Source organism: Chryseobacterium sp. S90 (assembly GCF_047444895.1).
Taxonomy (GTDB): Bacteria; Bacteroidota; Bacteroidia; order Flavobacteriales; family Weeksellaceae; genus Chryseobacterium.
Map to the genome: position 1 here is coordinate 173,015 of NZ_JBLGCX010000006.1, position 223,846 is coordinate 396,860.

206 protein-coding genes and 21 tRNA genes (1 of these 227 only partly in view) are annotated in these 223,846 nt (G+C 36.0%); 92 read left to right on the forward strand and 135 right to left on the reverse strand.

What is annotated here, in order from left to right; genetic code table 11:
• From ACLMCG_RS16595 to ACLMCG_RS16605, 3 genes are all read right to left on the reverse strand, one after another.
• Positions 1 to 2,889, reverse strand: the 5' portion of a protein-coding gene (locus ACLMCG_RS16595) for an efflux RND transporter permease subunit (RefSeq protein WP_413960306.1). Its footprint begins 303 nt before the window's first position; the window shows 2,889 of its 3,192 coding nt (coding positions 1-2,889); its start codon is at positions 2,887 to 2,889; the stop codon falls past the left edge of the window.
• Between the two features lie 21 nt (positions 2,890 to 2,910).
• Positions 2,911 to 3,993: an efflux RND transporter periplasmic adaptor subunit gene (locus tag ACLMCG_RS16600; protein WP_047424505.1), complete on the reverse strand. Its 1,083-nt coding sequence runs from the start codon at positions 3,991 to 3,993 to the stop codon at positions 2,911 to 2,913.
• A 150-nt stretch (positions 3,994 to 4,143) separates the two neighbouring features.
• The gene (locus ACLMCG_RS16605) at positions 4,144 to 4,530 is read right to left on the reverse strand and encodes a hypothetical protein (protein ID WP_223601155.1); all 387 of its coding nucleotides are present in this window, start codon (positions 4,528 to 4,530) and stop codon (positions 4,144 to 4,146) included.
• Positions 4,531 to 5,166: 636 nt separating this feature from the next.
• On the opposite strand from ACLMCG_RS16605, the gene ACLMCG_RS16610 reads away from it, so the two are divergent.
• Both ACLMCG_RS16610 and ACLMCG_RS16615 read left to right on the forward strand, forming a co-directional pair.
• On the forward strand, positions 5,167 to 5,559 hold the full coding sequence (locus ACLMCG_RS16610) for a multicopper oxidase domain-containing protein (protein WP_223601154.1): 393 nt from the start codon (positions 5,167 to 5,169) through the stop codon (positions 5,557 to 5,559).
• A gap of 37 nt (positions 5,560 to 5,596) precedes the next feature.
• A complete protein-coding gene (locus tag ACLMCG_RS16615; RefSeq protein WP_223601153.1) occupies positions 5,597 to 6,031 on the forward strand; it encodes an META domain-containing protein in 435 nt (144 codons plus the stop codon).
• Between the two features lie 66 nt (positions 6,032 to 6,097).
• On the opposite strand, the gene ACLMCG_RS16620 is transcribed toward ACLMCG_RS16615, so the two are convergent.
• From ACLMCG_RS16620 to ACLMCG_RS16660, 9 genes are all read right to left on the reverse strand, one after another.
• On the reverse strand, positions 6,098 to 6,358 hold the full coding sequence (locus ACLMCG_RS16620; RefSeq protein ID WP_413960307.1) for a SemiSWEET transporter: 261 nt from the start codon (positions 6,356 to 6,358) through the stop codon (positions 6,098 to 6,100).
• 36 nt (positions 6,359 to 6,394) lie between these two features.
• Complete coding sequence (locus ACLMCG_RS16625; protein ID WP_413960308.1) at positions 6,395 to 7,429, reverse strand: NAD(P)/FAD-dependent oxidoreductase; 1,035 nt, start codon at positions 7,427 to 7,429, stop codon at positions 6,395 to 6,397.
• A gap of 139 nt (positions 7,430 to 7,568) precedes the next feature.
• Positions 7,569 to 8,507, reverse strand: a complete 939-nt coding sequence (gene gldN, locus ACLMCG_RS16630; RefSeq protein ID WP_047382413.1) for a gliding motility protein GldN — start codon at positions 8,505 to 8,507, stop codon at positions 7,569 to 7,571.
• Positions 8,508 to 8,529: 22 nt separating this feature from the next.
• Positions 8,530 to 10,122 (reverse strand): GldM family protein, encoded by a 1,593-nt coding sequence (locus ACLMCG_RS16635; protein ID WP_309876267.1) that lies wholly within the window; start codon positions 10,120 to 10,122, stop codon positions 8,530 to 8,532.
• A gap of 52 nt (positions 10,123 to 10,174) precedes the next feature.
• On the reverse strand, positions 10,175 to 10,873 hold the full coding sequence (gldL, locus tag ACLMCG_RS16640) for a gliding motility protein GldL (protein ID WP_413960309.1): 699 nt from the start codon (positions 10,871 to 10,873) through the stop codon (positions 10,175 to 10,177).
• Between the two features lie 53 nt (positions 10,874 to 10,926).
• The gene (gene gldK, locus ACLMCG_RS16645) at positions 10,927 to 12,351 is read right to left on the reverse strand and encodes a gliding motility lipoprotein GldK (RefSeq protein WP_223601149.1); all 1,425 of its coding nucleotides are present in this window, start codon (positions 12,349 to 12,351) and stop codon (positions 10,927 to 10,929) included.
• A 108-nt stretch (positions 12,352 to 12,459) separates the two neighbouring features.
• Positions 12,460 to 14,313, reverse strand: a complete 1,854-nt coding sequence (glmS, locus tag ACLMCG_RS16650) for a glutamine--fructose-6-phosphate transaminase (isomerizing) (RefSeq protein ID WP_223601148.1) — start codon at positions 14,311 to 14,313, stop codon at positions 12,460 to 12,462.
• Between the two features lie 38 nt (positions 14,314 to 14,351).
• Entirely contained in the window at positions 14,352 to 15,989 is a 1,638-nt protein-coding gene (locus tag ACLMCG_RS16655; protein ID WP_413960310.1) for a DUF4270 family protein, read from the reverse strand.
• Between the two features lie 13 nt (positions 15,990 to 16,002).
• Positions 16,003 to 16,773, reverse strand: a complete 771-nt coding sequence (locus tag ACLMCG_RS16660; protein ID WP_149835216.1) for a glycogen/starch synthase — start codon at positions 16,771 to 16,773, stop codon at positions 16,003 to 16,005.
• Positions 16,774 to 16,944: 171 nt separating this feature from the next.
• Between ACLMCG_RS16660 and panC the strand changes: the two genes are divergently transcribed.
• Positions 16,945 to 17,793 carry a pantoate--beta-alanine ligase gene (gene panC / locus ACLMCG_RS16665; RefSeq protein ID WP_413960311.1) on the forward strand — a complete coding sequence of 283 codons (849 nt, stop codon included), beginning with the start codon at positions 16,945 to 16,947 and terminating at the stop codon, positions 17,791 to 17,793.
• Positions 17,794 to 18,015: 222 nt separating this feature from the next.
• On the opposite strand, the gene ACLMCG_RS16670 is transcribed toward panC, so the two are convergent.
• The 3 genes from ACLMCG_RS16670 to ACLMCG_RS16680 all read right to left on the reverse strand — a co-directional run bounded on the left by ACLMCG_RS16670 (position 18,016) and on the right by ACLMCG_RS16680 (position 18,335).
• Positions 18,016 to 18,088 (reverse strand) — tRNA-Lys (locus ACLMCG_RS16670).
• 55 nt (positions 18,089 to 18,143) lie between these two features.
• Positions 18,144 to 18,226 (reverse strand) — tRNA-Leu (locus tag ACLMCG_RS16675).
• Between the two features lie 36 nt (positions 18,227 to 18,262).
• Positions 18,263 to 18,335: transfer RNA gene (locus tag ACLMCG_RS16680), tRNA-Lys, on the reverse strand.
• A 115-nt stretch (positions 18,336 to 18,450) separates the two neighbouring features.
• Here ACLMCG_RS16680 and ACLMCG_RS16685 point away from each other — a divergent pair.
• Positions 18,451 to 18,966, forward strand: a complete 516-nt coding sequence (locus tag ACLMCG_RS16685) for a shikimate kinase (RefSeq protein WP_413960312.1) — start codon at positions 18,451 to 18,453, stop codon at positions 18,964 to 18,966.
• Between the two features lie 17 nt (positions 18,967 to 18,983).
• Here the strand turns inward: ACLMCG_RS16685 and ACLMCG_RS16690 are convergent, their stop codons facing one another.
• Positions 18,984 to 19,421: an RNA-binding S4 domain-containing protein gene (locus ACLMCG_RS16690; protein WP_413960313.1), complete on the reverse strand. Its 438-nt coding sequence runs from the start codon at positions 19,419 to 19,421 to the stop codon at positions 18,984 to 18,986.
• Between the two features lie 55 nt (positions 19,422 to 19,476).
• On the opposite strand from ACLMCG_RS16690, the gene ACLMCG_RS16695 reads away from it, so the two are divergent.
• Positions 19,477 to 20,256 carry a hypothetical protein gene (locus ACLMCG_RS16695; protein ID WP_223601145.1) on the forward strand — a complete coding sequence of 260 codons (780 nt, stop codon included), beginning with the start codon at positions 19,477 to 19,479 and terminating at the stop codon, positions 20,254 to 20,256.
• 63 nt (positions 20,257 to 20,319) lie between these two features.
• Here ACLMCG_RS16695 and ACLMCG_RS16700 read toward each other — a convergent pair whose 3' ends face one another.
• From ACLMCG_RS16700 to ACLMCG_RS16720, 5 genes are all read right to left on the reverse strand, one after another.
• Complete coding sequence (locus ACLMCG_RS16700) at positions 20,320 to 21,837, reverse strand: FMN-binding glutamate synthase family protein (RefSeq protein ID WP_413960314.1); 1,518 nt, start codon at positions 21,835 to 21,837, stop codon at positions 20,320 to 20,322.
• Positions 21,838 to 21,891: 54 nt separating this feature from the next.
• Positions 21,892 to 23,238 carry a tRNA (N(6)-L-threonylcarbamoyladenosine(37)-C(2))-methylthiotransferase MtaB gene (gene mtaB, locus ACLMCG_RS16705; RefSeq protein WP_413960315.1) on the reverse strand — a complete coding sequence of 449 codons (1,347 nt, stop codon included), beginning with the start codon at positions 23,236 to 23,238 and terminating at the stop codon, positions 21,892 to 21,894.
• Positions 23,239 to 23,304: 66 nt separating this feature from the next.
• A complete protein-coding gene (locus ACLMCG_RS16710) occupies positions 23,305 to 23,895 on the reverse strand; it encodes a DUF1572 family protein (RefSeq protein ID WP_413960437.1) in 591 nt (196 codons plus the stop codon).
• Between the two features lie 88 nt (positions 23,896 to 23,983).
• Positions 23,984 to 26,086, reverse strand: coding sequence for a T9SS type B sorting domain-containing protein (locus ACLMCG_RS16715; protein WP_413960316.1), 2,103 nt, complete (start codon positions 26,084 to 26,086; stop codon positions 23,984 to 23,986).
• Positions 26,087 to 26,288: 202 nt separating this feature from the next.
• On the reverse strand, positions 26,289 to 27,086 hold the full coding sequence (locus tag ACLMCG_RS16720; RefSeq protein ID WP_413960317.1) for a hypothetical protein: 798 nt from the start codon (positions 27,084 to 27,086) through the stop codon (positions 26,289 to 26,291).
• A 204-nt stretch (positions 27,087 to 27,290) separates the two neighbouring features.
• Here ACLMCG_RS16720 and glgP point away from each other — a divergent pair, with 204 nt between their 5' ends.
• Positions 27,291 to 28,955: an alpha-glucan family phosphorylase gene (gene glgP, locus ACLMCG_RS16725; RefSeq protein WP_413960318.1), complete on the forward strand. Its 1,665-nt coding sequence runs from the start codon at positions 27,291 to 27,293 to the stop codon at positions 28,953 to 28,955.
• Positions 28,956 to 29,015: 60 nt separating this feature from the next.
• Here the strand turns inward: glgP and ACLMCG_RS16730 are convergent, their stop codons facing one another.
• Both ACLMCG_RS16730 and ACLMCG_RS16735 read right to left on the reverse strand, forming a co-directional pair.
• Positions 29,016 to 29,204 carry a DUF6496 domain-containing protein gene (locus tag ACLMCG_RS16730; RefSeq protein WP_223601139.1) on the reverse strand — a complete coding sequence of 63 codons (189 nt, stop codon included), beginning with the start codon at positions 29,202 to 29,204 and terminating at the stop codon, positions 29,016 to 29,018.
• 12 nt (positions 29,205 to 29,216) lie between these two features.
• Complete coding sequence (locus ACLMCG_RS16735; protein WP_223601138.1) at positions 29,217 to 29,690, reverse strand: hypothetical protein; 474 nt, start codon at positions 29,688 to 29,690, stop codon at positions 29,217 to 29,219.
• Positions 29,691 to 29,870: 180 nt separating this feature from the next.
• Here ACLMCG_RS16735 and ACLMCG_RS16740 point away from each other — a divergent pair, with 180 nt between their 5' ends.
• On the forward strand, positions 29,871 to 32,000 hold the full coding sequence (locus tag ACLMCG_RS16740) for a S9 family peptidase (protein ID WP_413960319.1): 2,130 nt from the start codon (positions 29,871 to 29,873) through the stop codon (positions 31,998 to 32,000).
• Positions 32,001 to 32,055: 55 nt separating this feature from the next.
• Here the strand turns inward: ACLMCG_RS16740 and ACLMCG_RS16745 are convergent, their stop codons facing one another.
• Genes ACLMCG_RS16745 through ACLMCG_RS16755 form a run of 3 tightly spaced genes read right to left on the reverse strand, consistent with a single transcriptional unit; the run spans position 32,056 to position 34,646 of the window.
• Positions 32,056 to 32,880: a GLPGLI family protein gene (locus ACLMCG_RS16745; RefSeq protein WP_413960320.1), complete on the reverse strand. Its 825-nt coding sequence runs from the start codon at positions 32,878 to 32,880 to the stop codon at positions 32,056 to 32,058.
• An 8-nt stretch (positions 32,881 to 32,888) separates the two neighbouring features.
• Positions 32,889 to 34,397, reverse strand: coding sequence for a thioredoxin domain-containing protein (locus ACLMCG_RS16750; RefSeq protein WP_413960321.1), 1,509 nt, complete (start codon positions 34,395 to 34,397; stop codon positions 32,889 to 32,891).
• Positions 34,398 to 34,451: 54 nt separating this feature from the next.
• Positions 34,452 to 34,646, reverse strand: coding sequence for a hypothetical protein (locus tag ACLMCG_RS16755; protein WP_047382371.1), 195 nt, complete (start codon positions 34,644 to 34,646; stop codon positions 34,452 to 34,454).
• 150 nt (positions 34,647 to 34,796) lie between these two features.
• On the opposite strand from ACLMCG_RS16755, the gene ACLMCG_RS16760 reads away from it, so the two are divergent.
• The 8 genes from ACLMCG_RS16760 (at position 34,797) to recG (ending at position 43,848) form a co-directional block, all read left to right on the forward strand.
• Complete coding sequence (locus ACLMCG_RS16760) at positions 34,797 to 35,168, forward strand: helix-turn-helix domain-containing protein (RefSeq protein ID WP_413960322.1); 372 nt, start codon at positions 34,797 to 34,799, stop codon at positions 35,166 to 35,168.
• A gap of 165 nt (positions 35,169 to 35,333) precedes the next feature.
• The gene (locus tag ACLMCG_RS16765; protein WP_223601135.1) at positions 35,334 to 36,989 is read left to right on the forward strand and encodes a peptide MFS transporter; all 1,656 of its coding nucleotides are present in this window, start codon (positions 35,334 to 35,336) and stop codon (positions 36,987 to 36,989) included.
• A 132-nt stretch (positions 36,990 to 37,121) separates the two neighbouring features.
• A complete protein-coding gene (locus tag ACLMCG_RS16770; RefSeq protein ID WP_223601134.1) occupies positions 37,122 to 38,876 on the forward strand; it encodes a peptide MFS transporter in 1,755 nt (584 codons plus the stop codon).
• A 62-nt stretch (positions 38,877 to 38,938) separates the two neighbouring features.
• On the forward strand, positions 38,939 to 39,370 hold the full coding sequence (locus ACLMCG_RS16775; protein WP_413960323.1) for a DUF1016 N-terminal domain-containing protein: 432 nt from the start codon (positions 38,939 to 38,941) through the stop codon (positions 39,368 to 39,370).
• Positions 39,363 to 39,491 (forward strand): hypothetical protein, encoded by a 129-nt coding sequence (locus ACLMCG_RS16780; protein ID WP_262904091.1) that lies wholly within the window; start codon positions 39,363 to 39,365, stop codon positions 39,489 to 39,491. The genes ACLMCG_RS16775 and ACLMCG_RS16780 overlap by 8 nt, the downstream gene beginning before the upstream one ends.
• A 23-nt stretch (positions 39,492 to 39,514) precedes the next feature.
• Positions 39,515 to 41,026 (forward strand): peptide MFS transporter, encoded by a 1,512-nt coding sequence (locus tag ACLMCG_RS16785; RefSeq protein WP_413960324.1) that lies wholly within the window; start codon positions 39,515 to 39,517, stop codon positions 41,024 to 41,026.
• Between the two features lie 41 nt (positions 41,027 to 41,067).
• Positions 41,068 to 41,601, forward strand: a complete 534-nt coding sequence (locus tag ACLMCG_RS16790) for a thioredoxin family protein (RefSeq protein WP_413960325.1) — start codon at positions 41,068 to 41,070, stop codon at positions 41,599 to 41,601.
• 159 nt (positions 41,602 to 41,760) lie between these two features.
• Positions 41,761 to 43,848, forward strand: coding sequence for an ATP-dependent DNA helicase RecG (gene recG / locus ACLMCG_RS16795; protein ID WP_413960326.1), 2,088 nt, complete (start codon positions 41,761 to 41,763; stop codon positions 43,846 to 43,848).
• Between the two features lie 609 nt (positions 43,849 to 44,457).
• On the opposite strand, the gene ACLMCG_RS16800 is transcribed toward recG, so the two are convergent.
• The 4 genes from ACLMCG_RS16800 to dapA all read right to left on the reverse strand — a co-directional run bounded on the left by ACLMCG_RS16800 (position 44,458) and on the right by dapA (position 47,252).
• Positions 44,458 to 44,904 (reverse strand): response regulator, encoded by a 447-nt coding sequence (locus ACLMCG_RS16800; protein WP_223601129.1) that lies wholly within the window; start codon positions 44,902 to 44,904, stop codon positions 44,458 to 44,460.
• Positions 44,897 to 45,478: a helix-turn-helix domain-containing protein gene (locus tag ACLMCG_RS16805; protein WP_047424159.1), complete on the reverse strand. Its 582-nt coding sequence runs from the start codon at positions 45,476 to 45,478 to the stop codon at positions 44,897 to 44,899. The genes ACLMCG_RS16800 and ACLMCG_RS16805 overlap by 8 nt, the downstream gene beginning before the upstream one ends.
• A 295-nt stretch (positions 45,479 to 45,773) precedes the next feature.
• Positions 45,774 to 46,277 (reverse strand): GNAT family N-acetyltransferase, encoded by a 504-nt coding sequence (locus tag ACLMCG_RS16810; RefSeq protein ID WP_223601128.1) that lies wholly within the window; start codon positions 46,275 to 46,277, stop codon positions 45,774 to 45,776.
• A 102-nt stretch (positions 46,278 to 46,379) separates the two neighbouring features.
• A complete protein-coding gene (dapA, locus tag ACLMCG_RS16815) occupies positions 46,380 to 47,252 on the reverse strand; it encodes a 4-hydroxy-tetrahydrodipicolinate synthase (protein WP_413960327.1) in 873 nt (290 codons plus the stop codon).
• A gap of 107 nt (positions 47,253 to 47,359) precedes the next feature.
• Between dapA and ACLMCG_RS16820 the strand changes: the two genes are divergently transcribed.
• From ACLMCG_RS16820 to recO, 4 genes are read left to right on the forward strand one after another with little or no spacing between them, the layout of a single operon-like run.
• Positions 47,360 to 48,118: a 5'-nucleotidase C-terminal domain-containing protein gene (locus ACLMCG_RS16820; RefSeq protein ID WP_413960328.1), complete on the forward strand. Its 759-nt coding sequence runs from the start codon at positions 47,360 to 47,362 to the stop codon at positions 48,116 to 48,118.
• Complete coding sequence (locus ACLMCG_RS16825) at positions 48,118 to 49,065, forward strand: bifunctional metallophosphatase/5'-nucleotidase (protein WP_413960329.1); 948 nt, start codon at positions 48,118 to 48,120, stop codon at positions 49,063 to 49,065. The genes ACLMCG_RS16820 and ACLMCG_RS16825 overlap by 1 nt, the downstream gene beginning before the upstream one ends.
• 9 nt (positions 49,066 to 49,074) lie before the next feature.
• Positions 49,075 to 51,339: a T9SS type A sorting domain-containing protein gene (locus ACLMCG_RS16830; RefSeq protein ID WP_223601125.1), complete on the forward strand. Its 2,265-nt coding sequence runs from the start codon at positions 49,075 to 49,077 to the stop codon at positions 51,337 to 51,339.
• A gap of 3 nt (positions 51,340 to 51,342) precedes the next feature.
• On the forward strand, positions 51,343 to 52,029 hold the full coding sequence (gene recO, locus ACLMCG_RS16835) for a DNA repair protein RecO (protein WP_413960330.1): 687 nt from the start codon (positions 51,343 to 51,345) through the stop codon (positions 52,027 to 52,029).
• 26 nt (positions 52,030 to 52,055) lie between these two features.
• Here the strand turns inward: recO and ACLMCG_RS16840 are convergent, their stop codons facing one another.
• The 4 genes from ACLMCG_RS16840 to ACLMCG_RS16855 form a co-directional block, all read right to left on the reverse strand.
• A complete protein-coding gene (locus ACLMCG_RS16840; RefSeq protein WP_413960331.1) occupies positions 52,056 to 54,725 on the reverse strand; it encodes an MGH1-like glycoside hydrolase domain-containing protein in 2,670 nt (889 codons plus the stop codon).
• Between the two features lie 95 nt (positions 54,726 to 54,820).
• Positions 54,821 to 55,630 carry a glucose 1-dehydrogenase gene (locus ACLMCG_RS16845; protein ID WP_413960332.1) on the reverse strand — a complete coding sequence of 270 codons (810 nt, stop codon included), beginning with the start codon at positions 55,628 to 55,630 and terminating at the stop codon, positions 54,821 to 54,823.
• A 73-nt stretch (positions 55,631 to 55,703) separates the two neighbouring features.
• On the reverse strand, positions 55,704 to 56,177 hold the full coding sequence (locus ACLMCG_RS16850; protein ID WP_223601121.1) for a GNAT family N-acetyltransferase: 474 nt from the start codon (positions 56,175 to 56,177) through the stop codon (positions 55,704 to 55,706).
• Positions 56,178 to 56,180: 3 nt separating this feature from the next.
• Positions 56,181 to 56,798: a DUF1684 domain-containing protein gene (locus ACLMCG_RS16855; RefSeq protein WP_413960333.1), complete on the reverse strand. Its 618-nt coding sequence runs from the start codon at positions 56,796 to 56,798 to the stop codon at positions 56,181 to 56,183.
• Positions 56,799 to 56,928: 130 nt separating this feature from the next.
• On the opposite strand from ACLMCG_RS16855, the gene ACLMCG_RS16860 reads away from it, so the two are divergent.
• Complete coding sequence (locus ACLMCG_RS16860; RefSeq protein ID WP_413960334.1) at positions 56,929 to 58,509, forward strand: GMC family oxidoreductase N-terminal domain-containing protein; 1,581 nt, start codon at positions 56,929 to 56,931, stop codon at positions 58,507 to 58,509.
• Between the two features lie 2 nt (positions 58,510 to 58,511).
• Here ACLMCG_RS16860 and ACLMCG_RS16865 read toward each other — a convergent pair whose 3' ends face one another.
• The 4 genes from ACLMCG_RS16865 to ACLMCG_RS16880 all read right to left on the reverse strand — a co-directional run bounded on the left by ACLMCG_RS16865 (position 58,512) and on the right by ACLMCG_RS16880 (position 62,661).
• A complete protein-coding gene (locus tag ACLMCG_RS16865; RefSeq protein WP_413960335.1) occupies positions 58,512 to 59,378 on the reverse strand; it encodes an AadS family aminoglycoside 6-adenylyltransferase in 867 nt (288 codons plus the stop codon).
• 1 nt (position 59,379) lies between these two features.
• Entirely contained in the window at positions 59,380 to 59,781 is a 402-nt protein-coding gene (locus ACLMCG_RS16870) for a hypothetical protein (RefSeq protein ID WP_413960336.1), read from the reverse strand.
• A gap of 67 nt (positions 59,782 to 59,848) precedes the next feature.
• Positions 59,849 to 61,354, reverse strand: coding sequence for a malate dehydrogenase (quinone) (mqo, locus tag ACLMCG_RS16875; RefSeq protein WP_413960337.1), 1,506 nt, complete (start codon positions 61,352 to 61,354; stop codon positions 59,849 to 59,851).
• 266 nt (positions 61,355 to 61,620) lie between these two features.
• On the reverse strand, positions 61,621 to 62,661 hold the full coding sequence (locus ACLMCG_RS16880; protein ID WP_052184756.1) for an NAD(P)H-dependent glycerol-3-phosphate dehydrogenase: 1,041 nt from the start codon (positions 62,659 to 62,661) through the stop codon (positions 61,621 to 61,623).
• 225 nt (positions 62,662 to 62,886) lie between these two features.
• Here ACLMCG_RS16880 and ACLMCG_RS16885 point away from each other — a divergent pair, with 225 nt between their 5' ends.
• Positions 62,887 to 63,918 carry a M23 family metallopeptidase gene (locus ACLMCG_RS16885; protein ID WP_413960338.1) on the forward strand — a complete coding sequence of 344 codons (1,032 nt, stop codon included), beginning with the start codon at positions 62,887 to 62,889 and terminating at the stop codon, positions 63,916 to 63,918.
• Positions 63,919 to 63,974: 56 nt separating this feature from the next.
• Here the strand turns inward: ACLMCG_RS16885 and ACLMCG_RS16890 are convergent, their stop codons facing one another.
• The 6 genes from ACLMCG_RS16890 to ACLMCG_RS16915 form a co-directional block, all read right to left on the reverse strand.
• Entirely contained in the window at positions 63,975 to 64,658 is a 684-nt protein-coding gene (locus tag ACLMCG_RS16890) for a hypothetical protein (RefSeq protein ID WP_413960339.1), read from the reverse strand.
• 125 nt (positions 64,659 to 64,783) lie between these two features.
• Entirely contained in the window at positions 64,784 to 65,956 is a 1,173-nt protein-coding gene (locus tag ACLMCG_RS16895) for a MoaF-related domain-containing protein (RefSeq protein ID WP_413960340.1), read from the reverse strand.
• 16 nt (positions 65,957 to 65,972) lie between these two features.
• Positions 65,973 to 66,626, reverse strand: coding sequence for an NAD(P)-dependent oxidoreductase (locus tag ACLMCG_RS16900; RefSeq protein WP_413960341.1), 654 nt, complete (start codon positions 66,624 to 66,626; stop codon positions 65,973 to 65,975).
• Positions 66,627 to 66,685: 59 nt separating this feature from the next.
• Positions 66,686 to 67,120 carry an Rrf2 family transcriptional regulator gene (locus tag ACLMCG_RS16905; RefSeq protein ID WP_413960342.1) on the reverse strand — a complete coding sequence of 145 codons (435 nt, stop codon included), beginning with the start codon at positions 67,118 to 67,120 and terminating at the stop codon, positions 66,686 to 66,688.
• Positions 67,121 to 67,161: 41 nt separating this feature from the next.
• On the reverse strand, positions 67,162 to 68,112 hold the full coding sequence (locus ACLMCG_RS16910; protein WP_223601112.1) for a hypothetical protein: 951 nt from the start codon (positions 68,110 to 68,112) through the stop codon (positions 67,162 to 67,164).
• A gap of 144 nt (positions 68,113 to 68,256) precedes the next feature.
• The gene (locus tag ACLMCG_RS16915; RefSeq protein ID WP_051934256.1) at positions 68,257 to 68,691 is read right to left on the reverse strand and encodes an FKBP-type peptidyl-prolyl cis-trans isomerase; all 435 of its coding nucleotides are present in this window, start codon (positions 68,689 to 68,691) and stop codon (positions 68,257 to 68,259) included.
• A gap of 298 nt (positions 68,692 to 68,989) precedes the next feature.
• Here ACLMCG_RS16915 and ACLMCG_RS16920 point away from each other — a divergent pair, with 298 nt between their 5' ends.
• The gene (locus ACLMCG_RS16920; protein WP_413960343.1) at positions 68,990 to 69,997 is read left to right on the forward strand and encodes a catalase; all 1,008 of its coding nucleotides are present in this window, start codon (positions 68,990 to 68,992) and stop codon (positions 69,995 to 69,997) included.
• A 106-nt stretch (positions 69,998 to 70,103) separates the two neighbouring features.
• Here ACLMCG_RS16920 and ACLMCG_RS16925 read toward each other — a convergent pair whose 3' ends face one another.
• The 10 genes from ACLMCG_RS16925 to ACLMCG_RS16970 form a co-directional block, all read right to left on the reverse strand.
• A complete protein-coding gene (locus ACLMCG_RS16925) occupies positions 70,104 to 71,495 on the reverse strand; it encodes a T9SS type A sorting domain-containing protein (RefSeq protein ID WP_413960344.1) in 1,392 nt (463 codons plus the stop codon).
• 151 nt (positions 71,496 to 71,646) lie between these two features.
• On the reverse strand, positions 71,647 to 72,057 hold the full coding sequence (locus ACLMCG_RS16930) for a DUF1348 family protein (protein ID WP_413960345.1): 411 nt from the start codon (positions 72,055 to 72,057) through the stop codon (positions 71,647 to 71,649).
• A gap of 3 nt (positions 72,058 to 72,060) precedes the next feature.
• Positions 72,061 to 72,591, reverse strand: coding sequence for a TetR/AcrR family transcriptional regulator (locus tag ACLMCG_RS16935; RefSeq protein ID WP_413960346.1), 531 nt, complete (start codon positions 72,589 to 72,591; stop codon positions 72,061 to 72,063).
• A 338-nt stretch (positions 72,592 to 72,929) separates the two neighbouring features.
• Complete coding sequence (locus ACLMCG_RS16940) at positions 72,930 to 73,973, reverse strand: TerC/Alx family metal homeostasis membrane protein (protein ID WP_129042352.1); 1,044 nt, start codon at positions 73,971 to 73,973, stop codon at positions 72,930 to 72,932.
• Between the two features lie 85 nt (positions 73,974 to 74,058).
• Entirely contained in the window at positions 74,059 to 74,667 is a 609-nt protein-coding gene (locus ACLMCG_RS16945; protein WP_213278133.1) for a TerD family protein, read from the reverse strand.
• 67 nt (positions 74,668 to 74,734) lie between these two features.
• Positions 74,735 to 75,682, reverse strand: a complete 948-nt coding sequence (locus ACLMCG_RS16950) for a hypothetical protein (protein ID WP_223601107.1) — start codon at positions 75,680 to 75,682, stop codon at positions 74,735 to 74,737.
• A 16-nt stretch (positions 75,683 to 75,698) separates the two neighbouring features.
• On the reverse strand, positions 75,699 to 76,874 hold the full coding sequence (locus ACLMCG_RS16955) for a toxic anion resistance protein (RefSeq protein WP_413960347.1): 1,176 nt from the start codon (positions 76,872 to 76,874) through the stop codon (positions 75,699 to 75,701).
• 2 nt (positions 76,875 to 76,876) lie between these two features.
• Entirely contained in the window at positions 76,877 to 77,434 is a 558-nt protein-coding gene (locus ACLMCG_RS16960; protein WP_142719508.1) for a TerD family protein, read from the reverse strand.
• The gene (locus ACLMCG_RS16965) at positions 77,424 to 78,248 is read right to left on the reverse strand and encodes a phosphoribosyltransferase family protein (RefSeq protein ID WP_413960348.1); all 825 of its coding nucleotides are present in this window, start codon (positions 78,246 to 78,248) and stop codon (positions 77,424 to 77,426) included. Before ACLMCG_RS16965 ends, ACLMCG_RS16960 begins: the two co-directional genes overlap by 11 nt.
• A gap of 8 nt (positions 78,249 to 78,256) precedes the next feature.
• Positions 78,257 to 78,925, reverse strand: coding sequence for an HAD family hydrolase (locus tag ACLMCG_RS16970; protein WP_413960349.1), 669 nt, complete (start codon positions 78,923 to 78,925; stop codon positions 78,257 to 78,259).
• Positions 78,926 to 79,542: 617 nt separating this feature from the next.
• Here ACLMCG_RS16970 and fusA point away from each other — a divergent pair.
• Entirely contained in the window at positions 79,543 to 81,609 is a 2,067-nt protein-coding gene (gene fusA / locus ACLMCG_RS16975) for an elongation factor G (RefSeq protein WP_413960350.1), read from the forward strand.
• A gap of 362 nt (positions 81,610 to 81,971) precedes the next feature.
• Here fusA and ACLMCG_RS16980 read toward each other — a convergent pair whose 3' ends face one another.
• A complete protein-coding gene (locus tag ACLMCG_RS16980; protein ID WP_413960351.1) occupies positions 81,972 to 83,510 on the reverse strand; it encodes a SulP family inorganic anion transporter in 1,539 nt (512 codons plus the stop codon).
• 611 nt (positions 83,511 to 84,121) lie between these two features.
• Between ACLMCG_RS16980 and ACLMCG_RS16985 the strand changes: the two genes are divergently transcribed.
• Both ACLMCG_RS16985 and ACLMCG_RS16990 read left to right on the forward strand, forming a co-directional pair.
• Complete coding sequence (locus ACLMCG_RS16985) at positions 84,122 to 84,550, forward strand: transposase (RefSeq protein WP_142719503.1); 429 nt, start codon at positions 84,122 to 84,124, stop codon at positions 84,548 to 84,550.
• Between the two features lie 11 nt (positions 84,551 to 84,561).
• Positions 84,562 to 84,897 carry a helix-turn-helix domain-containing protein gene (locus ACLMCG_RS16990; RefSeq protein ID WP_309876176.1) on the forward strand — a complete coding sequence of 112 codons (336 nt, stop codon included), beginning with the start codon at positions 84,562 to 84,564 and terminating at the stop codon, positions 84,895 to 84,897.
• 431 nt (positions 84,898 to 85,328) lie between these two features.
• On the opposite strand, the gene ACLMCG_RS16995 is transcribed toward ACLMCG_RS16990, so the two are convergent.
• From ACLMCG_RS16995 to ACLMCG_RS17010, 4 genes are all read right to left on the reverse strand, one after another.
• Positions 85,329 to 86,168 carry a hypothetical protein gene (locus ACLMCG_RS16995; RefSeq protein WP_223601100.1) on the reverse strand — a complete coding sequence of 280 codons (840 nt, stop codon included), beginning with the start codon at positions 86,166 to 86,168 and terminating at the stop codon, positions 85,329 to 85,331.
• 736 nt (positions 86,169 to 86,904) lie between these two features.
• Entirely contained in the window at positions 86,905 to 87,147 is a 243-nt protein-coding gene (locus tag ACLMCG_RS17000; protein WP_413960352.1) for a phosphate ABC transporter substrate-binding protein, read from the reverse strand.
• A 322-nt stretch (positions 87,148 to 87,469) separates the two neighbouring features.
• Positions 87,470 to 87,997: a DUF6584 family protein gene (locus ACLMCG_RS17005; protein WP_413960353.1), complete on the reverse strand. Its 528-nt coding sequence runs from the start codon at positions 87,995 to 87,997 to the stop codon at positions 87,470 to 87,472.
• Between the two features lie 461 nt (positions 87,998 to 88,458).
• Positions 88,459 to 89,976 (reverse strand): TROVE domain-containing protein, encoded by a 1,518-nt coding sequence (locus tag ACLMCG_RS17010; RefSeq protein ID WP_413960354.1) that lies wholly within the window; start codon positions 89,974 to 89,976, stop codon positions 88,459 to 88,461.
• Positions 89,977 to 90,409: 433 nt separating this feature from the next.
• On the opposite strand from ACLMCG_RS17010, the gene ACLMCG_RS17015 reads away from it, so the two are divergent.
• A complete protein-coding gene (locus ACLMCG_RS17015; protein ID WP_413960355.1) occupies positions 90,410 to 90,862 on the forward strand; it encodes a VOC family protein in 453 nt (150 codons plus the stop codon).
• Between the two features lie 143 nt (positions 90,863 to 91,005).
• Here ACLMCG_RS17015 and ACLMCG_RS17020 read toward each other — a convergent pair whose 3' ends face one another.
• From ACLMCG_RS17020 to ACLMCG_RS17190, 35 genes are all read right to left on the reverse strand, one after another.
• Entirely contained in the window at positions 91,006 to 92,349 is a 1,344-nt protein-coding gene (locus ACLMCG_RS17020; RefSeq protein WP_413960356.1) for an SWIM zinc finger family protein, read from the reverse strand.
• Positions 92,350 to 92,351: 2 nt separating this feature from the next.
• The gene (locus tag ACLMCG_RS17025; RefSeq protein WP_413960357.1) at positions 92,352 to 95,048 is read right to left on the reverse strand and encodes a DUF6493 family protein; all 2,697 of its coding nucleotides are present in this window, start codon (positions 95,046 to 95,048) and stop codon (positions 92,352 to 92,354) included.
• 553 nt (positions 95,049 to 95,601) lie between these two features.
• Positions 95,602 to 97,593: an AAA family ATPase gene (locus ACLMCG_RS17030; RefSeq protein WP_413960358.1), complete on the reverse strand. Its 1,992-nt coding sequence runs from the start codon at positions 97,591 to 97,593 to the stop codon at positions 95,602 to 95,604.
• Between the two features lie 104 nt (positions 97,594 to 97,697).
• Positions 97,698 to 98,249 (reverse strand): exonuclease domain-containing protein, encoded by a 552-nt coding sequence (locus ACLMCG_RS17035; protein ID WP_413960359.1) that lies wholly within the window; start codon positions 98,247 to 98,249, stop codon positions 97,698 to 97,700.
• A 92-nt stretch (positions 98,250 to 98,341) separates the two neighbouring features.
• Positions 98,342 to 98,884 (reverse strand): exonuclease domain-containing protein, encoded by a 543-nt coding sequence (locus ACLMCG_RS17040; RefSeq protein ID WP_413960360.1) that lies wholly within the window; start codon positions 98,882 to 98,884, stop codon positions 98,342 to 98,344.
• A gap of 114 nt (positions 98,885 to 98,998) precedes the next feature.
• Positions 98,999 to 99,562 (reverse strand): metallophosphoesterase family protein, encoded by a 564-nt coding sequence (locus ACLMCG_RS17045; protein ID WP_413960361.1) that lies wholly within the window; start codon positions 99,560 to 99,562, stop codon positions 98,999 to 99,001.
• Positions 99,563 to 99,758: 196 nt separating this feature from the next.
• Complete coding sequence (locus ACLMCG_RS17050) at positions 99,759 to 100,706, reverse strand: peptidase (RefSeq protein WP_413960362.1); 948 nt, start codon at positions 100,704 to 100,706, stop codon at positions 99,759 to 99,761.
• A gap of 198 nt (positions 100,707 to 100,904) precedes the next feature.
• Positions 100,905 to 101,495 (reverse strand): DUF5565 family protein, encoded by a 591-nt coding sequence (locus ACLMCG_RS17055; RefSeq protein ID WP_413960363.1) that lies wholly within the window; start codon positions 101,493 to 101,495, stop codon positions 100,905 to 100,907.
• A gap of 25 nt (positions 101,496 to 101,520) precedes the next feature.
• Positions 101,521 to 102,075 carry a DinB family protein gene (locus ACLMCG_RS17060; RefSeq protein ID WP_413960364.1) on the reverse strand — a complete coding sequence of 185 codons (555 nt, stop codon included), beginning with the start codon at positions 102,073 to 102,075 and terminating at the stop codon, positions 101,521 to 101,523.
• Positions 102,075 to 102,446 carry a cyclic-phosphate processing receiver domain-containing protein gene (locus ACLMCG_RS17065; protein ID WP_413960365.1) on the reverse strand — a complete coding sequence of 124 codons (372 nt, stop codon included), beginning with the start codon at positions 102,444 to 102,446 and terminating at the stop codon, positions 102,075 to 102,077. The genes ACLMCG_RS17060 and ACLMCG_RS17065 overlap by 1 nt, the downstream gene beginning before the upstream one ends.
• A gap of 59 nt (positions 102,447 to 102,505) precedes the next feature.
• Positions 102,506 to 102,991 carry a ribonuclease H-like YkuK family protein gene (locus ACLMCG_RS17070; RefSeq protein ID WP_413960366.1) on the reverse strand — a complete coding sequence of 162 codons (486 nt, stop codon included), beginning with the start codon at positions 102,989 to 102,991 and terminating at the stop codon, positions 102,506 to 102,508.
• A 77-nt stretch (positions 102,992 to 103,068) separates the two neighbouring features.
• Positions 103,069 to 103,139 (reverse strand) — tRNA-Trp (locus tag ACLMCG_RS17075).
• A 164-nt stretch (positions 103,140 to 103,303) separates the two neighbouring features.
• Positions 103,304 to 103,376 (reverse strand) — tRNA-Phe (locus ACLMCG_RS17080).
• Positions 103,377 to 103,458: 82 nt separating this feature from the next.
• Positions 103,459 to 103,534: transfer RNA gene (locus ACLMCG_RS17085), tRNA-Leu, on the reverse strand.
• A 90-nt stretch (positions 103,535 to 103,624) separates the two neighbouring features.
• A tRNA-Leu gene (locus ACLMCG_RS17090) sits at positions 103,625 to 103,698 on the reverse strand.
• 370 nt (positions 103,699 to 104,068) lie between these two features.
• Positions 104,069 to 104,140 (reverse strand) — tRNA-Glu (locus ACLMCG_RS17095).
• A gap of 77 nt (positions 104,141 to 104,217) precedes the next feature.
• A tRNA-Tyr gene (locus tag ACLMCG_RS17100) sits at positions 104,218 to 104,304 on the reverse strand.
• Positions 104,305 to 104,475: 171 nt separating this feature from the next.
• A tRNA-Cys gene (locus ACLMCG_RS17105) sits at positions 104,476 to 104,557 on the reverse strand.
• A gap of 219 nt (positions 104,558 to 104,776) precedes the next feature.
• Positions 104,777 to 104,849 (reverse strand) — tRNA-Asn (locus tag ACLMCG_RS17110).
• A 3-nt stretch (positions 104,850 to 104,852) separates the two neighbouring features.
• Positions 104,853 to 104,926, reverse strand: a tRNA-Ile gene (locus tag ACLMCG_RS17115).
• 5 nt (positions 104,927 to 104,931) lie between these two features.
• Positions 104,932 to 105,003 (reverse strand) — tRNA-Glu (locus ACLMCG_RS17120).
• 6 nt (positions 105,004 to 105,009) lie between these two features.
• Positions 105,010 to 105,081, reverse strand: a tRNA-Pro gene (locus ACLMCG_RS17125).
• A gap of 68 nt (positions 105,082 to 105,149) precedes the next feature.
• A tRNA-Arg gene (locus ACLMCG_RS17130) sits at positions 105,150 to 105,223 on the reverse strand.
• Between the two features lie 7 nt (positions 105,224 to 105,230).
• Positions 105,231 to 105,304, reverse strand: a tRNA-Lys gene (locus ACLMCG_RS17135).
• Positions 105,305 to 105,377: 73 nt separating this feature from the next.
• Positions 105,378 to 105,451: transfer RNA gene (locus ACLMCG_RS17140), tRNA-Ile, on the reverse strand.
• 8 nt (positions 105,452 to 105,459) lie between these two features.
• Positions 105,460 to 105,527, reverse strand: a tRNA-His gene (locus ACLMCG_RS17145).
• 575 nt (positions 105,528 to 106,102) lie between these two features.
• Complete coding sequence (locus ACLMCG_RS17150) at positions 106,103 to 106,231, reverse strand: penicillin-binding protein (RefSeq protein ID WP_142719492.1); 129 nt, start codon at positions 106,229 to 106,231, stop codon at positions 106,103 to 106,105.
• 244 nt (positions 106,232 to 106,475) lie between these two features.
• On the reverse strand, positions 106,476 to 107,498 hold the full coding sequence (locus tag ACLMCG_RS17155) for a hypothetical protein (RefSeq protein WP_413960367.1): 1,023 nt from the start codon (positions 107,496 to 107,498) through the stop codon (positions 106,476 to 106,478).
• Positions 107,491 to 109,188 (reverse strand): APC family permease, encoded by a 1,698-nt coding sequence (locus tag ACLMCG_RS17160; protein ID WP_413960368.1) that lies wholly within the window; start codon positions 109,186 to 109,188, stop codon positions 107,491 to 107,493. Before ACLMCG_RS17160 ends, ACLMCG_RS17155 begins: the two co-directional genes overlap by 8 nt.
• Positions 109,178 to 111,556 (reverse strand): hypothetical protein, encoded by a 2,379-nt coding sequence (locus ACLMCG_RS17165; protein WP_413960369.1) that lies wholly within the window; start codon positions 111,554 to 111,556, stop codon positions 109,178 to 109,180. Before ACLMCG_RS17165 ends, ACLMCG_RS17160 begins: the two co-directional genes overlap by 11 nt.
• Positions 111,547 to 112,290 carry a hypothetical protein gene (locus tag ACLMCG_RS17170; RefSeq protein WP_413960370.1) on the reverse strand — a complete coding sequence of 248 codons (744 nt, stop codon included), beginning with the start codon at positions 112,288 to 112,290 and terminating at the stop codon, positions 111,547 to 111,549. The genes ACLMCG_RS17165 and ACLMCG_RS17170 overlap by 10 nt, the downstream gene beginning before the upstream one ends.
• On the reverse strand, positions 112,263 to 113,396 hold the full coding sequence (locus tag ACLMCG_RS17175) for an AAA family ATPase (RefSeq protein WP_413960371.1): 1,134 nt from the start codon (positions 113,394 to 113,396) through the stop codon (positions 112,263 to 112,265). Before ACLMCG_RS17175 ends, ACLMCG_RS17170 begins: the two co-directional genes overlap by 28 nt.
• Positions 113,397 to 113,408: 12 nt before the next feature.
• The gene (locus tag ACLMCG_RS17180; RefSeq protein WP_413960372.1) at positions 113,409 to 113,990 is read right to left on the reverse strand and encodes a DUF4919 domain-containing protein; all 582 of its coding nucleotides are present in this window, start codon (positions 113,988 to 113,990) and stop codon (positions 113,409 to 113,411) included.
• A complete protein-coding gene (locus ACLMCG_RS17185) occupies positions 113,977 to 114,633 on the reverse strand; it encodes a hypothetical protein (RefSeq protein WP_413960373.1) in 657 nt (218 codons plus the stop codon). The genes ACLMCG_RS17180 and ACLMCG_RS17185 overlap by 14 nt, the downstream gene beginning before the upstream one ends.
• A 334-nt stretch (positions 114,634 to 114,967) precedes the next feature.
• Complete coding sequence (locus ACLMCG_RS17190; RefSeq protein WP_413960374.1) at positions 114,968 to 115,357, reverse strand: VOC family protein; 390 nt, start codon at positions 115,355 to 115,357, stop codon at positions 114,968 to 114,970.
• Between the two features lie 261 nt (positions 115,358 to 115,618).
• Between ACLMCG_RS17190 and deoD the strand changes: the two genes are divergently transcribed.
• Positions 115,619 to 116,329 carry a purine-nucleoside phosphorylase gene (deoD, locus tag ACLMCG_RS17195; RefSeq protein WP_047424056.1) on the forward strand — a complete coding sequence of 237 codons (711 nt, stop codon included), beginning with the start codon at positions 115,619 to 115,621 and terminating at the stop codon, positions 116,327 to 116,329.
• A gap of 60 nt (positions 116,330 to 116,389) precedes the next feature.
• Here deoD and ACLMCG_RS17200 read toward each other — a convergent pair whose 3' ends face one another.
• The 6 genes from ACLMCG_RS17200 to ACLMCG_RS17225 all read right to left on the reverse strand — a co-directional run bounded on the left by ACLMCG_RS17200 (position 116,390) and on the right by ACLMCG_RS17225 (position 120,388).
• Positions 116,390 to 117,175 (reverse strand): TatD family hydrolase, encoded by a 786-nt coding sequence (locus tag ACLMCG_RS17200; RefSeq protein WP_413960375.1) that lies wholly within the window; start codon positions 117,173 to 117,175, stop codon positions 116,390 to 116,392.
• Positions 117,176 to 117,286: 111 nt separating this feature from the next.
• Positions 117,287 to 117,363, reverse strand: a tRNA-Leu gene (locus ACLMCG_RS17205).
• Positions 117,364 to 117,366: 3 nt separating this feature from the next.
• A tRNA-Gly gene (locus ACLMCG_RS17210) sits at positions 117,367 to 117,438 on the reverse strand.
• An 87-nt stretch (positions 117,439 to 117,525) separates the two neighbouring features.
• Complete coding sequence (locus ACLMCG_RS17215) at positions 117,526 to 118,890, reverse strand: SDR family oxidoreductase (RefSeq protein ID WP_413960376.1); 1,365 nt, start codon at positions 118,888 to 118,890, stop codon at positions 117,526 to 117,528.
• Between the two features lie 131 nt (positions 118,891 to 119,021).
• Positions 119,022 to 119,672, reverse strand: a complete 651-nt coding sequence (locus ACLMCG_RS17220; RefSeq protein ID WP_413960377.1) for a hypothetical protein — start codon at positions 119,670 to 119,672, stop codon at positions 119,022 to 119,024.
• Between the two features lie 2 nt (positions 119,673 to 119,674).
• Positions 119,675 to 120,388, reverse strand: a complete 714-nt coding sequence (locus ACLMCG_RS17225) for a DUF434 domain-containing protein (protein ID WP_413960378.1) — start codon at positions 120,386 to 120,388, stop codon at positions 119,675 to 119,677.
• 293 nt (positions 120,389 to 120,681) lie between these two features.
• Between ACLMCG_RS17225 and ACLMCG_RS17230 the strand changes: the two genes are divergently transcribed.
• The gene (locus tag ACLMCG_RS17230; protein ID WP_413960379.1) at positions 120,682 to 121,521 is read left to right on the forward strand and encodes a DUF4822 domain-containing protein; all 840 of its coding nucleotides are present in this window, start codon (positions 120,682 to 120,684) and stop codon (positions 121,519 to 121,521) included.
• Between the two features lie 84 nt (positions 121,522 to 121,605).
• Here the strand turns inward: ACLMCG_RS17230 and ACLMCG_RS17235 are convergent, their stop codons facing one another.
• The 4 genes from ACLMCG_RS17235 to ACLMCG_RS17250 all read right to left on the reverse strand — a co-directional run bounded on the left by ACLMCG_RS17235 (position 121,606) and on the right by ACLMCG_RS17250 (position 126,949).
• Positions 121,606 to 122,655, reverse strand: coding sequence for an MBL fold metallo-hydrolase (locus tag ACLMCG_RS17235; protein WP_413960380.1), 1,050 nt, complete (start codon positions 122,653 to 122,655; stop codon positions 121,606 to 121,608).
• 12 nt (positions 122,656 to 122,667) lie between these two features.
• The gene (locus tag ACLMCG_RS17240; protein WP_413960381.1) at positions 122,668 to 124,248 is read right to left on the reverse strand and encodes a Na+/H+ antiporter; all 1,581 of its coding nucleotides are present in this window, start codon (positions 124,246 to 124,248) and stop codon (positions 122,668 to 122,670) included.
• A 133-nt stretch (positions 124,249 to 124,381) separates the two neighbouring features.
• Positions 124,382 to 125,098 (reverse strand): hypothetical protein, encoded by a 717-nt coding sequence (locus tag ACLMCG_RS17245; RefSeq protein WP_413960382.1) that lies wholly within the window; start codon positions 125,096 to 125,098, stop codon positions 124,382 to 124,384.
• 99 nt (positions 125,099 to 125,197) lie between these two features.
• Positions 125,198 to 126,949: an alkaline phosphatase D family protein gene (locus ACLMCG_RS17250; protein ID WP_413960383.1), complete on the reverse strand. Its 1,752-nt coding sequence runs from the start codon at positions 126,947 to 126,949 to the stop codon at positions 125,198 to 125,200.
• A gap of 284 nt (positions 126,950 to 127,233) precedes the next feature.
• Here ACLMCG_RS17250 and ACLMCG_RS17255 point away from each other — a divergent pair, with 284 nt between their 5' ends.
• On the forward strand, positions 127,234 to 127,677 hold the full coding sequence (locus ACLMCG_RS17255; protein ID WP_223601067.1) for a hypothetical protein: 444 nt from the start codon (positions 127,234 to 127,236) through the stop codon (positions 127,675 to 127,677).
• Between the two features lie 72 nt (positions 127,678 to 127,749).
• On the opposite strand, the gene ACLMCG_RS17260 is transcribed toward ACLMCG_RS17255, so the two are convergent.
• From ACLMCG_RS17260 to mce, 3 genes are all read right to left on the reverse strand, one after another.
• Positions 127,750 to 129,465 (reverse strand): helix-turn-helix domain-containing protein, encoded by a 1,716-nt coding sequence (locus ACLMCG_RS17260; RefSeq protein WP_413960384.1) that lies wholly within the window; start codon positions 129,463 to 129,465, stop codon positions 127,750 to 127,752.
• 88 nt (positions 129,466 to 129,553) lie between these two features.
• Positions 129,554 to 129,627: transfer RNA gene (locus tag ACLMCG_RS17265), tRNA-Ile, on the reverse strand.
• A 62-nt stretch (positions 129,628 to 129,689) separates the two neighbouring features.
• Positions 129,690 to 130,088 (reverse strand): methylmalonyl-CoA epimerase, encoded by a 399-nt coding sequence (gene mce / locus ACLMCG_RS17270; RefSeq protein ID WP_413960385.1) that lies wholly within the window; start codon positions 130,086 to 130,088, stop codon positions 129,690 to 129,692.
• Between the two features lie 93 nt (positions 130,089 to 130,181).
• On the opposite strand from mce, the gene rbfA reads away from it, so the two are divergent.
• From rbfA to ACLMCG_RS17315, 9 genes are all read left to right on the forward strand, one after another.
• Positions 130,182 to 130,541 carry a 30S ribosome-binding factor RbfA gene (gene rbfA, locus ACLMCG_RS17275; protein WP_047377769.1) on the forward strand — a complete coding sequence of 120 codons (360 nt, stop codon included), beginning with the start codon at positions 130,182 to 130,184 and terminating at the stop codon, positions 130,539 to 130,541.
• A 3-nt stretch (positions 130,542 to 130,544) separates the two neighbouring features.
• Positions 130,545 to 131,750 (forward strand): ABC transporter permease, encoded by a 1,206-nt coding sequence (locus ACLMCG_RS17280; RefSeq protein WP_413960386.1) that lies wholly within the window; start codon positions 130,545 to 130,547, stop codon positions 131,748 to 131,750.
• 80 nt (positions 131,751 to 131,830) lie between these two features.
• Positions 131,831 to 133,621, forward strand: a complete 1,791-nt coding sequence (locus tag ACLMCG_RS17285; RefSeq protein ID WP_413960387.1) for an endonuclease — start codon at positions 131,831 to 131,833, stop codon at positions 133,619 to 133,621.
• A 61-nt stretch (positions 133,622 to 133,682) separates the two neighbouring features.
• Complete coding sequence (locus ACLMCG_RS17290; RefSeq protein ID WP_413960388.1) at positions 133,683 to 134,420, forward strand: shikimate dehydrogenase family protein; 738 nt, start codon at positions 133,683 to 133,685, stop codon at positions 134,418 to 134,420.
• Positions 134,421 to 134,494: 74 nt separating this feature from the next.
• Positions 134,495 to 136,297: a DUF349 domain-containing protein gene (locus tag ACLMCG_RS17295; protein WP_223601054.1), complete on the forward strand. Its 1,803-nt coding sequence runs from the start codon at positions 134,495 to 134,497 to the stop codon at positions 136,295 to 136,297.
• Between the two features lie 63 nt (positions 136,298 to 136,360).
• Positions 136,361 to 137,386 (forward strand): bifunctional diaminohydroxyphosphoribosylaminopyrimidine deaminase/5-amino-6-(5-phosphoribosylamino)uracil reductase RibD, encoded by a 1,026-nt coding sequence (gene ribD / locus ACLMCG_RS17300; RefSeq protein ID WP_413960389.1) that lies wholly within the window; start codon positions 136,361 to 136,363, stop codon positions 137,384 to 137,386.
• A gap of 61 nt (positions 137,387 to 137,447) precedes the next feature.
• Positions 137,448 to 137,612, forward strand: a complete 165-nt coding sequence (locus ACLMCG_RS17305; RefSeq protein ID WP_167510754.1) for a bacteriocin-like protein — start codon at positions 137,448 to 137,450, stop codon at positions 137,610 to 137,612.
• A gap of 28 nt (positions 137,613 to 137,640) precedes the next feature.
• Positions 137,641 to 137,823, forward strand: coding sequence for a bacteriocin-like protein (locus ACLMCG_RS17310; RefSeq protein ID WP_223601052.1), 183 nt, complete (start codon positions 137,641 to 137,643; stop codon positions 137,821 to 137,823).
• A gap of 121 nt (positions 137,824 to 137,944) precedes the next feature.
• Entirely contained in the window at positions 137,945 to 138,550 is a 606-nt protein-coding gene (locus tag ACLMCG_RS17315; protein ID WP_413960390.1) for an IMPACT family protein, read from the forward strand.
• Here ACLMCG_RS17315 and ACLMCG_RS17320 read toward each other — a convergent pair.
• Entirely contained in the window at positions 138,547 to 139,257 is a 711-nt protein-coding gene (locus tag ACLMCG_RS17320; protein ID WP_213278088.1) for a zinc metallopeptidase, read from the reverse strand. The genes ACLMCG_RS17315 and ACLMCG_RS17320 overlap by 4 nt on opposite strands.
• Positions 139,258 to 139,362: 105 nt before the next feature.
• On the opposite strand from ACLMCG_RS17320, the gene ACLMCG_RS17325 reads away from it, so the two are divergent.
• From ACLMCG_RS17325 to ACLMCG_RS17410, 18 genes are all read left to right on the forward strand, one after another.
• A complete protein-coding gene (locus ACLMCG_RS17325; protein WP_223601050.1) occupies positions 139,363 to 140,493 on the forward strand; it encodes a GNAT family N-acetyltransferase in 1,131 nt (376 codons plus the stop codon).
• A 442-nt stretch (positions 140,494 to 140,935) separates the two neighbouring features.
• Positions 140,936 to 141,982, forward strand: coding sequence for a T9SS type A sorting domain-containing protein (locus ACLMCG_RS17330; protein WP_413960391.1), 1,047 nt, complete (start codon positions 140,936 to 140,938; stop codon positions 141,980 to 141,982).
• A 115-nt stretch (positions 141,983 to 142,097) separates the two neighbouring features.
• Entirely contained in the window at positions 142,098 to 142,469 is a 372-nt protein-coding gene (locus ACLMCG_RS17335; RefSeq protein ID WP_047377762.1) for an NADH-quinone oxidoreductase subunit A, read from the forward strand.
• Positions 142,470 to 142,539: 70 nt separating this feature from the next.
• Positions 142,540 to 143,100, forward strand: coding sequence for an NADH-quinone oxidoreductase subunit B (locus ACLMCG_RS17340; RefSeq protein WP_002983540.1), 561 nt, complete (start codon positions 142,540 to 142,542; stop codon positions 143,098 to 143,100).
• Between the two features lie 6 nt (positions 143,101 to 143,106).
• Complete coding sequence (locus ACLMCG_RS17345; protein WP_123908951.1) at positions 143,107 to 143,601, forward strand: NADH-quinone oxidoreductase subunit C; 495 nt, start codon at positions 143,107 to 143,109, stop codon at positions 143,599 to 143,601.
• Between the two features lie 68 nt (positions 143,602 to 143,669).
• Positions 143,670 to 144,893, forward strand: a complete 1,224-nt coding sequence (locus tag ACLMCG_RS17350; RefSeq protein ID WP_223601048.1) for an NADH-quinone oxidoreductase subunit D — start codon at positions 143,670 to 143,672, stop codon at positions 144,891 to 144,893.
• Positions 144,894 to 144,984: 91 nt separating this feature from the next.
• Complete coding sequence (gene nuoE / locus ACLMCG_RS17355; protein WP_076553058.1) at positions 144,985 to 145,494, forward strand: complex I 24 kDa subunit family protein; 510 nt, start codon at positions 144,985 to 144,987, stop codon at positions 145,492 to 145,494.
• A gap of 102 nt (positions 145,495 to 145,596) precedes the next feature.
• Entirely contained in the window at positions 145,597 to 146,955 is a 1,359-nt protein-coding gene (gene nuoF, locus ACLMCG_RS17360) for an NADH-quinone oxidoreductase subunit NuoF (protein ID WP_413960392.1), read from the forward strand.
• A gap of 5 nt (positions 146,956 to 146,960) precedes the next feature.
• Positions 146,961 to 147,872: a hypothetical protein gene (locus ACLMCG_RS17365; RefSeq protein WP_223601047.1), complete on the forward strand. Its 912-nt coding sequence runs from the start codon at positions 146,961 to 146,963 to the stop codon at positions 147,870 to 147,872.
• A 41-nt stretch (positions 147,873 to 147,913) separates the two neighbouring features.
• Positions 147,914 to 148,912: a 2Fe-2S iron-sulfur cluster-binding protein gene (locus tag ACLMCG_RS17370; RefSeq protein WP_047382170.1), complete on the forward strand. Its 999-nt coding sequence runs from the start codon at positions 147,914 to 147,916 to the stop codon at positions 148,910 to 148,912.
• An 89-nt stretch (positions 148,913 to 149,001) separates the two neighbouring features.
• Entirely contained in the window at positions 149,002 to 150,066 is a 1,065-nt protein-coding gene (gene nuoH, locus ACLMCG_RS17375; RefSeq protein WP_213278082.1) for an NADH-quinone oxidoreductase subunit NuoH, read from the forward strand.
• A gap of 151 nt (positions 150,067 to 150,217) precedes the next feature.
• Entirely contained in the window at positions 150,218 to 150,775 is a 558-nt protein-coding gene (locus ACLMCG_RS17380; protein ID WP_040996950.1) for a NuoI/complex I 23 kDa subunit family protein, read from the forward strand.
• Positions 150,775 to 151,272 (forward strand): NADH-quinone oxidoreductase subunit J, encoded by a 498-nt coding sequence (locus tag ACLMCG_RS17385; protein ID WP_047423983.1) that lies wholly within the window; start codon positions 150,775 to 150,777, stop codon positions 151,270 to 151,272. The genes ACLMCG_RS17380 and ACLMCG_RS17385 overlap by 1 nt, the downstream gene beginning before the upstream one ends.
• Before the next feature lie 4 nt (positions 151,273 to 151,276).
• Positions 151,277 to 151,606 (forward strand): NADH-quinone oxidoreductase subunit NuoK, encoded by a 330-nt coding sequence (gene nuoK / locus ACLMCG_RS17390; RefSeq protein WP_002983557.1) that lies wholly within the window; start codon positions 151,277 to 151,279, stop codon positions 151,604 to 151,606.
• A 2-nt stretch (positions 151,607 to 151,608) separates the two neighbouring features.
• Positions 151,609 to 153,522, forward strand: a complete 1,914-nt coding sequence (gene nuoL / locus ACLMCG_RS17395) for an NADH-quinone oxidoreductase subunit L (RefSeq protein WP_223601045.1) — start codon at positions 151,609 to 151,611, stop codon at positions 153,520 to 153,522.
• 2 nt (positions 153,523 to 153,524) lie between these two features.
• The gene (locus tag ACLMCG_RS17400) at positions 153,525 to 155,018 is read left to right on the forward strand and encodes a complex I subunit 4 family protein (RefSeq protein WP_047423980.1); all 1,494 of its coding nucleotides are present in this window, start codon (positions 153,525 to 153,527) and stop codon (positions 155,016 to 155,018) included.
• A 152-nt stretch (positions 155,019 to 155,170) separates the two neighbouring features.
• A complete protein-coding gene (locus ACLMCG_RS17405; protein WP_047423978.1) occupies positions 155,171 to 156,550 on the forward strand; it encodes an NADH-quinone oxidoreductase subunit N in 1,380 nt (459 codons plus the stop codon).
• Positions 156,551 to 156,816: 266 nt separating this feature from the next.
• A complete protein-coding gene (locus ACLMCG_RS17410; protein ID WP_413960393.1) occupies positions 156,817 to 159,129 on the forward strand; it encodes a GAF domain-containing protein in 2,313 nt (770 codons plus the stop codon).
• 179 nt (positions 159,130 to 159,308) lie between these two features.
• Here ACLMCG_RS17410 and ACLMCG_RS17415 read toward each other — a convergent pair whose 3' ends face one another.
• Positions 159,309 to 160,484 carry a Pycsar system effector family protein gene (locus ACLMCG_RS17415; RefSeq protein ID WP_413960394.1) on the reverse strand — a complete coding sequence of 392 codons (1,176 nt, stop codon included), beginning with the start codon at positions 160,482 to 160,484 and terminating at the stop codon, positions 159,309 to 159,311.
• Positions 160,485 to 160,510: 26 nt separating this feature from the next.
• On the opposite strand from ACLMCG_RS17415, the gene ACLMCG_RS17420 reads away from it, so the two are divergent.
• Both ACLMCG_RS17420 and ACLMCG_RS17425 read left to right on the forward strand, forming a co-directional pair.
• A complete protein-coding gene (locus ACLMCG_RS17420) occupies positions 160,511 to 164,227 on the forward strand; it encodes a metallophosphoesterase (protein ID WP_413960395.1) in 3,717 nt (1,238 codons plus the stop codon).
• Positions 164,228 to 164,501: 274 nt separating this feature from the next.
• Entirely contained in the window at positions 164,502 to 165,224 is a 723-nt protein-coding gene (locus ACLMCG_RS17425) for a hypothetical protein (protein ID WP_264519173.1), read from the forward strand.
• A gap of 98 nt (positions 165,225 to 165,322) precedes the next feature.
• Here the strand turns inward: ACLMCG_RS17425 and ACLMCG_RS17430 are convergent, their stop codons facing one another.
• The 5 genes from ACLMCG_RS17430 to ruvX all read right to left on the reverse strand — a co-directional run bounded on the left by ACLMCG_RS17430 (position 165,323) and on the right by ruvX (position 168,918).
• The gene (locus ACLMCG_RS17430; protein WP_413960396.1) at positions 165,323 to 166,198 is read right to left on the reverse strand and encodes an SdiA-regulated domain-containing protein; all 876 of its coding nucleotides are present in this window, start codon (positions 166,196 to 166,198) and stop codon (positions 165,323 to 165,325) included.
• Between the two features lie 57 nt (positions 166,199 to 166,255).
• Positions 166,256 to 167,023 (reverse strand): nucleoside triphosphate pyrophosphohydrolase, encoded by a 768-nt coding sequence (gene mazG / locus ACLMCG_RS17435; RefSeq protein WP_413960397.1) that lies wholly within the window; start codon positions 167,021 to 167,023, stop codon positions 166,256 to 166,258.
• A gap of 279 nt (positions 167,024 to 167,302) precedes the next feature.
• Entirely contained in the window at positions 167,303 to 167,857 is a 555-nt protein-coding gene (locus tag ACLMCG_RS17440) for a DUF5606 domain-containing protein (RefSeq protein ID WP_047377741.1), read from the reverse strand.
• A 75-nt stretch (positions 167,858 to 167,932) separates the two neighbouring features.
• Complete coding sequence (gene def / locus ACLMCG_RS17445; RefSeq protein WP_034693378.1) at positions 167,933 to 168,505, reverse strand: peptide deformylase; 573 nt, start codon at positions 168,503 to 168,505, stop codon at positions 167,933 to 167,935.
• Positions 168,502 to 168,918: a Holliday junction resolvase RuvX gene (ruvX, locus tag ACLMCG_RS17450; protein ID WP_047423964.1), complete on the reverse strand. Its 417-nt coding sequence runs from the start codon at positions 168,916 to 168,918 to the stop codon at positions 168,502 to 168,504. Before ruvX ends, def begins: the two co-directional genes overlap by 4 nt.
• A gap of 115 nt (positions 168,919 to 169,033) precedes the next feature.
• Between ruvX and ACLMCG_RS17455 the strand changes: the two genes are divergently transcribed.
• Positions 169,034 to 169,510 carry a SixA phosphatase family protein gene (locus ACLMCG_RS17455; protein ID WP_413960398.1) on the forward strand — a complete coding sequence of 159 codons (477 nt, stop codon included), beginning with the start codon at positions 169,034 to 169,036 and terminating at the stop codon, positions 169,508 to 169,510.
• The gene (locus ACLMCG_RS17460) at positions 169,491 to 170,381 is read left to right on the forward strand and encodes an archaemetzincin (protein WP_413960399.1); all 891 of its coding nucleotides are present in this window, start codon (positions 169,491 to 169,493) and stop codon (positions 170,379 to 170,381) included. The genes ACLMCG_RS17455 and ACLMCG_RS17460 overlap by 20 nt, the downstream gene beginning before the upstream one ends.
• A 251-nt stretch (positions 170,382 to 170,632) precedes the next feature.
• Here the strand turns inward: ACLMCG_RS17460 and ACLMCG_RS17465 are convergent, their stop codons facing one another.
• Complete coding sequence (locus tag ACLMCG_RS17465; protein WP_413960400.1) at positions 170,633 to 172,177, reverse strand: serine hydrolase; 1,545 nt, start codon at positions 172,175 to 172,177, stop codon at positions 170,633 to 170,635.
• Between the two features lie 98 nt (positions 172,178 to 172,275).
• Between ACLMCG_RS17465 and ACLMCG_RS17470 the strand changes: the two genes are divergently transcribed.
• The 6 genes from ACLMCG_RS17470 to ACLMCG_RS17495 all read left to right on the forward strand — a co-directional run bounded on the left by ACLMCG_RS17470 (position 172,276) and on the right by ACLMCG_RS17495 (position 175,779).
• Positions 172,276 to 172,740 (forward strand): hypothetical protein, encoded by a 465-nt coding sequence (locus ACLMCG_RS17470; RefSeq protein WP_413960401.1) that lies wholly within the window; start codon positions 172,276 to 172,278, stop codon positions 172,738 to 172,740.
• A gap of 85 nt (positions 172,741 to 172,825) precedes the next feature.
• Positions 172,826 to 173,275, forward strand: a complete 450-nt coding sequence (locus tag ACLMCG_RS17475; RefSeq protein WP_413960402.1) for a hypothetical protein — start codon at positions 172,826 to 172,828, stop codon at positions 173,273 to 173,275.
• Positions 173,275 to 173,772, forward strand: coding sequence for a metallophosphoesterase family protein (locus ACLMCG_RS17480; RefSeq protein ID WP_413960403.1), 498 nt, complete (start codon positions 173,275 to 173,277; stop codon positions 173,770 to 173,772). The genes ACLMCG_RS17475 and ACLMCG_RS17480 overlap by 1 nt, the downstream gene beginning before the upstream one ends.
• A 124-nt stretch (positions 173,773 to 173,896) precedes the next feature.
• Positions 173,897 to 174,391 carry a Smr/MutS family protein gene (locus tag ACLMCG_RS17485; protein ID WP_413960404.1) on the forward strand — a complete coding sequence of 165 codons (495 nt, stop codon included), beginning with the start codon at positions 173,897 to 173,899 and terminating at the stop codon, positions 174,389 to 174,391.
• Between the two features lie 18 nt (positions 174,392 to 174,409).
• On the forward strand, positions 174,410 to 175,126 hold the full coding sequence (locus tag ACLMCG_RS17490; protein ID WP_223601032.1) for a DUF3822 family protein: 717 nt from the start codon (positions 174,410 to 174,412) through the stop codon (positions 175,124 to 175,126).
• Between the two features lie 80 nt (positions 175,127 to 175,206).
• Positions 175,207 to 175,779 (forward strand): RsmD family RNA methyltransferase, encoded by a 573-nt coding sequence (locus ACLMCG_RS17495; RefSeq protein ID WP_413960405.1) that lies wholly within the window; start codon positions 175,207 to 175,209, stop codon positions 175,777 to 175,779.
• Here ACLMCG_RS17495 and ACLMCG_RS17500 read toward each other — a convergent pair.
• Positions 175,776 to 176,123 (reverse strand): winged helix-turn-helix transcriptional regulator, encoded by a 348-nt coding sequence (locus ACLMCG_RS17500; RefSeq protein WP_413960406.1) that lies wholly within the window; start codon positions 176,121 to 176,123, stop codon positions 175,776 to 175,778. The two genes, ACLMCG_RS17495 and ACLMCG_RS17500, sit on opposite strands and share 4 nt — an antisense overlap.
• Positions 176,124 to 176,207: 84 nt before the next feature.
• Here ACLMCG_RS17500 and ACLMCG_RS17505 point away from each other — a divergent pair, with 84 nt between their 5' ends.
• Entirely contained in the window at positions 176,208 to 176,807 is a 600-nt protein-coding gene (locus tag ACLMCG_RS17505; RefSeq protein WP_413960407.1) for a nitroreductase family protein, read from the forward strand.
• Between the two features lie 266 nt (positions 176,808 to 177,073).
• Here ACLMCG_RS17505 and murI read toward each other — a convergent pair whose 3' ends face one another.
• The 5 genes from murI to ACLMCG_RS17530 form a co-directional block, all read right to left on the reverse strand.
• A complete protein-coding gene (gene murI / locus ACLMCG_RS17510; protein ID WP_047423941.1) occupies positions 177,074 to 177,904 on the reverse strand; it encodes a glutamate racemase in 831 nt (276 codons plus the stop codon).
• Between the two features lie 61 nt (positions 177,905 to 177,965).
• The gene (hemW, locus tag ACLMCG_RS17515) at positions 177,966 to 179,090 is read right to left on the reverse strand and encodes a radical SAM family heme chaperone HemW (protein ID WP_413960408.1); all 1,125 of its coding nucleotides are present in this window, start codon (positions 179,088 to 179,090) and stop codon (positions 177,966 to 177,968) included.
• A 51-nt stretch (positions 179,091 to 179,141) separates the two neighbouring features.
• The gene (locus ACLMCG_RS17520; RefSeq protein ID WP_047377725.1) at positions 179,142 to 180,092 is read right to left on the reverse strand and encodes a PorP/SprF family type IX secretion system membrane protein; all 951 of its coding nucleotides are present in this window, start codon (positions 180,090 to 180,092) and stop codon (positions 179,142 to 179,144) included.
• A 51-nt stretch (positions 180,093 to 180,143) separates the two neighbouring features.
• Positions 180,144 to 181,217 carry an RluA family pseudouridine synthase gene (locus ACLMCG_RS17525; protein ID WP_413960409.1) on the reverse strand — a complete coding sequence of 358 codons (1,074 nt, stop codon included), beginning with the start codon at positions 181,215 to 181,217 and terminating at the stop codon, positions 180,144 to 180,146.
• 73 nt (positions 181,218 to 181,290) lie between these two features.
• Complete coding sequence (locus ACLMCG_RS17530; RefSeq protein ID WP_413960410.1) at positions 181,291 to 182,376, reverse strand: PASTA domain-containing protein; 1,086 nt, start codon at positions 182,374 to 182,376, stop codon at positions 181,291 to 181,293.
• 156 nt (positions 182,377 to 182,532) lie between these two features.
• Here ACLMCG_RS17530 and ACLMCG_RS17535 point away from each other — a divergent pair, with 156 nt between their 5' ends.
• The 3 genes from ACLMCG_RS17535 to ACLMCG_RS17545 all read left to right on the forward strand — a co-directional run bounded on the left by ACLMCG_RS17535 (position 182,533) and on the right by ACLMCG_RS17545 (position 184,805).
• Positions 182,533 to 183,516 (forward strand): D-alanine--D-alanine ligase, encoded by a 984-nt coding sequence (locus tag ACLMCG_RS17535; protein ID WP_223601025.1) that lies wholly within the window; start codon positions 182,533 to 182,535, stop codon positions 183,514 to 183,516.
• An 83-nt stretch (positions 183,517 to 183,599) separates the two neighbouring features.
• Positions 183,600 to 184,064 (forward strand): pantetheine-phosphate adenylyltransferase, encoded by a 465-nt coding sequence (gene coaD, locus ACLMCG_RS17540; protein WP_047098871.1) that lies wholly within the window; start codon positions 183,600 to 183,602, stop codon positions 184,062 to 184,064.
• A 105-nt stretch (positions 184,065 to 184,169) separates the two neighbouring features.
• Positions 184,170 to 184,805 (forward strand): trimeric intracellular cation channel family protein, encoded by a 636-nt coding sequence (locus ACLMCG_RS17545; RefSeq protein ID WP_413960411.1) that lies wholly within the window; start codon positions 184,170 to 184,172, stop codon positions 184,803 to 184,805.
• A gap of 110 nt (positions 184,806 to 184,915) precedes the next feature.
• Here the strand turns inward: ACLMCG_RS17545 and ACLMCG_RS17550 are convergent, their stop codons facing one another.
• Together ACLMCG_RS17550 and ACLMCG_RS17555 are read right to left on the reverse strand one after the other, a co-directional pair.
• Positions 184,916 to 185,485: a DUF2892 domain-containing protein gene (locus ACLMCG_RS17550; protein WP_149835090.1), complete on the reverse strand. Its 570-nt coding sequence runs from the start codon at positions 185,483 to 185,485 to the stop codon at positions 184,916 to 184,918.
• Positions 185,486 to 185,632: 147 nt separating this feature from the next.
• The gene (locus ACLMCG_RS17555; RefSeq protein ID WP_142719875.1) at positions 185,633 to 186,130 is read right to left on the reverse strand and encodes a dihydrofolate reductase; all 498 of its coding nucleotides are present in this window, start codon (positions 186,128 to 186,130) and stop codon (positions 185,633 to 185,635) included.
• A 73-nt stretch (positions 186,131 to 186,203) separates the two neighbouring features.
• Between ACLMCG_RS17555 and ACLMCG_RS17560 the strand changes: the two genes are divergently transcribed.
• The 5 genes from ACLMCG_RS17560 to ACLMCG_RS17580 all read left to right on the forward strand — a co-directional run bounded on the left by ACLMCG_RS17560 (position 186,204) and on the right by ACLMCG_RS17580 (position 190,646).
• The gene (locus ACLMCG_RS17560) at positions 186,204 to 186,809 is read left to right on the forward strand and encodes a LemA family protein (RefSeq protein ID WP_047423924.1); all 606 of its coding nucleotides are present in this window, start codon (positions 186,204 to 186,206) and stop codon (positions 186,807 to 186,809) included.
• 2 nt (positions 186,810 to 186,811) lie between these two features.
• On the forward strand, positions 186,812 to 187,240 hold the full coding sequence (locus ACLMCG_RS17565; RefSeq protein WP_223601021.1) for a TPM domain-containing protein: 429 nt from the start codon (positions 186,812 to 186,814) through the stop codon (positions 187,238 to 187,240).
• Positions 187,221 to 188,033 (forward strand): TPM domain-containing protein, encoded by an 813-nt coding sequence (locus tag ACLMCG_RS17570; RefSeq protein WP_413960412.1) that lies wholly within the window; start codon positions 187,221 to 187,223, stop codon positions 188,031 to 188,033. Before ACLMCG_RS17565 ends, ACLMCG_RS17570 begins: the two co-directional genes overlap by 20 nt.
• A gap of 198 nt (positions 188,034 to 188,231) precedes the next feature.
• Positions 188,232 to 188,753, forward strand: a complete 522-nt coding sequence (locus ACLMCG_RS17575; RefSeq protein WP_223601019.1) for an NAD(P)H-dependent oxidoreductase — start codon at positions 188,232 to 188,234, stop codon at positions 188,751 to 188,753.
• 3 nt (positions 188,754 to 188,756) lie between these two features.
• Positions 188,757 to 190,646: a monovalent cation:proton antiporter-2 (CPA2) family protein gene (locus ACLMCG_RS17580; RefSeq protein WP_413960413.1), complete on the forward strand. Its 1,890-nt coding sequence runs from the start codon at positions 188,757 to 188,759 to the stop codon at positions 190,644 to 190,646.
• Position 190,647: 1 nt separating this feature from the next.
• Here ACLMCG_RS17580 and ACLMCG_RS17585 read toward each other — a convergent pair whose 3' ends face one another.
• Complete coding sequence (locus ACLMCG_RS17585) at positions 190,648 to 191,475, reverse strand: GIN domain-containing protein (RefSeq protein ID WP_223601017.1); 828 nt, start codon at positions 191,473 to 191,475, stop codon at positions 190,648 to 190,650.
• Positions 191,476 to 191,733: 258 nt separating this feature from the next.
• Between ACLMCG_RS17585 and ACLMCG_RS17590 the strand changes: the two genes are divergently transcribed.
• From ACLMCG_RS17590 to ACLMCG_RS17605, 4 genes are all read left to right on the forward strand, one after another.
• Entirely contained in the window at positions 191,734 to 193,875 is a 2,142-nt protein-coding gene (locus ACLMCG_RS17590; protein ID WP_413960414.1) for a M3 family metallopeptidase, read from the forward strand.
• Between the two features lie 79 nt (positions 193,876 to 193,954).
• Positions 193,955 to 194,713, forward strand: coding sequence for a hypothetical protein (locus ACLMCG_RS17595; protein WP_413960415.1), 759 nt, complete (start codon positions 193,955 to 193,957; stop codon positions 194,711 to 194,713).
• A gap of 2 nt (positions 194,714 to 194,715) precedes the next feature.
• A complete protein-coding gene (locus tag ACLMCG_RS17600; RefSeq protein ID WP_223601014.1) occupies positions 194,716 to 195,147 on the forward strand; it encodes a hypothetical protein in 432 nt (143 codons plus the stop codon).
• A gap of 301 nt (positions 195,148 to 195,448) precedes the next feature.
• Complete coding sequence (locus tag ACLMCG_RS17605; protein ID WP_213278050.1) at positions 195,449 to 195,826, forward strand: YchJ family protein; 378 nt, start codon at positions 195,449 to 195,451, stop codon at positions 195,824 to 195,826.
• Between the two features lie 187 nt (positions 195,827 to 196,013).
• Here ACLMCG_RS17605 and ACLMCG_RS17610 read toward each other — a convergent pair whose 3' ends face one another.
• Both ACLMCG_RS17610 and ACLMCG_RS17615 read right to left on the reverse strand, forming a co-directional pair.
• Positions 196,014 to 196,514 carry an FKBP-type peptidyl-prolyl cis-trans isomerase gene (locus ACLMCG_RS17610; RefSeq protein ID WP_213278049.1) on the reverse strand — a complete coding sequence of 167 codons (501 nt, stop codon included), beginning with the start codon at positions 196,512 to 196,514 and terminating at the stop codon, positions 196,014 to 196,016.
• A gap of 145 nt (positions 196,515 to 196,659) precedes the next feature.
• Entirely contained in the window at positions 196,660 to 196,908 is a 249-nt protein-coding gene (locus ACLMCG_RS17615) for a VF530 family DNA-binding protein (protein ID WP_413960416.1), read from the reverse strand.
• A 125-nt stretch (positions 196,909 to 197,033) separates the two neighbouring features.
• Between ACLMCG_RS17615 and ACLMCG_RS17620 the strand changes: the two genes are divergently transcribed.
• The 8 genes from ACLMCG_RS17620 (at position 197,034) to ACLMCG_RS17655 (ending at position 205,836) form a co-directional block, all read left to right on the forward strand.
• Complete coding sequence (locus ACLMCG_RS17620; protein ID WP_167498927.1) at positions 197,034 to 197,189, forward strand: hypothetical protein; 156 nt, start codon at positions 197,034 to 197,036, stop codon at positions 197,187 to 197,189.
• 46 nt (positions 197,190 to 197,235) lie between these two features.
• Positions 197,236 to 198,441, forward strand: a complete 1,206-nt coding sequence (locus tag ACLMCG_RS17625; RefSeq protein ID WP_413960417.1) for a metallophosphoesterase family protein — start codon at positions 197,236 to 197,238, stop codon at positions 198,439 to 198,441.
• A 3-nt stretch (positions 198,442 to 198,444) separates the two neighbouring features.
• A complete protein-coding gene (locus tag ACLMCG_RS17630) occupies positions 198,445 to 201,480 on the forward strand; it encodes an AAA family ATPase (RefSeq protein ID WP_413960418.1) in 3,036 nt (1,011 codons plus the stop codon).
• Between the two features lie 159 nt (positions 201,481 to 201,639).
• Positions 201,640 to 202,728, forward strand: coding sequence for a sensor histidine kinase (locus ACLMCG_RS17635; protein WP_413960419.1), 1,089 nt, complete (start codon positions 201,640 to 201,642; stop codon positions 202,726 to 202,728).
• Positions 202,729 to 202,731: 3 nt separating this feature from the next.
• The gene (locus tag ACLMCG_RS17640) at positions 202,732 to 203,406 is read left to right on the forward strand and encodes a LytR/AlgR family response regulator transcription factor (RefSeq protein ID WP_413960420.1); all 675 of its coding nucleotides are present in this window, start codon (positions 202,732 to 202,734) and stop codon (positions 203,404 to 203,406) included.
• A 378-nt stretch (positions 203,407 to 203,784) separates the two neighbouring features.
• The gene (locus tag ACLMCG_RS17645) at positions 203,785 to 204,519 is read left to right on the forward strand and encodes an intradiol ring-cleavage dioxygenase (RefSeq protein ID WP_413960421.1); all 735 of its coding nucleotides are present in this window, start codon (positions 203,785 to 203,787) and stop codon (positions 204,517 to 204,519) included.
• Between the two features lie 143 nt (positions 204,520 to 204,662).
• Positions 204,663 to 205,310: a hypothetical protein gene (locus ACLMCG_RS17650; RefSeq protein ID WP_413960422.1), complete on the forward strand. Its 648-nt coding sequence runs from the start codon at positions 204,663 to 204,665 to the stop codon at positions 205,308 to 205,310.
• A gap of 28 nt (positions 205,311 to 205,338) precedes the next feature.
• Complete coding sequence (locus ACLMCG_RS17655) at positions 205,339 to 205,836, forward strand: hypothetical protein (RefSeq protein ID WP_413960423.1); 498 nt, start codon at positions 205,339 to 205,341, stop codon at positions 205,834 to 205,836.
• A gap of 55 nt (positions 205,837 to 205,891) precedes the next feature.
• On the opposite strand, the gene ACLMCG_RS17660 is transcribed toward ACLMCG_RS17655, so the two are convergent.
• Together ACLMCG_RS17660 and ACLMCG_RS17665 are read right to left on the reverse strand one after the other, a co-directional pair.
• A complete protein-coding gene (locus tag ACLMCG_RS17660) occupies positions 205,892 to 206,917 on the reverse strand; it encodes an LLM class flavin-dependent oxidoreductase (RefSeq protein WP_413960424.1) in 1,026 nt (341 codons plus the stop codon).
• A 224-nt stretch (positions 206,918 to 207,141) separates the two neighbouring features.
• Entirely contained in the window at positions 207,142 to 209,280 is a 2,139-nt protein-coding gene (locus tag ACLMCG_RS17665; RefSeq protein ID WP_413960425.1) for a DPP IV N-terminal domain-containing protein, read from the reverse strand.
• Positions 209,281 to 209,730: 450 nt separating this feature from the next.
• On the opposite strand from ACLMCG_RS17665, the gene ACLMCG_RS17670 reads away from it, so the two are divergent.
• Together ACLMCG_RS17670 and ygiD are read left to right on the forward strand one after the other, a co-directional pair.
• Positions 209,731 to 210,243 (forward strand): YceI family protein, encoded by a 513-nt coding sequence (locus tag ACLMCG_RS17670; protein WP_413960426.1) that lies wholly within the window; start codon positions 209,731 to 209,733, stop codon positions 210,241 to 210,243.
• A gap of 85 nt (positions 210,244 to 210,328) precedes the next feature.
• Complete coding sequence (gene ygiD, locus ACLMCG_RS17675) at positions 210,329 to 211,156, forward strand: 4,5-DOPA dioxygenase extradiol (protein WP_413960427.1); 828 nt, start codon at positions 210,329 to 210,331, stop codon at positions 211,154 to 211,156.
• 72 nt (positions 211,157 to 211,228) lie between these two features.
• Here ygiD and ACLMCG_RS17680 read toward each other — a convergent pair whose 3' ends face one another.
• The 3 genes from ACLMCG_RS17680 to hutH form a co-directional block, all read right to left on the reverse strand.
• Complete coding sequence (locus tag ACLMCG_RS17680) at positions 211,229 to 212,710, reverse strand: S8 family peptidase (protein ID WP_413960428.1); 1,482 nt, start codon at positions 212,708 to 212,710, stop codon at positions 211,229 to 211,231.
• Between the two features lie 91 nt (positions 212,711 to 212,801).
• Positions 212,802 to 213,248: a GNAT family N-acetyltransferase gene (locus ACLMCG_RS17685; protein WP_413960429.1), complete on the reverse strand. Its 447-nt coding sequence runs from the start codon at positions 213,246 to 213,248 to the stop codon at positions 212,802 to 212,804.
• Between the two features lie 92 nt (positions 213,249 to 213,340).
• The gene (gene hutH, locus ACLMCG_RS17690) at positions 213,341 to 214,828 is read right to left on the reverse strand and encodes a histidine ammonia-lyase (RefSeq protein WP_413960430.1); all 1,488 of its coding nucleotides are present in this window, start codon (positions 214,826 to 214,828) and stop codon (positions 213,341 to 213,343) included.
• Between the two features lie 130 nt (positions 214,829 to 214,958).
• On the opposite strand from hutH, the gene ACLMCG_RS17695 reads away from it, so the two are divergent.
• Both ACLMCG_RS17695 and uvrC read left to right on the forward strand, forming a co-directional pair.
• Positions 214,959 to 215,720 (forward strand): hypothetical protein, encoded by a 762-nt coding sequence (locus ACLMCG_RS17695; protein ID WP_413960431.1) that lies wholly within the window; start codon positions 214,959 to 214,961, stop codon positions 215,718 to 215,720.
• 83 nt (positions 215,721 to 215,803) lie between these two features.
• Positions 215,804 to 217,597 (forward strand): excinuclease ABC subunit UvrC, encoded by a 1,794-nt coding sequence (gene uvrC, locus ACLMCG_RS17700; protein ID WP_223600996.1) that lies wholly within the window; start codon positions 215,804 to 215,806, stop codon positions 217,595 to 217,597.
• Between the two features lie 431 nt (positions 217,598 to 218,028).
• Here the strand turns inward: uvrC and ACLMCG_RS17705 are convergent, their stop codons facing one another.
• Genes ACLMCG_RS17705 through ACLMCG_RS17715 form a run of 3 tightly spaced genes read right to left on the reverse strand, consistent with a single transcriptional unit; the run spans position 218,029 to position 220,766 of the window.
• Entirely contained in the window at positions 218,029 to 218,781 is a 753-nt protein-coding gene (locus ACLMCG_RS17705; RefSeq protein WP_413960432.1) for a hypothetical protein, read from the reverse strand.
• A 10-nt stretch (positions 218,782 to 218,791) separates the two neighbouring features.
• Positions 218,792 to 219,874 (reverse strand): PorV/PorQ family protein, encoded by a 1,083-nt coding sequence (locus ACLMCG_RS17710; RefSeq protein ID WP_047377696.1) that lies wholly within the window; start codon positions 219,872 to 219,874, stop codon positions 218,792 to 218,794.
• A gap of 13 nt (positions 219,875 to 219,887) precedes the next feature.
• Positions 219,888 to 220,766, reverse strand: a complete 879-nt coding sequence (locus ACLMCG_RS17715; RefSeq protein ID WP_413960433.1) for a DMT family transporter — start codon at positions 220,764 to 220,766, stop codon at positions 219,888 to 219,890.
• Between the two features lie 383 nt (positions 220,767 to 221,149).
• Here ACLMCG_RS17715 and ACLMCG_RS17720 point away from each other — a divergent pair, with 383 nt between their 5' ends.
• Positions 221,150 to 222,778 (forward strand): acyl-CoA carboxylase subunit beta, encoded by a 1,629-nt coding sequence (locus ACLMCG_RS17720; protein ID WP_413960434.1) that lies wholly within the window; start codon positions 221,150 to 221,152, stop codon positions 222,776 to 222,778.
• An 82-nt stretch (positions 222,779 to 222,860) separates the two neighbouring features.
• Here the strand turns inward: ACLMCG_RS17720 and ACLMCG_RS17725 are convergent, their stop codons facing one another.
• Entirely contained in the window at positions 222,861 to 223,058 is a 198-nt protein-coding gene (locus ACLMCG_RS17725) for a hypothetical protein (protein WP_309875983.1), read from the reverse strand.
• Positions 223,059 to 223,846 lie beyond the last annotated feature (788 nt).

Genomic DNA, 223,846 nt, shown 5'->3' on the forward strand with positions numbered 1-223,846 from the left:
TTTTGCCACAGGTATTCCCTCTTCGGCTTTTTTCTGTACAGCAAACTCGACAATCAACACCGCATTTTTACCCAAGAGTCCAATCAACATGACCATCGCCACCTGTGCATAAATGTTATTCTCCAATCCTAAAAGTTTTAAGCATAAAAATGCCCCGAAAATACCAACCGGAAGAGATAAAATTACCGGAAGCGGAAGAATAAAACTTTCATATTGTGCCGACAGGATAAGATAAACGAATCCTAAACATACCAGGAAGATAAATACGGCTTCATTTCCACGGCTAACTTCGTCTTTGGAAATACCCGCCCAGTCAATACCAAAACCTCTTGGAAGTGTTTTATCTGCAACTTCCTGAATAGCCTTAATCGCCTGTCCACTACTATATCCGGGTGCCGGAGTACCACTCACCTCTGCAGAGTTATACATATTATGTCTTGTAATCTCAGATAAACCATAGACCTTTTCCAGTCTCATAAAGTCTGAATAAGGAACCATCTGGTCTTTATCATTTTTAACATACAGCTTCAACAGATCTGTTGGTAGAGCACGGTATTGAGGACCCGCCTGAACAATTACCTTATATGGCCTGTCAAAACGAATGAAACTCGTCTCATAGTTGGACCCGATTAATGTGGATAAGTTATCCATCGCTTTTTCAATGGTCACTCCTTTTTGTTCTGCAAGATCATTATCAATCTTAAGCATATATTGCGGGAAACTAGCAGAATAGAAAGTAAATGCAGATCCAAGTTCCGGACGCTTCTTAAGCTCCTTCACAAAGTCATTACTTACCTGTTCCATTTTATGATAGTCTCCACTTCCTGCCTTATCGAGTAAACGAAGTTCAAAACCTCCTGCTGCACCATATCCGGGAACGGATGGCGGCTGGAAGAATTCTATATTGGCACCCGGAATATTCTTCGCTTTTTCCTCAAGTTTTTCTATGATTTCAGCGGCGGATTCTTTACGTTCTTCCCAGCTTTTCAAATTGATCAGACAGGTTCCAGAGTTGGATCCGGTACCTTCTGTCAAAATCTCGTATCCTGCTAAGGATGAAACAGACTGTACACCATCAATGTCTTCAGATTCTCTTAAAAGTTCTTTAGCAATCTGATTGGTTCTTTCTAATGTAGATCCCGGAGGAGTCTGAATAATAGCATAGATCATCCCCTGATCTTCCGCCGGAATAAATCCTGAAGGCAAAGAGTTACTCAGGAAGAATGTACAGGCACAAAATGCTAACAGTAATGGCAACGTGATCGTTTTCTTCGTCACTGTTTTATTCAGCATCTTCTCATATTTTCCAGCTCCTTTTGTAAAGAGGTTATTGAATTTATCAAGGAAAATAGTAACCGGAGTCTTCTTTTTAGGCTTTCCGTGGTTATTTCTTAAGATCAACGCACACAAAGCCGGTGTTAAAGTAAGTGCCACAACCCCTGATAGGATAATGGATGAAGCCATTGTAATAGAGAACTGACGGTAAAATACCCCAACCGGTCCGGACATAAATGCAATCGGAATAAATACGGATGCCATTACCAAAGTAATTGCGATAATTGCTCCACTGATCTCATGCATGGCTTCTTCTGTTGCCTTCAATGGAGAAAGATGTTTTTCTTCCATTTTGGCGTGAACGGCTTCAATGACTACAATTGCGTCATCTACTACAACCCCGATCGCCATTACCAAAGCAAAGAGTGAAATCATATTCAGGGTAATTCCGAATGCGGACATCACAGCAAATGTTCCTACCAATGAAACCGGAACGGCTAATGCCGGAATCAAAGTTGAACGCCAGTCTCCAAGGAATAGGAATACCACTATAGCAACCAAAATAAAGGCTTCAAACAAGGTATGAATTACTTTTTCCATGGATGCATCCAGGAATCTGGAAACGTCATAACTGATGTCGTAATGCATTCCTTTAGGGAAGTTATTTTTTTCAAGATCCTTCATCAATGCTTTTACGTTTTTGATAACGTCGCTTGCATTAGATCCATAGGATTGTTTTACCGTAATTGCCGCAGAAGGCTTTCCATTTAATGTGGAATAAATATCATACATGGAACTTCCGAATTCTATGTCTGCAACATCCTTCAGTCTTACAGATTCACCATCCGGTTTTGCTTTTAGGATAATGTTTCCATAATCTTTTTCATTGTTGAAACGACCCGGATATTTTAATACATATTCGAATGACTGAGAACGTTTTCCTGAACTTTCTCCTGTTTTACCCGGAGAAGCCTCCAAACTCTGCTCATTCAGAGATTCCATTACTTCATCAGCTGAAATATTATAAGCTGTTAATCTATCTGGTTTAAGCCAGATACGCATTGCATATTCACGCGTTCCCAGGATATCGGCAAAACCAACACCGCTTACCCTTCTCAATTCAGACATTACGTTGATATCTGCATAGTTGAAAAGGAACTTCTGGTCAGCTTTAGGATCATCACTATACAAGTTAATATACATCAACATGTTAGGTTCCTCACGTGTGATCTTTACCCCTTCACGTACTACAAGAGGAGGAAGTTTATTCACCACTGAAGATACACGGTTCTGAACGTTTACTGCTGCTACGTTGGGATCTGTACCCAGGTCAAATACAATCTGAATGGAAGCTTCCCCGTCATTTCCGGCATCCGAGGTCATATATTTCATACCCGGAACTCCATTTAATCCTCTTTCCAAAGGGATAACTACGGATTTAATCAACAATTCGTTGTTAGCTCCGGGATATTCTGCGGTAATATTTACTTTAGGCGGAGAAATGGATGGGAATTGTGTCACCGGAAGTTTTACCAATGATAATATCCCCATAAATACAATAATCAATGAGATTACTATAGACAGAACTGGTCTGCGAATGAATTTCTTGAACATACTACTTCATTTTAGAGACCACTACTCTGCTTTTAATTTCAATGATTGAAGAACTTTCTCAGGATTCTGGAATTTTGTTTTCACCTTTTGATCATCCTTCACTTTCTGAACCCCTTCCAAAAGGATCTGATCTCCTTTTGAGATTCCTGAACCTACTACATAAAGATCCGGAAGTTCATAAGCAATTTTGATATTTCGGGATTTAGCGACTCCGTTTTTATCAATGACAAATACATATTTCTGATCCTGAATTTCATAAGTAGCTTTCTGTGGAATAATGAGTGCATTATGAACAGGCATTGACATCTGTATTTTTCCTGTTTCGCCATTTCTCAAAAGCTTATCAGGATTTGGGAACTTGGCACGAAAAGCAATATTCCCTGTTTCATTATCAAATTCTCCTTCAATAGTCTGGATTTCTCCTTTTTGCGAATAGGTTTCACCGTTTGCTGTGATCAGGGATACCTGATTGCTTCCTCTGTCTGCAGCGTGGGTCTGATAGCTTAAATATTCCGGCTCCGAAACATTAAAATAAGTATAGATACTTGTATTATCAGACAATGAAGTCAACAAATCACCTTCATCCACAAGACTTCCCAGTTTCAAAGGAATTCTGTTGATAACACCTGAGAACGGTGCCTTGATATCAGTAAATGAAAGATGGATCTGAGCCAGCTTCATTTCGGCATTGGCAGCATCCAGTTTGGCTTTTGCCATGGCTTTCTCATTTTTAGAAACAATATTGTTTCCTGCTAATGTACTTGCATTTTTCAGTTCGATAGAAGCCTGTTCTACCTCTGCTTTTGCTTTTAATAATTCTGCCTGATACAGTTTAGGCATAATTCGGAACAAGGTCTGTCCCGCCTGCACGTATTGTCCTTCATCTACAAAGATTTTTTCCAGGAAACCTTTTTCCTGTGCTCTTACTTCAATGTTTTTTACAGATTGAATCTGGGCTACGTATTCTTTGTTGATTACTGTATCCATTACTACAGGGGATGTCACCGGATATACGGTAACTTCTTCTTTTTCTTCTTTTTTCTTATTGCAGCCAACCGCCAGCAGAAGGGCACTCAACGCAATTCCCGAAGCAACTCTCTTTATCATAATTCTAGAGTTTATATAAATCGTTAATGTTTTGATAGAAATAAAACGGTAATAAAAGGGGTACGATGTGCCGATTACCAACATATACACAACGTAAAGTATTTCCACCCGAAAATCAGGGCAGAAAGAGAATAGATTGTTTGAATTTTAAATTCTAATGGAACGAATAAGAATAAATCTTTTGGTGGCGAAACCAAGAATAAAGCCATGAATATCAGGTCTAAACCTTTTATGGCTTTTTAATCCAAAAATATAGACCAGGCTGAAAACTCCTGCAAAAACAACAATAGCCTGCCATACATCGGAAAGCTGGAAATCATTTTCGGCAAGTTCTAATGTAGGATTGTCTACAGTATCGGCCATCTGCTGAACAGAGAGTTTTTCAAAAGTCTGATTCAAACGGTTGGCTCTTTTTGGCATATGATGAGAAACATGACCGGAATAGTCATTTCGAAGCGTTTTAACATCAAGTCTGCTTTCTACTACAAAGAGCAGAAAAAGACCGGTTAAAAAGTATACTATAAAGTTTCTCATTTTGAAGTGGCAAATGTACACCCAGATTATGATATTATCATCATGGATTAACAAAATTTAACTATCCTTTAAATTACCTGAATCTAAAAATATGATAAATATTAAATATTTCCTTTATTCAAAGTTAATTCGAGCAATTCTGATATCTCATCTGTGCAAGTTTCAATTTTCAAAAACCAAGCCATTTTTTTTGAATTAAGGAAATTTTAATTTTTAAGTTGTTTCTTTTTTGAACATTTTAATGCCCTGGAACTCTATTTTGAAATTTTTCGTGAACAAACCTAAACTTTATCATAATTTCTGATTATTAACATTAACTTATTGTTACTCTCTTCTTTTTGAATTATTTTTGCCGAAAATTTACACAACAAATGAAAAATGAAAAAAAAGTATACTATATTACTGAAAACAAGTCCGTTAAAATCCCTGAATTAATAACGATTATCCACAATTTTCTACAATAATAATTACTTTCTGTTTCATGAACAATGTTTCAAAAAACAGTGAGTTAAAATTGTATAAATTTAAAATTACTGTTACTTTATGTAAAATTAACATATATTTATTAAAAATATTTGTAAATTTATATAGTATTAATATCACAATTCATGAAACACTTTAAAATCACTTATCACTATGAAAAATTTATTAACACCAATCCTTCTGGGATTGACCATTCTTTCCCTAACAGCGTGTAAACATCCCGGAAAAGAAGCTGAAACCATTACCGCTGCTGCACCCGAAAACACAGATGAGATTTTCAAAGATGTGTATGTTGACAGCTATGGAGAAAAGATAGAAGTAACGATCAACAACACTAAAAATACCGCAACAATACATTTAAACGGTAAAACTTTTGACCTTAAAAAAAGTGATGCTTTACCTGAGTATACGGCCTCCAATGAAGAGTATCAATATTCTGATATTAAAGGAAATATAACTTTCCTTAAAAAGAATGTAGACATGGTACTGTTCCATCTTAAACAGGCAAAAAAACAGTCTGGCCCGGCAAAAATGGCATCGTATTAGCATAAGGACTAGCATTCATCTAAAAAAAATAAGCATTATGAAAAGTTTATATTATTACTTATCGGCACTTGTAATTGCAACATTCCTTGTTGTTTCATGTAAAACACAAAACGCACAAAAAGCGACTACTGATATTACCGGGAAAACCTGGAAACTTACAGAGCTTAACGGGAAACCGATTGATCTTAAAAACCCTAAAAACAATCCTCATTTCAAACTTAATATGGATGGAATGAGATATGAAGGTCATGCCGGATGTAACGGATTTGGAGGAACCTTCGAGATCAAACCTGAAATCATGAGAATAAAATTCAATCAGGGAATGTCTACGATGATGGCTTGTGAAGATCTGGATATTGAAAACCAGTTTACAAAAGCAGTTCTTGCTGCAGATAACTATTCTGTAAATGGAAATACGCTTACATTAAACAAGGCAAGAATGGCTCCTTTAGCTAAATTTGTTCTTCAGTAAGAATTTTTTACAGTAAAAATATAAAGACACCTTTTTAATAGGGTGTCTTTTTCATTAATAATAGGATTACTTTTTTTTATTGTACATTATATAGCAAATCAGAAGGCTTATATTAACCAGAACTGCAAATGAATTTGATAAAATAATTGGCAGTTCATCTTTTTCAAAACCATACCATACCCATAGTGACAACCCCGAAATAAGGACGAGAAGCATGAGCAGAGAAATATCTTCTACATTCTTTTCCCGGATCACCTTTACAAGCTGCGGAATCATCGAAACCGAAGTAAGAAAACCGGCAATGATACCTAATACGTTTACGTCCATAAGTTTTGTGGTTTTGAATCTCTACACTAAGATATACTATTGAAACCTTTTTGATGACACTTCTTCATGCAAAGGGATATCGTTTTCAATGAAACTGAATAAATCGTGTGAGAAATAGCATCCATTCAGAATACCACGGGCTCCCATTCCATTAAAAACATACAAATTGTCCCATGTTTCATGTCTTCCAATGATTGGTCTTCTATCTTTTACAGTAGGACGGAAGCCAAAATGCACTTCTTCCACTTCAAAATCATAGGGATAGAACTCAGAAAGTCCGTTGATCAGTTGAGTAACCGCCGAGTCGTCGATATGGTGATGAAGTTGATCCCTGTCGTAGGTTCCACCATAAAAATAAAGTCCGTTTCCGGTGGGGAATAAGAAGTGTTTCTTTTTAATGGTGATATTTTCCGGAATCGGTTGGGAAAGTTTCACTTTTATATGATGCCCTTTATTGGGAACCACAGCAATTTCTGAAAAGTAAGGATTATCTTTCACTCCCATTCCTTCACAGAAAATAATATTTTTGAAAGAAAAATCTTTATAAACCGATTCAGAAGGGTTCAATTGGGTGTAATTGAATCTTTCTTTTACCAAATGGTCATTTTTTTCTAAATAATTGAATAAACCACTAAAAAATCCATTAACATTGAGTCTGGCAGACTGATTCACCTTTCCGGTCTGAAAATCGTTTTTTACCCCGTTTAAAGAATCAAAATTTTGATCAAGAAAAGCTGATAATTCTTCATTCTCTGATTTTTTTAACCAAAGATTCTGTTCATTCTCATCATGAAAAATCCTATGAATGGGAGCATTGATGAGATAATTTTCTCCGGTATAGGATTCTATTTCTTTGAGACTGTCTTTAAGAAAGTCTATTTGTTCCTGTGCTTTCCAGAAAGTGGTAAACTTCTTGAGAACAACAGGATTGATAATTCCGGCTGAAATCTGTGAAGCACTTTTTCTCCCTTCGGAAAAGACTACAAAGGACTTATTGTTTTTAATCAGCTGATGAGCCAGAAAAAGTCCTGCATATCCGTCTCCTACAATAATATAATCTACATTTTTCATATGAGAAATTTCATTTGTTTAAAGGTCATATGTAACCGCCTATGTCATTGATTATTGATCGGCAATAAGCAAAGGGCAATTTCATAATAAAAAAACCTGAGTAAAAATACTCAGGTTTTCTATAAATATCAAGTGAAATCTAGTAATTCCACATATCATTTTCCATGTCAAGAATCTGTGACTTGATTCTATCGCTTTCTTCAAGCTGTTCATCAGCGTTTTTAGGAATATAGTCCTTAATAGTACCATCTCCTAAGCCGCTTGAAGACTTGTAGATAATAGAAGAGAATCTTCTCGCATTGATGATATCATCAAAAGATAAGTCAGCAGAAGAATTTTTTCTATTGAAAACATAATTATTTGCCAAAATATCACGAGCACTTGGATAATAGATCCAGAATAGGTCGATCAATTCATCAGCACCAGCTAAAGGCTGACCGTCAGGACCAATTCTTCCAACAGATGTAGGATCTGGTCCCATAGCTGCGATACCTAGAGGTCTGTATTTCATTTGACCGTCTCTCTTATCGATAAACCACATACCCATCACTTTAAGAACTTTTACTTTATCAGTTGTTGTTCTGATGATATCTGTTAATCTTTTTTTCTCGTCTTCTGTAAGGGTTCTTCCAGAGTTAAGAATATCGATTGCTTCTTCGTCAAGTCTTATGCTTTCCAGTCTTTTCTGAATTGCTTCAGGTGAAAGTCTTGTCACAAAGTTTTCGTCATCATAAACTTCCTTAATGTCACCTTTAAGAGCTCCATCAAGTAATAATTGATATAAAGATCTTGTAGAGCTTGAAAGAAGACCATCCGGATTGTCATAATAGAATGGCTGGTTGATCTTATCATTCATATCAATGATTTCCCAAACAAACATACTCTTGTAAATATCTTTGTCATCAACGAAACCATATTCAAGAGGCTTTACTTTATTGCTGATAACAGTATCCCCTGCTTTTCTCATTGATTCAGATCTCATTTGTCTGAATTCTTCGGGAGAAGCAGCATTCAGAATAGTTTGGGAAAATGCGAATCCCGAAACTAAAACTAAAAGGGTGCTAATATATTTTTTCATAATATGATTTTACAAATTAACCTTATTGTACATTAATAATTACAGGTGAAATTTCCTTAAGTCTCTGGTTACCCAATCCTGTAGCCGTAGCCTGAATATCATAAATCTGAACTACATCACCAGGTCTAAGGTTTCTAAGCATTCCTTCTGCTCCTGATAGTGAACTACCTTGAATCAGAGTACCTGCTTTTCCTGGAAGCTTGATAATGAAGCTATTTACAGTAAACGAAACCGGGAAGTCAAAGTCAGGTAAAGTAGCTGATACAATCTGGTTAGGGATAGAACCTGCCGGCATAAAGTTTACAGCCTTACCTCTGATCTGACCCTGAGGTCTAGGAATATTTTTAATTCTGTATTCAAATACCTGAGAAACTGTTTTACCATATGGATCTGTTCCTGATAATGTTAACTTCACTACATTTCCTGTAGTAGGAGTTACATCCCATTTACCCGGACCTTTACCTTTTACAGTAGCTCCTGCAGCAGATAATGAAAGTTTAGAATTGTCAGCACCTAAGATTGATCCTGAAACAGGGTTCTCAAGTCCTCTATACATTACGTTCATTTTATCAGCAGAAAGCAATAATCCTTTTTCAAGTTTTACTTCTCTAGGTCCTGCGATTACATTATAAGTATGTGTCCAAGGGAAAGATTGTGGCTTACCTGAAGCATCTGTTAATGTAATTGTACCTCCTAATTTATGTTCACCAATTCCAGATCCTGAAATTTGTGTAATACCTTTACCGTTTTCAACTCTGCTTACACCAGAGATACTGATTTTATTACTGTTAGAATAAGTTCCTAACATTACTTTTACTTCAGCCTGTTTTCCTGCCTGGATATCAACCGGACCTGAAACAATAGGTTCATAGCTTGAGAATTTAATATTCGCATCTACTTTTTCCTGAAGTAATAGTGCCAATGCATCAGACTGAACGTTTCTGGCATCATTTTGGATAATCTCCAAATTAGATATTGCAGCAATTAGCGGCTGATGATAAAATTTATTCTGGAACCAAGTCTTTTCATTTGGAGATGTTCCTTTAGGATACTCCGCAATAAGAGACTTGTTAGCTCTTGCCACCAAATCCTGTAACTGGCTATTGCTTCCAAAAGTAGAATTGATATAGTTTCTTACATCATCAATTTTAGCTTTCAGATCTAATGCATTCTTTGATGGAGTATTTTCATCTCCTTCTTTGAAGAAATATTCAGTAGTTGCTTCGTTGTTGTTAAGTGCAGCAAAGTTTTCACTTACATCAATATCTTTTCCTGTTTTTGGATCTTTATCGTGAAACTCAGATTGTTTTTTCAACAAATCTTTAACATCCTGAGCAGATTTCACCAACGCATCAATTTTGGTTTTCAATACTTTGTACTGAGCCCAAGGCTGTGCATAGGTATCCGGAACTTGCTGAGCCTTAGCTTCCAATGTTCTTTCAAAGATCTTCTCGTTCTTTTTTTCTGTTAAAGTTCTGGTTTCATTCAATGCTCTGGTAGAGTCATAGTATGATCTGATGATTTCTGCATCAATATTTAGGGCCATCATCGCGATGAACACCAAATACATAAGGTTGATCATCTTCTGACGAGGGGTCTGTTTTCCTTGTGCCATTCTCTTTTCTTTGTTTTTTGATTAAGTAGTTAAATTTAGAAATGGTTAGGAATTAAGACTTCATAGCAGTTAGCATACCACCATAAACTCTATTTAAGTTGTTAAGATTAGAAGTTAAACCTTGTAGCTCTTGATTGAATTTCTCAGATTGCTCTGCAGATTTCTGCATATCTGCTACATATTTGTTAGCAAATTCTGATTGTTTTTTACCGCTTTCAAGTTGCATTGCATAAAGAGCGTTCATGCTTTCCATATGCTGAGCAGCTTTATTTAATTGGTCATTATATTTATGAGTAGAAGCAGATACATCAACAGTTTGATTGATCTGATCAACAGAGTTTGAAAATTTATCAATTCCTATTCTCAGTCTTTCAAATAATTGAACATCTAACCTAGCATCCTCAAGCATTTTGTCCAATTTGGTAGAAAGAGAATTTTCTAATTCTGCAAATTGAGCTGCAGCATTGTTATTTCTGGAAGATACATTAGAGTGTAATGGATTTGGGTTAGCATGCTTATCTAATAATTCAGGATAAACATTTTCCCAAGCATAAGACTCTTCAGATTTAGGAGGGTCAAATGCGAAAATGATAAAGATAATCGCCTCAGTAATAAGTCCCACGGTAAGAGCGATGTTACCGTTAATTGGTCCCAAGGTAATGTGAGTAATTTTAAGCCAAGCTCCAAGAATTACAATTGCAGCACCGAATGAATAAAAGAAATTCATCCAAGCATCTTTAGTCTTAAACATATTGAGTTAGTTTTTTTAATGTTAAATAAAATTGTTATTGAAAAATTGTCTGATTAATTTCTGTTAACTCTTCTTGGCTTAACAGCTGCTTCAGGAATATCCTGTACAGTTCTAAATCCGATATAGCTTCTTGCGGAATCTTTTCTTTCCCAATCTCTAGCACCTGTCATTAGTGCATATCCTATATCTTTCCAAGATCCACCTCTTACTGATTTCTTCGTATCCTTTTTATCTTTAGTAGAAGGATTTAATGTAGAAGTGAATCCAGCTGATGAATTGTTAAACGAAGATAATGTCCATTCAGAAACGTTTCCAGCCATATCAAATAACCCAAACCCATTTTTCTTAAATTTCTTAACTGGAGCTGTATATGTATAAGTACCTTTTTTCTCATCTTCCATATAGTTACCTCTCTTCGGTTTGAAGTTAGCAAGGTAACAACCTCTGTCATCCATTAAATATGGACCACCCCAAGGATAAGTAGCATTCTGCATTCCTCCTCTGGCAGCATATTCCCATTCTGTCTCTGTTGGAAGACGGAATACTAATGGTTTTTGTTTTTTTCTTTTTAAACTTTCGTTGTAATCAGATTTCAATTTAGATCTGAAGTTACAATAAGCCCTTGCCTGATCCCAGGTTACCCCTACTACAGGATAGTCTTTATAAGCTTTGTGCCAAAAGTACTGTTCAAACAATGGCTCATTGTAAGCAAAGTGGAAATCTTTTACCCAAACTGTAGTATCAGGATAGATCGCGATACTTTCGCTTTTCAGGTAGTTAGCTCCTCTTTCGTTATCTGCAACTGCCGCATCCATATCTCCCCAACGGTAAGTATACTTAAGCTTGCTTACATCTAAAATTCTTTCGTTTCCAATTCTGGAAGAAGAAGGTAGATACAGAGATTCTAGAACTTCTGCGTATTCTACATCCGGATATTTTGTTGTGCTCCAGTGCAAAGGGATTTTCCAATCTAATCTTTTGCTGGCATCATAACTTCCGTCTTCCCGGCCACCCTGGCCTTCCATATATTCTTGATAAGGTGTTAAATTTTCTTCTTTTTTAGCAAGGTATGCATAATCCCCTATGCTAGCTCCTTTACGTCCGCCTTCATCACCACCTTCTCCGGCAGCTTCAGCAAGTAAAGTTCTCGCGATAGAGTCTCTTACATAGTTGATAAATACTCTGTACTCCGAGTTGGTAGTTTCTGCTTCATCCATGAAGAAAGAAGAAACAGTAACAGTCTTCAATGCTGCTTTTTCAGGAGTATTTGTTGGATCCTGGTCTGCTAAACCAGCAACAAATGAACCTGCAGGAATTGCGACCATTCCGTATGGTCTTTCCGCAACAAATGATTTAGTTTTTTCTCTTGGTATCAATTCTCCTTTTGTTCCTGGCTTCCCTACAGAAGAGCTGCCACCACCTGAACAAGATACCGATGCTACCGACGCAGACAATAATAAAAGAAATATCCTTTTCATGTTAATTTTTATAATTAAGCCGTAAATATATAATTTTTTTAAGAAACTTTTAAGATTTTTTTTGAAATAACGGAAGAAATCTAAATTTATTTTATTTACAACAACTTTTTATTCCACGGTAACAGATTTTGCAAGGTTTCTCGGTTGATCTACGTTTGCCCCTCTATATACTGCAATATAATAAGCAAGCAGTTGCAGAGGTACGGAAGCAACGATTGGTGAGAAACATTCTGAAGTTTCAGGGATTTCAATAACATAATCTGCCATTTCACTCACCTGACGGTCTCCTTTATTCACTACAGCGATAATTTTTCCTTTTCTCGCTTTAATTTCCTGAACATTACTTACAATTTTATCATAGTGACCTTTTTTAGGCGCTATAATTACAATTGGCATATTTTCATCGATCAGGGCAATGGGACCGTGCTTCATTTCTGCAGCCGGGTATCCTTCTGCATGGATGTAAGAAATTTCTTTTAATTTTAATGCTCCCTCTAGGGCAGCCGGATAATTGTATCCTCTTCCTAAATAAAGGAAGTTTGTAGCTTTTACAAAATCTTTTGCAATATTTTGAGTCAGCTCATGGGTCGTACTCAGCACTTCTTCAATTTTCTTAGGAATAGCATCAAGCTCAGCAATTAAGCTCATAAATTCAGCGTTTCCTAAGTTTCCGTTGTGTTTTCCTAATTTAAATGCAATTAAAGTAAGAATAGTAAGCTGTGCTGTAAATGCTTTTGTAGAAGCAACCCCGATTTCTGGACCAGCATGTGTATATGAACCGGCATCTGTAATTCTTGCAATTGAAGAATCTACAACATTACATATACCATATATAAATGCTCCTTTTTCTTTTGCCAGTTTTAAAGCAGCCATTGTATCAGCTGTTTCTCCTGACTGAGAAATTGCGATCACTACGTCTTTATCCGTAATGATTGGATTTCTGTATCTGAATTCTGATGCATATTCTACTTCAACAGGAATTCTCGCATATTCTTCAATCAGATACTCTCCGATAAGACCTGCATGCCAAGACGTTCCACAAGCAATAATGATGATTCTGTTGGCATTTTTGAATCTCTCCACGTGATCCCAGATCCCTGCCATTTTGATCACTCCTTCGTCTACAAGAAGTCTCCCTCTCATTGTATCGTGTACAGACTTAGGCTGTTCAAAGATTTCTTTAAGCATGAAATGCTCGTATCCACCTTTTTCGATCTGCTCCAGGCTCATTTTAAGCTCCTGAATTTCCGGCTCAATTTTAGAGTTATCATTGATGGTTCTGATATCTACTCCATTTTCAAGAGAGATTGTTGCCATATGTCCTTCTTCAAGGTAGATGGCTTCTTTTGTAAATTCTACGAAAGGAGAAGCATCAGAGGCAATAAAATATTCTTTTTCTCCGATACCAATAGCCAGAGGAGAACCTAACCTTCCTACTACCAATACTCCAGGATAATCTTCGTGAAGTACAGTAATAGCATAAGCTCCGTATACTTCATTCAATGCATATCTTACTGCAGTCGGGAAATCCGTTTCAGGATTAATATCCATAAAATACTGAATAAGGTTTACCAATACTTCAGTATCTGTTTCTGATTTGAAAGTAAAGCCTTTTTCAGTAAGCATTGTTTTAATGGTATCATAGTTTTCGATAATACCATTATGTACAATAGCTATTTTTCCATTGTTTGACAAGTGCGGATGGGAATTTCTATCACTTGGAACTCCGTGGGTTGCCCAACGTGTGTGCCCCATTCCAATTTTATATTTCCCTTTTAATTCTTTCGAAATATTCACCAAATCCTCAACCTTGCCTTTTGTTTTTTCTACTTCAAGCTTATTGTTTGAACCTTCTAAAACAATTCCGGCACTGTCATACCCTCTATATTCTAATCTTCTAAGACCATTAATTACAATTTCGTAAGCGTCTTGAAAACCTGTATATCCTACTATTCCGCACATATTATATTTTGTCTAGTGTATTTTGTATTTATTGTATTTTATTTTTTCGTACCATAAGTCACCATCAGCTGGATTCTCTTTGGATTGGTATTCGTTTTATCTATACCTGTAAGAATAACTCTGTTCATATCAAATGCTCTGGTTGTATTACGAACTCCTAAAAGGGTTCCTGTAGCATTTGCTGCAAATGTTCCAGCACTGATTATTAGTGGTTTATTCTTAATGAAGTTCCCATCACTATCTTTTACATCTTCAACAAGATCCTTGATTGTTTTTGTTACTACAATGTCATAATAATCTTTATCCTTGTTGTAATTATACAACCCAAGCCCTGTTGACAAGTCTGAAGTATAAGCTAATTTTGAGAAATCAATAGTACCATTACTATTTAATGTATTGGTTAGAATTGAAAATCTACGATCTTCTGTTGAGTTGGTATTCTTCCAGCTTAAAGGATCTACATATACTCTTATCTTAGCACTTAAAATACCTGCTTTCTTTTCAACATAGATCTTCTTAAGGTCTGCAATGGTCTCATCCTTAATTTTCATTACTACAGAAGGACCACCCATTCCCTGAACATAAAGTTTTTCATCACCTTCAGAAGTATTAATTGCAGCCAATGCTTTTTCAACAGACGAGTTAGTTCTGCTGTATTCATATAATCCGATATGAGCATTAGAACCTCCTAAGTTGAAAACAAGATTTGTTTGTGGTCTTGTTGTTGTTCCGTTATCTGTTTTGTCATATTTGTAATACATGATAAGCTGCAGATCATTAGGAGAGAACTGATAAAGATATTTATCAGTTTCATCCACAGAAATTTTTATTCCTTTAAAATATCTGATAAAGTTAGAAGCATCCTGAAGTTCAGGCTTTCCTTTTTTATCAAGGATATGAGTCTGGAAAAAGTTTGTATTGCTCAATTTCATTCTGAAACCAAGATTCCCTGTAAACACAACTGAATTATCAGATTTCTTAGTAATAGATATAGAATTAATGTTACCGTCAAACACTCCTGATCCTAACAATTCGCCAGTGCTTATTGATTTATTGGAACGTTTAAAGGTATCATCATTTGAATCTAAGAACGTAGTAACTTCATGTACATTGATTTTCATTGATTTTGAAGCACCACCTATTTTACCGTATTTACGAACAGGATATGTTTTTCTCTCAATAGAAACGGCTGTAGCTACTCCATCTACCGGAAAATCGCTTTTCTCAAATGTATTTGTTTTTAATGAATCGCTTTCAAAGAAATAAGTACTTGCAGTAGTATTCGCTGGTGGTCTTACTACAAGAACAACTGAATCTACTTTTGGATTCGCTCCGTTAAAATCATAATTATCTACCGGCATTCTCAGCTGAGTAACATAAGATGCTCTCTGCATTCCAAACTGGTTTTCAGTAAAAGCTCCAAGAACACCAACATATGAAGCCGCACCAGATTCACTCACACCGCTGATTAATCTGGCAGCATCACTTCTGATTGAATCATTGTTGCTATAATTGTATGCGATAACTGGATATGCAATTTCATTACCTTGTGCTGCATCATCATTGAACAACTGTTCACCAAGAGAATCTGGATCCGGTTCACAGTTATAAAGGATTGTACTTCCGAAAATCGCCAATAAAAGCATGGCGAAGGTCCTTTTAAGATTATGAGTCATTAAAAATGTGTTTTTAATAAAGTTGATTTATAGAATCTATGTCAAGATATTCCGACTTCTCGGTAGTAGTTTCGTTGAAAGCCTTATCCAGGTCTTCATCCAGAAACTCGTCACCTTTCACAACAGCGTTTACATAGTTCATACTTTCGATAACAAAGCTTTTAATTGTTGGGTTATCTAACGCTTTTAATCCTGAAATATTATCAAACTGTAGTTTTTCGTCGATCTTTTTATCCAAATCCGCATCCTTCTCATTATACAGAGAAAGTACAATTTTCGCGTCTTTGAAATAAGTATCTGATTCGTAGTAAGTTTTAAGATAAATTGGAACAAAAGAAGCCATCCATCCATTTAAATGAATGATATCCGGCACCCAGTTTAGCTTCTTAATCGTCTCAATAACTCCTCTGGCAAAGAAAATCGCTCTTTCATCATTGTCTTCGAAAGGATTTCCTTCATCGTCAAAATAGTATTGTTTTCTTTTGAAGTATTCTTCGTTGTCAATAAAGTAAACCTGAAGTCTTTCCCCCGGAAGAGACGCTACTTTAATGATCAGAGGCTGGTCCAGGTCATTGATGATAATATTCATTCCTGAAAGACGGATTACCTCATGAAGCTGGAATTTCCTCTCACTTATTTGTCCAAATCTTGGCATAAAAACTCTTACATCATTGCCTTCTTGGTGCATCTTAAGTGCCATTTTGTTTACCACTGCAGCCATATTTGTATCTTCCTGATATGGATACATCTCTGTAGTAATGTACAGTATTTTTTGATTCGGCATAAACTTTCTATCTAATTTTTGTAAAAATGCTTTAATGTGCAAAATTACAAAAAAACATCCAACATTATTTTAATTAACATTTTTTTACGAAAATTCCCTTTTCCAAATTATTAAAAGTGCATATTATTATGCGATATTTTTAGTATTTTTGAAATAGCATTAAAATAAACTATGGAAGTTATAAAAAACAGGAAAGTCCTTCAGGATTTCATTGAAAGACAGAAAGAAATGGGGAAAAGAATTGGCTTTGCACCTACGATGGGCGCTTTACATAAGGGCCATCTTTCTCTGTATGAAGAGGCAAGAAAAGAAAATGACCTTGTTATTTCTTCAATTTTTGTAAATCCAACCCAGTTCAATAATTCTGAAGATCTTGAAAAATACCCAAGAGATGTTAACAGAGATATTCTTATTCTTCAAACTTCAGGTCTTGTAGATGCCGTTTACATCCCTGAGGTAGCAGATATCTACCCTGAGAAAACTGAAAGCCAGCGTTATGATTTTGATGGATTGGAAAATGAGATGGAAGGAAAATCCAGACCTGGACATTTTGACGGTGTAGGAACCGTTGTAGAAGAGCTTTTCAGACAGATACAGCCTGACAATGCTTATTTTGGAGAAAAAGACTTTCAGCAGCTTGCTATTATTAAAAAAATGGTAGATAAAAAGCATCTTCCTGTTAAGATATCAGGAGTTCCAATCTACAGAGCAGAAAACGGACTGGCATTAAGCTCAAGAAACCAGAGACTTCATGCAGACCGAAAAGAAGCTTCTAAAGTCATTTATGAGACTTTAAAAAAAGTAAATGACTGGTTCAGAACCGTTACTATACCAGAAATAAAAGAAAGGGTAACAGATATTTTTGACAATCAGCAGGGAATGAAGCTGGAATACTTCCTGATTGCTGATGAAAACACCTTACAGGAAACTGATTTCTTCTATAAAGACAGAAAATTCAGAGCATTCATTGTAGTAGTGGTGGATGGTGTAAGATTAATTGACAATATGCATTTAGATTAATACGACAAGAAAACATATTTTTTATAAGAAAAAAACTCTGATGTTGTCATCAGAGTTTTTTTGATTTATTATAATAAAACCCAATCATTTCAGATATGTCTGGTATTGTTAAATTTATTTATTACGTAGAATACAAAAAATCAAAGGCCTCCTGAAGGAAGCCTTTGAAACACCAAATCACAAAATATTAATATGAAAAAAATTTACTTTTCAGTAAACTTGTGACCCGGCTGGGATTCGAACCCAGGACCCATACATTAAAAGTGTATTGCTCTACCAGCTGAGCTACCGAGTCGGCCACAATTAAAATGAAATAAATTTCAATATTAATTATAAATTTTTCTTTGCAGTGCCTGCGACTGGACTCGAACCAGCACATCCTTAGGAAACCACCCCCTCAAGATGGCGTGTCTACCAATTTCACCACGCAGGCAATAAAATTACAAAATCCAGTAATTTTTATTGCTTGTGACCCGGCTGGGATTCGAACCCAGGACCCATACATTAAAAGTGTATTGCTCTACCAGCTGAGCTACCGAGTCGGTCACTTACTCATCAAGTTTTCATTTAAGTAATGTCCCTTGTTTTAAGTGGTGCAAAGATATGACTTTTTTCTTTATCTCAAAACTTTTTCGCAAATTTGTTTAAAAAAAATTCATGGTAATTTCATTGATCGGATACATGGGGAGTGGCAAATCTCACATTTCCAAAATATTAAGCGAAAAAATCGATTTTAAATTGATTGATCTCGATAAAGAGATTTCCAGAAGAAACAAATTAACCATCCCGGAAATTTTTGAAAAGAAGGGTGAGATTTACTTTAGAAAGCTGGAAAGAGAGGCCCTGGAAGAGATATTGGCTTCGGAAGAAAATGTAGTTTTAAGTCTTGGCGGAGGAACTCCTGTTTATTACAATAATATGGAGATCATCAATCATAATTCCAAAAGTGTTTTTTTAAGAAGCTCTGTAGGAACATTGGTTGAAAGGCTTTCAAAACAGAAAGAAAAAAGGCCGTTGATTGCCAATATATCTGATGAAGACCTCCCGGAATTCATTGCTAAACATTTATTTGAAAGAAATCAGTTTTACAGTAAAGCGCAATTCACTGTAGGTACAGATTCCAGAGAACCGGGAGATATTGTCAACGAAATAATAGAAAAGCTCTATCTCTAGAGCTTTTTTATTTTATATTAATCTTCGTTTTCTTCCGCATTATCTGTCTCTCCAAAGAAATCATCCCAGTCTGTAAAATCAGAATCAATGTCGTTACCTACATAATCATCCATTTCCCTTCTGTCTTTCTTCGTAGGTCTTCCTTCTCCTTTGTTTCTGTAATAGTCTTGTGACATTTTACGAAGTTTCAACAGTTCATACTGTTCTTTATCTGTTACGTCCTGAATATGAAGAGGCACCAATTTGGCTCCTATCCTGCTTTTAGGAATCTGAATTACTTTTATTTTATAATCAATCTGATTCTTACGGATTTTAATAGTATCTCCTTCTTTTACCTCTTTAGATGACTTTACGGCAGACGTTCCTATAGAAACTCTGTTCTTTTTAATCTCCTCTGCTGCAATACTTCTCGTCTTATAAAAACGAATGCTCCATAAAAATTTATCTATTCTCATATTTTTTTATACTTTTGCCGTTATATTATTTGTAAAGTAATTAAAGTTTTTTGAAATGAAAAAAATATTTTTATATATCCTTGCAGGATCTTTGTGTTTTTCCGCCTGTAAAAAAGATGATACGACAGAACCTTATGTAGAGCCGGAAGACATTACAACACAAAACACATATGATGATCAAGCCATTAAAAAATTGATGGATGAAAATTATCTGGATGCACAAGGTAATATAAAAGCTTTCAGTTCTACGGATACTGCGGATGATAATGAAAAAAAATTATCTGAACTGAATCCCGTAACACTTCCTTCAGGAACTATCTATATTATCAGAAATGGAGCACAACCTCCTGCTAACCCCACTCCTCCTTATGAATCTACAATCAAAGATGATGATATTATCAAAATCATGGGAAGAACTTACTCTTATCTGGCTGTTAATTCTGACGGAAACACATCATTCACGTCAAAAGCCGCGTTTTTAAATACCATTGACGGAACAGGTATTCCTGTTATCGACCCAATGTTTTATTATGTAAAGAAATCAATATTAGAGGCTGGTACAACTGATGCTGCAAAAAAAGCAAAATATTACCAGATTCCTGGTTTCAGAGAAGCTTTACAAAAGTTCAAAGCATTCAATAATCCTTCTAGTGAGGCTCCTTATAACTTACAAGGAGTAATTATTGTTCCTTCCAGAGCTGCTTTTGCTAGAAACCCTCATTATCCTTACTTAAATACTTCTTACAGAAATAAATCTTTTGTATTCAACTTTCAGATTTATGGAAGAGAGGACAGACCAAGTGGTGAGAAACAAACAACAGAACAACAACAATAAAAATATTCATACAATAAAAAACACCGTCTTAATGACGGTGTTTTTTGTTATACTTAATGTGGATTACGATCTTGCCTTCTGCTTCACATTTCCTAAAATATCCGGGAAGTAAAGATCTGCAAGGTGGTCAAACTCATCTCCTCTCATAAACATGGTAGCATCTACTTCTTCATAAGAACTTCTTCCTGCAGCAGCAATCAGTTCATTGCATGTATGAAGCGTGTTTTTATGGAAGTGATATACTCTTTCTGCCTTATCCGTCACATCAAGCCCCTTAATAAGCATTTTATCTTGGGTAGCAACTCCTGTAGGACAGTTGTTTGTATTACATCTCAACGCCTGAATACATCCCAGAGAGAACATAAATCCTCTTGCATTATTACACATATCTGCACCCATCGAAATTGCTCTCAGAATATCCAGACTGGTAAGAACTTTTCCGCTGGCAATCACTCTTAGTTTATGTCTTACATTATAGTTATTAAGCGTTCTGTTGACAAATATCAAAGCTGGTTCCAATGGCATCCCTACTCCATCTGAGAATTCCGGCGGTGCAGCTCCTGTTCCTCCTTCCGCTCCGTCTATGGTAATAAAGTCCGGATAAATTTTCAAAACATTCATTTGAACGCAGATATCTTCAAATTCTTTGGTATCTCCGATACAAAGCTTGAATCCTACAGGCTTTCCTCCTGAAAGTTCTCTTAGCTGCTGTACAAACCTCAGCAATCCTGCTGCATCAGAGAATGAGGTATGTGATGGTGGTGAAATAACAGTCATTCCAGGCGTTACGTGACGGATCGCTGCAATTTCCGGAGTGTTTTTTACACCCGGTAGAACTCCACCATGCCCTGGTTTTGCCCCTTGTGATAGTTTGATCTCAATCATTTTCACATTAGGAAGAGTTGAATATTTTTCAAAAAGCTCCGGATTGAACTTTCCTTCTTCATCACGACATCCAAAGTATCCTGTTCCGATCTGCCAGCATAAATCCCCTCCTTCCATATGGTGGGGTGAAATTCCTCCTTCTCCTGTATTGTGATAAAAGTTTCCTTTTTTGGCACCTCTGTTCAGTGAGATCTGAGCTCTGTCACTCAATGCTCCGAAACTCATGGCTGAGATATTAAATAATGAAGCGTGGTAAGGTTGTGTACATTGTTCTCCTCCTACCCATACTCTCGGAAGTTCTTCTGATGGTGATTTTGCATAAATAGAATGCTTGATCCCTTCATATTTTCTGTGATTAACTTCCAGCTGTGTACCGAAAGCTACGGTATCACTTAAATTTTTTGCACGTCTGTATACTGCAGAACGCTGATTTCTTGGAAACGGTTTCCCGTCTGTTTCCCTCTCAATAAAGTACTGCTGCATTTCAGGTGAAATACTCTCGAAAAAATACCTGAAGTATCCCAATACAGGAAAGTTCCTCAAAATAGCATGTTTCGATTGGTAAGCATTGTATACACCTAATGCATAAATTGCGGATAACAGCGTTGGTATCCAATAATGCGCTCTGATCAGTATTGCTATAATCCATGTAGCAATTACTAATACAATTCCCCAAGATAAAAACTTATCTCTCATGAATGTAGTATTTAAAAGTTTAAAAATAAATTTAGTAGAATTTTAGCAAAGAGCCTACGCTTTTGCTAAAAAATTTTGGTAAGAAGATTGCACAGAAACCGTGCCATCTGACAGGATTTTTTCTAAATTTAGAAATTCGATTTGGTTTACGGATGCAGGATCAAAGTCTTTCTGGACTCTCACATAGTTTTCAGTGAAGCCAAACATTTTCCCGTCTTTATTTTCGTGCTCCCAAAGAACTGGAAGCGATTTTCCAAGTTGTGTCTGATAAAATGCCATTTTCTTCTTTTCAGATAGAATTCTAAGCATTTTATTACGTTTTTTTCTTTCAGCTACCGGAACAACACCTTCCATGGCAGCAGCTTCCGTATTTTCTCTTTCAGAATAGGTAAATACGTGAAGGTAAGTAATAGGAAGTTCATTAAGGAAATTATAGGTTTCCATAAATATCTCCTCTGTTTCACCTGGGAAACCTACAATAACATCTACACCAATAGCCGCATCAGGCATTACCTCGCGGATTTTGTTGACTCTGTCATTGTATAGTTTTGTCAGGTAACGGCGTTTCATCTTTTTCAGGAGATCATCACTTCCGGACTGTAACGGGATATGAAAATGCGGAACAAAGCTTTTACTTTTAGAAACCAGTTCGATACTTTCATCTTTCAAAAGGTTAGGTTCAATAGAAGATATACGGATTCTTTCAATCCCTTCTACTTTATCAAGTTCCGAAATAAGATCAAGGAAAGTATGTTCGTGTCTTTTATTTCCGAATTCACCTTTACCATAATCACCGATATTCACACCTGTAAGAACAATTTCTTTGATGTCTTTTGCAGCAATTTCTGTGGCGTTTCTGAGAACATTTTCAATAGTATCAGAACGTGAAATTCCTCTTGCTAACGGGATCGTACAGTATGTACATTTATAGTCACAGCCATCCTGTACTTTCAGGAAAGCTCTGGTTCTGTCACCAATAGAATAACTTCCAATAAAGAAGTCTGTTTCTTCAATTTCACATGAGTGCACTACTCCTTCATTCTCAGATTTCTCCAAATCATCAAGGTAGCTCAGAATATTGAATTTTTCTTTCGCTCCTAAAACAAGATCAACACCTTCAATTTGGGAAATTTCTTCAGGTTTCAATTGTGCATAGCATCCAACAATAACAACCAGTCCTTCCGGATTGGCTTTCATGGCTCTTTTTACATGCAGTTTACACTCACGGTCAGCATTTTCTGTCACCGAACATGTATTGATAACATACACGTTTGCTTTTTCATCAAAACTTACCTTATCATAACCTGCATCTGTTAATTGACGGGCAATAGTAGATGTTTCCGCAAAATTTAATTTGCAGCCAAGTGTATGAAACGCGGCAGTTCTATGAAAAGTAGACATTTGTTACTCCTGAATTTTATGGGTGCAAAGATAGTAATTTTAATAAGAATCCAAGATTGATTCAATCTATTGTTTATATTCATCCCTTACTTCAGGGCTGTTTTGAAAGCAGACGGGTGATGAATTGGTATCTGGTTCACTATTTAAAAATTTGCTTTTCATTTCTGTATTAAACTCCTGAGAACGGTTTCTGGCAATAGACAGTGTATTCCAATCTTCATTTTTTATCATTTTCGCGATATAAACAATCTGACCAATATGATAAGGATAGTGAGCTAACTGGCGGAGAACAGCATCAATAACAGGGTGAGCTTCCCCTCTGATATAAGTTATTGAGTAAAGGTTGTCATCATTTATCTTTTCAAGGGCATCAAAAAAACATTCCCAGCCTTTTTCCCAAAAATCCAGCACCTGTTCTTTAGTAGTAAATGTATTGACAAACTCTCCGTCACGGTTACGCCAGGATTTTTCACCATCTTCAGTAAGGAAATTGGTCCATCTTGAAAGCATATTTCCGGCAATATGTTTCACAATGACAGCAATAGAATTACTTTCATCATTATACTGCCAGAACATCTGCTCCTCAGAAAGCTGGTCAAATGTTTTATCTCCCAGGGATTTATAATATTCAAAACGTTTTACAAACAGGTCTTTCATTTTTTCTATTTTGATACCTAATTTAAAAACTTTTAAAAATAAAAACCACTTCATTTGAAGTGGTTTTATCTATGTATTATATTTATTGTTATTCTCTGTTTTTTACCAATACCCAACCTGTAAATTTGATTGCTGTATTATTTTTATCATTTTCATTCCATGTGATAGAATACCAGTATGTTCCGGTAGGCACTCTTCTTCCGCCCTGTGTACCATCCCATTTATAACCATTTGATCTGTCTGCCTGGAAAATTTTGTTTCCATAACGGTCAAAAATATTCATAATCAGGTTTTGTTTATTGCCTAATGCTGAATAATCAATCACATCGTTCACTCCATCCGCATTTGGGGTAATCACGTTAACCAAATTAGGTACAACCACTCCTATTTCTATCGGATCACAATCATAAGCGTCTTTCACGTATACTTTATGATCTCCTCTCGAAAGATTATTAAAAATATTGGAGTCCTGCCAGATGATATTGTCTATTGAATATTTATATGCCGGATTTCCTCCTGTTACTGAAACTGTAATTGTATTATTTGAGATATCAATTCCGGAAACAACCGGCTGTTCGGAAGGAAGTACTTTTACTGTTTGTGTAGCAATACATTCTCCTGTTTTAAGTTTTACCCAATATACTCCAATTCCTGCTTTGATCGTTTGGGTAGTGGCACCTGTGCTCCATTCGTAGCTTTTGAATCCTGGCCCAGCATCCAGTGTCGTCTGATCTTCTGCACAAATAGTTACATCTTTAAGTTTATCAGAATATACCGGAGCAATAACAACTAAAGTAATTCTGGCTATTGCATAACATCCCTGAGCATTGGAAACTCTTACATATACAAATCCATTAGGAGCAATATAATTATTAGCATTCAGAATTTCATTGGTCTGATTGACAGCATCGGTCAATGAAGGATAATATTTCTTGGTCGGATTGGTCTGGCCGGTTACTGAAGCATTAACAAGATTGAAAGATGCAGTAGATGGATTGCCCTCGATGAAGCATGATCTCAGTGTCACTTCATTCACCACCACTACCGGATAAAACTTCAAGGTGATCTGTGCCACCGCAGTACAGCCAAATTCTGAGATGACTTTTACATAAACCATCCCTTCTGCAGATACAAATGCCATAGGAGTAGTAATCTCATTGATACCGGCATTGAGATCCGACATCGTATGATAGTATTTTTTAGTGACATTCGGGTTTCCAATAACATCTGCTGTGGTTAAATCAAATAAAGCTGTACCTGCATTATTATTGTTACATTCGGTTAATGTTACATTTTTAACTGTAATGGAACCGTCTTTGAATTTAAACGTTCCAACCTGCTTACACTTATTAAGCGGATTGCTGGCATTAGTTGGATCGGTATAATTGATACTGTAATAGTAAACAGTAGTCGTATTTACTGTGATTGGAGCCGTAATAGGATTATTTCCTGTTAAAGCATCATTCTGGCTCAGATGATAACTTACATTAAAGTTTTGATTTCCATTAAGAATTCCCGCAGACAATGTAGAAAAATCAAACAGAGCCGTACTTGAACATATGACCACTTCTCTCGGATCGGCAGGATTAGCCGCAGGAATTCCAGGAGGTGTAAATGGTTGTGTCTGAATATTCGGGTCTGTAAATGGTGAAGCCAGTGTAGCAGTTCCACCCCATGTCAAAGAAAACGGAGCCGTTGTAGAACTGGTACTGCTTACCCAGTTATCAATAAATAAGTAATACGTCTGTCCTGGCAAAACATCCATATATCTGCAATAGGGTGTCAGAGAACCTCCGGCAGCACTCAGAAGAGTACTTGTCATATTTAATCCTGTAGCCGGGCCAGGCCCGATAACGGTTGCAGCATTACAACGTATGGGTGAACCTAAGCTTCCACAGTTTACATTAGGACCAAAAATAGCCCAGTCATAATCGGCATCCGGATTATTCGGAACCAGATCAAAAGTAAGGGTACCTCCGGTAGCAATCGTAATTTTATACCAAATGGAATTATGCTCTCCGGTGAAGTCTATACAACTTCCTGAGTTTACCAATTCTTTTATATTACCATATCCTGTAGGACTGTAAGTGATATTTGAGTTTCCGCAGACGGATAATGCGGTAGCACAATCTGCCTGAGAATAATAAGTATGAGAGATGCACAGAAGTATGAAAAGTAAAAGTTTTCTCATAGATTACATGTTTTTATGGTTTATTAGTTATACATCATATTGATATTCAACGTACACCAAATATACCCATATTTTAATTACAAACAATAAAATCTATATAATTTTAAACTATTTCAAATTAAAACACGAAATAATTTAAAAAAGTTCACACAAACACAGTTTAAAGCACGAAATACCTAAACACAAGAAAACACCAGAAATTTTATTTTATACTGGTAATATTCCCACACAGATTTTCAAGATGAAATATTTTATGGAAAGGACTTTTCACCTCTGTCAAATGTTCTTTATCCTGAATAAAGGTATATCTTGAAGCAATAGAATTCATATCTGAAACAATCACCAGCCAGCATTCATCCACCGAGGTATCGTAGTAAGGAAATTTTTCATTTTTCTTTTCAATGAGTTCAAGAATTTTTTCCGAGCAGAGTTCATCAAAAAGGTTCATGCTGTATTCATGAGTAATAAAGACATTTCTTCGATGAAAAGATTTCCTTATGCTTTTTACACAGCCCACAGGTTTGTTTTTTTTGATGCTTTTATAAATATTAATGATATTTTCCTGCTGTGCTTCAAGATGATCAAATTTAGTTGCCGGATGGAATTCTAAAAAATAAACACCACGATATTTCGTAGTGTCTTCCTGTTCTAATAATATTTCTGCCTGACGGAACATTTTATTCAAAGTGCTTTCCACTTTCTTCATTTCCAGATGATTGATTACTTCAGTCAGTTCTATTCCGATTTTTTTGTCGTTTAACTTTGCGATAAAGTCCGGGCTCTCGCAGGTAAGGTTTTCAAATTTCACTTCGGGGAAGTGATGCATAAAAGAATTAAGAAGCAGAATCTCGGATTTCTTTCTGTATTTTTCACGGTCATGAAGCGGAGATTCGTCTATGGTACGGTGATACTTCTCCATGGGCTTTTTTTTCAAATGCCTGTTCAGGTAATATAAACTCAGATTCTTTATCAGATCTTCCTCAGAAAACGTCTTTTTCATGTGTGATTTTTTTATTTAATTAAGAACACATGCAGCCATGGGCTTTCATCGTTAAAAGTTTTTGATAATCAAAAATTTACACACTTAAAGGTAAGTAAAAAAACAATTCGATGCTTAGTTTTAAAATTAATTTATCTGTTAATTAATGTAAAGTTTATTTTCATAATTAATACCTTTGTCTTTTTCTAACACAAACGCACATTTATGGATTTTAGGAATTTCAGAATACCCTACAATATCAATCCTCAATATTCCAAAAAAACCGCCTATTTCTCGATGGAATTTGCTCTTGAGCAGGTACTTAAAATATATTCGGGAGGACTTGGCTTTCTGGCCGGATCTCATATGAGAAGCGCCTATAATCTTAAACAAGATCTTATAGGAATTGGAATTCTATGGAAGTTTGGTTATTATGACCAGGCAAGAAATCATGATCAGACTTTACAGCCTGTATGGACGAGAAAAATGTACAGCTTTCTGGAAGACACCGGAATAAAATTTCAAATTGAAATCCACAGTGCTCCGGTTTGGGTAAAAGTATGGTACCTTGATCCTGAAACTTTCAATACGGCACCTATGTTTTTTCTTTCCACAGATGTTCCGGAAAACGATCATGTTTCCAAAACAATCTGTCACAAATTATATGATGCCAATGAATCTACCAAGCTTGCCCAATATATTTTATTAGGAAAAGGAGGTGCCAAGCTATTGGATGAATTGAATATTGAAAGAGATGTTTACCATCTTAATGAAGCTCACGGGCTTCCGGCAGCCTTTTATCTGTTGAAAAAATATAACGGAGACCTTAATAAAGTTAAGGAAAAACTGGTTTTCACAACACATACGCCTGAAGAAGCAGGAAATGAAAAACATAGTTTCAGATTATGTTATGATATGTCCTATTTCTCCGGCTACAGCATGGAAGAAGTAAAAAAGATTGAAGGTTCCAATGATGACCGCTTCAATCATTCCCTTTGTGCATTAAGGATGGCTAGAATTGCCAACGGCGTTTCTCAGCTTCATGGTGTGGTTTCCAGAGCCATGTGGAATAAATATTCTGACATCTGTGAAATTACGTCTATCACTAACGCACAGGAATTTAAATATTGGTCTGATAAACCTTTATACAACGCTAAAGATGAAAATGATGCCACCGTTTTTGACTACCGTAAAAAGTATTTGAAGAAAAAGCTTTTCAGTATCGTTGCGGATCAAACGGGAAATTTATTTAACCCTAATATTTTTACCATTGTCTGGGCAAGAAGATTTGCAGGCTACAAAAGAGCGGAACTTCTTCTGCATGATAAAGAAAGATTCTACAGACTTCTTAACAACCCGAAATATCCGGTACAGATCATTTGGGCAGGAAAACCTTATCCAATGGACTATTCAGCCATTTCCACATTCAATACTCTGGTTGAGGAAAGTAAAAATCATAAAAGTATGGCTGTTCTTACAGGATATGAACTTAGTTTAAGTAAATCTTTAAAACAAGGTTCGGATCTATGGCTTAACAACCCCAGAGTTCCAAGGGAAGCTTCAGGAACTTCCGGTATGACCGCTGCTATGAACGGTTCTGTGAATTTATCTACCGACGACGGGTGGATCCCGGAATTTGCCAAACATAAAGAAAACTCTTTCGTTGTTCCGAAAGCAGATTATATGAACATGAGCATCTATGAACAGGACAACTATGATTTAAACAAATTATATGAAATCCTTGAAAACGAAATTCTTCCGACCTATTACGATCATCCTGATGAATGGAGAAAAATCCAGCACAATGCAATGAATGATGTGAAAGATCATTTCAACAGCGACAGGATGGCAGATGAGTACTACAAAGTGCTTTATAATGAAACGAAATAGAGAAAATTTTCACTTCTCATAAAAAAAGCCCGGAAAATTTCCGGGCTTTTCTTTATAGGTTTATTTACTTTTTTTCTTTGTTGGTACTTTAAGACCCTTTTCTCTAGCTTCAGAAATGCCGATGGCTACGGCTTGCTTTCTGCTTGTAACTTTCTTTCCGGAAGAAGATTTCAGTTTTCCTTCCTTGAATTCGTGCATAACTTTTCCTACTTTGTCCTGAGCTTTTTCTGAATATTTAGTCTTGCTCATGATTTGATTTTTTTAAGATTTTGGCAGGGAAACCCCTATTTCATAAACGCAGGCATGTTTCAAATACTTTGAACGCTCTCTTGATGTTACCGATTCAAAATGATCATTTTTGATCACAATGATCGGGTCTTCCGCATTTTCAATTTCAAAATTGGCAAAATATCTTTCATCGGGTGGAGATTGCTGTTGTCTCGCTTTTATTTTTTGCAACTCATCCGCATATTTTCTGAATCCAGGATCTGAGGAATGAATAAATTTGTATTCATCGCCTGCATCCACATGGTAATGAATTTTTTTCTCTATCAAACCTGCTTCATCAGTAATTTCGGGATTATCATTCCCGTCTCTAAACACCACTTCTACCAATGTTCCTCCTTTTTTGTGGGCGCATTCTTCTGCGTCATTAAAACTGGAAAAACCTGTATAAACAATCTGGTCGTTTAATACATAACGGTTCAGTTTCTGGTTGTATGCATTCGTTTCCATAATTATCATTTGATTTGATTTATAGTTATTATATATTCAATTTTTTTGCCAAATTGTCTTTTTTTAAAAATTTCATTATTGAATATTATTAGAGTACGAAAAGGATATCAAATCCTGATTTTGCATTTTATATGGTTATATAAGTAAGAATTATTAAATTTGGAATCATTAAAATTGAAAATGAAAAAACTCCTATTAACTCTTACCGTTGCTGCTGTATTCCAAAATGTATCGGCACAGGAAATTACTTTAGATAAAATATATTCAGGATACTACCGTGGAAAAGGGATCGCAGGAATCACTTCCATGAAAAACGGTGAAAATTATCTTGTGATTGAACCTTCAGGAATTGCAAAATATTCTTATAAAACTTCACAGAAGGAAGGAAATCTTGTGGACGGAAGATTTGAAAGCTATATTTTTTCTGATGATGAATCTAAAATCCTTTTACAGACAGGCAGCCAGCCTATTTACAGACATTCTTTCCTGGGAAAATTTGATGTAAAAGATTTAAAATCCGGAAAAGTAATCAGTCTGAATGAAGGTAAAACAGTTCAGGAGCCTACATTTTCACCGGATGCAACAAAAGTGGCATTCATTTCTGACAACAACTTGTTCTATCAGGATCTTGCTTCAGGAAAAATCACGCAGATTACTACTGACGGTAAAAAGAATTCAATACTGAATGGTTTGGCAGATTGGGTTTATGAGGAAGAATTCGGACATGCAAGACAGTATGAATGGACCAAGAATTCTGATGCTATTGTATTTGTAAAGTCTGACGAAGGACAAGTACCGGAAATCTATATTCCTATCTACGGAAAAAGTCTTTACCCGGCCGAAATGCGCTATAAATATCCAAAAGCAGGTGAGAAAAACTCTGTTGTTTCCGCACAGCTATACCGTCTTGATAACGGAAAAACAATGCAACTAAACTTAGGTTCTTTCAAAAACTATTACATTCCGAATGTATTCCAGACTGCAAAAGCAGATGAAATTGTTTTAATTACTTCTGAGAGAATTCAGAATGCTTCAGATATTTTAAAGGTAAATACCAAAACAGGAGCTGTTCAGAAATTATTTACTGAAACGGATGACAAATGGATCGATACAGACAGCCCTACTCTTGAGTTTCTTGAGGATGATTCTTTCCTTTGGGCTTCTGAGAGAGACGGAAACCGCCACCTTTACTGGTATGACAAAGATGGTAAGCTTAAAAAGCAGATCACAAAAGGAAACTGGGAAGTAACAGATTATTATGGATTCAATCCAAAATCGAAAGAAATTTACGTTCAAACTACCGAAAAAGGGAGTATCAACAAGGTTATTTCTAAAGTAAATATTGAAAACGGAAAATCTCAGCTGATCTCCAATGCAGAAGGAAATAACTCTGCCAATTTCAGCAAGAACTATAATTATTTCATTGAAACCTCTTCTACAGCTGCTAAACCTTACACTTATGTTTTAAAAGACGGGAACGGAAAAGCTGTAAAAGAACTTCAGAACAACAATGATCAGTTACAGAAATTAAAAACGGATAATTTTGTTGAAAAAGAATTCATCACCATTCCGAATGCGGTAGGTGATCAGATGAATGCCTGGATCATGAAGCCTAAAAACTTTGATCCGAATAAAAAATATCCTTTATTTATGTTCCAATATTCCGGGCCAGGATCTCAGCAGGTTGCTAATTCATGGGATAACGGAAATGCAATGTGGTTCAACCATCTTGTACAAAAAGGATATATTGTAGCTTGTGTAGACGGTCGTGGAACGGGTTACAAAGGAGCAAAGTACAAGAAAGTAACCTATATGAATTTAGGGAAATATGAGATTGAGGATCAGATCACTGCAGCAAAGTGGTTTGGAAACCAATCTTATGTTGACAAAAGCAGAATCGGAATGTTCGGATGGAGCTTCGGTGGGTATATGACCAGTCTGGCAATGACCAAAGGAGCAGATGTTTTCAAAGTGGGAATTGCCGTAGCACCGGTAACCAACTGGAGATATTATGACTCTGTATACACGGAAAGATTTATGAGAACTCCTCAGGAAAACCCTGACGGATATGATAAAAACTCTCCTACGGAATATGCAAATTTATTGAAAGGTAAATTCTTGTTAATCCACGGAACAGCTGATGACAACGTTCACTTCCAGAACTCTATGGAATTCTCCGAAGCTTTGATTCAAAACAAAAAACAGTTTGATTTCATGGCTTATCCTGATAAAAACCACGGAATCTATGGTGGACAGACAAGACCTCAGTTGTATCAGAAAATGACTGATTTCATATTGAATAATTTATAAACAGTATATTATATCTAATAAAAAAACCTTTCAAAAGTTTGAAAGGTTTTTTTATTTAAGGATATTTTACAGCTTTATCCAGTTCTATTGGATTATTAAAAGACTTTATTTTTTTTCTTTCATTGGCCTCAGCGGGTTTCAACTGTTCTTTGGTGAGAATGGTACCGTCTTCAAGTTGCAACTTCTTTCCTTCAGGTAAAACAAGTCTTCCATTCATTATATATTTAAAAGGACTATTATATAATTCCAGTTTCAATTTATCCAGCTTGGCCTGATTAACGGGAATTGCTCTGGAAATAGAGTTTTCTAGCGAAACCTGTTTATAATCCTCTACAATTTTTTCGCTTTTTATGACCTTGAAATGGTAATCTTCCTTTGTGTCATACAACTCTACAATGAGCCCTGGTAATCCATTAAATTTATAAGGGCCATAAGGAATGGGAATATCCTTAGAAAACCATGCTACCCAGCTTCTTCCTCCAAATTGTGTTGTTGCCTTTTGAAGGTGAAGTTCATCAGCTATCTTGATACTATCTGTAATTTTCCAGTTCTGTTCCGCCTTCTCATCAATTTTATAAAAATTCACATCTCCTATATATTCATAGTTTTGGTATTCATTACTATTATTTTTTTTAATCAGAAATGAAGTCTGTTTATACCCTTTAAATCCATATTGATTTTTAGTCGCATATATTGAATCATTGATATAGTATATTCTATTATAATATTTCATTTCATCTTTAGAGATATCCAGATTAAAATTTTCTTTAATAAGATTTTTTGAGGTGGAATCTTTCTTTGATACAACATCATATACAAATCTGTTGCTTTGAGCAAAACAGGTAAATGTTCCCAATAATAAAAATAATAGCTTTTTCATAGTTTAATTTAGTCAATCATTTCAGATAAGAAATATTCTAAATCTGCTCTGTCATATTCTATAGGGTATTGATAACCATTGATAAAAATATCTGGTGTAAAATTAATATCATTTATCTTTCTCCATTTTTTCTGATTATTTAAGATCGCAATGACATTCTCTTGATTTTTAAACAAATGAGAATACTTATTATTCCATTTATCTATTCCATTTTTATCAGTTCTTATCTTATACCACTCTTCCAAAGCTACAAAAAAAGTGGTTTTATCTTCCGAATTTTCATAAATGCTGGCCATATTTATGTAGGTGGTACGTAATTCTTCAGGAAAAATGTCCAGATCTGCATCCAATACAAGGCGAACATTAATTTTATTCCCGTAATTATTTATTATTCTCATAAATGTCGGGTAGAATTCTTTGCAATATTTACAAGCAGGATTCGTCACTAACGTTAGTGTTAAATTAGAATCCGAAGTTCCAAAATTAAAAGAATTTAAAAAATCGTCATTAAGAGTTTTCTTTTGAATTGAAAGATTATTTCTGAAGAAAGTATAGTTCATTTTAAATCTTGAACTTTTTACAATCTCCTCTTTCAGTTTATTATCCCAGTTAATTTTTTCTTTTAAATAAAGAAGAAACAAAGCAGACGCCGAAACAAATAGCACATACAAAACAATAGAAAATGGATTGATCTTTACTATTGGATTAGGTAAAAAAAGCAAAAGAACCAACTGAGCATAAACACAAAGTATGATACCAATACAAACCGGACACAATTTTTTAATAACAATCATCTGATAGTATAATGAAACAAATGAGATGGGTATAAACAAATAGAATATATACTTGTATATAAAATAATAAAAACTCAGATCTTTATATATAGCTAAAACTATAAAACTAATAATTTGAGAGAAAAAGAATAATAAAGAAATCTCTGATATATCCAAAAACTTCCATTTCTTATAATTAAATACATAGTCACAATCAGTTTTTAACATCTTATTCTGACATACCCCTAAAGGTATAATAGTTCCTTTGCCATGAGTTTTTTTATAGGCTTCATAAGAAAGGAAAATTCCTAAAAATGAAAGTGATAAAAATGCGATCCCCGCATAAAAGAAAGAAAAGTCTAATAATAAAACAGACAATACAAGAGTTCCCAATAAAAGACTACTCCATAAGAAAAGATTATTTTTTTTCTTTTCATTGTAAAAACTCTCTGATTTATCAACTAATAAGACAACATTGGACGCTGAGACATTATAATTCTTTTTGTCTTCTAATTTAAAGCCTTCATCATTGATGGATATAAAATTTTTAGGCAATAATTCAACATCTTCTTCATCTATTTCAAACACTGAGCAATCAATATTAAAAAAATGAAGTGTATCGGAAAAAGACAGAATATTAGGAAATTCCGGATGACCATTTAATTGATATTCAAACTCAGTCTTATCAATATGGATATCGACAAGATTTAAATAGCTTGTTAATATATTAATATTTTTCTTCATAAATACTTAAAAATAATCAGCAATGAAATTTCATTGCTGATTACGATTTTAATTTTAGTTACAACATCCTCCTCCGCATCTTGCACTACCATCTCCAGCACAACCAGCTTGTACACATCCGCACTCTACTTCTCCACCACCGATTCCGATAATAGTTCCTCCTCCGTTTCCTATTTTCCCTCCTTTAAGTGATCTTAACTCATTTCTGGATAGACTTGCTTTCTTCATTTTCAAAGAATTGTTTTTCATAATGTTTTAATTAAATATTCTGTGTCATTATTGACTTTTCAAAACTATAAATTAAAATCTCCGGTAAGAGAAATAGATCAGGCATTTTTTTGGCAAATTTCTTGCAGAACATGTACATGTTTTGCATATTTGCAATAGACATTAAGAATCATGAAGCAAGAAAAACTAAGAAACCTACGAAAACTCAAAGGCATCTCTCAAGAGAAGATGGCAAAAATTTTATCTACTGATCCTTCAAATTATTCCCGAAAAGAGCGGGGTGAGGTAAGGATACATGAAGATGAATGGAAGAAAATAGCTGAATCACTCAGTGTTTCTATTTCGGATATTAAAGAAGAAGAAATGGTGTTCAGTAATAAAAATTCCACATTCAAAGACACTACTCAATATCAGTACATTCAAAATTTCAATTATTCAATCATTGAAAATTTACAGGACTATATTGATTTTCTAAAACAAAAAATTCGTGAATTAAATGAAGAAAACAAAATACTAAAATCTCAAAATGATTTTAGCTCATAGAATCTTCTATATAATTATGTATCATCATTCATGAATAATCAAAATCCCTTTCAAGAACATTGAAAGGGATTTTATATTTATTTTATTAATCATTTCGCTAAAGTATTATTTATTTTATCAATTAAAATTAAAAACTTATTTTTGGGAAATTTGAAAATTGAATATATGAAGACTAAACATCCTAAAGGGCTGCCCTTCCTCTTTTTCACAGAGATGTGGGAGCGTTTCGGGTATTACCTGATTCTTGGAATCTTTGTTCTGTATGTTATTGAGCCTACGGGTATGAAAGGCGGACTTGGACTTCCGGATAAAACTGCTGATGATATTTTCGGAACTTATATTGCCTTAACTTATCTGACTCCCTTTATTGGTGGGTTCCTGGCAGACAGAGTTTTAGGATATATTAAATCTATCTATCTGGGAGGTTTTTTAATGGCCGCCGGATATATAGGAATGGGTGTGTTTAAAGATTTACCTCTGTTTTATGCTTCACTGGCGCTAATTATTATAGGAAATGGTTTCTTTAAGCCTACAATCTCAACGCTATTAGGAAATCTTTATTCTGAAGAACCTTATAAAGCGAATAAAGACTCAGGATATAATATTTTCTATATGGGAATCAATATCGGAGCATTTATCTGTAACATTATTGCTGCATTTATGCGTAATAAATTTGGCTGGGGTGAAGCTTTCATCACTGCGGGAGTGGGAATGCTTATCGGTATGGTGATTTTTACCATCGGAAGAAAGCATTATATCCATGCTGCACAAATGAAACCTGTACAGGAAGGAGATACAAAACTTTCGGAAATCATGCTTAAAGTATTTGTTCCTGCCATTATTGCCGGAGCAATAGGTTGGTTTGTTCCTAACAATATTTTTGGAAGTGACAGTACAGATGCCTTTATATTTGCCTGTATACCTGTTATTTACTTTTACGCCTCTCTTTACTTTAAGGCTAAACCTGATGAAAAAGCCTCTATCGGAGCATTACTTTCTGTATTCCTGATCAGTATGTTTTTCTGGGCTGTTTTCAAACAGAATGGAACTGCTTTGACAAGATGGGCCAATTATTACACAGACAGAAGTGTTCCTGCTTCTCTTGAAAAGCCGTTGGAAGGTATTTATATGGTGGAAGGTAAGAGCTATGAAAACAAAGAAACTCCAGTTTATGACAACCAGTTCAGATCTCAAAAGGATGACAAAGGAGAGACGAAGAAAGAAATGGGGAAAGATGTTTATTTTAAAAACATATCTCCTGAACAACGCGCTACCCTTGAGAAAAATCCTGAAAATAAAGTTTATCTGTACAATACAGAATTATTTCAATCTATCAATCCGTTCTGGGTTATAGCATTGACACCAGTGATTGTTGGGTTCTGGGCATTGTTGAGAAGAAGAGGAAAAGAACCTTTAACCCCTACTAAGATTGTTTTAGGATTATTTATTTCCGGACTTTCCTGTCTTGTAATGGTTTTAGCAGTAATGGCAGGAGATAACGGAGCCGTAAAAGTATCCCCTCTATGGCTTGTTGCCAGCTACGGAGTCATTACTATCGGGGAATTATGTTTGTCTCCTATGGGACTTTCATTCGTTTCAAAACTTTCGCCTGCAAGGATTACCGCATTGATGATGGGAGGTTTCTTTCTGGCCAACTCTGTGGGAAATAAACTTTCAGGAATCCTGGCAAGTACGTGGTATAATTACGAAAACAAGACGAATTATTTCCTTGTAAACTTCGGTTTGTTAATATTTGCTACACTTTTGGGTCTTTCTATGTTAAAAAGACTGAACAAAATTATGAAGGAAAAAGGACATTAATCATTGATATTATAAAGATTAGCAAGCTGCGGAATAGTCCCGCAGCTTTTTTATTTAAAAATAAAATTAAAACCTTGCCAAAAACCCAAAATAAACTATATTTGTCAGTCTTAACAAAAATTAACAATAGAAATGGATAATATTGAAGCATTGAGTCCGAAACCGGATGAATTTGTAGAGAATAAGAATTCCAGGCATCCTAAAGGATTATGGGTTCTTTTCGGAACAGAAATGTGGGAGCGTTTCAACTTTTATGGAATGAGAGCACTTTTGACGCTCTTCATGGTAAATTCCTTATTAATAAAAGAAGCTGATGCTGCAATCATCTATGGTGGATTTCTAGCGTTATGTTATTTAACACCTCTTTTGGGAGGATTTATTGCTGATAAGTATATCGGAAACAGATTTGCAATCATCATTGGGGGATCGCTAATGGCTATTGGCCAATTCTTGTTATTTATCAGTGCTTCAACTTTCTCAGCAGACATTGGAAGTGCTAAACTGATTATGTGGCTGGCATTATTCGTTATCATTTTTGGTAATGGATTCTTCAAACCGAATATCTCCTCAATGGTAGGAAGCCTCTATCCAAAACAGGAAAAGTCTAAACTGGATTCAGCTTTCACCATTTTCTATATGGGTATCAACATCGGGGCATTCTTAGGTCAGTTTATCTGTCCATATGTAGGAGATGTAAAAGATGCTGCAACCGGAGTGAGAGATATCTTCGCTTTCAAATGGGGATTCTTAGCTGCTTCTATTGCGATGGTAATCGGAACAATAACATTCTTTATCCTTAAAAACAAATATGTAGTTACTCCGGAAGGAAGACCTATCGGAGGATTACCAAAAAACAATACAAGTGCAGATTTCGAGGAGGGAGAAACTCAAACAGCAAAATTCTCAGGTACATTCTTAGGAATTACTGTAGCTATATTTGTTGTTCTATTCTTTGTATTCAGATATTTACTTGTAGGAGAACTTGGGTTTAACTCGGTGGAAATGGGACAAATGATCAAGGGAATTATTTATCCTTTTATCTATTCAGCAGGTATTTCTCTTGCCTTCCTGATTATGTCTTCTGCAGAAAACAAAGTTGAAAGACAAAGAATCTGGGTAATCTATATCGTTTCATTCTTCATCATCTTTTTCTGGGCAGCTTTTGAACAGGCAGGATCTTCATTAACGTTTATCGCAGATAACCAGACTGACAGAAATATTTTCGGGTGGAACATGCCTCCTTCAATGGTTCAGATTTTCAACGGAATTTTCGTAGTTCTTTTAGCTGTTCCTTTCAGTTTGTGTTGGGATAAACTGAGAGCAAAGGGAAAAGAGCCTGTATCTCCGTTCAAACAAGCAATGGGATTGGCATTGATCGCTCTTTCTTATTTCATCATTGCACACAATGTAAAAGATCTTGGAAACTCAGGATTATTAGCAATCAAATGGTTAATGCTTTTATACTTCATCCAGACTTGTGGTGAGCTTTGTCTTTCTCCAATCGGTTTATCATTAGTAGGTAAGCTGGCTCCAAAAAGATTTGCTTCATTACTATATGGTGTTTTCTTCATTTCTAACGCTGCTGGTTATGCATTAGCTGGTTCATTAGGAGCGCTTATCCCTGCAACAGGTGATAAATTTAAGAAAGCTGAAGAACTGGGTGTTAATCTACAGGATGTATTAGATAAAAAAGTAACTTTAACTGCGGATCAGGTAGCTGCTTTTGATAAAGCTCAGCTTCCATTACATAACCCTACTTTTGTAGGATTTGAAATTCACAATCTATTTGAATTCTTCATGGTATTCGTAGTACTTTGTGGTATTGCATCTGTAATTTTAGGTTTAATTTCACCTATCTTAAAGAAAATGATGCACGGTGTAAACTAGCTGCATTAACAAAATATGAATAAAACCTCTGCTAAGTCAGAGGTTTTTTTTATTTTCGTACGATGGAAATTTCCGAAGATTCTTTATTCCAATCCATAAAGGAAATCATTAGACAGTCGCGCGAAAAAGTGTTTCGGATAGCGAATTCTACTCTACTGCTTACCTACTGGCAGATTGGAAAACTTATTGTGGAAGATGAACAACAAGGAAAAGAACGGGCAGAATATGGAAAATATACGCTCAAAAGACTTTCTCAGAAGCTTACCTTAGAATTTGGAAAAGGTTTTGATTATACCAACTTATCCAATATGCGAAAGTTTTACACAGCGTTTCCAATTGTTGACACATTGTCTCAACAATTGAGTTGGTCACATTACAGATTACTTTCAATTCAGGATAATAAAGACAAAAGACATTATTATCTAAATGAATCTGTACAAAATAACTGGAATGTAAGAGATCTCAAAAGACAAATCAATTTCCGTTTTGAATGATAAAAACAATTTATTTGCCAGCAAATACCTGCTGTACCTCCCAAAAGAAGAAGAATTAAAACAAATTATTGACCAGGACAGAATTCGTTTTGAGCTGGATCAGAAAGATAAAAACCCTTAATTAGAACTTAATCATATATCATTATGAGCTTAACTTTAGATGAAATACAAGATTTCAAAGGAAAATATCCCAGACAGATCTGGAGCCTTTTTTTCTCTGAAATGTGGGAACGTTTCTGTTTCTACGGAATGCGTGGAATGCTGGTCTTCTTTATGATCTCACAGCTTAATTTCCATGAAAAAGAAGCCAACCTTCAATATGGTGCCACCCAGGCCTTCGTATATGCCTTTACTTTTGTAGGAGGTCTTTTTGCCGATAAAATTTTAGGATTCAGAAAATCTCTGTTCTGGGGAGGTCTCCTGATGATCGTAGGAAGTTTAATTCTTGCTACAGATCCCCATAAATTCTTTTTCCTCGGAATAGCATTCACCGTAGTAGGGACAGGTTTCTTTAAACCTAATATTTCATCTATGGTGGGACAACTTTATAAACCTAATGATTCAAGAGCTGATGCAGGTTTTTCGCTTTTTTATGCGGGAATTAATCTTGGAGCATTGTTAGGTGGTTATTTGTGTATTGCTATTGGTAAAGGAGAATTTCTAAGTAATGTTATTGCAGAAGAAATGAGATGGCATATTGCTTTTGGATTGGCTTCAATAGTAATGGTAATCAGCTTGATTAACTTTGTATTTACGCAAAGAACATTAGGTACTATTGGTTTACAGCCCGGACATCCCTTAGCAGAAACAAAGGCAGCTCCAATTCCAAAATGGAAAGAATACGGAGTATATATTTTGTCATTGGTTTTTGTACCTATTATTATGACAATGGTTGCTAAAACAGAATATACGGATTATTTTATGTGGACCATCGGCCCATTGACCCTAATCTATTTATTCTATGAAATGTCTAAAGTAACTGCTTCGGAACGCAAAAAGCTTTGGGCAGCACTCGTTTTCATTATATTTTCAATCATATTCTGGGGAATCTATGAACAAAGTGGAGGTTCTTTAAGCATTTTTGCCGCTAAAAACCTGAACAAAGATCTTTTCGGACTAGACCCGAATGGTGTGAATAACTCCGGAGGAGCTTTCTTTATTATTTTCCTTGCTCCATTGATCGGACTTCTTTGGATTTGGCTTAATAAGAGAAAAATTGAACCTAATACTATTATTAAATTCGGATTAGGATTTATTTTCTTGGGATTAGGATACTATGTTCTATTTGCTACCCGATTATTTGCAGACCTTCAGGGAGTTACTTCACTGAACTTCTTTACCCTGGCATTATTAATCATTACCCTCGGGGAATTGTGCCTCTCTCCTATCGGATTGTCTATTATGACGAAGCTTTCTACTAAAAATCTTCAGGGAATGATGATGGGAATGTGGTTCCTTGCTTCTGCTTATGGGCAGTATGTTGCAGGGATTATCGGAGCCAGCCTTGCTACCTCAAAAGAAGGGTCTACCAACTATGATGCTTTGATCACTTATACTGATGGATATAAACAATTGGGATTATACGCGGTAATTGCCGGAGTGGTATTAATTTTGATATCTCCGTACGTGAAAAAATTAATGCAAGATGTAAAATAGAAAATAAGTAATTATGCTTATTTTTACCTAAATATCACAATATGAAGAAAATTTTAAGCATAGTTCTCTTACTTTTATTAAACTTTAGTTTTGCCCAGGTAAAATGGATGACCATTGAGGAAGCCTTAAAAGCTCAAAAGGAAAATCCAAAAAAAATACTTATCGATTTTTATGCAGACTGGTGTGGCCCATGCAAAATCATGGATAAAAAAACTTATGGACATGCTGTGATTGCTCAAAATCTGAACGAGAACTATTATCCTGTAAAGTTTAATGCAGAAGAAAAAAAGAGTATTGATATCTTTGGAAGAACATTTTCTAATCCCAATACTGAGCACAGAAAAGGAAAAAATTCACTGCATGAGTTTACACAGTATATGAATGTAGGTGCTGTTCCAAGTACCGTATTTCTGGATGAACATGGAGATCCTATCACCATTCTTCAGGGAGAATTGTCTGCCAAAGAACTGGAGCCTTATCTGGAACTGATCTCAAAAGATTTGTTCAAAAAGATTAAAACCAGAGAACAATGGGAAGATTACCAGAAAAAGTTCAAATCTAAAATCAAAGATTAATTTAGAGATCCCGATTTCTAATTTAATGCTAAAAATTCACCATACAGACTTCCAATTTTTTGGAAGTCTTTTTAATTTTACCGAAATTCGAACCTTTATTTCTTTTGTCAAAAAATAAGGATCAAAAAAATTCAAAAATCCGCATCCTGAAATCTGAAAATGAATCTCGAAACCTCCATAGAATACGTAAAAGGAATAGGTCCGGAAAGAGCCAAACTCATTAAAAGTGTATTGGGCCTGACCACTGTTGAAGATATGTTGAACTTCTACCCAATCCGCTATCTGGATAAAAGTAAAATTTATACAGTTTCTCAGCTTCAGGAAGAAAGCAGCCAGGAAATACAATTGAGGGGAAGAATCACTCATGTTCAGGAAATCCAGACCGGGAAGACTAAAAGATTATCTGCGAAATTCAATGATGAAACAGGCAGTATGGATCTGGTATGGTTCCAGTATTCAAAATGGCTGAAAGAGCAGCTTCCTATTAACAAAGAGGTTTATATTTTCGGAAAAATTAATGTTTTCAACCGTCAGTTTTCTATGCCGCATCCTGAAATAGAAGCTGAGGAAAATAAAGAAGGAGATACAAGACTTAAACCTATTTATCCGAGTTCAGAAAAACTGACTAAAAGAGGATTAAGTCAAAGGTTTTTTCAGAATGCATTGAGAAATATCTGCAAAGAAATTCCGAGTCTGATTGAAGAAAATTTCCCGGAGTACCTGATGAAAACCTTTAAATTCATGTCAAGACAGCACGCTTTCCTGAATGTTCATTTTCCAAAGGATAAAGAGCATTTCGATAAGGCTGATTACAGATTAAAATTTGAGGAATCATTCTTTTTTCAATTAGGATATGGTTTGAAAAAGCTTCACCATAAAACACAGGCTCATGGTAATCCATTTCCAATTATTGGAGATCACTTTAACGATTTCTATGAGAATCATCTTCCTTTTGAACTCACCAATGCACAGAAAAGAGTATTAAAGGAAATCCGTATTGATATGAAAAGGCCAATTCAGATGAACAGGCTTTTACAGGGAGATGTAGGATCAGGGAAAACGATGGTGGCATTGTTAACCATGCTTATTGCTATGGACAACGGTTTTCAGAGTTGTTTGATGGCTCCAACAGAAATTCTTGCCCAGCAGCACTATAACGGGATCAAAGAACTGTTAGAAAAAACAGGAATCAATATCCGCATTCTGACCGGATCCAGCAAAGCAGCAGAAAGAAGAATTATCCACGAAGAACTGGAAAATGGAACACTTTCAATCCTGGTAGGAACCCATGCTGTTTTAGAAGATAAGGTTAAATTTAAAAATCTGGGACTGGCAATTATTGATGAGCAGCATAGATTCGGAGTTGCGCAGCGGGCTAAACTTTGGGCAAAAAATAAAATACCGCCTCATATTCTGGTGATGACTGCTACTCCTATTCCAAGAACACTTGCGATGAGTTTTTATTCTGATCTGGATGTTTCCGTGATTGATGAAATGCCTGTAGGAAGAAAACCCATCATTACTGCTCACAGACGTGAAAAAGACAGGCTTTATGTTTATAACTTCTGTAAAGACGAAATTAAGAAAGGCCGGCAGGTCTATTTTGTATATCCGCTTATTGAGGAATCTGAAACCTTAGATTACAAAAATCTGGTGGAAGGTTTGGAACATGTCATGGATTATTTCTCAGAGTACAATGTGACCATGCTTCACGGGAAAATGAAACCGGATGAGAAAGATGCGGCAATGGCTTATTTTGCTTCGGGGAAAGCTGAAATTATGGTGGCAACTACCGTAATTGAAGTCGGGGTAAATGTCCCTAATGCTTCTGTAATGGTTATTGAAAGTTCAGAAAGGTTTGGCCTTTCACAGCTTCATCAGCTGAGAGGACGTGTAGGAAGAGGTGCTGAACAGAGTTACTGTATCTTGATGACATCAGATAAATTGTCAAAAGAAAGCAGAACGCGCATCAAAACAATGACTGAAACCAATGACGGCTTTAAAATTTCTGAAGTGGATATGCAACTTCGGGGTCCTGGCGATATTCTGGGTACCCAGCAAAGTGGTGTGGTAGATTTTAAGAGATTAGATCTGATTAATGATTCGGCGATCATCAAAACGACAAAAAATACGGTAGAAAAAATTCTGGAAGCTGACCCAATGCTGTCTAGACCTGATAATCTGATTATTAAAAACTATTATATCAGATATTACAAAGGAAAAAACAAATGGAGTAAAATTTCATAAAAAAACCGCAGAAAATACTTCCTGCGGCCCCCTTATAAAACTGTTATTTAGAAGAAATTACTTTTGGTATGCCCAAAAAATTCATTTTAATAGTTAAGGCTTAATATTTTGTGATGTGGTGTGAAAATATCTATATAACAATATTATTTGATAAGCTAAAACCTTAACTATTAAAACAAATTATGAAAAACAAAATGAATTATTTTTTTCCAACTTGCTTATTATAAAAACTAACTGAGTTTCGGTGGAGATGAGGGAATGAAACGAATAAAAATACCTCCAACTACTTTTGAGTTTTCATGATTGTACCGTTTTGTTTAAAGATCTTCTGTGCTTTAAAATTGGAAAATTAGTATAATTCATTTTGTTAACTAACATCGTGATTTATATAATTTTGTTTTTAGAAACAATTACTTCTCATTCATCTGTATCTTATACTATATAATGAAATTTGTGTCTCAGATTACTTTTACAAATGTCAGTATATTAATTCAGATCCTTTTTATATGATTTTAAGTATTAGTTATAAAATTTTCACTTATTTGTGAATAATATGCATCAAATACGATTAATATTTTCTTAATATTAAATTCATAAAACCTTTATTCATCACACTTTCAAAATAAAATTATCTTTATTCAATCCTGAAGCATGATACTGCCAATTGATCGTAATAATTTCTGTAAGCACCTTTTTCAGACTCTCAAAAGACTCAGGTTTTTTCATGAAAATATTGGCTCCTTTTACAAAAATATCTTCAATTTCATTTTCCGGAATCGGTTCCGAAAAAATGGCGGTGACCATGTTATTGAATTTTGAATTTGCTTCGATTTCTTCCAGACATTCCATGCTGTCTTTTCCAGGGATGGTGTAATTTATAAAAACAATTTCCGGAACTACGGCATCATCATTATTCAGATACAGCATCATATCTTTACCGTTAGAGAAGCATTGAACTTTTATAGAGATTTTCAGCTCTTTTAAAATATTTTTAAAGAAAATCAAGGTGTTTTCATCGTTATCTGCTACTATTACGTTCAGAAATTCTTTATTCATACTGCATTTTAGGGTTTATTACCGTGCTCTGAGCTCTTCTTCTTTTTCCAATAATTTTTTGAAACTGGGAGGGAGTGATACCAGTTGTATTTTTAAACTGGGTACTCAGATGTGCCACACTGGAGTAGTTCAGTTTGTGGGCTATTTCTGTAAGGCTTTGTTTGTTTCTTATGATCAGGGCTTTTGCGTGTTCTATCTTCTGCAGAATAATAAAATTCTCAATAGATGTATAGGCAACTTCGGAAAACAGGTTGGAAAGATATCCGTAACTGTGATTCAGTTTCTCAGAAATATATATGGATGCTTTTACCGGTATGATCTCATCAGAAAAGACCAGTTCTACGATAGCATCTTTTATTTTCTGTACCAGCGCGGTCTTCTGACTTTCTATGATTTCGATACCATAGTCTTCAAGATTTTGCTTAAAAAGGCTGTGCTGTTCCTTTGTGAGGGGCTCATAAAATTCCACTTCACCGAAGTTCAGCAACCTGTACTTCAGCCCGTGTTCTTTAAGTTTTTCGTCCAATACCTTTTTACAAAGGGCATTGAAATCAAATTTAACATACATTTTCATCCTAGTATATATAAGCCTGTTTTATTTAGTAAATATAATAATTTATTTCATTTAAAAGTGAAATAGGTGTATTTTTTTTATTTTTGCCATATAGACGCAAAAACTCCTGTATTTAAGAATACAGGAATTTAAACACTAAGGATGAAAAAAATATACTGATAAAAAGCTGTGTCAGCTCAAAACCAAGCATATGAATGTATTGTTATAAGTGATTTGGTTCTGAAGCAAAGATCATTCAAAAAAAGAATTCACTTGTTATAGAATTACAGGATAAAGTTACAAAATTTTAAGTCAATCATAAGTGAATTAGAAATTCCATCATGTAATCATCCATTACAAATCCGTTCCCGATATCGAAAACACCTTCCCCATAAACCCTGTATCCTTGGGACTCATAGAAGTTTCGGGCAGAATTATTTTTATTCACATTCAAAATAATTCTTTCATTTCCATTCTCAGAAACTTTCTCATGAAGAAACTGAAGTGCTTTTTTGCCAAATCCTTTTCCTTTACTTTCCGGAACCAGATAAATACGGTGCAGCTTGGTTGTTTTCTCTTCGTAATGATGTTCGTATCCGATAAAACCTTCATAAGAATCATTATTTTCATCCTGAATAAGATAATAATGGTAATGGGGGTTCTGAAGGTGGTTCAGAATTTCTGTTTCAGAATACATTTCGGAAAGCATAAATTCCATCTGTTGTGTTGAAAGAATGTCTGCATAGGCATTTTCCCATGATCTTCGTGCCAGATCCTGAATTAAAGGGATATCTACAGCTGTTGCCTGTCTTAATTTCATGATTTATTGTATTATTAATGATTAAAAAAAGTGAAAAGCCTAAACTTTCCACCCTTTATATTTTTCAATATGAACTGCTGAATTTTAAAATTCAATTCATAATTAAATGTTTGCCATTTCAGCTTTAATCTTTGCATGAAGACCTTCTGAAGCTGCAACCAGAGGAAGTCTTAAGAAGTTTTTAATGATTCCTTTTTCAGCCAGTATTACTTTAATACCGCAAGGGTTTCCTTCTGCAAAAATCAAACGGGTAATATCAACCAGCTTATTGTGAATTGCGTAAGCTTCTTTCACTTTCCCTTCAAAAGCCAGTTGTACCATGGTAGAAAATTCTTTAGGATATGCCTGTCCTATTACTGAAATCACACCATCTCCTCCTGCCAGTGTTATCGGTAATGTGTATTCATCATCTCCGGAAACCAGTGAAAATCCTTCAGGCTTCTTTCTCAGAATATCAAAATACTGTAAAATATTAGGTGAAGCTTCCTTAATCAGGAACAAATTAGGAAATTCTTTTGCAAGACGAAGCGTAGTATCTGCTTCTACGTTCTGTCCTGTTCTTGAAGGAACATTATAGATAATAATATTTTTCCCTGTGGAAGCTAACATTTTATAGTGCTGATAAAGACCTTCCTGGTTCGGTTTATTGTAATAAGGAGATACTGAAAGTACTGCTTCAAATGCAGAAAGATCTGCTTCTTCAATCTGTTTCTTGACGTCAAGAGTATCGTTGCCGCCAATCCCTAAAACTAAAGGAAGACGTTTATTATTCACCTTAATGATATGCTCAATTACCTGTTTCTTCTCCTCTGCAGAAAGCGTTGCGGCTTCTGCCGTAGTACCCAATACTACCAAATAATTGGTTCCGTTTTCGATATTGTACTCCACTAGTTTTGTTAAACTATCGAAGTCAACGGATAAATCTTCATTAAAGGGCGTTACCAATGCAACACCTACTCCTTTTAAAATGCTCATCTGTTAGAATTATTTTTGTCAAATTTAATAATTTACAGTAAGAATTTGTAATAAATAATAATGTTTTATTATACATATAGTTATATTTGCATATACTAAAAGATATTATGAAAAATAAATTCTTGTTAATAGGAATTGCCCTGGCGACCCTTACAGCATGCAAAACAGCTTCTACGCTGCAACTTGCGGATGTAAAGACCCAGAAAAATATTTCTGTTAATAATGAGCTGAAAAATGATGAGGAGATTGCAAAATTTATCGAACCTTATAAACAAAAACTGGATAAAGAAATGAACCAGAAGATCTCTCACACCGATGTGGATCTTACTAAGCAAGGTGATAACAGCAATCTGGGCAATCTTTTAGCTGACTACACGTTTGAAGGGGGTAATGAATGGATAAAAACTCATCTTAAGCAAAATGTAGACGCTGCATTGATCAATATCGGAGGAATCCGTACCACTATCGGAAAGGGAGACATTTTACTCAAAAATGTATTTGAAGTAATGCCTTTTGAAAATGAGGTGGTAATTGTGAAAATGAAAGGAACAGATTTACAGGGGCTTTTTGAGTATTATGCAAAAACGCAGGTCAACAATCCGGTTTCTCACTTATATATTGAGACCAATAACGGACAGGTAATCAAATCTTTAATCAACGGAAAAACAGTAGATCCGGCTAAAGATTATTATATTGCTACTTCAGACTATCTTGCACTGGGAGGAGACAATATGAAATTCTTTGCAAAAGGAGAATCTATCTCAACAGGAATTAAAATGAGAGATCTGTTTATTGATTATTTTAAGAAAACTCCTGAAGTTGTAGTAAATTCAGATGTTCGTTTAAATTTTATCGGGAAGAAGTAATGGATAGAAAAAGTTTTTTAAAGGCAATAGGAGGCGGATCTTTGGCAATGGCTTTAGCACCCAATATGATGATGGCGGAAGAGTTGAAAATTCTTGATTTAAAATCCGCAAATAAACTGACGATCCTTCATACCAATGACCAGCATAGCAGAATAGAACCTTTCGATGCAAGCTATACAAAAAATCCTAATCAGGGAGGTTTTGCCAGAAGGGCGAGCTTAATTCAGCAGATCAGAAATCAGGAAAGCAATGTACTGCTTCTTGATTCTGGAGATATTTTTCAGGGAACTCCATATTTCAATTTCTTTGGAGGAGAACTGGAGTTTAAATTAATGTCCATGATGAAATATGATGCCTCTACCATGGGGAATCATGATTTTGATAATGGTCTTGATGGATTTTTAAAAGTACTTCCCAATGCGAAGTTTCCTTTTATCTGTTCCAATTATGATTTTAAAAATACAATTCTTGATGGAAAAACTTCCCCATATAAGATCTTCAACAAGAATGGAATCAAAGTAGGAATTTTCGGGGTGGGAATTCAACTGGACGGCCTTGTCGGTAAAAAGCAGTATGGAGAAACCGTATATTCCGATCCTATTAGTGTAGCACAGCATTATTCCAATTATCTTAAAAAAGATCAGAAATGTGATCTTGTGATTTGTCTTTCACACATCGGTTATGATTATAAAGATGAACCGAATAAAATAAGTGACAAAATTTTAGCGGCCAGCACAGAAAATATTGATATTATTCTGGGAGGCCATACTCATACATTCTTACCGGAACCTCAATCTTATACCAACAGACAGGGCAAAAACGTCCTTGTCAATCAGGTAGGATGGGCAGGACTTCTTTTGGGTAGAATAGATTTTTATTTTGATACAAACAAAAACGTACAGCATATTTCCTGGAACAATCAGGCAATAGACAGCAGCATAGCATAACCGCATAATATGAAAAAACTCTCTATAATTTCTCTTGGTATTTTAGCATCCCTGCAGTTTACAAAAGCTCAGGTCATTTCATCAAAAAAATGGGCAGATCTATTTTCCTACAACAAAGTCTTAGCTATGAAAGAAGACAATGGGAAAATCATTGCAGCTACAGAAAACGGAATATTCTATTATACCATATCAACAGGAGAAATTACGAAGTTGTCCAAAGCCAATGGTTTGCATAATATTGGTATAACAGCCTTTGACTACAACCCGCAGACCAAAACAGGACTTATTGGATATGAAAACGGTTCAATGGATGTTATCACCCCACAGGAAATCAAATATATTGTTGATATTCCTATTGCTACCGGCTATAGCGGAAATAAAAAAATCAATCATATTTCCATAACCGGAAATCAGGCTGTCATTTCTGTAGGCTATGGACTTTCCATATTTAATCTGAACAATAAAGAGTTCGGAGATTCTACCTTCTTCCTTACTGGCGGAGTTTATGAAGCGAGTAATGAAGCAACCATATTCGGGAATAAAGTATATTCTGTAACCAATACAGGATTGAAGAGCCATCAGATGAATACAACCTTTCCGGTATATTCTACATGGACCACGGAAGCTCCCGGAGCATTCAAACATATAGATTCAGAATCTGAACTGGTATATTCATCCGCAACAGCGGCTTATTTTTATAACAACGGTACTCCGACACAACTTCCTACAAGTTTCGAAAATATCCGTGACCTCGTTATCACATCAAATAATATTATTGTTACTGACAACCGGGTATATACCTACGGAACGAACGGAGTAGCACAAAATGCAGTAAGCCTTGGTGAAGAATGTAACACCGCAATAACAGCTGGTGGAAAGATCTTTGGAGGAACTGTATTATCAGGGATCAAGGATGAAAGTAACAATACTTTTAAACCATCGGGTCCTTACTTCAATTTTGCGTATAATATTAATCTTTTTGATAATAATCAGCTTCTGGTTTCTTCTGGTGCCAGAGCAAATAACTACAACCATCCGTTTATTCAGCCACAAGAACCTGGATTTTATTATTTCAACGGTACAGATTGGATTTATCCTTCATTCTTCAATAAAAGTAATCCCAACCGTCCAATCTTCATCAACGTGTTGGATGCTATTATAAGTCCTTATAACAGTAATGAAGTTCTCTTTACCAATTATACAATGCTGGATAACGGAGTGTATAAAATGAAATACAATGCAACAAGCAAAGATTTTGAACTGGTAAAATATTATAATCTTGGGGCACAACCCTACCTCAGACGTCCTGTAGGTTTTGCAACAGATACTCAGAACAACCTTTTTGTTTCTTTTGGATTTAATGACGGAAACCCTTCCATAGGAATCTATGACAAAGCCTCTGATGACTTTCTTATAAAGAAAATAGTTCTTGCCAGTGATGGTATCCAAAAGACTGTTTATCATGAAAATATGTTATGGACTCCACTGCCGAGATCTAATAACTTTTGGGTATATGACTATAAAAATGCAACCAACCTTTCTGATGATTCAGATTATATCCTGGGTTCTGCTAATGGATTTAACAGTTCAGGAGGAATCTTATCGGTAGCATTTGATAAGTCCGGAGATGCATGGATCGGTACAGACGGTGGTTTAAGAATTATGTCTAACGCTGCGTCTGAAATAAAAACCCCACAGCCTGAAGTAGAACCTATAGTCATAGAACAAAACGGACTGGGTGAAGAGCTTTTCAGAGAATCAGCTATTCTTCAGATTGCAGTAGATGAAGGAAACTACAAGTGGGTTTCCATTGATGGCGGCGGTGTATATTACCTTTCTGCTGACGGCCAGAAAACAATAAAACATTTTACCAAAGAAAATTCACCTCTTCCTACCAATAGTGTTACTGATATAAAAGTTGATAAAAAAACCGGGAAAGTATATTTTGTAACGTACAATGGTATTGTAACCTATCAGGGAGATGTTGCTGATGTAACTTCCAATTTCGGAGATGTTGTGGTATATCCTAACCCTGTTGTATATTCTAATTTTAAAGGAAAAGTGACCCTCAAAGGCCTTGCAGAAAAAACCAATATAAGAATTGTAGATGCTGCAGGAAATGTGGTACACTCTGCGGTCGCAAGAGGAGGTTATTATGAATGGGATCTGAATAATCAGAAAGGAGTAAGAGTAGCATCAGGAATGTATTTTGTTCTGATGACCAATGAAGATGGGTCTGATAAAGCTACAGCCAAAATAGGAGTAGTCAATTAATTAATGAATTCACAAAACGGTTTTTTACTTTCGTTTATAAAATATGGAGAAAACGATGCTGTATTGCATTGTTTTACTGAAGAAGAGGGTTTTCAAAGCTATTTTCTAAAAGGAATTTATTCTAAAAAAAACAAAAAGAAAGCCCTGCTGCAGCCACTGAACCAGCTGAATTTTTCAATACATCCGCTCCGTGGCAATGGTATACCAACTGTTTCAAAGTTTGAACTGGTAAAAAATAACGACATTTATACAGATATAAAAGTCAATACCGTTATTTTCTTTATTTCAGATTTTTTGAGTCATATCCTTAAATATGAGGATAAAAATATTCCTATCTATACCGGCATTAATCATTTTATCAATGAACTGACGAACAGAAATTATCAGGCACACCTGCTTTTTTTACTGGCTGTTTTAAAAATTCAGGGAGTTGCTCCTTTGTTGGGTGATGGTAAATTTTTAGATCCGGAAACCGGAACTTTTTCCCAGGTGATCTGTCATCAGCAATTCAATGAAGAAATTTCTACATTATGGAAAGAAGCACTTTGTGCCGAAAATCTATATGCTACAAAAATCCATTCTTCATTAAGAAAAGAATTTCTGGACAGCCTTCTCGTGTACTACCATTATCATATCACAGACTTCAAGACGCCTGCTTCATTGGAAATTATCCAGCAGATATTTGAATAGACCGATTCCTGATTGCTAGAATTCTTTTATGGTTCTTTTGTCTTTTCAACATCTTCGGGCATTTCAGTTTCAGATTCTGCAATTTCTTTTTTGGAGAATCTTGGCTGCAGGATTTTGGCAATAAGTCCGGTCCAGCCTGTCTGGTGGGAAGCTCCTACTCCACGGCCGTTATCCCCATGAAAATATTCATAGAACAGAATATAATCTTTAAAATCCGGATCGGTCTGAAATCTTTCATACTGTCCATGAACCGGTCTTTTTCCATTTTCATCCTTTAAAAAAATCTTTGCAAGCCTTTTGTTTAAAGCATCTGCTATCTGATCCAGATTTGAATAGTTTCCACTTCCTGTAGGATATTCCACTAAAAAATCGGGGCTGTAGTAGAAGAAAAAACGCTGAAGACTATCAATAATCAAAAAATTAATCGGAAACCACACCGGGCCACGCCAGTTGCTGTTTCCTCCGAAAAGTCCGCTGTCACTTTCTGCAGGTGTATATTTTACACTATAATCCGTTTCATTCAGCGTTAAGGTATAAGGATTGTTTTCATATTCTTTTGATAGTGCTCTTACCCCATAATCACTTAAAAATTCCTCCGGATTCAACATTCTGTTTAACAATCTTTTCAAACGGTGTCCGCGAAGCAAAGACAAAAGGTGCTTGGAATCCTGACCTTTGACTTCCCATCTTGAAACCAGAGAAGCCAGTTCCGGTTTATTATCCAGTACCCACTTCATTCTTTTCTTAAAATTGGGCAGATTTTCAATCATTTCATCATCTATCACCTCAACGGCAAACATCGGGATCAGTCCTACGATGGTTCTTAATCTTAGATACATATGCGTTCCGTCATTAGAAGCTATGGCATCATAGAAAAACTCATCTTGTTCATCCCACAAACTGAATTCTTCATCCCCCATATTATCCAGTGAATTGGCAATTGACAGGAAATGCTCAAAAAACTTCATCGCCATTTCTTCGTACACATTATTATAAAGAGCCAGCTCCAGAGCAATCCGCATCATATTCAGGGCAAACATAGCCATCCAGCTTGTCCCGTCCGACTGTTCCAGCTGTTCTCCGTTTGGTAAAACAGCATTCCGGTCAAAAACTCCAATATTATCAAGGCCTAAGAAACCTCCTTCAAATATATTGTTGCCATTGGTATCTTTTTTATTCACCCACCATGTAAAGTTCATCAACAATTTCTGGAAAGCACTTTCCAAAAATTCCAGGTCGGGTTTATCTTTTAAATACTCATCAATTTTAAATACTCTGAAAACCGCCCATGCATGTACCGGAGGGTTTACGTCACTAAAATTCCATTCGTAGGCGGGAAGCTGTCCATTGGGGTGCATATACCATTCAAACAGAAAAAGTTTCAGCTGATGTTTTGCAAAGTCCGGATCTATCAGGGAAAAACTAATGGCGTGAAACGCCAGATCCCATGTGGCATACCACGGATATTCCCATTTATCCGGCATGGAAATAATATGTTCGTTATTAAGATGCTTCCAGTCATAATTTCTTATTTTTTCCCGCGACTTTGGAGGAGGCATTTCAGCCGGATCACCTTTCAGCCATTTTTCAACATTGTAGTGGTAAAACATTTTATTCCACAACATTCCTGCAAAAGCCTGTCTTTGTACGAGTTTTTCATCTTCCGAAGTGATTCCTTTCTGGATTTCGGCATAAAATTCATCTGCTTCTTTCTGCCTTTGATTAAAAAGAGTCTCAAAATCACCGAACGGCTCTCGTAAATCTTTATCTGATAATCTGAATTCAAATGTTCTGGATTCACCGGCTTTAAAATCTTCATCAATAAAAAAAGAAGCTTTGGTTCCTACATTTTTTGGATTTACAGACTGAGAATTACCCGTCATCACAAAATTATTGATCCCGTCTTTACAGAACTTTGATCCATTTTGCGACTGGTAGAGTCTTTCATTATTGGTTTCATTGTTACAAAACAGGGTCTTCAACGATTGTTTTGCATACACGTTTTTAATCTCAATATCCTGATGATTTACTTTAATGAGGTCTGCATCTTCAGCATGTAATTGTGGCTGATAGTCATCATATCCCCAATTCCAGGTATTCCTGAACCCAACCGTAGGCAATATTACAAGAGAAGCCTCTTTTTCAGATTTGTTAACAATAGTGAGTCTGACCAGAATATCATTCTGACTTTCTTTTGCATATTCAATAAAGATGTCAAAGTATTCATTGTTATCAAAAATTCCGGTATCAATCAGTTCATATTCCGTTTCATCCTTACTTCTTGCAGCATTTGTTTTTACAAGATCTTCATAGGGGAAAATATTTTGCGGATATTTATACAACATTTTCATGTAGGAATGGGTAGGTGTAGAATCCAGATAATAAAAATATTCTTTTACGTCTTCACCATGATTTCCCTGTCCATTGGTCAGTCCAAAGAATCGTTCTTTCACCATTTTATCCTTTTTATTCCAGAATCCGACAGAGAATACAAGTTTCTGAAGATCATCACAGATTCCACATATGCCTTCCTCGCTCCAACGGTAGGTTTTGGCTTCTGCAGTATCATGACTGGTATAATTCCAGGCATCACCGTTTTCACTGTAATCTTCACGAACAAGCCCCCACTCCCGGTTACTTACATACGGCCCCCATTTTTTCCATGAAATATCTGAAATTCTCTGTTTTTCTGACATAGACAAGATGTTTTGTACAATTGTAAAATGTATTCATGTATTGATGACTATAAGCTCAAAACTTTAAACCCTAAACCTTGAACTTTAAAACTACACTATCCTCCGGTAGAAAAACTCTCAAACGTAGTCATTCCACCATCTACGAAAATGCTGGTTCCCGTGATATAATCAGCAAGATCACTGGCAAGAAAAGCGGCTAGATTCCCGATATCCTGCGGCTGCCCGATTCTGTTATAAGGAATAAGGGTAAGAAGAGAATTGAGTGCTTCAGGGGTACTCCATGCATTTTGATTAATGGGAGTCTGAATAGCTCCCGGACAGATAGAATTAACCCTGATTTTGGCTGCTCCATATTCCTGAGCAAGGGTTTGCATCAACATTCTGATGGCTCCTTTGCTTGATGCGTAGTTAGCATGTCCGGCCCATGGAATGATTTCATGTACAGAACTGATATGAATAATCTTTCCACAAGCTACAGAACGTGAAGGATCTATCCCACGCCGCAGAAATTCTTTAATGGCTTCTCTGGCACATAGAAACTGTCCCGTCAGGTTAACACCAATGACAGCATTCCATTGGTCTATCGTCATTTCGGTGAACTTTGCATCCTTTTGAATGCCTGCATTATTCACCAGAATATCTACGGTTTGAAATTCGGAAACAACATCCTGAAACATTTTGATTACCTGATCTTCTTTAGAAACATCACATGCGTAAGTGATCCCTTTTCCTCCGGCATCGGTAATTTCTTTCAGAACAGCTTTAGCTTCTTCTGAGGATCTTTCCGAAGAATGGTTGACAATGACTGTTGCTCCTGCTTCCGCTAATGATTTTGCGATTCCTGAACCTATTCCGCTGGAGGCTCCTGTAACCACAGCAACCTGATTTTGAAGTGATATTTCCATGTTTTGTAATTTGATGTTACTCAAAGTTATGGAAAGATATCAGCAGATAAAAAATTATGATTTTAAAATTTTATTAAAGTTTTTTGTGCATCAGGTATTGAGGCCCGCTCCTTCCGATTCTGGTTTTACCGTCAAAAATGTATCCTGACTGAAGATAAATATGATAAGCTGAATCATTTTTCTGATTGACGGCCAGTACAATTTCTTTACAATCCCCGAAGTGAGTTTTTACAAAATTCCCGACCTCCAGCATAGCCATTTTTCCTATTCCTTTTCCCTGCATCTGAGGATTTACAGATAAAGAACGCAGTAAAACAGATGTTTCATCATCGGTAAGTTCAAATTTATCTTTCCCGAAATCAAGGACAAAAAAACCTGCAACCTGATCATTTTCAAATATAGTCACCGGAAATGCGTCATCGTCATCCCGTTCGCTGATACTTTTCAAAGCCTGTTGAGCTGTCGCGGTAAATTGCATTTGGTTTTCATCCAAAGCATAACTGACTCCGGAAAGGTCCTCTGGTTTATAGAATTCTAAGTGTATCATATATTAGTGATGGTAAATATCTTCATACATTACTCCTGCACGGATTTCCACGGGAAGTTTATTCTCCTCAGGAACAATAGGGCAATTGTAATCGTAAGCATTATATGCACAAAAAGGATGATAAGATTGATTAAAATCAAGTACAATAGTGTTCCCTTTCGGAATCTTCAGATCCATATATTTCCCTCCTCCATAGGTTTCTTTTTCATTGGTAGCATCACGGAACGGAAGAAAAAGATAGTCTTTGTATTTATCCTGTTTAATTAAAGCCAGACTTTGGTATAAAGTGACCGTATAGGGTTTATTATCCAGCATAAATGTGGCTTTTCCGTACTCCTGATATGTTTTTGTTTTTCCTGAAGAAGTAGGAAGTTCAAAGGGTTGTGTATCTTTTGATTTAACAAATTTAGCGGTTACTCTGTATTTGACATCAAAAGGAAAGAAAGGGTGTCCTTTAAAGTTTTTAAAATTATCTCCTCTTAACGGAGTCTCTTTTGGATTGAGATATTCAGCATTGAGTTCTTTCTGAAATTTCTGAACATCTTTTTCTTCCTTTGAAACTGTTTTCTGAGAAAAAGCCCACAGTGGAAGGAGTAAAAAGAGTACTATATATTTTTTCATGAATATAAAATTATAAGTAAAACTATGAATTTCGGAACAACAAAAGTTAAAATTCTAATAAAAAAATATAATCTGTTTTAAATAAAATAAGCACCGGCTGATCTAGCATACTTTTTGAAAAACAAAGCTCATGGACAGAAAAAATTTCATCAGGACCAGTGCATTAGCGATATCAGGTTTCTATTTTCTTCAATCTGAACTATTCCGGGCCGCGGAAAGAAAAAACAGCCAGATAACAGAAAATACTGATGTTCCGATTATAATCATTGGCAGCGGGTACGGAGGAGCTGTATCTGCATTACGCCTTTGTGAAGCCGGAAAAAAAGTGGTGATGCTTGAAATGGGTCTTAACTGGGAGAAAGCAGGAATTCCGTTTTCCAATCTTTTGAAACCCGGGAAAAGTTCTGCATGGCTGAAAAAGAAAAGCATTGCACCTTTCATGAATATTTTTTCTTTAACACCTTTTACCGGAATATTAGACCGTCTGGATTTTGAACATATCAATATCTGGGTAGGAAGAGGCGTTGGCGGGGGCTCTCTTGTGAACGGAGGTATGGCGGTTACTCCCAAAGAAAGCTATTTCAAGGAAGTTTTTCCAGATCTTGATGCTGAAAAGTTTTACAATCATTACTTTCCTCTGGTACGGGAAGAGCTCAAGGTAAATGTGATTGATGAACAGTTTCTGAAAGACTGTCCTTATTATAAATTCACACGGGTAGGTGAAGAAGAGGCCCACAAAGCTGGTTTTAAGACCATGAGAGTTCCGAACGTGTATGATTTTAAGTATATGGAAAAAGAATTCCGGAATGAAGTTCCCCGCTCAGCTCTTAATACCGAAGTTATTTATGGTAACAATTATGGAAAAAACAGTCTGGATAAAACTTACCTCAGAAAAGCGATGGAAACCGGAAATTTAGAAATTCTTGATCTTCATCGTGTCCAAACGATAAAACTTAATGATGATAAAAGCTATACATTAAATGTTCAGCAAATTGATACATCGGGAATTCCGGTTGCCGACAAAGTTTTCAACTGTAAAAAGCTGATTCTTTCCGCAGGAACAATGGGAACTTTACAGCTTTTGCTGCAGTCTCATGCAGAAAACAATTTCCCTGTTCATGAAAAGATCGGAAAAAAATGGGGAAATAACGGGAATTTTATGACCGGAAGAAACTGGGTAAAACCTTTGTCTGGCGGTACAGGAGCCAAGCAATCTACTATTCCGGTAGGCGGTATTGACAACTGGGATGATCCTGATCACCCGTTTTTTACAGAGATTGCCCCTTTACCAATGGGAATGGATGTCGCTACGGCTTTATATCTGCTGATCAACAGAGTTGATAAAAAGGGAGAAGTTGTGTACAATAAAGCCAGCCGATCTCTGACTTTGAACTGGGACGAAAGCAATACTGCCAAAATGAGAGAAAATGCCCAATATTTTATCCGTAAAATGAATAAAGCCAATGGCGGAACCCGAAGCCATCTGCTTTTCAATAATGGTTTCGGAGCTGATATCTGTTATCATCCGCTTGGTGGGTGTGTTCTGGGTGAAGCTACCAACGAATTCGGAAAACTAAAAGATCACGAAAATATGTATGTTCTGGACGGATCATTAATTCCCGGAACCATTGGCGTCAATCCGTTTGTTACGATTACAGCGATTGCAGAATACTGTATTGAAAACCTCATCAAACACAATGAATTTGCCTGAAATCAGGGTATTGATTGTATTTCTGTAAGATAGTTACGAATATCGTCTTCCAATTTCACCGGATAGATAAAGTGAAGTTTTTCGGCCAAAGAAGTTCCCAGCTCATGTACCAGATCAGCACAGGCAAATAGTGCTTTCCAGTTTTCTTCAATATCATTTCCTGAGAAAGTAGCTTCCACTTTATTCCATAAGTCCGAAGATAAATATTGTTTGAAAAGTCTTCCGTGTTTATTGGTCGTAATAGTATTCCAGTCATGATTTCCGGCAATATACCATTCAATCAAAGGAACCAGATAATCTGTACGCAGGACATTTTCAGACATGAATTTGGCATAAAAAATATCCCCACGTTTAAGACATTTTGCCACATAGGTTGTATCCCACCAGAAATCATTAAACAGCTGTTGAAATTCTTTTTCCGTAGGCTGATGTATCATGATCGACTGATAGGTCGGCGGTTTCATATTTCTTGTCAGACCATCTTTATCTATTAAAACCTGATATCCTACATCCCAATCCTCGGGAAGAGTTTCTTCATTGATTTCTTCAATAAATTCAGATATCTGGTAGAGCTTAAAGTCAACTTTCACATGGTCTTTATACAAAACCATTTTCATGGCATGTTTTCCATCAAAAACACGATCATCTTCTTCAATCATGGAAATAGGATCACCAAAAAGTCTGATCCATTCATTTCCGGATTCATAAGATGTTCTGTTTTCAAAAACAAGCTCTACATCCAGATCACTTAAATCATCTACGGGAGCATAAGGGTTCACCAGTGAACTGGTCAGAAGAACAGCACGGATATCAGGGTTGTTTTCGGCCCAATGAATAATCTGTTTCAGTTTTTCTTCCCTTACTTTCATATTAATAAGATTCTGAAATTTTTACACGATACACATCTGATGAATTTCTCTTGATTGATTCTACAAAAAAGCCACCTTCTTCAGGAATTACTTCTTTTAAATCAAAACTTTTACAGTCTTTCGGAAGCCCGGAAAATATCAGGGTAAACCAAAAATCTTTCATAAAAGGAACCGGAGTCCAATAAGGAGAAATTGAGATGTTTTCCACATGAATCAATTTACTTCTATGCTCAGACTGATTATCAAAAAGATAGGTCGAATGCCAGATCCTGATCAGGTTTCCTAAAAACGGTGATGCCGGAAAACAACAGTGTACAATCACCTGCTTCTCCTCTTCCGTTTTTGTCTTAAGGGATTCCAGGATTTCCTTGGCAATAACAGGTTTTACAATTACTTCTTCCACCTTTTAATAAGTAATAAATAATGAGCAATGAGTAATAGATGCTGCTACTCATTGCTCATTATTGGTATTAATATTCTAATTCTAATTTTTCTTTTGTATAATTTCTCACTTCATTGGTCAAAGCAGGATTTTCAGCCAGCTTTTGTCCATAAGAAGGAACCATTTCAAGCAGTTTCCCTTTCCATTCGCCATGAAGTTTTTCCGGGAAGCATTTTTCTAGCACATTCAACATGGCATACACTGCTGTAGATGCTCCTGGTGAAGCTCCCAGCAAAGAGGCAATTGTTCCGCTCTTATTCACCACCACTTCAGTTCCGAATTCCAGCTTACCTCCTTCTTTTTCATCTTTTTTGATGACCTGAACCCTCTGGCCTGCTACTTTCAATTCCCAGTCGTCTTCTTTAGCATCTTTGACAAATTCTCTCAAATGCTGCATTCTCTGAGATTTTGTCATGGCAACCTGCTGAATAAGATATTTCGTGAGAGGAATATTATGCCACCATGCTCCGAAAAGCGATTTCAGGTTTTTGGTGTTTACACTTTCAGGAAGATCAAGATAGCTTCCTTCTCTCAGGAATTTGGTGGAGAAACCTGCAAAAGGCCCGAAAAGAAGAGCTTTCTTACCATCAATAATTCTAAGGTCAAGGTGTGGAACAGACATTGGAGGTGCATCTACCGTAGCCTGCGTATATACTTTAGCCTGGTGCTTTTCTACCAATTCCTGGTTATGGCTTACCAGCCACTGTCCGGAAACCGGGAAACCTCCGTAACCTTCACTTTCTTTAATATCTGAACTGTCCAATAACGGAAGCGCATATCCTCCTGCTCCAATGAAAACAAAGTCTGCCACCACTTCCTGCTTGTGACTATGGATTCTGTCTTTTACCTTCATTCCCCATTTTCCGTCTTCTCTTGGATCTATGTCTTTCACTTCATGATATAGGAAAACCTCAACGTTGGAATCTTCCAGAAGATGTCTTCCCATTTTTCTTGTCAGTGTTCCGAAGTTCACATCCGTCCCCATATCCATCTTCGTTGCCGCCATTACTTCAGACTGATTTCTTTTGCTCATTACCAAAGGAATCCATTCTCTCAGTTTCTCATGATCTGTGGAAAATTCCATTCCTGAGAAAAGAACAGATTCTGCCATTTTATCGTGGCGTTTTTTAAGATATTCAGCATCTTTTTCTCCGAATACCAGACTCATATGCGGACATGAATTGATAAATTCTTTTGGCTCATGAATATAGCCTTTGGTGAGCAGATATGCCCAGAATTGTTTTGAAATTTCAAACTGTTCTGCAATACTTTCTGCTTTGGTGATATCAATAGACCCGTCTGGTTTTTCCGGGGTATAATTTAGCTCACAAAATGCGGAGTGCCCTGTTCCGGCGTTGTTCCATGCTGCTGTACTTTCTTTGGCAAATCTTCCGAGTCTTTCAAAGATTGCGATTTCAAGATTTGGATCAAATTCATGAAGCAGCGTTGCTAAAGTGGCGCTCATGATTCCGCCGCCTATCAGTACAACGTCATATTTAGGTTTCGGTGTTCTGCTTGTAAGCGATTGTGACATAATTTTAAATTTTACTTCAAATTTCGGGAAAAGTTTTAAAAACAGGAACGCGTTTAACGATTTTAACACGTTATTTTTTGCTGCAAAAACACTTCTTGAGTACACAACAAAAAACCATGGAAAATTTCAATAAAACATCATTGAAATGATTGATAATATGAGAGCATTATTACCTCCCGGATTATCAGAATGAGCATAAAAAAACTTAAGCATTGGGATGCTTAAGTTTCGATTAATTTTATTTTTCAGCAATAAAGCCTTGTTTTTTAGTTCAATTTTGCCGTCAGTTTTTTAAACTGTTTTTCAGCGTTTTTACCTTCATAAAGAATGGCATATACGGTATCTATAATCGGAAGTTTAAGATTCTTCTGCTTCGCTGTTTTATAAATAGAATCGGCAGCATAATATCCTTCAGCCACCATATTCATAGACTGAATGGCAGATTTCACGGTATATCCTTTTCCGATAAGATTTCCAAGGTTTCTGTTTCTTGAGAAAAGTGAGTAAGCAGTCACCAGAAGATCCCCCAGATAAGCGCTTTCATTCACATCTCTCGGTGCTTCATAGATGGCTTCCAGGAAAGCTTCCATTTCACGGATTGCATTGGAAACAAAAACAGCGGTAAAGTTATCGCCATATCCCAATCCACTTGCTATTCCCGCTCCTATCGCAAAAATATTTTTAAGAATGGCACTGTACTCATTTCCTAAAATATCTTTACTTGTATGTACTTTAATAAAGTCTGAACTGAAGATTCCTTCAAGTTTTTCAGCCGTTTCATCTTCTACTGCCGCAATGGTAAGGTAAGAAAGTCTTTCCATTGCTACCTCTTCTGCATGACAAGGTCCTGCAATAACAGCTTGATTTCTGAACCCTATTTTAAATTCATCACGCAGATAATGGGCTACCACATCATTTACTTTAGGAATAATCCCTTTAATTGCAGAGATAAAGATCTTATCGGAATAATCGCAGGTCATCTTGTCCAGTGTATCAGACAAATAGATAGACGGAGTTGCCAGAACAATAACGTCACAGGCAGAAACCAGTTCATTGATGTCCGTTGTTAATTTTAAGCTTTTCAGATTAAAGTGAGCAGCTGTAAGATAAGTCGGGTTGTGTCCGCGAAGCTCAATGGCTCCTTTTACAAATTCACTTCTTACGCACCAGTGTACAACTTTGCAGTTTTCAACAAGCATTTTTACGATAGCGGTTGCAAAACTTCCGCTCCCTACAACTCCTACAGAAATATCCTTTTTATTCTTTTTTGGATTCGAAGATTCTGAAATAATTTTCTTTTTAGCCATAATTGGAATGTGAACTGCAAAGATATTAAAACAAAGACGTAACAAAGGCTTTGAAACTATGATAAACGCCATTTTCTGAAAAAATTAACACTTCAACACAATTAAACAGCTAATTAACCGTTAAATACAGAAAAAACTGAATTTTAATTAAAAATAACCGGCAAAGCTTATTTTTAATTAAATTTGCAGCTTCAAAACCGTTTTAAATTTACTAAGAGAAGAAATATGAAAAAATTTCTAAGCAGCAAGAAGAACGTAAACATTCTCCTGGGAGGACTTTTGCTAGTAGTTTTTGCACAAGGTGTCTTCATTGCGAAGCTCTTTTCTGAAAGAGACGACAAAACCTACGAAGTCAATCTTGTAAAAATAAACACTGAAAAAGACAGTGTAGATTATCTAAAAATGAAAACTGATCTTACCCTCGTAGATCAGACAGTGGGCCAACTTAACTCCTTCCTGAAGTCCAAAGACATTACCAACGAAAAACTGATGATGCTCAACCAGGACAGTATTTCAAATTCTATTTATCTTTCCAAACAAGCAAACCGATACAGCCAGTATCTGATGGATCTTCAGAAAAAACTGATGCAGGTTCCTTTAGGTATGCCTACAGACGGATATATTTCCTCTAATTTTGGCGTGAGAAAAAACCCGATTCCATTCAAAACTGTTTTCGCTTCGGTAAAAACAAGTGCAGCAGCGGAAGCGAAACCGGCAGTGGCTGCAGCTCCAAAGCCTGAAGTAAAAGCTGAACCTGTTGAGAAAATTATTGAACTTACAGACAGTTATGGAAATAAAAGGGAAGTGAAAGTAATGGTTACTCCAAAGGCAGCTCCTGTGGCTGCAGCATCAGCACCTTCTACAACAAAAGCTGTGGCTGGAACTACAACTACTACTAAAACTACTGCTGCTGAAAAAAACAATCCGCCTGCTGAAGCTGATCAGATGCAATTCCACAAAGGACTGGACATTGCTGTTGCCTATGGTTCTGATGTAAGAGCTGCGGCTGCCGGAACAATTATTTTTTCCGGGCAGAAAGGAGGTTATGGAAACTGCGTGATTGTTTCTCACGGAAATGGTCTGGCTACACTATACGGACATTTATCTCAACTTGTATCTAAGGTAAATGATAAGGTAAAAGTAGGTCAGGTGATTGCCAAATCCGGAAATTCAGGACGTTCTACAGGTCCTCATCTTCATTACGAAGTACACAAAAACAATACTCCGATTAACCCGAAATTGTTTATGAATCTATAAAAGGAAAGGCTGTTCACATAGAACAGCCTTTTTATTTTAATCCTGGAGATCTGTTTTTACGGGAATTCAATATTCAATAGTTTTTTTGTCTTTCTGTCAAATGCAAGATTGATAAAAGGAAACAACTGCTTTCTCTGCCCCACTTCCCTTATTAAAATGATAGGTCCCAAATTGGAATCTTCAATAAATTCAAATCCCTGAAACTGTATTTTTGTTATTGCTCCTAATTGAGAATCCATTCCTGAAAGTGTCTCTTTAGCCACTTCCTCTTTAGGTTTGAATTTTGGATCAAACATTTCAAGCATTCCATGGTAATCTTTATTCATCAAAAATGAATTGATCTTATCAATTTCCGGGTATATATCTTTTACTTCCTGCAATTCTTTTTGGGTAAATGATTTTGTAAAACTTGCCCCATCAGCTAAAAGTAATTTTGTTTTAACAACATCATAGACTCCGGGTTTTTGATTCTGAAAAACGATAAATGCAATATTGGCAGCATTGGATATCGCTCTTTGTGGTTGATTATTGATCAGTTTACTGTCTTTAATCTGTACTTCAAAAAAATCGCTGGATGTTCCGTTCAGTGTTTGTACTCCTTTCATCGTTTCAACATAACCTCCGTAAAACTTCAGAACTTCGTCAACAGATTTTTTATCTTCGGATGTTGTCGCCAGTTTACCACAGCTGAATAAAAATAAGGTCAACAACAGAAAGGGCAGCATTTTAATTGATTTCATGAGTTATTATTTGATTTTTAAAAATAAATTACAGATCCTCTTCTCTTTTTAAAAACCGATTTTCTGCAAATCAAATATAACAAAAAGTACATGCAAAAATTTACATGTACTTTTGATTCTTATCATTATTTCAAAATTTTAAGAGTTCCTTTCGGATGGGTAAATGTACCATCGGGACCTGCAATATTTGAATACACTATATTTTTATTATAATCCTGAATATGGGTTACATTGAAACCAAGATGCGGCTCATGCCAATAGATCATAAAAACATTCTTCTCTACTTCTACAGCCGTATATTCTACAGTATCTGTACTGTTTTTTGAACTTCCGGCTGTTCCGGTGAAGGTCATTGTTTTATTATCTTTAAAATCAAGAAGGAATTTTACGGTTCCAAAATCAACTTCAACTTTATGACCGATGGCCGGGTATGGAGATTTCAGATCCCAATCCATTTCTTTAAGATAAACCTTAACTCCCATTCCAAGCTCTTCTTTTCCTGGAAGATCGGGGTATTTTTTAACCATAAAATCTACAATAGCATCCGAAGTTTTATTTTCTGTCACTGCCTGTTTATAGTTTTCCAGATAGCTTTTCACAAAATCAAGAGATTGTGGTGATGTAGAAAGTTCTGCAAAATGAGAAGGAATTACCTGCTCCGGTTTCAAAGCTTTCATGGCATCAATCTGCCCTATCCATTGGTCAATTGCTTTTGCATTCTGAGTGTCTGCCATCCAAAGGTGTGAACCTACTGACACTGAAATCCCACCAGCAATGGTTTTAATGGAAGGAATCCAAAGAAAACTGTGTGCCGGATCTTCAGGATTTTGTCTGATTTCAATTTTGTTTCCTTCAAGATCAGGAATGGAAACAGCAGCTTCAGGAACGATAATTTCCGATGGAGCATCTGCTTTCAACTGTGGTTTCCATACTGCAAATTTATCATCTTTTGAAGCTGATATCAGATAAGCTGTCTGCGCTGTTGAAATAATTTTTGCATTAGGAAAAGCTTTTCTGATGACATCCAGCCCAAAATAAAAATCAGGGTCACTGTGAGAAATAAAAACTGTTTTCAGGTTTTTTCCTGTCGCTTTTATTTCTTTCACAAGCTGTTCAGCATATTGTTTCTGAAATTGGGCATCAACAAGTATGGCATCTTTATCTCCATAAATAATGGTGGAAGTAATCGGGAAAATAGCTTTGGTTCCCGGATTATATACTTTCACTTTGAGGTTCCCCGCAAATATGCTGATACATCCCAACAACGTCAATAATGACAATAATTTCTTTTGTATCATTTCCGTTTTTTTATAATTAATAAGCCGCTGTAAAACGTTCTCTGATATGGTTGTTCTGTTCCAGTTCATCTACCAAAACTACGGCTACATCTTCTACAGACAGACGGCTTCTTCCGTTTTCATCAAATACCGGAGTTTCTAATGAAGTTCTGTATTTCCCTGTTCTCTCTCCTACATTCGCCTGGTTCATTTCCACTGCAGGACTGAAGAATGTCCAATCCAATATTTTGTTTTCTTTGATTTTGTTCAGATAATCTCTTGCTGCTGTAGCGCCTGGTTTGTAAGCATCCGGGAAATCAGGCGTGTCTACGATTTGTACATTATCCGGAGTGTAAAGGCTTCCTGCTCCACCTACTACGATCAGTCTTTTTACACCGGACTGCTCTACTGCTTTTTGAATATTTTCAGAACCATTCAAAAAATCATTGTATAGATTAGGATTCGTCCATCCTGCGTTGAAAGTACTGATAACGGCATCGCTTCCTTTTAATGCTTCAGCTAATTCATCTACATTGTTTACATCAACGCTTTTTGCCGTTACATTCTCCTGTGATTTTACTTTAGATGCATCTCTTACCAATGCTTCTACAGCATAACCTCTGTTTGTTAATTCTGCTACTACATTTGCTCCTACAAATCCTGTTGCACCAATTACTGCTACTTTTTTCATAATGTTTTATTTTTAATTAAATTGTAATAAATTTTGTTACATTTAAAGATAAAAAATTTTTATTCGAACTGGTCAGCGAATACCTGTAATGACTTGTCTCCTAAAAACTTTACTACTAAATGGTCTGTTTCTTCAAATAATGTATTTAAATGAGTATTAATCTCCTTACCAACACTACAGGCTGGATTAGGGTTCTGATTTTTTTTCCCTAATACTTCTGTATTTTTCACTGCTTTATAGATCTCAGAAATAGTGATCAATTCCGCATTTTTGCCAAGCTGACTTCCTCCTTCTTTTCCCTGTCTGCTGATAATCAAGCCTGCTTCTCTTAATACGCTGATTTCCTTTCGGATAATCACCGGATTCACATTGATACTACCGGCTATCCACTCGGAAGTAAGCCACTCCTGAGGGCTCTTCGCCAATAAGGTCATAATATGTATTGCCGTAGCAAATCTTGTATTGTTCATTGTAATTGCACTGCAAATATACATTTTTTTTAAATGTAACAAAATTTATTACAGTTAATTTTTTCTTAAAGGATTAATTTATCCAGATCAAGCAGCAGATAATTGATGTTCTGATTGATGGTACGGGTTGCTGACTGCATCTGATTGAGCATGGCAGCACGGTTATTCAGATCATCTGCTCTGTAAAACCCACCATCACTGAAAATCACAGACTTATCTGCAGCTTCTTTTACATCATCAAACTGATAATGAAGCCACCTCTGTTTCATATTTCCTATAATAGAATATTCTTCTTTGTTGGAAAACTTCTTCTCAGTATACATATACCAGATGAAAGGTGGAAAATTGGGAGACTCCAGTTTTTCTTTCCAGATATCTCTCAAAAGATTCCTCTGATGAATAAATTCTACCTTTTTTCCTTTCGGGTTAAGGGTTGCCAAACCAAAGCCTGCTCCTAAAATACCTCCTCCGATACCTATTGCATTATCCCAGCCATCACTTTTCACAATTCCTCCGGCAATAGATGAAGCTGCCCCGGCAATGATTGAATATAAAATCAGTTTATTATTTCTTGAGGCATTTAGATTATCCACATAACTTCCGATCTGAGCTACTCTCTCTCCCTCACAGTCAAATTCTGCGGCCACCGCATCCAGTTCTGTTAAAGCAATCGTAATCCTGCTGTTGATTTTGGTTTTAAGCTGCAATATTTTCACTTGTGAAGTGAGGGAAGAATCTTTTTTCAGTTCGATGATTTTGTGAACATCATCAAGATTACCCAATGCATTTAAAATTAAAACACTCTGATCGGTAAACATTCCGCTGAGTTCTTTATTGGCTGCTAAAATAGAATCCGAATTATAAGATGGAAGTTTATTATTATAATTATACTTAAAGGGAGCTTTACAGTAGCTGTCCTTAAGGGTAAGAATATTCTGCTGGATTGCCTGATTTTTTTTGGAAACACAGGACACCAGTAAGCTTACCACAGCGAGAAGGTAGAAGAGTTTTTTCATTCAGTCATATTTTTGTGTTACCGGACGTATTATAAAACAAATCTTTTCCTGTCACCTTTGTTTTGCAATTATCAATACGAATATAGTACAAATAAAAAAAATTACCTGAAATCAGGTAATTTTTTAATCTATTTTTAAGAAGGATTATTTAATATCCAGCAATTCAACTTCAAAAACAAGCGTACTGTTTGGTCCGATTTCTTTGCTGATCTCCTGATCTCCATACGCTAAATGCGGTGGAATAATCAGTCTCCATTTGCTTCCAACAGGCATTAATTGAAGAGCTTCCGTCCATCCAGAAATTACTCTGTTTAAAGGGAAAGATGCAGGTGTACCTCTTTTTACAGAGCTGTCGAATACTTTACCGGAAATAGTAGTTCCGTGATAGTGGCATTTTACAGTAGACTTAGGCCCTGGTTTTGCTCCATCACCTTCTGTAATGATTTCATACTGTAAGCCGCTTGGTAACTGCACAACGCTTTCTCTCTTACCATACTCTTCCATATATTCTTTACCATCTTTCAGGTTCTTTTCTGCCAATTCTTTTTTACGTTTAAATAACATATCTGCTACTCCCATATTATAAATTTTTTACAAAGATAAGGCTTTTTTAGAGTTGGAAGATGGAAGCACGATGAGGGAAGGTTAAAAATCCAAAGCATTTCCTATCATAACAACATGCTTCTGATTCATTCTTATTAAAAAAACTAAACATTAACAATCAACAAGTTAACCATTCTATTTTTCAATATTCACTAATCATATTGTCTTACATTTCCTTATTTTTAAACATCTTTTCCACAAAGTTCAAATAATTGTAATACTTACTTAACACAGATTTCGAAACTTGGCGTTATAATTGGATTTTAAAAACTAAATGCCAAATCCATTAAAATATAATAAGAAGTTTGATGAACTGAATGAGGAGGAAAAAAAACTTCTGGAACTCAATAAAAAAACAATAGCGGATTTTGTTGAACAATCCTCTTCTATCAGTGATGTCAATTATGCTACAAGAAATGCTCATGCAAAAACGTATGCTGTAGCAAAGGGAACATTCTGGACTGAACCGGATATTCCGGAATCACTGCAGCCTTTTTTTGATAAGGAAAAATTTGATCTGACCATCCGATTTTCCAATGCCCAGCTGAAAATTAAAAACTCTAAAAAGGATATTCCTGCTTATGGGTTTGCCGTGCAGATCAAGGATGAGAACGGCGGATTACTTGCTAATTATCCATTGGTAAATTTTTCGTTGTTCCCGATTAATTCTGTATCTACTTTTCTGAAATTGTTTACCGCTATTAATAAGTTTTACATCAAAAAATGGAGCAGCCTGTTTCCAATGCTGCTTCAGATAATTAAAGTAATTCCTTCTGCATTGACCGGTGATATGGTTCGTAATATGATCAAGCTGATAGGTAAAAGAAATGATTTTATCCTGTCATTTGATTATTATTCTATAGGTGCTTACCGACTGGGAGATCAAATCATTAAAATAAAATTATCTCCTAAGAATGTGGATAAACATACAGGGAAAAAGCAGCAGATCAAAGACTCATTAAAAAATTACCTGCAGTCTCATGATTTTTCTGCTGATATATTGATACAGCTATGTTACGATCTTCAGGATCAACCGATCAATAAGTTGAATGTAGAATGGAAAAACTCTCCTTTCATTAAAATCGGTGAGGTAAAAATAAATAAGGATTCATTGCTCGATTCCCGTGATTGTACCAATGAACTGATGTCATTCAATCCTTTTGAAAGTAAAATCTTTTTTCAGCCTGTAGGAAAAATACAGAAACTGCGTGATGAAGCTTATAAAGTATCTGTACAGACGAGGAGAAAGATTAATAAACTGCTGCATGGGAAAAACGGTTAATATAATAATGAGTTATGAATTTTTGCACATAACGTAAAAGATATTAATATAGAGGACAAAAAAGGAACAGTGTTTAGACTGTTCCTTTTCTACTATTTATAAATTATTATTTTTCAGTTTTAATTAATTTTCTAATGATTATCATGCCTTTGGCATCTTCTACCTTTACCCAGTATAATCCTTCTGGTAAGGATTGTACATTAATACTATTACTGTCTGCATAGGAACCGACTAACCTTCCTTCTTCGTTATAGATTTCCACTGTTTTAATTCCTGATAGATTTTTAATTATAAATGAAGTCTTTGTAGGATTTGGATACAATATTATTCCTTCATTTTTTCTACTGTTTTCTCCTACTTGCAATGTCATGGTCGTAGGGCATGAAATGGCTGTAGGTATTATTCTTTCAGCATTAGTACCATTTCCAAGCTGGCCGCTGGTATTATCTCCCCAAGACCAAAGTGAACCATCTGTTTTTAAAGCAAGTGTATGATTATACCCCCCAACTACACTTTTCCAATTACTGTCTGTACCTATTTGTATAGGAGTCATTTTAGTAAGATATGTACCATCACCTAATTGGGCTGTCATATTATCTCCCCAGGCCCAAAGTGTTCCATTATTTTTAATAGCTAATGAATGATTGACTGCAGCGAAAACACTTGTCCAATCAGAAGCAGTACCTATTTGGGTAGGAACAAGTTTATCTATAGTTGTACCGTCACCTAACTTTCCAGAAGAATTATACCCCCAGGCCCAAATTGTACCGTCTGTTTTTAATGCAAGACTGTGATTAGCTCCAACTGATATGCTTTTCCAGTTAGTATCTGTTCCTATCTGAACGGGAATTTTTTTCCAAATTGTAGTACCATCTCCCAGTTGTCCTGTTGCATTAAAACCCCAGGCCCAAAGTGTTCCATCAGTTTTAAGTGCAATACTGTGAAATACTCCGACTGCAACAGCTTTCCAATTAGTATCCGTTCCTATTTGAATGTAATTATAGTTCTGGTCTGTTATTGTTCCGTCTCCTAATTGCCCAAAAGTATTATTTCCCTTAGCCCAAAGCGTTCCATCTGTTCGTATAGTTAAAATATGCACTCCTGGAGCGACACTCTTTAAATTTGCAGCGTTTCCGATTTCTGTAGGGCTGGTTATATTTTCATTGGTAGTACTCACGAGTATTCCCATAAAATTACTTCCCCATCCCCAGAGTGAATTATCAGATTTTATAGCCATAACATAATCTTCTGCAGGAGTTGATATGATACTTTTCCAGTTAGTATTCCCTATCTGAACCGGGCTTGTTTTATACACATTGGTTCCATCACCCAATTGTCCATACCAATTATTTCCCCAGGTCCAAAGACTTCCGTCATTTTTTAAACCAACAGAATTCGATCTTCCTGTAGAGATTTCTTTCCAACATTGGGAAAAAGCCAGAAAAGGCGTAAGTAAAAAAAGTAAGAATACTTTTTCGATTGATCGATTTTTTCTCATTTGTATTTAAGTTTTATATCCGAATTATTTTTCAGATGAGCATATAATTCAGATGGTTATTAGTTTATAACATCGAATAATTTTCCACAAATATAAAACAAGAAAATGAATTTCCACCTAAAAAAAGACTGTCGTTATAACAGTCTTGTACTTATAATTTCCGGTCTTCTTCCCTGATATCCAAATCATTGATGCTTGCATATCTTTTTGCCATAAGACCGTTTTCATCAAATTCCCAGTTCTCATTTCCATACGCTCTGAACCAGCCTCCATCTTTAGTCTGATATTCATATTCAAAGCGGACAGCAATGCGATTATCTGTGTGTGCCCAATATTCTTTTTTAAGCTTATAATGAAGCTCCTTCTCCCATTTTTTCTGAAGAAATACTACAATCTCTTCTCTGCCATTCACAAATGTATCTCTGTTTCTCCATTCGCTGTCGATAGTATATGCTTTGGAAACCTTTTCGGGATCCTGACTGTTCCAGGCGTCTTCTGCCAGTTGAATTTTTTCCAGTGCCGTTTCAAGGGTGAAAGGCGGAAGCGGATGTTTTTGTTCCATAACTTATTGTATTAAATTGGTGACTATTTTTTTTGATTTTTCAATGAGTTCATTGGATTTGAAAAGCTGGCTTTCTATAATACTGCTTTCAAAAAGCATATAGACATGATCGGAAAGTTCATCATCATTATTTAGCAATTCTAAAAAAAAATTTCTCAGATCTGCCTTGTGAGATTGAATGACACTCAGAATTTTAACATTATCCATTGGTATTTCAGATAAAATATTCAGGAAGCTGCACCCACGGAAATTTTCTTTTTTATTCATATATACCAGAAAATCGAAAGCCTGGATGGTTTTAGATCTCGGGTCTTTTTCCTTTGACAGAAAACTATTGAGTTCACTGAACCAATATTCATGTCTTACCTTCAGAAATTCTACACATAGGTCTTCTTTGGATTTAAAATATTGATAAAAGCTTGCTTTGGCTACTTCTGCCTCGGAAATGATCTGGTTGATTCCTGTAGAATTGTACCCTTGTTTTGCAAACAATTCAAAGGTTATTTCTACTATTCTTTCTCTTGGAGATTTCATATGCTTTTCTTTTCTGGAACAAATGTATGAAAAAAAATAATATACAGACCAGTCTGTCTATTTTATTTTAAAATAATTTTTGGGTAAAATGTCGGAAAACGCAAAGGCGCGAAGTTTTCATGAAAAATAATGTGTTAAGGCGCAAGGATTTTATCTTCTATAAAATTTAATACTGCTAATCATATGACTTTTGCTGTAAATCCTATATTGAGCGAAGCCGAAATATTCTCGCGCCTTAAAAACAGCACAATGCTTATCCTTTTTGCGCCTTTGCGTTTTCCAACAAAAAGCCTCCAGAAATAAATTCCAGAGGCTTTTAATATATTTTTTAAATAAGATTATTTTTCTTCCAATTCTTCTTTCTTCTCTTCTTCTTTTTCAGGGAAGATGATGGATAACAGAACAGAGATTACCAATACTCCTCCTACGATTCCCAAAGAAACCGGAGACGGAATATGAATCCATGGTGCGATAAGCATTTTAACCCCGATAAAGGACAGGATAATCGCCAATCCGTACGGAAGTTTGCTGAACATATGGATAAAGTTCGCCAACAGGAAGTATAATGATCTTAATCCTAAAATCGCAAAGATATTTGATGTATAAAGGATAAAAGGGTCATTGGAAATCGCGAAGATCGCCGGAATGGAATCTACTGCGAAAAGAACGTCTGTAAATTCAATAACACCAACTACCACTAAAAGAGGAGTTGCCATTTTGATTCCGTTCTGAATGGTGAAGAATTTATCTCCATCATAGTTATCGGAAACTTTCCAGAAACTCTTGATTAGCCTTGCTCCTGCTGTATTGCTGTAATCTTCATCATCATCATCGTCACCGTCGCCCCAGGATTTGATCCCCGCATACACAAGGAATAATCCGAACAATGTCATTACAACGTTGATTTTCACTGCTTCTCCGAAGATATTCATTTCAGGAAGGTAAGTCAAGTTTATTAATCCTACTCCTGCAAAGATAAATATGGCTCTGAAGATTAACGCCCCGATGATCCCCCAGAAAAGAACTTTGTGATGAAGATACTTCGGAACTTTAAAGAAACCGAAAACGAGGATAAATACAAATAAGTTATCTACAGACAGGGCCTTTTCAATCCAGTAGGCAGCCTGATACTGGGTAAATTTTTCTATTGCCAAAGCATGGCTTTCAGGACTTCCATCGGTATTGAATACCCAATACACCACTCCTGAAAAAACCATTGAAAGCGAGATCCATACTATTGACCAGATGGTAGCTTCTTTGGAAGATACTTCATGACTTTTTTTATTAAATACCCCTAAGTCCAGGAGCAGCATGATAACGACTGTTACTGCAAATCCCCACACCAGACCTGGGTGCAGTTCTAAAATACTTTGATGTTCCACTTTAGTTATGTTATTATATGATAAAAGCAATAGATGTACAGAGTACAAATATTGCTATTTTATTTATCTTTTGATTGACAATTGATTACAGGTAATTCATCTGAACTGTCTGAACCGTCTGTTCCAGTTTTTTGTCTGCAGTAGGATCTCCGATAGCGTTGAATTTCCACTCTCCGTTTCTCTTGTAGAAAACTCCCATTACCATGGCAACATGTCCCCTGAAAGAAGCATCATTTGCAATATCATATTTTGCAAAAACTTCTCTTACGTTGGTAGGTGAACCCTCATAAATACGGATAGAAGCAAAAGGAATGGTTCCGAAATCCTGACCTCTGTAGCTGTTCAGTACCATTGCAACGTGTTCTACGTTAGGCTCCAGTTGGCTGAAATCTACAGTGATTACTTCATTATCCAATCCGTCATCACCATCCACATCACCAGTAAGGTCGTCTCCGCTGTGTCTTACAGATCCGTTTCTTGATTTAAGATTCCCAAAATAGATTACTTCTGTAACATTTTTGTTTGAATCATATAAAATACAGCTTCCGTCTAAGTCTACTGCTTCTTTTTTAGTTCCAAAAAATCCTTTCTTTTCAATTGCTCCCCAGTTGATTCCTACACAAGCTTGAGAAAGCTCAGCTCCATTTTCTTTTTTAAGGTTGATTCTCTGACCTTTTTGTAAGTTGATAGCCATCTTTTTATGTTTAGTTGTTATTTACTTTTTGCAAAAAAGCATACTTCTTTGCTTTTCAAATTTCGTTTTAGTTATTATTCAAATTCAGATTAAGCATCGCGCGCAGAATATTCGTTTCTTCGTCAAAATCAAATATCTTGCTCATAATGTCCATATTTTCAAGGTTTTTAATATAATCTTTCAAAACACCTTCCACTTCTGCCGGTAAAGCACGTTTTCTTTCGTTCATACTATTTTCCAACTGTTCATTTTTATTTCTCAGCTGATCGATAATGGAACTCTGGTTAGACTGATTTTCAGAAATATCCAGCTTATCCAATTCTTTGTCAAAAAGATACAATTTCTTTTCGTCTACACTGAAAATAAAATAATCATCAGACTGAAAGATTTTGAAAAGTTCATAATCGTGGGTTCCGATAAGGTAACCACAGACAAAACGGACTTTAAACCCTTGTATATTAAGCCTTCCTAGTAATTTTCTTTCAATGGAATAATCTTTATACTGATAAGCAGGAAAAGAATCGGATTTCAACAATAATTCATCTGCTTCCGTTCTGTAAAATTCCTGAGCATATTTTTTATGAAAATACAGTACATTATCCCAATTGGCCGTAAAACTATCTTCTGTAAGGTCTTTATATAATGTTTTCAGATGTTGGGAAAATACACCGCTATACATTTTCCTGTCGGTTTGAAAACTGTCTACCCGTCTTTCTTCAAAACCTGAAATATATTTACTGTTGATGTTAATTTCATTGATAACAGCCAGCATGTCATTTTCCTTCTGTTTTTTAATTTTAGTAAGAAGTTCTATGAGACTGTCGGTATACTGCAGATGGAAAAGTTCCAGTTTATTGTAATCCAAAGCCGTATTTTCCTGGAACAGATTGTGGATAATATCTGTTTTGATGTAAATAGATATTATGTCAATATGTTCAAAAAAATTCGCAAGAAGCTTAAGCTTGGTTAATCTCCTTTTGCTTTGCGACAATATGGTTGCTGCATCATCCCCCACCTTAGTATCCTATAAATTAACCTCTGACATTCGCTTTTAGTTCATGCTCCAATGTCTGAAGATCCTGATCCAGTTTTCTTCTGTTATCTGCTCCCTGTTTCTGAATTTGTTTCACTTCATTCAATGTATTGATCAACATTGATGTTGTTTCTTTCAATGTTTCCACAGAAACAATAGTCTGCTCGTTCGCTCTGGCAACATTTATTGAGTTCTGGCCAAGACGCTCTGCATTCTTTCTTAAAATTTCTTCTGTAGTAGAAGATACTTTCTGCTGGATTTCAATATTCTGCTGCTGTCTGTACATTGCTACAGCCAGTGAAAGCTGGTTTTTCCAGACAGGAAGCGTAGTGGTAAGAATCGTCTGTGCTTTTTCAGCAATAGAAACGTTGTTGTTCTGTACCAGTCTGATCTGTGGAAGTGATTGCATCATAATCACACGCACCACTTTAAGATCCGCCATTCTTCTGTCTAATCTTGCAATGAAATCTCTCTTATCCGCAATCTGATAATCCTGAAAATTCTGAGGAGCAGTTTCCATTTGAGCAAGTTCTACTGCAGCTCTTTCCATTCTTATATTTCCTGCAATTACAAGTTCTTCAATCTGCTTGATAGAATTCACATTGCTTTCAAAAATAGTCTGAAGTACCGCATTATCCTTTGTAGAAGTAATAATACCTGCATTTACTTTATAAGAGATCTGCTCAATATTATTGATGATCTTATCATATTTTGCAAATAAATTTTCCACCTGCGTCATTACCTTCTTCATAAATGGTAATTTACTCAGGAAGCTTTTTACTTTATTTCCGTTAAGCTCTTCTACATCTACATAGTTAAGCTCTACCAAAAGGTCATTGATAAGTCCCCCTACTTCTCCTGAGTTTGATCTTCTTACATTTCCTAAGAAGCTATCACTCTGGTTAGTTAAAGTTTTCTGAAGTTCCGCCCCGAAATTCACAATAGACCCCGGATTGGCTTCATCAATAGAGTTCGCAAGAACTTCATATTTCTGACGTTCTTCTGACTGCAGCTGAGTCAGATTTACATTTCCCTCTCTGTCCAGAAGAACTGCCGGTGCTGTATTCTGAACAGGCTGAGCCGGAGTTGGAGGAACCATTGGAGTAGGTTCAAAGGTTTTAAGAGGTTCTATTGATCCTAGCGGATCTATGGGTTGATTTTCCTGATTGTCCATAATTACTTCTGATAAATTGATACAAATTTCTCAAGGCCTTCTCTCTGTCCTGCCCCTACAGCCTCAAATTTCCATTCTCCGTTTCTGTTGTAAATTCTTCCGAATTCTACTGCGGTTTCGATTGAGAAATCTTCATCTAATTCATATTTTAAGATTTCTTCATTGGTATCTGTATTGAAAATTCTGATGAAAGAATTTCTTACCTGTCCAAAGTTTTGCTTTCTTGAATCTGCTTCGTGAATCGTTACTACTACTGTAATTTCTTTGATCGCATCATCAATTTTGGTAAGATCAATTTTGATCTGCTCGTCATCACCAGCTCCTTCCCCTGTAAGGTTATCTCCTGTGTGGATCACCGATTTGTCCGGAGATTCAAGGTTGTTATAGAAAATAAAGTGATTATCTGAAACTAATTTTTTATCGTCTCCAAGCAAAAACAAAGAGGCATCAAGGTCAAATCCTGTCCCTGTAGAAGTATTATTGATATCCCATCCTAAACCTACAGTAAATTTAGGTGCGTTAATGTTTTCTCTTTGTCCTTTTTGTAAGTTAATAGCCATAATATAATTCCGTTTGTGTTAAAGTATTGATGTTATTTTCGTATTCTTTTATTAAATGATAATTGTTGCTGATGGCCAGTTCCAAAAGCAGGTCCATCTGTTCTCTTTTTACTTTAGACGTAAGATAATCAAAATTACTTGATTCCAGTCCTAAAATATATTTTACAATCCTTGTATTGAATTCAAAACTCTCTTTATTCATCACCTCTGCAACATGTTTTACATTTTTTACTGCATAATAATTGAAAAAGTTTTCAATCTTAGGATCAAGGTCAAAATTCATCAGTTCAGCATAATACAGGAACATAAAGTCTGCCTCTACGCTGTATTCATCCAGAATTCTGTTGACTGTATATTCATGACTTCCCGTGATTTTTATATCGTCTATAAAAATACAAAGTTTTCCTCTCAAAAAATCTTTATCGATATAATAAGTATCATTTGCGATCAGATTTTTACGGTCTTCAAAATTGAGGTTCCCGTAATCTGTGATATAGGTGTGATTACGGTTGATTTTAGATAAAACACTTGACTTTTTTCCTTTTTGAAACAGATAAAAATCCAGATGTTTTTTAAAGAAAAAACATAAGAAATTAGAAGCCGTAGGAATCGCCATATAAGGACTTGGAAGTACTACAATCTCTTTATCACTATCTAAAAGCGCTTCGTTTCCGGAAATAAATCCGTCGAATAATTCTTTTGCAAATTTTTCAGCATACGACTTATCGCCATATTTGAAATAGCTGTATTCCGCGGGTGAGAATGTAAACTCATCTGCGGAATGAATGTGGTGTAAGCTGTATCTTGTATTCATGTTTATTTTTAGTGTTTAAGTAAATGGGCACTGAAACCGAAGTTCTTTGCTCCTTCATAATCAGCAAACGGATTGTCTCCGATATGCAGAATCTGGTGCATTGGCAAATCCTGATTTTTGATATTATTTTTCACTTCCTGAAAAATAAGAGGGTTCGGTTTGGAACAGTTGATTTCATCAGAATAAATGTGGAAATCTATATACTGATCAAGGTTTTCGTGGATCAGAAATTTTCTCATGGTTGTTCCTTTGATAAATCCTGTATTGCTCAGAATATTGATGGTCTTTCCCTGATTTTTAATATCCTCAAAAAAATCATGGATATTCTCAAAAATCACAATCGGTCTGTATTCCAGAAATAAATCTTCACTTTTTCCGTAAAACTCATTGAGTTTTTCTTTATTCAATTGTTTTACATCCACACCCAGAGAACCAAGAATCATCAGATAAATTTCAAAAGTGTCTATATTTCCTCCCGTGACTTCATTAATAGTATTGCAAAGATCATCGTAATATTTTACAGTTTTCGCAACTTCTTCTATCGGTTTATCTACGTTAAAAAATGAGGAGAACAGCTCAACTCTTTTTGCTTTAAATTCAGGATGAGATTTGATTAAAGTGAGCCACAGGTCAAAGGAAAAATGACAGTGGTTATGGATGTCGATATCTGTTTTCAATAGGTTTTAAGTTAAAAGTTTTTATTTAGCTTCTTGAAAAAGATTTAAATTTTTTTAATCATCAACAAGTGTTTACCATACTATTCTTCCCAAAGATAAAATATTTATCATAAAAGCATTACGTTCATTATCTGTTTTAAGATATTTTTATGAAATTCTATGAATTTGAAAGACTCGCAGAAGATGGTTTTTGGAGCGTTTAAAAAAAATATTTTCAAAAATTCTTTGGAAATCAAAAAAAAATTATAATTTCGCAACCGATTAAAAATCAACAATGTCAACAAAAATGATAAATATTATTACATTAAGCAATCCTGTCAGAGCTGTGTTCTTTGGCAGCACTGAATATTTATCTGAATAGTTCTATAGATCTTTTATACCCAAAAATATATTGAAGACCTGTCTATTCGGATAGGTCTTTTTTGCTGCCCTGATTTCAGACTTTAACAATTCAAAAAAACTTCTGTTATTTGTTAAGATCTCTGAAAATTTCACTTTGATACGCAATACAAAAATGTTTTTACCGGCTCTATGAGACCGGAGTGTATTTTGTGTTCATTTTTTTCAGAACCTTTTCTAAATACAGATCTAAAAATCAACAATTTAAATTTAACAAAATGAAATACAACACACGAAATATAGGGATTATAGCACACGTAGATGCAGGAAAAACAACATTATCCGAAAGACTTCTTTATTACACAGGACTTATTCATAAAATAGGTAATGTAGATGACGGAAATACCACCATGGATAAAGACATCCAGGAAAGAAACAGAGGGATTACCATTTCTTCAGCAGCGGTTTCAACACAATGGAAAAAAGATGATAATGTTTATAATATCAACATTATTGATACTCCGGGACACATCGATTTTGCCGTGGAAGTAGAACGTTCTCTAAGAGTTTTGGACAGTGTAGTCGCAGTTTTCTGTGCTTCATCAGGCGTTCAGCCACAGACTGAAAATGTATGGTTTCAGGCAGAAAAACATGGAACCTCCAAGATTTGTTTCATCAACAAAATGGACAGAATTGGTGCAGATTTCTTTGCCGTTCTTGATGAGATAAGAACCAAGCTAAATGCTGTCCCTCTGGCTCTTCAGATTCCAGTTGGAGCAGAAAGTCATTTTGAAGGCGTCATTGATCTTGTCAAAATGAAAGCATTATACTGGACCGATGAAAATGGAGAAACTATTGCAGAGAAGGAAATTCCAGCCGCTTCACAGCCTGAAGCTGATGAATACAGAATCAAATTACTGGAAACGCTGGCAGAATATGATGAGACGTTTTTTGAAATCTTCATGGATACTGAACATACAGTCACTGTTGAAATGGTTACAGAAGCTATACAAAGAGTCTGCAGAACTGGATCTGCCGTTCCCGTTCTATGTGGTTCTGCCTTTAAGAATAAGGGAATCCAGCCTCTTCTAGATGCGGTTGTAACATATCTTCCGGCACCTGATCAGCTTGCTGACCTGCAGGGAAGAGATCCTCATACAGAAGAAACAGTAATAATGGAAAGGAATGAAACTGTTTCTTTTTCAGGGCTTGTCTTCAAAGTTGTGATTGACAAGCATATGGGAAGACTGGCTATGCTCCGTGTATATTCCGGAAAAATTAAATCCGGAGATACTTTACTGAATGTAAGAACGGGTGAAAGTTTCAGGATTTCCAGGATTTTACAAATGCAGTCTGACAAAACGTTATCACTGGAAGAAGCTAAAGCGGGAGATATTATTGCTTTGACAGGAATAAAGGATGCCAAAACCGGAGACTCTTTATCTTCTGTAGACAAGCCTATATTGCTGGAATCGATTACAATCCCGACTCCTGTTATCAGGGTGGCTATTGAACCGAAAACTAATGGTGATGAGAAATCTTTTGGTTTGGTGCTGGCAAAAATCCAGGAAGAAGATCCTTCTTTGGTGGTTGAAAGGGATAAACAGACCGGAGAAACTTTATTGAGTGGACTGGGAGAGCTTCATCTTGAGGTTACTTTGGAAAAAATCCGTCTGAATCACGGTATTGAAGTCAATCAGGGAAAACCTAAAGTTTCTTACCGTGAAATCTTAACAGCAGCCAAAGTTCATAGAGAGAAACTTTCCAAGCAGAACGGAGGAAGCGGGCAGTTCGCTGATATCAGTTTTGAAATCGGACCAGGAAATGATAATGAACATGGATTGGAATTTATCAATATGATCAAAGGAGGAGTTATCCCCACTGAATTTATTCCTTCTGTTGAAAAAGGATTCAGAGAAGCTATGGAAAACGGACCTTTAAAAGGCTATCCTCTGGAAAACATGAAGGTTACTCTTCTGGACGGTTCTTTCCACGCGCAGGATTCCGCGGCGTTTGATTTTGAGATTGCGGCAAGAGAAGGATTCAAAGCTGCGGCCAAAGGTTGCAGTCCCAAGCTTATGGAACCCGTCATGCAGGTGGAGATCCAAAGTATTGAAGAATATACGGGTGCTGTCACTGCGGATATCAACAGAAGAAGAGGAATTATCACTTCTATTGATGAAAAATCAGGAAGAAAGATTTTTGCAGCGGAAGTTCCGTTAGCTTCAACTTTCGGGTATATTTCTGATCTGAGAACGCTGACAAGTGGAAAAGCTTCCATCAGCATGAAATTATCGCACTATGCTTTAGTGCCTGATTTTATTGCAAATACATTAATCACCTAAACAAGCAAGGACTGTAGATTTTTTTTCTTACAGTCCTTGTCTGGTTATGGGATGTTTGGTGAATGGGCAATCGTCAATCCGCTACGCTTGTCAATTTTTCCATACTACAAAAATTCACTATTCGCTTGCGAAGCAAAATTCACTCATTGACAATGGAATTATGAATGGGCAATCATCAATTCGCTACGCTTGTCAATTTTTCCATACTACAAAAATTCACTATTCACTTGCAAAGCAAAATTCATTTTATTGAATATGAAATTGTGAATGGGTAATCGTCAATTCGCTACGCTTGTCAATTTTTCCATACTACAAAATTCACTATTCACTTGCAAAGCAAAATTCACTCATTGACCACCTCCCTATTTTTCCGGCATCACCTTATAAGTCGGATCTTCCTGAATATTAACTTCTACTACAGCTTCTGCATTTTTCAATATTTTTCTACAGTCTTCACTGAGATGTCGCAAGTGTAAAGTTTTATTTTGTTCTTTATAGCGCTTAGATAATTTACCTAAAGCTTCTATCGCACTCATATCTACAATACGGCTTTCTTTAAAATCTACAATAACCTGATCAGGATCATTTATTGGGTCAAATTTATCTGTAAATGCCATTACTGAGCCGAAAAACAACGGTCCGTATATTTCGTAATGTTTCACTCCGTTTTCATCTACATGCTTTTTTGCCCGGATTCTTTTGGCATTATCCCAGGCAAAAACCAACGCCGAGATGATAACTCCAACTAACACTGCCAACGCCAAGTTATGTAAAATCACGGTAATCAATGCAACCGTAACTCCTACGAAGATATCTGATTTCGGCATTTTATTAATAATTCTGATAGACACCCACTGAAAAGTACTGATGGCCACCATCATCATCACTCCTACTAAAGCAGCCATAGGAATCTTTTCAATAACAGGCGCTCCACACAAAATGATTATTAAAATTAGAAGTGATGCTATTATTCCCGATAATCTTGCTCTGGAACCTGCATTAAGATTTACTAAAGTCTGTGCTACCATTGCACAACCTCCCATTCCTCCAAAGAAACCGTTGGTAATATTGGCCAATCCCTGAGCTACGGATTCTTTATTGGTGCTTCCTTTTGTATTGGTGATTTCATCCACCATGGATAGTGTCAGAAGAGATTCAATAAGACCTACTCCAGCCATAATTAAGGCATATGGAAAAATAATCTGTAAAGTTTCCAGTGAAAAAGGGATTTTCGGAATATGAAAACTTGGAAGGTTTCCACTGATATGGGCAATATCTGCTACTGTTTTGGTTGGAATATTAAATCCAAGAACGACAGCAAATACAATTATAATGGCTACCAGAGAAGCAGGAACCGCTTTCGTTATTTTTGGAAAAAAGTAGACTACTGCAATTGTCAGGGCAGTTAAACCAGCCATTATATACAAAGACATTCCCTGCAGCCAGCTTACTGCTCCGCTGCTGTCTGTAATTTTAAACTGTTCCACCTGTGCCATAAAAATAATAATGGCCAATCCGTTCAGGAATCCGTACATAACCGGTTGTGGAATCAATCTCACAAATTTTCCCAGTTTAAAAATACCTACCAACATTTGAAGTATCCCCGCCAGTGCTACAGTAGCAAAAAGATATTCTATGCCATGAGATTGTATCAGCGCGATCAATACAACAATAGTTGCACCAGCTCCACCGGAAACCATTCCCGGACGTCCACCAAAAACAGCAGTTACCAATCCCATCATAAAAGCTGCATAAAGCCCTGTAAGCGGAGACAAACCGGCAAGGATAGCAAATGAAAGAGATTCAGGGATCATTGTCATCGCTACCGTAAAACCGGCCAGCAGTTCATTTTTATAATTTATTTTCTTCGAAAAATCGAATAAGCTTATAGTATTTTTCATTGATTTGCAAAGGTATGGAATACAATTTTTCTTTTTATCATTTTTCTATGAGGAAGCCCATCACCTGTAAGCAATTCACACATTAACTGTTATAATATGTTAATTTTAATTAAAATAAGCATATAAAGTATGATTTTTACATTTCTATCTCTTTTTACTTCTTATTTTTGTTTACATTTGAAAGCGAATAAGCAATTATTTGGTACTAATTAAAAAATTCAACGCGTAAAAAGCTGTATACCAATCTATCTACAGCTTCAACTCATAGAATTGCATAAAAACCTTAATAGGTTATATATTATTTACACAAATGGCAGGAAGAGAGGTTTGAAAGAGAAGAAGAAGAAACCCATTGAAAATAAAGAATATATCCCAAGTACATTAAGGTGACTCCTACCCGCCTTTTTTTTAAGATATTTGGTAATTTATTGATCCGTTTTTTAAGACTCATCATCTTATTAAACGTAATTTAACATTCTTACATCATAATTTCTATTTCTTATCAATTTCAAATTGAAGTGAATTATTTTCCGCCACATGAGATAATATATATATTCTATTTTCGTTTTTTTGATACATAAGTTTAAACAAAAGAATAATATTCAATAAAAATGTTATACAAAGAAATCCATATTGGGAAATTTATTAAGGAAAGGGTAGATGAAAATGAAATAACAATAGAAAGGATATGCAAATTTTTAAGCAAAGATGAAGGAGCAATCGAGGTAATGTATGACAGCAAATCAATGGATACAGATCTTCTTCTAAGATGGAGTAAATTATTGGAATATGATTTTTTCAGACTTTACAGCTCCCATTTGATTTTATATGCACCTCCTTCTGCTATCAACAAAAACCAGCAGAAGTCCGAAAAAACGCCTTATTTCAGGAAAAACATTTACACTCAGGAAATTAAAGATTTTATTATGAAGAGAATTCTTTCCGGTGAAATGACCCAAAGTGAAGTCATTAAAGAGTATTCTATTCCGAAAAGCACCCTTCACAGATGGCTTCAGAAGAGCGATAATGTAAACGGATAAACAGATAAAACATGCGCCCCAATTACAAAAAAATTTATCAGGATATGCTAAAGATGGAATATCCGGAAAAGCTAAAAGATCCGAAAATCAAAGAACTTCTTGAAAAACTTAATACCAGTGAGGATGTTCTGAAGTTCAATGAAAAGCTGTTCAAGCAGTCCAGAGAAAATCAAAAACTCAAAACCTATGACAGGCAGACTATGCTAAAGCTGCTTCAGTATCAGAAAAAGCATGGCCATTCAACAAGCTATATGTCCAGAAAATATAAAATAAGCAGAACTACTCTTTCAAAATGGAAACTTATGTTTGAAGAAGAGCTTGATACAATGAAAAATGCCGGTAAATAATTTACCGGCATTTTATAAAGGTAATGATAAGGAAAAAACAGGGCTGTACGTTTGCCGGAGTCGAACCGGATAACCTTGCCGGAATGACCGGCTTCGCTATTCCTCCCTTAATTGTCTACGATGAATTTTTTCCTAACGACACTTCATAATAGTACTATAAAGAAGCTGGAAGTGGGAAGAAGAAAGATGGCAAGTCTGAGATTCCTCCGACTCTATAGAAAATTATAATACAAAGATATCTTTCAACGTCCCACTTCCGGCTTCTGATTTTATGAAAACAAGGCAACATCCGAATAATGCAGTCGTGCTCTAACCAACTGAGCTACTCTTCCTATATACATCGTGTTTTTTTGCTGTGGAAGAGACGGGACTCGAACCCGTGACCCCGTCGTGATGAGCGAAGTAACATTTTTCTACGGCACTTGTTTATTTTATTTTTCTTCTTCAGCTATATATGTTTTAACAATAGGATGAACTCTGGCATTTTCCGGGTGATAACTTAAACCGAAACTACTCCATCCGGAAGACCAGTAAAGAATCATTTCTTTGAGATAAGGAATGTCTTTAGTCTCATCATATTTATAGTTTTCATTAAATATTTGTTGTACTTCATCAATAAGCTCCGGATAAAACATTTGATCTTCTTCATCAAAAACATCAATATGAATATCAAGATAACCTCTTAGCTCATTTAATAAATAAGTTCTGAAATCCCATCCCATAATGACAATATCTGAACCTCTTATAGAAAGCACAGGTCTCCAAACAAGATCTACATCACTTATTATATAACGAGTTCCCATAAGTGGTAAAAGTGTTGGAACATGTGAAAACCATTCATCAAAAATTTCTTTTCTCTTTTCCAAGGATGCAGGCTTTATTCCCCATGATTTCAACCAAACTTTATTAACTGAATCAATATCATCCAACATCCAATCATATGGCGTATTCAATATTTTTTTTATTTCCTCTTCATTTTCAAGCCAATTATAAAAGAAAGTACATTCTTCCGTAATCAGTTCTCCTTCATCTTCATATTCCACAATTTCTTTTTTGTCGATGGCATGAAGAATTTTTAGAAATTCTCTATGTTCAGAAGTAAAACTGACCTGATATTTTTTTTCAACCTGATCAATTTGTTCTTCGGAAAGCCCCTGCCATCTGGCTCCGTAAAATCCTTTTGGACAATTTTCATCATCTACCGACCATAATTTTTCTGTACGGTCTTTGACCCAGTATAAAAACTCAGTCAGATTAACTGGTATATTCATTGTTATTAATTTAAAAATAAAAAGAGGCAAGATTCGAAAAGACTTGTACAAGATCACTTCCATGACCTTCTGGAGTCGAACCAAATTAAACCGAAGTAGGCCTTCTCTACGACACTCTTTTATATAATCAAGGTAAAATTCTCAGAATCTTCCGTGCATTTGCTCTACCTGCTGAGCTACCTCTCCTTTTCGAGGGAAAAGGCAGGATTCGAACCTGCGACCCAATGTTTACTCAATCTCGAAGTATGATTCTAAAACGACACTTGATTTTTAGTTTTCTTGTTTATTTATATATCTGCTACACTTTTTTATAGTATCAGGGCAAAATGGCGGAATCTTTTCTTTTTCTTCTGCTCTATCTTTTGAGCTACATTCCGTTTACAACAGGAATGGCAGGAATTGAACCTACATCTGAAGACCTAACTCGAAGTATGATTCCAAAACGACACCTGATATAATTTAAACAAGGTAATTAAATCAAACAGAGACCAATACGGGGTGTTACCATTTCTACTATCTGCAGCTGCAGAACAGGATTCGAACCTGTATTACCGTCCCTAAAGAAGTAACTCTGTTTTACGACACTTGCTTGCTATGATTATTCATGATTATTAGTTTTATCTTTTGCAAATTTATACGACTGCTAAGCTATATCCCGTTTACAATAAGAATGACAGGAATCGAACCTGTGACCTGATGGCTGAACCGAAGTATGACTCCAAAACGACACCTGATTTTAATTTTTCCATTGAGTTCTCCTGTATTTCTTCCAGTTTCTCTGGAACTTTGTATACGTTGCGTTTACCACTTCATAACCGTGTGGAAAACAGTATGAGCACCCCATATCATTTCCATGCATAATTCTTGAAATCTGTACACCGGAAATTTTCTTTGGAAAGTCAATCAATCCATATTCATTGAATCCAAATTTCTTTCTTAATGTCTTTGTTTTTTCATAAGTATTGAGTATTAACCTCAATACAGTGCTTCTTTTAGATTTGGTTTATGGTTATTCATTGTTATTAGTTTTATCTTTTACAAATTTATATCGCTAGTACGCATTCTATTTACGCAGTTATTTTTTTATTAAAAACCAAGTAACAATGTATAAGAGTTTTTGATTCTAGTCAAATTAAAAGTTTGATGATGGAACTCTTATGAACGACATTGGTATACCGGGCAATCTGTCGAAAGACTCTATTTTTGGAATCGAAGAATGTCTTTCTTTCTAACGACACCGGTATTTATTAACACTGCAAAATTATATTGCATGTACGCAATCTTTTTACGTAGTTTTATTTTTATTGAGAAAATAGTGATGAGATCAATTCAAACAATTTAAAAATCCCTAAAACAGGCAGTAGAATTAGTAATCCTACCAATAAAAAAAATCTAATTTGACCTAGAAAAGTTGTCTTATCTTCAGAATAACGACCTTTTTCTCTTGCTTTCGCTTTAAAAATTGGAATTTGTCTGGTTATTCTAAAGCTATCTTGCTCAAGTTCCAAGATTACTTTCTTTGCATGCTCATCAAGCAAATCTTTATCTCCTCTGAAAACAATGTCGTTTAAAATAGCATTTCCTGAATTGCTTAAAGACTTTCTGTAAATCTCAACTGCAGCCTCCATTTCATTATTCTCTGGTTTAGACAGAATCCAGAATTTACCTGCTTCGTCAAGAAATCCTACTTCAAAATAAATTTGTCCTAATTTTTTTCTCAAAGAAATATCATTGGGAAACTGATTGATCATATTTCTTAGTCTGTCACAGGCTTTTTTCTTTCTGCCTTCTTTGAGATCCTGTTCAATTCTGTACAATAAATTTCCCATAATTTTTAAACCATGTATTTTTATTTAAATATTTGTTCGTTTTGCCTTGAAGCAAAAGAACCAAAAATTCAAGACTTGGAAATTCCGGCTAAAAATAATCTACACTCTCTAAAAATTCTAAAACTTGCGCGAATGTGATACTACTTCTTCGTTTCAATTTCTGTATCGCGCTTCAAACAATAGAATTTTCTTAACGTTCGCATAGTTTATTTTCTTAACGCCTCCATTTCCTATGTCATTCTTTAATTCCAGCCAATTGTTTTGAAATTTTCTCTGGATATTTACAATTCAGCATTTTTAATATATATTTTAATTCAATAGCCCTGATTGCAACGGCATCCTTTTTCTGAATGGCCTGAAAAAAGCTTTGGCGAAAAAGATATAGTGGAAAGCAGGATTAGCTCCTAAATATATTGATTATTTTGATCGGTGTCAGTTGTTATTTTTAAAAGCAGTGCCTTTTACAGCACTACTTTTTGAATTATTTCTACGGCTGATTTTTTGTCTTCCAAAGCGTTCAGTACATCGAAAATTTTGTCTGACCAGCCAGCTATAAGATGTACATCATTTTTTCTGATATCAATCGGCTGTCTGCCATAACCTGCCAGATCAAAGATATACAGCTTTGCATTGGGTGCGATCGTTTTGTACCTGTTCCACAGATCTTCAAAAGAGTTTCTGTTTCCGGTGCTGTCCCACATCTGAGTATCGGTGAATAGCATTACTTTGTTCACTTTTTCACCTCTTTTGATCAGATCTTCGATAACGAGATAACCATTCGTAGAATATCCTACTTCACCTTCGCGTTTGTAAAAAGCGTCTACATTTCTTAAAATACCGTTTTTAGGCATTGGAACTCTCAACCAACGGTCACCGAAAATACCTGTCACCACATTTTTACACTGTGACTGAAGGATCATCGACATCAGTAAACCGATATCATACAGCAAGATTTTGCTTTTATTGGAAACTGCTTTCTGCATAGAACCGGATACATCTGCAGCGATCACTACCGAAGTATCAAAACCAAAACCTTTGATATTTTTAGCACTTACTACCACAGCATCTTCCAATGCTTCCAACACGAATGACAAATAAGGAGAATCTATCGTTTTTAATTCTCTGTAAGCCGCCAGAAATCGGAATGGGAGCTGCTTTGAATTGGATACCGCTCTTTCATCTGAAAGATATCTGCATACTTTATTCATTGCATCAGGTGATACCCCCGCTTCAAGGATATTTCTCAGGTTTCTCATGGTTGCCATATAACCCAATTTGTTGCTGAAGATCAGTTCTTCCCATTTATTTTTGAAGGCTAACTTTCTTTCTGCATCATTAGCAAATTTCGTCTGACCCAAAACGGAAAGCTCTACTTCCCATGTGTATGGAGTTTCAAGTGTATTATTGGCAATTTTGTTGAAAGCAGCTTGCTGGTTTTCATCCTTAGCCTTCGGGTGAACCAGGAATAATGCGTCTTTCAAGGTTACCTCCGCTTTTCTGTTGTATTTTGCAAACTGGTATTCATCAAATTTGTTGAAGGACTTTACCAAACCTTTTTGAATCTGCTTTGACAGTTTATTCAGTTTTTTAGTATCTGTTCTTTTGTTTGCAAGTTGGTAGTATGCCAGCAATTCTGTGATTTCATCAGCTCTCTGAACGACACCTTCCACTGTTTTGCTTACCAGATCCGTACCGGAAGTCTGTTTTGCCAGTTCAGTTGTCAACACCAATGGAATGGAACGCAAGTACATATCTTTTCTTGCATATACCGCCAGTTTTGCCACAAATTCCGGGTCATTTTTTTTGATCAGAGACTGAATTCTTTCCAATCTATCATTTCCTTTTTCATAGTTGGCATCTGACAGTCCTGTTGTAACAACAGCACTATACAATTCTTCTGCAGGTGTCATCGCATATGCTTTTGCACCTTCGTAGTTCAATACTACTTTCGTTTCTTTTTTTAAAAAATTAAATTTCATGGTTACTGTTTTTTGTTAAACATTGGGAAGGATTGATACTTCCTCTCTGATTTCTGATGCAAAGTAAAAACAATATTACGCAACCTTTTTGCGTAGAAAATTTTTCTTCATATTTATTTATTTTTTATTACAAATATGTTTATTTGAAATGGTACTTCAGAGATCACGCAGATTTTAAGTTTTGGCTAAAGCCGTATGAATGGGGCACTTATAAGGTGGGCTTTAGCCCACCCCTATTGAATAATAATGAAAGTTATTTAGCCTAATTTCATAGACTTACATGGATGCATGAAATATTATGGCTGCATTCATCATTTATAACTTATAATTCATCATTATAAAATCCTTCTATCATTCATTTCAATTAAAGAAATGGGCAATGTTACGTTTTCTAATGAGGGTTTTCTAGATTTGCTATTACTAAAATTAAGCTATGATTAAAGGAATATATGAAACCCATGTTCAGGTAAGCAATCTGGAAAATGCAATACAATTTTATACGGAAGTATTAGGATTGAAACTGGCTCATAGAGATGAAACCCGACCTATTGCTTTTTTATGGGTTGGTGAAGGGAAAGAATTTATGTTAGGATTATGGGAGCAGAAGGAGAATCTTCAGACCAGACATTTTGCTTTTTCCAGCAGTAAAGAAGATATTTTAAACTATTCGGTGGAGTTTTTAGAAAATAAAGATTTAAAGCCTTATAATTTTCTAAAAAATGGAAGTGTTGAACCAATGGTATTCGCGTGGATGCCTGCGCTGGCCATTTATTTTAATGATCCGGATGGAAATCAGCTTGAATTCATCTCTATTCTTGAGGGAGAAAGCAAACCAGAATTAGGTGTGCTTAGTTATGAGGAATGGATGAACTCGGAAAAAAGTTGATATAAAAAATTGTTAGATACTGATATAATGTAGTGGCGCAAGAAAATCAAAGACTTAAAGAGATCAAAATTGAATTCTTATTTAACAAAATTTTTGCGTCCCTGCGACAGTCAACAAAATAATAAAGTAAGGTAGAAAAAGTTTTAACTGTTTATCAGTTTTTTTACTGCCAGCACATGTTTACAAGGACCTCTTTCGCCCTGATATTTACTGAACCATTCACAAGTACAGCGTTCTTTTTCTTCTTCAATAATTACCGTATGATGTACACCGGTTCCTTCTACTCTGGCTTCTGTTCTTTCTTTATTGTTGTTTAAAATTTCTACTTTTCCGTCTTCTATTAACTTTTCGGCATTTTTTATACGGGGATTAAGTCCGATAATACGGCTTAATTTAAAAGGTAGCCTGCGGTAGAAAAATTCATGATCATCAAGGTCATAACCCAATAATCCCATTGCTGCAAGCCTTCCTGTAATAGTATCAGTTTTGCTGAAACTCAGATTTTCTTCCAGAGCAAGCATGTCTGGATTAAAAGATTGATTGGCATAAGCATACTTATCCAAAGCATCAATCCACTCATCAGAAACTTCAGAAATCAGGTTTTCTAAGACTGCCCCTTCTCCTGAGAAACCTCTCCAGCACTCTCTTGACAAAGAAAAACTAAATCTGATAGGTCCCATATAAAGCTGCCACGTTGTAGACTGCATAGTAGAATGTGAAAAAACCTGCATATAATCAATATAAGGAAGCAGAGGTTCTAAAAGACGAAGCCTGTGAAGCCCGCCTATACAAATAGCATCCATAGATTTTACAGGAGAAAAGATGGGTTTATTTCCTCTCACAATCAAATAATAATCCGACTTTACTACTCCTTTCGGCATCCCGCGGAATAGTTGCTGGGTCTGAATTTTATTGAAAGTATAGCGTTTTTCGGATTCCGATAAATATACCTGAACCGTTCCCAATCCTTTGATCCATTTTGCGGGTAAAGGAACTTTTCTTTCTATTATTTTTTCATCTTCTTTATACAGCCCTACTTCTTTTTCACCCACGGAAAGCATGATTTTTTCATTTGGGCGGATGCTTCCCAGCGCAGTTATCATTGGTTGATTGAAATCTACATTTGTAGTTCCATTTTCAAGGAATTCACCTTCCAGACCTTCAGGCAGTACGTCAACTCTTGCATAAACTCCGGCGCAGTGAGAAAAACCTTCAAAGCGTAATCTGTGATTTCCGGCTGTTATGATCGGATCTTTAAGAAGCCCCATTTGAAACGGGGACAGGTTAAAACTTGATTTTACAATATTGGACAGTGTAATCAGACAACGCGCTAGAATAAAAGGCTGCCCAACATTTCCCCAGAAAAAACATGGAGCATCAGTATTTTTATGTATCTCACTGTATTTAGCGAGAAACAATTCTTCAAGTGCATCTCTCCTTACTAAAGAGGATGTTCCTGAATAGCTGTAAATAAGTGTACCTTCCATATCTATTTCTTCAGAAGAAGGCCACAGATCTTTTTCAGACTTGAATTTTCTTTCCAGCTATTTAATTTCCCTATTATTTCATTATGAGCTTCTGAGTGATTCAAAGCCAATACTTCATGGTAGATTTCTAAAATCTTTTTCAGATTGGTAACCGGTGTTTCCATTTGAAGCAATATATTGGAAATCAATTCTTCCAGGGCAATATTATGATTCTTACTGACATTCAGCATGTGATGCTGCATAAGATCTGTTAATCTTTTAACGGGTGCCCATTCCAGTTTTTCATGTAAACCTATCACCCTTCCTAACCATGCATTATCCATCGTTTGGGAAGAAACATGCTCCAGCCATATTTCAGCGGCTGTACTACGAATAGTTTTATCACTGTCCAGGAAAATAGTTCCTAAGAACAGATACCCGATTTCGTCTAATGGGTTTTTGATCTGATAAAGTGCATTCGCTGTGTTCAAAACCAGACTTCTTTCATAGACTTCGGCAATTCCTGAAAAGAAAAGGCAGTGCTTGATTACTTTTGCCAAAGCATTTGCCGGAGTATTCGGAAAACAAAGCATCAAGGCAGGAATCTCGATAAGCTCTTTCTGTTCGGCAACGAAATATTCGACGAATAAAGGCTCTTTCCTTTTTGCAAGATGATATTTGGGAATAACAATCTTCAGCTCTACAGGGTAGTATGAGTTTTTCTTATTATCGATGGTCTTCCATTTGTAAGCCCCTGAAAAGAATTCTACAGGAATATCATCATACCCGAAACCACTGAATTCTTCAAATACGGTTTCCGGCGAACGGGTAATTCCTGCAGTCATCCACCATGAAGGATGTTCAAATTTTCCTTCCGGCTTAGTATTTTTGCCAAAGAAGAAAAGTAAAAGTTCTTTGTATTCTCCTTTTAATCTTTTTTCAACTTCAATAATAGCTTCTGAAGTATTGTCTAAAGCACAACGCTGCAATGCCAGCTGAATATCCAGATGATGGGGTTTAACATTATTATTCTGATAGCTTTCCAATCTTTCAACCAACGTTACTGCAGAAATCCAACATGGAGCATGGGTAACCGTGAACAATAACGGGATCTTATCTCCTGATTTTATTTTTTCATAAGCATAGATGGCCAGCTCTTTAAACGCGGTTCTTGCAGGGCAATCTGCTCCGACATTTTCAATCGGCCCCAATTTTTTCTGATAATTGGAGTAAGACTCTCTTGTGGCCTCCTCTTCTTTGGTCTTATGATAAATTCTTTCCAGATTTTTAAGCTGAACCGGATATTTTTCCAGTAGATCCAAGCCATAATTAATAATGGCATTACATAGTAAAACATTCAGATAAGGAACTTCCCATTTCGAAATTGTTTTACAGGCTTTCAAAAATACCGGTTCTATTAATTTCACGGATTCGGCATTTACATCTCCGGCAAAACGGATAAATCCAGCCAAAGCAATATCACAATGATGACTGTACGGATCATCCATCGCCAAAGGAAGATAAAACATGAGATCTTCAAAGTTCTGAAGTACTTTCACTGCATTTTCTTCTGTAGTCAGGGATAATTTTTCCGAAGCTATTGCTACCAGTTCCGGCTGAGTTTCTTCAATATATTTTACAAGAAGAGGACGTACATTGGTCAATATATTGTCTGAATAATGGGAAAGTGCCTCTATCATATTTTCTGAAGCCGGAATATATTTAAGAATGATCTTTGCAGCTTTTGACTGTATGCCATCATCTTTGCTGACAAATGCCGTACTTAAAGCCATTCCCAACATTTCGGGATCTATTTTCTTTCTCTGGAATATTTTTTCGGTCAGTACCAGACTGGATACAACCACTGTTTTCACTTCCGAGCTCAACAGATTCGGAAGGTAATGGGAAAATTCATCATTCTTAAAATCAGGAACTCCCACAATTTTTTTCAAATGTGATAATATGGTATTCACAGCTTTTGACTGTGAGGAAGCCAGCCCTGCAAGCAATTCACCCTGCAGTTCAGACAGCTCTTCTTCAGTTGGTTTTAATGAAGTAAATGCATCCATAAACCAGCCTGTGACATTTTTATTAAAATTTCTGTTGGAAGCCAGAAGACATTCTTTCAAAAATCTTTTCCTTTCAATCTTTTTTTCTGCGATCAGCTTCTGAACAATAGGAAACCATTCTTTACGGAAGGGTAAAGATTTGGAAGGATATTCACATAAATACCAAAAGTGTGTATTAAGGGTTTCGGGATGGCGGTCCAGTTCAGCCGGATAATTGCTCAGATGGTGTCCCAGCAGTTCCGGTTTGGGTTGTACATAGCCTTTTTCTGTCCATCCTAAAATATCCTTATAGCTAAATGCTGTAAATTCAGCTTCTACAGATTCATTGATGAAATCTGAAAACCATTCCGGGCAGCCCCACTCCAGAATCTGTTCGGTCTGTTCTGCGTTACGGAAAAGACTCCAGTAATTTTTACCGAAATTCTTTTTGTCCATGCAGACAAATGAAGCAATATCAATAATGGAATGCTGATTCACAGATCCTGCCGTATGATAGGAATTTTTAGTCATTACAATTTTACTGATCTCCCTGTCCATTTTCTTTATAGATGGCACCAGTGTTTTCCTTTCTTCATTACTAAGCTCTTTTAGAAAGGGGATAATCTCATGTATCTTTTCCTCATTAAGGATCTCATAAAGTCTTTCTTTCATGTGCTTCTAATTTGATGTATAAATTTGTTTCAGGTTATTGAGTAACGACTTCTTTTTTATCTTTTGGTGTAAGCTTTTTAAGAAAAGAAACCATCTCCTTTATTTTACAGTTTAAACATTTTCTCTTAAAACCCTCATCAATAAGCATAAATTCATTCTTATCAGCTAAAATAAAAAAAAATGACTGACAGACAGTAAATTATCCCGTTAAAGTGAATTTTTTAACAAAATATTAAGTTAATAAAACAACTGATAGCTTCACTTTAGCACCACAAAAACAATTCCCTGTTTAAAGATATATTAGTAAAAAAGTGGCTAAATACTCTCTACTTTGATATTTACACATTATTTGGTGTCTTATTTTTGGAATTTGTAATGTTATATAATAAAAACATTCTATTGTACAGATACGTTAATTTTATTTAAAATATTGTAGCATGAATTTTTGAGAAGGTCAGCAATCGGAGATCGTATTAATTTCAGGATTGTAAAGCCAGATAATATGATCATCACTTCCTGACTGTAAAACTGATAATTTTATGATATCAATGACTTACATCTTAAAAGTTTTTTCCACCTCTGTCAACCCCATTTTTGCCAGATGTTTGTATATTGTTGGCAAGGTAAGATTTCTTTTTTCTGCAATTTCAAAAGGAGGCATTCCTTTGTCAAATAATTCAAAGGTAATCAGATGTGTAGGTTTTTTCGCAATGACTATCGACGTATCTACTTCAAGTATTCTGTCAAATAAAGGAAGGTCTAGGAGATAGCATTCTTTCAGTTTTTCAATATAGTCTGCGAGATCATAGAGAAATACTTTAGTTTCTTCATTAAAGGCTTTAAGTCCTTTTATTCCTGCAGTTTCTGAATATAAATCCTTTAAAGGCAGCAAGAAATCTTCCGCAATGCTTTTATAGAAAAAATTTACAGCTCCTTTACATTTATCTTCAATTTCAGTCCAATGACAGGTTCCTGCCGCAAAACTTAAGGCTTTTTGATGAATAATTTTTCTAAATTTCCAGGAAATGGCAAAGAGTTTTTCACTTTCTGATTCAAAGTCTTTTAATAGTCTTTTTAATTTTGCCTGATCTGATATTTCTGCTGATAAGGCCGTCGATGCCCAAATCATGACAGCATCTTTCAGCCAGCCAGCATCTACAGTCATCCGGAGTTTATGCAGTGTATGATCATACTTTTCCTGCTCAACAAGCTGCTCCAAAATATTATTAGCATGGGTTGACTGCTGAAAATGTTCAATCCTGTGGTCACAAAATATAGCTTCCGGTGTAATTTTAGACTTCAGAACAATTCCTTCCAGAGTCCGGCATCGGCTTAATGCAACATATACCTGTCCGCTGGCAAAAGACCTTCCTGCATCTATGATTACCCGGTCAAACGTTAGCCCTTGACTTTTATGAATGGTAACTGCCCAGGCCAAACGTATCGGATATTGTTCAAAACTTCCCAATACTTCTGTTTTGATATTCTTTTCTCCATCAAGGGTATATCTTTTTTGTTCCCAAACTTCTTTCGTCACTGTTATTTCTTTTCCCGTCTCTTCAAATACAGCCTTGATAAGGTCTTCATCCAGATAGGAAATTTTTGCCAGCCTGCCATTGTAAAACTTTTTTTCAGGAGATGAATCATTTCGGATAAACATGATCTGGGTTCCTACTTTGAGTTCTAACGTTTCATCATTGGGATATTGGGTTTCTTTGAATTCACCAATGACAACCGCTTTATAAAAATAGGAATCTTCAGGGAGCTCATTCAGTTTTTTCTGATTAATATGATCGGCTATCCGATTGTGAGAGCAAAGATGGATATATGTTTCATTTTCAGGTTCAAAATCAGGATTATATCTGGAATTTAATTTTTCAAAATCCAAATTACGGATATCTGCATGTCTTACTGCATTGAGTATTTCAAGAAATTCCGGACTCTGCTGGCGATATACTTTCAGTAACTCTACTGTTATCAATGGAATGCCCTGAAATGCTTTGGCAGAAAAGAAAAACGGTGTATGATAAAATTTTGACAGGATACGCTCCGATTCATCCCTTACCACGGGAGGTAACTGGTATAAATCTCCTATTAACAACAATTGTGCTCCTCCAAACGGCAATTGATTTCGTCTGACTCTCCTTAATGAATGGTCCATTATATCCAGCAGGTCGGCTCTCAACATTGAAACTTCATCAATAATAATTAATTCAATTTCACGGAAAAGATCAAGTTTATCTTTACGGTATTTAAAATGAGGGAAAAGTTCATTAATATTCATTGCCAGATTGGGATCAACAGGCTCTGTGGTGGGAACAAATGTACGTGAAGGAATTGCAAATAATGAATGAATTGTTACACCGCCAGCGTTGATAGCTGCAATACCTGTGGGTGCAACAATAATGTGTTTTTTGCGGGTCTTTTTTACAAACTCATTCAGGAAAGTAGTCTTCCCTGTTCCTGCTTTCCCTGTCAAAAATACATTTCTGCTGGTATGTTCAAGTAATTCGGTGAGTCCGTCCAATGAATAAAAAGTTTTCATCAAAGTTAACTTATATAAAGCTAAAACACCCTATTTATAAAAAATAAGACTCCCTTTTTCAAGAGAGTCCATTTGACTGATAATGTTGAAGATACAAAATCCCTTTAATAGTTTTTCATGCACCAATGCAGAATCTTTGCAATGTTTTTAGCATCATCCACTCCTCTGTGGTGGGTGCCTTCTAAAGTAAGACCCAACTCACCCAGAGCTCTGTTCATCCCAACACTTTTCCTGATGGTAGGATGAATTTCTCCGAATAATGTTTTCACATTGATATGGTCATCGCTCATAGGATAGTCTGTGTAGAATCTTCTTGCCTGATTCTGAAGCATATTCAGATCGTAGTTTCCGTAGCTCGCCCACGTCAGTTCTTCTGAATCATATTCTGCTCTCAGGATATCGAATGCATCATCCAGCATTATTCCTTCATTATCCAGCATATTTTGGGTAAGGGTAGTAAGTTCTGTACAAAACGGACTTACCTTTGAATATTGTGGTTTTATTAAAATCCCTTCATTTTTGGAGAACTTACCGGTTTTTGCATTCATGATGCATACACCGATCTCGATGATCTCGCTCTCCTGGCCTCTTGGCGGTCGGTTTTCCCAACATGTTGCTTCGAGGTCTACTATTAATATATTTTCTGTTGTTTTCACTTGTTTAAAATTTAATTGTTAAAGGATGGAGAATGGATGTGGGAAGTTTTCATAGTGTCTACTTTACCTCCAGTCTTCCAACCTATTACTATTTACAGAATTTTACTTAAAATTCTGGCTGTATTGTAAGCATCGTCTGCTCCACTGTGATGGGTGCCTTCAAAATCCATGTTCAGATAACTCAAGGCTCTTTTAAGCCCTATTTGTTTATGCAGTCCGAAATGTCTTTTGAATTCATGCATCACATTCATGTAATTTTCTGAAAAAGGATTTTTTACTCCAAGCCAGTCACACTGTTCTATGATCTGCTCTCCATCGAAGTTTCCATATCCTGCCCATGTAAGCGGTGCAGAACGGTATTGATCTCTAATCATTTCACAGGCTTCTTCAAAATAGATTCCTTTTTCTTCTATCAATTGTGGACTAATTCCGGTCAGTTGTGTACAGAATCTGTTGATTTCTGATCTTTCAGGAATTACATAAATGCTTTGTTTTTGGGAAATTGCTTTTGATGTTAAGTTTAATTTACAAATCCCTATTTCTATAATATCGACTTTCTGCCCGATGGGAATTCTGTCGTTTTCCCAACATGTAGCTTCCAGATCGATAATTATGATCTCATTGGTTGTTTTCATGTTATTATAAAATGTACGATGTAAAAAGTAAAATATATGATGAAGGCTGTTGAATACTCAATGAAATATCATTCTCATTTTTCCCTCCATCAAATCATTACTTATTACTCATCATTAATTTCTTGGACCAAATGGTGGTGTCCATTTTTTCCTTTTCATAATTTCTTTGACTTCCTCGTAGGAAACCGGGTAAAAATTGTGGCAGTCTACCCCTACGTCAAAACTCAGTGCCATCTCATCATCCGGCAATGTCCCGTGTGAATGTCCGTATAACTGCCAGACACCTCGGTGCGAGCCATTCCAGGTGCGCATGGCGTAGTGGAAAAGAATAATTTTCTGTTTTCCGTTGCTGTTATCTGCTTCATCAATTTTCAGTTCGTGATAATCTCTGATGGAAGCAAAGCGCTTGGAATAAGCTAAAGCTGCACCTTCGTGGTTGCCTTTTATCAAATGAATATTACCATTTAGTCTGTCTAAAATCTCTTTCGTAAAATCCGGTTTTCCAAGGCTCATATCTCCTAAATGGTAGACCGTATCACCGGGTTGAATTTTCTCATTCCATCTTTTAATGAGTTCTTCATTCATATGGTCCAGAGATTCAAAAGGTCTTTCTGAAAATTTTATAATATTCTCGTGACCAAAATGATGGTCTGCTGTAAAAAATATATTGGGTTTCATTTTTTTAAATTGTTTTTTTAACTACAAAATTTTCAACGTTTGTTGTCATTCTGAATACAGACTCAAAGTCTGCGAACGCAGTTCATAAGTGCAATGAAGAATCCTTTTCCCTTTAAGCAGATTCTTTCTTCGTCAGAATGACAGATACATACATTACTATTCTGTGAATGCTGTAGTTTTTGTTTAATAAATATTTTTAATTAATTCTACGAAACGCTCTATAAAAAGCAGTTTCAATTTCTTCCTGATCGCTTTCCGTATATCTTCTTGAAAAGTGAATTGGAATAGCTTCTTTCACCTGACATTCATTCATGATTTTTCCTGATGCAGAAGCAAAGCTGTGGTAATTGATCTTTGCAAATTCCTGATCCGTATCTTTATAAAAGCTTTCGATATACACTAGATCTGCACCTCCAAATACGGCTCTGATTTTTTCGTAATTGCCTTCGTCCGCCGCATGATCCATGATAACACCAAATTTATAACCAGCATTCCGGGTCAACAGATGAAAAAGTTCTGATGTTTTGTAAAGAGTTCCTTCAATTTCAATTTCTTTATCTCCTGCATTATTTTCAAAAGCGGTTTTCAGTTCGCTGATCCACTTTCCTTTTCTGAAACCGGAAGCATTTTCATTAAAGGTGACCGAATCTTTTTCCTTAAATAAATAAGCAATAGAATCTGTTTTGTGATCCAGAATAGCAAAATCAACGTTGACGTATTCGTCTTCAAACAGGAAGTTTTGAGTCTTTATCAACTCCAAATTCCAGTATGGTGGACGAAGGGTATAAATATTAATTTCATCTTCTGAAACAATTTCACGAATTTCATATTCAATTGCTTTTTCATCAATCAGGTTCCATGTGTAAGATTTCAACCTTGCTTCAACCTGTTGATGAATATTTTTTGGTCCGCAAATCACCACTTTTTCTCCGCTTCCAATCTGATGTCTGAAAATTCCATCGAAATTCGAAAAGTGATCAATGTGGGTATGACTTATAAATACAGCTGATATAGACTGTACTTCTCTCACACTCAATAGACTTGCTTCTCCGCAATCACACAAATAATGCTTTCCTGAGTTAGGAATTTTAATTAATATACTGATGTCTTCTTTTAAAAGACTTTTTATTTCTGCCTGTAACATATTTTTTCTTTTTTAAACCACCCCGTCAAAAATTCTTTGAATTTTCGCCACCCCTCCAAAGGATAGGAATTTTTACACTTCCATTTGTACTATTTCTATTCAAAAGACTCAAGTGTTTTTGACTTTCTGATTTTAGTGGTTGGGTATATGCATAAAAAAGTTCCGATAAAATGAATCACCGAAACCTTAATCTTTATTTTAAACGATAAGTTCTTTTACTTCCTTTCTACGTAGACCAAAATCAGACTTCCTGATCTTACACATACGATTATCAGTGATATGGTGGAAAACAATACCTTCCATATTATTCTCAGGATCACTTAAAAAGTTTTTGATCCATTCAAAATCCAAACTTTTTAAACTGAGAATATGATTTCCATGTTTTACTAATAAATGACCTTTAATATTTTCAGGATTTCCTCGTACTTTCTCACCAATAAGTTCGTATGTTCCATCTTCCACCTTGCCTAATTCAGCTAAAGCAGTGAAACCTTCCCAAAAGTATTTATCTTCTTTTTTATTAATATCACACGCTAACCAATGTGGATGGTGACCGGTAATAAAATCGGCTTCCTGACATGCAATTGCACCTTCAGGAGCTATTTTTCCTTTCTTGGCATCGTATCTTTTATATAATTTACCGTTGATCACTGCACATGCAGAACCATCAAATTTTTGTGTAGCAATAGCTTCTCCGTCAAAAACCCAATTGTTTTCAGGATTAATTTCGTCAATAACTCTTCCTAAATTATTTATATCTTTTTTGAATAATGTACTTATCTTTTTCATTTTAATTGTTCTTTAATGGATTATTTTAAACATCCAATTCATTTTTCTTCATCTGGGTAATGTGTCTTTGAGCATGAAGTGACAGAAAATAAATATATTCGTATACATTAATTTTCCCCAGTTCATTCACCGTCATTGTCGTTTTATACAAGAGTCCTTCACCATTTTTCATCACTTCCAGATAATGTAAACATTGTAGATACTGCTGGCTCATTAAACTTCTGATTTTATCCGGACCTAATTCTCCTTTCGGTTCCATATGTTCCGGTCTTATCCATTCAAAAGCACCATGTTCACCAACCCTGTCAAAGTTTTTCTTATTAAAACTGTAGTTTTTTATTTCAGATTCAAGGTCAAGATTCAAAGAATTCTTCATTGCTTTTTTGGAGCCTTTTTCAATAAGGATCAACAAGTAAAAATTCGTAAGATAAATATGTTCTAAAATCTGCTGAACCGTCCAGCCTCCATTTGAAGGCTGATGATTCAATGTTTCTTTATCTTTTTTAAACCATCCGTCTACCTCATCAAATGTGAATTTCAGATGTGTTTTTATATCCTGAATATATCTAAAAATATCCATTACAGTTTTTTAAAGTTTTTTAAAAGGGAAAGAATATTTTCCTTTCCTACCGGATTCATGGAGTGACTATAGAATTTTGGAAGATCCAAATAATTATCCATACAATATTCTACCAACCATTTGGCGCAGTCGTATCCTGTTTTCTCAACAAATTCCTGAGAATCATGTTTGAGATAATGCTCATCAGCAAGATCATGGTCAAAAGAAATCATTTCCGGAAGTCCTTTTTCCAAAATCCTGCTGACAAACTGCTCGTAATTCCGAACGATATGCCAGTCATTTCTGAGGAAAATATCCTTTTTGGTATAATGATACGCCTCAACAGGATATCTTATATCATCCAGAAATAGTAATCTTTTTGTTTTTTCCATGATTTAATTTTTATAATTTTTTTAAGCTTCCAACTCCCAACATCCCTCTTCCAGCTTTTTTACACCATCATATCAGCACAGCTGGAACTTGCGAAGGCAAAAGGTTTTGCTTTAAACACATATCCCATTCCCAGAATGTATCCCATTGCATCTTTTAATGCTACATTGGATTTAAAGTCCGGGTCGGTATTAATGTCTGCGTGTACCTCCATTTCCACACCATAAGTGTCCAACACAGAGCAGATAGCGTATGCAATTTCCACGGATTTGTTGACCTCATTCAGCATTCGCTCTTTGATACTGATACTCTGTATTTCTCTTTCTTTTCTAATAAAGGTAAACGCTCCTTTTCCCTCACGAATAAATACTACTGCCGTAGCATAATTGATGGCATCCCCGTATACATGAGAGTCTGATCCCACACATACTTTCAGACGGTGTCCGTTTGCCTGTTCGCGGATAATGGCTTCTTCTACCAGCTGTGTGATAGAGTTATGGAAAAATTTTCCGTTCATATTCTGCCATGTTTGTTGTTGCGTTTCCATTTTTTCTACATATTTTAAATTGATAAATGATTGTTGATAATTGATAAATGATAACCTGCCACTGGTTTCATCTTTTGCACTCTGAACCGCACTCGAACCAATACCATCAGTTTTGGAGACTGAGATGCTGCCATTACATTATCAGAGTAAATTGTTAATTCATTAGGACTCGAACCTAAACTCCAAGAATCAAAATCTTGTGTGCTGCCTATTACACTATGAATCAGTTTTAATTAATTGATAAATGATGATTGATAATTGATGAAATGCCCAGCAATCATTTATTATTGATCAGTTATCATTCATATTTTGTGGAACAGACAGGAATTGAACCTGTACCTTTAGTTTTTCAGACTAACGTGCAGACCTTCTACAACACTCTTCCATGTTATAATTGATAAATGATGGTTGATAATTGATGAATTGCTCAGCAATCATTTATCATTGATCTCTTATCATTTATGTTTTGGTACGGGAAGAGGGACTCGAACCCTCAAAAGCTTGATCCTAAATCAAGAGTGTCTGCCATTCCACCATTCCCGCAGCTTTTTTCTCAATAATGGGTAATTGGTAATAAGTAATTTTTTATGCTGTTTAATTACTCATTATTCATTGCTTATTAATCATATTCTGTACCTCTCCCCAGATTCGAACTGGGACTTTACGGGGTTTAAAGCCGTTTTCTCTGCCAATTGGAATAGAGAGGCGTTATTTTATTAGTAATGAGTAATAGGTAATGAGTAATATTTTCTCTTTTGATTATTACTTATTGCTCATTGCTTATTACTTATCGTATTGTGTTTAGGTTTGAGAAAGCTCTGTCTGTTTATAAATTATGCCTGCTAGTATTTGTAAAGATCTTCTGCGCTTGACAAACCTTTCTCATTTCCTAATGTATTTTGTTTTAAAAAAAGTAAAAGGCTGTCTATTTTTATTGACTAAAGATCTTCTGCTCTCGACAGTCCTTTTTCTCTTTTCTTCATTTTTTGTGTGAATGGTAACTGGCCAATTTTTTAAAAAAATCTGAACTTTCATGGTATTATATCAATTCATTATTGACCAGCTATTCACATCCAGTACTCTATAAGGGAATCGAACCCTTATTTTCTGCTCGAAAGGCAGGCGTCCTCACCGTTAGACGAATAGAGCGTTAACCCACTGACCAGGAATCGAACCTGAACAACAAGAGTACATTTCCTGCATGCTGCCATTACATTATCAGTGGTTGGTGGAAGTAGTAGGATTCGAACCTACTCAGCTATGAAGCAACAGATTTACAGTCTGCCCCGACTCTCCAACTTCGGCGTACTTCCGGATTTTTCATTTTTTCCTTAAAAAAGAAAAGGTCTGTCTTTATTGAATGTTTAATTAAAGATCTTCTGCGCTGGACAGCCTTTTTCTTTTATTAATAAAGGATATTCTTTGCTATAGATGATAAAAGATTATTGATAAAAGATTCTTATATCTCCTATATTTTTACATTGAGATGGTTATGGGATTCAAACCCACTCAGTTTACACAACGGTTTTGCAGACCGCCCCGACTCTTCCACTTCGGCGAACCATCAGATTAAAAAAATAAAGTCTGTCTAAAATTGTTTGATATAAGAACTTCTGCGCTTGACAAACTTTATTTTTACCTAAAAATTTATAAATGATATTCTTAACTTTTAATTAATCCGGAGAGAAGAAAAGCCTGTCTGTATTTTAGTGTTTGGCGTAAAGATCTTCTGCTCTCGACAAACTTTTACTTTTTCTCCTGAAACAATTAACAATTAGTTACCTGCTATTTTGGAAAGACTCGAACTTTCAACTTCCGGTTTAACAGACCGGTGCTCTGCCATTGAGCTACAAAATCATTGTAATTCCGGAAGGACTCGAACCTTCAACCTTCGGTGTATCAGACCGACACTCTAACCACTTGAGCTACGAAATCATTTGTATTCCATAAGGGGATCGAACCCTTGTCGTTCGGTAGAAAGCCGAATGCACTTACCACTATGCTAATGGAACAAATTGTCTGGAAAGCAAGATTCGAACTTGCGACCTCCCGCGTCCAAGACGGGTAAACAACCACCGTTATCTTTCCAGCTTTGGGGTTCACTTCTGTTTCTTTTCCGGGAGACAGCCGGATAGGAAATTTTCCATGAACCTTTTTGTGATTCCGATAGGATTCGAACCTCTAACCCTGGGTTTAGAAAACCCATGCTCTATCCAGTTGAGCTACGGAACCTTTTTTGTAATCCCAGAAAGATTTGAACTTTCAACCCCCGGTTTAAAAGACCGGTGCTCTAACCATTTGAGCTATGAGATTGTTTTAATTTTGTGAATCGTCAATAATCAATTCGCTTCGCTTGTCAATTTTTAATTTACAATTCACATTTTTGTAATCCCAGAAGGAATCGAACCTTCAACCTTCGACGTATCAGGTCGATGCTCTAACCAATTGAGCTATGAGATTTTATATTTTGGGTATCTCCGGGAATCGAACCCTGTTCTCCGGTTCCACAGACCGGCGCTTTACCAAATAAGCTAAAGAAACCATAAGAAAAGCGCCTCTTTTCGGGAGGCGCTTCATATTTTTAAACGTAAGAGATCATTAGCTGACCCACGTATATAAGCACCTTTTATCCACAATTTCACTATCAAGAATACACAGAACTCCTGCCGGCTCATGTCCGAATAGTCTTGAATATTGATTGAATATGTTGTGTAACTGTTTCATTTTATTTTTGTTTGTTTCTAAATTATTTTTAATTGAATCCTGAAAACCTGTTGCTTTCAATTTTCGGTTGCAAAGTAAATATGAATTTTTGGAATCCGCAAATAAATTTTTAAGTCAAATTATTGACAATCAATTAATTACGTATTATTTTTGGAATAGAGAATTTCTGTCCGCAATATTTTGCAGATATCTTAAATACCTAAATGACTGTCTCTCACCGGGTTGCTTATCACTCTATTTTATCGTATTAAAGTTTCATTGTTAATTAAAAAATTTTCATGTTTATGGTTATTTTTTTTCATTCTAAATAATTTCTGACCTAAAAAACAAAAAACGCCTCGGTTTTCCGAGGCGTTTCTGTTGTATTTTGATTAATTTTTTACAAGTTTACAGTAAATAATTTCCAAAGTCAGCACATTTCGCCTCATTCCATATCATCTCATCATACCCGAATAATCCTTTATTAGAAGGACTTCCGAATAGTTCTGCATTGATATGTGCTCTTTGTATTGTCATAATTTTCTGGGGCAAAGATAAATCTTTTTTATTATTATTTTATAATTGTCACGATCTCTGGAAGGTTTTAAATACGCAAAGGCGCAAAATAATATTAAAAAAATATGCTTTAAGGCGCGAGGATTTTATCTCCGATAAAATTTAATACCGTTAATAATATTGTTCTGAATAATGCAAATAATTACATTGATTTAATGAAGCAAAATTTTTCTTTTAATTTTTAAATTCTTCAATCTTTCAATCTTTAATTTCTAAACATCTTATTCCTTCCGGTTTTAAATCTCGAAATATCTTTAAGAATGACATCATCATTGGGATTAAAATATTTTAGCTCATTCACAATTTCTGAACGGGTAGCAACTTTTTCAGCAATGATTTCGTAGGCTATATTTCTTGTGACGGTATGTAATTTCGGATCTTTTCTAAATTCATATTTCAGAGCCTCCAGATAAGTAATCTTTTTGTGAGTCGGAGTTTTCTGATATAAATGCTGTATTTCAGATTCCAGTTTTTTAACATCAAAAATATTGGCAAAATAGTTATTCAAACAATTGAAAGCGTCTCTGTCTTCTTCCCATCCTTTCAGCAGTACTTTTTGTGCCTCTTCAGCTTTTTCCATTTTTTTACGGTATATCAGGGAAGCTTTTACCATCTGGTTATTGATTGTATAGTCATCTGCAACTATTTGATAATAATGGTGGGCATTTTTAAGATCGTTGATTTCTTTATAGAGATCACCTACTTTTTCTTTCTGCTCCATATCTTTATAAAGGTCAATTGCCTTTTTGTATTGCTTTGCCTTTTCATAGCAAACTGCTGCATCGGATTTATTGTTCAGTTTCTTAAGGTATACTACAGCTGCTTCATTATAGAACCCGCCATTTTCAAGTGTTTTTGCACCTCTGTAATTATCCTGCAACAAATTCATATAAACTCTTGCTGCTTTTCTATAATCGTTTTCCGCAATATATTTTTCGGCGAGTTCTTCGTATTTGCTACGGATTCTGTCAAAAAGTGAGTTTTCCAGATAAAAATTACTGCTTCCACTGCCTTTTCTTCCTGTTGAATTTCTGTTGTTCTGTTCTTTATCTTTTAAGGATCTGATCACAAGAAGGATAATAAAGGCTACAATTAGGAAGATTCCTAATGTTCCGACCACGCTCCAGAAGCTTTCATGGAATAGCTGGGCAACGATTCCGATGACCTTAAATATGGCCAGCAGTACAAATGCTGCCATAAATTTGTCTATAAATTTCTGTTTATTCATCATCATCGGATTTTAAAATGGTTTTATCTTCTCTGAACAGGCGATAAAGGAGCAGCATCACACAGATCACCAGCACCCATACAAACCAGTTGTAGCCAAACATTTTTACCAACGGATAAAATAGGTACACCAGCATCGCGACAAGGATTGCTATTAAAATAAATTTCACCCATGCAGGTACATTATCACCGCCAAGGTTCAACGATTTATTTTTAAACAAGAACAAATACAGTCCTACTCCTGCAATCATCAGGATAACCATATACATAATATCTGAAACCGGGGCTTTTTTATCCAATGCAATTCCTTCCTTCCCCACAGCTTTCACTTTTGATTTATCAATGGAAGCTGAAGAAGGGTCTACGATATCCAATGTTCCGTAAAGTTTACCCAAAGAATCGGCCATCAAAGCTTTTTTCTTTTTCAACAGAAATTTTACGACTTCCCCGTTTACAGGTTTTCCTTTGGTATACTGCTTGAGAGAATCTGAAATTTTACGTTCCAGCTTTTCAGATTTCTGTTCAAGGTGCTTTGTGATCTTTTGGGTATAAATGGTTTTAAGAGAATCCCGGCTTTGTTTTTCTTTATTCACAAGCTTTCCGATATCTCTCCCTATTTCACTGACCTCTCTTCCACCAGCTTTTTTATAATTTTCTTTGTCTTCTTTTGTTTTGGATTCTATGATCCCGGCGTGAACCAGTTCTTTGGACAATTCTTTTCTCTCCTGATGATATATAGAATCTATTTTCAGATCAATTTCTGAGGTCCCGGACTGGAAAGCAATCATATCAGAAGGAGCTTGCACAGCATTATTTTCAATTTTTCCGGAAGAGGTTGTATTTTCTTCCTGTCCGGGGTTATCTTTATCTGAAGGCAATGCAATCTTTAAGACTATAGCCACAATAATTACCGCCCAGAATATTCTGCGAAAGTTTCTTGTTCCGGGACTTTCGGTTTTACCTCTTGAACCTCCGCCAAATAACCCTTCCAGCCAGGTAAATTTGCCAAAGCCGTCACCTCTGGAAGTACCCATCACATCAAGCGAAACACCCAGTTCTACTGCTCTTTCAGGATATTTTTCAATATATTGTAAGTACTTTTCTATTTCCTTTTTATTTCCGGCCATTACTTTTTTAAGATCAAACGGAAGGTTATTCATCCATTCTTCTTCGGTTTGTTTTGGCTGTAAGGCTTCCATTACTTTTTCATCATCTATTTCAACGGTATAGCTTTCAATTTTTTGAGGAATTGAAACTCCGTTCAGCGGTTTTCTGATGTTTTCGTCTATAATACCAGGCTGTTGAATTAATGAAATCCATTCGATTTCTTCAGAGAGTTTTACGAGTCCGAATTCAGGATGCATAACCAGAAAGCGGGAATCAAGCTGTGCCCAGTCTTCTGTATTTATTTTGGGATAAAAAGTAGTGTTTTCAGGAATGAAAAGCCTGTTGTCTATACATTGAAAGTAAGCATTTCTACCTATTTCCTGCGGAGCATGGTCGTCAAAAACAAGGAAACAACCATAGAGCATATTAGGACTGTTAGCAGGAATTGCATAAGTTCTTACATGGCTTAAATTAATACCAAGCGTTTCCATTTCCTGAAGCCATACCACAGGTGAAGAGCCTCTGATCAAAAGCCCCTTTTTGGGATAATTATTTTTCGGGAAAGGTTTTATTCTAAGCTCCATAATCCAAAATCTGTTCTATAAACGGTTTTAAAAACCTGTCACACATATCATCCATTGTTCTTACTTTCAGCAAGGCATGTTCCGGAAGATAATATTCTGATCCGCCAAATTCTGTATAGGTTGCCAAAGAGAGAAACCCATGAGCCGTGGAAGGAATAAAAAATTCTTCGATACTTTTGTTACTGCTTCGGAAAGTCAGCATTCCCCGTGAGTCTGTAATAATTTCGCTTCCATCGGGAAATGTAAATTTATTTTTGTTCTGCTCAGCAAAAATTTTAATATCATATTTATTTTTGGAAAAATCCAGTGTGTTTTCTGAAGAACTGTACAATTCATGTCCGGAAATAACCAGATTTTCATATTGATTGATTCCTATTTTGTTAAAATTATTGATAATTCTCAATCCGCTTCCCTTCAGTTTCGCAACTTCGGCTTCAGCTTTTATATTATTTTTTTCAAACTCTTTATCTTTTCCGGTAATAGGTTCTACAGAGATATTTCCCTCCATGTTTATTTTATAGTGGGTAGAATTATCCGGATGATGAAGATAAAAGCTCCGTCCAAAATAAATCAGTTTGTACGACTCCGGAATATTCATCCCTGTAAGATTCTGCTCGGAATATTCTCTTGTATTAAGGTTAAGCTTTGATATTAATTTCTGATCATGCTGATACTGGCACAGAATAAAATGCTGCCGCTTGTTTTTTGCAAGGGCAAACTGTCCTTTAGGTTTTATGGAAATGTTATCAAACAGAACTTCACAGCCGTGATGTGTTTTATAGTAATCATAGGAATGTTTGTCGTAATAATTATCAGAAAGATAAGTCTTCAATAATTGTTTTTTAGAACTAAGAATGAAAAATTCGCCATCATATAAAAACTTGGCAATCTTATTAACAGGAGTTGGAAATAAGACAGGATAATTTTGCGGAAGATCGGTTTTCTTTCCATTGAAATTATGAACGGACTGTTTTTGCTGTGGCGGATTGGCCCAAAGTTCCTGTAATGGAAGTTTTATTTTCTGAATATGTTTTCTGGCTCCTTTATGATGTTTATAAAAATTAATTTCACCATCTGATGTTGTAGTCACCAGAAACTTAAGCCTGTCTCTGTTCTGATGAACTACCCGCTGCACTTTTTCATCCTCCATATTCTCCTCATGGGTAATGAAGAAAACTTCAATATCTTTTTCAGTATGTTCCTGATTAAAAAAATGTTCCAACGCTTCGGAAACTTCCAGAACCGGACTCACCTGATTGAGGTTTTCAACCACTGCCTCTACTTTATTAAGGGAAATAGGAACACCTGCCTGTCCTAGGGCAAAAACTTTACATTCAGAATGAGCCTTCGGATGTTTGATCACAGCAATTGCAGAGGCAAAAGCCAATACTTTCGGTATCCCCCAGTTTCTGAGGGAAGTATCAATGAGAATAATTCTTTCAAAAATATTTTCTTCGGGCGGAATTTCTCTTTGAATATAAAGTGCTTCATTATTGGCTACCCGATTCATGAAAACCTCATCTTCATTAGCAAATTCGGAGAGAAGCATCCTGTGAAAATCACCTTTGTTGGTCATATCAGAAATTCCTCCGATAGGTTGTTCCCCGGGAGAAAGGTGGCGCATAGGAATTTTCAGACCGCTCCATATTCTTTTGATGAGGCTTCCTACCTGAAATGTCTTTGGTTCTTCAATTAATTCTTTGATGAAATCTTTATCCGTATCTGCTGTTGTTTCTTCTTCTACCACCTCATCATCCAGCTCAGGCTCGTCGATCAAACCTTTCATTGCATCAATGATGGATTGTACTGTAGGAAATTTTTCATTCAGATTCAAAGCACTCAGATCTTTGTTTAAAGCTATTGAACCTTCGTCTTGTTTTTCTGCACTGATAGCAATTTCCTGCGGTCGTTTATAATAGATCTTTAAATAAATATCCGCATGAAGAGAGGCCACCCTGTTATGACCATTGCTGAATAAGGTCTGCAGCAGTACAATTCTGTTTTGTTTCTGCTTATAAACATTGGGAAGTGATTGAATCTTTTCAAGAAATTCAATTTGTTTTTCCACATTGAATTCTGCGTCTTCTCCACTATAAAACTCAGCGGTACGTCTTAATGGACCGACAAAATCAATATAGCCATCCTGCATAGCATACAAAACCATCAGCAACGCTCCAAAGGGAGGCCATCCCTGTGGTTGAAGTTCTTTGAGAATCTCCATCACATAAGGCCTGTAAGCTATCGCTCCCACTCCCGGAACCGAGAGGAGATTGTTTTCATGATACCCGGAATCACCGGGAACATCTTCATCAGTTTTCCATTCCCAAAAGTAATTTTCATAGGACTGGAAATAGAACTTTAATTCCATTCTCTTGATTTTTCTGTAAGACGGAATGAACTTATAGATAAAGGACGGAAATCTGTTTCTTTTATTAAAAGATAATTTCCGTTTTCATCCCAAAGCAACCATCCTTCCGGCTCTTTATTATATTTCTGCTGTAAAAGCGTACTCAGATTTTTAAATTCAAAATCCAGACCGGCCGGCAGTAAATGTCTGTCTTTTGTCCAATAGGTTTTTCCGGGAAAGCTTAATAATGGAATGCCTATAAACAGGGTTTTATTTCCTAAAACAGTCCATTTTATTTTTTCCAGTTTAAACTTTGGTAATGCTGCTATACTTTCTTTAATATCAGCAATATTGCTTAATAAAGCGATTACAGGCTTCTCTTCATTACTTTCTTTTAATCTTACCCGAACCTGTTCCTGAATTCCAAAATAGTTTTGATTGGAAGGTGGGAAGGTAAGCTGTAATGCCTTGTCTATGGATATCCAAAGTAATGCTGTCCTCATTTTTTTACTCGGAACCAAAGCTTCTTTCCTGAATAAAAGGCCATCACGAAGCTCATACAGGATAAAGTCCGGTAACTGCTGTACTTCCGGAGATTCTGCCTGTTCATCGGTAAAGCCTTTCAGCCAGATTGTTTCTTCATCCAATGCAATCTGAATGTTTTTCCAGTCTCTGATGGAGCCCAGAAAGTCTTCATCGGCACGGGGAAGTTCTGCCCAGAATTCTTTTAAACGCTTTGAAGGATCTTCTGCCATAAGCTTTCAATTTCTTGCTGGATATACTGCTTCTGTTCAGGATTTCTGATCCAGTCACAACGGGTCTGCAGATATCTCAGTTTATCTTTTATTACATTCTGTTCTTCAAAGCTCAGCATTCCGCCATTCCATTTTTCCACAAGAATTGCCACATCTTTCATGACTTCCTCGGGATTGGGAGTTTTGTTGTGCATCGCCTGTGGATGGGAATCCGGATGATCGTCTTTCTCTATGGTCCTGTTGATAATTCCCTCCAGAATTTCAATCTGTTCTTCGGTATCCCAGATATGCTTCAATACCCAGAGGTCAGAAAGCACGGCTTCTTTTCTTCCACAGATCAGGGCACTTGCAGCAATCAGGTTCTGAAGCTTCACGGCTCTACGGTCTGAGATGGCAATTCCTGTATTCCGAAGACTCATAATGGTATTCAGATAAACTTCATAGATTGGTTTAAGGTCTATGGTTCGGCACAGGTTCTGAAGCTGTCTGATCTCATCGGCATGAATTTCCGGAATTTCCACTTCTTCCTGGTTCTCCAGTTTTCTTCCGGCTAAAAGCACCTGTTGTAACAGTTCAGGCTTTACATAATCTACATTAATTCTCACCAGAAAACGGTCAAACAATGCGTTCAATGCTTCATCTTCGGGAAGAACGTTACTTGCCCCCACAAACATCAGTGCAGGTAAGTGTTTTGTTTCTTTCCCTCTTTTAAAAATCTTCTCGTTAAGTGCCATCAGAAGGGAATTCAGAATAGCAGAGTTGGCGTTGAAGATTTCATCCAGGAAAACCATGGAAGCTTCAGGCATCATTCCTTCCGTATTGGTCAGAAGTTCTCCTTCTTTCAGTTTTCTGATATCAAAAGGTCCGAAAATTTCGTTCGGTTCTGTAAAGCGGGTTAATAAATATTCAAAGTTTTTTCCATCTTTTACGGTTTTTGCCAACGTTCTGACAATCGCCGATTTTGCAGTCCCCGGAGGACCGTATAAAAAAGCATTTTCTCTTGCCAAAAGGCAGATTCCCAACAGATCTACGACATCATTTTTACCTACAAAGGTTTCTTTTACGTAGGTAAGGACTGTATTGAGTTGATTGATATTCTGGTTCATTGATTTAAAAAATTAAAATTTCCACCATTTTTTCTTGTGGGGTTTCTCTTCGTCTTTACTTTCTGCCTGTTCATTTCTTTTACTGAATGAAAAAGCGAGTCTCTGATAAGGATCTTTGATATCAAAGTACAGTTGCGTTCCGTCATCAAGTGTAAGGATATCCATGATTTTATCTCCATCTTTAACCAGATTTTGGGATACGTCCTGTTTGTTGAGGTGATGCCTTACTAAATCCCTTTCGTCAGAAATTCTTGTAATAATATAGGGAGATTCTTTGGTTCCGTCTCCGGTTTTTTCAAGACATTCAAAAATGATCTGAGCGATTGTCATTTCAATATTCCTTCCTTTTTCATCACCCAATTCCTTGTATGCAAAATATTTATAAATATGGGCTCTCGGGCTTAACAGAATATTGACATTTACATATTGTATAACTTCTTCAAATTTTCCTTCATTGAGTAAATTCTGGATGTTTTCAATGTCTTCGGAATAAGGGTCATATTCAGGGTCATTGATTACCAGCTCACGGCATTTCAGGAATGTTTCTTTTGTAGGATCTGTTAAAAATTCAAATACTTTCTCATACGTTTTCATTGTTTTCCTCGGTTATAGTTTTTAGTTCTCGCCAGAATGCGTCTTTGTGAATTCCGAATTCGGCTGTTATGAGTTTATTGATGAACGGAATTTCCGCCAGTTTATAATCTTTTTTTTCAACAATTCTTTCCAGGTAGAGTTTTCTATAGGTTGTGTCTTTCAATTCTTCCTGCCAATTGATATTTTTCAGATCGAGATCATACCCGATTCCTGAATAATGAAACTGTGTCAGAATATTTTCCAGCATGGCAATTAAAGGATCTTCCGGATCTACAGAGTTTAAAGCAACAATAACTTGTGGTAAAAACCTCAATGATAAGTCTGCGGATAAGATAGAAGAGATATCCCGATTTCCTTTAAATGCGGGAATAAGATTTTCAATATTTTTCTCTGTGTTTTCTCTGATCAGATAAAGCTGTGTGCTGTGATAGAGAATTTTTGCTGCCCATACGGCAGTTCCCTTATTACAGGTAAGTTGGTCAGATAGAAACTCCAGTCTTTCTTTTTCAAATTCTGTTTCAAAATAATCTCCTGCTTCCGCCTCTTCCTGAGGGGAAATTTGCTGTAAGCTTGAGAAGAGGGTAATACATTCCTCCTTACGAAGCAAAAAGATCGTGTCTAAAAACGGTGACTTGGTTTCCATGATCTAACAAAAATAAAATTATTTCGCTGAGAATAAAATTTTTAAAGTGAAGATTCATGTTAAATATGGATTCTTTGGAGTAATTATAAGGTTGGAAAACGCAAAGACGCTAAGCTGAAATCTTTATACTGTTTTTAAGGCGCTAGAAAATCAGAGATTTTCAGCAAGGATAAGACTCAATAATTTGCTTTATTAGGATTATAATTTGTAGTATTAATTTTATCGGAGATAAATCCTTGCGACTTAATACACAGCACTGATTAAGTTTTGCGCCTTTGCGTTTTCCAACCTATTAAGAGATTGCTTCATCGCTGAAGCTTCCCGTAATGACGGTTTAGGCTACGATTTCAATAATATTGTTTTCCGGGTCAAGGATTACGCTTTCATAATAACCGTCTCCGGTGGTACGTGGTTCTCCCGCAACTGTATATCCGTCTTTTCTTAACGTCTCTGTAAGTTCATCTACTTTTTCTTTGCTGTCTACTGAAAATGCAAGATGGATGATTCCATACTGTTGGGATTCGTAAGAATTTTTGCTTTCTCTGAGATCCGGTTTGGTCATAATTTCAAGACGGCAGCCATTATCAAAGCTTAAAAAGTAAGACTGAAAGTTTTTGACAGAATTGTGGTATTTCTCATTGGAAACAGCTCCGAAATATTTCTGATAAAATGCTCTGGATTTTTCAAGGTCTTTAACCCAGATGGCAATATGCTCAATTTTCATTTTTAAAATTTTATTGTTTTACTTCTGCAAAACTAGCCTGACTGCTTCCATCATACCTGCTCCATTTTATTCTTTTATTGTTCTGTATTTACCAGATTACGTTTTGAATTATACAAAAGACTGCATATATCGTATTATTTAAAGCATTTATTGATAACATCTTATATATTCTGTTGATCTGAGAAGGCTTCCTTGTTTCCATTATCGTAATCATGGGGACAATCTAAAAGTTATTATCTTTGCTCCATTCAAAATAACATTATGAGTATTCACATCAGTGCAAAAAAAGGAGAAATTGCCAAAGTAGTATTGCAGCCGGGGGATCCGCTTCGTGCACAGTATATTGCTGAAAATTATTTAGAAAATGCTAAGCTGGTAAGTAAAACCAGAGGAATTTTTTATTATACAGGTCTTTATAAAGGAAAAGAGATCACTGTAGGAGCTAGTGGAATGGGTTTCCCAAGTATCGGGATCTATTCTTTTGAGTTATTTACAGAATATGAAGTAGAGACGATTATCAGAATCGGGACTTGTGGTGCTTACAATACGGATCTTAAACTTTTTGATATTTTAAATATTGAAAATGCTGCCAGCGAAAGTACTTATGCCAAATATGCATGGGGAATTGAGGATGAAATCCTTCCTCACCAGGGAAATATCTTTGGTACCATCAATGAAACGGCTAAAGAATTATCATTAAACGCTAAGGCTATTAATATCCACAGTAGTGATATTTTCTACAGAAAAGATCCTGCTACTCCTGAAATTGCTACAAAATACAACTGCCCTGCTGTAGAAATGGAAGCGTTCGGTTTATTTGCCAATGCTCAGCACTTAGGAAAAAATGCAGCGACTATTCTTACCGTAACGGATATCATTCCTACGCATGAAAAAATCTCTGCTGACGAAAGAGAAAAAGCTTTGAATCCAATGATGGAACTGGCTTTGGAATCAGCAATAAAGAGTCTGTAAAAGTAGAAAGACAAATTTGTTTATAAAAAAAGAGCTTTACTTTATCAGTAGAGCTCTTTTTTATAGTCTGAAAAAATTTCTTGCCGTTTCTGTAGTCTCGTCTGCGACATCGGAAATACTGATTCTCTTCAAATGAGCAATTGTTTGTGCTACATAAGGTAAAAAGGAGGGTTCATTTCGTCTGTTCTGCATTCTGGGCATATTTTTCGGAAGCATAAATGGCGCATCTGTTTCAATCATCACCCTGTCAAGAGGAATATATTTTATAACGTCTTCGAGATGTTTAAATCTTTTCTCATCACTGATAGCTCCGGTAAATCCTAAATAAAATCCTTTGTCCAGATAGATCTTCGCTTCATCCAATGTTCCGGTAAAGCAATGTACAACGGCTTCGGGTAATTGGGAAAGGTATTCATCTGTGATGTCATTAAATCTTTTAAATGCGGATCTTTCATGAAGAAAAAGTGGTTTATTGACTTCTATAGCCAGTTCCAGCTGGGCTTTATAACATTTTTCCTGAGCAGGTCTGGGGGAAAAATCACGGTCAAAATCCAGTCCGCACTCACCTACTGAAATTACATGATCCTGTTTTAATAATTTCCTGAGTTCGGAAATACTTTCTCCATTAAACGATTTGGCATCGTGAGGGTGAATTCCGGCTGTCGAAAATAAAATTTCCGGATATTCTTCTGCAATCTCAGCAGATTCTTTACTTCCTCTCACGCTGGTTCCTGTAAGAATCATATGTTCTACTCCCTGGTCCAAGGCTCGGTTGATAATTTCTTCGTGTTCATTATAGAACTGTTTATTGGTCAGATTAATGCCAATATCAATGTAAGTGTTCATTTTGTTTTATTTTATGATATTTTCTTAGGGAGATAAGCGTGATTCGAACACGCAACCATTCTGTGCAGGAATGATTTTTCCATTTAAACTATTATCTCCATTATTTATATTTGGGAGGTACAGCAGGATTTGAACCTGCAACTCGTCCGTTTCTTAGACGTATTTTTCTCCTTTTAAACTATGTACTCCTGTGAAACGGGCGGGAATTGAACCCGCAGCCTCTGGCGTGGAAGGCCAACGCTCTTCCGTTGAGCTACCGTTTCTATGATGGGAGATAAGCAGGAATCGAACCTGCAACTCATTTCAGCAAAATGTATTTTTCCATTATTACTATTATCTCCGTATGGATTTTACCAGGTATGAACTTTATAATTTTTCAATAAAATTCCACTCAGATAATTTCCTTTTATTCCTTCTATCACAGGATGCAGAATTCTCGCTGCTCCATCTACTGAATCCAGCGGCGGAATATATCCCATTTCAAACTGTTTTTTTCTGAGACTTTCCTTCGCTCCTGTGGAAATCCATCCTACGTCTACAGCACTCATATAGATCTGATCATTTTCAAATTCTTTTGCAGACGTCAATGTCATCATATTCAGAGCGGCCTTTGTCATATTGGTATGCGGGTGAAAAACCGTTTTATTTTCATAGCTGAAAATTCCTTCTGATGAGGTTACATTGATGATAAATTTTTCTTTAAATACTGAGTTTTTCATTAATGGCTTCAATTCTTTAATCAGGAAGTAAGGCGCTATATGATTGATGAGATTTACTTCCACCAGCTCATACATGGAAACTTCCTCCAAAGTAGAATTCCAGCTGGTTTTGTCTCTGTTATCCACAGGCTGTCCAAAACGGGTAAGTTCTACCTGAGTTTCTTCATTTTGGGCATATTCCAGTTTTGCTGTTTCGCTTGAAATTTCTGTCTGATTCGGAATCAGAGTCTGAATATTTTTAAATTCTACAAGTTTTTCTTTTTCACGTTTTATAATCGGAAGATAATATTCATCGGGATATTTTATGGTCTGGGCAGCATTATTGATCAGGATATCCAGCGTATCAAAATTGAATTTATAAAAATTGATAAAATCCTGAATAGCTTTTAGATTTCTTAAATCCAGACCGTAAATCCACAACCTGTCTTTCCAGTTGTCATAATCTGCTTCCTGCTGCATCAATTCCATCGCCAGTGCCGGAAAACGGGTTGTCAAAACCAAATTGGCCCCGTTTCTCAATACTTTCAATGCGGTGGCAAAACCTACCTTCACTCTTCCTCCTGTAAGGATTACGTTTCTTCCTGTAAGATCTGCCGTTTCAAAACGTTTTTCATAGTTTTCTTCAGCACAGACAGGACATAATCTGGAATAAAAAGAATGTGCATACTGATAACTCTGGTTACAGCAGTAGCAGTTTTTGGGAATCTGAAGTTTTGTAAGTTGTACTTCTTCTTTTTCATCATCATAAAAATCAGAAACGCCTGCCAATGCCTTCTGCATCAATACAGAGGCAGAATTCACCGCCAGGTCATGAGATTTCATTTCTGAATAATTCCCATGACGGCTTTGTTTTTTGGCACTTTTATGAATTTTTGTAATCAGCCCTGAAAATATTTTATTATCAGGATTCAGGAAAGGGTTTTCTTTCAAGGCATTCAAAACCTTGAGACATGTTTCCCATTCTTCGGTTGAAAATCTTTGGTCTGATTGATTCATAGCTTCTGATTTATGTCTGCAAAACTATAAGTATTCTGCGCAATGTTTTTACGCAATAAAAAAAGACTAAAAATATAGGTGAACGCTTACTATAATCTGAGATTTTTTATTTTCCCGCAGTTGGTACAGATTTATTCGTTAAGAAATTTTTCCAGAAAGCCGATTAACTTTGTTCCTCCATGGCTCCAGCGGATTCCGTGGCCATCTTGTTCTCTGACTTCAAAAACCAGTTTGTGTTTGTAATGGAAGAAAACATTCCACCAGGTTCTATTGTCAAGGATATCAAGGATTTTCGCCATTACTTTTTCCTGTTTCTCTTGATTGTTTCCTTTGATTTCTCCCCAAAAGTCGTCATTCATTCTTCCAATATGTTTTTCCCATGCTCTCTGTACAATGGTAATTTCACTATTGAAAGGTTCCTGACATGCATTGATCAGCGTTGTTTTCAAGGGTGGAATCCCATTTTCATCACGAATGCTTGCTGAGGTTAATCTTTGTCCTAAGATATTCAGCCAATGTTCAAAAGGAATTGTTTCCAAAAGTTGTGTTTTCACCTCATCTGAATTGTTACTTTCAATAATGGTGATAAATTTTTCAAAGCTTTCTTTCCTGTCAATGATTATTTCTTCATTAAAATAAGGAAAGTGTAACTCTAAAGTATTTTGCTTAAATCTACTAATATTTTCCCCCAGAGCTTCCAGATGTTCTTCTGCTAAAACAGCTTTATATCTGCTTTTCCATGTTTCTGAAAACAGAGGAATGTAAGGTTGAAACAAATTCATACTTACTTCGTTTTGATGAGATTAACAGAAAGATTTTCTTCCTGAATCAGATAACCAATCAGATTAAACCATTTTTTACAGTGATCAAGAATCCAGGCATCAGAAGAAATAATAATTTCTGAACTTTCAGCCAGAAATTTATCCGGACTAAACTGCAGATCTGCTTCCCAGTTGAGTTGGTGCTGTTCAGCAAATTCAAGAATAATCTGTTTAATCCGTCCGCTGTTGGAAACCGGCTTGTCAAATATCCAGACAAGCTTCTGAATCTGATTTTTCTTGTAAAAAGCAGCCGTCAATTCTACCGCTCTTACCGTCTGATTAACTCTTTTATAGGTTCCATGAACTCCGGAAAGGTCTCTGAAACAGCCATCCAATCCTTCAAATATATATGCTTCGGAAAGCAGACTTTCCAATAAAATCAGAACATTAAAACCATCAAGGTAAACCGTTTGCCCTTTTAAATCTAAAGTTTCTACATGTTTCGATTCTCTGTTAGAAAGTTGGGAATCTGATGCTGATGCCCCCCTTAAAGCCTGTAGTTGGCGGGTTTTCAATCTATATCGGTTACCAACAAGGTCTGAAGTCGCTTTTTCCGGGTACTCTCTGGTCAGAAGATACCGCATGTCCTCAACAGCCAGTTTCAGTTTACTGATCTGTTTCTCTGAACCAAACAAGGTATCATCGCCCGTGTTTTTTCCGCGGTTTCTGTTATTCATACTCAAAAATAGAATTTTTGGTGAATTATTATGGTAAAAAATATGTTTTTATCCAGGAATATTAAAACCACCCCGTCAAAAATTCTTTGAATTTTCGCCACCCCTCCAAAAGAGGGGAATTACGCCGATTAATAGTACTATTGGTTATCAATATGGATATTATTAAATAGAATTCAGCATGAATTATCATTTCTTTCCATGATCTGTTATGTTTTCTACAACAAAAGAGATATTCTGTACAACGTTTTGACATTTATTAGAAATAAGTTTGCAAAGACTTAAAAAATACCCTTATGAATACACTGAAAAAATTATGTTATCTGTCTGTAGCGGCACTGTTGTCAGCATCTTTCGTTGCATGTTCAAGTGATGACAATGAAATTATTATTGAACAGCAGACTCCCTCACAGATACTTTCATCTACTCCATGGGAAACTACCGGAGCTAAAGATAAAAACGGAAATAGTGTAGCACTTACAGATGCCAGCGTGGCCGGATATGTAGGTTTTGCTTACTTCAAGGCAGACGGAAAGTTTGCCATCTATAATCTGACTGATGTATTGAGATCTATGGGAACATGGTCTGTAGATGCGCAGGGAAAAACAAGAACAATTGCCGCATTGAACCCGGATGGAACTGCTATTTTCACCCGTGATGTTGAGATTCTTGTTTTGAACAAAAATGAATTCACGTACAGAATCCGTCCTAATTCAGGTGATCCTTCTGTGTATTATGACATCATCCACACAAGAACTTCTCATATGGAACCCACCAACGGACAGCTTACATTAGCTTCTACTCCATGGGAAACAACCGGTGCGAAAGATAAAAGTGGAAATAATGTTGCATTAAATGATGCCAGTGTTGCCGGATTCGTAGGATATTCTTACTTCAAAGCTAATGGAACTTTTAAAATTTTCGGATTAAATGATGTATTGAGATCGGAAGGTACATGGTCTATTTCTCCTGACGGGAAGAAGAGAACTCTTACCACTCCAACTTTTACACGTGTTGTGGATATTCTGGTTCTGAATGAAACAACGTTCACTTACAGAATTACTCCTGATACCAATACACCAGCTGTATTTTACGATATCATTCATACGAAGGTTAACCATAAGGAACCTTTGTAGTGATTATTTTTTTGATAAGAAGGAAGAAACCTGCTCAGTAATGGGCAGGTTTTTATATTAAAAGGAATTTATGTCCGTAATGTATTACCAACAGTCCTCCCACCATTTTTTCCAGGTTATGGTTCCCAATTGGTTCAGGTCTACTTTTTCACCAATCATGGGAAGGGTAATGGGGATATTATTTTCTTCTGCATTTTTTGAGGCCAGTTCTAAAGGTTCATACCATGCGTGCTGAGCCAGCTTAAATTTGGAATTGTGGACAGGAATAAAATTATTGGCCTTCAATTCTTTTATTTCTGTGATGAGCTGATCCGGCAAAGTGTGAATGTAAGGCCACTTTTCGTTATACTGTCCGTTTTCCATGATGGCCAGATCAAACGGGCCATATTTATCTCCAATTTCTGTAAAATGATTTCCATAACCGCTGTCTCCGCCCAAAAATAGTTTTTTCGTAGGTGTTTTTAAAACAAAGGAAGTCCAGAGTGAGATATTACGGTTCAGTAATCTTCCTGAAAAGTGTCTTGCAGGGGTAAGCGTAATTCTGAAACCTTCCGCGATGTCTATACTTTCCCACCAGTTTTTTTCGATAATTTTGTCAAAATCCCAGCCCCAGTATTCGAAATGCTGGCCCGTACCCAAACCACAAATGACTTTACCAACTTTATCTTTTAATTCCTGAACGGTTTTATAATCGAGATGATCCCAATGGTCATGTGAGATAAGCAGAAAGTCAATCTCCGGCATGTGTTCCGGTTTATAATAATCTGCTCCCTGAAAAGCTTTTATCGAACCCGGCATTGGGGAAGCATTTCCGCTGAAAACGGGATCTATCAGAAATTTTTTACCATCTACCTGTATGAAATAGGAACTGTGACCGAACCATACCAAAACATTTTCTTCGGGCTGAAGGTTCTTCAGATCTGTTATGATAAATGGAAGTGCTGTTTTGGGTGAAGTATTTTCTACTTTGCATAAGGTGTGGAAAAGAACTTTGGTCATGCTTTCCCCTTCCAGTAAAGAAGGCGTTGTCAATATATTCTGAAATCTCCCATTAAGATAATTGGGAAGTGTATTAAAATATTCTTTTCTTTTTTCATCGGGAAATTGCCCGAGTTGTTTTTTTAAATTTTTCATTCCCTTTATTTTTTACATTCTGAGCCTTTCTTCTTCAAGGTCCAGTCTTGTTAGATAATGTCTTATATATTCTTCGTCAATATTCGGGTTGCGTCTGTTTTCCTCCCGCAGCCAGATTCTTTGCTGTTCGAGGGTTTCAAAATAGATTGCTTTAGCTTCTTCTGACATCTTATGAATAGAATCTTCTTTATCCTCCTGTTCCCAACGATCCATGAGTTTGCTAAAATATTCATTTTCGCTTCTTCTTTCTTTATAATTTTCATCCAGATATTTAAAAGCTACCCTGCGCATTTCCCTTCTCAGAAAATGTTCAGATTCTTCCTCAGACAAATATCCTCCTCCGGCATCAGATAAATTGAGTTTTTTGATCAAAGCAGGTAATGTAAGCCCCTGGACAATCAAAGTGGCAAGAATTACAATAAAAGTAATGAAGAGAATAAGATCACGATGTGGGAAAGGCTGCCCGTTTTCCATCATTACCGGAATAGATAATGCCGCTGCAAGAGAAACCACTCCGCGCATTCCCGTCCAGCCCATCAGTATTGGGGCTTTCATTCCGGGATTTCTATCGGCTACATTAATAAAGTTTCTCATAATCAATGTTACAAAAACGGCACCGAAAGAAGAAAGCAAACGGACAATAATCAGTACAACTGTAATCAACAGCCCATAACCGACAGCATCGGATAGACTTATTCCTTCTTTGTTTAAACCTACCATAATTTCCGGAAGATCCAATCCGATGAGTAAGAATACGATTCCATTGATCAGAAATACAAAACTTTCCCAGACATTGGAACCTTTTAACCTGGATTGTGAAGTTCTGAAAATTTCATGTCTTCTTACGGAAAGGAATAATCCTCCGCTCACTACAGCCAATACTCCCGAAGAATGAACTTCTTCCGCGGCAATGTACATCACATAAGGAGCTACCAGGCTAAGGATAGCATCCATATTAACATCGGTAGGGAATATTTTTTCAATTTTAAGGAATACAAAAGCTAATATGACTCCAATTCCCAGACCTCCGAAGACCATCCATCCAAAACTAGTGGCCGCATCCTGCCATATAAACTGTCCTGTAGCCACCGCTACCATTGCAAATCTAAAAATGATCAACGAGGAAGCATCATTGAACAGGCTTTCCCCTTCTAAAACGGTTGATAGATTTTTAGGAACTTTTACAAATTTTAAAATAGCTCCGGCACTCACAGCATCCGGTGGCGATACAATTCCGCCCAATACAAAGCCTAACGCCAATGAAAATCCGGGAATGTATGAATTTGCTACAAAAGCAACAGTTATTGCGGTAAGAAAAACCACAATGAAGGCAAAACTGGTAATGATTCGCCTCATTTTCCATATTTCCTTCCATGAAACGGCGAAGGCTGCTTCATATAAAAGCGGAGGCAGGAAAATAATAAAAATCAGTTCGGGATCAATTTTTAACACCGGCAGTCCAGGGATAAAACTGATAAGAAGTCCTGCGATAACCAGTATGATAGGATAGGCTACTTTCAGCCGATTGGCCAGCATAATGGCCCCGATAATGACAAGGACCAGTCCTAAGTAATAAATAAAATTTTCCACCATTGCTTTTCAATTAATTTTAAATCATGTCTCTGTTTACCAAATAACAAAATTTAAAAGAAAAATAAATATAAGCATAAGATTTTGAGAAGTGAGAATAAATTTAATAGACTGTGAAATTTTTGCCGGATGATGTTTAGTGTAAGTAAATCTGATCTTTAGAAAGCCATTTAACAAGTCCCAGCATAATACATCCCAATATTGAACCTAGAAGGATTAATACAGCTAAAGTCTTCGCTAATACTGTCCAATATTCCTTTTTATGAAATGTAAAATCTACAGGATTGATATTGTATGCAGTATAAACGGAAGGATTTATACGCAAATCCGGTCTGAAGTAAACAATTCCCTGAATATATTTTCTCCTTAAAGCATTGAGATTGACAATATAGCTGCTGTAACCTGCGTCCACTCCATCAAAATCTATATTTATTACAGAGTCATTGTGTTTTACTTTTAGTACATAGATTTTATTTCGGGGGCTAAGATCTACATCATATTCATCTGCAAGGTTATATTTTTCCAGATCATCGTAAAGAATATGGTCTGTTATACCATTTTTTCTTTCATAATGAACTCCCTTATCATCAACTATAATCTTTTTAACTTCTCTGTTTCTGACTGTCTTCTGGTAAAGAATAAAACGGTACAAACCAAAACCTAAGGCCGGATAGTACAATATTGATACTACAACAAGTATTGTAACATTTTTACAAATGATAACTGGCAATATGAATAACACTAAAGACATCACCAGTAATAAAAGTGCAGCCGACGTTCGGGTCAGCCAGGTCATGAACCTCCATGATTTAGAAACTAACGGCAAAAAATCTTTTCTTACATCCTCTTGCATCTGTTCAAGATACGAAAAAAATAAATACTATAAAAGAGCCATAGTGGCACACCATGACTCTTTTTACTAAATTGAAAATAAGATATAATTAAATTGAAACTATGAAATCGTATGTGTTTTTTCTGTCGTTGTATTGTACGTATCGGAGATGACATTGTCTACAAATCTCCATTCTGCCACGGAACTTCCCATTGCAAATTTCACATGCAGATACCCTCTTTTATAGAGATTGGCATAATCAAGATCATCAATCAGTAATGAAAAAGCCTGCGCCAGTTCTATTGCTTTTGTAGGATCAGACGTGATTCCCAGATAGCCTTCCAATCCCGGAGAAGAAACGGAGCTGCACGCCAGTTCGGTTCCGATAAATTTGCCTTGAGCATCAGTTAACTTTCCTAACCACGCATTGTGGGTATCTCCTGCCAATACCACTACATTTTTCCCTGCAAGAAGGGAATACAGCTGTTCTCTTTCTATGAAATATCCATCCCACGCATCTAAATTATACGGCAAAGTAGTTGTGATTCTTGCAATTTCCTGTGGTGTTAATGTCGGATCCTGCTGTTGGTGTCTTGTCTTAAGAATAATTAATTGTGTGATGGTATTCTGAAGAGCCTGCATGGTGGCCGGCTGTGCGCTTCCATGTTGTTTTATTTCTGCTAAAATCTGATTCAGTAACATCAGAAGCTCTGCAGGAACCATCATTTTAGTCATTAAAATCTGCTGTCCGAGTACTTTCCATTTTGCAGTATCTCCATTGATCTGAGAACCCAGCCATGACATCTGTTCATTCCCGATCAGTTTTCTGCTGGTACTCAGAAAGTCTGTTTTAAATTGTACCTGATTGAAATTTCCAGCATTATCGAGATAATCAGAATATTCCATTTGTTTATCTCTTGCAATCACCCTCGTGTCCATCATGTAAAGAGAAACGACATTTCCAAAGTTGAAGCTTCTGTAAATTCTCATATCTTTCCCCGTTTTAAGAGGAATATATTCGCTGTACGCCTGGAAAGCTGCCATTTTTCTAACCTGGAAATCACCTTCATTCGGTTGATGATTTTCTGCTCCGGTTTTATAGGTATCATTGGCAAATTCATGGTCATCCCAAACACAAATAAATGGTTTTTTCTGATGAAGAAGCTGAAGGTTTTTGTCACCTCTGTACTGTCTGTAACGTTCTCTGTAATCGCTGAGGTTAAGAATTTCCTTAGCCGGCTGATGGGCTCTTCCTAATTGATTGGTATAAGGGTTTGTTCCGTATTGTCCCGGAGCATATTCATAGATGTAATCTCCAAGATGTACCACTACATCGGCTTCAGATTTAGCAATCGCCCCATAGACATTGAAAAGTCCTGCAGGAAAATTGGAACATGACACCACAGCCATTTTCACATCATTTACAGCATCTGATTTTGAAGGCAAAGTAAGGGTTTCCCCTGTTACACTTGCTTCTTTAGTTTTGATATTATAGAATCTGTAGTAATATTTTGTATTGGAAGAGATATTCTGCACATCTACGGCTACCGTAAAGTCATTCACTCCAGTAGCATTGGCCTGGCCTCTTCTTACCACTTCTGAAAAGTTGCTGCTTTTACTGATCTCCCATGTAATTTCCGCATCTGTACCCTTAGAATATCTTGTCCAGATGATGATTCCCGTAGCGCTTGGATCAAAGCTTGCTACCCCGGATTCAAATCCTCCGTTTTTAAGATCGTCAGGGGCATTACCGTTTTCAGTAAAATCATCGCTACAGCTTTCAATTAAAGGGGCAATGAAAATCCCTCCGGCTGCCAATAGTGAATTTTTAAGAAATCTTCTTCTGTTGAATTGGTTGTTGTTTTCCATCATTACTTTTTTTGCAAAGCAACGGTATCTGTGGAAGAAGACTGTTAACTGAATTTTAAATGTATTTTATGGTTTTTTAAACAAATGTTTAATGTTGTGCATAGGAAATTTAAAAGTATAAAATGTCTCTTTTTAAGAAAATAAGAGTGGGAATTTATGTAAATATTTTAAAAGTTGTTCTGCTTTTTATTACATTCACCAGGCTAATAATTATGATTAATGATATGACTAAAAAAATCATTCTTTCGCTATTTCTCTTAATAACCGGATATTTTTTCTATAACCCAATGATCATAGCCTTAACAGCTGTGAAAGATCCTGAATCTATTCACTTTAAACCTGATCAGGTATTTAAATTAAAAGATATTCCTGAACTGAAAAGTTCTCAAAATATGGCTGTATATATTACTTTAACTCAGGAAGACCGAAAAAATCTCAGCCCCACAATTCCTAAATGGAAAGTTTTAAAGTCTGACAATACAGCTTTGATACACGATCTGCTTAATTGTAATTTCAGGTATAACAATTCAGATGTCTCAACAATACAAAGTAAAATGTATGTATACTCCGACAATGTATTAGTTTTTGAAAGTGAAATTTCTCTTGATAAAAACAGTTTAGGACTCCAAAACAGAACTACAGGCTGGACAACACCTGTAGATAATAATCATTTGCTTACTATTATAAGTCAGTTTGACAGATATAAATTACCGATTTTGATTCTTAAGTGAATCTTTGATAAATAAAAATTATTTGAATTATGCAGAAAATACGTTCTATACTAAAACTATATGTGTTTTATTTTAATGTGAAATTGATTTCTCAATCTCTTTAATATAAATAGACGGAGTAGTTCCTGTTTTTTTCTTAAACGCAATCGAAAATGCCTGTACGTTATTATAACCTATTTCTTCAGCAATAACCGGTAATTTATAGGAACGAAATTTTTTATCTTTTACAAGCTGATCTAAAGCATAATCAATACGTAAATCATTAAGATAAGTTGTAAAATTTTTACCTTTATGATTGTTGATGATTTCTGACAGATAGCCAGTATTGGTTTTTATATTTTTTGCCAGACTTGTTAATGTAATACCATTTTTTAAAAAATGAAGCTTGTTTTCAAAAGTATCCAAATCCTTTAAAATAGATTGAACAACCTCTTCGGGAAGAGCTTTATTTGTTTTGCTGCCGCTTTCAACTTTTACCGACTGATATATTTCTATTTGTTTTCCATTTTGATGTTGAATTGTTTCTGGGCTTCTTTTTTCAATTAAATGAATTAAATCCTGAGCAATTTTTTGATGCTTTTTCTCTCCTTTTTTAGATTTATAATAAAAATAGGTAAGAAAAAATAATATTAATGTTAAGACACTAACGGAAACATACAAAAATGTTTTTTTGTTTTTTAATTCCTTTATTATATCTTCTTTTTCCTGCAGAAGATTGGGGGTATCATATTTTTGGTGCAACTCTGTTGATAAATATCGAAATTGTTCATCGAGTTTTTTGTCAACTTTTAGAAAACGGTCAATATAGTAGAGTTGTTTTTCTTTATCGCCACTTTCCCTATAATAATCTATTAGAAAAGTATATACATCTGCCAATTCCGGAAAGGTAATCTCTGTTTTTTTAATATTGGAATCTATTTCAGTGAAATATTTTATCGCCTCTTGCTTATTATTTAATTCATCATAACATTTTCCAAGGCTATATAATACATAATTTTGATTGTTATCATTAATACTTGAAAAGTAAGCATATGCCTTTGTTAGCTCAGCAATAGCTGTCTGATAGTTTTTAGTTGTAAGATTGAGCTGACCAGATAAATATAAATATTGATTCATATTATATTTATTCTTTTGCACAAAAGGAGAATTGAGACCTTCCTGAATAAAAAAACCGGCAGAATCAATTTTATTTATTTTAATATAGCAGTAGACAAGACTTACCCGCATTTGATCATGCTGATATTCATCTGTTATATTTTGGGAGTTCAATAAATGATATCTAAAAATTTTTGCAGCTTCTTTATTTCTTCCCATATAACTATTCAAATAGGCAATATTCATATTTGCATAAGCTATCTGCTTTACATTTTTTTGCTTTTTTGAATACTCTAAACCTAAAATATAATTATCAAGGGCAGCTTTTAAGTTACCATACTTATAATATAGGTTTCCTTTTATGATAAATGTTCTGGCAGGGTATATATCTCCTTTTACATTTTTTGTAATCATGGCCAGACTATCGATATATTTTAACGCCAATGGGAAATCTTCAGTTGAATGCATAAGATTATAACCTTCTGCAATTTCAAGAATATTTTTTTCCTTTTTTGCTTTTGTTAAATAGTATTGAGAAACAGCTCTAGCTTCTAATCTCTTGTTATCTTCATCATAAATGGTAAATTTATTTTTTAACTCTTCATAATTCCATAGTCTTAAACTATCAATTTTGTTTTGAGTAAAAAATAGACTGTAAAGGAAGGTAAATAAAAGTAAAAATATCTGTTTCATTAATTTTTCTATACTCTACAAAAATATTCATTTACCTTTAAAAGGAAATAAAAAAGCACCTACATTTCTGTAAGTGCTTGATTTATTGTGGTCCCACCTGGGCTCGAACCAGGGACCACCTGATTATGAGTCAGGTGCTCTAACCAACTGAGCTATAGGACCTCAAAACTTGGTTAAATTTTGTGTTTGCAAAAATAGTAAAATTTCTTTCACTACAAAATTTTTTATTGCTTTTCTTGGCAAAGTTCTACCAGCACGCCGTTTGTAGACTTCGGATGAAGGAATACAACTAATTTATTATCAGCACCTTCTTTCGGTTCTTCGGAGATAAACTGAAATCCTTCTTTTTTCAGTCTTTTCACTTCTTCCATAATATTTTCAACGCCAAATGCCAGATGATGGATGCCTTCACCTTTTTTATCGATGAATTTTGAGATCGGACTTTCAGGATTACTTGCTTCCAGCAGCTCAATTTTACTTTCTCCCGTTTCATAGAAAGAAGTTACAACCCCTTCCCTTTCTACTGATTCTTTTTTATAGGATTCTTTTCCCAATAATCTGGCAAAAAGCTCGTCAGAAACTCCTAAAGACTTTACGGCAATACCAATATGTTCTAGCTTCATAAATACTAATAAATATAATTAAATCGTAAATTTGATACTCCTGTTGAATTTCAAAGTATCAATTCAAACAAAAGTACTAAATTTGCAGAAATTATGGAAAGTAACAGACAAAGAAAAGTAGCACAGATTATTCAGGAAGACTTCGCAGAGCTTTTCCGCAAACAGGCTGCAGAAAGCAAACAGAGTATTTTAGTATCTGTTTCAGATGTAAAAGTAACTGCTGACTTAGGAATTGCTAAGATTTATTTAAGCATTTTCCCACAGGAATTCCGTACCGCTGTGATGAAGGAGATTGAAGAAAACAAACCTCAATACAGAAACTTCATCGGACAAAAAATGTCAAAACAGGTACGTATCATTCCACAGCTTAACTTCTACCTTGACACCGCTCTGGATGATGTTGAAAAACTGGAAAGAGAATTAAGAGGCGAAGGTGACAATCCTGTTTTATAAATCTTGAAGAATATTGCATTTTACATAGCATCCAGATACCTTTTGGCTAAAAAAGGGAGTACTGCTGTTACGTTTATTACGTGGCTGTCTGTGGGTGCCATGACGGTTGCTGTGGCTGCAATGTTCGTCATTATTTCTGTTTTTTCAGGCCTTGAAGACCTGAATAAAGACCTTATTTCTAATCTTCATGCAGACCTTACTGTAAAAAGCATTTCCGGAAAAACCATTAAAAATCTGGATACCGTCAATAAAGTATTAAGCAGTCATAAAGAAATCAACAATTTCTCCCGTGTTATTGAAGAAAAAGTATACATCAGCTTCAACGGGAAAGGAGATATTGCCTATTTAAGAGGCGTTGATTCTGCTTATATCAAAGTAAACCCTATCAATAAAGATGTTTTCTACGGAACGTATCCAAGCTTCAAATATTCCAATGAAGTATTAATGGAAAACAGCCTGGATAACAGACTTTCAATTCCTGTAGATTCTTCCAATCATTATGCGACAGTCTTTATGCCCAAACCGGGAACAGGGATTATCAATAAAGAAGAAGACATTTATAATAAACGAGATATATCGGTAACCGGTGTTTTCCCTGGAAAAGATCAGCTGGACAATTATATTATCTCTCCTATTGAGCTTACGGAAGAATTACTTAATCTGCCAAAAAAATCTGCTTATCAGATTGTTATTAAACTAAAAAATCCAGAAAATGCAGATGCTGTAAAACAAAGCCTGCTTTCTTCTCTAGGGAAAAATATTGAAATCAAAACCAAGGAAGAAGAAAATGCCGCTTTCTGGAAAATGATCAATACTGAAAAGCTTTTCATCTATCTGATTTTTGCACTGGTTATCTTCATTACCACCTTTAATCTTGCAGGAGCGATCATTATCCTTCAGCTTGATAAAAAGGAACAGGCAAAATCACTTATTTCACTGGGTTTTCCTTTAAGCCATTTGAGATTAACCTATTTCTACACCGGCCTTCTTATTGTTGTTTCCGGGGTAATTACCGGATTGATTCTTGGAACTGCACTTTGCTACTTCCAGCTTTACACAGAGTTCTTCAGAGCCAATGAAGTGCTGCCATTCCCGGTAAAAATTGTAGGAAAAAATTATCTTATCGTAGCGCTTACAGCTTCTCTGTTTGGAATCACCATTTCATGGTTTTTCTCAAAAATCAGCAAGGAATATATTACTAAGAAGTAATATCCTAAGTTTATACATTACATTAAGTTAATATACTTCGGTTTCATTTTTTCGTACCTTTACGCCCCAATTTTAAATAAATGAAACAACTTTTATCTTTTTTTCTTTTAAGCGTAACATTTATAGGCGCTTTGGCACAGGCTCCGGCAGGATATTACAATCAATCGCCAACCTTAACAGGTGCTGCTCTTAAAACAGCTCTTAAAAACATTATCAGCAATGGACATGTCGACCATGGCTATGGCGGTTTATGGACAGGCTATGCTACTACTGACCGTGATTATTTTTATGAAAACGACGGAACCATTCTGGATATTTATTCTGAAAATCCAAATGGACCGGATGACTATAATTTCATCCTGGGAACCAATCAATGTGGATCTAATGGTTATGCTAATGAAGGCGATTGTTACAACAGAGAACACGTAATTCCTCAGAGTTTATTCAACAGTGCATCTCCTATGGTAGCTGATATTCATTTTATTCGTGCTACTGATGGAAAAGTAAACGGAATGAGATCCAACTACCCTTTCGGAGTTGTTGGTGCTACTTCTTTCATCTCTAAAAACGGATCAAAATTAGGGACATCTGTATCACCAGGATACTCAGGTACTGTATTTGAGCCCATTGACGCTTTCAAAGGAGATATTGCCAGAATGTTCTTTTATTTTGTAACGAGATACGAAGGCCAACTGCCTAATTTCACTACCGGCGATATGCTTGGAAACACAGCTTTCCCTGGACTACAGCCTTGGGCGCTTAATCAATACCTAGCGTGGAATATAATGGATCCTGTATCTCCGGAAGAAATTGCAAGAAACAATGCTTCTTATACTTACCAGGGAAACAGAAACCCTTTCATTGATCATCCTGAATATGTTGCTCAAATCTGGGGATCTCCGGTAATCGATAACCAGGCACCTACAGCAGCAACCAATGTTGTTGCCAACAACCCTACTTCAAACTCTGTCGCTGTAAGCTGGACTGCCGCTACAGATAATGTAGGAGTAACTTCTTATCAGGTTTATGCTAACGGTACTTTAAAAGCTAATGTTTCCGGCGCAACAACCTCTACTATTGTATCTGGATTAGCTCCACTTACTCAATATACTTTCTATGTAATTGCTAAAGATGCTTTCGGAAACTCTTCTCCACAAAGTACAACCGCTACAGCAACTACTCTTGACATTCCAGCAGGAGGCGGAAGCTGTGGTACTGAAGATTTTGAAATGATCACCGGTGCAGCAAATACTTATCTGACAGCAAACTGGACAAACAACGGAATTTCATGGACTGCTACAGACGCAAGAGTTGACCAGACCATCAACAATAAAGCGATCACAATCAGAAATGGTTCTTTAACGAGTTCAACACTTTCAAGTGGAATCCAGAATTTAACTTTAACAACACAGTTAAAATTCTCCGGAAACGCGGGATATTTCAATGTTTTTGTAAACGATGTTAATGTAGGAACTATTCCTTACAGTAATGTTGTCACTACAACTACCATTAACAATATAAATGTAAGCGGAAATGTTGTCATTAAGCTGACAAATTCTTCGACTTCCAACAGAGTTGCTCTGGATGACCTTAGCTGGGCATGTTTCGGTACATTAGGAACTGCTGAAACTCAAAAAGACAAATCAGAATTCACGATCTACCCTAACCCGGTAAGAAACAATGAATTATTTGTAAAAGGAGAAAACCTTAGCAAAATTTCAAAAGCTGATATCTATGACCTTTCAGGAAAATTAATTGAAACGATCGCTAATCCTTTCAAACATTCAAATAAAATCAACCTTAAAGGTACTGTAAAAGGAACTTACATCCTGAAAACAGATAATTTCTCTACTAAATTTATCGTAGATTAATTATTAAAAAATATTTCAAACCAAGGCCGGATTTATCCGGTCTTTTTTTTACATTTGATCTATGGATTCCAATAAAAAATTAGGATTGATAGGAAAAAACATTTCTTATTCTTTTTCTAAAAAATTCTTCGAAAACAAGTTCCAAAAGCTCATGCTAAAGAACTTCTCCTATGATATTTTTGATCTGAACGAAATCAATGAAGTGGAAAACCTTTTTGCTTCTCCGGACCTTTTAGGATTCAATGTTACTATTCCCTACAAAGAAAAAATCATTGATTATCTTGATGAATTAAGCGATGAAGCAGAGAAAATAGGTGCCGTAAACTGTGTTTTTATCCAGGATGGCAAAAAAACAGGCTACAATACAGATGCTTACGGATTTGAAAAGACCCTTCTTTTACACAAAACCCCTTCTCAGGACAAAGCACTGATCTTAGGAAACGGCGGCGCTGCAAAAGCTGTAAAATATGCTTTAGATAAACACAATATCCCTTCAATAACCATTTCAAGAAGTACGGAAATCAATTTTGAAAATCTTGATAAAGAAACCGTTGCGGAACATAAAATAATCATTCAATGTACACCGGTAGGTACTTTCCCGAATGTAAAAGACTGTCTGAACTTTCCTTTTGACGGACTTTCTCCTGAGCACCTGATCATCGATCTTATTTACAATCCCAACTACACTCAATTCATCATCAATGCCTCTGAAAAAGGAGCAAAGACAGTGAACGGATATTATATGCTTGAACAGCAAGCAGAAAAAGCTTGGGAAATTTGGAATTTTCAAAAAAAATAACATAAATTAGTGCTTTAATTGGCCTTAAAGCTATATTTAAAGGATATAAACGCCACTCACATAAAAGATTTGCTATGACTACAGAAAACAATCTTTCTGAAAACGAAGAAAAGAACAATCCTAACGAAGTATCTCAGGACCCATCAGAAAACACGGTTTCTCATGATGCAAACCGACATGAAGATGATGCAGAACACCTGGAAGAACATGAAGAGGTAGAAATTTCCCTGACTGATGCTTTAAAGGAAATGGAAAAAATCATCAACACTCCCAATGCCGGTGAGAATTTCAAAAGATTCAACCTGCTGAAGGAAAAAGCAAGTCACTATATACATGATGAAGTGGAGGATAAAAAGCATGAATATGTAGAAGCCGGAAATCCTGCTGAAAATTTCAGCTATGAGCATCCTTCTCAAACTAAATATTCTGCACTAGTCAATATTTTCAAGGAAAAACATGACAGCTTCCAGAAAGGACAGGAAGAAGAGCAGAAGAAAAACCTTGAACACCGTCAAAACATTATTGAAAGACTTAAAAACTTATATACAAGTTCTGAACCAGGAATCAATCTTTTTAGATCCATCCGTGAAATTAAAGAAGACTGGTCAAAAGCCGGACAGGTTGCAAAATCTGAATTCAAAATTCTTAATAACAACTATTTCCACCACCTGAACCAATTTTATCAGATGCTGGATCTGAATAAAGAATTTCTGGAACAGGAATACAGCCACAACCTTGAAAAGAGAGAGCATATCATTGCACGTGCTAAGGAACTGGAAAACGAACCGGTAATCCAAAAGGCTTTAAACGAACTTCAGTATCTTCATAAACTTTGGAAAGAAGAAGCTGAGCCTGTTGCAGAGGAATTCCGTGAAAAAACATGGGAAGAATTCAAAGAAATTTCCAACAAAATTCACGAGAGAAAATCTGAGCTTTCCGCTTCTATTGAAAAAGAACAGACTGTAAATCTTGAAAAGAAAAACGAGATCATTGCTGAAATAAAGAAACTTTCTGAACCATCAGAAACTCCTAATCACAACTACTGGCAAAATGCTATCAAAAGAGTTGAAGATCTTCGTTCTGAATTCTTAAAAACCGGAAGTGTTCCAAGAAAATTATCCAACCAAAACTGGAATGATTTCAAAACAACACTCAGAGGTTTTAATACAACGAAAAATAATTATTACAAATCGTTAAAGGGTTCACAACAAGCGAATCTTGAAGAGAAATTAAAACTGATCCAGACCGCGCAGGATAATATGAACAATGAAGAATGGGATATTTCAGTTCCATTATTCAAAAAACTGCAGGAAGACTGGAAAAAAGTAGGCCACGTTCCAAAGAGTATGACCAACAAAATCTGGGATGAATTCCGTGATGCATGTAATGCGTTCTTCAACAACTACAGAGAGAAAAGCAATACTTCTACTGATAACTGGAAAGAAAACTATAAAAACAAGAAAGCGCTTCTTGATGAGTTGAAGCTGGTTTCAAATGAAGAAGGCAGTATCGAAAGAATTGAGCAGATCAAAACATCATGGAACAACATCGGTAAAGTTCCGAGAGATAAAATTTCAATCAACTCTGAATTCAACAAGACATTAAGAGAGAAGTTGAAAATAAACAAAATCAACGAACTTGAATTGAAAGAAGAAGGCCTGTCTGAAAACCAACTTACTGACAAAGCAAGAAAGATCAAAAACCAGATTTCTGATCTTGAAGCTGAAATTGTAAAACTGGAAAACAACCTTTCTTTCTTCAACAAACCATCAAGGGAAAATCCTCTTTTAAGAGACACTTACAACACCATTGATGAGAAAAAAGCTCATCTGGAAACATTAAAGCAGAATCTCCACAGCATTATCAGCGGAGATTAACAGATAACAAATTAAATAAAGGCGGAGCAAAGCAATTTGTCTTCGCTTTTTCTTTTTATTAATATGAACAACGACGAACTGTATATCAAAAGATGTATCGAGCTGGCTCAGAAAGCTCTTGGCAAAACCTACCCCAACCCTCTTGTAGGAAGCGTAATTGTACACAACGGGGAGATCATTGGTGAAGGCTACCATCATAAAGCCGGAGAAAACCATGCTGAAATCAACGCCATCAATTCCGTTAAAAATAAAGACCTTATTCCGGAATCCACGATCTATGTTTCTCTGGAACCCTGTGCGCACTTTGGAAAAACACCACCTTGTGCTTTAAAGATTAAAGAATTAGGATTTAAAAAAGTCATTATTGGCGCTATGGATTCCCATGATAAAGTCAATGGCAAAGGAAAGAAAATCATCCAGGATGCGGGAATTGAAGCTGTTTCTGGAATTCTTGAAAAAGAATGTATTGAACTCAACAAAAGGTTTTTCACTTACCATGAAAAGAAAAGACCTTATATTATTTTAAAATGGGCAGAATCCGGTGATGGATTTTTGGATAAGGATTTTAAACCGACTGCTGTTTCCAACACCCTGGTCAATCAATTTGTCCATCAGTTGAGAGCTGACGAACATGCCATTTTAGTAGGAACCCAAACTGCTTTAAATGACAACCCAAGTCTTACCGTAAGAAACGCAGAAGGAACAAACCCCGTCAGAATTCTGATCGATTTTGATTTAAAAGTTCCTTCCGGTTACAACATTTACAATAATGAAGCAAAGACATTGGTTTTAAATGCTGTAAAAGAAAGCACCGAAGGATCTGTTCAATTCATTAAAATCAACAAGGATAATTTCCTTCCTGAACTTATGGAAGCATTGTATAAAGAACAGATACAGTCTGTGATTATTGAAGGAGGTCGTTTTACACTCCAACAGTTTATCAATGCTAACCTTTGGGACGAAGCCATTGTCATTAAAAATGAAAATCTGAGGCTGGAAAACGGAACAAAAGCACCGGAATTCAACCATACAGCAACCAAAATTGAAAATTTCAGAGATAATACAGTTTCTTTCTTCAGGCTAAAATAAAAGCACTTTATCACCACCGAATGAAATAATTTCTTTACATTAGTTTTACAAAAAAATTACTATGAAAAATTTAAAGAAAGTTTCAAGACAGAGTTTAAAGAAAGTAAACGGAGGAAACGCTCCTGAATGCTGCTCATTTTATCCACCTTCATTACAGCACTGCTGCGCAACGCCTTCAAGTATGAGCTGCCCACCACCTTGGGTAGATGGAACATTCCCATGTTAATATTATTAATCAAATAAAATATATTATCATGAAAAATTTGAAAAAGGTATCCAGAACCCATATGAAAATCATCAAAGGTGGTGTTTTTGTAACATGTATACTACCTACCGGGCAACCTACAAGATGTAGAGATCAATGTCCTCAGGATTTTTGCGGCCCTACAAGCTATATGTGTCTGATCCCAATGGATCTGTGCGGAGATGTAATGTAAGAGCTAATTTTACATAAAAAAATAGATAAGCCGTCAAACTATGACGGCTTAATTTATGATCATAATGCAGAATAATACTAAAGCATTTAATATTTTTGCATAATTAAAGCCGGAATTCACAATGACGTTTGAATACAAAACCATAGAAAAACCCATAGAAAATACTCTTTTAAAGGAAAAAGGGAGCAAGTTTATCGGATTTGCTTTCCCGGTAACCAATGAAAGAGAACTAAAGAGCGCACTGGAAAAAATAAGGGAAGAACATCCGAAAGCTACCCACCACTGTTATGCTTTCAGAATGGGATTAAATGGTGAAAACTATCGTGCGAATGATGATGGGGAACCTTCCGGAAGTGCGGGATTACCCATTTACAATCAATTGTTGGCTAACGAGGTTACCAATATTCTTGTGATTGTAGTCCGTTATTATGGAGGAACCAAACTAGGGGTTTCAGGCTTGGTAAAAACTTATAAAGAATCTGCAAAGATCACATTGGAAGAAGCGCAGATCATTACCCGTGAATTGGAAACAGAGATAGAGATTCAGTTTAATTTTAATCAGCAGAATACAATATTCACCCTGCTATCAAAATTTGATGCCAAGGTTTTGAATTTTGATGCTAATGAAAACTGTATCCTTACAGCCTCGCTGAAGCTTGCACAAAAAGATAACATCTCGGAAAAACTCTCCGAGATGCAATATGTTTCATTTGAATTTAATGATTAATCCCTTCTTCCACCAAGAAGTAATGATCCCCAGTAAAGAAGCTGTGCCAGAGATCCTAAGGCTGCAACCACATAAGTTCTTGCGGCCCATTTCAGACTGTCCTGTACACCTACAAATTCTTCTGCAGTTACAGTTCCTGTATCTTTAAGCCATTTCATAGCTCTGTTACTTGCATCATATTCCACCGGAAGTGTTACAAAAGCAAAAAGTGTTGTCACAGCAAACATGGCAACTCCAATGGCAAGAACTGTTGTGTTTCCATTAGGGTTCTCCATTGTTCTTGATGCAGCCATTACCGCGATACCAGCTATAAGGACAAATTGCATCAGATTAGAACTTATATTGACAATAGGTACCAGTTTTGAACGTAAATTCAACATAGAATATCCTACGGCATGCTGTACTGCGTGTCCACATTCATGAGCTGCTACTGCAGCGGCGGCGGCATTTCTCTGCATGTAAACTCCTTCAGAAAGGTTTACTGTTTTATCTGCCGGATTATAGTGGTCCGTCAACTGCCCGGGAACTGATATTACCTGAACATCATTTATCCCGTTATCTCTCAACATTTTTTCCGCTACTTCTTTCCCCGAAAGGCCATTTCGAAGGTGTACATTGGAATAATATTCAAATTTTGATTTCAACCTGGAAGAAACCCACCAGCTCACCAGCATTGAAATACCAATTATGATATAATAACCCACCATTTTATATAGATTTTGTGTTTAATTTTTATCCATAATGATATAAAAACTGTGCCAAAGTATAAGATATTATTATTTATATTTGTCCTTAAATTACCATCAAAAGTTATGTCTAAGGTTTCAATTATTGAAGTAAAAACAGCCGTTCAACTCAAGCAATTCGTAAAATTCCCGATGGATCTGTACAAAAATAATCCGTACTATGTTCCATCCTTTATCAAAGACGAAATGAAAATCTGGGATGCTAATGAAAATCCAGCATTCCACTATTCCGAATCCAGACAATTTCTGGCCTTAAAAGACAGCAAGGTAGTGGGAAGAATTGCAGTCATTATCAACCACAAGGAGGAAAAAGAATTAGACATAAAAAAAGTACGTTTTGGATGGATAGATTTCATTGATGATACTGAGGTTTCTAAAGCATTGATTCAGACTGCTATTGATTACGCCAAAGAACATAACATCAATAAGATTGAAGGGCCTATGGGATTCACAAATCTCGACAAAGCCGGTATGCTGACAATGGGATTTGATAAACTGGCAACAATGATTGGAATTTACAATCATGCCTATTATCCTAAACATCTTGAAAATCTTGGACTAACCAAAGAAAAAGAATGGGTAGAATATGAGATGAATTTCCCAAAAGTACTTCCTGAAAAAGTAGAAAAATTCAGTGGACTGATTGCTCAGAAATATAAGCTCAGCGTTCTTAAATTCAAATCAAAGGAAGAAATTCTCCCTTATGTAGAGCCTATGTTTAAACTGTTGGATGAAACCTATAAGCATCTTTCTACTTATACTCCAATTTCTGATGAACAGATCAAAACATACAAAGAAAAATATTTCCCATTCATTGATAAAAATTATGTAATCTGCGTTGTGGATGAAAATCAGCAGCTGGTTTCTTTCGCCATTACGATGCCTTCTTATTCTAAAGCTTTACAAAAATCAAAAGGAAAATTATTTCCTTTCGGATGGTGGCATTTCTTACAGGCCGGCAAAAAAAATGACAGAGCCAATTTTTACCTTATCGGGATTCATCCTGAATACCAAAGACGCGGTGTAACGGCTATTATCTTCAAAGAAATTTTCGTCCGGTTTACGAGTATGGGAATCAATTTCGCAGAAACTAATCCTGAACTTGAAGAAAATAAAAGTGTGCAGCTCTTATGGCAGGATTACAATCCGGTGAATCATAAGAGAAGAAGAACCTATTCAATGGAAGTGAATAAGTAATACTGTATTTGTAAAAATAATGTACAATATAAAAAGTGCATTATAGGGTGCAGGAATAAGAAAGAATAAATAACATCCGGATAATTTATAATCTAAACGAATTTTAAATCTTCATCCCTGCATCCCAGAAAACAATTGCAAACTCTCAGCTTTTATCTACTGCCTAAGCCAGAAACTCCTAACTTTACCTTATGAAACCACAACTTATCATTTTCGCTATTTTAATCGCTGGATTTATCAGTTATAACTTATTTTTTCAATCACCAGATGACAAGACAAATACGGTGATTAATATTGCTTTTGCCAGTATTCTTTTTGGGTACATCTCTTTTATAGCTTATACACTTTTGAAAAAAATAAAAAAATAAAAAAATAAAAATATTAAACCATAATCAGATTCTATGAAATAAATATATATTTACTCCTGCTAATAACCACCATCATGAACAAAATATTACTATTCTTCGGAGTATTCCTTATTCCGGCATCAATATATTCCCAGGAATTTTACGTCAATACCTTTTCGGTAAGTAATTATATCAACTTTATCAATAATGTATACAGATTTGACGTTTCCGGTACTTCAGAAGTTGTGGAATCATACTGTACTCCTAATGTTATAGCCAATGAAATCTATACAGACATTGCTATTGACAGCAATAACAACATGTACTACCTTACCGGTTCAGGCTTATTATACAGAAAAAAGAATACAGATTCCAGTTGTGAATTTTTAGGTGATTTTACTACAGGTAATACTACAGCCAATTCATTAGTAGCCGATTCCGGAAGCTATCTGTATGCCGCAGGAAATAATCCTAATGCATTATACAAATATGATATGAATACCGGGATTTTCACAGAGATTGGCAATCTGTCTGATGGGCAAACTCCTTCGGGAGATCTGTTTTTCTATGAAGGCAGACTTTTTCTAACCATCACCGGCGGTATTGTTGAGATCAATATGGAAAATCCTTCACAGAGCTGTCCTTTTATGGCAATCAATACACAGTATCCATACGCCGCTTTTTCTATTGATTACGGAACATATTCAAAAGCATACCTTATAACATATGAAAACAATAAATCTACCCTGTCTGAAATTGATATGATCAACAAACAGATAGGAGCTCCAATACGTACCTACAACCATCTTATCTACGGTGCTGCAGCCCGTTACACTTTGACATCCACCAATTCCACCTGTACTCTTACACCATTGAGTACCAAGGAAAACCTTTCACAAAAAACATATTTTAATGTAGGCAATCCTGCTACCCATAAAATTTTTTACAATACCAATATTGCAAGCAATCAAATCATCTCAATCCAGCTGTTTGATAACTCCGGAAGGCTTATCAGAAATTTCTCCGATCAAAACAATATGGGAACTCTGGACATCTCAAATATCCCTGATGGTGTATATCTTTTGACAGTTGCTACAAAAAACGGGGAAAAACACACTAAAAAAATAATCACAAAGAGCTAATTTTTATTGATTCTAAATTACCGATTTAACTCATTTTCATCAGACTTTTAAGCTGATTAATTTCATGCTTTCTTGTTTATTCGCTAAATTTGCAAATTGAGATAATAATGCAAAAATGAATTTACCTGAAAGTTATATTCCAATCCTTATCCAGGCTGGTGTAGCAGTAGGATTTGTAGCTGTTTCTTTGCTTGGGGCACATTTCTTGGGGCCACAGCAGAAAAAAGGAAACTCTGTAAAAAACCAAAGCTGGGAATGCGGGATTCCTGTAGAAGGGAATGCGAGAACACCGTTTTCTATCAAGTACTTCCTGACTGCGGTATTGTTCGTACTATTCGATATTGAAATCGTATTCTTTTATCCTTATGCAGTAAACTTTAGAGAATTCGGCATGGAAGGATTCCTTGCTGTACTTACGTTCGTTGCGATATTCTTCGTAGCGTTTTTCTACGTTTGGAAACGCGGTGCGCTGGATTGGGATAAATAAATTTTAACATTAAAAGATTGAATAATTTAATTATTAAATGCTTTAATCTTTAAATACTTAACAAAAGAAAATGTCAGATAAAAAACCAGTAATAAGAACAGATGCACCTGCTCCCGAAGGATATGAAGGAGAAGGGTTTTTCGCAACAAAACTGAGCAGTGTAATCGGGATGGCAAGAAAGTTTTCACTTTGGCCGTTACCATTTGCTACCTCTTGTTGTGGTATTGAGTTTATGGCTACCCTAAACCCAACGTATGATGCTTCAAGATTTGGTATGGAAAGAAACTCTTTCTCTCCAAGACAAGCAGATATGCTGATGGTTTGCGGAACTATATCAAAGAAATTAGGACCAGTCCTGAAAGAAGTTTACACTCAGATGGCTGAGCCGAAATGGGTAGTCGCAGTTGGAGCTTGTGCTTCCAGCGGTGGTATTTTTGATACGTATTCTGTACTTCAGGGAATTGATAAAATTATTCCGGTAGACGTTTATGTTCCTGGATGTCCTCCAAGACCTGAACAGATCATTGAAGGAGTAATGCAGGTACAGGCTCTTGCAGAAAGCGAAAGCATCAGAAGAAGAGACATGCCTGAATACCAGAAATTATTAGATTCTTACAACATAAGCAACTAAACGGAAATGACAAACGAATTTGTATTAGAAGCAATCACAAGAGAATTTCCGGAATCTGTCATTTCAAGTTCAGAACCTTATGGAATGCTGACCATTGAAGTGAAGAAAGAAGATATTAAGAAGATCATTCACTACCTTAAAGATTCATCTTTGGAATTTAATTTCCTTACGGATATCTGTGGTATTCATTACCCTGAATTTCCTGAAAAGGAAATAGGTGTTGTCTACCATTTGCATAATATGATGGCCAATTTCAGATTACGTCTGAAAATATTCATGTCCAGAGAAAATATTGAAGTAGATTCTCTTACTGAGCTCTATGCCGGAGCAAACTGGATGGAAAGAGAAACGTTTGATTTCTATGGGATTAAATTTAAAGGACACCCGGATCTCAGACCTATTTTGAATATGGAAGATCTGGGATACCACCCAATGTTGAAAGAATATCGACTTGAAGACGGTACCAGAACCGATAAGGACGATAATATGTTCGGAAGATAAAAAATATAAATGATTACTGATGGTTGATTCATTATCAATTATCCTTTATCAATTATCAATTATATATTATGAAAGATAACTCATTATCTAATATACTAAACCAGTACGAAAGCAAGGAACAGATTGACGGACAATTATATACCCTCAATTTAGGACCTACCCACCCTGCTACTCACGGGATTTTCCAGAATATCTTAACGATGGACGGAGAGAGAATTCTTCACGCTGAGCAAACGGTAGGATATATCCACAGAGCATTTGAGAAAATTTCTGAAAGAAGAAACTACTCTCAGATCACTACCCTTACGGACCGTATGAATTACTGTTCTGCACCAATCAACAACTTAGGTTGGCACATGACAGTAGAGAAACTGATTGGCGTTAAAGTTCCAAAACGTGTAGACTATATGCGTGTTATCTTAATGGAACTGGCAAGAATTGGTGACCACCTGATCTGTAACGGGGTAACCGGAATGGACTCAGGAGCGATTACAGGTCTTACTTATATGTTCATCGAAAGAGAACGTATTTATGATATGTATGAGCAGATCTGCGGAGCCAGAATGACAACCAATATGGGAAGAATCGGAGGTTTTGAAAGAGATTTCACTCCAAAATTCCATGAGTTATTAAAGGACTTCTTAAAAACTTTCCCACCAAGATTCAAAGAATTCTGTACACTCTTAGAAAGAAACAGAATTTTTATGGACAGAACCATCGGTACAGGAGCTATTTCTGCTGAAAGAGCATTAAGCTACGGTTTCACAGGTCCCAACTTACGTGCAGCAGGAGTAGATTATGATGTAAGAGTTGCACAACCTTATTCTTCTTATGAAGATTTCGACTTTATTATTCCTGTAGGAACTTCTGGTGACACTTACGACCGTTTCATGGTTCGTCAACAGGAAATCTGGGAATCTCTAAAAATTATCAATCAAGCATACGACAATCTTCCTGAAGGACCATTCCACGCGGATGTTCCTGATTTCTATCTTCCTGAAAAGGCAGATGTATATCAGAAAATGGAAGCATTGATCTACCATTTCAAAATTGTAATGGGAGAAACTGATGTACCGAAAGGAGAAGTTTACCACGCTGTAGAAGGTGGAAACGGAGAATTAGGATTCTATCTTGTGAGTGACGGAGGAAGAAGCCCTTACAGACTTCACTTCAGAAGACCATGTTTCATCTACTATCAGGCATATCCTGAAATGATTACAGGTTCTGTAATTTCAGATGCCATTGTAACGATGTGTAGTATGAATATTATTGCGGGAGAATTAGACGCATAAATGGAATTATAAATTTTGAATTATAAATTATAAATTGATTTTAGACCGTTATTCAGTTAGAATTTAAAATCTAAAATCTAAAATTTCAAAAATGAGCGAAACAATAGCTTTTAAACCGGAAAGTTTAGCACAGGTACATAAAATTATCGCAAGATATCCTGAAGGAAGACAGAAATCTGCTCTTCTTCCTGTACTTCACTTAGCACAGAAAGAATTCGGAGGATGGTTAGATGTTCCTGTAATGGATTATGTTGCCGGACTATTAAGTATCCAACCGATTGAAGTATATGAGGTAGCTACTTTCTATACCATGTTTAATATGAAGCCGGTAGGTAAATATGTTTTGGAAGTTTGCAGAACAGGACCTTGTATGGTTTGTGGAAGCGAAAAAATTCTTGACCATATCAGAACCAAACTGAATATTAAGGATGGAGAAACTACTGAAGACGGTATGTTTACTTTAAAGCCTGCTGAATGTCTTGGAGCATGCGGATACGCACCAATGCTTCAGTTAGGAAAATTCTTTCATGAAAATTTAACAATAGAAAAAGTAGACGAAATCCTTGAGCTTTGCAGACAGGGACAACTTGCTTTAGACTAATAGAAATTTTAAACTCTAAATTTTAGATTTTAAATTATTCACTTAACGTTTAATCATAATTAATGCAAGAAGCCAAAAGCCAATTGCAAGAAGCAAATAACAATGAGTAAAAAACTTTTACTTAAAGACGCACATATAGAAGGTATTCGCTACTTTGAAACGTACCGTAAACATGGAGGTTATACAGCAGCTGAAAAAGCCTTGAAGATGACTCCTGACGAAATTCTTGAAGAAGTAAAAGCTTCAGGACTAAGAGGACGTGGTGGAGCTGGATTCCCAACAGGAATGAAATGGAGCTTTTTGGCAAAGCCAGAAGGAGTTCCAAGACACCTTGTTGTCAATGCGGATGAATCTGAACCCGGAACATTCAAGGACAGATATTTAATGGAGTTCCTTCCTCATGTATTGATCGAGGGAATGTTGATCTCATCTTACTGTTTAGGTTCTAATGTTTCTTATATCTACATCCGTGGAGAATATTCATGGATTCCGGATATTCTTGAAGAAGCTATTGAAGAAGCCAAAGCAGCAGGATTTTTAGGTAAAAACATCCTGGGAACAGGTTTCGATTGTGAAATTTATGTTCAGAGAGGTGGTGGAGCATACATCTGTGGTGAAGAAACCGCATTGCTTGAATCTCTTGAAGGAAAAAGAGGTAACCCAAGATTAAAACCACCATTCCCGGCTGTAAAAGGACTTTGGGAAAGACCAACGGTAGTAAATAACGTTGAATCTATTGCGGCAATTGTTCCAATTATTGATATTACAGGAGCTGAATATGCTAAAATCGGAGTAGGAAGATCTACAGGTACGAAATTAATTTCTGCTTGTGGAAACATCAACAAACCGGGTGTATACGAAATCGATATGACCATTACCGTAGAAGAATTCATCTATTCTGATGAATATTGCGGCGGTATTAAAGACGGAAAAAAATTAAAGGCTTGTATTCCTGGAGGAAGTTCTGTTCCTATTGTTCCAGCTAATCTATTGCTGAGAACAGTGAACGGAGAGCCAAGATATATGAACTATGAGTCATTGGCAGACGGTGGTTTTGCTACCGGAACAATGATGGGTTCAGGAGGTTTCATCGTTTTGGATGAAGACCAGTGTATTGTAGAACACACGATGACTTTAGCGAGATTCTACAATCACGAAAGCTGTGGACAATGTACTCCTTGCCGTGAAGGAACAGGATGGATGTACAAGATTTTGAAGAAAATCGAGAAAGGAGAAGGAAAGATGGAAGATATCGATCTACTTTGGGATATCCAGAGAAAAATCGAAGGAAACACGATTTGTCCGTTGGGTGATGCAGCAGCCTGGCCCGTTGCAGCAGCAATCCGTCACTTCAGAGATGAATTTGAGTGGCACGTGAAAAACCCAGAGTTATCTCAGACACAAAACTATGGATTGGCACATTATGCAGATCCTATTCCGGCTGTTGAAAAGAATGCATAGGTAAAATGAAAAAATTATTGGTTGTCGGCTTAATGATGTCGAATTTTGTATTTGCACAGAATAAGAAAACAGATACTGCAAATTATAACAGATCCGTTGAAGAGGATTTGTCATATTTAGTGAGTGAGAAAGAGCAGATTAAAGCTGAGAAAAAGGAAAAACCTTTACCATTAAGCAAAAAAGGTCAGGTTTTCGTATTTTATGGATGGAACAGAGCGGCTTATAGCAATTCTGACATTCATTTTACCGGAAACGGATACGATTTTCAATTGAATAACGTAACTGCACAAGACCGACCTACAAAATTTGGAATTGTTTATTTTGATCCAAGCTGGTTTACTGTAACACAGTATAATTTCAGAATAGGATATTTTATTAAAGACAATTTAGCATTGGTACTTGGGATAGACCATATGAAATATGTAATGGATCAGAACCAGACTGTAGGTTTCAAAGGTCATATTTCAGATCCAGAATATGCAGCAATGGTTCAAAACGGGCAGGTTAATCTTGCAGATGAGAAGTTCCTTACTTTTGAACATACAGACGGACTTAACTATGAAAACCTAGGTCTTGAGAAATACAAAAATCTTGTTCATAAGAAAAATATAGATTTAGTATGGTCTTATGGAGCCGGAATCGGGTTCATGTTTCCTAAAAGTAATGTAAAACTTTTTGGAAATGAAAGAAGTGACCGTTTTCACGTTGCAGGTATGGGAACCGATATCAGATCCAGTCTTAACTTAGTTTTCTGGAAAAACTGGATGCTGAGATTAGAAGGAAAAGCAGGATATATCAATATGTGGGACATCAAAACCACGTTGAATAATAAGCCGGACAAAGCACGCCAGGATTTTGTTTTCGGACAGGTTCTGGGAGGAATTGGATATACATTTAATACTAAGAAATATAAATAACAAAGCCTATTGCTTAACGCATAAAGCTTAAAGCATATCATATGAGCGAAGAAGTTAAAAAATTCAAAATAACTATAGACGGACAGACTACTGAAGTGATGCCTGGTACTTCCATTCTGGAAGCAGCAAGACAAATCGGCGGAAAATCTGTACCTCCCGCTATGTGCTACTACAGCAAATTAGAGACCAGTGGAGGGAGATGTAGAACATGTCTTGTAGAAGTTTCTAAAGGGTCTGAAGCAGATCCTCGTCCTATGCCGAAATTAGTAGCAAGCTGTAGAACTAACGTAATGGATGGGATGGAAGTAAAAAACCTTACTTCTGAGAAAGCTCAGGAAGGAAGAAAAGCGGTTACCGAATTCTTATTGGTGAATCACCCGCTGGACTGCCCTATCTGTGACCAGGCAGGAGAATGTCATCTTCAGGACTTAGGATATGAGCATGGTGTAGACAGTACAAGAACAGAATTCGAAAGAAATACTTACGAAGCTGATGATCTTGGACCGAACATCAAACTGAACATGAACCGTTGTATTCTTTGTGCAAGATGTGTATTGACAGCTAACCAGCTTACAGAAACAAGAGAACACGGTATTCTTTTCAGAGGAGATCACGCTGAAATTTCAACTTATTTAAATAAAGCTTTAGACAATGACTTCATCGGAAATGTTATCGACGTTTGTCCGGTAGGAGCATTAACAGACAGAACAGCTCGTTTTGCAAGCAGAGTATGGTTTACAAAACCAATGAACGCTTCTTGTAAATGTGATAAATGCTCAGGAAAAGCTGTAGTATGGATGAAAGGTGACGAAATCGTAAGAGTAACTGCAAGAAAAGACCAGTGGGGTGAAGTGGAAGAATTCATCTGCGATACATGCCGTTTTGAAAGAAAAGCATTATCAGACTGGAACATCGAAGGTCCTAGACACATCGACAGACACTCTGTAATTTCATTGAACCACTACGAAAAACCTAAGGATGAGCTAAGAGTTTTAGACAATCCTATGGCTAAAGAAATCAGTGAAAAAGACGAAAAATAATTAATAAGACATCAGATTTCAGATACCAGACTTCAGACAGCAAATTAAATCTGACATCTAGCATCTGACATCTTAATATCTAAATAAAAATGGATTTACTTACATTTAAACTTATACTTGTACTAGCACTTTTCCTGCTGTCACTTACGATCGCAGCCTACTCTACCTGGGCAGAAAGAAAAGTAGCCTCTATCATGCAGGATAGAATTGGTCCCAACAGAGCCGGGCCTTTCGGATTGCTGCAGCCTCTTGCTGATGGTGGAAAGTTTTTCTTCAAAGAAGACTTTACGCCGGCCAATGCAGAAAAATTCCTGTTCGTATTAGGGCCTGCTTTGGTAATGTTTATTTCATTGATTACAGGAGCTGTTATTCCTTGGGGTAAAAGTTTAAATATTGCAGGTACTTCTTTTGATCTTCAGGTTGCTAACATTGATGTTGGTGTACTTTTCATCATCGGAATGGCTTCAATCGGGGTTTACGGAATTATGATCGGAGGTTGGGCTTCGAACAACAAATATTCATTACTAGGTGCTATCCGTGCTTCTTCTCAAATGATTTCTTACGAATTGGCAATGGGATTAGCACTTCTTTCTATCATTATGATGACAGGAAGTTTAGATTTAAAAGAAATTACAGAAAGCCAGACTACTGGCAAATTATGGGGAGTTATTCCTTGGGTTTCCGGCCTAAACTGGAATATTTTCTACCAGCCGATCGCTTTCCTTGTTTTCTTTGTAGCAGCTTTAGCTGAAACCAACAGACATCCGTTCGATTTACCTGAGTGTGAATCTGAATTGGTAACAGGATATTCTACAGAATATTCTTCAATGAAACTAGGTTTATATATGTTCGGGGAATACGTGAACATGTTTATTTCCAATGCTTTCATGGTAGTTCTTTTCTTCGGAGGATACAACTATCCTGGTATTGAATGGGTAACTCAGAACTGGGGTGAGAACACTGCAGGAATCTTGAGTATCGTAGCATTCTTAACGAAGACTGTCATCGGAATTCTGATCTTCATGTGGATCAGATGGACGCTTCCAAGATTCAGATATGACCAGTTAATGCACTTAGGATGGAAAACATTAATTCCAATGGCATTGGTAAACCTATTAATTACAGGAGCTGTAATTTTAGCATTTGCAAACTAAGAAATTTGAAAATGAGCTGATTTGAAAATTTGATAATAAAATCAAAGCTTTATCTTTAGCCTATCATATTCAATCATCAATATTAAATAATTAAGATAACAGACAAGATTAGTCTAAAATCTGGTGTCTAACATCTAATATCTATAATTAAATGAAACTTACAAACAGATCAAAAGTTGTTTCCAATAAAGAAATGACCCTTGCTGAAAAAATCTACCTTCCTGCGATCTTTACAGGAATGGGGATTACATTTAAGCATGCTGTAAGAACCGTGATAAAAGGTGCTCCCGCAGTATATTCGTATCCGGAAGTACAGAAGCCAAGAACAACCATCTGGAGAGGCCAGCACGTTTTGAAAAGAGACGAAGAAGGCAGAGAAAGATGTACCGCTTGCGGACTTTGTGCGGTAGCTTGTCCTGCAGAAGCCATTACAATGACTGCTGCTGAAAGAACTAAAGAGGAAAAAGGTCTTTACAGAGAAGAAAAATATGCTTCAGTATATGAAATCAATATGCTGAGATGTATTTTCTGCGGTATGTGTGAAGAAGCTTGCCCTAAATCTGCCATCTATCTTACAGACAGACTGGTAGATGTAGAAACCAACAGAGGTTCTTTCATCTATGGAAAAGATAAATTAGTTGAAAAAATAAATGAAAGGATTGATATCACCACAAGACAATCCGAGAAACAAAAAAATGCGGTAAAATAATGGATCAGTTTTTATTTTTCTTGGTGGCGTTTTTAGCAGTGGCAAGTGCAGTGTATTTTGTGTTTGCAAGAAATCCTCTCTATGCTATTTTGTCATTGATTGTTACGATGTTTTCAATTGCCGGAATGTACGTTCTTTTAAATGCACAGTTCCTTGCAATTATCCAGATTATAGTGTACGCAGGTGCCATCATGGTACTTTTCCTTTACATCCTGATGATGCTTAACCTTAATAAAGGAGACGAAAGTAAGAAGAACAATACTTTAAAGTTTGTTGGAGTTTTTACAGCAGGTCTTCTTTTAGTAGGAGTACTGGGAGTTTTCAGAGGCGTACAGGACAAACACATTGTTGTTGAAAATGTAGACAGAGGTATCGGTCTTACTAAAAATCTGGGTAGACTTTTGTTTAATGAATATGTTTTACCGTTTGAGCTTGCTTCCATCCTAATTCTGGCAGGTATTGTAGGCGCGGTATTAATCGGTAAAAAAGATTTATAAAATTATGGGAGAAGTAAATACATTTATACAAAGCATCCCTTTGGACTACTTCATCATTCTTTCATCAGTATTGTTCTGTCTGGGAGTAATGGGAGTATTGCTTAGAAAAAATGCTATTGTGATTCTGGGCTGTGTAGAGCTTATGCTGAATTCTGTAAACCTTTTATTGGCAGCTTTTTCAGCGTATAAAGGCAACGGCGACGGACAACTTTTAGTTTTCTTCATTATGGTAGTGGCTGCTGCTGAAGTAGCAGTAGGTTTGGCAATTATTGCTATGCTGTATAGAAATACCCGTTCTGTAGATGTGAGTATATTTAATAAATTAAGAGGATAAGAATGGAGAATCTAGTATATGCAATAGTACTTTTACCACTTTTAGGGTTTCTTATTAACGGTTTATTCGGGAAAAATCTTCCAAAAATATTGGTTGGATCTTTGGCTACGGCAATGGTTTTCGGATCATTCTGTATCGCTGTAAGCCTTTTCATGAATTTTAATTCTGAAAGCCAGCCTGTAATCGTAAAAGCTTTTGAATGGTTTAGAGTAAATGGAGTTCAAATCAATTTTGGATTCCAGATTGATCAGCTTTCTTTAATGATGGTAATGATCATCACGGGTATCGGTTCACTGATCCACTTATACTCTATCGGATATATGAGTCATGACAAAGGATTCTATAAGTTCTTTACTTACCTGAATCTTTTCATCTTCTCTATGTTACTTTTAGTAATGGGAAGCAACTACCTTATCTTATTCATCGGATGGGAAGGTGTAGGTCTTTGTTCTTACCTGTTGATCGGATTCTGGTATACCAACGAAGAATATGGTAAAGCGGCAAGAAAAGCTTTCATCATGAACAGAATTGGTGACCTTGCGTTATTGATCGGTATCTTCATGATTGCTTCTCAGACCAATGCTGTAGATTATCTTTCTGTAGCAGAAAACGCTTCAAAATTTGAATTGGACGGAACAGTGATTATCTTTATCACAGCGAGTTTATTCATCGGTGCTACCGGTAAATCTGCTCAGGTTCCTTTATATACATGGTTACCGGATGCGATGGCCGGACCAACTCCTGTATCAGCCTTGATCCACGCAGCAACGATGGTAACTGCAGGGATCTATTTGGTAGTAAGATCAAACTTCTTATTTACTTTAGCCCCTACAGTACAGGGAGGAATTTTATTCATCGGATTCTTAACAGCTGCTTTGGCAGGATTCTATGCACTTCGTCAGAACGACATCAAAAAAGTATTAGCTTACTCTACCGTTTCACAGCTTGGATTTATGTTCATTGCTTTAGGTCTTGGAGCATATACTACAGCGATGTTCCACGTAATGACACACGCATTCTTTAAAGCTTTGTTATTCTTAGGTGCAGGTTCTGTGATCCACGCAATGAGCAACGAACAGGATATGCGTTTCATGGGAGGTCTTAAAAAATATATTCCTCTTACCCACGCTACATTCCTTATCGGGACATTAGCCATCTCAGGTTTCCCTTTATTATCAGGGATGATCTCTAAAGACGAAATTTTAGTAGCAGCTTTCGCTAAAAACCCTATTTACTGGGTAATCTTATTCGTATTAGCGGCAATGACTGCAACATATATGTTCAGACTATACTACCTGACATTCCACGGAGAATTCAGAGGTACTGAAGAGCAAAAACACCACTTACATGAAAGTCCGTCAAATATGACATTACCATTGATCGTATTGGCAATCCTTTCTGTAATCGGAGGTTTTATCAACCTGCCACACTTCATCGGTCACGGGCATTATGCCAAATTGATGGAATGGTTAAAGCCAGTTCTTACAGAACAAAGCTACAGCCAGATGGAAGCTACTCTTTCAGGAGTGCCTTTCAATACTGAAATGATCTTATTAGCAGCTACAGTGCTTATGTTCTTCTCTGTATGGTTCATCGTTAGAAATACTTATGTAAGTAAGAAAAAGATGGCTGTTGCAGAAGAAAACTACACCGGATGGGAAAAGCTTTCTGCTAAGAAATTATATGTTGACGAACTTTACAACGCATTGATTGTAAAAACTGTTGAAGGATTAGGACGCGGAGGAAAGATGTTTGATAAGGGTATCTTAGACCGTTTTGTAAACTTTGTAGGTGATGGTGCTGAAGACAGCGGAAAAGCTATGAAGCGTGTTCAAAACGGAAATGTAGAGACGTATATTCTTATCATGTCTTTAGCTGTGGGAATTATATTAATTGTTAACTTTTTATTACAATAATAATGTCTTGTTTATTATTAACATTATTACTATTACCTCTAGTAGGTTCGGGATTAGTTTTTGCATGGAAGAGTAATTCCAGCAAATATTTGGCACTGGGAATTGCATTGGTACAAATGCTTCTTACATTTTATATACTTTCGGATTTCGATTTTACTCCGACGGTAGATAGTGTATTGCAGCATGAGATCAATTATCCTTGGTCACAATTTATGAAGAGCTCTCTTCACTTCGGTATCGATGGGATGAGCATGCTTCTTTTGTTATTGACCAATATTCTGGCTCCAATCATTATTTTATCATCTTTCAACGAAAATGTAAACTATAGAAATACATTCTACGGACTGATTCTATTGATGCAGTTCGGCCTTGTAGGAGTGTTTACTTCTTTAGACGGATTGTTATTCTACATTTTCTGGGAAGTAACTTTGATTCCAATTTGGTTCATTGCCGGACTTTGGGGACAAGAGAATAAAAGGTTTGAATTCACTACGAAATTCTTTGTATATACATTCGTAGGATCATTATTTATGTTAGCCGGATTGATCTATGTGTACAACCACTCTGCATCATTCGCTTTAACAGATCTATATAATGCGCAACTGAACGAAGTACAGCAGACTGTGGTATTCTGGTTTATTTTCTTTGCTTTTGCAGTGAAATTACCGGTATTCCCTTTCCATACATGGCAGCCTGACACCTATACCTACTCTCCTACTCAGGGATCGATGTTATTATCAGGAATCATGCTTAAGATGGCAGTATACGGTGTAATGCGTTACTTATTACCAATCACTCCGCTTCCGATAGCAGGAATCTCAGGACAGATTGTGATCATCCTTGCGATTGTAGGAATTGTTCATGGTGCCCTGATCGCTATTATCCAGACGGATATGAAGAGAATCATTGCGTATTCATCTTTCTCTCACGTAGGATTAATGGTAGCTGGTATCTTTGCTTCAGCAGTAGTTACTTTAAGAGGAACTTTCAATGTTGAAGGTGCTGAAGGAGCTTTGGTACAGACTTTCGCTCACGGTATCAACGTAGTGGGATTATTCTACTGTTGTGATATTTTATACAAGAGATTTAAATCAAGAGACATCAGACAAATGGGTGGTTTAGCTAAAGTAGCTCCTAAGTTTGCTGTATTGTTTCTGATCATTATATTAGGTTCAATGGGAGTTCCATTAACGAATGGATTCATTGGAGAATTTATCTTGTTGAAATCTGTTTATGATTTTAACGGAACAGCAGCAGTAATTGCTGGTCTTACGGTAATTCTTTGTGCTGTGTATTTATTGAGATTCTACGGAAAAGCAATGTTTGGAGAAGGAGATGAAGCCGTTTTAAGTACAGCAAAAGATTTATCAGGAGTAGAGTTTTCTGTATTGGCAAGCTTAGCGGTTTTTGTGATTTTACTAGGTATTTTCCCACAACCGGTAATCGACATGGTGAGTAGTTCAGTGAAGTTTATCTACATGGCGATGGCTAACTAAAAAATTAAAAGATTTAAAAATTAAAAAATTAAGAGATTAGAGAGAATAAAGATAAAAGACGAAGAGAAAAGAGACAAGGCCTTTTGAACCTTGAACTCTAAACCTTGAATCTTGAACTTTAAACTTCAAATCTCGCATCTCAAATCTATATTATGAGTGTTTTAATTATTGTTTTCCTAACGGCAGTTATTGCGTTATTTTCAGGAGTTTTTGAACAAGGAAAATTCGCAAGATACATTGGGATTTTGGGATTAATCATCGCATTGTACGTAAGTTTTATGCCGGAATGTTCGTTCTTCGATCATTATAAGCATATGTATGAGTACAGTGGCAATACCGCATTATTCACTAAAATATCAATCGTAACAACATTATTATTATTCTTCCTGGGAGGTTTTGCATTCAGCAACCACAGAAGCCACCAGTCAGAATTATATGCATTGATGCTATTTGCATTATGTGGAGGAATCATCCTTTTCGGATATCAGAACTTAGTGACGATGTTCCTGGGAGTTGAGATTCTTTCTATTCCATTATATGTAATGGCTGGAGCTAATAAAACTGATCTTAGATCCAACGAAGCTTCTATTAAATATTTCTTAATGGGTGCCTTTGCAACAGGTTTCTTACTGTTCGGGATTGCATTCATCTACGGAAGTGCAGGAAGTTTTGATCTGTACAAGATTCATGATTTTGGAGTAGCTAATTCAGGGAATGTAATGTTCATCTTAGGAGTATTACTTATTCTTTGTGCATTGGCATTCAAAGTAGCTTTAGCACCTTTCCACATGTGGAGCCCTGATGTATATGCAGGTTCTCCTTCATTAATTACAGCTTTCATGGCGAGTGTGGTAAAAATCTCCGGATTCTTTGCGCTATTCAGATTGATGACTCTTGGTTTCACCGGAGTTACTCACGAATGGATCAACGTATTAGGCGTATTCTTAATCATTACTTTACTTTTGGCAAACGTTATGGGTCTTGCTCAAACGAACGCAAAAAGAATGTTGGCTTACTCTTCAGTTTCTCACGCAGGATATATCGGATTGGTATTCTTCGGAATGACCAGCCTTTCTACTTATAACCTTGCCTTTTATTTATTTGCTTATTCTTTATCTACAGTAGGAGTTTTCATGTGTCTGATCTGGGTAGAGAAGTTAAAGAGAGAAACCTCTTTCGGAGCATTCAAAGGATTGGCAAAAACTGAACCTTTATTAGCAACAGCAGCAGCAATCTCTATGCTTTCAATGGCAGGGGTTCCGTTAACAGCTGGTTTCATGGGGAAATTTGCTTTATTCTCCCAGGCTATGAACGGTGCAGCTTTCTTAGTATTGGTTGCAGTATTAGGTTCTGCCCTATCAATTGCTTACTATTTAAGACTGATTATCGCAATGTTCTTCTTTAAAGAATCTACATTCAAGTCATCAGAAAAAGTAACGCTTACTTACAATATCATTGCAGTAGTTGTTATCGCTTTGATTATCATCCTTGGAGTTTTCCCGGATTTGTTTGCAAGAATGTTCGGATTGTAAAATCTGAATTTTAAATACCAAAAGCACAACTTTTCAGTTGTGCTTTTTTATTATCTATAACTGGAATATAAAACGGAAACAGAAGAAAAAAGATATCTAAATTTACTAATCAGTAATCCAATAATCTGTCTTTACATAAAAGAGCAATGAATTATAAAATACTTTGCAAAATTTCCGAAGACACAAGTGAATAATATACAATAAAATAAATTTTTCACCCTGCCAATATTCTGCTTTTTTCATAACTTTACTTTAAATTTCAGCTTTTGGCTAATCTCTATAAAAAAGACTCTCCTTTTCAGGTTTATATATCATTCAAAAAATATTTGGATGTCCTGGAGCATATCCGATATAACGACAGACTGGAATACAGGGTGAACTACGCAGAGTCTTTGATTGAGAGTACCAGAAATTTTAAAGAGCTCAGAGAAGGCTTTCAGGATACTTCTCTTCTCGAAAAATATGAAGACCTCATCAGATTGCTTCTTGCTGACCTTTTCCCAACCGGACTCACTAAAAATGAAATAAAAGCAGCCAGTATTCCACTTTCCAACATCACGTTCAATTATACCGAAAGGTTTCAAGATATTCTGAAAGATGCAGGAAAAGATTTTGAAATAGAACTCAGAAATATATCAGATAATGAGTTTTATGTATTCTGCTGCTGTCTGATTCTTCAAAGTTATTTCAAAAAAGATATTAAAAGTACGATTCCGTTTTATTATGACATTCCCAACAAACAGGGAATAATGAAGCATTATAAGATTACGGTCAATTCAGACTTTACAGAAATCATTCCTACTGAAGATGCCAAAATCCCTTCCGATGACACGCTGGATATGCTGCTGGAAAATCTGGATGATTTTAAACTGTGGAAAAAATATTTCCCTTCACAGTCATGGATTTTGAAAGGATTCACTATCATTTCACTGGTAGACTGTACCTCTGAAGTAGCACTTTCTGATCTGAAATCAAGTATGATTGAAATTGATCCGGAAAATATGAATCCCAACGAAAATCTGACTGAAATTTTCAAATCCTATTTTGATGTTCCGGAACTCAGTTTTGGGCTGATGACTTTCAACAAAAAGGAACAGAAACTGGATAAACTTCCGATTTATGAAAGTCTTCTTACCAATCATATTCTTGATTTTTGGATCAATGCATTTGATGAAGAGACGCGTAAGAGTACATTCGATAATTTAAATCATAATTCAAAACCTGTTGTTGTTTCTAATGTAAACAACCTGGACGAGAATGTCAAGCTACTTCCTTCCTTTAATATTCTAAAGGATAATAATGTCAATAGTTTCATGGTAATTCCTATCATGAAAGACGGCGAACTCCTTGCCATCATGGAATTCACATCACCTATTGCAGGAAGTTTTAATGGTTTAAAACTTAAAAAACTTGAGTTCTTTACCGATATGGTTCTTTTCTCTCTGAACAGATTCTACTTTGAGAAAAACTACCAGATAGAAGCTATTATTCAGCGAGAATATACTACCATTCATGACAGTGTGGTATGGAAGTTCAGAAATGAAGCTGAGAAATATTTTACCGCATCACTCGGAAAGAAAATATATACTTTAAAGCAGATTGCATTCAAAAATCTTACTCCGCTGTTTGGTGTTTCAGATATCCGTTCTTCTTCTGAAAAACGTTTTAATCTGATGCTGCAGGATCTTAATCAACAGATTGAATGGCTGAATGAGATTTTGACACTCACCAATTCCGATTCAGAGAAATTTGTACTGGCTCTGGATGTTTTTGAAAACGAAATCAACAATGAGATCAAAGCGGATACGGAACAACGTTTTCAGAGATTATTAAGAGAAGAAATTCATCCTTTTTTACAGGGAAAACTGGAAGTAAGAACCTCCAGAGAAATAAAGGCAAAAATCAAAGATTATTTTTCACACATCTTTACCACTACGGATCTGTTTTATCACCACAGGAAAAACCTTGATGATTCTATCACGCTGGTCAACAGAAAGCTGGCAGACATGCTGGATGAAAGTCAGGTAAAAGCACAGGAAATTTTCCCACATTACTATGAAAGATTTAAGTCTGACGGTGTGGAACATAATCTGTACATTGGCTCTACCATTGCTCCTGAGCTGCACTATACCTCAAAAGTTGTTCACAAACTAAGATACTGGCAGCTGAAAACCATCTGTAAAATGGAACTTGAATTTCAGTCGTTCAAAAAATATCTTCCTGTACAGCTGGATATCGCTTCACTGATCTTTGTATATAATGAAAAAATAGACATCCGTTTCAGAATGGATGAAAAACGTTTTGATGTAGATGGCGCCTACAATTCCTATTACGAAATCATCAAAAAGCGCCTGGATAAAGCCCATGTGAAAGATTCTGCAGAACGTATCACTGCTCCCGGAAAGATCACCATTGTTTATTTCGGAATGGAAAACCAGAAAGAATATCTGGATTATATTTCCAAACTTCAGAAAAAAGGTGTCTTACAGCATGATATAGAGTTTTTAAAGGTAGAGGATCTCCAGGGAATCACAGGATTATTGGCGTTGAGAGTTTCTTTTACACCTCCGCAGGAATAGAAGATCATTTTTTATCCACAAAATAAATATCGGCTTCTTCAACTCTGCCTGTAGAATCCGGTTTAACAAAAATTTATGGTACAACAAATGACGCCATGATAAATCAATCACGAAAAATATCATGAGCGTTTATCATAGCTTTAGCTCTCTTTAAGAAAGCTTATCTGTACATTTTTTAATTAAAGACTAAGAAATGCTGCTCCAAAAGACAGAACAGAAATAATAATCCCTGCCATAAAGATCTTATAGGTAATCGATAAAAGCTTGTACTTCCTGTCCAGAACTTTCCCCAGATAATACAGATCTTTTACCATAGAATCGTAGATATAGTCTCTGTCTTTGATAAGGTCTTTCATTGCATTGTTATAATCATCAAACAACATCTGCTGAAAGTTTCCAAAGAACAAAAGATTTACTTTTCTGTTGGCAATATCCTGAGGAGTAAACGTTGTTTTGGTCACATTCGGTTTTGTAGATAAAATAGCAAATATGATTGTAAATACACTTGATAACAGCAAAATGAAACTCGGAAGAATCAGATGTGAATTCTTAGGAGCATCCAGCTTCGGAACCAGTACAGAAAGACAAACTGAAATAATAATCGCGTTTACTGATAAAAGGATATTGGCTTTACTATCTGCAATATCGCTAAGTCTCGTATGATTGTTAAGGGTTACTCTGAATAATGTATCTACACTTCTATCAGATTTTTCTTTTTCCTTTTTACCCTCTGAGCTTTCCTTTTTTACCTCTTTTTTCTCTTCTTCTTTTTCCAGCTTCTTTTCGATCTTTTTAATGTTTTTCTTTTTCAGGGGTTCCCAGTTTTCTTTAGCGTAGTCTGTATAAAAAGTATGTTTATTTTTCAGCATATCCAGGTTTCCGGCATTCCACTCTTCATTAGAAAAACATCTTACATTGGTCAGTTCCCATTCTTTTCTTAAAGCATCGGAAATATCATTATAATCGTGACCTGCAAAATGGCTGAAATCCGCATCTTTCACGATTTTTTCCAGCAAATTCTGAGGTTCGTAATGTATTTTCGTAGCCAGAATCAGTTTTTCAACATCCGCGATATAATTTTCCGGATAATTTTCCTGCTGTAAAAAGGCTTTCATCACCTCCACACTCCTCTCTTCATGGTTCAGCGCACATTCTATATACCCGGTATCATGAAACCATAATGCTACGAGTACTTTCTCCTGATCCTCTTCAGAAACAGGGGTGTTTTTCATGATTTCCTCAGCCTTATTGACCGTATAGGCAGTATGGATAAAATTATGATAAAAATATACTGAAGATAACTTATCTTTGAATAAGATTTCAACATAATTTTTAGCTTTTTGTAGAATGCTCATTCCTGAAATTTTGTTAATGTAAATTTATGAATTTATCCTTTAAAACTCATCTAAAAAATACTTCTATTGTTCTTCGAACTGTAATGTCCGCAGGAGCACTTTATTCCTGTGCTACATATAACGTACAAAAGGGCAAAAACTTATTTGAAGTAAAAGATTCTGAGATAAAATCTGAAAATGATTTTAAACTTTTTCTGATTGGAGATGCAGGAAATGCAGATGAACCTCAGGCACAAAAAACACTTAGTTTACTGAAAAGCAAACTGGATTCTGCAGACAGCAACTCTATGCTGATCTTTTTGGGAGATAATATCTACCCTAACGGCATGCCCAAAGAAACAGATAAAGAGTATGCCTCAGCTAAAGAAAAACTGGAGAATCAACTTGCCATCACCAAAAATTTCAAGGGTAAAACATTGGTAATTCCCGGAAATCACGACTGGTATAATGGCCTGGAAGGATTAAACACCCAGGAAGAGCTGGTAAAAAAATACCTCGACGACAAAAAAGCTTTTCTGCCTAAAAACGGATGCCCTATTGATGATATCAATGTCTCTAAAGATATTAAGCTTATTGCTATTGATACGGAATGGGTGATTGCAAACTGGGACAATTACCCCGGAATCAATAAAAACTGTAATATCAAAACCCGTGAGAATTTTTTTGATGAATTTAAAGATCTCATAATCAAAAATCAGGGTAAAAAAATCATTGTTGCGTTACACCATCCCATTATCAGCAGTGGAACCCATGCCGGCTTTAATTCTGCAAAGTCGCATCTTTTTCCTTTAAAAAGTAAGATCCCTGTTCCTGGTGTTGCAAGCTTAATCAATATTTTAAGAAGTTCCTCAGGAGCCAGTCCTGAAGATATCAATAACCAGCATTACGCGGATCTGGCCAACAGACTGAAAAGTATCGTTCAGGATAAGGAAAATATTATTTTTGTTTCCGGGCATGATCATAATCTTCAATATCATGAGGATGAAAACATAAGACAAATCATCAGTGGTGCCGGTTCTAAAACAGATCCCTCTACCATTATAGAAAAAACTGATTTTTCTTACGGAGGCAGCGGTTTTGCGGTTTTAAATTTCAGAAAAGACGAAAGTACGGACGTAGAATATTTTTCTACAAAAGATGCAAAGCTTCAAAAACTGACACATATCTCAGTAATTTCCAAGCCGGATGTATTTGTTAATAATTTTCCGAATTCTTTTCCACAGACATTTTCCTCAACCATCTACCCGGTACAGCTTACTCAAAAAGGGAAATTTTACCGCTGGCTTTGGGGAGATCACTACAGAAACTACTACGGAATTCCGATTGAAGCTCCAACGGCTAATCTTTCAGAATTAAACGGCGGATATACCCCTTTCAGAGAAGGTGGAGGAAACCAGTCCAACAGCTTACGACTGAAATCAGCAGACGGACAGGAATTTGTGATGCGTGGAGTGAAAAAAAGTGCTATCCGTTTTCTTAACAATATGGCTTTTACAAAAAGTACATTGGGTGAAGAGCTCACGGATACTTTCCCCGAAAAATTCTTGTTGGATTTTTATACTACCAATCATCCGTTTACTCCGTTTACGATCGGAAATATGTCAGAGAAACTGAATATTTTACATAGCAATCCAAAACTGTATTATATTCCTAAGCAACAAGCTTTGGGTAGATATAACGAGAATTACGGTGATGAAATGTATATGATTGAAGAACGTTTTTCTTCTGATCCTAAGACATTGGCTTATCTCGGCAATGCAAAAGATATTGTCTCTACGGATGATGTATTAAAGAACCTCAGCAAAAGCAATAAATATTCTGTTGACAGAGAATCTTACATCAGAGCAAGATTATTTGATATGCTTATCGGTGACTGGGACAGACACTCGGATCAGTGGAAATGGGCAGAATATGAAATGGATGACAAAATAGTGTATAAACCTATTCCTAAGGACAGAGATCAGGCATTCAGTAAATACGACGGAGCCGCATTTAAGCTTATTATGAATGTTCCGGCAATCCGCCATATGAAAACCTTTACAGAAGATATAAGCAGTGTCAAATGGCTTGCTATGGAACCTTACCCGATGGATCTTGTCTTTTTAAAAGGGGCTGATCAGACAGAATGGGAAGCACAGGCAAAATATATTCAGGAACACCTTACGGATGCGGATATTGATGATGCTTTCCATAATCTTCCGAAAGAGGTACAGGACGAAACTATTGCTGAAATTCAGAGAAAGCTTAAAGTAAGAAAAACAAAACTTCAAAGCTATGCCGCTCAGTACTATGATGTATTACAGAAAAAAGTACCTCTGGCAGGAACTGTGAATCCTGATAAGTTTGTCATCACCAAAAACGGGCATTCGGTACTTGTACAGCAATATAAACTGGGCAAGAATAAAGATCAAAATGAACTGGTTTTTGAAAAGACATACAATGATTCAAAAACAAAAGAACTTTGGATCTATGGATTGGAAGATGATGATATCTATGAAGTGACAGGAACCGGAAATCCTAAAATGAACATCAGACTGATTGGTGGATATAATCATGATACTTATAATGTTGCTGATGGGAGAAAAATAAAGATCTATGATTTTAAATCTCAAAAGAATACTTATAACGCCGGTAATGCAACCAAAAATATTACTGATGATTATGACATCAACAGCTATAATTACAAGCACCCGAAATACAATTCCGTTGCCGGATATCCAAATCTGGATTATAACCCGGATGATGGTGTCATTGTAGGGGTTCTGGCTAATTATACGGTTAATAATTTTATCCGTGATCCTTATACCCAAAGACACAGCTTAAAAGCTAATTTTTATACTGCCACTGCAGGATTCAGTCTTACATATAAAGGAGTATTTAAAAAGGCAATCTCAGGTTGGGATTTCAATCTGGATGCATTTTATACAACTCCAAGGTTTTCTCAAAACTTCTTTGGACTGTCTAATGAAAGTGAGTATGATAAGGAAGATACAGAAAGAGAATATAACAGAGCAAGAATTTCTAAATTCAACTTTGCTCCTTCCATTTCTCAGAAGAGCTGGATGAATCTGAGTCATCAGTTTCAATTGACTTTTGAAGATAATAAAGTACAGAGAAAAGCTGACCGCTTCATTAATCAGTCACCGGACGTAAGACCAGGTGTATTTAACAGCCAGCAGTTTGTAGGAGCCAATTATACATTTGGTTATAAAAATGCAGATAATACAGCTTTCCCTACTCTTGGGCTTGAGTTTATGCTTAATGCCGACTGGAAAGCAACTCTTTCTGACTTTAATAAAAATTTCCTGACTTTAAAAGGAAAGCTTGCCATTGATCACAGAATTGATAAAAAGGGAAAATTTGTTTTTGCCAATGCCAGTAATGTCATGTGGATGAATAACAATAATTTTGAATTCTATCAGGCAGCGACTATTGGAGGTAACAACGGAATGAGAGCCTTTAGAAACGAAAGGTTCTCAGGTAGATCTTATTTTACCAATAATTCTGAAATACGATGGGATTTCGGGAGAATAAGAAACAATATTGTTCCTGCGAATATGGGAATTCTTATCGGATATGATATTGGCCGTGTATGGAATGACAATGAAAATTCCAGAAAATGGCACCAATCTGCCGGAGCCGGTGTTTGGTTAAGTATTGTAGAAATGATGTCTGCGAGACTGAATTATTTCTATGGCTCAGATGGTGGAAGACTTTCTGCAGGGATAGGAATGAAGTTTTAAGTATTATAATTTTGAGACAGATACAAAATACTGTTTAACAAAACATTAGAATTAATTATTATTGAATATCTAAAAAAATTCAATTTTAATTAAATTTAATAATTCTAATTTTCAGCTTACATTTTTCATTAATAAAACAAATATGGCTTTTAAATAAAAGCCATATTTTTAGCTACATAGGTCAATGCAATACATAGCACTATATGTTTATCAATTCTTTAAAAAAAGGACATTTTAAAAACATTTTATATTTGTTGCAACAAAAAATCAACAGATGATGAAAAAAAAGCTATTGTATATGGCATTATTTGTTATGTTTATTCATATAAATGCACAGGTAGGTATTAAAACACCAACGCCACAACATACATTACACGTCAACGGTTCTCTACAGGTTGTTAAAGACCTGAATGTAGGTGGCGATGACAGAACAAAGGGAAATTCAGGAAACAAAGGTGAAGTCCTCATGTCAAACGGAGCCGGAAATACTCCGGTTTGGAAAACAATTGAATCTGAAAACTTCTTAAAAGTAGTGTATGTGGGAAATAAAACTGATATCAGCCCATCCAGTGGCAGCTATACAGGAACACACTCTACTCCGGTCAACACTCATGAAAGTTATTCACAAACCTATGTTTTTAATGTGAGTAATAAGATTGATACAGCTTATCTAACCTATAATTCAACAACAGGACTTTTTACAGTAGTAAAACCTGGGTTCTATAATATTGTTCCTTATGCAACCTATGACCTTAATTTAAATCCGTCAGGACAAACTGCAGGAACAGCCAATTCTTATATCCAGAAAGTATCGCCTACCCTTACAACACTTGCAGGAATATCCACCGGACATGGAGAACGTACTACAGGATTGAATCATAATCTTTCATCTATTAATTTTTTTAATACGGGAGAAACCTTCAGGATACGTTGCCGATATACTCAGGATTTCCGGTTGTCAAGTGGTAATATTCATATCTCATATCTTACTCCGTAGCCTATAAAACGTCAATCACTTCAATACATTCATATATTCAAAACCCCCACAGATTTCTCTGTAGGGGTTTATTTATCATTTATGTATTGGATAAAAGTTTAGTTTAACGAAAAAGTATACACATTTCCACCTTCATCCTTCCCTTTCTCATCTGCAATCATTAGTGTTTTATCATTAAGAAAAACAATAGCTTCCTTCTGCGAGTTATGATTCAATGAAATTTTCTGAATTTTAGCAGAACTGAAATCGTTGGCAGTAAAACCTGTAAGAACATGAACATTTTTATGCGTCAGCAATACAATTTTATCTTTCGTACTGTTGATGGTAGCTGAAGTAATAGCAGCATCATTATAACCACCCTGAAGTTTCAATGTTCCTATTAGCTTGGCTTCAAAATCACCCTCTTTATTAGGCACCTGAAATACCAGGAAAGTCCCGTCAAAACCTTTGCTTCTGTTTTTCGTGAATAAATAAAAATTTCCATCCATTTCTACAAAAGCTTCACAATCGTACAACAGGTTTGATTTTTTTGGTGGAAATTCCGTTTGACCCTGATAATGGAATTTTGTAGTCTGAACAACTTTTGTTGTTGTCTGCGTACTGCTGGTAAGATCAGTTTTTAAAATCGCAAGATCGGTACGGTTATTATCATTATTACCAAAATCTCCAATATAAATATTCCCCTGAGAATCTGATATGATATCTTCCCAATCAGTATTTTCAACATTTTCTACCGGTATTTTTGCCAGCATATCACCTTTATCACTCAAACCATATATTGCATTTTTATTCCCTCTGTCTTCTATTACCCAGATTGTTTTCTTATCTTTTGACAAAGTAATTCCGGAAACTTCCTTCAACTTTTTAGGCAGGGAAAACTGGACTTTCAATTCATCCTCATTAGACGAAGAATTCTGAGCTTTTGGATTGCAGCTCAATAAAAGCAAAGCAGGTAAAATAAGAAAACGTAACATATTTATTTTTTATTTTTTTAATTGAATGTAAGAAGCATTAATTGTTCCAATAAAGAGCTATGAAAGTTTTTTTGCCTTTTCCCAAAGAACATCCATTTCTTCCAGAGACATATCTGCCAATTTTAAATCCTGTTCCTCAGCAAGTCCTTCCATTTTTTGGAATCTTGAAATAAACTTAAGATTAGTTCTTTCTAAAGCCGAATCCGGATTAATACCTGAAATTCTTGCATAATTAATCAAAGAGAAAAACACATCACCCAGTTCCTGTTCTTTCTTATCAAGATCGGTTTCAGCATGAAACTCCTGAATCTCTTCATCTACTTTTTTCCAGGCATCTTCGGCATCATGAAATTCAAAACCGATTCCTTTTACCTTATCCTGTATTCTATAGGCTTTTACCAGACTCGGCAAGCTTTTCGGAACGCCTCCTAAAATGGATTTATTTCCTTCCTTTAATTTTAATTTTTCCCAGTTTTGCTTCACCTCTTCTTCATCTTTCACCTCAACATCTCCATAGATATGAGGATGGCGGAAGATCAGCTTTTCATTAAGGGAATTGATCACATCTGCGATATCAAAACTTTCTTTTTCCGAACCAATTTTAGCATAAAAAACCAAGTGAAGTAAAACATCACCCAGTTCTTTTTTTATCTCCTGCAGATCATTCTGTAAAATAGCATCGGAAAGCTCATAAGTTTCTTCAAGGGTAAGATGGCGAAGCGACTCTAAAGTCTGTTTCTGGTCCCACGGACATTTTTCACGAAGATCATCCATGATATCCAGTAATTTTCCAAAGGCTTCCAGTTTCTCCTGTTTCGTATTCATAAGTATTGGGAAATTCAATCTTATACAAATGTAAGGGATATTTTGGGTCTATGGTAGAGGTTAGCGTTGAAAGTTGAGAGTTTATAGATTTGGGTGCGAGGTATGGGATACGGGATTCGCGTTTAATGTTTAATGTTTAATGTTTAAAGATAAAGACGAAATTTGAACTCAGCAGAAAATTTCCCTAATCCCTGCTACCTATCATCTGCCACCTGCTAAAACCAAAAGCCTTGTCAGGAAATTCCCGACAAGGCTTTGTATTTTTAATTCAGAACTGAATTATCCTTGTTTTCTGTGCGTACTTTTCGGAGCTGATTTTGCAGCTGAAGTAGCTTTTACTTTTGGAGCAGCTGGTTTCTCTGCTTTTGGAGCTTTTTTAGCTTCTTTTTCAATGTTTAGTTCCTCTGCAGGCTCTCCATCCAAAGTTTCAGGTTCTGCCTTTACAAAACTTTCAGGAGTAATATATCCTGCTTTGTGAAGAACATTGTACCACTGAGCCAATTTCTTGATATCAGAAGAATATACTCTTTCTGTATCATAGTTAGGAAGAGATGCCAACATAAAATCTTTCAGATCTGCATCAGAAGATTTGTGAGAAATAGTTTCCTTATAGTCGTTGTTTTTAGCAATATTTTCAAATACTTCAAACAAAGGAACTTCTTTTTCAAATGTAAACATGGCAATATTATCCAACAAACTTACCTGGCTTGAGTTTCCAATACTTACTTTTTTCTTACTGGTAACATCTTCAATGATGAATCCGTTTCTTAATTGAGAAACTAATTTGTAAAGTCCTGGTTTTCCAGAAATTGAAATTATTTTTTCTAACAGCATAATTTTATTTTTTGTAAATTCTGCAATCAGCCTTAAGCTTTTTGCTTTATATTATTTCTTTTATCCTTGTTTAATTTATTTTGGAAATCTCATTTTGTAACCAATGTTTACGTCACCCTGAGAGATTTTTGTCAGCTTACCTTTTACCAGTTTCTTTTTCAGAGCACTCAGGTGGTCAGTAAACAGTACCCCTTCAATGTGGTCATATTCATGCTGAATTACGCGGGCTCTAATATCGGAAAAAGTTTCTGTATGTTTCACAAAATTTTCGTCATAATATTCAATAACGATTGTTCCTTTTCTTTTTACATCTTCTCTTACATCCGGAATAGAAAGACAGCCTTCATTGAACTTCCATTCTTCACCTGATTCCTCAAGAATCTGAGCATTGATGAAAACTTTTTTAAACTCTGCCAACTCATCCTTAATATCTTCATAATCCTCATCTTCTGCAAGAGGTGTCACATCTATTACAAACAGACGGATATCCAAACCAATCTGTGGCGCAGCAAGACCTATGCCATTAGCGCTGTACATGGTTTCGAACATATTATCTATCAGTTCCTGTAATTCGGGATAATCTTTGTCTATATCTTTTCCCACTTTTCTCAAAACAGGATCCCCAAAAGCTCTTATCGGTAATATCATCTTAATCTTTGTTCTAAAAAATTCTGCAATATGATGGTTGCACTTACTTTATCTATTAATCCTTTCTCCTGCCTCTTTTTTTTGTTTTTTCCACTTTGGGAAATAAAAAATGAAGCCATTTTGGAAGTAAATCTTTCATCAAAACGATGAACCGCAATATCCGAAAATTCTTTTTTAAATTCTTCAATGAATTTTAAAATATCGGTTTCCACTTCCGAAACATTTCCCTTCAAATCTATGGGAAGCCCAATTACTACCTCATCTACTTTATTTTCATTGAAATATTTTTTCAAAAATTCCAGTAAAAAACGGTTCTCCACAGTCTCCAGCCCACTGGCTATAATCTGCATATCATCTGTTGCAGCGATACCACAACGAGCCTTTCCGTAGTCTATTGCAAGGATTTGTCCCATAAGTCTGCAAATTTAGTAAAATTTACTGATTTTATTCATAACGCAGTTTTTTTATATAAATCATGTTTTATTCCATTATTTTTTTTATAATTTTAATCTTCCAAAAAACAATTATATGAAGAAACTCATCCTCGTAAGACATGCAAAAAGCGACTGGCCGGAGGAAACGGAGGACTTTGACAGACCATTGGCAGACAAGGGTTTGACAGACGCTATGCACATGTCCAGATTCCTTAAAAGTAATAATATTTCCATCGATCACTTTGTATCAAGCCCTGCGGTGCGTGCACTGAATACGTGTAAAATTTTTAATCAGGCGTATCAGCTTAACTGTGCTACAGATGAAAAATTATATAATCCTTCGGAAAGAAGCTTTGAATCTGTAATTTATAACCTGGATGACAACTTGAATTCGGTTGCTTTTTTCTCTCATAATAATGGAATTTCCAATTTTGCCAATTCTATTTCTGAAGATATTTTTCATTTTCCCACATGCGGAGTCGCGGGTTTTGAAGTAGACTGTGAATCATGGTCCGAATTTGATGGTGCTAAAAAGAAATTACTATTCTTTTATGAACCGGGGAAAATATAACATTACTTTTCTCTTTTCTTATGCAGCCCTATTCATCCTTCTTTTTTCATGTCAGAAACAGAAGAAAACCTATTTTGAATCGATTGCGCTGAATGATATAAAGCTTTCTTCCCCCAAGCACGGAAGCTGGCGGTACAATCATGATGAAAAATTTCAGCAGTTTGAAGATTTTCAGCAATCAAAAAAGATAAAGCCCAAAACCGGAAAAAACATTATTTACCTCCAGCCGATCGGAAAATTTGATGAACTTCAGAAAAGACAAATAGTACTCACCAAAGAATATTTAAAAATATATTTCCAGCTGGAAACAAAGGTTCTTCCCGCTTTACCCAACACAATCTTTCCTGAAAAAATCAAAAGAATTTCAAAGGAAGGACAGGAGCAAATTCTGGCAAGTTATGTTCTGGACAGCATTCTGATCAAAAGAAAGCCTAAAGATGCTGTAGTATTGATGGGAATTACAGAAAAAGATCTTTTCCCTCAACCAGAATGGAACTACATTTTCGGATTGGCTTCTTATGAAGAAGGTGTAGGGGTAACATCTATATACAGATTTGCCAATGGTCATTTAACGGATTCCAATTTCAATGAGAGCTTTCTGAGATTAATAAAGATCAGTTCTCACGAGATCGGACATATGTTCGGAATCAGCCATTGTCTGAATGCCAACTGCGTGATGAATGGAACCAATTCACTTTCAGAAACAGATTATCACCTCGCAAGAGCATGTTCACTATGCCAGAGAAAGCTGAATGCCAGTATACATTATAATAATAAGAAAAGACTTCTTGAATTAAAAAATTTCTTTGAAAAACAGCATCTCAATACAGAGCTCTCTTTAGCAGAACAAGACCTAAACCAGCTGCAATAAACAATATTTCTTTTACCGACTACACATTCCCCTCCTCCGGAGGGGTGGCAAAAAATTTATTTTTTGACGGGGTGGTTAAGTTTCGGCTAAAGCCATTATCGTTGTAAAAATAAAAAAAACGGGCTAAAGCCCGTTCCTATTGAATATCAAAAGTCATTATTTGTAATTCTACGAGGAAGTAATTTTTTCATAGAAACAAAAAAGAACGGACCAATGCCCGTTCTTCAAAGAATATTTTTACGCTTCACTTTTTATTTCTTCTTCAAATCCAGATCATCAAAATCAAAACTGAAATCTGTTACATCGGAAATCGCCTTCAATTTTGCAGATTCTGCCTTTCCGTTTTCGTCATAGCTGAAAATAATATAGGCATCCGCGTCATAGCTTCTGTCATCCCATTTGATAATGAAAGAACTATTGGAATAAGGAAGTAATTCCCCTTTTAATCTTGGAGAGTTTTTGCATGAAATTCTGTAAGTATTTCCCTGCTGAGAAATTTCTACATCACCAAACCATGCATCATTATATGTTCCTGTAAACTGTTCTGCTTTTGGCTGAAGAGATTTTTCTTTTTTAAATGCTTCAGATTTTGCAAAAGCATCTTTCTTTTGTTTATTAAAATCTGCTTCCATTTTAGACATTCTGTCGCCATATGTTTTCAGCCAGTTTCTGTCTGCTACGCCAAGATAAGAATCCTTCACCGTATTGGTAATGGTATTGAAAGCAGCTCCAGACTGTTGGTTGGTCAATACGACAATTCCCAGCTTCATATCCGGAATTAAAGTAAACTGAGTAACCGTTCCAATTAATCCGCCTGTATGCTGCACCTGCTTATGTCCTTTAACATCGCTCAGGAACCAGCCTAAACCATATCCGTAGAAGCTTGTATCATATGGATTCTTTGCCGCTACTCTGTCTGGGATCTGAAGATTCCAAAGCTGTTGAACATTTTTATCTGAAACTAATTTTTTCCCGTCTTTAGTGGTGAAATTATTTAGCAGACATTCCGCCCATATTGTCATGTCTTTGATGTTACTCATAATTCCCCCTGCAGCATTGGCTGTTTCGTTCCAGTCGTGAGGAACAGCAATTGCTTTTCCGTCTACAGGAGCATGTGCATCAATTTTGTTAGCCGTTGCTTTTGCTCTGTTATAGCTTCCAAAGCTAGAAGTCATTCCTACAGGCTTCATGATTCTCTGTTCAATAAAGTCTGCCCAGCTTAATCCGGAAACTCTGTGAATCACTTCCCCGGCAACAATAAACATGATGTTATTGTAATCTAATTTTGTTCTGAAAGGATTTTCAGGTTTCAGATATCTCACATTATGAACAATGTCATTCACCGTTAAGTTACCCCCTTCCGGAAAAAACATAAGATCTCCCTGTCCAAGTCCTAATCCGGCTCTGTGAGTGATAAGATCTTTTATTGTTACATTTTGTGAAACATACGGATCGTACATTTGAAACTCAGGAATATATTTTGAAACTTTATCATCCCAGTTCAGTTTTCCTTCATCTGCTAAAATTGCTAACGCTGTACATGTGAAACCTTTAGAGTTGGAAGCAATCCCCACCAATGTATTATCATCCATAGGCTGCTTGGTTGTAAGAGAACGTACTCCAAAACCTTTGGAATAAATCATTTTCCCATCTTTTACAATTCCTACGGACATTCCCGGTACATCAAAAGTTTTCAGAGTATTTTGGATCAGTTCATCCAGCTTTTTTTCTTCAACCTGTGCATTGGCTAATCCTACGGTCAAAAGAAAAATGAAAAAAGAAAGTTTCTGTTTCATTGTTTATTTTAATTTTCCCAAATTTACTAAATATTAAGTGATGCTAATTTTAGCATGATTAAAAGTTTATTTATTTTACTGATAAACCCGTTGTATTCATGAAAAAGCCTATTTGTATCTGTATTTTCTCTCTTTTCGCTGCCAGTGGTATCAAAGCCCAGGACAGAACTGCCAATCCTTTACTTTTACAAACCTGGAATCTCAGTAAAATGGATACTTATATTTATACCTACGAAAAGAAGGATGGTTTTGAGGCAAGAAGAGAAGGAATCAGATTTCAGAAAAATGGGAAAATCACAGGAAACCTGATTAAATCTACATTAAGATATGATACTTTGGAAGAACCGGTTACTAAAAGTGAAAAACCAGACCGCTATATCGGGAACTGGAAAAAAGCTTCAGATTCTACAGTGACTTTAATATTTCCTTCCAATACGAATATGACCGGTACTTTTGTTATTTCAAAGCTTACAGAGAATCAACTGAAACTAAAAAAAGTTTTCAGTGCTGATATAGAAAAGAAGCTGGATTCTATCAGGAAAACAAAAAATATTACAGACTGATATTCTTAAATTATTCTCTGAAAGTAAACCGATCTGATAAGTTGATTAAAGCTTCTTATATTTGCAATCTCAAAAAAAATCAAAAATGGCAGTAAACAGATTATTGGCCTTCTTCTTACTGATGATAAGCTGTAATTTATATTTTTCCCAGAACGTTACCATCAAAGACGATAAAGTTTTATTGGATGGAAAGCAAATCCTGAAGACTGAAAAAATCAATGTAGCCCAGTATTCATTTTTCTCTATGAAGGATGATGAGGAAATTCTTCTTTACCGATATATGGACAATGAAACTCCAAGCTATGTAAGTGATGATTATTTTATCCTGAATTTTCTGCCTGAAAAAACAAAAGTAGAATCAACCGATATAGCCAAAATTGCCAATTTCATGAATTCTAAAAAAGGAATGGAAAAACTGGTAAAGTGGTTATTAAAAGAAAGAGTAATCAATCATGACGGAGAACTGAATCCTGACCGTGTAGTGATATTCAAAGATAAATACCACGAAAATATTACAGAAAGAACCCTTAGATAATGACAAAGATTCTTCTCCTTTCCGACTCTCATTCTTATATTGATGACCGGATCCTGGAATATGCTTCTCAGGCTGACGAAGTATGGCATTGTGGAGATTTTGGAAATCTTGACGTCATTGAACAACTGGAAAAGATAAAACCTCTGAAAGGAGTATATGGAAACATTGATGATGCTAAAATCCAGGCTGAGTTTCCGGAAGTCAACCGTTTCTTTTGTGAAAAGCTGGAGGTTTTGATGATTCACATTGGAGGCTATCCCGGAAAATATACTCCACTCGCTAAAAAAGAAATTACAGAAAAAGCTCCGAAATTGTTTATTTCAGGACACTCTCATATTTTGAAAGCAATGTATGACGAGAAAAATAATCTGCTGCATCTCAATCCCGGTGCCTGTGGAAGACAGGGCTGGCACAAAGTAAGAACAATGATGCGCTTTGTGGTAGATGGTGAGGAAATTAAAGATCTGGAGGTAATTGAACTGGGACCAAGAGTTTGATGAGTGAGAGCATGAGGATTTGAGTGTTGGAGGGTTTTAGAGTTTGGGAGTAAAGGAGTTTGCCTTCAATACGTTTTACTTTCTACCTTTGCACCAATAATGGGTTCAGACAAGTCTAAAAAATATGAAAATCGGCGATAAGGTTTCGGTAGTAGATGAAGATTTAAGCGGAGTAGTAACTTCCGTAAAGGGAAATATTGTCGTTTTTAAAGATGAATATGGCTTTACTCACCAATATGCAAAAGAAAAACTGGTTCCTAAGGATTCGGATCTTTATGAAAATATCAGAGTGGTAAGGAAAGCGGAGCCTAAAAAGATTATTTCTAAGAAACATCAGAAAAATCATTTGGTTTTAGACCTGCATTTTCATAATTTGGTGAAGAATCCCAATGACTATGACAGCTTTGAAAGATTATTTATTCAAAAGGAGAAACTCATTGAAGTGATTGAGTTTTGCAGGAAAAATAATCTGAAAAGACTGGAAATTGTTCATGGTATTGGTGATGGTACTCTGCAGAGGATGGTTCGGGATGTATTGGAAAGCCAGGTTAATATTGATTTTTATAATAAGGAAATACTTCACCATCAATCGGGTGCGGTAATGGTAGAATTTCACTAAATTTGCAGCAATTGAAATATGAACGTACTTAATTTACTTTTTACCAAAGACGGATTGATCTACCAGATTGTTAAGAACAAAAACATTCTGGAGGAAAAATCTTATTTCGTTACTGAAGAAACCCCGGCCAATCTTATTGAGCAAAAGCTGGATGAAGTTCTTATTAAGCAGCGCTATGATGAGATCCAGGTGATTTCAGCATTTAATCATTTTACCCTGATGCCTGAAGGTTTTTCTGAGCATGAAGCAGGATTTGATCTGATCGCCTTTAATGCACCTACCGATAGAGAGAAGGAAGAACTGATGCTTTCTATCAACAAAAAATTCAATATTCAGTTTTATTATACTTTCCCGAAGAACTATTATAAGAAAATAAAGGAGCTGGCAATACCGGTTCATTTTAATTTCTCCGGAGAAAAGTTTTTAAGTTCAATTAATAATAAAACCAACAAGGAAATTCACATCAATCTTTATCATAATCAATGTGAGTTCTTTGCGATTGACAATAAAAAAATCATCCTTTATAATAACCTTGATGTCAACTCAGAAGTAGATTTCCTTTACTTCATTATGTTTACATTGAGCAAGATAGGCTTTGGAATCAATGAAACCAGCTTTTATGCTTATGGAGAAACTACGGAAAATGAAACATTCATTTCCGAACTTCAGAAATTTGTTAAAAATCTGAAAATCGTTTTTGACAATATTCCAAACAAGAATTTTATACTTAATTAGGTTGAAGGCCGCAGGTAATAGGGATTAAATCCCGGATAATTACCCACCACCTATAATCTATTCTAAACCCTAAGAAAAATATGTTCAGAATAATATCAGGCAAATGGAAAGCTAAGAAAATTGCCGCCCCTAAAAACTTTGATGTAAGGCCTACCACCGATTTTGCGAAAGAGGCTTTATTCAGCATTCTGGAAAACAAATACGATATGCAATCGATCTCCGTGCTTGATCTTTTTGCAGGAATTGGCTCTATTACCTTTGAATTTGCTTCCAGAGGATGTCAGAATGTGACTTCTGTGGAAATGAATCCAAAGCATACCGCGTTTATCAACTCTACCGCTTCTGAGCTTGATATGGCACTTCAGATCAACGTGCAGAGAGGTGATGTATTTGACTGGCTTAAAAAATTCAGAAATAAAAAGTCATTTGAGATTGTTTTCTCTGATGCTCCTTTTGAAATGGAAGAGAAAAAGTATTACGAGCTGATCTCTCTGGTATTAAATAATAAATATCTGAAAGAAAACGGAGCTCTTATCGTGGAACACCAAAGCCGTATGAAGCTGGAACATCCTAACCTAATAGATACCCGAAAATACGGAAACGTGAGTTTCAGTTTTTTTGAACCAAATAAAGAAGATAATCAGGAACTTTAATTCCTGATTATTTTTTTTGAGATTACAGGTGCTTCTTTACCCCATTTTGTTATCGCTTCCAAAACAGGCAATAAAGTTCTTCCAAAGTCTGTCAATTCATATTCAACCACTAAGGGAGGTTTTTCCGTAAAAACTTTTCGATTAACGATTCCATCTTCTTCCAGCTGTTTTAGCTGCAAGCTTAATGTTCTTTCTGTAATAGTAGGAATTGATTTTCTTAATTCATTATATCTTTTAGCTCCATCAATAAGGTGGTGCAAAATAACTGCTTTCCATTTACCGCCTATAAATTTCATAGTAACGCTGGTACAGCAGGGATAAGATTTATTATCTATTGTATACATTTTTATACTATCATTTTTTACCGTTATTGCAAAGTTAGGAAACTTAAATTAATTTTGTAACTATAAAAATGATAGTATAAAATTATGAACTTTTTAAACAAAATGAAAAACAGGTATACTGTAAAAAAGTATAACCCACAGGGAAAAATCAGTGAAGAACAGATTGAAGAACTTAAAGAGATCCTGAATCTGAGTCCATCATCCATCAACAGCCAGCCATGGAACTTTATCTTTGTTAATGATCCGGAACTGAAAAAACAATTGGGTGACAAATCTTATTTTAATAAAGCAAAAGTTTTGGACAGCAGCCATGTCATTGTCTTTCAGGTGATCAAAAACATAGAAAACTTTGAGAAGCAGATTGAAGAAAACCTTCCAGAAGGATCTGTCAATTATTATCGGACTATGGTAAAACCTAAAGGAGAAACTGAAATAAAATCATGGCTTGGACATCAGGTTTACTTATCATTAGGTGTACTGCTTTCTGCCTGTGCAGCTATGGGAATAGATTCCACTCCGATGGAAGGAATTGAACCTGAAGGATATGATGCTGTTCTGAATAATGAAAAATATGAGACCTTATTTGCAGTAGCAATCGGGGAAAGAGATGAAGCAGATACGAATCAGCCGAAATTTAATCCAAAGACGAGACTGAAAGCTGAAAAAGTAATTGTGGAAGCGTAATTTAAACACGAATTTCACCAATTATTTCACAAAAAACACAAATGAAAGTGAATATTATTTCCCACGAATTTCACAGAGGACACAGATTTCTAGGTACACCTTAATTCTAAAAGCGTTATCATCTGTGGGATTTGTGAAATCCGTGGGAACTCAATGAAGCATAAAACTTTATCAAAAATAAATCTTTGTGCCTTAAAAACATGATTTTGTAACGACAACATGTAACAAATAAAAAAGTCTGCTTCACTATGAGGCAGACTTTTTATTTATAATACTTTTAATTCTAAATCAATTGTTTTTCCGAAGAACTTCTTAGAGATCTTTTCAAAATTCTTGGTAAGATCAGAAAGGTAGAAATGATAATTCGGTTTGGGATTGTTATCATTTAAAAGGTTGTACTTATCCAGAATAATCTTCAGATGGTTGGCTACAATATTCGGAGAGTCAATGACACGAACTCTGTTTCCGTAATACTGCTTGATTTCATCTATTAAAAGAGGATAATGGGTACAGCCCAAAATGAGAGTTTCGATATTCTTTAATTTACTATTACTTAAATAATTATAAATAATGGCATGGGTAATCGGATGGTTTTTAAATCCTTCTTCAATGGCAGGAACCAGCAATGGCGTTGCCAATTCATCCACTTTGATCCATTTATTATGCTTTCGGATACTCTTTTTATAGAGCCCGGAATTTACAGTAGCTTTGGTCGCAATAACTCCTACATTATTGTGGATTTCATAAGATACTTTTTCAGCTACAGGATTAATAACGTCTATGACCGGAACTTTTCCTGCAACAGACTGCATCACTTCGTTCAAAGCATTAGCTGTTGCCGTATTACAGGCAATTACAATCGCTTTACAATTCTGCTCAAGCAGAAAATTGGTGATCTTTGTAGAATATTCAATGATGGCTTCCTTGGACTTTTCTCCGTAAGGAAGATGTTTTGTATCCCCAAAGTAAATAAGATCTTCGTGAGGAAGAAGTCTTTTAATTTCTTTGGCAACGGTAAGGCCTCCCACCCCACTGTCGAAAATTCCGATAGGCTGGCTTGGTGAAAGATGTGAATAATCTTGTTTTTTAGTTTTCAAATGAACTGAAATTTTATACAAAAATAGTGAATTTTATGGCATATCTATATACATGCAAACATTATACGATAAACAAATCTGAAGCAATTCCGTCTGCCATAAACCAATGCTTTTCAGGAATTTTTAAATGGTCATTTTCAATGATTAAAATACCTTCTTCCAGCTTTGTTTTGATTTCTGTCTGAAAATGTTCCAGTAATCTATCCGAAAATTTATTTTTTAAGCTCATAAGATCCACGCCCCATATGGTACGCAAGCCAATCATTATCATTTCATTGAACTGATCTTCCTTAGAAAGAATTTCTTCTTCTTTGGCCAGCAATTTATCATTAAGCTTTTTAATGTATTGCTGATTATTAGCCACATTCCAGCTTCTGACATCAAAGCCGTTATAAGAATGTGCTGAAGGTCCTATTCCCAGATATTCCTGGTATTTCCAATAGGAAGAATTATGGCGGGAGTAGAATCCCGGTTTGGCAAAATTGGAAACTTCATAATGTTCAAAGCCATTATCTTTTAAAAAGTCAGACAGGTAATAGAATTCTCTGTTCTGTTCTTCTTCTTTCGGACTTTTCACTTTTCCTTTTGAAATCCAGTTTTCCAAAGCTGTTTTGGGTTCTACAGTCAGAGCATAGGATGAAATATGAGGAACTTCCAATGCTATTGTTTTATTCAGGTTTTCTTTCCAGATCTCAAGATTAGAGGTTGGTGCCCCATAGATCAGATCAATACTAAGATTTTCAAAACCAAAATCCTGTGCCCGTTTGATAGAACCTTCTGCTTCGGAAGCAGTGTGGGCTCTGTTCATTAATTTTAAATCTTCTTCAAAAAAACTTTGGGTGCCAATAGACAGTCTGTTCACTGGTGTTCCGGCTAGCTGCTTTAAAAAACTTTTGTCCAGGTCATCCGGATTAGCTTCAAGTGTGATTTCAATATCTTTTTCAAAACTGAAGTACCGTAATGTTTCATCAATTAAGGAATTGATTTCATCCACAGAAAGAATAGAAGGTGTTCCTCCTCCAAAATACAGGGATTTCAGAGTTCTGTTCTGTAATTCATCTTTTCTGAGCAACAGTTCAGTTTTCATTGCACGAAGCATCTCATCCTTGAAATTCAGGGATGTTGAAAAATGAAAGTTACAATAACTGCATTTTTGTTTACAGAACGGAATGTGAATATATATCATAAAAAAAGCTCTGAAATTTTTCAGAGCTCAAATTTATTTAAATTAAATTAATTAGTATCTAAATCCTCTAGCATTAATAAAGTTGTCAAAGTTATAACCAAGACCAATCATGAAGCTGTTTCCACCATAGCTCTGGATATCAGATATTCCAAGGTTATAAGTTGCTCCGATCATGAATTTGTTGAATCTCACTTTTACAATTGGAGAGATACTCAGGTTCTGATTATCAAATCTGTTCTGAACCGTTCTGTAGCTTACCCCGAAAGAGAATGCATTGATATCGTTAGAGAAAGTCGCCATTAAGTTCCAGTCGATCATTCTCGTTGAGTTTGTATTAAGATTAATCAATGCTGAAGGTGCAATTGTAATATTATCAGCAATGTTCCAGTTATATCCTAAGTTTAAGAAGAATTTAATTGGAGAAGGCTCGTAGTTGTTTACGATAGAAGCATCATTACTTAATGCGATATCATTTACGGAAACACCCCCGAATAACCCTCTATAAGTAGCAGCCAAACCGAAGTTAGCATACACCATGAAGATGTTACTTTCTTCACCTCTCAATAACGGGTCACCTCCTTCTTCAGTATTAATTTTAGAATAATCAAAGTTCATGTTATAGAAGTTAACACTTGTACCGAAAGAGAACTGGTCTTTTCTATCTCCTTCACTACTTAGAGGAATAAAATATGAAGCACCAGCCGTGATACCGCCCGCAGAGATAGGTCCGTTACTGTCTCTGAACACGGAAATACCAGCACCTACTCTATCAAAGATATTCGCATTAATCCCGATTGACTGAACATTCGGAGAATTGTTGAACTTTGAAAATTGTTGTTGATAATTGGCGTTGAGCTGTACGTAATCTGTTTTTCCGTATTGAGCTGGGTTGAACAGGAACTCACCATCCAAAAGATATTGCTGATAGTATGGTAGTGATTCTTGTGCTTTGTATGCATTTGACAAAAGAGCTAAACATACGATAGCATATAGTTTTCTCATAACAAATCTTGATTTCAATTCAACAAATATAAAAAAATTCTCAATATATTTTTAGTTTTCTAAATAATTTCTCCATTTTTTTACGGCATCCGCCATATCTTTGGGCATTGGGCTCTCAAAATATAATTCCTTTTTTGTCGTTGGGTGTATAAATCCGAGGGTATGGGCATGAAGGGCATGTCTTGGTAAAATTTCGAAAACATTTTTAATAAATTGTTTGTATTTCGGAAGATTTACCCCTCTTAAAGGAGTATGTCCCTCATATCTTTCATCATTAAACAAAGTGTGGCCGATATGTCTGAAATGCGCCCTGATCTGATGGGTTCTTCCCGTCTCAAGTTTACATTCTACCCATGTCATATATTTGAATCTTTCTAAGACTTTATAATGGGTTACTGCATGTTTTCCCTGGCTGCCGTCTTCATAAACAGACATCTGCATTCTGTTTTTAGGATGTCTTCCGATATGACCTCTGATTGTACCTTCATCTTCTTGAGGGTTCCCCCATACAAAAGCCCAGTACAGCCTCTTGGTTGTTCTGTTGAAGAATTGTTTCGCCAGAAAGCTTAATGCATATTCATTTTTGGCGATCACCAATAGGCCGGATGTATCTTTATCAATCCTGTGAACAAGCCCTACCCTGTCAAGATCAGACTTTGCTCCATTCTTTTCAAAATGGAAAGCCAATGCATTCACCAATGTACCGTCCCAGTTCCCGAATCCCGGGTGTACTACCATTCCGGCTTCCTTATCTACCACTACAAGGTCATCATCTTCATAAATGATATTTACAGGGATATCCTGCGGAATAATGACATTCTCTCTTGGAGGATGGGTAAGCAGTACCGAAATCTGATCTCCCGGCTTCACACGATAATTTTGCTTTACCGGAGTTCCGTTAACTACAACGTTTCCGGCTCTGCAGGTCTGTGAAATTTTATTCCTTGAAGAATTCTGTCTGTAGATCAAAAGGAACTTATCAATTCTTAATGGCTCCTGTTTACTGTCAACAGTGATATTAAGATGTTCATACAATCCCTTATTTTCCTCGTCAATATCGATGTTTTCAATACTGTTGGAATCTAATAATTCTTCATCTAAAAAATCTTCGTTATCTTCTGACATTGTTTTATATTTTTTACACAAAAGGCCTCAACATTTTGCAGTTGAAGCCTGTATTTTTGATATTAATCTGATCTTATTCTACGACTACCTTCTTAGCTTTTGGCTTTTGAGCAGGTTGTTGTGTCGTTGTTGAAGCAGCTGGTTTAGCTGTAGCAGGAGCAGCATTAGAAGTTTTAGGCTTATCTGTTGCTGAAGCTGCAGGTTTAGAAGTCGTTGTCTGAGTCTTAGGGGTCTCAGTTTTTGGCACTTCAGGCTTTGGAGTTTCTCTTCTAGGTACCGGAGCAGGTACTACAGGAGCGCTATAACTTGGTTCGTTATGCTGTACTTCTTCATATCGTACCGGAGGGAGTGAAGTATCTACTTTCATACGGTAGATAGAATTCAGCTGCTCTATTTTCGCTCTTAGCTCTGCCGGAGTTTTCTTACTGGCCCAAAGGTCAATCTGCATTCCCTGATCACGAACATCTCCAGAAGCAGGATCCTGATAATAAATAATATCGGATTCGTCTTTGCTTCCATCTTCATGTTCTACCAACCCAACTTCAAACATACTTTTGGTAATAACAGCTCTTGCTTCTTTTACCGTAAGCCCTACTACATTTGGAATCGAAATATTTCTCATAGGACCAGATCCTACAACTACATCGATTACTGAGAATCTAGGTAGACGAGCTCCCGGATTTACTGCATTTCCTTTATATAAAATTCTTAAAAGGGCATCCTTCTGAATACTCGGTTCATAAATAGTATCTCCAATTTTAAGACCCACCTGATCCAGTCTCTGGAATGCCAGTCCTGAATATTTATTGATAACATCCGGAACGGCAATTGGTGCCCATGTTCTCGGGTTTACTGTAAGGTGTACTGTTCTTCCGTCCTTTACACGGGAACCCGGTGCAGGATAAACCTGAAGAACCTGAAATGGTCTGAACTTAGGATTATAGTTGGCACTGTCTACTTCATATTCCAGTCCTGTATCATCTAAAATTTTAACAGCGTCATGTATAGATTTATTAACAATATTAGGAACAGGTATTTCCTGACCATGATTTGTATGGTGTTCCAACCAGCGAAATGTGAGCCATACCAACCCTGCAAAAACACCGATGGCTATTACTAAATTCAGTAAAACTTTCCAATTGAAAAGTGATTTAAGCATACTTAAAAATACTTTAATTATAACCGCAAATATAGCTAATAATTTTAGAATGGTCTTTTTATTTAACACAATTCATTTTTGATCTTAAAATTTGCTGATTTCCCATATTGCATTACATAAAATGTTTAAATTTGCCTTAATTGATACTATATGGTTATGAACAAAAAAAGTGTTGCCGTAGTAATGGGAGGCTATTCTGATGAATATGTCGTTTCCTTAAAAAGCGGACAATTGATTTATGATTCTTTAGACAGAAATCTCTATGATGTATATAAAGTAGTAGTCCTTAAAGATGAGTGGTATTTTTTAGGGGAAAATGATAAAAAATACGAGATCAACAGAGGTGATTTTTCTGTAACTTTAGATAATGGAGAAACCTTAAAATTTGACGCCTGCTTCAATATTATCCATGGAACTCCGGGAGAAAACGGAATTCTTCAGGCATACTGGGATGCAATAGGTCAAAAATATACAGGATGTGATTTTTACCAGAGCGCTCTTACATTCAATAAGAAAGATACTCTTGCCGTACTATCAAAATATGGGATTCCTTCCGCAAAAAGCATCTATTTAAGAAAAGGCGAAGACATCAATGTAGATGAGATTGTATCAGAATTAAATCTTCCGCTATTTGTAAAACCCAACCAATCCGGATCTTCTCTGGGAATCTCTAAAGTAAAAGAAAAATCTGAACTGATTGCCGCTACTGAAATTGCATTCAAAGAAGATAATGAAATCCTGATTGAAAGTTTCTTAGATGGAATGGAAGTTTCTGTGGGAGTTATCGATTTTAAAGGAGAAACCATCGTTCTGGGAATTACAGAAATTGTTCCTACCAATGAGTTTTTTGATTATGAAGCAAAATATGAAGGGGCTTCTGAAGAAATTACGCCAGCAAGAATTGATGAAGCAACTACAAAAAGAGTGGAAGAAATCGCTAAAAGAGCGTACAATTCACTAGGAATGAGTGGCTTTTCAAGAAGTGAATTCATTCTGATGGACGGAATTCCCTATATGCTTGAAATGAATACCAATCCGGGATTCTCTCCTGCAAGTATTCTTCCACAACAGGCAAGACACTATGGAATTTCCATTATGGATCTTTGTGGAAATGAGGTTGAAAAAGCTTTAAATAAATAATATAGAAGTTAGAAATATCTGTTAGAAATTGATTCAAAATTGATAATAGATAATTCACTAACCAAAATCATAACTCGTACAACATGAAAATTGCTGTTTTCCCTGGGTCATTTGACCCGATTACACTAGGACATTACGACATTATAGAAAGAGCGGCACCGCTATTTGATAAGTTAATCATCGCTATCGGACAGAATTCTCAGAAGAAATACATGTTCCCTTTGGAGAAAAGAATGGAATTTATCCAGAATTCCGTAGCAGAATTTCCCAATGTGGAAGTAGATTCGTTTGAAGGCTTAACAGTAGACTACTGTTTTGAAAAAAACGCTCAATACATTATCAGAGGATTAAGAAATCCGGCCGATTTTGAATTTGAAAAAGCAATTGCCCACACCAACAGAACGTTAGCCCACAAAAAACTGGAAACCGTATTCTTACTGACCTCTTCTGGAAAATCTTTCATCAGCAGCAGCATCGTAAGGGAAATCATCACCCACGGCGGCGAATATGAACTGATGGTTCCTGATTCGGTGAGAGTCGAGAGATAGACAAAACAATATTTGATAAGCGATAAATGATAATTGATACAATGGCCAAGAATTTGCTTAAGCAAAAAATCATTCATCAATTATCATTTACCATTTATAACAGATATGCACGAACAGTTCAATTTTGCCATAGAAGTCCTGGGGACCATTGCCTTTTCCATGTCGGGAAGTTTTGCGGCTATGCAGAAACGGCTTGATCCGTTCGGAGTGCTTATTATTGCATTTGTAACCTCTGTGGGAGGCGGAACTGTAAGAGACCTGCTGCTTGATATTCCCGTATTCTGGATGCATGATATTCTGATGTGTACCCTGATTCTGGTGACCAGTATTTTTTCAATGATATTCAAATCTCTTGAGAAGAACTTTAAAGTAACTTTATTTATCTTCGACAGCTTTGGTCTTGGATTATTTACCATTATCGGAGTTCAGAAAGGCTTAAATGCAGGTATACATCCTATGATCTGTATTGCATTGGGAACCATAACCGGCTGTTTCGGAGGAATTATCCGGGATATATTGCTCAATAGAATTCCTTTGATTTTCAGAAAGGAAATTTATGCCACAGCATGTATCGTGGGAGGAGCAGTATTCTTATTGATGACAAAATACTCTCTTCTTTCCTACACATTTGTACAGATTCTTACCATCCTTCTTATTGTTGCTATACGAACGCTTGCTGTAAAATACCATTGGCAGATGCCTAAATTTTATGGGTATGATCATAATAATTCGGAAATGTAACTTAATAAAAGTTTTTCCCAAAAAGACATTTTTTAAATCCCAACACATTCAATAATAAAAAACAAAAAGTCCTGAAAAATCAGGACTTTTATATTGTATGTATATGTTGATTAGAAGAATTTTCCTCTATTTCTCATATTAGGATTGTGCATATGCTTCTGCATGGTCGGCATTTTCAACTGATCTTTCATCATTTTGATTTGATCCGTCATCATTCCTGCGCTGTCTAATCTTTTCGCTTCTTCCAGTAATTTCTGCCCTTCCTGTTTTCTTCCTTTAGAAATAGCCGCTGCTGCAAGATTTAAAGTAGCCATCGCTCTGTCATGTTTCATATTCAAACCATATTCCAAAGCTTTCTTCATGAAAGGTTCTACTTTTGCAGGATGGTCCTGAGCTTGTGTCAACCCTAATAAATAGTGAAAATATCCATATTGAGTTTTATGAAGCTGTCCTTTATAGTCAGTTATTTTTGACAACCATTCGCCGGCTTTTTCCATATTCTGTTTTCTCAGTTGCCAGAATGCCAACAGGATATATTCATTTTTAAAGAATAGTAAGATCGGGGATGAAGCTAAAAGAAAAACAACAATACCCCATCCAAGATTTCTTGTGAAAATCATCAGATAAAGTCCTGCAAGGATAAGAACTGCTGCTATTGCAATTTTTATGTATTTATTCATTATTAAATTTTAGAAGTGCAAAGATAATAAATTTAAGGCTTAAAGTTCAAAAAGTCAATTGTGAATGGTCAATTCGCTGCGCTTGTTAGTTTTGTACCTGTAAGAAATCACGATTCACTTTGCGAAGCAAAAATTCACTATTGATCTCTATGCTTCTTTTTTTATTTTTTCAAACGTCTGGAAACAGAAATCATACCCATTCTTTTCATCTTTCTCGTGGCAGATTTCGTTTGTTTTTTTCCAGATTTTCGGATCTATTTTCGGAAAGAATGTATCAGCTTCAAGGTCTGCCTTCACCAAAGTAACTTCAAGCTTATCTACAACCTCCATAGTCTGTTCGTAGATATTTCCTCCGCCGATAACGAAAACTTCTTCATCTATCTTTTTAGCAAACTTCAATGCTTCCTTGATACTTCCTACAATAAGGATTCCTTCTTCAAACCAGTCTTTCTTTCTTGACACAACAATATTGGTACGGTTCGGAAGAGGTTTCCCAATACTTTCATATGTTTTTCTTCCCATGATAATCGGATGCCCTGAAGTAATATCTTTAAAATGTTTTAAATCTTTAGGAAGATGCCAAAGCAACTGATTATCAAAACCAATCTCATTTTTCTCTCCCATTGCCACCACTATTGTTGTCATTCAAATAATTTTTTACAAAATTAGCACATAATTTGTATATTTGGTTAGCACAAAAAATTTAAAAAAATAAACTATGAAAAATAAAGGATGTTTGGGCGCCGGAACAATTGGTATTGCCCTGCTTATCATTGTTGCTGTTCTATTCTTCTGGGGAAAAAGCGGATATAATAATTTCGTAACCAAAGAACAGACGGTCAACACAAAATGGTCAAACGTAGAAACGGTGTATCAGAAAAGAGCGAACCTTATTCCTAACCTGGAAAGAACTGTAAAATCGTATTCAAAATTTGAGCAGGAAACTTTAACGAAGGTTGTAGAAGCACGTTCTAAAGCTACTTCTATCAATATCGATCCTACGAATATGACGGACGCTGATATTGCTAAATTCCAGGCAGCACAGGGTGAACTATCCGGAGCATTGAGCCGATTGATGGCTGTAGTGGAGTCTTATCCAAACTTAAAAGCAGACCAGCAGTATATCAACTTCCAGAGAGAATATACCGCTATCGAAAACAGCATCAGAACAGAAACTGTTTATTACAACGAAGCTGCACAAGATTACAACACTTCTATCAAGACTTTCCCGAATAATATTCTGGCGAATTTCACCAACTTTAAAGAAAAGCCTTATTTCAAAGCTGAGGCAGGTGCTGAAAAAGCCCCTGAAGCATTCAAATAATAATGGGTAATTTCCTTACAAATCAACAGATCGCTTCCCTTGTGGAAGCGATTCAGTCTGCGGAAGATCATTCTACGGGAGAGATCAGGGTACATATTGATTCCAATACGGATAGCCGTGATGCAAAGACAGCATTTGAGGTTTTCAAAAAGCTCAATATGGACAAAACCGCTGAAAGGAATGCTGTTCTTTTCCATGTTAATTTTGAACAAAAATATCTGACTATCATTGGAGATATCGGAATCCATGAAAAGGTAAAACAGATTTACTGGGATCATCTTCATGACTATATTACTGCTGAATTTGCCAAAGGACATTATTACCAGGCTCTGAAAAGTGCCATCCTGGAAACAGGACTTGAACTCAAAAAACATTTTCCTGTAGAAGGAGAAAATCCAAACCAACTCTCAAATGAAATTACGTTCTCTTAAAATAGTATTTTCATTTTTATTGCTTTGCTTTTACACTTTTGTATCAGCACAATATACTATTCCTGAAAAACCGGCCGTTCTTTATCCTGTTTTTGATGAAGCCAATCTGCTTTCTCAGCAGGAAAAAGATGCCCTGAATAGTAAACTGATCAAATTTGCAGATACTACCTCAACGGAAATTGAAGTAGTGATTATCCGTTCTACCAAAGGAGAGGATGCCAACTTTCTGGCGACCATGTTCGGGCAAAAATGGAAAATCGGAAAAAAAGGAGTAGATAACGGTGTTGTTTTCCTTATCGCGACAGAGGACAGAACAATGTCTATCCAGCAGGGACGCGCCGTAGAACAATATCTTACTGCTTCAGTAGCAGGACAGATCTTAGATTATATTGTAACCCCCAACTTCAAGAAGGGACTTTGGTATGATGGGATCAATGGTGGAACCTCAGCCATTATGGAAGCTGTTCAGGGGAAATTCAAACCTGTGGCAACAACGGCTCCTTCCGGTAATGGAAGCGCTTTTAAGGTTCTGATTATTGCTTTCGTTATTTTCATCATTATAGCCATACTTTTCGGTAACAGAGGGGGTGGACGCGGTGGAAATAATGACGACGATGATGATGTAATCATTACAAGAAAAGGACGCAGAAATTATCCCGGAGGTTTCTTCCCATTCCCTGGCAGTTTTGGCGGTGGCTTTGGAGGTGGAAGTTCCGGCGGAGGCGGCGGCGGATTCGGAGGTTTCGGCGGAGGCGGAAGTTTCGGAGGCGGTGGTGCATCCGGCGGATGGTAAAATCAGTCAATCATTTTCAAAATATATCAACAGATCAGGTCACCAGGACCTGATTTTTTATTTAAAAACCTAAAATAACATAGATTTTTTAACTTTTCTTAATGTTAAATTGATTTTTTCATATTAAAAATTAATAAAAACCCATAAAAACCATCTTTTATTCAATATTTTTTTCTTAAATTTACTGAAAACAGGATTATGAAGAAGACGCTGGTAGTATTTGCACACCCTTATCTGGAGCACTCCAATTCGAATGTAGAGCTCATCAATTTCTACGTTCGCCACCAGCATTATACCCTAAGAGATCTTTACGAAGAATACCCTGATTTTCATATTGCAGCCTTCAGAGAAAGAAAACGTCTTAAAAATTATGAACGCTTTGTCTTTCAGTTTCCTCTGATATGGTTTGGAATGCCACCTCTTCTCAGACTATGGATTGATGAAGTTTTCGACAGAGACTGGCTGAAAGAAAATGAGCATAATCCTCTGGAAGGAAAAGAAGTCTATATTCTGGTAACCACCGGCGGAAAAGAAAGATCTTTCAGTAAAACCGGCACTTATCAATATACAATCGATGAGCTGATCAGCGGGCTGATTGTTTCTTTAAAAGTTTTCAAAGCAGATATCAGGCACATCAAGATCGTATACGAAGCTAATAAGCTGTCTAAAAAAGAAATTATCCTGCATAAAAAAGAATTTACAGAACTTCTCAATCAATAGCATATGGAATCCAGCTTAGCGATGAACACATTAATTTTCCTGGGTGTAGCCATTATTATGGTTCCATTAGCCAGAAAATTCGGGTTGAGTTCTGTAATCGGCTATATTTTAGGAGGAATCATTATAGGTCCTTATGCCCTTAAACTTACGGGAAACAATGTGAATGACATCATGCATGCCAGTGAATTTGGGGTTATCATGCTTTTATTTCTTGTAGGACTGGAACTTGAACCCCGGAAATTCTGGGAAATGCGAAAGAAAATAATGGGTCTGGGACTTTCTCAGATGGCACTCACTATTCTCTTACTTTTCTTAGTATTCATCAGTGTCGGCTGGAGAGTAGACAAAGCAATTGCTGTTGCCATGTGTTTTGCCTTATCTTCCACAGCAATTGTTCTGCAGACATTACAGGAAAAGAATAATCTCAAAACCACAGCAGGAGAAGCTTCGTTCTCTACCTTGCTGTTTCAGGATATTTCTGTGATTCCTATTTTGGCAATACTGCCTATTGTAGCAAACTATAAAGCCAAGCATCATGATAATGATATTCAGATTCTCATCCAAAAGCTGCCGGAATGGCTTCAGGCAGGAACGGTAATTTTCGGAGTAGCGTTGCTTATTTTATTGGGAAGATATGTCTTTGTTCCATTTCTGCGCTATGTTTCAAAATCAGGAATGACTGAGCTGTTGACCGCTTCTTCCCTATTCCTGGTCATAGGTGTTTCAGAGCTTATGGTTGTTATCGGCCTTTCACCTGCATTGGGAGCTTTCCTTGCCGGGGTAATGCTTGCCAACAGTGAGTTCCGTCATGAACTGGAAGCACAGATCGATCCTTTTAAAGGACTGTTGTTAGCCGTTTTCTTCGTTAGCGTGGGATCAACTATCAATTTTAATATTATTCAGAAAGATCCATTGTTTATCTTCAGTACCGTTTTTGCTGTGCTGGCCGTAAAATTCGTTGTTTTATATACCATCGGAAAGTTTTTCAGGATAGATACTCCGCAAAGTCTTTTTTATGCGTTTGCGCTTTCTCAGGTAGGAGAATTTGCATTTGTACTGCTCAATTATGCATCGGATCTTTATCTTTTAGGTCCTGAAATGAATGCACAGATGATGGCAGTCACTGCAATTACGATGTGTATCACTCCAATTCTTCTGATCATTAATGAGAAGTTTATTACTCCGAAATTCATTAAAGAAATTCCGGAAGAAGAGCATGATTTTAATATTCTCGGAAGTGATGTCAGTCAAAAGAAAATTATTATTGTAGGTTTTGGGCATTTCGGAAGTACCGTAGGACGTCTTTTAAAAGCCAATAAAATACCAGCAACAGTTCTGGATCGTGATTCTGACCGGGTAAAACTGCTAAGAAGCTATGGATTTAAAGTATATTACGGTGATGCTACCAGAATTCCTATTTTAAGGGCTGCCGGAATTGAAGATGCTGAAATTTTGGTTTTGTGTCTGGATGATCCGGATGATAATAAGTTCATTGCAGAACTTGTGCGTGAACATTACCCTGAGGTGAAAATTTTTGTGAGAGCCAAAAACAGGATTGATGCTTATGATTATCTGAACAGCGGCGTCAATCATATCTACCGTGAGACATTAGGAACAGCTGTAGATATGGCTGTGGATGTACTTCATGAAACAGGAATGAGAAAATATGCAGCGAGACGTCTCGGGCAAAGGTTTATGGCTATTGATAAAGCCTCTATCAGAAAGCTGGCAAAAATGAAGGAAAATGATGATGATATTACGTTGTTTACCACAAAAGAAATCCTCCAGCGTGAGGAGGAATTATTAGCTTACGATAATCTTAATTTTGATAATAAAAATTGGGAGGGATCCTCATCCGCTGATGAAGAAGATGAGGATGAATCCCAGGATTAGTTTATTGAATGCTTACGCTTCCGCCGCTGCTTTCATCTTTGATCACATTCTTCAGATCTCCTTTTTTCGAGATATCTACGCTTCCGCCGGATGAAGCACCTGCTTTCACACTGGAAACAGCACTGATATGGATACTTGCACCACTGGAAGCATCTGCTTCTACATTATCAGCGATAACCCCTTTAGCAGAAACACTACTGCCTGAAGATGCACTGATATCTGCTTTTTTCGCTTTTCCGGAAATATCAAGAGTAGAACCTGATGAAGATTCAATATCAAGGTTTACTGCCCATATTTTACCATCGAAGCTACTACTGCTGCTTATATTGATATCCATATCATTAGCTTCCAGATCTCCGGAAATACTTCCTGCACTTGATGCTTCTACATCTGTTTTTTCCTGAGTAAATTTATCTTTTATGATAATTCTCGCGGCAGAATCGGCCAGAAGTTTATTAAAATCTTTGGTATAAATTTTAGCCGTCACTTTGCTGATGTTCATCACTCTGATGCCTGGTTTATAATGAATATGCAGTTTTCCGCCATCATTATCTACAAGAATTTCATCGATAATATTCTGAGGTGCTGAGATTTCTACCTTTTCTGTTTCAGATTTTATGATTTCAGCTTCTATTGCCTGGGAAACCTGAATTTCATCAAAATCTCCGTTAAATTCTTTATGCTGTATCGGGCCGCTTTCTTTGCTCACTACTTTTTCTACCCAGTTACTCTTGTCTCCGTCTCTATCTCTGTTTCTGTTCTCATGTTTATCATTACATGAAGCTAATGCCGCTAAGGCTGAAAAAATAAATAAAGTCCTTGTTTTCATGCTTATTTCTTTTGTTAATTATTTTTGTTGATTTCTTTAATTAAATAACAACTAATTTATAAAAAATATTACATTACCTATGAAAATACTGCAATTGTCTGCAATACAGTTTTTTCAGAATGAAACTGATGTACTCTGTAATACCTAACTTATTCATTTTAAAACCACTCACAAAACGGTTTGAGTAAATACGTCTGTCAAAATAGATTCTATGAGACAAGTTTTTAATATCTTTATGCTTTAATAACAACTATATTTATGAAGAATATTTCATCGGTATTATTAATTTCTGCCTTGGCGTTCAATCAATCTTGTACTACAATGAAACAGACCGATATTCAACAGGAGCTACCTGCACCTGATCCCTCTTTATCTTCAAATCCTTTTATGAAGAAGAGCAAGCTTCAATACGAAGCTCCGGAGTTTGACAAAATCAAAAATGAGCACTTCAAACCTGCTTTTGAATATGGTTTGAAGCAGCATGAAGCCGAAATTGTAAAAATTGCCAACAATCCGGCTGCCCCTACTTTTGAAAATACAATTGTTGCATTGGAAAAAAGTGGTGAAGTCTTGAGAAGAGCACAAATTGTATTCTCTAATCTTACAAGTGCAAATACAAACCCTACATTGCAGGCATTAGACGAAGAATATGCACCTATTTTTGCAGCCCATTCTGACAAACTGTACCTGAATGAAAATCTTTATAAAAGAATACAGTCTATCAAAGAAGATGGTCTGGATTCAGAAAGCAAAAGACTTGTACAATATTATAAGCAGAATTTTGAAATTGCAGGAGCTAATCTTTCCGCAGCTGATAAAGAAAAATTAAAACAGATCAATCAGGAACTGGCTTCTCTTTCTACACAATATTCTAATAAATTATTGGAAGCAAGAAAGCAGGGAGGTGTATTTTTTGCTGATGCAAAAGAACTGGACGGACTTTCTGCTGATGAAATTGCAGCAGCAGCAGCTGATGCTAAAACAGCAGGTCAACCTGGAAAATATCTTCTGGCTTTACAAAATACAACACAGCAGCCTCTTTTACAAAATTTGAAAAACAGAGCTACCAGAGAAAAGCTATTCAAAGCTTCATGGACAAGAGCCGAAAAAGGAGATGCTAACGATACGAGATCAACTATTGAAAAACTGGCTAAACTGAGATTGAAAAAAGCTCAGATTTTAGGAAAGAAAAACTTTGCTGAATGGAAACTTCAGGACCAGATGGCAAAAACACCTGAAGCGGCTACTAATCTGATGAACCAAATTGCAACTCCGGCAGTGGAAACAGCCAGACGTGAGGCAAAAGATATTCAGGATCTTATTGATCAGCAAAAAGGTGGTTTCAAAGTAGAGCCTTGGGACTGGAATTTCTATGCTGAACAGGTAAGAAAAGCTAAATTTGATCTTGATGAAAGTGAAATAAAGCCTTACTTTGAAATTACAACAGTTCTTGAAAAAGGTGTTTTCTTCGCTGCTGAAAAATTCTATGGACTGACTTTCAAAAAGAGAACAGATCTTCCGGTTTACCACCCCGATGTAGTAACCTATGAAGTTTTCGATCATGATGGAAAATCTATCGCTATCTACTATCTGGATTTCTATACAAGAGATTCTAAAAACGGAGGAGCATGGATGAGCAATTTCGTTGAGCAGTCTTATTTATTAGGAACAAAACCTGTAATCGTTAACTGTTATAACTATCAAAAGCCTGCTCCAGGAAAACCTTCATTAATCAGCTACGATGATGTTTCTACTATTTTCCATGAATTTGGTCACTCTATTCACGGAATGTTTGCCAGCCAGAAGTATCCTTCTCTTTCAGGAACAAATGTACCGAGAGACTTTGTAGAATTCCCGTCTCAGATCAATGAGCACTGGGCTTTAGATCCTGTAGTTCTGAAGAATTATGCTGTACACTATGAAACAAAACAGCCTATTCCTCAGGCTTTGGTAGAAAAAATCAAAAAAGCATCTACTTTCAATCAGGGTTATATGACTACCGAATTGGTTTCTGCTGCTGAACTTGATATGGATTGGCACACCGTAAGCAATGACAGCCAGTTTATTCCTGTTCTAGATTTTGAAAAGCAGTCTTTAGCAAGCCATGGATTCAATTTGGCAACGGTTCCGCCAAGATATCACACTCCTTATTTTGCACACATTTGGGGAGGTGGATATTCTGCAGGATACTATGCTTATTTATGGTCTGAAACTTTAGATAATGATGCATGGGAATGGATCAGTAAAAACGGTGGATTAACCAGAGAAAATGGTGACCGTTTCAGAAAATACATTCTTTCTGTAGGAAATTCTGTAGATCTTAACCAGGCATTCAGGGACTTTACAGGACATGATCCGGATATCAAACCTTTATTGAGAAACCGAGGTTTTATTAAATAATCATATGATCATCAATACAGGTATAAAAGTATTGTCCTCATTAATCATTCTGACTTGCTTTTCAATTAAAAATAAAAGATTGGAAAACAGGTCAGAATCTTTATTAAAAAAACATACTGATACAATTGCCAATAAGGAATTAGAAGAATATATTAAAGAAGAGAGAAAACATTTGGATTCCCAATGTGTTGCTGAAACGGCAAGAGCCGAAGCAGATATAAAAAAAGGCAAGCTTGTCTATTTTCATTACTTTGGAATGGTAGAAAGTTACAGAAGCAATGATGAAATGGATGTTCTTTTGAAACAAAATAATATCGAAACAGGAACTGCACTTTATTACTGCACGGTTCCACTGGAACTGCAAAATTGTTATGAAGGAGTAATGTCAAAGGAAATCGACAGAAAGTTTGGGCCAAAGTTTATTGACTCTTTGAGACACATCGCAGATATACAATACGTAAAAAAAAATCTTAACAAAATCTATGATTTTGAAGAATGCGACACCATTTCAAGGTATCCGGGAAGCAAATCCTACGGAAGTTTTTTTAAAGATTATGAAAAAAACTTTTGGAAAAACATAAAATATCCGGATGAATTTGAATACCGGAAAGACAAAGATTTTTACTCTTCCATTTCTGCAAAATTTACGCTGCATAAAGATGGGAAAGTCTCAGACATAGATATTAATCTTACCTTCCAGAATAAAAAAAATTATAAGTACTCATCCTACTTTATCAACGAAACTAAAAATTTTATAAAAAAAACAAAATGGGTCCCAGCCAAGACTATGGGAATAACAGTAAACAGCAGGGTTCCTCTCACATTATTTTTTAAATAACCATGAAAAAAATTATTACAGCAACATTATTATTAGCCTTTGGAGCAATATATGCACAAAAAGGGCAAGCAAAACCACAGGCCAACAAAATAGACAACAAGCTTGTAGGTCTATGGAAAGGAAGTGAAAAAGATCAGCAGATTGTTGGTATGGAAAAACGTTGGGTAATGGAAAGAAAAGCAGACGGTACTTTTATGCTTATTTTCACAGCTATCCAGGATTGCAACATCGATCAGGTCATCGAGAGAGGTCAATGGTGGATTGAGAAAGGAGAATTTCATGAACTCCACTTTAATTCAGGAAAAACAGACATCTATACTTATACGGTTATAGATCCATCACATGTCAAATTCAATTCAAAAGAACAGGCGTTGGATATGGCAAATGCTAATTATAGCTTTATTGATACTAAAATTGATGAAGACAATCAGTAAAAAATAACGGGAAGCATTCTTTAAATAGAGTGCTTCTTTTTTTAGATTTAAATTGACATGACCTTTTAAATCCGAGAAAAGTATAGAATTTATTCAATAGAAATTTTCATGTCTCAAGTTTTGGCTAAAGCCGTTGGATTTTGTTTGTCTATTTTTTAACGGGCTAAAGCCCGTTTCTATTGAATTTGAAATACTTTATGATAATATTTGGGCAAAGCATTAAAATGATAAAACTCGTGAATCAAAACCCTGTTCTATTGATATTTATTATTTTTGCAATTCAACATTTAAAATACAATATATGGATTGCCCCTGCTGTTCAGGAAAATCATACGAAGAATGCTGCAAGCCTTATCATACCGGAGAAAAGCATGCTCCTACTGCTGAAGCACTGATGCGTTCAAGATTCTCTGCTTTTGCCATTCCGAATGGCGAATATCTGATGGAAACTACCCTTCCGGGAAAAAGAAAATACCACAATAAAAGAGATCTTCAGGAATGGGGAGAAATCAACCAATGGACAAAGCTGGAAATTATCAGGACTCCTGCTTTAAATCAGGTAGAGTTTAAAGCTTATTATACAGATCAGGACGGTCATCCGCAGCTTCATCATGAGTTTTCCTTTTTTCAGAAAATGCATGAGCGCTGGTATTATGTTTCAGGGGAGTTTTTGGATTAATACGACGACAAAGAACTTTATACTTTTCTGTTATAAACCACCCCGTCAAAAATTCTTTGAATTTTCGCCACCCCTCCGGAAGAGGGGAATGCCTCAGTAAATATTGTACATTGATACATAAAAATCCCCACAGAACTGTCTGTGGGGATTTTTTATCTTTTATCCAAAAATGATTGGATTAATATTTTTAGTGAGCATCTGTCCCGTCAATTCCGTGAGCGTGACCGTGAGCCAATTCTTCCTCAGTTGCCGGACGAGTGCTTAAAACTTCCACATCGAAATCTAACACTTTTCCTGCCATTGGGTGGTTAAGATCCGCAACTACAACTTCTGGTGTTACTTCTACCACAAATGCCTGGAAATTGTTCCCCTGGTTATCAGATAAAGGTAAGATAGCTCCGATAGGTGGAGTTCCTGATTCTTTAAACATCTCAATTGGCAATTGAGCGATAGCGTCAGGCTGTCTTTCACCATAAGCTTCTTCAGGCTGAATTACAAAAGCAGCTTTATCACCAGCTTTTAAACCTAAGATATTTTGTTCAAACTTTGGAATCATCATTCCTACACCATACAAAAATGTAAGTGGATTTTCTGCTGTTGTTTCTTCTACAAGAACTTTAGTTCCGTCCGCTTCGATAGTGTGAAGAATGTAACGTACAGCTACAACGTGATTGTTTTCGATTGTCATATTTTTTCTTTTTTTCGTGATTGCGTTTCACGATTAATGTTACAAATATACTATTTTTGAAATGATTCGGTAAGCTTGGAAATTAGGAGATGGAAGAAGGAACTATGAATGGCATAAAGAAAAATAGATCTTCTTTTTACAGCTTTTATTTTTTTCTGCCCTCCTCTCTTTTTTTCTGTCTCAGGACAAAGAGATACAAACTTTCTACTTTTGTTCTTGCCCAAGGTGTTTTTCGCAAAAATTTCAGAGAAGAACTGATGCTCGGATTATCTGTAAAGCATTTTATATTGATCTGCTCACCTAACTCTTCAAAGCCCTGATAGTATTCTACCAATTCTTCAAGGATAGCATCAAGCCTTTTTCCGTGTAGAGGATCTTTGGACTGTTGTTCCATCTTTTTTTTTGCAAAATTAATTTATTATAAGTTTATACGGAAATCCACACCCCTTCTTCCCTTTTTGTTTCTTATTTTTGATGAAGCTATTTTGTAGCTGTAAAAATTATTCGTTATCAACCAATATGAGTAAAAACAACGAAGCAAACAGAAAGAAAAATAAAAAGCAAATTGATCAGAAAAAACGAAAAATACAGAATGCAGAAGCAGAAAGGAAAGCTCGTTTAAAACAAATTCTGGAAGATTTCAAAGTAAAAGAAGAAACAGATAATCAACCATAAATCCGTTCATTATTCAACTTATTTACTTTAAACAATAATAAATTTTATGAAAATTCTGCATACTGCCGACTGGCATTTGGGAAAAAGACTGGACCGCTTTTCACGTATGGAAGAGCAAATTCTGGTAATGGAAGAGATCATAGGCATTGCCGATGAGGAACATGCAGATCTTATTCTTGTTGCCGGTGATCTTTTTGATAATTTTAATCCGGGAGTAGAAGCCGTTGAGCTTTTTTATAAAACCCTGAAACGTTTATCCCTGAATGGGAAACGTCCTGTGATTGCTATTTCCGGGAATCATGATTCTCCAAGCTTAATCAACGCTCCTGATCCACTGGCCCGGGAATGCGGAATTATTTTAATTGGCCATCCCAAAGCAGAGATCAAGCCTTTCGGAACAGAATATTTCAACATTTCAAACTCAAAAGCAGGTTTTATAGAACTAAAAATTGAGGGTATAAATTTTCCAGTAAGAATCCTTCATACCCCTTTCGCAAATGAAATCCGTTTAAAGGAATATTTTGGCGAAAATAAAGAGGAAGAAATCAATAAAGTGCTTTCAGAGACATGGAAAAACCTCGCCGATCAGTTTTGCGATGATTCCGGAGTTAATCTTCTGACTGCCCATTTGTATATGAATAAGAGGGGTGCAGAAATTCTGGAAGAACCTGAAGGAGAAAAACCCATTAAAATCGGGAATGCAGATTTGATATTTTCCGACACTATTCCTGGACAGATTCAATATACGGCATTGGGTCACCTTCATAGCTTTCAGAATATCGGAACGAAAGAAAAGCCCGTTGTTTACTCATCTTCTCCCCTTTGCTACAGTTTCAGTGAGGCAGGGCAGACAAAGTACGTTTCGATTATTGATGCGGAACCGGGAAAGGCAGTTACCTACGAAAAAAAAGCATTGAAAAAGGGACGAAATTTAGTAAGAAAAACATTCTCCTGTGTAGAAGATACAATTCAATGGTTAGGCGAAAATCCCAACACATTTATAGAACTTACACTGGAAAGTGAGACTTTTTTAACAGCTGATGAAAGAAGGTTAATTTATCAATCTCATAACGGAATTGTTCACCTTATTCCAAAAGTCAAAAACCGGGAGCTTGCTGAAGAGCAAGGCCATGAAATCAATTTAAATCAGAATATTGATATCTTATTTAAAGATTATTTTAAATCTAAAAACGGCGGACAGGAAGCCAATGAAGAACTGATGAATTTGTTTAACGAAATTTTAAATGCATAAGCCATGATTCCTGTTCAATTAACTATCGAAGGACTTTACTCTTATCAGGAACGCCAGACCATTGATTTCAGAAACCTTACCGAAGCCGGATTGTTCGGTATTTTCGGTACGGTAGGTTCCGGAAAATCATCAGTGCTGGAAGCCATTTCGTTTGCTCTATATGGAGAAACGGAACGTCTGAACATGCGTGACAAAAGGGCTTATAACATGATGAATTTAAAATCAAACAGTTCTTATATTGAATTTGATTTTGTGAATTATGAGAATAAACTCTTCCGTGCTACCCGCGACTTTAAAAGAAATTCAAAAAAATTTGAGGAGGTAAAGCCCAATGCGGTTACTTTCTATGAAAATATCAATGACAAATGGGTTCCTTTGGACCACTCTAATGCAGAGCTTATCATCGGTTTAAGCTATTCCAATTTTAAAAGAACCATCATCATTCCCCAAGGTCAGTTCAAAGAATTCCTTGAATTGGGTGCTGCAGAACGAACGAATATGATGAAGGAAATCTTTAATCTTCAGAAATTTGATCTTCAGAACAATGTTTCTGTACTCAATGTAAAAAACAGATCTGAACTGGATCAGCTTGAAGGCCAGCTAAAAGGATTTGAAGAAATCAATGAGGAGAAAATCCTAATGCAGAAAGAGCAGTTGTCCGAAGAACAGAAAATTCTCTCAGAATCGAATGCAAAACTGGAAAGGATTTCCAATACTTATCAACAGCTGAAAAACTTAAAAAGTGATTTTGACAGTTTACAGCAGAATAAGGAAAAATTCAGTAAGCTTTCTGAAGAGAAACCTCAGATGGATGCGTTGGAAGTACAGACAGAATTATATGACCGCGTTTTCAGGCTCTTCAATCCACTGATTATTGAGAAAAATAAGCTTTCAAAGGAAATTGCAGAGAAGCGGAACGAGAGAGAAGAACAAGTGAAAGCATGGCAGGAAACTGAAAAAGCGTTTAATATCATAAAAGAACAGCTCTCTGCACTTGAACCACAATTTAATGCTTTAGACCATTCTAGAATTCAGGAAAATGATATGAATCTTATTATTCAGATCCTGAAGTTTTCTGAAGAGATCAAAACCCTGAATGAAAGAACTCAGAAAGGTTCCGAAAAGGTAAAGGAGGTAGATCTCAATAAAGAGAAGATTCAAAAGAAGATTGATGAACTTTCTTCACAGGTTAAAATATTGAAAGAACAAAAACTGGATTCCGCTTTACTTTCTGAGGTGGGAAAATGGTTTATTCAACAAAAGAATTTAAAAAAGTTACAGCAGGAACAGGCTGAAAAGATAGAGAAACATCAAAAACAGATTGAAGAAATTGCTAAGGAATTAAAACCTTTTGCTTTTAATGAAAATTATAAAGAAGATTTCAAAAACAGAAAAGAAACATTAGAAGTAAAGAAAAAAGAGCTTTCCCAGAAACTGGATCATCTTAAAATACAAAAAGAACTATCCCGTTTTGCCAGCGGACTTCATGACGGAGAAAACTGCCCTCTTTGCGGTTCTAAGGAACATCCGAATATTGTGGAATTTCATGACGTCAATACTGAACTGCAGGAAATTCAGGAGAACATTACAACTATTGAGCAGGAAGTAAATAACCTTCAAAAGAAGGAAACTGAAATTGATAAAATTCTGGACCGCAAAAAAATCTTTGAGGAACAGCTTCTTTCGGAACAGAAAATTATTCTTCAGATTCAGAAGGATCTTGAAAATCATCTTCTGAATTTCACATGGAAACCATTCTCTCCGGATCAGGAAGAGGAATTTGAGAAAAAACGTTCCGACTCATTTGCTTTAGAAAAAAAGATTGAAGAACTGGAGCGAAACATTGCTTTGGAAAGAGAATATTTAGAAAAAGAAAGCAAAACACTGGAAAAATATAAAAGTGCTTTGGAAGCTTTCCGGATGGAAGAAGTTTCAAAGCAGGAACAGATCAATATCAGTCGTTCAGGACTTAAAATTCTGGAGTGGAATCTGTATGCTCAAAAGGAAATAACAGAGGTTGATGATGCGTATCAAAAGCTGGTAAGATCTAATAAAGAAACTGAGGAAAACTATCAAAAGGCATTACAACAGGAAAAAATTCTTTCTCCAAAACTGGCAGAGCAAAAAGCTATTGTCAGCCAATCTGAAAAACAGATCGCAGAGTTTGAGAAGGAAATTTCCGGTAATAAAGAAGCTATTACGAAAGCTTTGGCAGATCAGAATTTCATTGAGTTCAAAGAGGTTGAAAATATCTTACTTCAGGATATCAATATTCAACTTGTAAGAACTAAAATCCAGAATTTCAAAGTTGAATTTGAAGCGTTGAAGAAATTCATCGGCGAGTTGGAATTAAAGCTGAAGGGACTTTCATTCGATAATGAACAGTTTTCTCTGGCTGAGCAACAGTTCAATGAAGCCCAAATTGAGCAGAAAAAAATCAGTGATTCTGTCGTAACAAAAACGGCTGAAATAGATCGTCTGGAAAAAGAATTCGTAAAAAAAGGAGATCTTCTGAAAGAGCTGGCAAAGCTTCAGAAACGTTCTGAGAATTTAAAGGTAATGATGAATCTGTTTAAAGGAGCAGGTTTTGTACAATATGTTTCTTCGATTTATCTGAGACAGCTTTGCGATCATGCCAATGTGCGTTTTCACCGTATGACCAGAAATCAGCTGAGTCTGCAGCTTAATGAAAATAATGATTTCGAGATCATCGATTACCTCAACGAAGGAAAAAGCAGAAGTGTAAAAACCCTTTCCGGAGGACAGGCATTCCAGGTATCTTTAAGTCTTGCTCTGGCACTTGCGGAAAGCGTTCAGGCCAATGCACAGGCAGATAAAAACTTTTTCTTTATTGATGAAGGTTTTGGAACTCAGGATACGGAATCTGTAAACATTGTATTTGAAACGCTCACCAATCTGATGAAAGAAAACAGGATTGTGGGGATTATTTCGCACGTTGAAGAACTGAAGGAAAAGATTCCTACAGCTCTGAATATTATCAAGGACGAAGAAAGAGGAAGCCTGATTGAGATAGTGTAAACATACCATTACAACTACATTTTAAGTTCTAAAACTGTAAGTTTCATCTTATAAAAAGTACACCTGAGATTTTCATTTTGATCTCAGGTCTATTTTTATATAGGTCATTTCATTACATTTGAATTCAGAAAAGAACTGCATTTTAATTCATTATACTACGTGAAAAAAATTGGTCAACATATTATCCTTATCCTGCTACTCTTAACAATTCCGATCGTTTCTTCACCGGATTTTGACGGGACATTATCTGTATTTAAGGTTTCTCCATTCCAGAGAGAGTTCATCCGTTTTGTGCTGGTGGTGATTTTTTTCTATGTCAATCTCAACCTGTTTCTCCCAAAGCTTTACAGCAAGAAGAAGTATGCTCTGTTTACAATCTGTCTCTTGCTATGTTTCGGACTCATGGTTTTTGTTCCGAATTACCTTACGGCAGAAAATAATATTTCTACCCCAGGTTTTCCCTCGCAGATGCTTCCACCTCCCGTAAGCCCAAACGGAAATATACCGCCGCCGCCAATGGAAGGAAGATTTTCTCATGAAAATTTTCAGCAAAGAAATAAGGCTTCATATGGACAGATGATCTTTTCATCTCTTCTCCCTTTCCTTTTTTCATTCCTGTCTTCTCTTTTTATCTTTAAAAATATTGAGAAAAAAGAACTGGAACGCTCCAAAGCCAAGGCTGAATTATTAAGCTTAAAATACCAGCTGCAGCCCCACTTTTTATTCAATATTTTAAATTCTATTTACTCATTGGCCTTGCTTAAATCTGATGATACTCCCAATGGAATTCTGAAACTTTCCAATGTCATGCGTTATGTGGTACAGGAAAGCAGCAAAGATCTGGTAACGCTCAGCAAAGAAATTGAATATATAAAGGATTATATAGCTTTACAATTGCTCCGAACAGACAGCAGCCTTGATTTTTCCTATACTGAAACAGGAGAAACAAAAAGCCTTCAGATAGCTCCGTTTATTTTGGTTAACTTTATTGAAAATGCCTTTAAATATGGTTTTAATGCAGAGGAAAATTCAAAAATATCTGTCACAATAATTATCCAGGAAGAATCTGTGCATTTGAATGTTTTTAATAATATTGTAAACCATGCTATTACGGATGAAGAAAGCTTAAAAGTCGGATTGAAAAATACCCTTGAGCATTTACAACAGGTTTATCCGGGAAAACATACTTTAAATACGATGAATGACGGAAGGACCTATAAAGTTGATTTAAAAATTAATTTACTGTAAACTATGATAAAAGCCATCGCCCTTGACGATGAAATTCTCGCCTTGAAAATCATTGAGAATTACGCCGGAAAAATTGAAAATCTGTCTCTGGAAAAGATCTTCAATACTCAAAGTAATGCACAAAAGTACCTCAACAAATTCCCTGTTGACCTCATCTTTCTGGATATAGAAATGCCTTCCAAAAATGGCATGGATTTTTATAAAAACATCTCCCAGAACACCAAAGTTATTTTTACCACAGCTTATTCAGAATACGCCGTAGACGCGTTCAGTATTAATGCTGTAGATTACCTGTTAAAGCCATTTTCTTTCGAAAGATTCAAAGCAGCTGTTGAAAAAGTAAAAACCAATGCTGATACCGATGAAATAAAATACCTTTCCATACGCGCCGATTACAAACTTCATAAAATCAACTTTAACGATATTCTTCTGATTGAAGGGCTGGATGATTATATCCAGATTCATTTAACCGATCATTCTACCATTACTGCACGCTCCTCCATGAAAAACATTCTGGAAAAACTATCAGAAAAGGATTTTGTGAGAGTTCACCGCTCCTATATTGTTCCTGTACAAAACATTAAAACGATTGTCAATCGCAGCATCCATATCGGAGAATTCATCATTCCTATTGGTGAAACATATAAAGATCTTGTCATGAAGATTGTGAATAAGTAATTGGGTAAATTCTGATGGAGGCAGGAAGATGGAGATGGAAGTAATGAATATCTTTACCATACTTTGCTCTATTTCAAGTTTCATCCTCCAACTCTCATCAAAATTCTTAATAATTCTTAAAAAACACAGATTTACCGACACATTTTATTTGTTTACCTCATAAATTTTCCTGCATTGTTTTTTGAAAATACTTTTGGAATAAGAAAAGGTTAAAAGTTGTGAGAAAGAAGATAGAAGTTACTATTGAGCAAATGATTAATGATTTTGTTCTTCAGATAGTTTAAACTCGAACTATATATGTTTTATAGTTCTTAATAACTTCCCACTCCCAGCCTCCTTCTTCCAGCCTTAAAGTATAATCTTAAAAAAACCTGTATTATGAAAACAATGAATAGAAAAGGCTTTCTGAAAAGTCTGGGCTTAGCAGGAGTAACAGCCGTTGCCGCTCCCCTTTTAATCCACTGCGGAAGTGACGATGATGTAATAAGTTCCTCATCCGGTACTTCTACTGAATCCGGTTCTACAGGATGCTCTGTCACAAACACAGAAACAGAAGGTCCGTTTCCTACAAAATCTCCATCTACTCTAGTTCAAAATAATATTGTAAGCGACAGAACAGGAGTTCCTTTTACCATTGCCATTACTGTTCAGAACGTAAATGCCAGCTGTGCAATTCTTCAAGGTGCTCTTGTAGATATCTGGCATTGTGATAAAGATGGAAATTATTCTGAATATGGAGGAACAGGAATGCAGTCTGCCAATTATACTTCTGTTCATTTTTTAAGAGGAAGGCAGACTACGGACGCCAATGGACAGGTCAGCTTTACTTCTATTTTCCCTGGCTGGTACAACGGAAGAGCTACCCATATCCATGTTCATGTTTATAATTCTGCCGGACAATCCCTATTGGTTACTCAGATTGCATTTCCTGAAGGAAGCGACAGCGCAGTAGTACAGGTAGCAGCAAGTACCGGCTATAAAGGAATGAGCGGATATACCTATAATGCCAATGATAATGTATTTGGTGACGGGACGTCTAACGAGATGTCCAGTATTTCCGGAAGTGTCAGTGGAGGTTTTGCACTGACTCATACCATAAAAGTTTCGGCATAAATTCCGAAAAGTTCTTTAATATTAGTTATTACCCCATTTCCACAAAGCACAGGCCTGGTAAAGATGTGAATTATTCTAGTGTTACCTATCCTCAAAAGCAATGCATCAGTCTGTGCAGAGTGGAAATATTAAATCATACAGATATGTTAGTTCAGACCCCATCAAAAATTTTCAAAAATGATTTCAGAATCTGGCAGGAAAACGAGAAAAGTACAATGACGGAAATTCTGAAAGATGAAGAGCAGACCCATACTTTACTTAGTCTAAAGGAAGTGGTTCTGGACATTGAAGGAGAAGTGAGATTCAATTTTGATGATGAAAGAACTCTTCTCATTCTTCCTTTGTATGGGGAAATTATCATCTCTGATTTTTATGAACCTGTTTCAGCAGGAATGTCTCTTACCCTCAATACTCCATCAGGAAAAGATATTGTCATCAAAAATCTGGTGCATCATGACAGATCAGACTTTTTAATTTTTGAATTTAAAAAAGATGAATATACTCAGCAGTTTTCTAAAAACGAATTGGATTTCACTCTTAAAAACAATATTTTTCAAATTTCAAAAACAGTACAACACCCCAATTTCATTGGTCTTTACAATGGCCGTGCTGAAGGATATTATGCATTGAAAGAGTCTAATAAATCTATTTTCGGAATGGTTATCAATGGTGCATTTGAGTTTCAAAACAGGTTGATGGAAAGCCGGGATGCGATCCTTCTCTGGAATCTTGAAGAATTGGAGTTTGAAGCATTAAGTGAAAATGCGTTGATCCTTTTTATGGAAATTTAAACATCTTTTATACCTCAAACGATGACCGATGAAAAAAATAAAACTTGCTTTTCGTATTGTTATTGATCAAAGTTCTGAAATGATTTGGGATCGGTATGTTTTTGATGATACCTATTTCGAATATAAAATTCAGCATCAGGCTTTTGATGAGAAAGAAAATCCAGTAAAGAATTATTGGGAGCTCCTTCAGAGAAATCCAAATGCGAAACAAATTCCTTTTTTATTGGGTGGTGCGGCCAGTAATTATGTTTCACAGCTGGGTGGAGTGATCAGAAGCTTACCTGATGTCTTGGGAAATACATTCTTCCCCTTTGACAATTTTAAGCTGGATCTTATTTCTTCCCATCTGGAAGATTCTTCCAAACATAAAATAGGACTTACCTTTTTTTCACCTGAATTGTTGCTGCTTGATATTATAGATAACAAATATTTACTCAGCAAAGAAGTGAATCAGGAAAATGGATGGGAAACATTCATGCTTCCATTTCATCCACAGGTTGCAATAGCTTATTATCAGAAAATATAATTTTTGTGACAACCATAAAAAACCGCTGTTGAAATTTCGACAGCGGTTTTTGTTTTTATAAGTCTTTAATGACTGGTTTCACTTCTTTTCCAAATAGCTCAATAGACTTCATCATCACTTCATGAGCAGGATCTCCCACATCCATATGCCCGATAAATCTGGTAATTCCGAAAATCTCTTTCATATAAGCAATTTTGTCTGCTACTTCTGCCGGATTTCCGATAAATAAAGCACCGTCTTTGCTTCTTCCACCATCATACTGCGCTTTTGTGTAAGGAGCCCATCCTCTGGAAGCCCCAATCCTATCCATCTGGGATTTATAATTATGGAAATACCCATCTACTGATTTTTGATCGTCACTCACAAAAGTATGCGAATGAACGGCAATCTGCATCTTCGACACATCATGTCCTGCTTTTTGGTATTCCTGTTTATAGAATTCGATCAGATTTCTAAACTGAATTGGCATTCCTCCAATGATGGCTACCACTAAAGGCATTCCCAATTGTGCTGCGCTTAAAACAGACTGCGGAGTCCCTCCAACAGCTCTCCAGATGGAAAGTTTTCCGTCATTTTTTGCTCTTGGATATACCGTTTGATTCTGCATCGGGGCACGAAGTTTTCCTGACCAGCTTACATTTTCCTCAGAATTAATTTTCAATAGTAATTCTAATTTTTCATCAAATAACTGTTCATAATCATTCAATGAATAACCATATAACGGAAATGATTCAATGAAGCTTCCACGGCCCACGAATATTTCTGCTCTTCCGTCTGAAATCAGATCCAGTGTTGAAAAATCTTCATATACTTTTACAGGCTCCGAGGAACTTAAAACAGTAACTCCACTGGCCAGTTTTATATTTTTTGTAATGCTTGCAGCCGCAGCCAATACTATTTCCGGAGAGGAAACAGCATAATCCGGACGATGATGCTCTCCCATAGCAAAGACATCAATCCCTACCTCATCCATCAATTTTACCTGATCCAGTATTTCACGGATCTTAATTCCTGCATCTCTATATTTTCCGGTTGACTGGTCAAAAGCCAAATCACCGAACATACCTATTCCTAATTCCATATTGTCGATTTTAGTGATACAAATTTACCACTACGAAAAATCAAAAACATTGATGTTTGGTAAGATCGACAGGTATTTTTTTAAACACTAATAACACTAATTTATCACTAATAACACGAAGTGTCATTGCGAGCAAAGCGAAGCAATCTCAATACAGTTATATAAATAATATTAAAGGAATATTCAAGAAAAAATCCAGCCTGGTTTTAGGCTGGATTCTATTATTATTTCTTCAGATATAAATCAAAATAATCTGTAATTTTCTGCATCAGGTGAACTCTGTCTTTCCCTATCACGTTATGCGGATGTCCCGGATACGTAAAGTAATCCAACTGAACTCCGTTATCCACAGCGGATTTGATGAATTTTATAGAATGCTGCCATACTACTACATCATCCTGCGCCCCGTGAATCATCAGTAATTTTCCTTTCAGATTCTGAACTTTATCCAAAAGATTAGCAGCGGCATATCCTTGTGGATTTTCCTGTGGAGTATCCATATATCTTTCTCCATACATGATTTCATACATACTCCAGTCGATTACCGGTCCTCCTGCTACTCCTACTTTGAATACATCTGGTTTACGAAGCATGAAGCTTGTCGTCATAAATCCTCCGAAGCTCCATCCATGGATTCCCATTTTGTCTCCGTTTACATAAGGAAGAGATTTTAAGTACTCTACCCCTTTCATCTGGTCGTTCATTTCTGTTGTTCCCAGATTTCTGAATACAGCCTGCTCGAATTTCATTCCACGGTTAGAAGAACCTCTTCCATCCATTGTGAAGATGATGTACCCGTTCTGAGCCATATATTCATACCAAAGGTTTCCGGAAGCCGGGAAGCTGTTTGTGATTAGCTGTAAGTGCGGTCCGTTATACAGATAAACAATAGTTGGATATTTTTTATTCGGATCAAAATTTGTTGGAAGGATAATTTTTCCATACAAAGGAGTACCGTCATCTGCCTTTAGTTCTACGTTTTTAATTTCCGGTCTCTGATAATTCTTTAATGGATTTTCAGAAGTAAGAATATTTGTAGATTTTAAATTGGCTGTATTAATAATATTAGCAACTCTAGGTGAATTGGCATTGCTGTATGCATCATAAAGATAGTTTCCATCACTGCTCAAAGTTCCGGCATGCATCCCTTCTGCACTGTCCAGTCTCTGCATTTTGAAATTGGTCCAGTTGATTCTATATAAATGTCTTTCTAAAGGAGTTTCTTTTGTTGAAGTGAAATAGATTTCCTTTTTCTTTTCATTGAATCCTAAAATATCTGTTACCAGCCAGTCTCCTTTTGTGATTTGTGCCACTAGTCCTTTTTCTAAACTATAATGAAACAGGTGATTGTATCCTGTTCTCTGACTCTGCCAGATAAAGTCTGTATTGGAATTCGGGAAGAAAGTAAGTGGATGCTGTGGCTCAACATATTTACTGTCTGTCTCTTCAAATAATGTTTTTACCAGCTCTCCGGTAGCAGCATCATACTGATTCATTTTCATATGATTCTGACCTCTGTTCAGAACTCCTACAAAGATGTACTTGGAATCCGGGCTCCATGTAACGGCTGTTAAATATTGATCTTTTTCTCCTTCAACTTTTAAGAAAGTTGTAGCCTGAGTTTTAATATTGAAAACCCCTAATGTTACCTGGTGAGAAGTCTGACCAGCCATCGGATATTTGATATTATGATTTACAGCAGGCGTTACAGACCAGTCAATGATTGGGTAATCCGCTACCATACTCTGATCCATTTTATAGAAAGCTACACTCTCGGAGTTGGGTGCAGGGAAAATTCCCGTATCAATTCCGAATTCATTTCTGTGAACAGCCTGTCCACTGATGATATTTTCATTAGACTCATTCGTTACCGCAATGGTCTTCCCACTCCTATTTACAAATAAATTATTCTTTGCTGTAAACGCAAAAGTCTGGCCGTCACCAAACATTTTCACATTTGCAGCATCCTGATCTACAACAGCTGTATTTTTTACTTTCCAGTCATTTCCTGATTTTTCAATCCACGACATTTTACCACCTGTAGTAAAATATCCATTGGAATTCCCTGTAAATTTGATAGCAGGAACAGCCTTCAGCTTATCATTGGATAAGTTTCTATTCAGTTGGCTTAACGAGATCAGGGTATCCTGTTTATTGGTTTTCAAATCTGTAATCAGATAACCGCCTTTCACAGCCTGGATATACGATTTTCCGTCTGCAGCCCATGAAAACTGGGAAATATTTTTTACGGCAAGGTTGGTTCTCATTCCATTTACAGCCTCCGCCATGGTAAACTTCTGGGTCTGGGCAAATGCTGAACTGCCTAAAACCAGCATCAATAAAGAAAATTTATGTAATTTCATTGTATAAAATTGAATCCTTCAAAAATAAGAAATAAAAACCATCCGTTAAGAAATGTTAAATTAAAACATTCATAAAATGGAATTCATGCTTTCAAAGAAATTATTTCTTAACTTAATAGTTGGATTTTTATAGGGATTAGAATAAGTCAATCGTGAATGGTCAATCCGCTCCGCTTGTCAATTTTTAAATTTTTGAACAGCTTTAATCATTCACCATTCACTTATGAGGCAAAATTGACCATTGATTATTAAATGAGTCAATTGTGAATTGTCAATTCGCTTTGCTTGTCAATTTTCATTTTGAACAGCCACAGTCATTCACCGTTCACTTGCGAAGCAAAATTGACTATTGATGTAAAAAAATGAATTTCTTATCCTATATCAATGACTTGTATAGGTACTCTATCCTAAATTTGCATCATTAATAACAAACAAAAAATACAAAATACAATGGCAACAAAATGGATCTTAGACCTAACGCATAGTGAAATTACTTTCAAAGTAAAACACATGATGATCTCTAACGTAAAAGGAAGCTTCAGAACTTTCACTGCTGAAATTGAATCTGAAGACGAGTTTTTTGCAAACGCAAAAACTACAGCTACTATTCAAACAGATTCTGTATTCACAAATAATACAGACAGAGACAATCACTTGAAGTCTGCAGAATTTTTCAACGCTGAAGCACACCCTACGATCACTTTTGAATCTCAGGCATTAAATAATTCAATTGTTGGAAATCTTACTGTTAACGGAGTTACAAAACCTATCACTCTTGATGTAGACTTCGGAGGAATCAATGTAGACCCATGGGGAAATACAAAAGCAGGTTTCTCTTTTGAAGGAAAAATCAGCAGAAAAGATTTTGGATTAAACTGGAATGCAGCTCTTGAAGCAGGAGGTGTAATGGTAAGTGATGATGTAAAGATAGCTGGTGAATTACAGTTTGTAAAACAAGCATAATTTATAACACATATTATAAAAGGTTCAGGGATTTGTCTAAAAGCCTTGAACCTTTTATTTTTTTATACTCTTCAATATTTAATTTATGAACCTCAACGATCTTCAAAACATAAGCAATAGTTTTAAAAGCACACAGAGAATGCCCGTTTTATTTCTTGGACATGGTTCACCTATGAACGCCATTGAAGAAAATCAATTTGTACAGGGTTTCCGAAAAGCAGCCTCTGAGATTCCTAAACCTAATGCAATTCTTTGTATTTCTGCCCACTGGTATACAGACGGAACTTTTGTAACGGCTATGGACATGCCTAAAACAATCCACGATTTTTATGGTTTTCCAAAAGCCCTTTTTGATGTACAGTATCCTGCTCCCGGAAGCCCGGAACTGGCAAAAGAAACGGCAGAACTTTTGCTCCCCGTTGATGTAGAAGAAGACCACAGCTGGGGACTGGATCATGGTGCATGGTCTGTGATAAAACATATGTATCCTGATGCTGATATTCCTGTGATTCAATTGAGCATTGACCATACAAAACCAGCCCAGTATCATTATGATCTGGCAAAAAGACTGAATAAGCTTAGGGAAAAGGGAATTCTGATTATCGGAAGTGGAAATATTGTTCACAATCTGCGCCTCATCGACTGGAAAAATATCAATACAGTTGGAGCCGGCTGGGACTGGGCGATAGAGGCCCGAGAAAAAACCAACAACTGGCTTCTGGACGGAAATTTCCAGAATATTATTGATTACCAGAAACAGGGAACTTTCTTACAATATGCAGTTCCTACACCTGATCATTATCTTCCTTTATTGTATACTTTAGGGCTGAAAGATCAGTCTGAAGAGCTTACTTTGTTCAATGATGAACTTATCGGAGGCTCACTGAGTATGACGAGTGTAAGAATTGGATAATCTGATATTGCAATAAAAAAGGAAATACCTCAGTTGGGATATTTCCTTTTCTTTTTATAGTGGTAATATTATTTACTGTACTGCTTTTAACACATTGATGTTTCCGTAGCCGTAGCTTGAATTAACATTTGGATAGTAGGTTGCAGACTGTCTCATTTTATTAAGCACCTGATCTCTTGTCCATGATGGATTTTTAGCCCAAACTAAAGCCGCGATTCCTGCCGTAGCCGCTGTAGCTACTGAAGAACCACCCACATAATCTGCCTGTCCGTTGTAATAGCTCAAAACCGGAACTGTATTTCCTGAAGCTCTCTCCATCTGGAAGGTAAAATCAATCTGACTTCCGGAGTGGCAAACATCACATTTCTGATTGGATGTATTCTCTTTTACACCTGTTATCGCCTGTGTTTCCGACATTGATGCAGGGAAAATCACCCCCACAAAACTGGTAAAGCTGGTAGAAGTTCCTCCTGCACAGAAAATCAGTTTTCCTTTAGAATAAGCATATTTAACACCATCTTCAATTTTTCCAACGGAGAATATATGTCCCATTGACATTGAAATGATCTTCACACTGGTATTGTTTCCTAATTCTGTAAAAGCCGTTTTTACAGCAGTCTGCTCGCTGGATGTTTCCAGAACAACGTTTTCTGCAGCTCTGTAGGCGATCAGATTGGCATTATACGCAACTCCTACAGGCAGTCCTGCATTATTTCTCGGAGCTGTCATTACGGAAGCCATTTTTGTTCCGTGCCCACACTGATCTCCGGATCCGTCTGAGTTATATACTCCTAATTTACTGATTGTTCTCCCTGAAGAAGCGCCATTATTGAAACTTCCTCCCAATAAAGTCTGCTCCGGAGAAACTCCTGTGTCAATAAGTCCAATGGTAACGCCAGCTCCTGTACTGTAGCTCCATGCTTCAGGAATGCTGTGCTTGGTGAAAGCCCAAGGGATTTTTGCACTTGGTGTTGTAGAGGTGTAATCTGCCGTACTTAATGTTGATGATGAAAAACCACATCCTGACGAACCGCTTCCGGAAGATTTTGCTGCTGCGTTATATTGAGCTTCAAATTCAAAATAATGATAGTCGGCCGGCTCTACATATCGGATATTTTTCATTTGTCGAAGAGCAGCAATGGTTTCTTCATTTTCAATAACAACATCCATTTGGTTAAGATACTGATCTGAAAGAAGAAGAAAATTTCTCTCCTCTTTTCCTTCATATTTTTTGATTACAGAAAGAACTTCTTTTTCCATATCGTTACTGTTTGGAGATTTACTTCTGTCAAAATCGTCTTTAGAAGCTCCGAAACCGATAGATACCATTTTGTTTCCGCGGAAAATAGCACTCCAGACGAAATGATCAGATTCATTCTTCCAGTTAAAGGTTCCGTCCGTTTTAATAGCCTGATTGATCCTTTCATTGATTTGCTTTGCTGTCAGTGGATCTTTCTGTGCCATTTCTATTTTTACATTTTCGTTCTGAAGTTCTTCTCTGGAACACGAATTTAAGGCAAAAAATATTGCCAGTAGGAATACAGTTTTTTTCATATGTTATAATTTTGGTTGGAGCCACAATATAACACTTTCATGAGAATTAAAAACTTTTAAAAAATGAATTTAGCATTACATGAATATTAAATTACAATATCTTCTCGTAGCAGACACTTTGCTCTATTCCAATGTATTGTCCATAATTGGGTATTCTGTAAAATCCACTTTTCTCATACACGGAAATAGCATTTTTCAGATCCTGAGAAGTTTCTAAAACCGCCTTTTTAAAATTCAATTCTGCGGCCCAGTTTTCCAGTTCCTTTACAATCGTTGAACCCAGTCCTTTTTTTCTGAAATCCGGATTGGTAAACATTCTTTTTATTTCTACTGTATCTTCGGAAAAAGGTTTGAATGCTCCGCAAGCTGCCGGAATAGCATCAATATAAACTACAATACAGTTTTTAATGGTATCAATTTTATTAAACTGAGCAAAAAAATCATCTTCCTCTCCATTATGTTCTGCTAAAGTAGCGTCAAGATATTTTACTAATTTTTGAAAGTCTGGATTCGTAGAATCTGTTCTAAGTACATTCATGTTTATTTGATTTAAAAATTGAAGGATTTAAAGATTAAAAGATTTGTGAAAGCAAAAAAGCTCCCTTTCGGAAGCTTTTATTTATTCAAAGTTTAGTTGACAACAAATTTTCTTTCATTGATCAGCTCTGCAATTGCCAGCATGTCTTTACCGATCAGTCGGTCATCTTCAAGCTTAGCAACTTTGGAACGAAGAACTGTAAAGTTTTCTTCAATTACTTTAGAGCATTTTGCGGGTCTTCTGAATTCCAGTCCCTGAGCAGCAAACATCAGCTCAACGGATAAAATATTCACAAGGTTACCAAGAACCTGATTGAATTTTCTTCCTGAAATACTTCCCATGGAAACATGATCTTCCTGTCCTAAACTTGTAGGAATAGAGTCTGCTGACGCCGGAAAACATAATGTTTTATTTTCTGTAACCAAAGCAGCTGAAGTATATTGAGGGATCATAAATCCTGAATTTAATCCTGAGCTTTCCGTTAATAATCTTGGTAATCCGTACTTTCCTTCTAACAATAAGTAACTTCTTCTGTCAGAAATATTTCCTAATTCTGCAGCTGCCAGCGTAGCATAGTCTAAAGGCAGAGCCATCAGCTGTCCGTGGAAGTTACCCCCTGAAATAGATTCTTCAGCACTTAATACAATCGGGTTGTCTGTTACGGAGTTCAGTTCTGTTTCCGCCATAATTCTAAGGTGTTCAAAAGCGTTTCTGCTGGCTCCGTGAACCTGTGGTACACATCTCATGGAATAAGGATCCTGAACTCTCTCACAATCTTCGTGAGCTTGCATATTTTCTGATCCTTTTAAGAATTTAAGCATTCTTGCCGCTACTTTTTTACTGCCCTCAAAAGGTCTGATCTCATGAAGCTCTTTTTTGAACGGGCTCGCAGAACCTCTGTATGCTTCGATACTCATTGCAGCAGTCATATCCGCAAGATCTAATAAATATTCAAATTTTTCGAGCCCTTTGATTGCATGAGCAAGGATAAACTGGGTTCCATTGATCAATCCTAATCCTTCTTTTGGTCCTAGAGCCAATGCTTCAAGGTCGTGTTTCTTCAGAACTTCCATGGTATCAGAAACCTGATTCCCTTCCCAAACCTGTCCTAAACCAAGTAAAGGCAACACCAGATGTGCCAAAGGAGCAAGGTCTCCCGAAGCCCCTACAGATCCTTGTTCAGGAACCACCGGAATAATATCTTTTTCCAGCATCAGAATCATTCTTTCAATAACTTCCAGAGAAACTCCGGAAAATCCTTTTGAAAGTGCATGAACTTTAGCAATCATCATAATCTTGGAAAGTTCTTTATCAATCGGTTTTCCTACTCCTACTGCATGAGAGATAATCAGGTTATATTGTAACTGAGCTGTTTCGTCTGCCGATATTTTAGTATCACATAAAGGTCCGAACCCGGTATTGATTCCATACACACATCTGTCAGACTCTACTATTTTCTGTACGTTTTTCTGAGATTTTAAGATTTGTTCTTTTGCGGCTTTATTAAGCTTGGCTTTATTTGGCTTTTTACAGATTTCCAGAACATCATGGAAAGTAAAAACATCTACCCCGTATATCATTTCTAAAAAATTTTCTTAAAATTACGCATTTAACAATAATTGGAAAAGCTAAATTTCAATCTTCTATATTTTTATATAAACAAGGAAATTATTTTACTATTTTTAGCCCCGAAATTAAAAACAATAATACATGAGACTGAAAACTCTACTCCTTGCTTTATGTGTAGCAAGCACAACAGCTTTCGCCCAGAAAGTAAAATATTCCAAAGAAGAAAGAAAAGAAATGAACCGTTATCTGTTTAACGAAGGTTTCGATACTGCATCTGATAAAAAGGTCTCTACAATCATATTAAAAGACAATACTGAATACCAGGGTTACAGTAAATCATGGGAAAAACAGAGAGGACAAATTCTTTCCATTACCATTGAAGATGTTGATACGAAAAAGCCCATGAAATTTACAGCGGCAGATATTGCTGAAATGTATTTGTATGCAACAGAGAGGGAAAAATCTATGAAAGCAGGAAAGTTTATTTCAAATATGAGGAATTACAGCACCAAAAAATACAGTAAATCTGTAACCAACGATGCAATCCCATATGAAAACCAGGTTGTTTCTTTAAAAAACAAGAAAGAGCCCAAAGCTTTTTTAATGCAGGTTATCAATCCTGAATTTAATGAACTTATTACGGTTTATCATGATCCGTTCGCTTCAGAAACCATGTCAACAGGTTTTGGTGGTGCTCCTGCATTTGGTGGCGGTGTCATAAAATCTTATTATGTAAAAAAGGGTGACAAAGTGATGTGGCTTCATAAAGATGATTTTGAAGATAACTACGATTTTCTATTCGGAGACAATGCAGAGTTTATGAAAAAATATCCTAAAAACTCTGTAGAATGGGATTATTTAAGCTTTCTGATCTATCAATATACAGAAATGAATCACGGATAAAATACTCCAGGAATAAATTAAAACCTGCAGATCAGTCTGCAGGTTTCTTTTTTAAATAGGGAAAGTTTCCTTAATTTTGTTATATGAATCCTTCTTTAGAACTACAGCTCAAAACCTTACCATCCGAACCCGGCGTTTATCGTTATTATGATAAAAACGAACAGCTTTTGTATGTTGGGAAAGCTAAAAATCTGAAAAAAAGGGTTCTCTCCTATTTCAACAAAAACCTTTCCGGATACAGGATCAAAATAATGGTCGGGAAAATCCAGCGATTGGAAACGACAATTGTAAACAGTGAGTATGATGCACTTTTATTGGAAAATAATCTGATTAAGGAACATCAGCCGTTTTACAATGTCATGTTGAAAGATGACAAAACCTATCCGTGGATCTGTATCAAAAATGAAGATTTTCCACGAATCTTTCTGACCAGGAATGTAATTAAAGATGGATCCGAATATTATGGTCCTTATGCAAAAGTGCGTCCTGCAAAGATTTTACTGGATACCATCAAACATATTTACAAACTTAGAACCTGTAATCTGAATCTTTCTCCGGCCAAAATTGCTGAAGGGAAATATAAAGTCTGCCTGGAATATCATATCAAAAACTGTGAAGGCCCCTGTGAAGACCTTGAAAGCAAGGAAGAGTATGATGAAAAGATAGATGCCATCCGCGGAATTATCAAAGGGGATTTCCGAAAAGCTAAGGATTATCTGGTCAATCAGATGATGAAACTTGCTTCCAATCTTCAGTTTGAACAAGCTCAGATTATTAAAGAAAGACTCGACATTCTGGAAGATTACCAGGCTAAGAATACTGTAGTCAACCCTAATATTGACGATGTGGATGTCTTCGGAATGACCAGCGATGAAACGGCAGCATATGTCAATTTTTTTAAAATCAGAAATGGAAATATCATCCAGAGTTTTACGACCGAGATAAAAAAAATTCTTGAAGAAACAGATGAAGACATTATGGAAGAAGCATTGATTGAGATCCGCCAGAAATTTTCTTCTGATTCCAAAGAAGTACTGTTACCATTTCATTTGTCTGTAGAAATTCCTAATGTAAAACTGATTGTTCCTAAGGTTGGAGATAAAAAAAGAATTGTAGAGCTTTCCGAAAAAAACGCTAAAGAATATCGTCTGGAAAAACTGAAACAGGTTCAGATTGTAGATCCTGAAAGGCATACCAACAGAATCATGGCGGAAATGCAGAAACTTCTCAGAATGCCGGTTGAGCCCAGACATATTGAAGGTTTTGATAACTCAAATATTCAGGGAACCAATCCTGTCTCAGCATGCGTTGTTTTCAAAGATGGCAGACCAAGTAAAGCAGATTACAGAATTTTCCATCCTAAAACAGTGGAAGGGCCTAACGATTTTGCTACGATGGAAGAAGTGATCTACCGTCGTTACAAAAGGATGCTTGATGAAGGTGAAGATCTCCCCCAGCTTATTCTGATTGACGGAGGAAAGGGACAATTGTCTTCTGCTGTAAAGAGCCTTAGATTATTGGGACTTTACGGAAAAATTACCATTGTAGGTATCGCCAAAAGACTGGAGGAGATTTTCTTCCCTGAAGATCCTATTCCTTTATATCTGGATAAAAAATCTGAAACATTGAAAATCCTTCAGCGTGTACGTGACGAGGCTCACCGATTTGGGGTAAAGCATCATAGAACGAGAAGAAAAAATTCTACAATAAAATCTGAACTGGAAGAAATTCCTGGTGTTGGAGAAAAAACTATTGAGTTGCTTCTGTCTAAACTGAAGTCTGTAAAACGTATCAAAGAAGCCAATATGGAAACGCTGGAAGAAATTTTAGGGAAAAGTAAGGCTAAAGTGATTTGGGAGTTTTTTAATGCCAATTGATAATCTGGCGCAGTTTAACAGTTATGTTACACTACCAAAATAGTCCTTCTTTATAAAATTTCACATCTATTTTCTATTTCATCAACAAGTGACAAAAACCAACATTCCTTTAACCATAAGGATAATTTACTAAAGAAAAACACAAATAAATAAATATTTTACTAAATAATAGTATTATTTATAATTTTTTCATAAATTAGTAATATCAACTAATAACAATAATACTATGAAAATTTTTCTCATTTTATAAATCTTTCTATATTTTCATTTATCACTATAAATGGTGACTTACCTCTTATGTCTGTTTCATGTAGAAAGTCTGATCAAAACATCTTCTAACTTTCTGAAAAAATGAAAAACACATCAACATATATATTATAAAAGGCTCTTGAAAAAGAGCCTTTTATGTTTATTATTTTGTAATTTCCAAATTATTTTGCCACAAAAACTTCTTTGGAAAATTTTCCATCAGCCTGTGGCATATCTATCACAATGCTTCCGTTTTCAAAATATCCTATGGTAGTACTTCCGTCAGCCAATTTCACTAAGAAAACAGCATCTTTCGAAGTTGATTTAAATGTTGCAAATGGTACAGAACTTCCAGATTTTGCTAAGATAAATTGAGTAGGATCAATCTGTATTCTCTGAAGGGTAAACTTCCCATTTGAAAAATTATTTGAATCCGGAATTACAGCTCTTGCTGCAGAAGTTGTAGATACCACAACTTCTGGAGATGAACGCTGAGCACTATTAGAAGATGCTGGTAGTAGATCAACAGGATTAGAAACAGGGATATTTATTAATGCCTCTTTCAAAGCATCCTGAAAACCTTCTTCAAAATCTTTAATGCTCGAACTTCCTTTAGCTTCCAAAATCAGTTTATTATTACAATCCTTAAACTGAATAATCAGTTTATTTTTAAATAAACTTTTATCACTCATAATTTCTGCTGTAACTACATTGCAATAATTGCTTTTAGCTTCATAAGGCCATTGGTCTTTAATAACAGGAAGTACTATATACTTCTTACCGGTTAAAGCTTTGGTGAAAAAGTTTTTTAAACCATAATCTTCCTTAAACGTCTCAAATTTTTCAGGAACTGTAACATATTTATAATCTGAAACCTTTTGTGCAAAAATAATTGTTGAACAAACTGTCAACATCAACATTGATAACTTTTTCATTTCTATAATTTTAATCGTTTCTGAATGCTCCCATATCCAGTTTCAATGAGAAGAAATTGGAATAGAAATTAGATCCGCCTATCCCTGAATTCGTAATCGCATAATCCAGTGTAAGTCCTCTGTATCTGATCCCAAGACCTGCACTTGGCTGGAAAGAAACTTTTCTTTTAAGGTCTTCTATATCTGTAATTGACTGGAATCTGTTGATCCCCAGTCTCACAAAAATCATTTTCTGATATCCCAGTTCAGCTCCTGCATAGGGACTGATACTTGCAAAATCTGTTGAAATCAATGAAGCAGTTTTAGCGAAATCTACATTAATTCCTGCTTCCGGCAGTACATAAACACTACTGTTGATTTCAAATAATTTACTGGCACCTACATTCAACTTAGGCATTGTAAGTTCCAGTTTATCTTTCGGTGCGGGGTTGAATTCTTCTCCATTGACAACAGTTGAAAGTTCTTTCTGATTGATACTCCAAAAATTGACGGTAGTAGTGATATCTCTTACCATACCTCCAAACTTCCATCCGTTATCTGCTTTATAAATCGCCCCCACATCAAAACCAAAACCATAACCATTTGCAAATTTACCTACGTTTCTGTAGACAATTTTAGCATTTACCCCAACATCCAATTTTGGATTTCCTCCTGGCCTGAAAGCATAAGAAAGGATAGCCGCGTAATCGGATTGAGAAAATTTAGTAATTTTATCATAATCAATATTTCCTTCAGAGTCAATCATCTGGGTAGTATTCAAAATATTGTCTACACCAAGTCTCACCACTGAAACCCCAAAAACACCTTCTTCAAGTACTTTCGCATACGCCAGATAGTCGTATTTTGCAATAGACTCAAAGTATTCTGCGTGCATTGCTGCACCTTGCCAGTCTCTTTCAACTGACATCAAACCTGCAGGGTTCCACATAGGAGAATATACATCATCCTGATTGGTAATTACTGCCCCACCCATTGCAAGACCTCTTGCTCCGGCTCCGATATTTAAGAATTCATTGGAATATTTCCTGATAATCTGAGATTGAGACAGCCCAAACAGCAGTGAAAATGCAAGTAAAAGATATTTTTTCATCATATAAATTTGATGCTTAGTTTAAGTTTTTAGTTTTTCTGGCTTTAATTAATCCATTGACTATGATTGCCAGTATCATAACTCCTGAAGCAATATAAAATATAGGGCTCATATGTTCTGATTCCCCAAAGATAAAAAAAGCTAGTATAATTCCGTAGACAGGTTCTAAATTAACTGTTAAAATTAAAGTAAAAGGTGATATATACTTCATTAATTTCACCGATTCTAACATGGGGAAAGCGGTAAAAACACTGGCTAACAAGCATATTAACGCCAAATCCCGATAGTTTATTTCGTTCATTTGAAAAATTTGCCCCGAAAGCAAATAAAATATCATTAAAATAAACCATCCACAGAAAATTTCATAAAAAATGATGTTTCCAGAACTCGTTTTGCCAAACATTTTACCATTAAAAACAGAAAAGATAGTTCCAAATACAGCACAAAGGATTCCATAAATAATACCTTCTTTAAAATGAAACTCTGTTTTGAAGATTAATAATATACAGGCAACGATGACCGTTCCCATTATAACTTCAGATATATCGATCTTTCTTTTGAAAATAATAGGCTCCAGAATCGAGGCAAAAAGTGTAGATAAAGAAAGACAGCTTAACGCAATGGAAACATTGGAAACTTTAATGGAATAGAAAAAGCAGTACCAGTGAAGCGCCATTGCAAAACCTATTGCCGCCAGCTGAAAAAATATTTTTTTTGAAACTTTTATACTTTCTTTCTTAAAGCCCCTGATGAATACAAAAAGAAAGATAGAAGCAAACAACATTCTGTAAAACACAAGGATCTGAGCATTGGCATGAATTAATTTTCCCAAAATTGCAGTGAACCCCCACAAAAACACTATTAAATGCAACCTGAAAAGTGCCAATTTATGCATAACCTATCTCCTTTTGATTTTTAACGTGCAAATTTACAAATCCCAATCACAAAAATTGATAAAAAAACACGTTTAATATAAAAAAAGTTAATAAAAATTAAAATAAAGATCAACCAATAAAAAACCCTGAAAATTTGTTAAACTTTCAGGGCCTTCAAATAATAAACTATTAAAAAAATAAACTAGGAACTTAGAGTATTTTGCAGAGAATATCACCTCTGTTACTCTAGTGTAAAGTTAGAAAAAATATAAATTATTTAAAAATATTTTTTAGTTAAAAATTTCACAATTTACTAGAAACCAAACTATTAAACACCTGTTTTACTTCCTATTTGTATTCCTCATAAAAATAGTATCTTTAAGCGTAAAAAATTGAAAATTTTATGGACATCGAATTCAATAAACGAGAAGATCAGAACAGACTAAAATTATCTGAAATAAATCGCTTACTCACTGAGATCAAAAAAGGAGGTGGTGAGAAGAGGCTTCAAAAGCTTCGTGATGAAGGAAAAATGACAGCAAGAGAAAGAGTAGATTATCTTCTCGATAAAGATTCAGATTCCATAGAAGTAGGAGCATTTGCAGGATATGAAATGTATAAGGAACATGGAGGATGTCCCAGCGGAGGAGTTGTAGTAGTTATTGGCTACGTTTCCGGAAGACAATGTATCATCGTTGCGAATGACGCTTCTGTAAAAGCTGGTGCATGGTTTCCTATCACAGGAAAGAAAAACCTGAGAGCACAGGAAATTGCCATGGAAAACAAGCTTCCAATCATTTATCTGGTAGATTCTGCGGGTGTTTATCTTCCAATGCAGGATGAGATCTTTCCAGATAAAGAACATTTTGGAAGAATTTTCAGAAATAATGCTAAAATGAGCTCTATGGGGATCATCCAGATTTCTGCCGTTATGGGGAGCTGTGTAGCCGGAGGAGCTTATTTACCAATCATGAGTGATGAAGCGATGATTGTGGATAAAACAGGTTCTATTTTCCTTGCCGGAAGCTATCTTGTAAAAGCTGCTATCGGTGAAAGTATTGATAATGAAACATTGGGAGGCGCTACCACCCACTGCTCTATTTCTGGAGTAACAGATTATAAGGCTAAAGATGATAAAGATGCTTTGAATAGGATCAAAAACATCATGAAATCTCTTGGAAGTACTGAAAAAGCCGGCTTTGACAGAATTGAAAGTTTCCCGCCAAAAGAAAACCCTGAAAATATTTTCGGAATTATGCCGGTTTCCAGAGCTGAGCAATATGATACTTACGAAATTATCAAATGTATTGTAGACAACTCTGAATACGAAGAATATAAACCTGATTATGGTAAAAGTATTATCTGTGCCACGGCCAGAGTTGATGGCTGGTCTGTAGGTATTGTAGCCAATCAGAGAAAGCTTGTAAAAAGTGGTAAAGGAGAAATGCAGTTTGGTGGAGTTATTTACTCAGATTCTGCAGATAAAGCAACCAGATTTATAGCCAACTGTAATCAAAGAAAAATACCTTTAATCTTCTTACAGGACGTTACCGGATTCATGGTAGGTTCCAAATCAGAACATGGAGGTATCATTAAAGATGGAGCTAAAATGGTAAATGCAGTTTCCAATTCTGTAGTTCCTAAATTTACTATTATTACTGGGAATTCTTACGGAGCAGGAAACTATGCGATGTGTGGAAAAGCTTATGATCCCAGATTAATTGTTGCATGGCCTTGGGCTGATCTGGCTGTAATGGGAGGAGCACAAGCCGCAAAAGTACTTGCTCAGATCCAGGAGTCTACGTTAAAAAAGCAAGGAAAAGAAATTACTGAAGAAGAACACAACGAAATTCTGGATACAATTTCAAAAAAATATCAGAAACAAACAGAATCTACTTACGCCGCTGCAAGATTATGGACAGATGCCATCATCAATCCAGCTGATACAAGAAAATGGATTTCTATGGGAATTGAAGCTGCTAATAACGCTCCTATTACCGAGAAATTCAACTTGGGAGTAATTCAAGTCTGATCAGTATATTTATAAAAAACAAACACGGCTATTTCAGTTTGAGATAGCCGTGTTTTTATATATGCCTTTAAATTATAGGAAACTAATTTCCATATTCTTCTTTACAAAATTCTATAGGTCCGCCAAGCTTCATACAGCATTGATATTTGCTCAAACAAATTCCATTAGGCCATCCTGGAGGATAGCACATTCCAAAAGCCGGATCATCCGGGCATCCAGGCCCTCCGCTTCCTTTAAGTGATTTTAAACTCTCTCTTGAAATCTTTACTAGATTTTTCATAGTTATTTAGTTTTTGATAATTCCTACTCTCTTGTAGCTTTTCGGATTCCGCTTCCTCTAAAATACTATTTTTTCTACACCTAGTGAAATTTAAATAAAATTTTAACTATTAAACTTTTAAGAATGCATCATTAGGATTTATATATGTAATAATCCAAAAGTAAAAGTAAGTAGTTTAACAATATTTCAGGAGCATTCTCCCGCTATCCATTCATACTCCTCACACCCGCTCTTTCCCTGACCTTAGCCGAAGCGTTCCGCGCCTGCTCCGGGGTAACCATTACTATCGGGGCTAGAGAAGACGAATTATCAATTATGAGTTATGAATTGTAGAACCTGAGCTGGTCAAGGAGTAGTCAATTTTACATTCTAAAATCTAATATCCCAATTATGTCATTCCGTAGTAATCCAGCCACACTATTAGAGCCTAAAGGATTCAAAGGAGTAGCACAGAGTTTTTAATATTTAAGTGATCTGATAATCTAAGCTATACTGATGATAGAATTTAAAATGTATTGTTTGGACTCCTACGGAGTGACAAGGGAGTGCTATCAATGATAAGTGATAAATAATCAATGATGAATGATCTCTGGTATTGGATGGAAACAGGAACCATTAATCATTATTGATTGTTCATACTGATTACTCAGTACGATTCCTTATGTTTGGAGTTGTACTGGGTTTGCTTTGGATTTGAGTTGTGTATAAAGCAAAAAAAATCCTTTATCATAAGATAAAGGATTTTTAAAAATAAAATAAAAACTGGCGGCGGCCTACTCTCCCGCTTT

Bases quoted from the DNA above. Each gene is read 5' to 3' on its own strand.
- ACLMCG_RS16605 (WP_223601155.1), bottom strand. From the start codon at position 4,530: ATGAGAAACTTTATAGTATACTTTTTAACCGGTCTTTTTCTGCTCTTT.
- ACLMCG_RS16610 (WP_223601154.1), top strand. From the start codon at position 5,167: ATGAAAAATTTATTAACACCAATCCTTCTGGGATTGACCATTCTTTCC.
- ACLMCG_RS16615 (WP_223601153.1), top strand. From the start codon at position 5,597: ATGAAAAGTTTATATTATTACTTATCGGCACTTGTAATTGCAACATTC.
- ACLMCG_RS16620 (WP_413960307.1), bottom strand. From the start codon at position 6,358: ATGGACGTAAACGTATTAGGTATCATTGCCGGTTTTCTTACTTCGGTT.
- ACLMCG_RS16625 (WP_413960308.1), bottom strand. From the start codon at position 7,429: ATGAAAAATGTAGATTATATTATTGTAGGAGACGGATATGCAGGACTT.
- gldN (WP_047382413.1), bottom strand. From the start codon at position 8,507: ATGAAAAAATATATTAGCACCCTTTTAGTTTTAGTTTCGGGATTCGCA.
- ACLMCG_RS16635 (WP_309876267.1), bottom strand. From the start codon at position 10,122: ATGGCACAAGGAAAACAGACCCCTCGTCAGAAGATGATCAACCTTATG.
- gldL (WP_413960309.1), bottom strand. From the start codon at position 10,873: ATGTTTAAGACTAAAGATGCTTGGATGAATTTCTTTTATTCATTCGGT.
- gldK (WP_223601149.1), bottom strand. From the start codon at position 12,351: ATGAAAAGGATATTTCTTTTATTATTGTCTGCGTCGGTAGCATCGGTA.
- glmS (WP_223601148.1), bottom strand. From the start codon at position 14,313: ATGTGCGGAATAGTAGGATATACAGGTTTTCAAGACGCTTACGAAATT.
- ACLMCG_RS16655 (WP_413960310.1), bottom strand. From the start codon at position 15,989: ATGACTCATAATCTTAAAAGGACCTTCGCCATGCTTTTATTGGCGATT.
- ACLMCG_RS16660 (WP_149835216.1), bottom strand. From the start codon at position 16,773: ATGCCGAATCAAAAAATACTGTACATTACTACAGAGATGTATCCATAT.
- panC (WP_413960311.1), top strand. From the start codon at position 16,945: ATGGAAGTTATAAAAAACAGGAAAGTCCTTCAGGATTTCATTGAAAGA.
- ACLMCG_RS16685 (WP_413960312.1), top strand. From the start codon at position 18,451: ATGGTAATTTCATTGATCGGATACATGGGGAGTGGCAAATCTCACATT.
- ACLMCG_RS16690 (WP_413960313.1), bottom strand. From the start codon at position 19,421: ATGAGAATAGATAAATTTTTATGGAGCATTCGTTTTTATAAGACGAGA.
- ACLMCG_RS16695 (WP_223601145.1), top strand. From the start codon at position 19,477: ATGAAAAAAATATTTTTATATATCCTTGCAGGATCTTTGTGTTTTTCC.
- ACLMCG_RS16700 (WP_413960314.1), bottom strand. From the start codon at position 21,837: ATGAGAGATAAGTTTTTATCTTGGGGAATTGTATTAGTAATTGCTACA.
- mtaB (WP_413960315.1), bottom strand. From the start codon at position 23,238: ATGTCTACTTTTCATAGAACTGCCGCGTTTCATACACTTGGCTGCAAA.
- ACLMCG_RS16710 (WP_413960437.1), bottom strand. From the start codon at position 23,895: ATGAAAGACCTGTTTGTAAAACGTTTTGAATATTATAAATCCCTGGGA.
- ACLMCG_RS16715 (WP_413960316.1), bottom strand. From the start codon at position 26,086: ATGAGAAAACTTTTACTTTTCATACTTCTGTGCATCTCTCATACTTAT.
- ACLMCG_RS16720 (WP_413960317.1), bottom strand. From the start codon at position 27,086: ATGAAAAAGACGTTTTCTGAGGAAGATCTGATAAAGAATCTGAGTTTA.
- glgP (WP_413960318.1), top strand. From the start codon at position 27,291: ATGGATTTTAGGAATTTCAGAATACCCTACAATATCAATCCTCAATAT.
- ACLMCG_RS16730 (WP_223601139.1), bottom strand. From the start codon at position 29,204: ATGAGCAAGACTAAATATTCAGAAAAAGCTCAGGACAAAGTAGGAAAA.
- ACLMCG_RS16735 (WP_223601138.1), bottom strand. From the start codon at position 29,690: ATGGAAACGAATGCATACAACCAGAAACTGAACCGTTATGTATTAAAC.
- ACLMCG_RS16740 (WP_413960319.1), top strand. From the start codon at position 29,871: ATGAAAAAACTCCTATTAACTCTTACCGTTGCTGCTGTATTCCAAAAT.
- ACLMCG_RS16745 (WP_413960320.1), bottom strand. From the start codon at position 32,880: ATGAAAAAGCTATTATTTTTATTATTGGGAACATTTACCTGTTTTGCT.
- ACLMCG_RS16750 (WP_413960321.1), bottom strand. From the start codon at position 34,397: ATGAAGAAAAATATTAATATATTAACAAGCTATTTAAATCTTGTCGAT.
- ACLMCG_RS16755 (WP_047382371.1), bottom strand. From the start codon at position 34,646: ATGAAAAACAATTCTTTGAAAATGAAGAAAGCAAGTCTATCCAGAAAT.
- ACLMCG_RS16760 (WP_413960322.1), top strand. From the start codon at position 34,797: ATGAAGCAAGAAAAACTAAGAAACCTACGAAAACTCAAAGGCATCTCT.
- ACLMCG_RS16765 (WP_223601135.1), top strand. From the start codon at position 35,334: ATGAAGACTAAACATCCTAAAGGGCTGCCCTTCCTCTTTTTCACAGAG.
- ACLMCG_RS16770 (WP_223601134.1), top strand. From the start codon at position 37,122: ATGGATAATATTGAAGCATTGAGTCCGAAACCGGATGAATTTGTAGAG.
- ACLMCG_RS16775 (WP_413960323.1), top strand. From the start codon at position 38,939: ATGGAAATTTCCGAAGATTCTTTATTCCAATCCATAAAGGAAATCATT.
- ACLMCG_RS16785 (WP_413960324.1), top strand. From the start codon at position 39,515: ATGAGCTTAACTTTAGATGAAATACAAGATTTCAAAGGAAAATATCCC.
- ACLMCG_RS16790 (WP_413960325.1), top strand. From the start codon at position 41,068: ATGAAGAAAATTTTAAGCATAGTTCTCTTACTTTTATTAAACTTTAGT.
- recG (WP_413960326.1), top strand. From the start codon at position 41,761: ATGAATCTCGAAACCTCCATAGAATACGTAAAAGGAATAGGTCCGGAA.
- ACLMCG_RS16800 (WP_223601129.1), bottom strand. From the start codon at position 44,904: ATGAATAAAGAATTTCTGAACGTAATAGTAGCAGATAACGATGAAAAC.
- ACLMCG_RS16805 (WP_047424159.1), bottom strand. From the start codon at position 45,478: ATGAAAATGTATGTTAAATTTGATTTCAATGCCCTTTGTAAAAAGGTA.
- ACLMCG_RS16810 (WP_223601128.1), bottom strand. From the start codon at position 46,277: ATGAAATTAAGACAGGCAACAGCTGTAGATATCCCTTTAATTCAGGAT.
- dapA (WP_413960327.1), bottom strand. From the start codon at position 47,252: ATGAGCATTTTAAAAGGAGTAGGTGTTGCATTGGTAACGCCCTTTAAT.
- ACLMCG_RS16820 (WP_413960328.1), top strand. From the start codon at position 47,360: ATGAAAAATAAATTCTTGTTAATAGGAATTGCCCTGGCGACCCTTACA.
- ACLMCG_RS16825 (WP_413960329.1), top strand. From the start codon at position 48,118: ATGGATAGAAAAAGTTTTTTAAAGGCAATAGGAGGCGGATCTTTGGCA.
- ACLMCG_RS16830 (WP_223601125.1), top strand. From the start codon at position 49,075: ATGAAAAAACTCTCTATAATTTCTCTTGGTATTTTAGCATCCCTGCAG.
- recO (WP_413960330.1), top strand. From the start codon at position 51,343: ATGAATTCACAAAACGGTTTTTTACTTTCGTTTATAAAATATGGAGAA.
- ACLMCG_RS16840 (WP_413960331.1), bottom strand. From the start codon at position 54,725: ATGTCAGAAAAACAGAGAATTTCAGATATTTCATGGAAAAAATGGGGG.
- ACLMCG_RS16845 (WP_413960332.1), bottom strand. From the start codon at position 55,630: ATGGAAATATCACTTCAAAATCAGGTTGCTGTGGTTACAGGAGCCTCC.
- ACLMCG_RS16850 (WP_223601121.1), bottom strand. From the start codon at position 56,177: ATGATACACTTAGAATTCTATAAACCAGAGGACCTTTCCGGAGTCAGT.
- ACLMCG_RS16855 (WP_413960333.1), bottom strand. From the start codon at position 56,798: ATGAAAAAATATATAGTACTCTTTTTACTCCTTCCACTGTGGGCTTTT.
- ACLMCG_RS16860 (WP_413960334.1), top strand. From the start codon at position 56,929: ATGGACAGAAAAAATTTCATCAGGACCAGTGCATTAGCGATATCAGGT.
- ACLMCG_RS16865 (WP_413960335.1), bottom strand. From the start codon at position 59,378: ATGAAAGTAAGGGAAGAAAAACTGAAACAGATTATTCATTGGGCCGAA.
- mqo (WP_413960337.1), bottom strand. From the start codon at position 61,354: ATGTCACAATCGCTTACAAGCAGAACACCGAAACCTAAATATGACGTT.
- ACLMCG_RS16880 (WP_052184756.1), bottom strand. From the start codon at position 62,661: ATGGCTAAAAAGAAAATTATTTCAGAATCTTCGAATCCAAAAAAGAAT.
- ACLMCG_RS16885 (WP_413960338.1), top strand. From the start codon at position 62,887: ATGAAAAAATTTCTAAGCAGCAAGAAGAACGTAAACATTCTCCTGGGA.
- ACLMCG_RS16890 (WP_413960339.1), bottom strand. From the start codon at position 64,658: ATGAAATCAATTAAAATGCTGCCCTTTCTGTTGTTGACCTTATTTTTA.
- ACLMCG_RS16895 (WP_413960340.1), bottom strand. From the start codon at position 65,956: ATGATACAAAAGAAATTATTGTCATTATTGACGTTGTTGGGATGTATC.
- ACLMCG_RS16900 (WP_413960341.1), bottom strand. From the start codon at position 66,626: ATGAAAAAAGTAGCAGTAATTGGTGCAACAGGATTTGTAGGAGCAAAT.
- ACLMCG_RS16905 (WP_413960342.1), bottom strand. From the start codon at position 67,120: ATGTATATTTGCAGTGCAATTACAATGAACAATACAAGATTTGCTACG.
- ACLMCG_RS16910 (WP_223601112.1), bottom strand. From the start codon at position 68,112: ATGAAAAAACTCTTCTACCTTCTCGCTGTGGTAAGCTTACTGGTGTCC.
- ACLMCG_RS16915 (WP_051934256.1), bottom strand. From the start codon at position 68,691: ATGGGAGTAGCAGATATGTTATTTAAACGTAAAAAAGAATTGGCAGAA.
- ACLMCG_RS16920 (WP_413960343.1), top strand. From the start codon at position 68,990: ATGCCAAATCCATTAAAATATAATAAGAAGTTTGATGAACTGAATGAG.
- ACLMCG_RS16925 (WP_413960344.1), bottom strand. From the start codon at position 71,495: ATGAGAAAAAATCGATCAATCGAAAAAGTATTCTTACTTTTTTTACTT.
- ACLMCG_RS16930 (WP_413960345.1), bottom strand. From the start codon at position 72,057: ATGGAACAAAAACATCCGCTTCCGCCTTTCACCCTTGAAACGGCACTG.
- ACLMCG_RS16935 (WP_413960346.1), bottom strand. From the start codon at position 72,591: ATGAAATCTCCAAGAGAAAGAATAGTAGAAATAACCTTTGAATTGTTT.
- ACLMCG_RS16945 (WP_213278133.1), bottom strand. From the start codon at position 74,667: ATGGCTATCAACTTACAAAAAGGTCAGAGAATCAACCTTAAAAAAGAA.
- ACLMCG_RS16955 (WP_413960347.1), bottom strand. From the start codon at position 76,874: ATGGACAATCAGGAAAATCAACCCATAGATCCGCTAGGATCAATAGAA.
- ACLMCG_RS16960 (WP_142719508.1), bottom strand. From the start codon at position 77,434: ATGGCTATTAACTTACAAAAAGGACAAAGAGAAAACATTAACGCACCT.
- ACLMCG_RS16965 (WP_413960348.1), bottom strand. From the start codon at position 78,248: ATGAATACAAGATACAGCTTACACCACATTCATTCCGCAGATGAGTTT.
- fusA (WP_413960350.1), top strand. From the start codon at position 79,543: ATGAAATACAACACACGAAATATAGGGATTATAGCACACGTAGATGCA.
- ACLMCG_RS16980 (WP_413960351.1), bottom strand. From the start codon at position 83,510: ATGAAAAATACTATAAGCTTATTCGATTTTTCGAAGAAAATAAATTAT.
- ACLMCG_RS16985 (WP_142719503.1), top strand. From the start codon at position 84,122: ATGTTATACAAAGAAATCCATATTGGGAAATTTATTAAGGAAAGGGTA.
- ACLMCG_RS16990 (WP_309876176.1), top strand. From the start codon at position 84,562: ATGCGCCCCAATTACAAAAAAATTTATCAGGATATGCTAAAGATGGAA.
- ACLMCG_RS16995 (WP_223601100.1), bottom strand. From the start codon at position 86,168: ATGAATATACCAGTTAATCTGACTGAGTTTTTATACTGGGTCAAAGAC.
- ACLMCG_RS17005 (WP_413960353.1), bottom strand. From the start codon at position 87,997: ATGGGAAATTTATTGTACAGAATTGAACAGGATCTCAAAGAAGGCAGA.
- ACLMCG_RS17010 (WP_413960354.1), bottom strand. From the start codon at position 89,976: ATGAAATTTAATTTTTTAAAAAAAGAAACGAAAGTAGTATTGAACTAC.
- ACLMCG_RS17015 (WP_413960355.1), top strand. From the start codon at position 90,410: ATGATTAAAGGAATATATGAAACCCATGTTCAGGTAAGCAATCTGGAA.
- ACLMCG_RS17020 (WP_413960356.1), bottom strand. From the start codon at position 92,349: ATGGAAGGTACACTTATTTACAGCTATTCAGGAACATCCTCTTTAGTA.
- ACLMCG_RS17025 (WP_413960357.1), bottom strand. From the start codon at position 95,048: ATGAAAGAAAGACTTTATGAGATCCTTAATGAGGAAAAGATACATGAG.
- ACLMCG_RS17030 (WP_413960358.1), bottom strand. From the start codon at position 97,593: ATGAAAACTTTTTATTCATTGGACGGACTCACCGAATTACTTGAACAT.
- ACLMCG_RS17040 (WP_413960360.1), bottom strand. From the start codon at position 98,884: ATGAAAACAACCAATGAGATCATAATTATCGATCTGGAAGCTACATGT.
- ACLMCG_RS17045 (WP_413960361.1), bottom strand. From the start codon at position 99,562: ATGAAACCCAATATATTTTTTACAGCAGACCATCATTTTGGTCACGAG.
- ACLMCG_RS17050 (WP_413960362.1), bottom strand. From the start codon at position 100,706: ATGTTACAGGCAGAAATAAAAAGTCTTTTAAAAGAAGACATCAGTATA.
- ACLMCG_RS17055 (WP_413960363.1), bottom strand. From the start codon at position 101,495: ATGAAAAAGATAAGTACATTATTCAAAAAAGATATAAATAATTTAGGA.
- ACLMCG_RS17060 (WP_413960364.1), bottom strand. From the start codon at position 102,075: ATGGATATTTTTAGATATATTCAGGATATAAAAACACATCTGAAATTC.
- ACLMCG_RS17065 (WP_413960365.1), bottom strand. From the start codon at position 102,446: ATGGAAAAAACAAAAAGATTACTATTTCTGGATGATATAAGATATCCT.
- ACLMCG_RS17070 (WP_413960366.1), bottom strand. From the start codon at position 102,991: ATGGAAACGCAACAACAAACATGGCAGAATATGAACGGAAAATTTTTC.
- ACLMCG_RS17150 (WP_142719492.1), bottom strand. From the start codon at position 106,231: ATGACAATACAAAGAGCACATATCAATGCAGAACTATTCGGAAGTCCT.
- ACLMCG_RS17155 (WP_413960367.1), bottom strand. From the start codon at position 107,498: ATGAATAAACAGAAATTTATAGACAAATTTATGGCAGCATTTGTACTG.
- ACLMCG_RS17160 (WP_413960368.1), bottom strand. From the start codon at position 109,188: ATGGAGCTTAGAATAAAACCTTTCCCGAAAAATAATTATCCCAAAAAG.
- ACLMCG_RS17165 (WP_413960369.1), bottom strand. From the start codon at position 111,556: ATGGAATTAAAGTTCTATTTCCAGTCCTATGAAAATTACTTTTGGGAA.
- ACLMCG_RS17170 (WP_413960370.1), bottom strand. From the start codon at position 112,290: ATGGCAGAAGATCCTTCAAAGCGTTTAAAAGAATTCTGGGCAGAACTT.
- ACLMCG_RS17175 (WP_413960371.1), bottom strand. From the start codon at position 113,396: ATGAACCAGAATATCAATCAACTCAATACAGTCCTTACCTACGTAAAA.
- ACLMCG_RS17180 (WP_413960372.1), bottom strand. From the start codon at position 113,990: ATGAAAACGTATGAGAAAGTATTTGAATTTTTAACAGATCCTACAAAA.
- ACLMCG_RS17185 (WP_413960373.1), bottom strand. From the start codon at position 114,633: ATGGAAACCAAGTCACCGTTTTTAGACACGATCTTTTTGCTTCGTAAG.
- ACLMCG_RS17190 (WP_413960374.1), bottom strand. From the start codon at position 115,357: ATGAAAATTGAGCATATTGCCATCTGGGTTAAAGACCTTGAAAAATCC.
- deoD (WP_047424056.1), top strand. From the start codon at position 115,619: ATGAGTATTCACATCAGTGCAAAAAAAGGAGAAATTGCCAAAGTAGTA.
- ACLMCG_RS17200 (WP_413960375.1), bottom strand. From the start codon at position 117,175: ATGAACACTTACATTGATATTGGCATTAATCTGACCAATAAACAGTTC.
- ACLMCG_RS17215 (WP_413960376.1), bottom strand. From the start codon at position 118,890: ATGAATCAATCAGACCAAAGATTTTCAACCGAAGAATGGGAAACATGT.
- ACLMCG_RS17220 (WP_413960377.1), bottom strand. From the start codon at position 119,672: ATGAATTTGTTTCAACCTTACATTCCTCTGTTTTCAGAAACATGGAAA.
- ACLMCG_RS17225 (WP_413960378.1), bottom strand. From the start codon at position 120,388: ATGAATAACAGAAACCGCGGAAAAAACACGGGCGATGATACCTTGTTT.
- ACLMCG_RS17230 (WP_413960379.1), top strand. From the start codon at position 120,682: ATGAATACACTGAAAAAATTATGTTATCTGTCTGTAGCGGCACTGTTG.
- ACLMCG_RS17235 (WP_413960380.1), bottom strand. From the start codon at position 122,655: ATGAAAAATTTAAAAAAACAACTCGGGCAATTTCCCGATGAAAAAAGA.
- ACLMCG_RS17240 (WP_413960381.1), bottom strand. From the start codon at position 124,248: ATGGTGGAAAATTTTATTTATTACTTAGGACTGGTCCTTGTCATTATC.
- ACLMCG_RS17245 (WP_413960382.1), bottom strand. From the start codon at position 125,098: ATGCAAGAGGATGTAAGAAAAGATTTTTTGCCGTTAGTTTCTAAATCA.
- ACLMCG_RS17250 (WP_413960383.1), bottom strand. From the start codon at position 126,949: ATGATGGAAAACAACAACCAATTCAACAGAAGAAGATTTCTTAAAAAT.
- ACLMCG_RS17255 (WP_223601067.1), top strand. From the start codon at position 127,234: ATGATCATAGCCTTAACAGCTGTGAAAGATCCTGAATCTATTCACTTT.
- ACLMCG_RS17260 (WP_413960384.1), bottom strand. From the start codon at position 129,465: ATGAAACAGATATTTTTACTTTTATTTACCTTCCTTTACAGTCTATTT.
- mce (WP_413960385.1), bottom strand. From the start codon at position 130,088: ATGAAGCTAGAACATATTGGTATTGCCGTAAAGTCTTTAGGAGTTTCT.
- rbfA (WP_047377769.1), top strand. From the start codon at position 130,182: ATGGAAAGTAACAGACAAAGAAAAGTAGCACAGATTATTCAGGAAGAC.
- ACLMCG_RS17285 (WP_413960387.1), top strand. From the start codon at position 131,831: ATGAAACAACTTTTATCTTTTTTTCTTTTAAGCGTAACATTTATAGGC.
- ACLMCG_RS17290 (WP_413960388.1), top strand. From the start codon at position 133,683: ATGGATTCCAATAAAAAATTAGGATTGATAGGAAAAAACATTTCTTAT.
- ACLMCG_RS17295 (WP_223601054.1), top strand. From the start codon at position 134,495: ATGACTACAGAAAACAATCTTTCTGAAAACGAAGAAAAGAACAATCCT.
- ribD (WP_413960389.1), top strand. From the start codon at position 136,361: ATGAACAACGACGAACTGTATATCAAAAGATGTATCGAGCTGGCTCAG.
- ACLMCG_RS17305 (WP_167510754.1), top strand. From the start codon at position 137,448: ATGAAAAATTTAAAGAAAGTTTCAAGACAGAGTTTAAAGAAAGTAAAC.
- ACLMCG_RS17310 (WP_223601052.1), top strand. From the start codon at position 137,641: ATGAAAAATTTGAAAAAGGTATCCAGAACCCATATGAAAATCATCAAA.
- ACLMCG_RS17315 (WP_413960390.1), top strand. From the start codon at position 137,945: ATGACGTTTGAATACAAAACCATAGAAAAACCCATAGAAAATACTCTT.
- ACLMCG_RS17320 (WP_213278088.1), bottom strand. From the start codon at position 139,257: ATGGTGGGTTATTATATCATAATTGGTATTTCAATGCTGGTGAGCTGG.
- ACLMCG_RS17325 (WP_223601050.1), top strand. From the start codon at position 139,363: ATGTCTAAGGTTTCAATTATTGAAGTAAAAACAGCCGTTCAACTCAAG.
- ACLMCG_RS17330 (WP_413960391.1), top strand. From the start codon at position 140,936: ATGAACAAAATATTACTATTCTTCGGAGTATTCCTTATTCCGGCATCA.
- ACLMCG_RS17335 (WP_047377762.1), top strand. From the start codon at position 142,098: ATGAATTTACCTGAAAGTTATATTCCAATCCTTATCCAGGCTGGTGTA.
- ACLMCG_RS17340 (WP_002983540.1), top strand. From the start codon at position 142,540: ATGTCAGATAAAAAACCAGTAATAAGAACAGATGCACCTGCTCCCGAA.
- ACLMCG_RS17345 (WP_123908951.1), top strand. From the start codon at position 143,107: ATGACAAACGAATTTGTATTAGAAGCAATCACAAGAGAATTTCCGGAA.
- ACLMCG_RS17350 (WP_223601048.1), top strand. From the start codon at position 143,670: ATGAAAGATAACTCATTATCTAATATACTAAACCAGTACGAAAGCAAG.
- nuoE (WP_076553058.1), top strand. From the start codon at position 144,985: ATGAGCGAAACAATAGCTTTTAAACCGGAAAGTTTAGCACAGGTACAT.
- nuoF (WP_413960392.1), top strand. From the start codon at position 145,597: ATGAGTAAAAAACTTTTACTTAAAGACGCACATATAGAAGGTATTCGC.
- ACLMCG_RS17365 (WP_223601047.1), top strand. From the start codon at position 146,961: ATGAAAAAATTATTGGTTGTCGGCTTAATGATGTCGAATTTTGTATTT.
- ACLMCG_RS17370 (WP_047382170.1), top strand. From the start codon at position 147,914: ATGAGCGAAGAAGTTAAAAAATTCAAAATAACTATAGACGGACAGACT.
- nuoH (WP_213278082.1), top strand. From the start codon at position 149,002: ATGGATTTACTTACATTTAAACTTATACTTGTACTAGCACTTTTCCTG.
- ACLMCG_RS17380 (WP_040996950.1), top strand. From the start codon at position 150,218: ATGAAACTTACAAACAGATCAAAAGTTGTTTCCAATAAAGAAATGACC.
- ACLMCG_RS17385 (WP_047423983.1), top strand. From the start codon at position 150,775: ATGGATCAGTTTTTATTTTTCTTGGTGGCGTTTTTAGCAGTGGCAAGT.
- nuoK (WP_002983557.1), top strand. From the start codon at position 151,277: ATGGGAGAAGTAAATACATTTATACAAAGCATCCCTTTGGACTACTTC.
- nuoL (WP_223601045.1), top strand. From the start codon at position 151,609: ATGGAGAATCTAGTATATGCAATAGTACTTTTACCACTTTTAGGGTTT.
- ACLMCG_RS17400 (WP_047423980.1), top strand. From the start codon at position 153,525: ATGTCTTGTTTATTATTAACATTATTACTATTACCTCTAGTAGGTTCG.
- ACLMCG_RS17405 (WP_047423978.1), top strand. From the start codon at position 155,171: ATGAGTGTTTTAATTATTGTTTTCCTAACGGCAGTTATTGCGTTATTT.
- ACLMCG_RS17415 (WP_413960394.1), bottom strand. From the start codon at position 160,484: ATGAGCATTCTACAAAAAGCTAAAAATTATGTTGAAATCTTATTCAAA.
- ACLMCG_RS17420 (WP_413960395.1), top strand. From the start codon at position 160,511: ATGAATTTATCCTTTAAAACTCATCTAAAAAATACTTCTATTGTTCTT.
- ACLMCG_RS17425 (WP_264519173.1), top strand. From the start codon at position 164,502: ATGATGAAAAAAAAGCTATTGTATATGGCATTATTTGTTATGTTTATT.
- ACLMCG_RS17430 (WP_413960396.1), bottom strand. From the start codon at position 166,198: ATGTTACGTTTTCTTATTTTACCTGCTTTGCTTTTATTGAGCTGCAAT.
- mazG (WP_413960397.1), bottom strand. From the start codon at position 167,023: ATGAATACGAAACAGGAGAAACTGGAAGCCTTTGGAAAATTACTGGAT.
- ACLMCG_RS17440 (WP_047377741.1), bottom strand. From the start codon at position 167,857: ATGCTGTTAGAAAAAATAATTTCAATTTCTGGAAAACCAGGACTTTAC.
- def (WP_034693378.1), bottom strand. From the start codon at position 168,505: ATGATATTACCGATAAGAGCTTTTGGGGATCCTGTTTTGAGAAAAGTG.
- ruvX (WP_047423964.1), bottom strand. From the start codon at position 168,918: ATGGGACAAATCCTTGCAATAGACTACGGAAAGGCTCGTTGTGGTATC.
- ACLMCG_RS17455 (WP_413960398.1), top strand. From the start codon at position 169,034: ATGAAGAAACTCATCCTCGTAAGACATGCAAAAAGCGACTGGCCGGAG.
- ACLMCG_RS17460 (WP_413960399.1), top strand. From the start codon at position 169,491: ATGAACCGGGGAAAATATAACATTACTTTTCTCTTTTCTTATGCAGCC.
- ACLMCG_RS17465 (WP_413960400.1), bottom strand. From the start codon at position 172,177: ATGAAACAGAAACTTTCTTTTTTCATTTTTCTTTTGACCGTAGGATTA.
- ACLMCG_RS17470 (WP_413960401.1), top strand. From the start codon at position 172,276: ATGAAAAAGCCTATTTGTATCTGTATTTTCTCTCTTTTCGCTGCCAGT.
- ACLMCG_RS17475 (WP_413960402.1), top strand. From the start codon at position 172,826: ATGGCAGTAAACAGATTATTGGCCTTCTTCTTACTGATGATAAGCTGT.
- ACLMCG_RS17480 (WP_413960403.1), top strand. From the start codon at position 173,275: ATGACAAAGATTCTTCTCCTTTCCGACTCTCATTCTTATATTGATGAC.
- ACLMCG_RS17485 (WP_413960404.1), top strand. From the start codon at position 173,897: ATGAAAATCGGCGATAAGGTTTCGGTAGTAGATGAAGATTTAAGCGGA.
- ACLMCG_RS17490 (WP_223601032.1), top strand. From the start codon at position 174,410: ATGAACGTACTTAATTTACTTTTTACCAAAGACGGATTGATCTACCAG.
- ACLMCG_RS17495 (WP_413960405.1), top strand. From the start codon at position 175,207: ATGTTCAGAATAATATCAGGCAAATGGAAAGCTAAGAAAATTGCCGCC.
- ACLMCG_RS17500 (WP_413960406.1), bottom strand. From the start codon at position 176,123: ATGTATACAATAGATAATAAATCTTATCCCTGCTGTACCAGCGTTACT.
- ACLMCG_RS17505 (WP_413960407.1), top strand. From the start codon at position 176,208: ATGAACTTTTTAAACAAAATGAAAAACAGGTATACTGTAAAAAAGTAT.
- hemW (WP_413960408.1), bottom strand. From the start codon at position 179,090: ATGATATATATTCACATTCCGTTCTGTAAACAAAAATGCAGTTATTGT.
- ACLMCG_RS17520 (WP_047377725.1), bottom strand. From the start codon at position 180,092: ATGAGAAAACTATATGCTATCGTATGTTTAGCTCTTTTGTCAAATGCA.
- ACLMCG_RS17525 (WP_413960409.1), bottom strand. From the start codon at position 181,217: ATGTCAGAAGATAACGAAGATTTTTTAGATGAAGAATTATTAGATTCC.
- ACLMCG_RS17530 (WP_413960410.1), bottom strand. From the start codon at position 182,376: ATGCTTAAATCACTTTTCAATTGGAAAGTTTTACTGAATTTAGTAATA.
- ACLMCG_RS17535 (WP_223601025.1), top strand. From the start codon at position 182,533: ATGAACAAAAAAAGTGTTGCCGTAGTAATGGGAGGCTATTCTGATGAA.
- coaD (WP_047098871.1), top strand. From the start codon at position 183,600: ATGAAAATTGCTGTTTTCCCTGGGTCATTTGACCCGATTACACTAGGA.
- ACLMCG_RS17545 (WP_413960411.1), top strand. From the start codon at position 184,170: ATGCACGAACAGTTCAATTTTGCCATAGAAGTCCTGGGGACCATTGCC.
- ACLMCG_RS17550 (WP_149835090.1), bottom strand. From the start codon at position 185,485: ATGAATAAATACATAAAAATTGCAATAGCAGCAGTTCTTATCCTTGCA.
- ACLMCG_RS17555 (WP_142719875.1), bottom strand. From the start codon at position 186,130: ATGACAACAATAGTGGTGGCAATGGGAGAGAAAAATGAGATTGGTTTT.
- ACLMCG_RS17560 (WP_047423924.1), top strand. From the start codon at position 186,204: ATGAAAAATAAAGGATGTTTGGGCGCCGGAACAATTGGTATTGCCCTG.
- ACLMCG_RS17565 (WP_223601021.1), top strand. From the start codon at position 186,812: ATGGGTAATTTCCTTACAAATCAACAGATCGCTTCCCTTGTGGAAGCG.
- ACLMCG_RS17570 (WP_413960412.1), top strand. From the start codon at position 187,221: ATGAAATTACGTTCTCTTAAAATAGTATTTTCATTTTTATTGCTTTGC.
- ACLMCG_RS17575 (WP_223601019.1), top strand. From the start codon at position 188,232: ATGAAGAAGACGCTGGTAGTATTTGCACACCCTTATCTGGAGCACTCC.
- ACLMCG_RS17580 (WP_413960413.1), top strand. From the start codon at position 188,757: ATGGAATCCAGCTTAGCGATGAACACATTAATTTTCCTGGGTGTAGCC.
- ACLMCG_RS17585 (WP_223601017.1), bottom strand. From the start codon at position 191,475: ATGAAAACAAGGACTTTATTTATTTTTTCAGCCTTAGCGGCATTAGCT.
- ACLMCG_RS17590 (WP_413960414.1), top strand. From the start codon at position 191,734: ATGAAGAATATTTCATCGGTATTATTAATTTCTGCCTTGGCGTTCAAT.
- ACLMCG_RS17600 (WP_223601014.1), top strand. From the start codon at position 194,716: ATGAAAAAAATTATTACAGCAACATTATTATTAGCCTTTGGAGCAATA.
- ACLMCG_RS17605 (WP_213278050.1), top strand. From the start codon at position 195,449: ATGGATTGCCCCTGCTGTTCAGGAAAATCATACGAAGAATGCTGCAAG.
- ACLMCG_RS17610 (WP_213278049.1), bottom strand. From the start codon at position 196,514: ATGACAATCGAAAACAATCACGTTGTAGCTGTACGTTACATTCTTCAC.
- ACLMCG_RS17615 (WP_413960416.1), bottom strand. From the start codon at position 196,908: ATGGAACAACAGTCCAAAGATCCTCTACACGGAAAAAGGCTTGATGCT.
- ACLMCG_RS17620 (WP_167498927.1), top strand. From the start codon at position 197,034: ATGAGTAAAAACAACGAAGCAAACAGAAAGAAAAATAAAAAGCAAATT.
- ACLMCG_RS17625 (WP_413960417.1), top strand. From the start codon at position 197,236: ATGAAAATTCTGCATACTGCCGACTGGCATTTGGGAAAAAGACTGGAC.
- ACLMCG_RS17630 (WP_413960418.1), top strand. From the start codon at position 198,445: ATGATTCCTGTTCAATTAACTATCGAAGGACTTTACTCTTATCAGGAA.
- ACLMCG_RS17640 (WP_413960420.1), top strand. From the start codon at position 202,732: ATGATAAAAGCCATCGCCCTTGACGATGAAATTCTCGCCTTGAAAATC.
- ACLMCG_RS17645 (WP_413960421.1), top strand. From the start codon at position 203,785: ATGAAAACAATGAATAGAAAAGGCTTTCTGAAAAGTCTGGGCTTAGCA.
- ACLMCG_RS17650 (WP_413960422.1), top strand. From the start codon at position 204,663: ATGTTAGTTCAGACCCCATCAAAAATTTTCAAAAATGATTTCAGAATC.
- ACLMCG_RS17655 (WP_413960423.1), top strand. From the start codon at position 205,339: ATGAAAAAAATAAAACTTGCTTTTCGTATTGTTATTGATCAAAGTTCT.
- ACLMCG_RS17660 (WP_413960424.1), bottom strand. From the start codon at position 206,917: ATGGAATTAGGAATAGGTATGTTCGGTGATTTGGCTTTTGACCAGTCA.
- ACLMCG_RS17665 (WP_413960425.1), bottom strand. From the start codon at position 209,280: ATGAAATTACATAAATTTTCTTTATTGATGCTGGTTTTAGGCAGTTCA.
- ACLMCG_RS17670 (WP_413960426.1), top strand. From the start codon at position 209,731: ATGGCAACAAAATGGATCTTAGACCTAACGCATAGTGAAATTACTTTC.
- ygiD (WP_413960427.1), top strand. From the start codon at position 210,329: ATGAACCTCAACGATCTTCAAAACATAAGCAATAGTTTTAAAAGCACA.
- ACLMCG_RS17680 (WP_413960428.1), bottom strand. From the start codon at position 212,710: ATGAAAAAAACTGTATTCCTACTGGCAATATTTTTTGCCTTAAATTCG.
- ACLMCG_RS17685 (WP_413960429.1), bottom strand. From the start codon at position 213,248: ATGAATGTACTTAGAACAGATTCTACGAATCCAGACTTTCAAAAATTA.
- hutH (WP_413960430.1), bottom strand. From the start codon at position 214,828: ATGATATACGGGGTAGATGTTTTTACTTTCCATGATGTTCTGGAAATC.
- ACLMCG_RS17695 (WP_413960431.1), top strand. From the start codon at position 214,959: ATGAGACTGAAAACTCTACTCCTTGCTTTATGTGTAGCAAGCACAACA.
- uvrC (WP_223600996.1), top strand. From the start codon at position 215,804: ATGAATCCTTCTTTAGAACTACAGCTCAAAACCTTACCATCCGAACCC.
- ACLMCG_RS17705 (WP_413960432.1), bottom strand. From the start codon at position 218,781: ATGAAAAAGTTATCAATGTTGATGTTGACAGTTTGTTCAACAATTATT.
- ACLMCG_RS17710 (WP_047377696.1), bottom strand. From the start codon at position 219,874: ATGATGAAAAAATATCTTTTACTTGCATTTTCACTGCTGTTTGGGCTG.
- ACLMCG_RS17715 (WP_413960433.1), bottom strand. From the start codon at position 220,766: ATGCATAAATTGGCACTTTTCAGGTTGCATTTAATAGTGTTTTTGTGG.
- ACLMCG_RS17720 (WP_413960434.1), top strand. From the start codon at position 221,150: ATGGACATCGAATTCAATAAACGAGAAGATCAGAACAGACTAAAATTA.
- ACLMCG_RS17725 (WP_309875983.1), bottom strand. From the start codon at position 223,058: ATGAAAAATCTAGTAAAGATTTCAAGAGAGAGTTTAAAATCACTTAAA.